General features: G+C 55.2%; 236 protein-coding genes and 5 pseudogenes (2 of these 241 running past the window's edge). 144 read left to right on the top strand and 97 right to left on the bottom strand.

Annotation, left to right across the window (positions count from 1 at the left end; translation table 11 throughout):
- The 6 genes from paaI to P346_RS22265 form a co-directional block, all read left to right on the top strand.
- A protein-coding gene (gene paaI, locus P346_RS18670) for a hydroxyphenylacetyl-CoA thioesterase PaaI (RefSeq protein ID WP_032657412.1) crosses the window boundary here: on the top strand, positions 1–61 show its end. Its footprint begins 368 nt before the window's first position; 61 of the gene's 429 nt are visible here — the last part of the coding sequence; the start codon falls outside the window, past its left edge; the stop codon is at positions 59–61.
- Positions 54–1259 (top strand): 3-oxoadipyl-CoA thiolase, encoded by a 1206-nt coding sequence (pcaF, locus tag P346_RS18675; protein WP_032657408.1) that lies wholly within the window; start codon positions 54–56, stop codon positions 1257–1259. The genes paaI and pcaF overlap by 8 nt, the downstream gene beginning before the upstream one ends.
- Positions 1260–1286: 27 nt before the next feature.
- Positions 1287–2603, top strand: coding sequence for a phenylacetate--CoA ligase PaaK (gene paaK, locus P346_RS18680; protein WP_032657406.1), 1317 nt, complete (start codon positions 1287–1289; stop codon positions 2601–2603).
- A gap of 134 nt (positions 2604–2737) precedes the next feature.
- The gene (gene paaX, locus P346_RS18685; protein WP_021241337.1) at positions 2738–3673 is read left to right on the top strand and encodes a phenylacetic acid degradation operon negative regulatory protein PaaX; all 936 of its coding nucleotides are present in this window, start codon (positions 2738–2740) and stop codon (positions 3671–3673) included.
- Positions 3674–3682: 9 nt separating this feature from the next.
- Positions 3683–4279 (top strand): phenylacetic acid degradation protein PaaY, encoded by a 597-nt coding sequence (gene paaY, locus P346_RS18690; protein WP_023619119.1) that lies wholly within the window; start codon positions 3683–3685, stop codon positions 4277–4279.
- A gap of 73 nt (positions 4280–4352) precedes the next feature.
- Complete coding sequence (locus P346_RS22265) at positions 4353–4724, top strand: DUF4440 domain-containing protein (protein ID WP_438503792.1); 372 nt, start codon at positions 4353–4355, stop codon at positions 4722–4724.
- Positions 4725–4754: 30 nt separating this feature from the next.
- Here P346_RS22265 and P346_RS18695 read toward each other — a convergent pair whose 3' ends face one another.
- A complete protein-coding gene (locus P346_RS18695; RefSeq protein WP_032657402.1) occupies positions 4755–5228 on the bottom strand; it encodes a hypothetical protein in 474 nt (157 codons plus the stop codon).
- Between the two features lie 215 nt (positions 5229–5443).
- Here P346_RS18695 and P346_RS18700 point away from each other — a divergent pair, with 215 nt between their 5' ends.
- Positions 5444–6187: an SDR family oxidoreductase gene (locus P346_RS18700; RefSeq protein WP_032657399.1), complete on the top strand. Its 744-nt coding sequence runs from the start codon at positions 5444–5446 to the stop codon at positions 6185–6187.
- 20 nt (positions 6188–6207) lie between these two features.
- Here the strand turns inward: P346_RS18700 and P346_RS18705 are convergent, their stop codons facing one another.
- Positions 6208–7440, bottom strand: coding sequence for a serine hydrolase domain-containing protein (locus tag P346_RS18705; protein ID WP_050597612.1), 1233 nt, complete (start codon positions 7438–7440; stop codon positions 6208–6210).
- Positions 7441–7612: 172 nt separating this feature from the next.
- On the opposite strand from P346_RS18705, the gene P346_RS18710 reads away from it, so the two are divergent.
- Positions 7613–8101 (top strand): DinB family protein, encoded by a 489-nt coding sequence (locus P346_RS18710; RefSeq protein ID WP_032657396.1) that lies wholly within the window; start codon positions 7613–7615, stop codon positions 8099–8101.
- 1 nt (position 8102) lies between these two features.
- Positions 8103–8585 carry a glutathione peroxidase gene (locus P346_RS18715; protein WP_032657393.1) on the top strand — a complete coding sequence of 161 codons (483 nt, stop codon included), beginning with the start codon at positions 8103–8105 and terminating at the stop codon, positions 8583–8585.
- Positions 8586–8794: 209 nt separating this feature from the next.
- On the opposite strand, the gene P346_RS18720 is transcribed toward P346_RS18715, so the two are convergent.
- The 4 genes from P346_RS18720 to P346_RS18735 form a co-directional block, all read right to left on the bottom strand.
- Positions 8795–9322 (bottom strand): hypothetical protein, encoded by a 528-nt coding sequence (locus tag P346_RS18720; RefSeq protein ID WP_032657390.1) that lies wholly within the window; start codon positions 9320–9322, stop codon positions 8795–8797.
- A gap of 388 nt (positions 9323–9710) precedes the next feature.
- Positions 9711–10649 (bottom strand): omptin family outer membrane protease, encoded by a 939-nt coding sequence (locus P346_RS18725; protein ID WP_032657387.1) that lies wholly within the window; start codon positions 10647–10649, stop codon positions 9711–9713.
- A 260-nt stretch (positions 10650–10909) separates the two neighbouring features.
- Positions 10910–11347, bottom strand: coding sequence for a VOC family protein (locus P346_RS18730; protein WP_032657384.1), 438 nt, complete (start codon positions 11345–11347; stop codon positions 10910–10912).
- Positions 11348–11429: 82 nt separating this feature from the next.
- Positions 11430–12590 carry an MFS transporter gene (locus tag P346_RS18735; protein WP_032657381.1) on the bottom strand — a complete coding sequence of 387 codons (1161 nt, stop codon included), beginning with the start codon at positions 12588–12590 and terminating at the stop codon, positions 11430–11432.
- Between the two features lie 129 nt (positions 12591–12719).
- Here P346_RS18735 and P346_RS18740 point away from each other — a divergent pair, with 129 nt between their 5' ends.
- Both P346_RS18740 and P346_RS18745 read left to right on the top strand, forming a co-directional pair.
- Entirely contained in the window at positions 12720–13256 is a 537-nt protein-coding gene (locus tag P346_RS18740; protein ID WP_032657378.1) for a MarR family winged helix-turn-helix transcriptional regulator, read from the top strand.
- 24 nt (positions 13257–13280) lie between these two features.
- Positions 13281–14204: a LysR substrate-binding domain-containing protein gene (locus tag P346_RS18745; RefSeq protein WP_032657377.1), complete on the top strand. Its 924-nt coding sequence runs from the start codon at positions 13281–13283 to the stop codon at positions 14202–14204.
- A 47-nt stretch (positions 14205–14251) separates the two neighbouring features.
- On the opposite strand, the gene P346_RS18750 is transcribed toward P346_RS18745, so the two are convergent.
- Positions 14252–14722, bottom strand: coding sequence for a hypothetical protein (locus P346_RS18750; RefSeq protein WP_032657375.1), 471 nt, complete (start codon positions 14720–14722; stop codon positions 14252–14254).
- Positions 14723–14990: 268 nt separating this feature from the next.
- Here P346_RS18750 and P346_RS18755 point away from each other — a divergent pair, with 268 nt between their 5' ends.
- Both P346_RS18755 and P346_RS18760 read left to right on the top strand, forming a co-directional pair.
- Entirely contained in the window at positions 14991–15467 is a 477-nt protein-coding gene (locus P346_RS18755; RefSeq protein WP_032657372.1) for a WbuC family cupin fold metalloprotein, read from the top strand.
- Positions 15468–15513: 46 nt separating this feature from the next.
- On the top strand, positions 15514–15816 hold the full coding sequence (locus tag P346_RS18760; protein ID WP_032657369.1) for a hypothetical protein: 303 nt from the start codon (positions 15514–15516) through the stop codon (positions 15814–15816).
- A 114-nt stretch (positions 15817–15930) separates the two neighbouring features.
- On the opposite strand, the gene P346_RS18765 is transcribed toward P346_RS18760, so the two are convergent.
- The 6 genes from P346_RS18765 to P346_RS18790 all read right to left on the bottom strand — a co-directional run bounded on the left by P346_RS18765 (position 15931) and on the right by P346_RS18790 (position 23118).
- Positions 15931–16530 (bottom strand): NAD(P)H-dependent oxidoreductase, encoded by a 600-nt coding sequence (locus P346_RS18765; RefSeq protein ID WP_032657366.1) that lies wholly within the window; start codon positions 16528–16530, stop codon positions 15931–15933.
- Between the two features lie 73 nt (positions 16531–16603).
- Positions 16604–17197, bottom strand: a complete 594-nt coding sequence (locus tag P346_RS18770; RefSeq protein WP_032657363.1) for a TetR/AcrR family transcriptional regulator — start codon at positions 17195–17197, stop codon at positions 16604–16606.
- A 34-nt stretch (positions 17198–17231) separates the two neighbouring features.
- The gene (locus P346_RS18775) at positions 17232–20321 is read right to left on the bottom strand and encodes an efflux RND transporter permease subunit (protein ID WP_032657360.1); all 3090 of its coding nucleotides are present in this window, start codon (positions 20319–20321) and stop codon (positions 17232–17234) included.
- Positions 20318–21427 (bottom strand): efflux RND transporter periplasmic adaptor subunit, encoded by a 1110-nt coding sequence (locus tag P346_RS18780; RefSeq protein WP_032657356.1) that lies wholly within the window; start codon positions 21425–21427, stop codon positions 20318–20320. The genes P346_RS18775 and P346_RS18780 overlap by 4 nt, the downstream gene beginning before the upstream one ends.
- 73 nt (positions 21428–21500) lie before the next feature.
- A complete protein-coding gene (locus P346_RS18785; protein ID WP_032657353.1) occupies positions 21501–22115 on the bottom strand; it encodes a TetR/AcrR family transcriptional regulator in 615 nt (204 codons plus the stop codon).
- A 208-nt stretch (positions 22116–22323) separates the two neighbouring features.
- On the bottom strand, positions 22324–23118 hold the full coding sequence (locus P346_RS18790; RefSeq protein ID WP_032657350.1) for an SDR family NAD(P)-dependent oxidoreductase: 795 nt from the start codon (positions 23116–23118) through the stop codon (positions 22324–22326).
- A 96-nt stretch (positions 23119–23214) separates the two neighbouring features.
- Between P346_RS18790 and P346_RS18795 the strand changes: the two genes are divergently transcribed.
- Positions 23215–23583: a MerR family transcriptional regulator gene (locus P346_RS18795; RefSeq protein WP_032657347.1), complete on the top strand. Its 369-nt coding sequence runs from the start codon at positions 23215–23217 to the stop codon at positions 23581–23583.
- Between the two features lie 44 nt (positions 23584–23627).
- On the opposite strand, the gene P346_RS18800 is transcribed toward P346_RS18795, so the two are convergent.
- Positions 23628–23942, bottom strand: coding sequence for a PTS sugar transporter subunit IIB (locus tag P346_RS18800; protein ID WP_032657345.1), 315 nt, complete (start codon positions 23940–23942; stop codon positions 23628–23630).
- A gap of 112 nt (positions 23943–24054) precedes the next feature.
- Positions 24055–24966: a LysR family transcriptional regulator gene (locus P346_RS18805; protein ID WP_032657342.1), complete on the bottom strand. Its 912-nt coding sequence runs from the start codon at positions 24964–24966 to the stop codon at positions 24055–24057.
- 99 nt (positions 24967–25065) lie between these two features.
- Here P346_RS18805 and P346_RS18810 point away from each other — a divergent pair, with 99 nt between their 5' ends.
- The 3 genes from P346_RS18810 to P346_RS18820 all read left to right on the top strand — a co-directional run bounded on the left by P346_RS18810 (position 25066) and on the right by P346_RS18820 (position 27501).
- Positions 25066–26181, top strand: coding sequence for an alkene reductase (locus P346_RS18810; RefSeq protein ID WP_032657340.1), 1116 nt, complete (start codon positions 25066–25068; stop codon positions 26179–26181).
- Positions 26178–26897: an SDR family oxidoreductase gene (locus tag P346_RS18815; protein WP_032657337.1), complete on the top strand. Its 720-nt coding sequence runs from the start codon at positions 26178–26180 to the stop codon at positions 26895–26897. The genes P346_RS18810 and P346_RS18815 overlap by 4 nt, the downstream gene beginning before the upstream one ends.
- Positions 26898–26961: 64 nt before the next feature.
- Positions 26962–27501, top strand: coding sequence for an ester cyclase (locus P346_RS18820; RefSeq protein WP_032657335.1), 540 nt, complete (start codon positions 26962–26964; stop codon positions 27499–27501).
- A 39-nt stretch (positions 27502–27540) separates the two neighbouring features.
- Here P346_RS18820 and P346_RS18825 read toward each other — a convergent pair whose 3' ends face one another.
- Complete coding sequence (locus P346_RS18825) at positions 27541–28008, bottom strand: nuclear transport factor 2 family protein (protein WP_023311608.1); 468 nt, start codon at positions 28006–28008, stop codon at positions 27541–27543.
- 104 nt (positions 28009–28112) lie between these two features.
- On the opposite strand from P346_RS18825, the gene P346_RS18830 reads away from it, so the two are divergent.
- From P346_RS18830 to P346_RS18840, 3 genes are all read left to right on the top strand, one after another.
- Positions 28113–28697, top strand: coding sequence for a TetR/AcrR family transcriptional regulator (locus P346_RS18830; RefSeq protein WP_032657332.1), 585 nt, complete (start codon positions 28113–28115; stop codon positions 28695–28697).
- 82 nt (positions 28698–28779) lie between these two features.
- Entirely contained in the window at positions 28780–29787 is a 1008-nt protein-coding gene (locus tag P346_RS18835) for an AraC family transcriptional regulator (RefSeq protein ID WP_032657330.1), read from the top strand.
- Positions 29788–29903: 116 nt separating this feature from the next.
- Positions 29904–30734 carry an oxidoreductase gene (locus P346_RS18840; RefSeq protein ID WP_032657329.1) on the top strand — a complete coding sequence of 277 codons (831 nt, stop codon included), beginning with the start codon at positions 29904–29906 and terminating at the stop codon, positions 30732–30734.
- Between the two features lie 43 nt (positions 30735–30777).
- On the opposite strand, the gene P346_RS18845 is transcribed toward P346_RS18840, so the two are convergent.
- On the bottom strand, positions 30778–31320 hold the full coding sequence (locus P346_RS18845) for a histidine phosphatase family protein (RefSeq protein WP_032658306.1): 543 nt from the start codon (positions 31318–31320) through the stop codon (positions 30778–30780).
- Positions 31321–31530: 210 nt separating this feature from the next.
- Between P346_RS18845 and P346_RS18850 the strand changes: the two genes are divergently transcribed.
- On the top strand, positions 31531–31932 hold the full coding sequence (locus tag P346_RS18850; protein ID WP_032657327.1) for a VOC family protein: 402 nt from the start codon (positions 31531–31533) through the stop codon (positions 31930–31932).
- A 65-nt stretch (positions 31933–31997) separates the two neighbouring features.
- Entirely contained in the window at positions 31998–32510 is a 513-nt protein-coding gene (locus P346_RS18855; protein WP_032657324.1) for a GNAT family N-acetyltransferase, read from the top strand.
- Here P346_RS18855 and P346_RS18860 read toward each other — a convergent pair.
- Together P346_RS18860 and P346_RS18865 are read right to left on the bottom strand one after the other, a co-directional pair.
- Complete coding sequence (locus P346_RS18860; RefSeq protein WP_032657321.1) at positions 32491–33279, bottom strand: hypothetical protein; 789 nt, start codon at positions 33277–33279, stop codon at positions 32491–32493. The genes P346_RS18855 and P346_RS18860 overlap by 20 nt on opposite strands.
- Position 33280: 1 nt before the next feature.
- Positions 33281–33478: a hypothetical protein gene (locus P346_RS18865; RefSeq protein WP_023311615.1), complete on the bottom strand. Its 198-nt coding sequence runs from the start codon at positions 33476–33478 to the stop codon at positions 33281–33283.
- Between the two features lie 255 nt (positions 33479–33733).
- Between P346_RS18865 and P346_RS18870 the strand changes: the two genes are divergently transcribed.
- Genes P346_RS18870 through P346_RS18905 form a run of 8 tightly spaced genes read left to right on the top strand, consistent with a single transcriptional unit; the run spans position 33734 to position 39605 of the window.
- The gene (locus P346_RS18870) at positions 33734–34168 is read left to right on the top strand and encodes a nuclear transport factor 2 family protein (protein WP_032657318.1); all 435 of its coding nucleotides are present in this window, start codon (positions 33734–33736) and stop codon (positions 34166–34168) included.
- Positions 34165–34884, top strand: a complete 720-nt coding sequence (locus P346_RS18875; protein WP_032657315.1) for an SDR family NAD(P)-dependent oxidoreductase — start codon at positions 34165–34167, stop codon at positions 34882–34884. Before P346_RS18870 ends, P346_RS18875 begins: the two co-directional genes overlap by 4 nt.
- Positions 34881–36140, top strand: coding sequence for an NAD(P)/FAD-dependent oxidoreductase (locus P346_RS18880; RefSeq protein ID WP_032657313.1), 1260 nt, complete (start codon positions 34881–34883; stop codon positions 36138–36140). Before P346_RS18875 ends, P346_RS18880 begins: the two co-directional genes overlap by 4 nt.
- A 1-nt stretch (position 36141) precedes the next feature.
- Positions 36142–36864, top strand: a complete 723-nt coding sequence (locus P346_RS18885; RefSeq protein ID WP_032657310.1) for a DUF1365 domain-containing protein — start codon at positions 36142–36144, stop codon at positions 36862–36864.
- The gene (locus P346_RS18890) at positions 36861–38081 is read left to right on the top strand and encodes an SAM-dependent methyltransferase (RefSeq protein ID WP_032657307.1); all 1221 of its coding nucleotides are present in this window, start codon (positions 36861–36863) and stop codon (positions 38079–38081) included. The genes P346_RS18885 and P346_RS18890 overlap by 4 nt, the downstream gene beginning before the upstream one ends.
- Positions 38078–38563: a DUF2878 domain-containing protein gene (locus P346_RS18895; RefSeq protein ID WP_032657304.1), complete on the top strand. Its 486-nt coding sequence runs from the start codon at positions 38078–38080 to the stop codon at positions 38561–38563. Before P346_RS18890 ends, P346_RS18895 begins: the two co-directional genes overlap by 4 nt.
- Entirely contained in the window at positions 38560–39081 is a 522-nt protein-coding gene (locus tag P346_RS18900; RefSeq protein WP_032657301.1) for a hypothetical protein, read from the top strand. The genes P346_RS18895 and P346_RS18900 overlap by 4 nt, the downstream gene beginning before the upstream one ends.
- The gene (locus tag P346_RS18905; protein WP_032657298.1) at positions 39078–39605 is read left to right on the top strand and encodes a DUF3833 domain-containing protein; all 528 of its coding nucleotides are present in this window, start codon (positions 39078–39080) and stop codon (positions 39603–39605) included. The genes P346_RS18900 and P346_RS18905 overlap by 4 nt, the downstream gene beginning before the upstream one ends.
- 108 nt (positions 39606–39713) lie before the next feature.
- On the opposite strand, the gene P346_RS18910 is transcribed toward P346_RS18905, so the two are convergent.
- Both P346_RS18910 and P346_RS18915 read right to left on the bottom strand, forming a co-directional pair.
- Entirely contained in the window at positions 39714–40169 is a 456-nt protein-coding gene (locus P346_RS18910; protein WP_032657295.1) for a DMT family transporter, read from the bottom strand.
- A gap of 4 nt (positions 40170–40173) precedes the next feature.
- Positions 40174–40608 (bottom strand): DMT family transporter, encoded by a 435-nt coding sequence (locus P346_RS18915; protein ID WP_032657293.1) that lies wholly within the window; start codon positions 40606–40608, stop codon positions 40174–40176.
- Positions 40609–40703: 95 nt separating this feature from the next.
- Between P346_RS18915 and P346_RS18920 the strand changes: the two genes are divergently transcribed.
- Complete coding sequence (locus tag P346_RS18920) at positions 40704–41636, top strand: LysR family transcriptional regulator (protein ID WP_032657291.1); 933 nt, start codon at positions 40704–40706, stop codon at positions 41634–41636.
- A gap of 5 nt (positions 41637–41641) precedes the next feature.
- Here P346_RS18920 and P346_RS18925 read toward each other — a convergent pair whose 3' ends face one another.
- Together P346_RS18925 and P346_RS18930 are read right to left on the bottom strand one after the other, a co-directional pair.
- Positions 41642–42670, bottom strand: coding sequence for a methionine synthase (locus P346_RS18925; RefSeq protein ID WP_032657289.1), 1029 nt, complete (start codon positions 42668–42670; stop codon positions 41642–41644).
- 23 nt (positions 42671–42693) lie between these two features.
- Positions 42694–43668 (bottom strand): DUF1852 domain-containing protein, encoded by a 975-nt coding sequence (locus tag P346_RS18930; RefSeq protein WP_032657287.1) that lies wholly within the window; start codon positions 43666–43668, stop codon positions 42694–42696.
- A gap of 352 nt (positions 43669–44020) precedes the next feature.
- Between P346_RS18930 and P346_RS18935 the strand changes: the two genes are divergently transcribed.
- Positions 44021–44560 (top strand): DUF2058 domain-containing protein, encoded by a 540-nt coding sequence (locus P346_RS18935; protein ID WP_029740565.1) that lies wholly within the window; start codon positions 44021–44023, stop codon positions 44558–44560.
- 7 nt (positions 44561–44567) lie between these two features.
- On the opposite strand, the gene P346_RS18940 is transcribed toward P346_RS18935, so the two are convergent.
- A complete protein-coding gene (locus tag P346_RS18940) occupies positions 44568–45254 on the bottom strand; it encodes an RluA family pseudouridine synthase (protein WP_032657285.1) in 687 nt (228 codons plus the stop codon).
- Between the two features lie 90 nt (positions 45255–45344).
- Positions 45345–45950, bottom strand: a complete 606-nt coding sequence (gene azoR / locus P346_RS18945; RefSeq protein WP_008502313.1) for an FMN-dependent NADH-azoreductase — start codon at positions 45948–45950, stop codon at positions 45345–45347.
- 205 nt (positions 45951–46155) lie between these two features.
- On the opposite strand from azoR, the gene hrpA reads away from it, so the two are divergent.
- On the top strand, positions 46156–50058 hold the full coding sequence (gene hrpA / locus P346_RS18950; protein ID WP_032657283.1) for an ATP-dependent RNA helicase HrpA: 3903 nt from the start codon (positions 46156–46158) through the stop codon (positions 50056–50058).
- Positions 50059–50140: 82 nt separating this feature from the next.
- Here the strand turns inward: hrpA and P346_RS18955 are convergent, their stop codons facing one another.
- The 5 genes from P346_RS18955 to P346_RS18975 form a co-directional block, all read right to left on the bottom strand.
- Positions 50141–50800, bottom strand: a complete 660-nt coding sequence (locus P346_RS18955) for an O-methyltransferase (protein WP_032657281.1) — start codon at positions 50798–50800, stop codon at positions 50141–50143.
- Positions 50801–50902: 102 nt separating this feature from the next.
- Positions 50903–52282: an efflux transporter outer membrane subunit gene (locus P346_RS18960; RefSeq protein WP_032657279.1), complete on the bottom strand. Its 1380-nt coding sequence runs from the start codon at positions 52280–52282 to the stop codon at positions 50903–50905.
- Entirely contained in the window at positions 52279–53361 is a 1083-nt protein-coding gene (locus tag P346_RS18965; protein ID WP_029740560.1) for an HlyD family secretion protein, read from the bottom strand. Before P346_RS18965 ends, P346_RS18960 begins: the two co-directional genes overlap by 4 nt.
- A 22-nt stretch (positions 53362–53383) precedes the next feature.
- Entirely contained in the window at positions 53384–55036 is a 1653-nt protein-coding gene (locus P346_RS18970; RefSeq protein ID WP_032657277.1) for an MFS transporter, read from the bottom strand.
- A 158-nt stretch (positions 55037–55194) separates the two neighbouring features.
- The gene (locus P346_RS18975; RefSeq protein ID WP_032658305.1) at positions 55195–56514 is read right to left on the bottom strand and encodes an MFS transporter; all 1320 of its coding nucleotides are present in this window, start codon (positions 56512–56514) and stop codon (positions 55195–55197) included.
- 389 nt (positions 56515–56903) lie between these two features.
- Here P346_RS18975 and P346_RS18980 point away from each other — a divergent pair, with 389 nt between their 5' ends.
- Positions 56904–57704 carry a YdcF family protein gene (locus P346_RS18980; RefSeq protein WP_032657274.1) on the top strand — a complete coding sequence of 267 codons (801 nt, stop codon included), beginning with the start codon at positions 56904–56906 and terminating at the stop codon, positions 57702–57704.
- Positions 57705–58085: 381 nt separating this feature from the next.
- On the opposite strand, the gene gap is transcribed toward P346_RS18980, so the two are convergent.
- On the bottom strand, positions 58086–59087 hold the full coding sequence (gap, locus tag P346_RS18985) for a type I glyceraldehyde-3-phosphate dehydrogenase (protein WP_032657272.1): 1002 nt from the start codon (positions 59085–59087) through the stop codon (positions 58086–58088).
- 189 nt (positions 59088–59276) lie between these two features.
- On the opposite strand from gap, the gene cybB reads away from it, so the two are divergent.
- Complete coding sequence (gene cybB, locus P346_RS18990) at positions 59277–59807, top strand: cytochrome b561 (RefSeq protein WP_032657270.1); 531 nt, start codon at positions 59277–59279, stop codon at positions 59805–59807.
- A 110-nt stretch (positions 59808–59917) separates the two neighbouring features.
- On the opposite strand, the gene P346_RS18995 is transcribed toward cybB, so the two are convergent.
- Together P346_RS18995 and P346_RS19000 are read right to left on the bottom strand one after the other, a co-directional pair.
- Complete coding sequence (locus P346_RS18995; RefSeq protein WP_032657267.1) at positions 59918–60985, bottom strand: oxidoreductase; 1068 nt, start codon at positions 60983–60985, stop codon at positions 59918–59920.
- Between the two features lie 13 nt (positions 60986–60998).
- Complete coding sequence (locus tag P346_RS19000) at positions 60999–61742, bottom strand: DeoR/GlpR family DNA-binding transcription regulator (protein ID WP_032657265.1); 744 nt, start codon at positions 61740–61742, stop codon at positions 60999–61001.
- 739 nt (positions 61743–62481) lie between these two features.
- Here P346_RS19000 and P346_RS19005 point away from each other — a divergent pair.
- From P346_RS19005 to P346_RS19020, 6 genes and pseudogenes are all read left to right on the top strand, one after another.
- Entirely contained in the window at positions 62482–63819 is a 1338-nt protein-coding gene (locus P346_RS19005; RefSeq protein WP_032657264.1) for a TolC family outer membrane protein, read from the top strand.
- Positions 63820–63940: 121 nt separating this feature from the next.
- Positions 63941–64285 (top strand): annotated as a pseudogene (locus tag P346_RS23695) (BapA/Bap/LapF family prefix-like domain-containing protein); the annotation flags it as partial.
- Positions 64259–66451: pseudogene (locus P346_RS23690) on the top strand (Ig-like domain-containing protein); the annotation flags it as partial. The pseudogenes P346_RS23695 and P346_RS23690, both read left to right, overlap by 27 nt.
- Positions 66452–66469: 18 nt before the next feature.
- Positions 66470–81946: an Ig-like domain-containing protein gene (locus P346_RS19010; protein WP_443112209.1), complete on the top strand. Its 15477-nt coding sequence runs from the start codon at positions 66470–66472 to the stop codon at positions 81944–81946.
- A gap of 177 nt (positions 81947–82123) precedes the next feature.
- Entirely contained in the window at positions 82124–84304 is a 2181-nt protein-coding gene (locus P346_RS19015; protein WP_032657262.1) for a type I secretion system permease/ATPase, read from the top strand.
- On the top strand, positions 84301–85476 hold the full coding sequence (locus tag P346_RS19020) for an HlyD family type I secretion periplasmic adaptor subunit (RefSeq protein ID WP_029740549.1): 1176 nt from the start codon (positions 84301–84303) through the stop codon (positions 85474–85476). The genes P346_RS19015 and P346_RS19020 overlap by 4 nt, the downstream gene beginning before the upstream one ends.
- A 35-nt stretch (positions 85477–85511) precedes the next feature.
- On the opposite strand, the gene P346_RS19025 is transcribed toward P346_RS19020, so the two are convergent.
- Entirely contained in the window at positions 85512–86396 is an 885-nt protein-coding gene (locus P346_RS19025; protein WP_032657260.1) for a hypothetical protein, read from the bottom strand.
- Positions 86397–86671: 275 nt separating this feature from the next.
- On the opposite strand from P346_RS19025, the gene P346_RS19030 reads away from it, so the two are divergent.
- Positions 86672–88135: an EAL domain-containing protein gene (locus P346_RS19030; RefSeq protein WP_032657258.1), complete on the top strand. Its 1464-nt coding sequence runs from the start codon at positions 86672–86674 to the stop codon at positions 88133–88135.
- Between the two features lie 28 nt (positions 88136–88163).
- Here the strand turns inward: P346_RS19030 and P346_RS19035 are convergent, their stop codons facing one another.
- From P346_RS19035 to P346_RS19045, 3 genes are all read right to left on the bottom strand, one after another.
- Complete coding sequence (locus tag P346_RS19035; RefSeq protein WP_032657256.1) at positions 88164–88436, bottom strand: DUF883 family protein; 273 nt, start codon at positions 88434–88436, stop codon at positions 88164–88166.
- Between the two features lie 119 nt (positions 88437–88555).
- Positions 88556–89224: an epoxyqueuosine reductase QueH gene (locus P346_RS19040; protein WP_050597611.1), complete on the bottom strand. Its 669-nt coding sequence runs from the start codon at positions 89222–89224 to the stop codon at positions 88556–88558.
- 124 nt (positions 89225–89348) lie between these two features.
- Complete coding sequence (locus P346_RS19045; RefSeq protein ID WP_032657253.1) at positions 89349–89825, bottom strand: GNAT family N-acetyltransferase; 477 nt, start codon at positions 89823–89825, stop codon at positions 89349–89351.
- A 90-nt stretch (positions 89826–89915) separates the two neighbouring features.
- Here P346_RS19045 and P346_RS19050 point away from each other — a divergent pair, with 90 nt between their 5' ends.
- Entirely contained in the window at positions 89916–90878 is a 963-nt protein-coding gene (locus tag P346_RS19050) for a LysR family transcriptional regulator (RefSeq protein ID WP_050597610.1), read from the top strand.
- Here P346_RS19050 and P346_RS23685 read toward each other — a convergent pair.
- Positions 90869–90922 (bottom strand): annotated as a pseudogene (locus P346_RS23685) (hypothetical protein); the annotation flags it as partial. The gene P346_RS19050 and the pseudogene P346_RS23685 overlap by 10 nt on opposite strands.
- A gap of 95 nt (positions 90923–91017) precedes the next feature.
- Here P346_RS23685 and P346_RS19055 point away from each other — a divergent pair.
- Entirely contained in the window at positions 91018–91911 is an 894-nt protein-coding gene (locus P346_RS19055) for a LysR family transcriptional regulator (RefSeq protein ID WP_032657252.1), read from the top strand.
- A gap of 5 nt (positions 91912–91916) precedes the next feature.
- Here the strand turns inward: P346_RS19055 and P346_RS19060 are convergent, their stop codons facing one another.
- Together P346_RS19060 and P346_RS23430 are read right to left on the bottom strand one after the other, a co-directional pair.
- Positions 91917–92507, bottom strand: a complete 591-nt coding sequence (locus P346_RS19060; protein WP_032657251.1) for a LysE family translocator — start codon at positions 92505–92507, stop codon at positions 91917–91919.
- A gap of 513 nt (positions 92508–93020) precedes the next feature.
- Entirely contained in the window at positions 93021–94157 is a 1137-nt protein-coding gene (locus tag P346_RS23430) for an LTA synthase family protein (RefSeq protein ID WP_193743806.1), read from the bottom strand.
- Between the two features lie 2056 nt (positions 94158–96213).
- On the opposite strand from P346_RS23430, the gene P346_RS0121405 reads away from it, so the two are divergent.
- A complete protein-coding gene (locus P346_RS0121405) occupies positions 96214–96621 on the top strand; it encodes a hypothetical protein (protein ID WP_032657250.1) in 408 nt (135 codons plus the stop codon).
- A 31-nt stretch (positions 96622–96652) separates the two neighbouring features.
- Here P346_RS0121405 and P346_RS23555 read toward each other — a convergent pair.
- The 3 genes and pseudogenes from P346_RS23555 to xisR all read right to left on the bottom strand — a co-directional run.
- Positions 96653–96809 (bottom strand): annotated as a pseudogene (locus tag P346_RS23555) (SOS response-associated peptidase); the annotation flags it as partial.
- Between the two features lie 144 nt (positions 96810–96953).
- Positions 96954–98234: a tyrosine-type recombinase/integrase gene (locus P346_RS19070; RefSeq protein WP_032657249.1), complete on the bottom strand. Its 1281-nt coding sequence runs from the start codon at positions 98232–98234 to the stop codon at positions 96954–96956.
- Positions 98234–98446, bottom strand: coding sequence for an excisionase family protein (gene xisR / locus P346_RS19075; RefSeq protein WP_032657248.1), 213 nt, complete (start codon positions 98444–98446; stop codon positions 98234–98236). The genes P346_RS19070 and xisR overlap by 1 nt, the downstream gene beginning before the upstream one ends.
- Before the next feature lie 176 nt (positions 98447–98622).
- Here xisR and P346_RS19080 point away from each other — a divergent pair, with 176 nt between their 5' ends.
- A complete protein-coding gene (locus P346_RS19080) occupies positions 98623–99114 on the top strand; it encodes a hypothetical protein (RefSeq protein WP_032657247.1) in 492 nt (163 codons plus the stop codon).
- 1 nt (position 99115) lies between these two features.
- Here the strand turns inward: P346_RS19080 and P346_RS19085 are convergent, their stop codons facing one another.
- From P346_RS19085 to gamL, 11 genes are all read right to left on the bottom strand, one after another.
- Positions 99116–99334, bottom strand: coding sequence for a TraR/DksA family transcriptional regulator (locus P346_RS19085; RefSeq protein ID WP_032657245.1), 219 nt, complete (start codon positions 99332–99334; stop codon positions 99116–99118).
- A 91-nt stretch (positions 99335–99425) separates the two neighbouring features.
- Positions 99426–100037, bottom strand: coding sequence for a hypothetical protein (locus tag P346_RS19090; protein WP_032657244.1), 612 nt, complete (start codon positions 100035–100037; stop codon positions 99426–99428).
- On the bottom strand, positions 100034–100252 hold the full coding sequence (locus P346_RS19095) for a hypothetical protein (RefSeq protein ID WP_032657243.1): 219 nt from the start codon (positions 100250–100252) through the stop codon (positions 100034–100036). The genes P346_RS19090 and P346_RS19095 overlap by 4 nt, the downstream gene beginning before the upstream one ends.
- Positions 100249–100908, bottom strand: coding sequence for an MT-A70 family methyltransferase (locus P346_RS19100; RefSeq protein ID WP_032657241.1), 660 nt, complete (start codon positions 100906–100908; stop codon positions 100249–100251). Before P346_RS19100 ends, P346_RS19095 begins: the two co-directional genes overlap by 4 nt.
- Complete coding sequence (locus P346_RS19105; RefSeq protein WP_032657239.1) at positions 100905–101369, bottom strand: hypothetical protein; 465 nt, start codon at positions 101367–101369, stop codon at positions 100905–100907. The genes P346_RS19100 and P346_RS19105 overlap by 4 nt, the downstream gene beginning before the upstream one ends.
- 2 nt (positions 101370–101371) lie before the next feature.
- Positions 101372–102433, bottom strand: a complete 1062-nt coding sequence (locus P346_RS19110) for a DGQHR domain-containing protein (RefSeq protein ID WP_032657237.1) — start codon at positions 102431–102433, stop codon at positions 101372–101374.
- Complete coding sequence (locus P346_RS19115; RefSeq protein WP_032657235.1) at positions 102430–102582, bottom strand: DUF1317 family protein; 153 nt, start codon at positions 102580–102582, stop codon at positions 102430–102432. Before P346_RS19115 ends, P346_RS19110 begins: the two co-directional genes overlap by 4 nt.
- Positions 102579–103007 carry a hypothetical protein gene (locus tag P346_RS19120; RefSeq protein WP_032657232.1) on the bottom strand — a complete coding sequence of 143 codons (429 nt, stop codon included), beginning with the start codon at positions 103005–103007 and terminating at the stop codon, positions 102579–102581. The genes P346_RS19115 and P346_RS19120 overlap by 4 nt, the downstream gene beginning before the upstream one ends.
- Positions 103004–103684 carry a lambda exonuclease family protein gene (locus P346_RS19125; protein WP_032657230.1) on the bottom strand — a complete coding sequence of 227 codons (681 nt, stop codon included), beginning with the start codon at positions 103682–103684 and terminating at the stop codon, positions 103004–103006. The genes P346_RS19120 and P346_RS19125 overlap by 4 nt, the downstream gene beginning before the upstream one ends.
- Positions 103681–104526: a phage recombination protein Bet gene (gene bet / locus P346_RS19130; protein ID WP_032657228.1), complete on the bottom strand. Its 846-nt coding sequence runs from the start codon at positions 104524–104526 to the stop codon at positions 103681–103683. Before bet ends, P346_RS19125 begins: the two co-directional genes overlap by 4 nt.
- An 18-nt stretch (positions 104527–104544) precedes the next feature.
- Positions 104545–104829 (bottom strand): host nuclease inhibitor GamL, encoded by a 285-nt coding sequence (gene gamL, locus P346_RS19135; RefSeq protein WP_032657226.1) that lies wholly within the window; start codon positions 104827–104829, stop codon positions 104545–104547.
- A 135-nt stretch (positions 104830–104964) separates the two neighbouring features.
- Here gamL and P346_RS19140 point away from each other — a divergent pair, with 135 nt between their 5' ends.
- A complete protein-coding gene (locus P346_RS19140; RefSeq protein WP_032657224.1) occupies positions 104965–105279 on the top strand; it encodes a hypothetical protein in 315 nt (104 codons plus the stop codon).
- A 4-nt stretch (positions 105280–105283) separates the two neighbouring features.
- Here the strand turns inward: P346_RS19140 and P346_RS19145 are convergent, their stop codons facing one another.
- From P346_RS19145 to P346_RS19155, 4 genes are all read right to left on the bottom strand, one after another.
- The gene (locus P346_RS19145) at positions 105284–105487 is read right to left on the bottom strand and encodes a phage encoded cell division inhibitor protein (protein WP_023622534.1); all 204 of its coding nucleotides are present in this window, start codon (positions 105485–105487) and stop codon (positions 105284–105286) included.
- Positions 105484–105648: a hypothetical protein gene (locus tag P346_RS23425; RefSeq protein WP_032657221.1), complete on the bottom strand. Its 165-nt coding sequence runs from the start codon at positions 105646–105648 to the stop codon at positions 105484–105486. Before P346_RS23425 ends, P346_RS19145 begins: the two co-directional genes overlap by 4 nt.
- Before the next feature lie 543 nt (positions 105649–106191).
- The gene (locus tag P346_RS0121400; RefSeq protein ID WP_050597608.1) at positions 106192–106674 is read right to left on the bottom strand and encodes a hypothetical protein; all 483 of its coding nucleotides are present in this window, start codon (positions 106672–106674) and stop codon (positions 106192–106194) included.
- A 21-nt stretch (positions 106675–106695) separates the two neighbouring features.
- Positions 106696–107355, bottom strand: a complete 660-nt coding sequence (locus P346_RS19155) for a LexA family protein (RefSeq protein ID WP_032657219.1) — start codon at positions 107353–107355, stop codon at positions 106696–106698.
- Between the two features lie 108 nt (positions 107356–107463).
- On the opposite strand from P346_RS19155, the gene P346_RS19160 reads away from it, so the two are divergent.
- The 20 genes from P346_RS19160 (at position 107464) to P346_RS19250 (ending at position 120997) form a co-directional block, all read left to right on the top strand.
- Positions 107464–107682 (top strand): helix-turn-helix transcriptional regulator, encoded by a 219-nt coding sequence (locus P346_RS19160; protein WP_032657217.1) that lies wholly within the window; start codon positions 107464–107466, stop codon positions 107680–107682.
- A gap of 30 nt (positions 107683–107712) precedes the next feature.
- Positions 107713–108255, top strand: a complete 543-nt coding sequence (locus P346_RS19165; RefSeq protein WP_032657215.1) for a toxin YdaT family protein — start codon at positions 107713–107715, stop codon at positions 108253–108255.
- 185 nt (positions 108256–108440) lie between these two features.
- Complete coding sequence (locus P346_RS19170; RefSeq protein WP_032657212.1) at positions 108441–109376, top strand: replication protein; 936 nt, start codon at positions 108441–108443, stop codon at positions 109374–109376.
- Positions 109373–110062, top strand: a complete 690-nt coding sequence (locus P346_RS19175; protein ID WP_032657210.1) for a replication protein P — start codon at positions 109373–109375, stop codon at positions 110060–110062. The genes P346_RS19170 and P346_RS19175 overlap by 4 nt, the downstream gene beginning before the upstream one ends.
- 116 nt (positions 110063–110178) lie before the next feature.
- Positions 110179–110607: a hypothetical protein gene (locus P346_RS19180; RefSeq protein ID WP_032657208.1), complete on the top strand. Its 429-nt coding sequence runs from the start codon at positions 110179–110181 to the stop codon at positions 110605–110607.
- Positions 110604–111071 (top strand): hypothetical protein, encoded by a 468-nt coding sequence (locus P346_RS0121395; RefSeq protein WP_152537839.1) that lies wholly within the window; start codon positions 110604–110606, stop codon positions 111069–111071. The genes P346_RS19180 and P346_RS0121395 overlap by 4 nt, the downstream gene beginning before the upstream one ends.
- A gap of 328 nt (positions 111072–111399) precedes the next feature.
- Positions 111400–111837 carry a recombination protein NinB gene (locus tag P346_RS19185; RefSeq protein WP_013097726.1) on the top strand — a complete coding sequence of 146 codons (438 nt, stop codon included), beginning with the start codon at positions 111400–111402 and terminating at the stop codon, positions 111835–111837.
- On the top strand, positions 111834–112004 hold the full coding sequence (locus tag P346_RS19190; RefSeq protein WP_032657206.1) for a NinE family protein: 171 nt from the start codon (positions 111834–111836) through the stop codon (positions 112002–112004). The genes P346_RS19185 and P346_RS19190 overlap by 4 nt, the downstream gene beginning before the upstream one ends.
- Positions 111997–112638, top strand: a complete 642-nt coding sequence (locus P346_RS19195) for a recombination protein NinG (RefSeq protein ID WP_032657205.1) — start codon at positions 111997–111999, stop codon at positions 112636–112638. Before P346_RS19190 ends, P346_RS19195 begins: the two co-directional genes overlap by 8 nt.
- Before the next feature lie 278 nt (positions 112639–112916).
- Entirely contained in the window at positions 112917–113606 is a 690-nt protein-coding gene (locus tag P346_RS19200; protein WP_032657203.1) for a bacteriophage antitermination protein Q, read from the top strand.
- A 292-nt stretch (positions 113607–113898) separates the two neighbouring features.
- Positions 113899–114219 carry a hypothetical protein gene (locus P346_RS19205; protein ID WP_032657201.1) on the top strand — a complete coding sequence of 107 codons (321 nt, stop codon included), beginning with the start codon at positions 113899–113901 and terminating at the stop codon, positions 114217–114219.
- A gap of 55 nt (positions 114220–114274) precedes the next feature.
- Complete coding sequence (locus P346_RS19210) at positions 114275–114727, top strand: lysozyme (protein ID WP_238555255.1); 453 nt, start codon at positions 114275–114277, stop codon at positions 114725–114727.
- Positions 114724–115197, top strand: a complete 474-nt coding sequence (locus P346_RS22905; RefSeq protein ID WP_032657199.1) for a lysis protein — start codon at positions 114724–114726, stop codon at positions 115195–115197. Before P346_RS19210 ends, P346_RS22905 begins: the two co-directional genes overlap by 4 nt.
- A gap of 63 nt (positions 115198–115260) precedes the next feature.
- Entirely contained in the window at positions 115261–115668 is a 408-nt protein-coding gene (locus tag P346_RS19220) for a DUF2513 domain-containing protein (RefSeq protein ID WP_032657197.1), read from the top strand.
- Positions 115669–115754: 86 nt separating this feature from the next.
- A complete protein-coding gene (locus tag P346_RS19225) occupies positions 115755–115973 on the top strand; it encodes a hypothetical protein (protein ID WP_032657196.1) in 219 nt (72 codons plus the stop codon).
- 278 nt (positions 115974–116251) lie between these two features.
- Complete coding sequence (locus P346_RS19230) at positions 116252–116767, top strand: terminase small subunit (protein WP_032657194.1); 516 nt, start codon at positions 116252–116254, stop codon at positions 116765–116767.
- A complete protein-coding gene (locus P346_RS19235; RefSeq protein WP_032657192.1) occupies positions 116767–118239 on the top strand; it encodes a terminase in 1473 nt (490 codons plus the stop codon). Before P346_RS19230 ends, P346_RS19235 begins: the two co-directional genes overlap by 1 nt.
- Before the next feature lie 12 nt (positions 118240–118251).
- Positions 118252–119721, top strand: coding sequence for a DUF1073 domain-containing protein (locus tag P346_RS19240; RefSeq protein ID WP_032657191.1), 1470 nt, complete (start codon positions 118252–118254; stop codon positions 119719–119721).
- Positions 119648–120661, top strand: coding sequence for a phage minor head protein (locus P346_RS19245; RefSeq protein WP_071995944.1), 1014 nt, complete (start codon positions 119648–119650; stop codon positions 120659–120661). The genes P346_RS19240 and P346_RS19245 overlap by 74 nt, the downstream gene beginning before the upstream one ends.
- Positions 120662–120679: 18 nt before the next feature.
- Positions 120680–120997, top strand: a complete 318-nt coding sequence (locus tag P346_RS19250) for a hypothetical protein (RefSeq protein ID WP_032657187.1) — start codon at positions 120680–120682, stop codon at positions 120995–120997.
- Positions 120998–121185: 188 nt separating this feature from the next.
- On the opposite strand, the gene P346_RS19255 is transcribed toward P346_RS19250, so the two are convergent.
- Positions 121186–121542 carry a Rap1a/Tai family immunity protein gene (locus P346_RS19255; protein WP_032648637.1) on the bottom strand — a complete coding sequence of 119 codons (357 nt, stop codon included), beginning with the start codon at positions 121540–121542 and terminating at the stop codon, positions 121186–121188.
- Positions 121543–121587: 45 nt separating this feature from the next.
- Here P346_RS19255 and P346_RS19260 point away from each other — a divergent pair, with 45 nt between their 5' ends.
- The 20 genes and pseudogenes from P346_RS19260 to P346_RS23545 form a co-directional block, all read left to right on the top strand.
- Positions 121588–122973 (top strand): DUF2213 domain-containing protein, encoded by a 1386-nt coding sequence (locus P346_RS19260; RefSeq protein WP_032657185.1) that lies wholly within the window; start codon positions 121588–121590, stop codon positions 122971–122973.
- A 3-nt stretch (positions 122974–122976) separates the two neighbouring features.
- Positions 122977–123417 (top strand): hypothetical protein, encoded by a 441-nt coding sequence (locus tag P346_RS19265; RefSeq protein WP_032657182.1) that lies wholly within the window; start codon positions 122977–122979, stop codon positions 123415–123417.
- Positions 123418–123428: 11 nt separating this feature from the next.
- Complete coding sequence (locus P346_RS19270; RefSeq protein WP_032657180.1) at positions 123429–124505, top strand: major capsid protein; 1077 nt, start codon at positions 123429–123431, stop codon at positions 124503–124505.
- Positions 124506–124514: 9 nt separating this feature from the next.
- Entirely contained in the window at positions 124515–124916 is a 402-nt protein-coding gene (locus tag P346_RS19275; RefSeq protein ID WP_032657178.1) for a hypothetical protein, read from the top strand.
- Positions 124917–124918: 2 nt separating this feature from the next.
- On the top strand, positions 124919–125296 hold the full coding sequence (locus P346_RS19280) for a DUF7370 family protein (protein WP_032657176.1): 378 nt from the start codon (positions 124919–124921) through the stop codon (positions 125294–125296).
- A 2-nt stretch (positions 125297–125298) separates the two neighbouring features.
- A complete protein-coding gene (locus P346_RS19285) occupies positions 125299–125472 on the top strand; it encodes a hypothetical protein (protein WP_032658299.1) in 174 nt (57 codons plus the stop codon).
- Positions 125472–125822, top strand: a complete 351-nt coding sequence (locus P346_RS19290) for a hypothetical protein (protein ID WP_032657174.1) — start codon at positions 125472–125474, stop codon at positions 125820–125822. Before P346_RS19285 ends, P346_RS19290 begins: the two co-directional genes overlap by 1 nt.
- Before the next feature lie 47 nt (positions 125823–125869).
- Positions 125870–126157 carry a hypothetical protein gene (locus P346_RS19295; RefSeq protein ID WP_032657172.1) on the top strand — a complete coding sequence of 96 codons (288 nt, stop codon included), beginning with the start codon at positions 125870–125872 and terminating at the stop codon, positions 126155–126157.
- Between the two features lie 62 nt (positions 126158–126219).
- The gene (locus P346_RS19300; protein ID WP_032657170.1) at positions 126220–126684 is read left to right on the top strand and encodes a hypothetical protein; all 465 of its coding nucleotides are present in this window, start codon (positions 126220–126222) and stop codon (positions 126682–126684) included.
- A complete protein-coding gene (locus P346_RS19305) occupies positions 126681–127064 on the top strand; it encodes a phage tail termination protein (RefSeq protein ID WP_032657168.1) in 384 nt (127 codons plus the stop codon). Before P346_RS19300 ends, P346_RS19305 begins: the two co-directional genes overlap by 4 nt.
- 64 nt (positions 127065–127128) lie before the next feature.
- Positions 127129–127872, top strand: coding sequence for a phage tail tube protein (locus P346_RS19310; protein WP_013097712.1), 744 nt, complete (start codon positions 127129–127131; stop codon positions 127870–127872).
- A 57-nt stretch (positions 127873–127929) separates the two neighbouring features.
- Complete coding sequence (locus P346_RS19315; protein ID WP_032657165.1) at positions 127930–128601, top strand: DUF6246 family protein; 672 nt, start codon at positions 127930–127932, stop codon at positions 128599–128601.
- Positions 128602–128717: 116 nt separating this feature from the next.
- Positions 128718–129122, top strand: coding sequence for a hypothetical protein (locus tag P346_RS23065; protein WP_152537838.1), 405 nt, complete (start codon positions 128718–128720; stop codon positions 129120–129122).
- Positions 129122–129490 (top strand): hypothetical protein, encoded by a 369-nt coding sequence (locus P346_RS23060; RefSeq protein ID WP_147449212.1) that lies wholly within the window; start codon positions 129122–129124, stop codon positions 129488–129490. The genes P346_RS23065 and P346_RS23060 overlap by 1 nt, the downstream gene beginning before the upstream one ends.
- Before the next feature lie 63 nt (positions 129491–129553).
- The gene (locus P346_RS19320; protein ID WP_032657163.1) at positions 129554–132496 is read left to right on the top strand and encodes a tail protein (tape measure); all 2943 of its coding nucleotides are present in this window, start codon (positions 129554–129556) and stop codon (positions 132494–132496) included.
- A gap of 1 nt (position 132497) precedes the next feature.
- Complete coding sequence (locus P346_RS19325) at positions 132498–132992, top strand: hypothetical protein (RefSeq protein WP_032657162.1); 495 nt, start codon at positions 132498–132500, stop codon at positions 132990–132992.
- The gene (locus P346_RS19330) at positions 132992–133462 is read left to right on the top strand and encodes a hypothetical protein (RefSeq protein WP_032657161.1); all 471 of its coding nucleotides are present in this window, start codon (positions 132992–132994) and stop codon (positions 133460–133462) included. Before P346_RS19325 ends, P346_RS19330 begins: the two co-directional genes overlap by 1 nt.
- On the top strand, positions 133455–133892 hold the full coding sequence (locus P346_RS19335; protein WP_032657160.1) for a C40 family peptidase: 438 nt from the start codon (positions 133455–133457) through the stop codon (positions 133890–133892). Before P346_RS19330 ends, P346_RS19335 begins: the two co-directional genes overlap by 8 nt.
- Positions 133834–136317: a host specificity factor TipJ family phage tail protein gene (locus tag P346_RS19340; RefSeq protein ID WP_032657159.1), complete on the top strand. Its 2484-nt coding sequence runs from the start codon at positions 133834–133836 to the stop codon at positions 136315–136317. The genes P346_RS19335 and P346_RS19340 overlap by 59 nt, the downstream gene beginning before the upstream one ends.
- 57 nt (positions 136318–136374) lie before the next feature.
- Positions 136375–136794, top strand: a pseudogene (locus tag P346_RS23545) (hypothetical protein); the annotation flags it as partial.
- 1076 nt (positions 136795–137870) lie between these two features.
- On the opposite strand, the gene P346_RS23415 reads toward P346_RS23545, so the two are convergent.
- On the bottom strand, positions 137871–138047 hold the full coding sequence (locus tag P346_RS23415) for a hypothetical protein (protein WP_193743805.1): 177 nt from the start codon (positions 138045–138047) through the stop codon (positions 137871–137873).
- Positions 138048–138072: 25 nt separating this feature from the next.
- On the opposite strand from P346_RS23415, the gene P346_RS19345 reads away from it, so the two are divergent.
- The 4 genes from P346_RS19345 to P346_RS19360 all read left to right on the top strand — a co-directional run bounded on the left by P346_RS19345 (position 138073) and on the right by P346_RS19360 (position 141430).
- Positions 138073–138390: a hypothetical protein gene (locus tag P346_RS19345; protein ID WP_032657157.1), complete on the top strand. Its 318-nt coding sequence runs from the start codon at positions 138073–138075 to the stop codon at positions 138388–138390.
- 179 nt (positions 138391–138569) lie between these two features.
- Positions 138570–138989, top strand: a complete 420-nt coding sequence (locus tag P346_RS19350; protein WP_032657156.1) for a translesion error-prone DNA polymerase V autoproteolytic subunit — start codon at positions 138570–138572, stop codon at positions 138987–138989.
- Positions 138990–138991: 2 nt separating this feature from the next.
- The gene (locus tag P346_RS19355) at positions 138992–140260 is read left to right on the top strand and encodes a Y-family DNA polymerase (RefSeq protein WP_032657155.1); all 1269 of its coding nucleotides are present in this window, start codon (positions 138992–138994) and stop codon (positions 140258–140260) included.
- 57 nt (positions 140261–140317) lie between these two features.
- Positions 140318–141430 (top strand): YecA family protein, encoded by a 1113-nt coding sequence (locus P346_RS19360; protein ID WP_032657154.1) that lies wholly within the window; start codon positions 140318–140320, stop codon positions 141428–141430.
- A 4-nt stretch (positions 141431–141434) separates the two neighbouring features.
- Here P346_RS19360 and P346_RS19365 read toward each other — a convergent pair whose 3' ends face one another.
- Positions 141435–142109, bottom strand: coding sequence for an SOS response-associated peptidase (locus tag P346_RS19365; RefSeq protein WP_032657153.1), 675 nt, complete (start codon positions 142107–142109; stop codon positions 141435–141437).
- A 348-nt stretch (positions 142110–142457) separates the two neighbouring features.
- Between P346_RS19365 and P346_RS19370 the strand changes: the two genes are divergently transcribed.
- The 3 genes from P346_RS19370 (at position 142458) to P346_RS19380 (ending at position 145735) form a co-directional block, all read left to right on the top strand.
- On the top strand, positions 142458–142733 hold the full coding sequence (locus tag P346_RS19370) for a metal/formaldehyde-sensitive transcriptional repressor (protein WP_003857256.1): 276 nt from the start codon (positions 142458–142460) through the stop codon (positions 142731–142733).
- Between the two features lie 31 nt (positions 142734–142764).
- Entirely contained in the window at positions 142765–143883 is a 1119-nt protein-coding gene (locus P346_RS19375) for an S-(hydroxymethyl)glutathione dehydrogenase/class III alcohol dehydrogenase (protein WP_032657150.1), read from the top strand.
- Between the two features lie 160 nt (positions 143884–144043).
- On the top strand, positions 144044–145735 hold the full coding sequence (locus P346_RS19380; RefSeq protein WP_032657148.1) for a methyl-accepting chemotaxis protein: 1692 nt from the start codon (positions 144044–144046) through the stop codon (positions 145733–145735).
- 118 nt (positions 145736–145853) lie between these two features.
- Here P346_RS19380 and P346_RS19385 read toward each other — a convergent pair whose 3' ends face one another.
- From P346_RS19385 to P346_RS19400, 4 genes are all read right to left on the bottom strand, one after another.
- The gene (locus P346_RS19385; protein WP_032657145.1) at positions 145854–148235 is read right to left on the bottom strand and encodes a glucose/quinate/shikimate family membrane-bound PQQ-dependent dehydrogenase; all 2382 of its coding nucleotides are present in this window, start codon (positions 148233–148235) and stop codon (positions 145854–145856) included.
- Between the two features lie 579 nt (positions 148236–148814).
- Complete coding sequence (locus P346_RS19390) at positions 148815–149738, bottom strand: LysR substrate-binding domain-containing protein (RefSeq protein WP_032657144.1); 924 nt, start codon at positions 149736–149738, stop codon at positions 148815–148817.
- A gap of 181 nt (positions 149739–149919) precedes the next feature.
- Positions 149920–150804 carry an SDR family oxidoreductase gene (locus tag P346_RS19395; RefSeq protein ID WP_032657142.1) on the bottom strand — a complete coding sequence of 295 codons (885 nt, stop codon included), beginning with the start codon at positions 150802–150804 and terminating at the stop codon, positions 149920–149922.
- Between the two features lie 64 nt (positions 150805–150868).
- Positions 150869–151258: a YdeI family stress tolerance OB fold protein gene (locus P346_RS19400; RefSeq protein ID WP_032657140.1), complete on the bottom strand. Its 390-nt coding sequence runs from the start codon at positions 151256–151258 to the stop codon at positions 150869–150871.
- 138 nt (positions 151259–151396) lie between these two features.
- Between P346_RS19400 and P346_RS19405 the strand changes: the two genes are divergently transcribed.
- Genes P346_RS19405 through P346_RS19420 form a run of 4 tightly spaced genes read left to right on the top strand, consistent with a single transcriptional unit; the run spans position 151397 to position 153890 of the window.
- Positions 151397–151900 carry a hypothetical protein gene (locus tag P346_RS19405; protein ID WP_032658297.1) on the top strand — a complete coding sequence of 168 codons (504 nt, stop codon included), beginning with the start codon at positions 151397–151399 and terminating at the stop codon, positions 151898–151900.
- A 9-nt stretch (positions 151901–151909) separates the two neighbouring features.
- Positions 151910–152356: a DUF421 domain-containing protein gene (locus tag P346_RS19410; protein ID WP_032657138.1), complete on the top strand. Its 447-nt coding sequence runs from the start codon at positions 151910–151912 to the stop codon at positions 152354–152356.
- An 11-nt stretch (positions 152357–152367) separates the two neighbouring features.
- On the top strand, positions 152368–152886 hold the full coding sequence (locus P346_RS19415) for a 2-oxo-tetronate isomerase (RefSeq protein ID WP_032657136.1): 519 nt from the start codon (positions 152368–152370) through the stop codon (positions 152884–152886).
- A 17-nt stretch (positions 152887–152903) separates the two neighbouring features.
- Positions 152904–153890, top strand: a complete 987-nt coding sequence (locus P346_RS19420) for an SDR family oxidoreductase (protein WP_032657134.1) — start codon at positions 152904–152906, stop codon at positions 153888–153890.
- Here the strand turns inward: P346_RS19420 and P346_RS19425 are convergent, their stop codons facing one another.
- The 8 genes from P346_RS19425 to P346_RS19455 form a co-directional block, all read right to left on the bottom strand.
- A complete protein-coding gene (locus tag P346_RS19425) occupies positions 153891–155516 on the bottom strand; it encodes an alpha-amylase family protein (protein ID WP_032657132.1) in 1626 nt (541 codons plus the stop codon).
- An 8-nt stretch (positions 155517–155524) separates the two neighbouring features.
- Entirely contained in the window at positions 155525–156535 is a 1011-nt protein-coding gene (gene cydB, locus P346_RS19430; RefSeq protein ID WP_032657131.1) for a cytochrome d ubiquinol oxidase subunit II, read from the bottom strand.
- Positions 156535–157938, bottom strand: coding sequence for a cytochrome ubiquinol oxidase subunit I (locus P346_RS19435; RefSeq protein WP_032657129.1), 1404 nt, complete (start codon positions 157936–157938; stop codon positions 156535–156537). The genes cydB and P346_RS19435 overlap by 1 nt, the downstream gene beginning before the upstream one ends.
- A gap of 68 nt (positions 157939–158006) precedes the next feature.
- The gene (locus P346_RS19440) at positions 158007–158879 is read right to left on the bottom strand and encodes a manganese catalase family protein (protein WP_008502274.1); all 873 of its coding nucleotides are present in this window, start codon (positions 158877–158879) and stop codon (positions 158007–158009) included.
- 15 nt (positions 158880–158894) lie between these two features.
- Positions 158895–159401, bottom strand: a complete 507-nt coding sequence (locus P346_RS19445) for a ferritin-like domain-containing protein (RefSeq protein ID WP_024908416.1) — start codon at positions 159399–159401, stop codon at positions 158895–158897.
- 25 nt (positions 159402–159426) lie between these two features.
- On the bottom strand, positions 159427–159630 hold the full coding sequence (locus P346_RS0121380; RefSeq protein WP_008502273.1) for a hypothetical protein: 204 nt from the start codon (positions 159628–159630) through the stop codon (positions 159427–159429).
- A gap of 23 nt (positions 159631–159653) precedes the next feature.
- Positions 159654–160148, bottom strand: a complete 495-nt coding sequence (locus P346_RS19450; protein WP_023311678.1) for a YciE/YciF ferroxidase family protein — start codon at positions 160146–160148, stop codon at positions 159654–159656.
- Between the two features lie 94 nt (positions 160149–160242).
- Positions 160243–160428: a general stress protein gene (locus P346_RS19455; RefSeq protein WP_004150795.1), complete on the bottom strand. Its 186-nt coding sequence runs from the start codon at positions 160426–160428 to the stop codon at positions 160243–160245.
- Positions 160429–160955: 527 nt separating this feature from the next.
- On the opposite strand from P346_RS19455, the gene hglS reads away from it, so the two are divergent.
- Both hglS and P346_RS19465 read left to right on the top strand, forming a co-directional pair.
- Positions 160956–162299: a 2-oxoadipate dioxygenase/decarboxylase HglS gene (hglS, locus tag P346_RS19460; RefSeq protein ID WP_032657127.1), complete on the top strand. Its 1344-nt coding sequence runs from the start codon at positions 160956–160958 to the stop codon at positions 162297–162299.
- A 43-nt stretch (positions 162300–162342) separates the two neighbouring features.
- Positions 162343–163848: a carboxylesterase/lipase family protein gene (locus P346_RS19465; protein ID WP_032657125.1), complete on the top strand. Its 1506-nt coding sequence runs from the start codon at positions 162343–162345 to the stop codon at positions 163846–163848.
- On the opposite strand, the gene P346_RS19470 is transcribed toward P346_RS19465, so the two are convergent.
- Positions 163835–164677: a LysR family transcriptional regulator gene (locus P346_RS19470; protein WP_032657123.1), complete on the bottom strand. Its 843-nt coding sequence runs from the start codon at positions 164675–164677 to the stop codon at positions 163835–163837. The two genes, P346_RS19465 and P346_RS19470, sit on opposite strands and share 14 nt — an antisense overlap.
- A gap of 115 nt (positions 164678–164792) precedes the next feature.
- Between P346_RS19470 and P346_RS19475 the strand changes: the two genes are divergently transcribed.
- The 4 genes from P346_RS19475 to rimL all read left to right on the top strand — a co-directional run bounded on the left by P346_RS19475 (position 164793) and on the right by rimL (position 169294).
- Positions 164793–165962, top strand: a complete 1170-nt coding sequence (locus P346_RS19475; protein WP_032657121.1) for a pyridoxal phosphate-dependent aminotransferase — start codon at positions 164793–164795, stop codon at positions 165960–165962.
- 22 nt (positions 165963–165984) lie between these two features.
- Positions 165985–166758: a transporter substrate-binding domain-containing protein gene (locus P346_RS19480; RefSeq protein WP_025756391.1), complete on the top strand. Its 774-nt coding sequence runs from the start codon at positions 165985–165987 to the stop codon at positions 166756–166758.
- A gap of 242 nt (positions 166759–167000) precedes the next feature.
- Complete coding sequence (locus tag P346_RS19485) at positions 167001–168656, top strand: glucan biosynthesis protein D (RefSeq protein ID WP_032657119.1); 1656 nt, start codon at positions 167001–167003, stop codon at positions 168654–168656.
- 98 nt (positions 168657–168754) lie between these two features.
- Entirely contained in the window at positions 168755–169294 is a 540-nt protein-coding gene (gene rimL / locus P346_RS19490) for a 50S ribosomal protein L7/L12-serine acetyltransferase (protein WP_032657117.1), read from the top strand.
- Here the strand turns inward: rimL and ydcK are convergent.
- Complete coding sequence (gene ydcK, locus P346_RS19495) at positions 169289–170269, bottom strand: YdcK family protein (RefSeq protein ID WP_032657115.1); 981 nt, start codon at positions 170267–170269, stop codon at positions 169289–169291. The genes rimL and ydcK overlap by 6 nt on opposite strands.
- A 122-nt stretch (positions 170270–170391) precedes the next feature.
- On the opposite strand from ydcK, the gene tehA reads away from it, so the two are divergent.
- Both tehA and tehB read left to right on the top strand, forming a co-directional pair.
- Entirely contained in the window at positions 170392–171390 is a 999-nt protein-coding gene (gene tehA / locus P346_RS19500) for a dicarboxylate transporter/tellurite-resistance protein TehA (protein ID WP_032657113.1), read from the top strand.
- Positions 171391–171392: 2 nt separating this feature from the next.
- A complete protein-coding gene (tehB, locus tag P346_RS19505) occupies positions 171393–171986 on the top strand; it encodes a tellurite resistance methyltransferase TehB (protein ID WP_032657112.1) in 594 nt (197 codons plus the stop codon).
- On the opposite strand, the gene pepT is transcribed toward tehB, so the two are convergent.
- Positions 171983–173212: a peptidase T gene (pepT, locus tag P346_RS19510; protein WP_032657110.1), complete on the bottom strand. Its 1230-nt coding sequence runs from the start codon at positions 173210–173212 to the stop codon at positions 171983–171985. The genes tehB and pepT overlap by 4 nt on opposite strands.
- 111 nt (positions 173213–173323) lie before the next feature.
- On the opposite strand from pepT, the gene P346_RS19515 reads away from it, so the two are divergent.
- Positions 173324–174919: an ABC transporter substrate-binding protein gene (locus P346_RS19515; RefSeq protein WP_032657108.1), complete on the top strand. Its 1596-nt coding sequence runs from the start codon at positions 173324–173326 to the stop codon at positions 174917–174919.
- 135 nt (positions 174920–175054) lie between these two features.
- A complete protein-coding gene (locus P346_RS19520; protein ID WP_032657106.1) occupies positions 175055–175729 on the top strand; it encodes a DUF3313 domain-containing protein in 675 nt (224 codons plus the stop codon).
- A gap of 34 nt (positions 175730–175763) precedes the next feature.
- Here the strand turns inward: P346_RS19520 and P346_RS19525 are convergent, their stop codons facing one another.
- The gene (locus P346_RS19525) at positions 175764–176660 is read right to left on the bottom strand and encodes a DMT family transporter (RefSeq protein WP_032657104.1); all 897 of its coding nucleotides are present in this window, start codon (positions 176658–176660) and stop codon (positions 175764–175766) included.
- Positions 176661–176834: 174 nt separating this feature from the next.
- Between P346_RS19525 and P346_RS19530 the strand changes: the two genes are divergently transcribed.
- Entirely contained in the window at positions 176835–177707 is an 873-nt protein-coding gene (locus P346_RS19530) for a helix-turn-helix transcriptional regulator (protein ID WP_032657103.1), read from the top strand.
- Here P346_RS19530 and P346_RS19535 read toward each other — a convergent pair.
- Positions 177687–178853, bottom strand: a complete 1167-nt coding sequence (locus P346_RS19535; RefSeq protein ID WP_032657101.1) for a benzoate/H(+) symporter BenE family transporter — start codon at positions 178851–178853, stop codon at positions 177687–177689. The two genes, P346_RS19530 and P346_RS19535, sit on opposite strands and share 21 nt — an antisense overlap.
- 92 nt (positions 178854–178945) lie before the next feature.
- On the opposite strand from P346_RS19535, the gene P346_RS19540 reads away from it, so the two are divergent.
- Positions 178946–179473, top strand: coding sequence for a helix-turn-helix domain-containing protein (locus tag P346_RS19540; RefSeq protein ID WP_032657100.1), 528 nt, complete (start codon positions 178946–178948; stop codon positions 179471–179473).
- A gap of 80 nt (positions 179474–179553) precedes the next feature.
- Complete coding sequence (locus tag P346_RS19545) at positions 179554–181518, top strand: peptidase U32 family protein (RefSeq protein ID WP_032657098.1); 1965 nt, start codon at positions 179554–179556, stop codon at positions 181516–181518.
- Here P346_RS19545 and P346_RS19550 read toward each other — a convergent pair whose 3' ends face one another.
- Positions 181519–181749 (bottom strand): DUF2554 family protein, encoded by a 231-nt coding sequence (locus tag P346_RS19550; protein ID WP_032657096.1) that lies wholly within the window; start codon positions 181747–181749, stop codon positions 181519–181521.
- Positions 181750–181993: 244 nt separating this feature from the next.
- On the opposite strand from P346_RS19550, the gene P346_RS19555 reads away from it, so the two are divergent.
- Positions 181994–182356, top strand: a complete 363-nt coding sequence (locus P346_RS19555; protein ID WP_032657095.1) for a hypothetical protein — start codon at positions 181994–181996, stop codon at positions 182354–182356.
- Positions 182357–182519: 163 nt separating this feature from the next.
- Here the strand turns inward: P346_RS19555 and P346_RS19560 are convergent, their stop codons facing one another.
- Both P346_RS19560 and ftrA read right to left on the bottom strand, forming a co-directional pair.
- The gene (locus P346_RS19560; RefSeq protein WP_032657094.1) at positions 182520–183056 is read right to left on the bottom strand and encodes a dihydrofolate reductase family protein; all 537 of its coding nucleotides are present in this window, start codon (positions 183054–183056) and stop codon (positions 182520–182522) included.
- Between the two features lie 200 nt (positions 183057–183256).
- Entirely contained in the window at positions 183257–184264 is a 1008-nt protein-coding gene (gene ftrA, locus P346_RS19565) for a transcriptional regulator FtrA (protein ID WP_032657092.1), read from the bottom strand.
- 73 nt (positions 184265–184337) lie between these two features.
- Between ftrA and P346_RS19570 the strand changes: the two genes are divergently transcribed.
- From P346_RS19570 to zinT, 8 genes are all read left to right on the top strand, one after another.
- Entirely contained in the window at positions 184338–184751 is a 414-nt protein-coding gene (locus P346_RS19570) for a rhodanese-like domain-containing protein (protein WP_032657090.1), read from the top strand.
- Positions 184752–184907: 156 nt separating this feature from the next.
- The gene (locus tag P346_RS19575; protein WP_032657088.1) at positions 184908–186011 is read left to right on the top strand and encodes a cobalamin-independent methionine synthase II family protein; all 1104 of its coding nucleotides are present in this window, start codon (positions 184908–184910) and stop codon (positions 186009–186011) included.
- Positions 186012–186213: 202 nt separating this feature from the next.
- Positions 186214–187485: an urea ABC transporter substrate-binding protein gene (urtA, locus tag P346_RS19580; protein WP_014883816.1), complete on the top strand. Its 1272-nt coding sequence runs from the start codon at positions 186214–186216 to the stop codon at positions 187483–187485.
- A gap of 22 nt (positions 187486–187507) precedes the next feature.
- Positions 187508–189082 carry an urea ABC transporter permease subunit UrtB gene (gene urtB / locus P346_RS19585; RefSeq protein ID WP_032657086.1) on the top strand — a complete coding sequence of 525 codons (1575 nt, stop codon included), beginning with the start codon at positions 187508–187510 and terminating at the stop codon, positions 189080–189082.
- Entirely contained in the window at positions 189082–190155 is a 1074-nt protein-coding gene (urtC, locus tag P346_RS19590) for an urea ABC transporter permease subunit UrtC (RefSeq protein ID WP_032657085.1), read from the top strand. Before urtB ends, urtC begins: the two co-directional genes overlap by 1 nt.
- Positions 190155–190952, top strand: a complete 798-nt coding sequence (gene urtD / locus P346_RS19595) for an urea ABC transporter ATP-binding protein UrtD (RefSeq protein ID WP_032657083.1) — start codon at positions 190155–190157, stop codon at positions 190950–190952. Before urtC ends, urtD begins: the two co-directional genes overlap by 1 nt.
- A gap of 9 nt (positions 190953–190961) precedes the next feature.
- Positions 190962–191660 (top strand): urea ABC transporter ATP-binding subunit UrtE, encoded by a 699-nt coding sequence (gene urtE, locus P346_RS19600; protein ID WP_032657081.1) that lies wholly within the window; start codon positions 190962–190964, stop codon positions 191658–191660.
- 52 nt (positions 191661–191712) lie between these two features.
- The gene (gene zinT, locus P346_RS19605; RefSeq protein ID WP_032658296.1) at positions 191713–192354 is read left to right on the top strand and encodes a metal-binding protein ZinT; all 642 of its coding nucleotides are present in this window, start codon (positions 191713–191715) and stop codon (positions 192352–192354) included.
- A gap of 97 nt (positions 192355–192451) precedes the next feature.
- On the opposite strand, the gene ydeE is transcribed toward zinT, so the two are convergent.
- Positions 192452–193645, bottom strand: coding sequence for an efflux MFS transporter YdeE (gene ydeE, locus P346_RS19610; RefSeq protein ID WP_032657080.1), 1194 nt, complete (start codon positions 193643–193645; stop codon positions 192452–192454).
- Between the two features lie 193 nt (positions 193646–193838).
- On the opposite strand from ydeE, the gene eamA reads away from it, so the two are divergent.
- On the top strand, positions 193839–194741 hold the full coding sequence (gene eamA / locus P346_RS19615; protein WP_032657079.1) for an O-acetylserine/cysteine exporter: 903 nt from the start codon (positions 193839–193841) through the stop codon (positions 194739–194741).
- 32 nt (positions 194742–194773) lie between these two features.
- Here eamA and marB read toward each other — a convergent pair whose 3' ends face one another.
- The 3 genes from marB to marR are packed head-to-tail and all read right to left on the bottom strand — an operon-like array spanning position 194774 to position 195861.
- The gene (gene marB / locus P346_RS19620) at positions 194774–194992 is read right to left on the bottom strand and encodes a multiple antibiotic resistance protein MarB (protein WP_029741246.1); all 219 of its coding nucleotides are present in this window, start codon (positions 194990–194992) and stop codon (positions 194774–194776) included.
- A 33-nt stretch (positions 194993–195025) separates the two neighbouring features.
- On the bottom strand, positions 195026–195406 hold the full coding sequence (gene marA, locus P346_RS19625; RefSeq protein WP_008502237.1) for an MDR efflux pump AcrAB transcriptional activator MarA: 381 nt from the start codon (positions 195404–195406) through the stop codon (positions 195026–195028).
- Positions 195407–195426: 20 nt separating this feature from the next.
- Complete coding sequence (marR, locus tag P346_RS19630; protein WP_008502236.1) at positions 195427–195861, bottom strand: multiple antibiotic resistance transcriptional regulator MarR; 435 nt, start codon at positions 195859–195861, stop codon at positions 195427–195429.
- 255 nt (positions 195862–196116) lie between these two features.
- Here marR and P346_RS19635 point away from each other — a divergent pair, with 255 nt between their 5' ends.
- Positions 196117–196782 (top strand): MarC family NAAT transporter, encoded by a 666-nt coding sequence (locus P346_RS19635; RefSeq protein ID WP_023311775.1) that lies wholly within the window; start codon positions 196117–196119, stop codon positions 196780–196782.
- A gap of 94 nt (positions 196783–196876) precedes the next feature.
- On the opposite strand, the gene P346_RS19640 is transcribed toward P346_RS19635, so the two are convergent.
- Positions 196877–198073 (bottom strand): sugar transporter, encoded by a 1197-nt coding sequence (locus tag P346_RS19640; RefSeq protein WP_032657078.1) that lies wholly within the window; start codon positions 198071–198073, stop codon positions 196877–196879.
- A gap of 177 nt (positions 198074–198250) precedes the next feature.
- On the opposite strand from P346_RS19640, the gene P346_RS19645 reads away from it, so the two are divergent.
- From P346_RS19645 to P346_RS19655, 3 genes are all read left to right on the top strand, one after another.
- The gene (locus tag P346_RS19645) at positions 198251–199039 is read left to right on the top strand and encodes a PhzF family phenazine biosynthesis protein (RefSeq protein WP_032657076.1); all 789 of its coding nucleotides are present in this window, start codon (positions 198251–198253) and stop codon (positions 199037–199039) included.
- A 27-nt stretch (positions 199040–199066) separates the two neighbouring features.
- Positions 199067–199858, top strand: a complete 792-nt coding sequence (locus P346_RS19650) for a PhzF family phenazine biosynthesis protein (protein ID WP_032657074.1) — start codon at positions 199067–199069, stop codon at positions 199856–199858.
- Between the two features lie 82 nt (positions 199859–199940).
- A complete protein-coding gene (locus P346_RS19655; protein WP_032657072.1) occupies positions 199941–200423 on the top strand; it encodes a GNAT family N-acetyltransferase in 483 nt (160 codons plus the stop codon).
- Here P346_RS19655 and ptrR read toward each other — a convergent pair.
- The gene (gene ptrR / locus P346_RS19660; RefSeq protein WP_029741251.1) at positions 200377–201255 is read right to left on the bottom strand and encodes a putrescine utilization regulator PtrR; all 879 of its coding nucleotides are present in this window, start codon (positions 201253–201255) and stop codon (positions 200377–200379) included. The two genes, P346_RS19655 and ptrR, sit on opposite strands and share 47 nt — an antisense overlap.
- 98 nt (positions 201256–201353) lie before the next feature.
- Between ptrR and sad the strand changes: the two genes are divergently transcribed.
- From sad to P346_RS19705, 9 genes are all read left to right on the top strand, one after another.
- Positions 201354–202742: a succinate-semialdehyde dehydrogenase gene (gene sad / locus P346_RS19665; protein WP_032657070.1), complete on the top strand. Its 1389-nt coding sequence runs from the start codon at positions 201354–201356 to the stop codon at positions 202740–202742.
- A gap of 122 nt (positions 202743–202864) precedes the next feature.
- A complete protein-coding gene (locus P346_RS19670; protein WP_032657068.1) occupies positions 202865–204454 on the top strand; it encodes a methyl-accepting chemotaxis protein in 1590 nt (529 codons plus the stop codon).
- A gap of 62 nt (positions 204455–204516) precedes the next feature.
- Complete coding sequence (glsB, locus tag P346_RS19675; RefSeq protein WP_032657066.1) at positions 204517–205443, top strand: glutaminase B; 927 nt, start codon at positions 204517–204519, stop codon at positions 205441–205443.
- Entirely contained in the window at positions 205443–205799 is a 357-nt protein-coding gene (locus P346_RS19680) for a DUF4186 domain-containing protein (RefSeq protein WP_032657065.1), read from the top strand. The genes glsB and P346_RS19680 overlap by 1 nt, the downstream gene beginning before the upstream one ends.
- Before the next feature lie 113 nt (positions 205800–205912).
- Positions 205913–207352 carry a sensor domain-containing diguanylate cyclase gene (locus P346_RS19685; RefSeq protein ID WP_032657063.1) on the top strand — a complete coding sequence of 480 codons (1440 nt, stop codon included), beginning with the start codon at positions 205913–205915 and terminating at the stop codon, positions 207350–207352.
- A 119-nt stretch (positions 207353–207471) separates the two neighbouring features.
- The gene (locus tag P346_RS19690; RefSeq protein ID WP_032657061.1) at positions 207472–208437 is read left to right on the top strand and encodes a sensor domain-containing diguanylate cyclase; all 966 of its coding nucleotides are present in this window, start codon (positions 207472–207474) and stop codon (positions 208435–208437) included.
- An 82-nt stretch (positions 208438–208519) separates the two neighbouring features.
- Positions 208520–209047 carry a GNAT family N-acetyltransferase gene (locus P346_RS19695; RefSeq protein WP_032657060.1) on the top strand — a complete coding sequence of 176 codons (528 nt, stop codon included), beginning with the start codon at positions 208520–208522 and terminating at the stop codon, positions 209045–209047.
- A gap of 118 nt (positions 209048–209165) precedes the next feature.
- On the top strand, positions 209166–210617 hold the full coding sequence (locus tag P346_RS19700; protein WP_032657059.1) for a tagaturonate reductase: 1452 nt from the start codon (positions 209166–209168) through the stop codon (positions 210615–210617).
- Between the two features lie 202 nt (positions 210618–210819).
- Entirely contained in the window at positions 210820–211734 is a 915-nt protein-coding gene (locus P346_RS19705; protein WP_032657058.1) for a bestrophin family protein, read from the top strand.
- Here P346_RS19705 and P346_RS19710 read toward each other — a convergent pair.
- Positions 211722–212270: a GNAT family N-acetyltransferase gene (locus P346_RS19710; protein WP_032657057.1), complete on the bottom strand. Its 549-nt coding sequence runs from the start codon at positions 212268–212270 to the stop codon at positions 211722–211724. The genes P346_RS19705 and P346_RS19710 overlap by 13 nt on opposite strands.
- 117 nt (positions 212271–212387) lie before the next feature.
- Between P346_RS19710 and P346_RS19715 the strand changes: the two genes are divergently transcribed.
- From P346_RS19715 to P346_RS19740, 6 genes are all read left to right on the top strand, one after another.
- Complete coding sequence (locus P346_RS19715) at positions 212388–212858, top strand: GNAT family N-acetyltransferase (RefSeq protein ID WP_032657056.1); 471 nt, start codon at positions 212388–212390, stop codon at positions 212856–212858.
- 12 nt (positions 212859–212870) lie between these two features.
- Entirely contained in the window at positions 212871–213311 is a 441-nt protein-coding gene (locus P346_RS19720) for a GNAT family N-acetyltransferase (protein ID WP_032657054.1), read from the top strand.
- A gap of 145 nt (positions 213312–213456) precedes the next feature.
- Positions 213457–214452: an alpha/beta fold hydrolase gene (locus P346_RS19725; protein WP_032657053.1), complete on the top strand. Its 996-nt coding sequence runs from the start codon at positions 213457–213459 to the stop codon at positions 214450–214452.
- Positions 214453–214496: 44 nt separating this feature from the next.
- On the top strand, positions 214497–215237 hold the full coding sequence (locus P346_RS19730) for a response regulator (protein ID WP_023311803.1): 741 nt from the start codon (positions 214497–214499) through the stop codon (positions 215235–215237).
- A complete protein-coding gene (locus P346_RS19735; protein WP_032657051.1) occupies positions 215234–216532 on the top strand; it encodes an ATP-binding protein in 1299 nt (432 codons plus the stop codon). Before P346_RS19730 ends, P346_RS19735 begins: the two co-directional genes overlap by 4 nt.
- Positions 216533–216671: 139 nt before the next feature.
- On the top strand, positions 216672–217862 hold the full coding sequence (locus P346_RS19740) for a cytochrome c biogenesis protein/redoxin (RefSeq protein ID WP_032657049.1): 1191 nt from the start codon (positions 216672–216674) through the stop codon (positions 217860–217862).
- Between the two features lie 5 nt (positions 217863–217867).
- Here the strand turns inward: P346_RS19740 and tam are convergent, their stop codons facing one another.
- Positions 217868–218626 (bottom strand): trans-aconitate 2-methyltransferase, encoded by a 759-nt coding sequence (tam, locus tag P346_RS19745; RefSeq protein WP_032657048.1) that lies wholly within the window; start codon positions 218624–218626, stop codon positions 217868–217870.
- Between the two features lie 382 nt (positions 218627–219008).
- Here tam and P346_RS19750 point away from each other — a divergent pair, with 382 nt between their 5' ends.
- The gene (locus tag P346_RS19750; RefSeq protein WP_032657046.1) at positions 219009–219647 is read left to right on the top strand and encodes an acyl-homoserine-lactone synthase; all 639 of its coding nucleotides are present in this window, start codon (positions 219009–219011) and stop codon (positions 219645–219647) included.
- Between the two features lie 14 nt (positions 219648–219661).
- Here P346_RS19750 and P346_RS19755 read toward each other — a convergent pair whose 3' ends face one another.
- Positions 219662–220354 carry a helix-turn-helix transcriptional regulator gene (locus P346_RS19755; RefSeq protein WP_029741270.1) on the bottom strand — a complete coding sequence of 231 codons (693 nt, stop codon included), beginning with the start codon at positions 220352–220354 and terminating at the stop codon, positions 219662–219664.
- Between the two features lie 302 nt (positions 220355–220656).
- The gene (locus tag P346_RS19760; protein ID WP_032657044.1) at positions 220657–221241 is read right to left on the bottom strand and encodes an NUDIX domain-containing protein; all 585 of its coding nucleotides are present in this window, start codon (positions 221239–221241) and stop codon (positions 220657–220659) included.
- An 86-nt stretch (positions 221242–221327) separates the two neighbouring features.
- Between P346_RS19760 and P346_RS19765 the strand changes: the two genes are divergently transcribed.
- Positions 221328–222095 (top strand): DeoR/GlpR family DNA-binding transcription regulator, encoded by a 768-nt coding sequence (locus P346_RS19765; RefSeq protein WP_032657043.1) that lies wholly within the window; start codon positions 221328–221330, stop codon positions 222093–222095.
- A 12-nt stretch (positions 222096–222107) separates the two neighbouring features.
- Here P346_RS19765 and P346_RS19770 read toward each other — a convergent pair whose 3' ends face one another.
- The 5 genes from P346_RS19770 to P346_RS19785 all read right to left on the bottom strand — a co-directional run bounded on the left by P346_RS19770 (position 222108) and on the right by P346_RS19785 (position 224915).
- Positions 222108–222479, bottom strand: coding sequence for a VOC family protein (locus P346_RS19770; RefSeq protein WP_032657042.1), 372 nt, complete (start codon positions 222477–222479; stop codon positions 222108–222110).
- Between the two features lie 88 nt (positions 222480–222567).
- Positions 222568–222996 carry a DUF4354 family protein gene (locus tag P346_RS19775; protein WP_032657041.1) on the bottom strand — a complete coding sequence of 143 codons (429 nt, stop codon included), beginning with the start codon at positions 222994–222996 and terminating at the stop codon, positions 222568–222570.
- A 12-nt stretch (positions 222997–223008) separates the two neighbouring features.
- Positions 223009–223362, bottom strand: a complete 354-nt coding sequence (locus P346_RS23055) for a hypothetical protein (RefSeq protein ID WP_071995943.1) — start codon at positions 223360–223362, stop codon at positions 223009–223011.
- 71 nt (positions 223363–223433) lie between these two features.
- The gene (locus P346_RS19780) at positions 223434–223877 is read right to left on the bottom strand and encodes a PACE efflux transporter (RefSeq protein ID WP_032657040.1); all 444 of its coding nucleotides are present in this window, start codon (positions 223875–223877) and stop codon (positions 223434–223436) included.
- Positions 223878–223952: 75 nt separating this feature from the next.
- Positions 223953–224915 (bottom strand): NAD-dependent epimerase/dehydratase family protein, encoded by a 963-nt coding sequence (locus tag P346_RS19785; protein WP_032657039.1) that lies wholly within the window; start codon positions 224913–224915, stop codon positions 223953–223955.
- 94 nt (positions 224916–225009) lie between these two features.
- On the opposite strand from P346_RS19785, the gene P346_RS19790 reads away from it, so the two are divergent.
- Complete coding sequence (locus P346_RS19790; RefSeq protein WP_032657038.1) at positions 225010–225918, top strand: LysR family transcriptional regulator; 909 nt, start codon at positions 225010–225012, stop codon at positions 225916–225918.
- Positions 225919–226180: 262 nt separating this feature from the next.
- On the opposite strand, the gene P346_RS19795 is transcribed toward P346_RS19790, so the two are convergent.
- Complete coding sequence (locus P346_RS19795) at positions 226181–227281, bottom strand: alpha/beta hydrolase (RefSeq protein ID WP_032657037.1); 1101 nt, start codon at positions 227279–227281, stop codon at positions 226181–226183.
- Between the two features lie 160 nt (positions 227282–227441).
- On the opposite strand from P346_RS19795, the gene P346_RS19800 reads away from it, so the two are divergent.
- On the top strand, positions 227442–227533 hold the 5' end (the start) of the coding sequence (locus P346_RS19800; RefSeq protein WP_032657035.1) for an AraC family transcriptional regulator. It continues 823 nt past the right edge of the window; 92 of the gene's 915 nt are visible here — the first part of the coding sequence; the start codon lies at positions 227442–227444; its stop codon lies off the right edge, out of view.

The raw sequence follows: 227533 nt of genomic DNA, 5'->3' as shown, positions 1-227533 counted from the left end.
CCTTTTTCGCGGAAAATCTCACCGCATCGGCGGCAGCGTGACAGGAGAGGCAGATGCGTGACGCATTTATTTGTGATGGCGTTCGAACCCCGGTGGGGCGCTACGGCGGCGCGCTTGCCGCAGTCCGAACAGACGATCTCGGCGCCGTGCCGCTGCGCGCGCTGCTGGCCCGCTATCCCCAGCTTGACCTTGAGCGGATCGATGATGTGATCTTCGGCTGCGCCAACCAGGCGGGGGAAGATAACCGCAACGTGGCGCGCATGTCGTCCCTGCTCGCCGGGCTGCCGCAGACGGTGTCCGGAACCACCATTAACCGCCTGTGCGGGTCGGGGCTGGACGCGATTGGTTTTGCGGCGCGCGCCATTAAGGCGGGCGATGGCGAACTGCTGATCGCGGGCGGCGTGGAGTCCATGTCCCGCGCGCCGTTTGTGATGGGCAAAGCCACCGCCGCGTTTCAGCGTCAGGCGGAGATCTTTGATACCACCATCGGCTGGCGATTTGTGAATCCGCTCATGCATCAGCAATTCGGAACTGACAGTATGCCGGAAACGGCAGAGAATGTAGCTGAATTGTTAAATATCAGCCGTGCCGATCAGGACGCGTTCGCGCTGCGCAGCCAGCAGCGTACCGCGCAGGCGCAGCAGAACGGCATTCTGGCGCAGGAAATTGTGCCGGTACAGGTGCCGGGCAAAAAAGGGGCGGTCACTGAGTTCTGCGTGGATGAACACCCGCGCGCGGACACCACGCTCGAGCAGCTCGCCGGTCTGAAAACGCCGTTTCGTAAGAACGGGGTGGTTACGGCGGGAAATGCCTCCGGCGTCAACGACGGCGCTGCGGCGCTGATCGTCGCCAGCGAGAAGATGGCGCTGGCGCAGGGGTTAGTCCCGCGCACGCGGATCGTGGCGATGGCGACGGCAGGCGTGGAGCCACGTCTGATGGGGCTTGGCCCGGTACCCGCTACCCGCAAGGTGCTGGAGCGCGCCGGACTCAGCATCAACGATATGGACGTGATCGAGCTTAACGAAGCATTCGCCTCGCAGGCGCTGGGCGTGCTGCGTCAGCTGGGCCTGCCGGATGATGCCGCGCACGTCAACCCGAACGGTGGCGCGATTGCGCTGGGCCACCCGCTGGGCATGAGCGGTGCCAGACTGGCGCTGGCCGCGAGCAATGAACTGCACCGACGCGGCGGGCGCTACGCGCTGTGTACGATGTGCATCGGTGTGGGTCAGGGCATTGCCATGATCCTTGAGCGTGTTTGAGCATAAAAACAATGTGAGTACCCTACAATGACAAATACAACAAAGCTTGATCCGATTGAAACGGCCTCCCTTGACGAGTTACAGGCGCTGCAGACCGAGCGTCTGAAATGGACGCTGCATCACGCCTACAGCAACGTGCCGATGTACAAACGCAAGTTTGACGCCGCGGGCGTTCACCCTGACGATTTCAAAGAGCTGGCGGATATCCGCAAATTCCCGTGCACCACCAAGCAGGACCTGCGGGATAACTATCCTTTCGATACCTTTGCCGTGCCGATGGAGCAGGTGGTGCGCATTCACGCGTCATCCGGCACCACCGGCAAACCGACCGTTGTCGGCTACACGCAGGGCGATATCGACAACTGGGCCAATCTGGTGGCCCGCTCCCTGCGCGCGGCGGGCGGCAGCGCGAAGGACAAAATTCACGTGGCGTATGGCTATGGCCTGTTTACCGGTGGGCTGGGCGCGCACTACGGGGCCGAGCGTTTAGGCGCGACGGTGATCCCGATGTCCGGCGGCCAGACGGAGAAACAGGCGCAGCTGATCCGTGATTTCCAGCCGGACATGATCATGGTGACGCCGTCCTACTGCCTCAACCTGATTGAAGAGCTGGAGCGCCAGATGGGCGGCGATGCCAGCGGCTGTTCCCTGCGCGTGGGCGTCTTCGGCGCCGAGCCGTGGACGCAGGCCATGCGTCGTGAAATTGAAAAACGCTTAGGCATTACGGCGCTGGATATCTATGGCCTCTCCGAGGTGATGGGGCCGGGCGTGGCGATGGAGTGTATCGAAACCGTCGACGGCCCAACCATCTGGGAAGATCATTTCTACCCGGAGATCGTCAACCCGAATGACGGCACGCCGCTCGATGACGGTCAGCAGGGCGAACTGCTGTTCACCACGCTGACCAAAGAGGCGCTGCCGGTGATCCGCTACCGCACCCGCGACCTGACGCGCCTGCTTCCGGCAACCGCGCGCAGCATGCGTCGTATGGACCGCATCAGCGGCCGCAGTGACGATATGCTGATCATCCGCGGCGTCAACGTCTTCCCGTCGCAGCTGGAAGAGGAGATCGTGAAGTTCGAACACCTTTCTCCGCACTACCAGCTGGAGGTGAACCGTCGCGGGCATCTTGATTCACTTTCCGTGAAGGTGGAGCTGAAAGAGAGCAGCTTAACCCTGACGCACGAGCAGCGCTGTCAGGTGTGCCACCAGCTGCGCCACCGCATTAAGTCGATGGTGGGGATTTCCACCGACGTGACGATCGTGAACTGCGGCAGCATCCCGCGCTCAGAGGGCAAAGCCTGCCGGGTGTTTGATTTGCGTAAAGTTGCGGCTAACGGTTGAGTTTCCCTCACCCCAGCCCTCTCCCAAAGGGAGAGGGTGTAAAAAGTTCCCTCTCCCTTTGGGAGAGGGTTAGGGTGAGGGGGAAACCCCAGATTCCTATGCTATGATTCATCCAGGACAAAAATAACAACAGAATGAATCACATGAATAAACTCGACGCCTTTATCCAGCACGCGGTCAGCTCCGTTCCCGTCAGCGGGACCTCGCTTATCTCATCGTTATACGGTGACGCGCTTTCCCATCGCGGCGGTGAGATTTGGCTCGGCAGCCTGGCCGCCCTGCTGGAAGGTATGGGGTTTGGCGAGCGCTTCGTGCGCACCGCGCTGTTTCGCCTCAACAAAGAGGGCTGGCTGGACGTTTCCCGCATCGGGCGCCGCAGCTTTTACCGCCTGAGCGACAAAGGGCTTCGCCTGACGCGTCGAGCGGAGAATAAGATTTACCGTGCGGAACTGCCCGCCTGGGACGGTAAATGGCTGTTGCTGCTCTCCGAAGGTCTGGATAAAACCACCCTTGCCGACGTCAAAAAACAGCTGATCTGGCAGGGGTTTGGCACGCTGGCGCCGAGCCTGATGGCCTCGCCGTCACAGCATCTGGCGGACGTGCAGTCCCTGCTTCACGATGCCGGCGTGGCGGAAAACGTGATTTTCTTTGAAGCCCACTCGCCGCTGGCGCTCTCCCGCGCCGCGCTGCGTTCGCGGGTGGAAGAGTGCTGGCAGTTAACCGAGCAAAACGCGATGTACGAGTCGTTTATCAACTCGTTCCGGCCGCTGCTGCCGTTGCTGAAAGAGGCTGCGCCCGAGGAGCTGACGCCGGAACGCTGTTTCCAGATCCAGCTGCTGCTGATTCATTTTTATCGTCGCGTGGTGCTGAAAGACCCGCTGCTGCCGGAAGAGTTGCTGCCCGCGCACTGGGCGGGGCAAAGCGCCCGACAGCTCTGCATTAACATCTACCAGCGTGTCGCGCCGGGGGCGCTGGCGTTTGTCAGCGAGAAGGGCGAAACCTCCGTGGGCGAGCTGCCCGTGCCCGGCACGCTTTACTATCAACGCTTTGGTGGTCTTACAAGCGCATAAGGAGCGAAGATGCCAGTTTATCAAATTGACGGTCTGACGCCGGTCGTGCCGGACGAGAGCTATGTTCACCCGACGGCGGTGCTGATTGGGGACGTGATTCTGGGCAAAGGCGTTTACGTCGGTCCTAACGCCAGCCTGCGCGGTGATTTTGGCCGTATCGTGGTGAAAGACGGCGCCAACATTCAGGATAACTGCGTGATGCACGGCTTCCCGGAGCAGGACACGGTGGTGGAAGAGGACGGGCATATCGGCCACAGTGCCATTCTCCACGGCTGCGTGATCCGCCGCAATGCGCTGGTGGGCATGAACGCGGTGGTGATGGACGGGGCGGTCATCGGTGAAAACAGCATCGTCGGCGCGGCGGCGTTCGTGAAGGCGAAAGCGGAGATGCCCGCCAACCATTTGATTATCGGCAGCCCGGCCAAAGCGATTCGCGAACTCAGCGAGCAGGAGCTGGCATGGAAGCAGCAGGGCACGCGGGAGTATCAGGTTTTGGTGGAACGCTGCAAGCTCACTATGCACCAGGTGGAGCCGCTGCGCGAGGCTGAGCCTGACCGAAAACGGCTGACGTTTGATGAGAATTTAAGGCCGAAGTCGGCGGTGTAGGGGAAAGGTCCGCTTCATGGCAGGAGCGGACATTGCCTTAGATCGATTATCGTTTTATAAGCACTGATATGTAATGAGGACAATCCCTATGCTCCTGGAGAAGCTTATTAGACTTGAATGTTCTCTACATGGCGACATGCGAAAAGACAGGGAATGGCTTGAACAGATACTTCATAAAGAATTTAGAGAAATAACGCGTACAGGCGTATTAGTCACTCGTACAGAGACAATAGAATGCCTTTCTGCTGAAATAGATGCGCCCACTATTCTCAGTAGCAATTTTAAACTCATCAGCGTAAGCGATAATTTCGCTATATTACATTACAGGACGTTTAATCCAGATGGCAGCCGTACTTCTCTTCGTTCTTCATGTTGGGAGCGTTTTGATAATGACCAGTGGAAACTGGTTTTTCATCAGGGGACTCCCGAGTCGAAAGAGAGTTAGATATAAAATCGAAGTATGGCGCAGTATAAATCATTCATCAAAGTTAAATTCAAGCATAAATAAACCATTATCCGAGTCCAGTAAAATTGATTCCCAACAAGTTGCATACCAAACAGGTGGAATCATATTAATACGGTAAATTTGAGGGGTGTAAACAAGCTCATTGAGCAACGCTAAAAACCCATCCTGTAAAGGTTTTAATTGATCACACAGTACTTCTGCTCTACCAAAACGGAAAAACCAAGTTTTTATACTTTCTCTGAACTGACTTTTGCTAATGTTCTCTATTTTGATATGCCAGTAATCTAAGACCGTATTGGGATAGGTTGCCGCGATATGGTCTTCTATGGATTTTAACAATGAGCCAGTATTTTTAAGGTGGGTGAATGAATAATCAACTTTTGGATAATCGGCCTCATTTAGACTTTCGATGGCACACAGATAACCGTTAATTTTTTCAACGTCAAGTATTATAAACTCATCGCTCATTCTTTTGTATTGCATAGCGCCATATTCCTTCTAACTCATGTTTCCCGTGAAGTGCGAGCGTTAAAGAAGCTGTTATTATATGTTTTTAATTCTTAAATACAACGCGGAGACGGCTGATGACGTTTTAAGCGCTTTTTACCGCTGTAAATGGCACTAACGGGAAGATGTTACTCACCTCATCATGCTATTAATCCTCGATACAGATTTATCACGACAGAGGACGCAGAGTTATGCTGAGGGGTAAAAGAGCTGTTATCACGGGTGGCGGCGGGGGATTTGGTCAGGCGCTGTGCGTCTGGCTTGCCCGAGAGGGCGTTGAAGTGGATTTTAGCGCCCGTCGGGCGGTGGATATTCAAAAAACCTGCAGCCTCATCGCGGCTGAAGGTGGTGAGGCGAAAGGGTATCTCTGTGATTTAGCCCTGCCGGAATCCATTTCTAAGTTTTCTTCGCAGGTCTTACATTCAGACAGGCCAATCGATATTTTAATTCTGAATGCTGCTCAGTGGTTGTCTGGGACAATAGACGAACATTCGAGCACAGAAATCTTTAATACCGTCAGTTCAGGCCTGACAGGTTCAATCCTGCTCACCCAGGCAATGCTTCCGGGTTTAAGACGCTCAGACAGTGCAGACATCATTGCGATTATATCTGCGTGCGGTATTCCGAACTTTACAGATTCGATTGCCCATCCCGCTTTTTTTGCCAGCAAACACGGGCTCAGCGGCTTTACAACGAAACTGTCAGAACACTTATCCAAAGAAAACATTCGGGTAGCCGGGTTATATCCGCCTGATTTTGAACTGACCGGTATAGATGCGCATGTCGATAATCAATCAAGAATGGGGGAGCGTCTGGTGAATGGATGGTCAATTTGGGAAACGATTCGTTTTGTACTCACTCAGCCTCGAAGTTGCCATATTAGTACTATCTACTTTCAGGGGCCGACTCGCGAAGATCTTGCGCATCAGGCCTGAATCTGATGGGGCGTTCACTACTATTGCTGATAAACGCGTTTTGGAATCCCATTAATCGCAAAGCGGCTGCTGGGGCTCTGGCTGTCTTTTTTCGCCATATCCATTAATAGCGCGATGCCAATATAATTACTCCAGTTAAAGGTATTTTGCAGCACCACCACCGCATTGCCTTTTTCTTTGTCATAGCCGATAAAGCTGGAGTAGCCGCCGATATAGCCGACCTGGTAGGTGATTTTTTCCAGACCGATAAAGTCGGTGGTCCAGGCAATACCCTGTACTCCGTCGGAACGTTGAATATCGGTATTTCTCACTTCGGCAAAGACGCTGTCCAACAAGGGATTGTGGGTCGTCGATACGTGATAGCGGGCATAGGTCGCCAGATCTTCGGCGTTGCTGTATAAGCTCGCTGCCGCCACCATGTTGTTGGAAAAATGCCAGTCTGGGGTGAGCTGCCCGCGCGGGATAAATTTTGGCTGATCGCCCGCGTGGCCGAGCGCACGCTGCGGGTATCCTTTTAGCTGCTGGGGAATAAAGCTGCTGTTAGCCATTTGCAGCGGACGGAATATATAGCGCGAGGCTAAACTCTGGATATCTTCGCCGGTCTTGTGTTTCAGGATATAGCCGATTAGCGCGTAGCCGGTATTGGAGTATTGCGGCACTTTACTCTTTGGCGCCCGCCAGTCGGCGAGGTAGCGCAGCACGTTATCGCTATCCAGCTCGCTATAGAAATTATCGCCGGTGCTTAAATAGCCGATGAATTTTCTAAGCATCGGAACATCCATATTCTGACGCGGCAGGCCGGAGGTGTGGGTTACCAGTTCAAGCAGGGTGATTTTTTGTGCATCCGCGCTAAGCGGTGTACCCGGCGGTAGCAGTGTCGCCAGGTTATCGTTCCAGTTCAGTTGCCCTTCATTCACCAGACAAGCCACCACTTCCGCCGTGATCCCTTTGCTGAGCGAGCCGAGCGCAAACAGGGTGTCGGGCCTGACCGGATAACGATTGACCGCATCGGTTACGCCCCAGGTGTAAAACTGCGGTGAGCCGTGATTATGGATCACCGCGACCGTCATCCCGGGAACGGATTTTTGCGCCATATAGTGACGCACCACGCTGTCAACGTCGCCATCCAGCGAATCATGGGTGAGAAGTTCCTGAGTACCTTCCGGGGAGGACATCTGTGAGAGCGTGCCACAACCGCTGAGGAGTGGGAGAGTAAGCAGAAGCCAGCGAATATTTTTTGTTATGTTCTGCATACCTGATAGCGAGTGTGGTGGTCATTGACGCGCCAGGAATGTATCACACTTAGCCTGCGATGAGGGAATTTTTCGGATGGCCGAATTACCGTCTGTTTGGTGCCGGAAGTGGAAGTGTTACCGGCCTGGCAAAGTTGCTGATATGATAATTTTTTGTTAATCCGGAGGGGCGATGGACGCAGGCACGATTGTCACGTTATTCAAATTCAAACGCTGGGCAGATACGGAAACCTTACAGGCAATACAGAGGGTCGATAGCTCAGCAAATGCTGAAAAGCACCATCTGATGCTCAGGCTTATGAACCATATTTATGTTGTGGATATGATTTTCAGGGCAAATATTACTGGTCAAACGCATCAATATACCGCGTTAAATACGCCAGAAACGCCGTCTGCAGACGAGCTTCTGAAAAAGATGAGTGAATGCACTGACTGGTATATTACGCACGCAGGTTCAATGGACGTTCCCGGACTTTCCGAAATCATCCAATTCCGTTTCGTCGATGGCGGAAATGGCGAAATGAAAGCGGCGGATATGCTCAACCATGTGCTGTTTCACGGTACCTATCATCGCGGCGCTGTGGGCTGGATGCTTTCAGAAACGGGTGTAACCCCTCCAAAGGATGTGCTAACCGTTTTTCTAAGAGACCATCATCACTAATATGACCTACTTTCATCAACTTAGCGCCACCCGTCTGGATGGGCAGCATATCTCTATGGCCGACTATGCGGGAAAAGTGGTTTTGGTCGTCAATACCGCCAGCCAGTGTGGCTTCACGCCGCAATATGCTGGTCTTGAAGCGCTATACAAGAAATACGCCGATCAAGGGTTAATGGTGCTGGGCTTCCCCTGCAACCAGTTCGGCAAACAGGAACCCGGCGGCGCCGACGAAATATCGAAAACCTGTTACATCAACTACGGCGTGAGTTTCCCGATGTTTGAGAAGGTTGAGGTCAACGGCAATGCGGCCCACCCGCTGTTTCGTTATCTGAAAAACGAATTGCCCGGCGTGCTGGGAGGGCGGATCAAGTGGAACTTTACTAAGTTTCTGATCGGCCGTGACGGTAAACCACTCAAGCGTTTTGCTCCGATGACTACGCCAGAGAAAATGGATTCTGCAATTCTTGCGGCACTGGAAATGTAAGGTATCTGATAGCCGAATCTTTCCCCTTAAAGCATGTCGAAACACTCACACCGGAGTGAAGATAACGCCCGCTCTGTGTTCCTGACGGACTAAACGCTATTTTTAACGCGTTGTGCCGGGAGCGGACGTTATTATATAACAGCTGACGGCCCGCTGATGAAGAGGAGCGTAGAGTAGTTTCTCCACGCTAGCATAACGAGCTTATAAATCTATTTTTTCGACAAGAAAAATGTTTCCTGGATTCGTTGGTTATTATCCTTCAATATTTTGTCTGATGCTTCCAATACGGACTTTAATACTGAGGTTTCTTTACCAAATTTTATGGACTGGGTATCTATTGTGAGATTGTACACCGGAATGTTTTCAGCGCGATATACATTGTAGATCTTCAGTGTCAGTGTTGCAGGGACTTTTAAAGAAAGTTTGTCGCTAGTTGTTTTTTTATCATCGGGTTTATCTTTGTTATACTCGTCGATAATTGACTGAATTTCTCTCTTAATGCCGTCTTGATATGAACCGACAGATAAATCGGTAAGTTTGAAGATGGTTGAGTTATCGCTTTCTGTTTTTAATTCAACATTGATAAATGTATTTTCACTATACACTTTTCCTAATGACACATGACCGTTGTCATTGCTTAAAATGTTCTGTTTCTTAAATTCTATATTTCCTGATAACATCGCAGAGGATAACAACACTGACGCGCCAATTATTACGCTTGATATGATAATTTTCATTTTTATTCCTTGATAAGTTAAATTCATTTTTCAGGGTTTGACGGTGTAAGTTTGCCAGACTCATCAATAACTAACGCCATGCCTGTAATCGATTATTTTTTGATCTTTTTGAACATGAAATTTTGCTAAGAAAGCCCTATCCATCTTTTGTCGCTTCGTGTTTGAGAAAGCATGTCACTCCTTTGTTTGTTAGCATTTGGAGCCATATTACAATCTATTATTTTGAGTTAAAACTGTTATTTTTTGTAATGCGTCAGTTAGTCACCAACACCTGGATTGGATGGCAGGTATCTTTGGAGTGTCCCTGGCAAGGAATTAGCTCAACGTAACGAAAAAGGCCCCATTAGGGGCCTGGTCTGCATTAACAATGGACTGCTTTTCGCCTGGATTAGAAGCGGTATTGCAGGCCCGCTGTAATGGTATAGTTGTGGTTAGAAATACCTGCCGCATCCCCGCCAATAGAGCCGGAGTCACCAGTATTGGTATCAATAATCTGCGTACCGCCTTTACCTTCTTCGTAACTGCTATAGGTAAATTCTGCAAAAACTTTGGCGTGCGGAGTGACGTAATACCCGGCATCAACAGAGGCACCATAATAGCGGGAATCTGTTGTCTTCTCGCGGAAAGTCAGGTCGCGCATGTAGTGTTCGTCGTTATCATGTGCACGCACCCAGTCACTGAATTTGAAGAGGGCATTAAATTCAAAGTCATTGAAACGGTACTGTCCTGCAAGGCCAATGTAGGGCATAGAAAAACGCTGGCTATAACCAATGCCGCGCTCGCCTGCCGGGAAGTTCCCTTGATAGGCACCGTTATCATAATTGTAAGTACCACCAGTCGCCGTCCAACTGAAGCGTGTTTCCTGATAGCCTGCGGTTACGCCCGCTTTATAGTTATCGCCCTGGAAGATCCAACCTTTTACGTTGAGATCATATTCATTGGCGTAGTTAACGTTCGTGGCCGGATGGCTTGAATGGTCTGTCCATGAGGATTGTTTTGCATTCATCCAGTCATAGTCATCCATATGACCTGAACCTGATGCCAGGGACGTCCAGCCGCGGGCGTTCAATGTTAAAAATGAGTAAGCATCCCAGGTGATATCGCCTTTCAGAATGGCGACATTTTTTATTTTCCAGTCCAGCTGGCTAATTTTTCTTCCTGTGACTTCGTCATAAACCATTTCGTGAGATTTTCCGCTCAGCATCCCGGCAGATGCTGAAACCGCTAAACTTTCCGGTGAAAAATCTGGTGTAACGAGTGTTGGTCCTGCATATACTGCCCCTGAAAACGCGGCCATCATCATTCCCGCAACGATATTTCTTGTCATTTTTATTTCCCTAAAGCAAATTAATCAATGAGTTGCGGTGAAATCTTAAAATTCATAACAATAATAATCAACTGCTAGTTTTGGTAATTTTTTATTATTTGACGTAAGGAACGATATTTAACTTTGGGCAGCCTGAAAGAGGCGATTTCTCATATTTAAATGATTTCTGGCTTAACGCGAAATAACAGGCAGCTGCGGATAAGACGACCGTCTTCACTATGGTATGCACGTCTGCAACCGGCGTCACAAACAAATTCCCTTTATCCACGCAGCCACGGCGTAATGGTCAGCCCGGTAAGCAAGCCTTCCGGGCTGAGCAGGCGAGTGACGGTCTGCCCCCACGGCTCCATACGGTTAGCCACCAGCAGCCGATAGCCTTTTTCACTCAGAACGCGTGTAGCCGAGTCCAGATCCTGAACCTCGTACTCAACCCAACCCTGCGGTATCGGGTGCTCAACTGGCCACTTTTCCTCTCCAAAACAGGATGCAGCCGCCTGTGCGAGCGGCCAGACGGCGAAATGCTTCACGCCTTCCAGCTGGCCCTCTTCAGTGAGCAGATAATCGCTGTTCCCCTCCATCGGCTTAAGCGGAAGGCCGAGTGTCTGGACATAAAACGCGCTGCTGGACTCCGTATCCCGCGAAATGGGCCCGAACCCGGCGACGAACAAGACATCAATTTCCGGTATGGTCTGCGACATATCCACTCCTGAATGAGGTGAAATTCACCCTGAATTTATCTTACGACTGGCTCAAATACGACTCTCAATTCTGGTATCGCATTCATCGTGCCTGCACGTCCACGACGGGTTTAAAATTCAGCGCGATAACGATCAGCAGCACGACTCCCGCACTCATGATCAGCCATGCGCTGGTCAGCGAGACCGAACTGTCGCGAACGATCCCCGCTATTAGCGGCATAAGCGCGGCAATCATGTATCCGCCGCCCTGAACTTTAGACAGTAACTTCCCGGCCTGCGCGGGCGTTCGCGCATGATCGAACGTGACGATGAGCGACAGCGGGAAGAGGGCGCCGATCCCGGTGCCAAGCAGCAGCGTGGATAAAACAGGCGTCGTTCCCGGCGAAAAGACCAGACACAGTAATCCCGCCAGCAGCAACAGCAATACGGCGATCAGCGGCACGCGGCGGTCAGGGAATTTACCGATCAGCGCGGAGACGGCAAACCCGGCGACAACCTCGGTTAACGTCAGCCAGGCCAGCATGTAGCCGCTGCTGCGTGCGGACCATCCAGCCTGAATATAGAGCGGGGGCAGCCAGGCCAATACCAGCGTATAGGCGCCCGTACCCACGCCGAAAAAGAGCAACAGTAATGCTGTCCGTGAGGATGAGAGCTTTACGTCTTCGTGTGCTGTTTTTTCCCCTTGAGAATGCTTAACGAGGGTTAACCACAGTATCAGCGCCAGCAGCGCTAACAGCCCGGCCATTGCCAGCGCTGGCTTCAGCGTGAGCCATGAAAACAACGGCTCGGCGCTGGCGGCGGCGACTGCCGCACCGGCCATAATGCCCGTGCTGAATAGCGACATTACCGTGCTGGCCGTTTGCGTATATTCCTTTTTAATCAGGGCAGGCATTAACGCCTGGATTGTGCCTATGCTGGCTCCGCCCAGTAACGCGGTGCCCATAAGACTCTCCGGCGAGGCGCTAAAACCGCGTAATAAGCAGGCTACAAGCAGGATGAAGAGCCCGAGCATAATGCCTCGTACGGCGCCGACTCGGTCTAAAAGCCAGGGGCCACACAAGGCGGCCAGCCCCATCATCGCGACCGGCAGGGTGGTCAGCAGGCTGAATTGCGTAGCGGTCAGCCCCGCTTCGCGCTGCAGCACGGAAAACAACGGTCCGACAGAAGCCAGAATAGGGCGCAGGTTCAGCCCGACGATAAAAGCGATAACGGTGAAGAGTAAAGGCGACGTGCGTTTCAACATGGAGTCCTTTTCGGTTGTGAATGGCCCGGCAAATTGCTACGAGCATTTATCTTAACGTTAAGATAAAATCTGTTTTTGTGTAAGATGTACCGCACAACAGGATAAATACCCACGCCATCAGGGGTGAAAATGAAAGACCATGTAGACTTTGTTGTCGGCCAGTGGAGCCGCGCCATGCCGGAGCTGGACGCCTCGTCGATGAAAATTTTTGGCCGAATGCTCCGGCTGATGAAGCATCTGGCAAAAGAACGGGCGCAGGCCATGGCGCAGTTTGGCTTTCGCGAGGGCGAGTTTGACGTGCTCGCCACGCTGCGCCGCGCCGGTGAGCCGTACTGCCTTTCCCCCACGCAGCTGTATAAATCGCTGCTGATCACCTCAGGGGCAATGACGAACCGGCTCAGCCATCTCGAACAGCAAGGGCTTATCAGGCGAATTGCCGATCCGGATGACAAGCGCAGCACCCTCGTAAGCCTGACGCCGCACGGGCAGGAGCGCATCGAACAGGCGCTGATCGTCCATACGCAAACGCAAAATGCGCTGCTGAGCAGCTTATCTGACGCGCAGCGCGCGCAGCTTGAGTCCCTGCTCAGGGAGCTGCTGCTGACGTTTCCGTCTGAGGATCTGAGCGACAAGTCACCGAGTGCCGATAATACAAAAACTGCATAGCTAAACCTCACTGAAAGGGAACGTATGTCTTTACCGCCACTGTATGCGCTTCGCGCTTTTGAAGTTGCCGCGCGGCTGAACTCCTTCAGCAAAGCGGCTGAAGCACTGAATATCACGCCTGGCGCGGTCAGCAGGCATGTCCGGACGCTTGAAATGTGGTTCGACTGCGAGCTCTTTAAACGTCAAGGGCCAAGAGTGGAGGTCAGTGATGCCGGACGCGTTCTGGCCGGACAGCTTAGCGAAAGTTTCTCGAATATTGAGCGGGCGTGTCGCGCATTCAGAAGCGAAAATCATCTTCTGCGCCTCAAAGCCCCCAGCTCCCTGACGATGCGGTGGCTTCTGAACGTGCTTAAATCCTTTCGCGAGAACCACGCGAAGCCAAAAATTGAAATTGCCAGCGTCTGGATGGACTTCGACACCGTTGACTTCAGTCGTGAGCCATACGATTGTGCGATCCTCCTCGGCAATGGCTATTTCGGCGAGTCAACGGAAAGCAGGCTGCTCTTCAGTGAATGGCTCATTCCGGTTTGTCCCCCGTCGTTGCTTGAATCGGCCCGGCATAAGCTTGCGCAGTGCGAGCTTATTCATCCCTCTCCGGACAGACGGGACTGGAAACGCTGGCTGAAAAGAACCGGGTTATTCCCCGGGCTCGACGTGAGTCGTGGAATCGTGTTCGACACCCTGGAGCAGGGAAGCCTGGCCGCCATGCACGGTCACGGTGTGGCAATGGCCGACCTCCGCCTCACGCTCGACGCGCTGAAAAGCGGCCTGCTCGCGCTGCCCTTCAGGGAAGCTATCGCAACCGGCGATGGCTACTACCTCGTCTGGCCAAAAAATTCGCTAAGAAGAGAGAGTATTGAACGGTTGCTGGCGTGGCTTAACCTTAACGCGCCGGTGGTACCTTCCTTGAATATCGTCTGTCTTGATTACAATGAAAATCGGGTTTAATAAATAGCGGAATATAAATTGTGGGATATTCCGCATCCTGAACGTATTTATGCGTAGGGAATATTCGCCATCTTTTTATATCTCTCCGGCAGGGCGCTGTTCAGGTTGAGTAATTTATCCAGAATATAAAGCGCAGGCGTTCCCCTTGCGCGTTCAGCGTCGATCAGCGCAGTGCGTAACAGATTGGCTGCCGACGTCATTTCTCGGAAATACTCCTGCGATTCACGCGTCTGAACTTCGCCTGACGCGGCGTAACGCACCTTTGGCCACTCCGCAAAGTCAAGCAGCGGAAGGATCCCATCCTCTTTTGGTAAATGCGCTGAGAGCAACTCTTCGGCGTTACCCGGGTTGCTTTGGGCGAAAGAGAGGAGGTGCAGTCGATGGATGAAAGGCGATAGCGCCTCTGAGCTTTCCTTTTCTGCTGAAAGTAACGTTATCAACTCATGCACATTTGCTTGGGCGCTAAATTTATGAGGCGAGATAATATTCATTACATGGAATAAAACATCGAGTGTCATAGGTGCTCCATTCAGGCTTGGTAATATTTATTTTTTTCTATCCCAGGGATGAATGGATGGTATTTCAGGGCCGTCACTTTTTAAAAACGATAAATAGTGGGAATCAATGTGAGTTTTACTCAATGTTGCGCTTTGGAATGCAATAACGCACCTCCTCACGTTGCAGCGATTTGTTTCACAAATGCCATCGCTCATCGACCGTTCCGAATGGTATAACGTCTTGCGGCAATCGGGTTGCCGCCCGCTGACTCCATTCACAAAGGTGTATATGAAACAAATTACGTTCAGTGACCTGCAGCAACAAAGCGAGCAGGCTGCCAATTCTCCTCGCTTACGCGCGCATCGCAATTTACATCCTGAGCTGAGCGACCCGGTGCAGCGCCTGGCCATCGCGATGGAGCCCGGCACCTATGTTCGTCCCCATCGCCACCCGCACACGTTTGAACTGCTAACCGCTCTGAGCGGTCGCTTTCTGGTGCTGAATTTTGATGACAGCGGTAACGTGACCCAGCGCGTGGTGTTAGGTGAAGAGTGTAAAGTGCTGGAAATGGAGGCCGGTACCTGGCATGCCGTGCTGTCGCTGGATAAAGGCGGCGTCATTTTCGAGGTAAAACACGGCGGCTATCAGCCTGTTCCGGAGCACGATACCGCCTCGTGGTCACCGACTGAGAACGCGCCCGGTTGCGCGGAGCTGATGAAATGGTACGCCCAGGCGCAGGTGGGTGACGGTGGTTTTACCCTGTAAAAACCGGTGAGTTTTGATAAAAAATAATCACAAAAAGGAAGTGCGTATGTTGAAAAGATTAGTCACGGGGCAGATGAGCTTACCGATGACTTTCTGGGGATGGGGATTCTGCGGAGGTTTTCTGCTGGGTCTCATTGGGCTTGCTGGAGTGCATACCGGTCACCCGGCAATGGTGCCGCTTTCCTACATACTTAAAGCCATTCTGTTCAGTGCTGTACTTTCCGGCATTACTTTCATTCTGCGTCGAAAAATCACAGTATTGGGTGGGATCGCTTTTTTTATTATTTTGATTCAGGTGATTATGAGCGTAGTGATGACGGTTGGCCTTTTCTCGTTATTTTTTGAATAATCACAAGAAAGAGAGTTCCTGTTTGCCAGCAGGATCCCTGACGGTTACTAATATCGAGAACACGTATCTCCTTCTGGTGAAGGAGATACGACTTTGCTGGCTGGATAGCCGGAATTATTTAAGGCCCTCTAGCCCCAGCAGGAAATCCTCCACCTGCTCAGGCGTCGCCGTGTCTGCCTGGTAAAGGATATCGAGCTTAACGTTCTTCAACCCGCAGAAGCCAAACACGCCTTCGATTATCTGCGTCTGAATCGCCGTCGAATAGCCGTGTTTGTCGAATCCGGTGAGATCGCTGCCGCCGGTGGCAATCAGGCGGACGGGAACATCGCGTAAGCTGCCCACAATCCGGCCATCGTCGGCCACCTTATACGCCCAGTTCAGGGTTAATACGCGATCGAACCAGCCTTTCAACAGCGCGGGGACCGACCACCAGTACACGGGGAAGACAAACACCAGCATATCCGCTCGCTCGACGCGCTGCTGCTCGCGCAGAATATCGTCGGGAAGGGCGCTCGGATCGCCGTGATACAAATCGAGATCGGCGCGCGTCATCGCCGGATTAAACCCTTCAGCATGCAGATCGGCAATCTCAACCTGCGTACCTTGCTCGCGTAATTTCCCGGCAATACGGGCTGCCAGCGAATGGGATAACGAATTGTCGACAGGGTGAGCCGTCACGATCAGTGCGTTATTAATGGCATTTGTAGCAGACATAGCGACCTCGGATGGGTGAGAACTGATGCCTATATTACTATTGGTAACTTAGGTGTCAATCCACCCCCAGCGATCATTTTGTGCTATTCACGTAGGTCTCCAGCACGCCGGTCATAGCGCCGCTGAGCGTATCTTCCGCCACGTTCCGGGCGAGCACGCCGTTACCTGCGGCGGTGCTGAGCGCGTCCGCCGCGCCAATGATCGCCGTCAGTGCCGCTTCCCCCTGAACGCCTTTCAGCGCGACGAACGGGGAAAGCGCGGTACGCAGGCAGTCGGCACATTCGGCCACGCATGCCTCACGAAACGTCTGCAGCGCGCGGGAGCCGGACAGCGCCGCGGCGATTGGCCCGGTTTCAGGCCCGGCACTAATGGCGCAGTCGATATAGGCGGCGCTGAAAAAGCGGATCGTCTTTTCCAGCGTTTTGCTGTCGACCGCCAGCGTCTCGCGGAACTTCGCCAGCTGCCGATCGCTATAGTCCTGGTACAGCGCCATCAGCAATCCTTCACGATCGCCAAAGTGATCGTAGGGGATAGGCTTGGTCACGTTGGCCCGCTCGGCCAGGTAGCCAAGAGTTAGCGCCTCCGTGCCTTGCTGACGAACGATTCCGCGTGCAACCTCCAGCAGCTGCACGCGGCGGTCCTCTTTTCTTAAGCGCTTAACAACCATGCTTTCCTCAGAAGTGTTATCTACTCATGGTAGTTTACACGTTTTCTGCGGGGTGCAGCACGCGTTGTTCCGCAGGGCGGATCCGGAACCAGATCGCATACATCGCGGGCAGGAAGACGAGGGTGACGATCGTCCCGCCCAGCGTTCCGCCTATCAGCGTGTAGGCCAGCGTGCCCCAGAACACCGAATGCGTCAGGGGAATGAACGCCAGCACGGCGGCCATGGCGGTCAGAAGGACCGGGCGCGCGCGCTGGACCGTCGCTTCAACCACCGCCTGGAACGGCTCGAGACCCTCCTTCTGGTTATGATCGATTTGACCGATCAGGATCAGCGTATTGCGCATAAGAATGCCGGAAAGGGCGATCAAGCCGACCAGCGCGTTGATGCCAAACGGCTGATTGAAAATCAACAGCACGGGCACCACGCCAATCAGCCCCAGCGGCGCGGTTAAGAACACCATCACCATCGCCGAGATTGAGCGCACCTGCAAAATGATGATCAGCAGCGTCAGGGCAATCATGATCGGGAACAGCGGAATCATGGCCTGCGTGGCTTTGCCCGATTCCTCAATCGAACCCGCCATGTCGATTCGGTAGCCGGGCGGCAGCGCATCAACAATCGGCTGGAGCTGCTTCATGATGGCGACCGACACATCCGGTGGCTGCAGATTGTTAGCGATGTCGCCCCGCACGGTAATCGTCGGGGTGCGATCGCGACGACGCAGGATCGGATCTTCCATACCGATCTCAATCTTGCCTATTTGAGACAGCGGAACGCGCTGTCCCGCATTGCCGACAAGGGTAAAGCCCTCGATTTTTGCCGGGTCAAGACGGATATCTCCCGCCGCGCGGCCAATCACCTCTACCGAGCGAATATCTTCCCGCACGGAGGTGACGGGCACGCCAGACAGCAGAAACTGAAGCTGATCGGCAACGGCACTGGAGGTCAAGCCGGTCGCCTGCAGGCGGTTTTGATCGAGGGTGAAATGCAATACGGGAACGCGCGACCCCCAGTCGGTGTTGACGGTTCTCATCAACGGGCTTGCCTGGAGCACGGCTTTCACCTTATCAGCGATGTCATGCACCTGTTCGACATCCGGCCCCGACACGCGCCAGGCAACCGGGAAGGGCGAGTACGGGCCAAACACCAGCTGCGTCACCCGCACGCGCGCTTCGGGCGCAAGGCCGTTGGCGACAGCGTCTCTCAGCCGGAGCTTAAGCGCCTCGCGTGACGTCTCGCTGTCCGTCAGGATCACGATTTTCGCAAAAGACGGGTCGGGCAGTTCAGGCGCCATCGCCAGATAAAAACGGGGCGAACCCTGACCAATATAAGCAGTGACAATTTTGGCTTCAGGCTGCTGGCCCAGCCACGCTTCTATTTTTGCGGTGGCTGCGCTTGTTTGCTCAATCGAGGTACCGTAGGGCATCTGCACCTCAACCAGTACTTCCGGGCGGTCGGAGGTCGGGAAGAATTGTTTTTTAACCAGCCCCATGCCGAGCACGGCAAGAATGAAAATGGCGACCACCGACCCGGCCACCCGCCATTTTCTGGCGATAACGCGGGCAAGCAGCCGGCGAAAACGGTTATAGCGAGGCGTGTTATAGATGGCAGCATGACCCCCTTCTACTTTGGGGATCGCCGGCAGTATCTTCACTCCAAGATAGGGCGTGAACACCACCGCGACAAACCACGATGCAATCAGGGCGAGGCCGACAATCCAGAACATATTGCTGGTGTATTCCCCGGCGGTCGACTGGGCAAAGCCATTCGGCATGAAGCCAATGGCCGTCACCAGGGTACCGGCCAGCATGGGCGCGGCGGTATGGCTCCAGGCGAAGGCCGAGGCTTTGATTCTGTCGTAACCTTCCTCCATTTTCACCACCATCATTTCGATGGCAATAATGGCATCATCAACCAGCAGGCCGAGGGCGAGGATCAGGGAGCCCAGCGTCACGCGGTCAAAGTTTATCCCGGCGGCTTCCATCACCACGAAGACGACCGCCAGCGTCAGCGGTACCGCCGCCGCAACGACAACACCCACGCGCCAGCCCATGCTGACAAAACACACCACCATGACCACGAGCAGGGCGACGAAAAATTTGATCATGAACTCATCGACCGACGAGCGAATATTTACGGACTGGTCGGTGACTTTGGTCAGGGACATGCCCAGCGGCAGGCTATCATTTATTTTTGCCGTTTCCGCATCCAGCGCTTTACCCAGCGCCAGACCGTTCCAGCCTTCGCGCATCACGATGCCCAGCAGAAGGGCGGGTTCATGCTGATTACGTATCAGCATCGTCGGGGGATCTTCGTAGCCCCGTTCAACCGTTGCCACATCGGACAGCTTGAGCGTTTTGCCCTGAGCCACAAAAGGCGTATCGCGGATTTTTTGCAGTTCATCGAACGCGCCGTCCAGGCGGATAAAAATTTGCGCGCCCCGGGTCTCAATAGAACCCGCCGCGGCTAGCGCGTTCTGGCTGTTGAGGGCATTGAAAATATCCTGCGGTGAGAGCCCTATCGTCGCCAGACGGTCATGGGAGAAGGAGATATAAATCCGCTCGGCCTGTTCGCCGATAATGTTCACTTTCTTCACGCCGGGAACGTGCAGAAGCTGCTGGCGCAGGCCTTCGGCATCGCGTACCAGCTGCCGCTGCGGTTCGCCTTTCGCTTTCAGGGCAAAGAGGGCAAAGGTGACATCCGAGAATTCGTCATTGATCATCGGGCCGATGACGCCCGCCGGAAGACGCTGCGATTCATCTCCAAGCTTCTTACGCGCCTGATAGAACTCCTCCTGCACTTCGGCAGGCGGGGTCTTGTCCTGCAATGACAATGTGATAAACGCCATGCCGGGACGGGTATAGGTTTCGGTACGGTCATACCATTTGAGTTCCTGCAGGCGCTTTTCCAGCGGCTCGGCGACGTGATCCTGAATTTCCTGCGCGGTGGCGCCCGGCCAGACGGTTATCACCGTCATTTGCTTTACCGTGAAGGGCGGATCTTCCGCGCGCCCGAGCCCAAAGAAAGCGTAAATTCCGGCAATCGTGACCAGAACGATCAGAAACAGGGTGATGGAACGTTCGCGGACGGCCAGCGCCGACAGATTGAACCGGCTTCCGCTCATGGTGTGTTCTCCGCCAGGGAGGCATTGCGTTGCTCAGCAAGCCTGACGACCTCACCTTCGTGCAGAAGATGGGCGCCTAACGCAACAATCTTTTCACCGGGCTTCACGCCGCCCGTGACCTGCGCCGCATCTTCACCCACGCTTAGCACCTTGACGGGCGTCCATGCGACCTTTGCCGGCTGGGCGGAAATGCGCCAGACGCCGGGACCTTTTCCTGCATCATAGAGTGAAGCCAGCGGGACCTGCATGACCTGACCTTCCGCTTTATTGTTCTGAACGTTCAGCGTGACGGTCGCCCCCAGCGGCGCGTTCGCCAGCAGGCCATCCAGCACGTAGCGGGCTTCATACGTGCGGGTCGCGGCATCGGCCGAGTCAGACAGCAATCGCAGCGTTGCGGTGACCGGGTGTTTTTCATTGCCATACAGCGTGGCCTGCGCTTCGCTGCCGACGGCAGGGCGCAGGGTTTCCGGAAGCTGCACGAGCGCTTCACGCTGTCCCGCTCTGGCGAGCCTGATCGTTACCTGTCCGGCACTGACGACCTGACCCGGCTCGGCGAGCGTCTCCATGACTACGCCGTCGGAATCCGCCAGCAGTACGGCATAGCCCGTGGCGTTTTGCGCCACGCTGGCCTGCGCCCGGGCGGCGCTGAGGTCGGCCCTGGCCGTATCGGCCGCCGCTTTGATCTGGTCATACTCCGAGGCAGATACGGCGCCGGACGCCACAAGACCGCGATAGCGCGCCTCATCGCTGGTGGCTTTGCGCGCGCGCGCCTGAGCCGCATCCACCGCGCGCTGCTGCGCCTGAGCCTGTAATTTCAGGTCAACCGGATCCAGGCGCAGCAGGGGCTGGCCCTGTTTGACGGTTTGTCCCGTATCGACCAGTCGCTCAAGGATTTTGCCCTGGACTCTGAAACCTAAATCGCTTTGCGTTCTTGCGACCACCACGCCCGTGAAGGTGCGGGCGTTATTGCTCGCAAGCTCGACGGAGGCGGATCTGACGAGCGGTGGCCTGGTGCGCGGATCGTCACTCGCGGAAATATCGCCGCACGCCACCAGGGCAAACGGCAGGAGACAAACGGCAACGCGGGCTGAAGTGAGCCTGAGCATGGGAAACCTTTTTGACGTAACAGGACGGTATCCGCATTCTCTGACTAGTGACCAAAATTGTCAATGGTCACAATTAGGGGGCCAGGCTTCTTAAAATCAGTGAAGAGAGAAGCACCGCCGCCGTGGGGGCCATTTCGAGGTTGTACTGCAGCTGAACGGGGTTAATGTAAGGGCACATCACCATGTAGACGGCAAATGTGACCTCATCCAGCGGCGTTTTTCTTTCAAACTCGCCGGCCTGCCTGCCTTCGATAATGATGCTCTCGATAAGCTTCATCAGGCTTTCACTGTACTTTTGGGTTGACGGCCACTGCTCCTGCGCGGCGACGGCGGCGATGTCGTATAGCTTACGGTCGTGGAAAAACAGCTCGCTTCCCGCCTCGGTGAGCGCTTTGAAAAGGCGGCGTAATTTTTCGCTTGCTGAAGGCGCATCCTCGATGGCGGAAAGCACCGCCGCCATGATCAGCTCCAGGCGGTTAGCGCAGATCACCTCGCCGATAGCCTGTTTGGAGTCGAAAAACTTATAAATGTAGGACTTTGAAAAACCGATGGATTTAGCCAGTTCGGCGACGGTGGTTTTTTCATAGCCGTAGTGACCGAAGTGCTCAAAAGCGGCTTCGACGATTTGCTCTCTGACAGCGTGGTCAAGGGGACCACGTGATGATGGGGGATTCATATTTTTAGTCATTATTTAAGCTTAGCGTGACAGGCTATGATTAACAGCGAGTGACCATTTCGTATTTTGGTTACCGTCATTCATCATGCGCCGTTCAGACGGGACGATCAACCAGGTGGGGTAAGTGTATCACTGTTTTTCGTGCACTATGGCATCTATCTGTCTGCGATAAGCGAGGATTTCAGCGCAACTTCCTTGCGCTGAACAGAACCGTTTTTGCTTAGGCCGAGCGCGGGCGCAATATTTTTTCAACGATAAGCACCAGACGCCTGCGCGTCACGAACCGGTGTAGCTGCCCCAGAAGCCAGTTACCGCATCCGGTAATCAGGTAGCTACGGTTACTCTCAACGGCCTTCAATGCCAGGGTGACCACCCTGTAAGCGGGCATCCGTTTACCGACCGAGGCTTCCTCAGCATTCACCACATCAAAAAAGGCCGTATCCGTTGCGCCGGGGCAAAGCGCGAGGACGCGGATGCCCTTTGAGCGATACTCTCCCCACAGCGCGTTCGAAAACGAGAGCAGGAAGGCTTTAGTTGCGCCATAAATCGCCATATAGGGATCCGGTTGCATCGCGGCCGTTGAGGCAACGTTAATAATTACCCCGGAGCCCTGCTGCAGCATTCCCGGCAGCAGGGCGTGAGTCAGCTCCACGGGGGCCAGACAGTTCACGTTTATCTCATCACGCTGCCTGTCGATCGACAGCTTTTCGAATGGCCCGTAGGTGGCAAACCCGGCGCAATTGATCAGAATGTCGGGGAAACGTCTTAAGGTTTCAAGCCGTTCCACAATGTGGGGAATGGCTTCCTGCTTCACTAAATCCTGCACGATAATCGTGATCGATACGCCGTGCTTTCTGACCAACTCTGCGGCAAGCGCCTGCAGCTTTGGCTCGCTGCGGGCGACGAGGATCAACGCCGCGCCGCGGGCGGCGAGCTGCCGGGCAAAATCACGACCTATGCCCGAAGATGCTCCGGTAACCAGCGCTGTTTTTCCTGTATAATCAAAAGAATTCATATGGTTAATCCCGTTTCCCTAACGTATGCCGCACAGGATAAACCGTGCACTTAGGTACAGGGTCAAGCGTGATTTTTACCAGGTGAGGGCGACGCGATGCGAATTGGTGAACTGTGTGCGAAAACGGGATTGTCGAAAGAGACGGTGCGTTACTATGAGCGACAGGGGCTATTAGAGAATATCCCGCAGCCCAATCGCAGCAATAACTACAAAGTTTATTCCGCCGTCGATTTACAGCGTTTAAACATGATCAAGCATGCCAAAATGCTGGGCTTTACCTTAGCCGAAATTGCAGAGGTTTTAGCTGTCTGGGTTGACGACAAATTTACCGCTGAGCAAAAACAGGCTTCTCTGCGCCGCAAGCTGCAGCAGCTTGAAGAGAAAGAAGCGGCGTTAATTGAACTCAAAGCCAGGTTGAAAAACGCCCTTAATAAGGTCGGCCAGCCTTGCGTCGACGCGTTTTGATCGCCGGGCGAGAGGAGGCCGCAAAACCGATGCGGCCTTATCTGTCAGGCAGCCAGTTCAGGCATCTTTTCCTTCACAAAATTCAATACGTTCCTCGCGTCGAGAGAGGCATAGGGCAGGCTCTCAATAATGGCGATTGAGCGCGTATTACCCACCGTTTCTTTTATCTCATCGAGCTTGTACTGAATGTGCGGCGCGACGAGAAAACCATCGAAAGCGGGAGCGACGCTGGCGAAGTTATCCAGCCCAACAGCGCTAATCATCAGCGGATAGCCTTCGCTTTCTGCCAGAGACTGCATCTTCTTGGCGAGAGAGTTTGCGGTATTACCAAACAAACAACAGATCAGAAGCTTTTTCATATTTTGTACCTCCTGAAAACCGCACACAGAGTAGTCCTGAGGTTGTCTGCGAAATGCGCGCCATCTCTTATTTTTGCGATAAATTAACCGCAGCTGCCTGACGCGATTTAATTTAATGTTTTTTCAGCCAGTCGAGAAAAAACTGGCTAAAAGCCGTGACCTGAAGCGGCTGCAGTTTGCGCTGCGGGTAAACAAGCTGCAGGCCGACATCTTTGCGATCGTATCGGCTAAAGCCGGTGAAGCTGTCGGCAAACAGTACCGTGAGCCTTCCGGTTTCAACATCGTCTTTGACGTCCCACCACGATTTCCCCGCGATGCCAGCCCCGCTGAGTGCCCACTGACGAAGCAAAGCCCCGTCATCGCACACCATGGCCGGCTCTACGCGAACGACGCTTTCCTCGCCATCTTTTTTAAAGCGCCATTCGTTCATCACCACGCCCTGAGACTCCAGCGCCAGGCACCGGTGCTGAGCTAAATCGGCAAACGTGGCGGGGATGCCGCATTCGTTAAGATACGCCCCGGAGGCGACCAGCACCCGATGGTTCGGGCGGATGTTTCTGACGACAAGGCTGCTGTCCGGCAGGTTGCCGAAACGCACGCTCATATCCAGCCGGTTAGCGACCAGATCCTCAACGTGTTCTCTTAACGAGATGAAAAATTTAACCTCAGGATGGCGTCGGGAGAATTCCACAACGGCGGGGCTAAGATACTGTCGGCCAAAGTCCGAGGGTGCAGAAAGGCGAATGTTGCCGCTGAGCACGCCTTCTTTTTGCGTTAATAGCGACTCGGCGTGATGAACTTCTTCCAGCACGCGCAGCGCGGCATGATAAAACTCTTCCCCGGCGCGGGTCAGCGTGATGGACCGCGTTGAGCGGTGAAACAGGCGCGTCTGGTAACGCTCCTCAATCGCCTTCAGCCTGGCCGTCATGGTGGCGGGGGAAAGCGACAGGCGTCGCCCGGCGGCAGAAAGACCGCCGGCCTCGGCAACTTCAACCAGCAACGCCATGTCTTCGAGTTTACCCATTATTCATATTTTCCGAAAAGTGCATCTGATTTTAGCGTAATTATCAAAATAAGATGGCGCCTGTAAAGTGATTTCATCCAAACCATAAGGGATGAAAACATGCAACGTATCTCACTTTTTGAACGCTACAGGCTGGGTCAGCGGGAACTGAAAAACCGTATCGTCATGGCGCCGATGACCCGTGCGCGCACCCTGCAGCCGGGAAATATTCCTTCAGCGCTGATGGCGGAGTATTACCGGCAGCGGGCCAGCGCCGGATTAATCATCACGGAAGCCACCCAGATTTCGCCTCAGGGGCAGGGATACTCATGGACGCCCGGCATCCATTCGCCTGAGCAGGTTTCAGGATGGCAGCTCACGACGGGCGCCGTGCATCAGGCGGGCGGGGTGATTTTTTCGCAGCTCTGGCACGTCGGGCGAATGTCGCACCCCAGTTTTCATCAGGATGGTCAGCCCGTCGCCCCGTCAGCACTCGCGCCGGACGCGCAGGTGTGGGTGGTGAACGAAAAGGGCGAAGGCCAAATGGTTGACTGCCCGCAGCCGAGAACCCTCTCGCGCAAGGACATTCACAGCATCATCGCGGACTATCGTCAGGCGGCAGTGAATGCCGTTCAGGCCGGGTTTGACGGCGTGGAGGTTCATGGCGGAAACGGCTATCTGATCGACCAGTTTCTGCGGCAAACCTCCAACAAACGCACGGATGAGTACGGCGGCACGCTGGCGAACCGGATCCGCTTTGCTCAGGAGGTGTTAAGCGCCATTGCCGAGGCTATTGGCCGCGAGCGTACGGGCATTCGCCTTTCCCCGTTTATTACCCAGCGCGGGATGAACGATCCGCAGGTGACGGAAGCCATACTCGCTCTCGCGGCCTGGTGTGAACAAAAAGGGATTGCGTTCATCCACCTGGCGGAAGCCGACTGGGACGATGCGCCGCAGGTACCTGAACAGTTCCGTCAATCGCTACGCGAGACGTTTAGCGGAACCCTTATCGTCGCGGGGAACTATGACCTTGAAAAAGCGGAAAAGATCCTGGCTGCCGGCTATGCCGATTTGATTGCCTTCGGACGGCCGTTTATTGCCAACCCGGATTTACCCCACCGGCTGGCGCACCAGCTGCCTCTGGCGCAGGTGCGCGATCCCGCCACGCTGTTTGGCGGCACCGCGACGGGATATACCGATTACCCCATTTACACCCTGCAGGAGGAAACGTTATGACCCGTAAAACCTTAATTATCGGCGGTGCTTCCGGCATTGGTTTCGCCGTGGGTAGCCTGCTTGCCGGGCGCGGCGAGGAAATTATTCTTGCGGGCCGCGACGGCGCGAAGCTGGACGCTGCGCGGCAGCGGCTGAGCGCCCATGCCGCATCTGTTCACACCCTCGTGCTGGATATCAGCCGTGAGGCAGAGCTTGTCGCACTCGGTGAAACGCTGGGTGAGGTCAATAATATCGTCGTTACGGCGGGTTCACAGGCTCCGGGAGGGCTTCTTTCCGGGCTGGATCTCCGCGCGGCAAGGCTGGCCTTTGATACAAAATTCTGGGGAAGCATCAGTGTCGCCCGCTATCTCAGCGGAAACATCGCCCCCCGCGGTACGCTGACGTTCACCAGCGGGTTCGTGGCGCGTCGCACCGCGGCGGGCGCCATTGTTAAAACGACGATGAATGCCGCCATCGAGGCCGCGACAAAAGTGCTGGCGAAAGAGCTTTCACCGTTGCGCGTCAACGTCGTGAGTCCGGGGCTGACAGACACGGAAGCGTACGCGGGTATGGACGCCGCCGCGCGGGAAAAAATGCTCGCTGGCGCGGCGGAAACCCTGCCAGCCAAAGCCTGGGGAAGGGCGGAGGACATCGCGCAAGGGTATCTTTTCGCCATTGATAATCCTTTTGTCACGGGGTCGGTCATTGATATTGAGGGCGGGGCGTTAATTAACTGACCTTCTCTGATTTGAACCGCAGGAAATCGACTGCGGGTAATGTAATATTCTATTGAGAGATATCATGAAATATACGACGTATTTTCATTCGGCTGTAGCGATGGTTATTTTTGCAGGTCTGTCGGGCAATGCTATTTCCGCGCAGGGGGAATGGCTGCAGCCGAAACGGATTATTGTGGACAACAGCCTGCCGCAGGCGAAATTAAAGGCGAATGAAGCCGTCGCCAGAGAATATGCCTCATTCTGGAACACGGGTAATGAAACCCTGGCGCGTAATGCCCTGGCGGTAAGCTTTATTGATAAAACGCCTCCGGAAGGGCGTAAGCAGGGACCGGAAGGTGCTATTTTAGCTTCCCGGGCGTTTCGCGCAGCCGTACCTGATTTACGCTGTGACGTTGAGCAAATGATTATTTCAGGCGATCGCGTGGTTTCGCATTTGCATTTTCACGGCAAGTTCACCGGAACATTTGGCAAGCTGAAAGGAAAGGGGCAGAAAATAGATTTTATCGCCACCGATATTTATGAGATCGCTGACGGTAAGATTGTGGCTAACTGGCACATTGAGGACAACCTGACGCTGATGAAACAGCTGGGTGCGCTGTAAAGTCATCACTCCGGGGCGGCCCGGAGTGATGCGAAAATCCTATAAGCCAAGATCGCTCAGCGAAGGGTGATCGTCCGGGCGTCTGCCCAGCGGCCAGTGGAACAGCCGCTCAGAGGCTTTTATCGGCATATCGTTTACGCAGGCAAAGCGGCGCTTCATCAGCCCGTCCGGCTCAAACTCCCAGTTTTCATTGCCGTAAGAGCGGAACCAGTTGCCGGAATCATCATGCCATTCATAGGCATAGCGCACCGCGATCCGGTTCTCCGTAAATGCCCAGAGCTCCTTAATCAGGCGATAGTCCAGCTCTTTTTTCCATTTCCGCTCCAGAAACGCCTGGGCTTCTTCACGGTTGGTGGCGAACTCTGCGCGGTTACGCCATTGGGTATCCAGCGTATAGGCAAGCGCGACTTTCGCCGGGTCGCGGCTGTTCCAGCCATCTTCTGCCAGTCTGACTTTTTCGATGGCGCTTTCACGAGTGAAGGGCGGTAAAGGAGGACGTGTGTTCATTGAGATTACCTCAGCGTTATATTAAGTAGACAGGTCTGTCTACTTGCGGTAATCTATGCCTGTAAAATAACGCTGTCAACATTCTTTTTTGAGGCTACCCAAAAGTGAAAACAGAACCCGCAGGCAACGATACAAAAATCAGCGTCAGAGATAAGATATTACTCACGGCACACGATCTGTTTTATTCCACGGGCTTCAGGGCGACGGGGGTGGATACGCTGATTAAAGCGTCTAAAGTGACCAAGGTGACTTTCTATCGGCATTTCCCCAGTAAGAGTTTGCTTATTCTCGCCTATTTGCACTATCGGCATGAAATATGGATTAGCTGGTTTGAAACCACGCTGCATCGACATCTCGATGAAGGCGAAATACCTGCCGATGCGATATCTGCAACGCTTTACGAATGGTTTATTTCGCCCGAGTTCCACGGCTGCGCGTTTATTAACGCCAGCGCAGAGGCGAAATCGGAAGATATTGAAAGCGAAATTAAAGAGATTTGCCGCAGTCATAAGTCAGAAACAAAGAAAATTATTGCCTTGCTGACGAAGAATTCCGATGAGCGCATCGTCAATGAAATCATGCTGCTCATTGACGGCGCAATTATTCATGCACAGATGGGCATGGATACGGATGATGTCGTCACTTCGTTGAAGAGGGCATTAGCCGCAGCGTTATCAGTGGGCAAATAAAGTTTACACCTGCGACGACTGACAAACGTCCGCAACGCAACAACACTTAGTGTTGAATAACCTTCACACCGGGAATGAGCAAATGGCCTATAACCGTACTTTCGCCCTCGATATAAGCTGGAAAACGCTGCTGAAAGACGCGGGGCTTGAGCCAGAACGCATTCTCCGCAGGGCAGGATTACCTGACGATCTCTTTTTGCAAAAAACGCGCGGACTCGATACGGATGAATACATCCGCTTCTGGAACGCGCTGGAGGCCGAAACGAACGATCCCGCCTTTCCCGTACCACTTATTGAATCGATCTCTGCGGATATTTTTGATCCGCCACTTTTTGCCGCACTCTGTAGTAGCAATATGATGCAGGCTGTCCAGCGTCTGGCCAGATATAAACAGCTTATTGCCCCCATGGTTCTGGAGACAACGGTCGACCAAAACGGCAACCTTACCGTTTCACCGCGCTGGCTTTTTGCGACGAATCTCCCGGTGTTTCTGCAGGTGGCAGAGTTGGGTTTCCTGCTCAAGCTTCTGCGGCTGGGGAGCCGCGAACGGGTTAATCCCTTACGGATCTGCGTTTCTGCGCTACCGTCAGCGGTTCAGAACAGCCACTTTTCTCGTTTCTTTGGTACTGACGTGCAATACGGAGAACAGCCCGCCATCAGCTTTTCCGCAGCCGATGCGCTTCGGCCCTTTTTAACGGTAAATGAGGGGATGTGGCAGGTATTTGAACCGGAACTGCAGCGTCGTCTCGGTCAGTTAAATGAACAGGCTTCAACCGCCGAGCGCGTTCGTGCGGTACTCCTGGAACTTATTCCCGGTAACGAAGCGACAATTGAAAAAGCGGCGGAGCGCCTGGGCATGAGCAAACGCACGCTGCAGCGCAGGCTTGAGCAGGAAGGGGATAATTTTCGTAACCTCGTCAACGCCTGTCGTGAACACCTGGCCCGTCATTATCTTCTCAATACGCGCCTGTCCGGGTATGAGATCGCATTTTTGCTGGGGTTCGAAGATCCTAACTCATTCTATCGCGCATTTATGGCCTGGACGGGCCAGACCCCTGAAGCGGCCAGGATGGCCATGCGCCTTGAGTAAACACGGGCATATTTATCGCTATGATGGCGCAGTTTGCGAGTCATGTGGCGCGATACGCTAGTTAACGTTGGGCCGAAGGAGGGCAAACTAACGACAGTCTACTCACCGAGGTATTTATGTTTACTCAGGACAAGAAAACCGCGCTGGTCACCGGTGCATCGTCAGGTATGGGCAAAGTCATCGCCCGTCGTCTTATTCAGGATGGCTATCAGGTTTACGCTGCTGCCCGCAGCGTTGAGAAAATGAACGATCTCGCCCAGCTTGGCGCGCGCCCTCTGCGGATGGATATCTCACGTGATGAAGACATTTTGGCTGCAGTGGATACCATCGTGTCGCAGACGGGTGGGGTTGACGTACTGGTCAACAATGCGGGTTTTGGGCTTTATGGACCGGTAGAAGAGATCGGTATTGATGAAGCTCGCTATCAGTTTGAGGTTAACGTGTTTGGCGCAGCCCGCCTTACGCAACTGCTGCTCCCGGCCATGCGCGCCAGACGCAGTGGCTACATTATCAACATCACTTCGATAGGAGGGAAGATTTACACCCCTCTGGGAGCCTGGTACCACGCAACGAAACATGCGCTCGAAGGATGGTCTGACTGTCTGCGTCTTGAAGTGGCTGAATTTGGCATTAAGGTTGTGATTGTTGAACCGGGTTTAATCGAGACTGGCTTTGGTGATGTGGTCAGCGGCAATTTTGTCAAACGTTCAGCAAGTGGCCCTTACGGTCATCTGGTAGCGAACGTGGCTAACTCGGTCAAAAATGCTTATGGAAATGGCAGAGGCAGCGACCCGAAGGTGATTGCGGACGTGGTTGCCCGCGCCGTTAAAAGTCCTCATCCGCGTACGCGCTATGCAGCCGGCAAGTATGCCAGGATGCTCATCGGCATGCGCGTCTGGTTGGGTGACCGTCTGTTCGATCGCATTATTCTTAGCCAGACCCGATGACCCGAGCGCCGAGGATTAAAAACCCTCGGCTCCGCATGTGCCGCTACACAACGCTGTAAACACCCGCTCCCCAGTACCCCTTACCCGTGCGAGTCTGTTCTTTCCAGCCTGATGCGATCAGTTCTTTTGCAATAAACCGATTGATGATCCCATGCCCCATGAGCAAGACGGGGCCATCGGAGCCCTTAGCCGCCGTCACGAGGATCTCAGCCGCCTTAGCGGCACGTTTTTTAGCAACGCTTACGCACTCTGCCTCGCCAGACAGGCCGCAGAGCCAAAGAACGCGAAACAGCGCCGCCCAGTAAAAAGGTGAGAGCCGTAACCCAGGGATACGAAATACCGGCAGTTCCGCTTCCCGAAAAACCTCATCAATTAAGCCCGGTTCACACCCCAGCGTTTTTAACGATGAGAGGGCTCGCGGGAGAGGACTGCTGAGAAACGTGAGCGCGCGGTACGCGAGGATTTGCGCCATTTCAGGCGGCCTGTCGCTGCCCGTTGAAGAGAGGTTGTAGCTGTCGATCCACTCCGCCATTTCCCTGCACGACACTTTTGGCTCACCTCTGTGCTGAGGTTCTCCATGCCGCATCAAAATAATTTCCATATGTTTTTTATCACCCATCATCCCTTCATCAGAGGCAGAGTAGCGCGATCGGATGAGGTTTTTCACCCACCCGTTTTGGTGTGTCTGAACCTGGAGCGGACTTAGCAGACTTATCAGTCTGTGAAATATTTTCATGCGCGCGTATTCTGTGGGAATGCGCTGAGCATAACCATTTAGGCTAAAGGAAAACGAAAAATGAGAACACAGAAGCGATGCCTTGGCTGCGTGGCTATTGTGGTTGATGACTACGATCGTGCCATTGAATACTACACGGATAAGCTGGGTTTTACCCTTGTAGAAGATACGCCTCAACCGGGTAAACGCTGGGTGGTCGTCTCACCCAACCCGGAAAGCGACTGCAACATTTTGCTGGCTCGTGCTTCTAACGAGAGGCAGGAAAGCTTTATCGGCAATCAATGCGGCGGCAGAGTTTTCCTCTTCCTTCAGACGGATGATTTTTGGCGCGATTACCGTGCCATGAAAGACAAAGGCGTTCATTTCTGCGAAGAACCTCGTGAGGAAGAGTACGGTACGGTGGTGGTGTTTGAAGATATTTACGGCAACCGCTGGGATCTCTACCAAAATGCCCAACGGTGAATGACGCCGTAAAATTGTTGTCATTTGCCGTTCGTTAACCCGGGTTATTAACAAGGATACCGTCCATGACTCTTCGAATTCGACAGGCCACCGGGGCCGATTCAACGATTTTAAGCGAGCTGGGATACCGAATCTATCCCGCCCATTTTCAGCATCTATGGGTGTCAGACGCAGAGATGAAGGATTTTCTGCACGGCGAGTACGCGCTTTCCGTACTTGAACACAGCCTGAAAGAGAACGCTGTTTCCTGGTATGTTGCTGAGACCGATCGGCCAGTGGGATTCATGAAAGTGACCTGGGAAGCCGTGCTCCCGGAAACGGACAAGAATGGCGTTCTCCTCAACAAGCTCTACCTCGATCCCGCCGAGACCGGCAAGAACTATGGCCAGGTGATGTTCAACAACATCACCGACATGGCCCGGAGCAGGGGGAAAGACTATCTCTGGCTGGAGGTGCTTGAGCAGAACGCGGGAGCGTACCGGTTCTACCAGAAGCAGGGCATGCTCTGCGTTAAGAACGTCCTTTTCGAAACCGCTTCCCAGCAGAGCATTCTCAGAATTATGGGGATGTCTCTTTAGAGCGAGAGCTCTCGTCGCGCTGTGCCAGCGATAGCGCGCTGGCGCTGGCGGGATCGAACAGCGAGAGGCTCTCAATCTGATTGAGTAAAATCACCTTCCGGAATGACATGGCGCTGCGGGGCTCGGAGTCGAGCGTGATGTCATGCTCCGCATACCACTTGCTGTAGTTATTCTCGATGCGAAAGTTCATCGTCTTCGCATCTCTGTACCCGCTTAACATCGGGATCAGCACGATATTGGCCGTTTTTTCATATTCCAGCGTCGCGGTGTGGATCATGCCGACGTAAATCCGCCTCGACCGGAGCGTGACCTGCGCCAGTTCCCCTTGCTCCATACACTGGTACAGCAGCTGTTCAATACCGCTCGACTGCGCCAGACGTTTGTAGAGCTTTTTCCGGCTTTCACCGTCCAGCCTGGCGCTGCCTGCCCAGTTAGAGCGGTAGAGGCAAAACAGGATGGCAAACGCCAGCATCACAACCACCGGCGCCTGAATGCCTAAAAAGCTCCAGTTCATAAAGTCGATTTGCCAGTCGGTATATTTCGGCGAGGCAAAGTGAAAAGCGTTGTTGGCCGCAGAAAGGGCGAGCAGGAGCAGCCAGAGCAGACCGGTGGCAATCACGCCTTGCAGAACGAAAATACAGCCGTACAGCGCCACAAGAAAATAGACGTCCCAGCCGAAGGAACGCTTGATTTTAAAGCGGGTCGACAGGTCGCGGCTGGTGTACCAGTACCCGCATACCATCAGCACCATAAATATCGCCGTTCCCATATCAGGCCCTCTTCAGCATGTTGACGTGACGCAGAAAATCCTGCCGCACCTCGTTGCTTTTGTAGTTCACCGAGGCGTTCCCGTCCTGGTCGATAATGATGCGATCGCCATCTTCGACGGCTTCAATGATTTCCTGCTGGCTCATCACCTGCAGTAAGGATTCCGGGCTGGAGAAAAGAGAGAGAAAGAAACGTTTCACGAGGACATCCTTATGAATAAAAAGGATAAGCCTGGAAGAAGACCGGGGAGTTTGCCTTAAGGATATCCTGAAAGTTAAAGCCGGGTGGCGGCTACGCCTTACCCGGCCTGAAAAACCACTATTTTGCACAAATTTAAATTATTGATATATAGCAAAAATAAAAAATAAATCTCCACAAACTTGGACAAATAACGTTAATTGTGTAAGTTTTAATTATGCGATTACGCCACGTTGTTTACAGCCAGGATGTGACCCATGAGCACTTTGCCCTTTGTCGTGAGTCGGTTTGTTGAGTACTACGCCGCACTGGATAGCCAGCCGCCGTCCGCGCTGGTGGGGCTTTACCATTCGAATGCCACGCTTATCGATCCGTTTGGCGAGCATAACGGGATTTTCGCGCTTCAGCGCTACTTCACCCATCTTCTGGCCAACGTCGAGCATTGCCGTTTTTCGATCGATACGCCGCTGTGCAGCGGGAACCGGTTTGCTGTGACCTGGGTAATGCACTGGTCGCATCCGCGCATTGCCGGGGGAGAGCCGCTCGAACTGCCGGGATGTTCGGTGGTGGACACGGAAAACGATCTCATTATGCACCAGCGCGACTACTACGATGCGGGAGAGATGATCTACGAACACCTTCCTCTGCTGGGCTGGGCGGTACGCGGCGTGAAGCGGAGGGTCAAATCATGAAAACGGTGCTGATCACCGGCGCAAGCTCGGGCATCGGTGCCGGGCTGGCGAAATCCTTTGCCGCAGACGGCTACCACGTGATTGCCTGCGGACGCGATCCGGCGCGCCTCGAAGCGCTGCATCAGACCTGCCCCAATCTCACCGTTCGCCTGTTCGATATGACAGACAGGGACGCCTGTCGCCAGGCGCTGACCGGCAGCTACGCCGATCTGATTATTCTCTGCGCCGGTACCTGCGAATATCTCGATGGAGGCGTGGTGGATGCGGCGCTGGTGGAGCGGGTTATGGCGACAAATTTCCTCGGCCCGGTGAACTGTCTTGACGCGCTGCAGCCGCAGCTGACGGCTGGCAACCGCGTGGTGCTGGTGAGTTCCATGGCCCACTGGCTGCCTTTCCCACGGGCAGAAGCCTACGGCGCGTCCAAAGCGGCCCTGAGCTGGTTTGCCGAGAGTTTGCGCCTGGACTGGGAGCCAAAAGGGATTGCCGTCACGGTGGTCTCCCCGGGCTTTGTTGATACGCCGCTGACGCGCAAAAACGACTTTGCCATGCCGGGCAGGGTGAGCGTCGACGAGGCGGTCAAGGCGATCCGTACCGGGCTGGCGGCAGGGAAAATGCATATCGCGTTTCCTGACGGGTTCGGCTTTATTTTGCGGTTGCTCTCCGGGCTGCCTGCGTTTCTTCAGCGCGCGCTGCTGCGCAGGATGGTGCGTTCATGAACATTGCGATTATCGGCAGCGGCATCGCCGGGCTGACCTGCGCCTGGCGCCTGGCCGGACACCATCAGGTGACCCTGTTTGAAGCGGGTGCCACGCCCGGCGGCCATACCGCAACGGTAGACGTCTCGACGCCACAGGGTACCTACGCGATCGATACCGGGTTTATCGTTTACAACGATCGCACCTATCCGCGCTTTATGGGCCTGCTCAGCGAGCTGGGCATCAGCGGGCAAAAAACACAGATGAGCTTTTCGGTGCACAACCCGGCGACGGGGCTGGAGTACAACGGACACACCCTGACGTCGCTGTTTGCCCAGCGTCGAAACCTGGTGAATCCGGCATTCTGGCGGCTGCTCGGGGAGATCGTCCGCTTCAATCGTCTGGCAAAACAGGCGCTGGACGGGGAGGTGGACCCGAACGCCACGCTGCAAACGTTTCTGGAACAGCACGGCTTCACGCCGTTTTTTGCGCGCCACTACATTCTGCCGATGGGGGCCGCCATCTGGTCCTCGTCGCTGCAGGAGATGAAGCGTTTCCCGCTGCCGCTTTTCTTACGTTTCTTCCAGAACCACGGGCTGCTGGATATCACCCAGCGCCCGCAGTGGTACGTGGTGCCGGGCGGCTCGCGGGAGTATATCCGCGCCATGCTCGACAAGCTGGGCGATCGTCTGAATCTGCACCTCAACGCGCCGGTGCAGCGGGTGAGCCGCCACGCGCACGGGGTTACGCTTCAGCTCGAAAACGGCAGCCATACCTTCGATCGGGTGATTTTTGCCTGCCACTCCGCCAGCGCCCTGGCGATGCTTGATGACCCGACGCCCGCGGAGCGCGAGGTGCTGGGCGATATCGGCTGGCAGCGCAACGAGGTCGTTTTACACAGCGATCCGCGCTGGCTGCCGGTGCGGCAGCGCGCATGGGCCAGCTGGAACTACCGCCTGAGCGCGGAAGAACAGGCCAGCGCCTGCGTCACCTACAACATGAACATCCTGCAGGGGCTGCCTGAGGGCAGTCCGCTGTTCTGCGTCACCCTCAATCCGGACGCGCCGGTGGATGAACGCTTCGTTCTGCAACGTTTTGTCTATGAGCATCCATTGTTTAACCCGCAAAGCTGGAGGGCGCAGGCGCGGCGCGGCGAGATCAACGGTCATAACCGGAGCTGGTACTGCGGGGCCTACTGGTACAACGGCTTTCATGAAGATGGCGTGCGCAGCGCGCTGGACGTGGTCAATGCGATAGCAGCCGGAGAGGGGAACTGAGATGAACAGCTGCCTCTACCACGGCGTCTTACGCCACCGCCGCCTTCAGCCGAAAACCCACCAATTCAGCTACAGCGTCTTTATGGCCTGGCTGGATCTCGATGAACTGCCGCTGCTGTCGTCCGTCGGCGTGCGGCGCAATCGCTTTGCCGCCGCCTCGTTCCACGACGCGGACTATCCGCTCGGCGCGCCGCTCAAAGAGAACGTGCTCAGCAGGCTGGAGAGCCTGACCGGAGAACGCCCGGACGGGCGGGTCATGCTCCTGACGCAGCTGCGCTATTTTGGCTTTCATTTCAATCCGGTCAACTTTTACTACTGCTACGACGGGAGGGGAACGCTGCGATGGGTGCTGGCGGAGGTCCGCAACACGCCGTGGAATGAACGCCATTACTATGCCGTCAACGGACAGGATGCGCAGCCCACGGAAAAAGCGTTTCACGTTTCCCCCTTCAACCCGATGGACATGATTTACCACTGGCGCTTTAACGACCCGGATAACACGCTGCATATGCACATTGAAAATCATCAGGAAGCGAAGGTCTTTGACGCCACGCTCGCGCTGCGCCGGGAGCCTTTGACGCGCCCCGCGCTGCGCTCGCTGTTGCTGCGCATCCCGCTCATGACCCTGAAAACCGTTTTTGCCATTTACTGGCAGGCGCTGCGCCTGTGGCTCAAGCGCGTGCCGCTGTATAACCACCCCGTCAGCAGGAGTGAACGCTCATGACCGATCCCGTCTTTGCGTTAGAACCCGATATTCCGCGCAACGTCCGCATCGCACGATGGCTGCTGTTTCGTCTGTTAAGCGGCATTCGCGGCGGCTCTCTCACGCTGCGTGAAGGGGCACAGACCTTTCATTTTGGCGAGACGTCCTCTGCACTGCATGCCGACGTGCAGATCCTCACGCCCGGCGTCTACTGGCGCGTCTTAACGGGCGGGAGCCTTGCTGCGGCAGAAGCCTGGATGGACGGCGAATGGGAAACTGCGCACCTTACGCCGCTTCTGGAGCTGCTGGCGCTCAACGGCGAGGTGCTTGGCCGTCTGGAAAACGGGTTCCGTCTGCTCGGCAGGCCGCTGGAGCGGATACGCCACTGGACCCGGCGTAACTCCCGCGTGCAGGCGCGCGAAAATATTGCCGCCCATTACGATCTGGGCAATACCTTCTATGCCCATTTTCTGGATAAAGAGCTGCTCTATTCCAGCGCGCTGTTTACTGGTGATGAGCAGGATCTCACGGCGGCCCAGCAGGCCAAAATGGCGCGCCTGTGTGACCAGCTGGCGCTAAGCCCGGGTGACCACCTGCTGGAAATTGGCACCGGCTGGGGCGCGATGGCGGAATACGCCGCCCGTCATTACGGCTGTCGGGTAACCACCACCACGCTGTCGCAGGAGCAATATAGCTGGGCGACCGAGCGGATCGCCCGCGCCGGGTTGCAGGATCGCGTTGAGGTACTGCTCTGCGACTATCGCGACCTCACCGGACAGTACGACAAGCTGGTCTCGATAGAGATGATTGAGGCCGTCGGGCAACGCTATCTGCCCACGTTTTTCCGCACCTGCCAGGCGCGGCTGCGCCCCGGAGGACGGATGGCGATTCAGGCCATCACTATTCAGGACCAGCGCTATCGCGACTACAGCAAAAGCGTCGATTTTATCCAGCGCTACATTTTTCCCGGCGGCTTCCTGCCGAGCATAACCGCGATGAACGAGCTGATGACGCGCCACACCGATTTCGTGGTACGCAACCTCTTCGACATGGGCCCCGACTACGCCCGCACGCTGGCCCACTGGCGGCAGCGCTTTGTCCACGCCTGGCAGGAGATTGAAAAGCTCGGCTTCGACGAACGGTTCCGCCGCATGTGGCTGTACTACTTCGGCTACTGCGAAGCCGGGTTTAACGCTCGCACCATCAGCGTGGTGCAGCTGACCGCCGAGCGCGTATGAGACGTTACCTTCAGGTCTTCCTGCTGGCCGTCGCGTTCGATCTTTACTGGGCGCTGGTGGTGCTCTTTCGCGAACAGGGCCTGATTATCTGGCTCGCGCTGGCGATCCTGGCGTGCCTGCTCTTGCCGCCTGCATACCGTTTTTACGCTATTGGGCTGGCTGCGGCGGGCAGCCTGCTGGACGCGCTCTGGGCCCTGACCGGGCTGATTGCCTTTACCGGCGAGTCCCTGATGCCGTTATGGATGGTGGCACTGTGGCTGATGTTCGCCACGGTCTGGACGCAGCTGACGCGCACCACCACGCTACCCGGCTGGCTGCTGACCCTGCTGGCCGCCGTGGGGGGGCCGGTGGCTTACCTGTTTGGCGAGCGGCTAGGGGGAATTACGTTTCTGGAGCCGACCTTTATCGTCGTGAGCTGGATGGCGCCGGGCTGGCTGGTGTTGATGCTGTTTTTCCACCTGCTGATGGGGAGACAAAAATGAGAGCTGCGGTTTTACTGCTTTGGCTAACGGTGGTTGTGCCTGCTGCCCAGGCCGCCGACTGGCTTGCCTGGCGGAAGGTGGGGGACGCCACGCTCACCTGGGGACCTTTCACCGTCTATACCTCCCAGCTGCGCACCCCGGACGGCCGTTACAGCCGGGACCAGGATCAGGCGCTGATTATTACCTATGCGCGCGACATCGATCGCGATGAACTGGTTGAGGCGACCCGCGACCAGTGGCAGGCGCAGGGGATCCTGGCGCAGGAGCCGCAAAGCGAAGCCTGGCTGCGGATGCTCCGGTCGCTGTGGCCGGATGTTCGCCCGGGCTCACAGCTGGCGTTTGTTCTCAACGATAAGCAGGGGCAGTTCTGGTATCGCGCGTCAGCGGCGCAAACATCCTTTATTCCACTCGGATCGCGCCAGTCGGAAGCGTTCAGCACCCGTTTTCTGGCCATCTGGCTCGATCCTCGCACGCAATATCCTGAGCTGCGTCAGCAGTTAATCGGAGGCCAAAAATGAAACGTATCCTGATGATGGCGCTGGCATTCACGATGCTGCTGGCGGGCTGTAGCACGGAGGTGGCCGAGTATCGCCAGCAGCAGCCGCGGCTTGATATCTTCCACTACTTTCAGGGCAAAACCGAAGCGTGGGGGATGGTGCAGGATCGCAGCGGCAAGCAGATCCGCCGTTTCCACGTTGAGATTGCCGGGGACGTTATCGGCGATACGCTTACGCTCAATGAGCACTTTGTCTACGACGATGGCGAGAAGCAGCAGCGGGTCTGGCATATTCGCCGCGTGGGGAACGATCGCTACGAGGGAACGGCAGGGGATATTGAAGGGGTTGCCACGGGGCAGGCCGCAGGCAACGCCTTTAACTGGCATTACAGCATGAACGTGAAGGCCAACGGCAGCACCTGGCTACTGAACTTCGACGACTGGATGTATTTGCAGGATGAGACCCATCTGTTTAATAAAACCGAGATGAAGAAGCTGGGCGTCACCGTCGCCACGGTGACGCTGTTCTTTACCCGTAAAGAGTGATGATGCGAGCAGTGAACAATCCCCTCGCCCCTATGGGGAGAGGGTTAGGGAGAGGGGAACATACTACTGTTGTGGTCATTCCGTTCACTTTATGTTCCTCAATATTTTTTAGCTTTCGGCGCGGGATTTGCTTCCCGAGTATATAAAGGCCAGAGCAATCCCCAGGCAGGCAACCGCCCCCAGACGGCTCATCGAAAAGGGAATGGCCGCATTGCCCAGCCAGCCAAAGTTATCAATCAGCATACTCATGGCGAGCTGGCCGAATATCACCGCCACCGTGGCGACGGCGGTGCCGATGCGCTGCACCGCAAGGACCATGATCACAATGTAAGGCACGCCGAACATCGCCCCGAGGAGCTGCCATTTCGGCACGTCCAGCAGCGTGTTCGCCTGCTTAGGCTCAAAGAAGAAAATCAGCAGGGCGGTCACCAGCGCGCCGACGGAAAACGTCAGAAACGCGCTCTTGAAAACGCCCACGCTGCTGCCGAGCTGCCCGTTAATCGCGGCCTGAATGCTCAGCGTTGCGCCGCCGCAGACGGCCAGAAGAATCATTATCAGCGTCATATCATCACCCCTGTGCGACCAGAACCAGTGCCGCAATAATAAAAACCAGCGCCACGATACGTTTTGCGTTTATCTTCCTGTGCGGCGTACCCAGCAGGCCAAAGTGATCGATGATCAGGCTTTTAAAAACCTGACCGGCCAGAATGCCAATCATTGTCAGAGCGATGCCGATGGTCGGCGTGGCGATCGTCAGAATGACCACGTAAACAGGGCCAAGCACGCCGCCGAGCAGCTGCCAGCCGGGCTGGGCGAAAAACGACGGGCTGTTACGCGGGCTGAAAAACAGCATGAGCAGAAACGTCAGCGCGGCGCCGACGCCAAAAATGCTGAACGTCGCCCATAAATCGCCCACTTCTCCCCCTAATGGCCCCAGCAGCCCCGCCTCGACGGAGAGGCCCATTCCGCCGGCAATTACCAGTAAAATCAAAACAAACTGCATTACGCTTCCTCCGTTTTCAGGCGAAGAAGATTACGTCGGTAGACCCGTGAGAAAAATGCCATAATGCAGGAAACACCTTTGCAGGAAATGCATTAATGTCAGATGCCGGAAGCATGAACCTTCGCTCACTGCTGCTGTTTATTGCCGTCTATGAAACGCAGAACTTTTCCGTTGTCGCGCGACGAGAGGGAATATCCGCCTCGCAGGTGTCGCGCATTGTTCATCAGCTTGAGGACGCGCTCGGCCAGCAGCTGTTCTATCGCAATACCCGGGCGGTGATCCCCACGGAAAGCGGGCATCTGTTTATCCGCTATGCCCGGGCGATGGTCGATAACTTCGAAGAGGCGCGTCGGGAGCTGGATGAACGTTCGACCGAACCCTCCGGCACGGTCCGCATAAATGGGCCGGTATTTTTTGGACAGAGACACGTTGCGCCCGGACTGGCAGGTCTGGCCGAGCGTTATCCACGGTTAACCATAGAGCTGACGCTGACCGATGACTTTATCGACCCGCACCGGGACGCCGCCGATCTCATTTTCCGCATCGGCACGCTGACGGATTCGACGTTCCACGCCCGTGTTTTTGGGCAGCAGCGCTACCACCTGGCCGCGTCGCCCGCGTATCTGCGTCAGCACGGCGTCCCGGCCGACCCGACCGAACTGAGCCAGCACAAATGTCTGGTCTATCGCGGTTCGTCCGGGCCTAACCGCTGGCTCGTGCGTCGCAAAGGGGAGAATTGGGTGCATTATCCCGTCGCGCCGCTAATGACGTCCAATAATGCGGAGTCGCTGCTCATTGCCGCGCTGGGTGGGATGGGGATCGTCCTGTTTCCGGACTGGCTGATTGGCGACAGGCTGCTGCGGGGCGAGCTGATCGCCCTTATGCCGGAAATGGCGTGCGCCATCAACACGGAGCAACTCAATATTGCGGCGATCTATCCTAACGCACGTCATCCGCCCCTGAACGTCAGGGCGGTGATTGATTATTACGTGGCGTTTTTCGGCACGCCGCTCTACTGGCAAACGTAAGGCAATTACGCGCCGAGCTCTTTGCGGATAATTTCTGCGCCAGCGCTGAGTGCTCTCAGCTTGCCGTTAGCAACCTCGCGGGAGAGAGGAGCCATACCGCAGTTGGTTGACGGGTAAAGCTTGTCCGCATCGACAAACTGCAGCGCTTTACGCAGCGTATCGGCGACTTCCTCCGGCGTTTCAACGGCGTTGGTTGCCACATCGATCGCGCCGACCATCACTTTCTTACCGCGAATCAGCTCCAGCAGATCCATCGGCACGCGGGAGTTGTGGCACTCCAGGGAGATGATGTCGATGCTAGAGGTCTGCAGCTTAGGGAAGGCCTCTTCGTACTGGCGCCACTCTGAGCCGAGCGTCTTTTTCCAGTCCGTATTGGCTTTGATGCCGTAGCCATAGCAGATGTGTACCGCGGTTTCGCACTTCAGCCCTTCAACGGCGCGTTCCAGCGCGGCGATACCCCAGTCGTTCACCTCGTCAAAAAAGACGTTAAATGCCGGTTCATCAAACTGGATAATATCCACGCCTGCGGCCTCTAACTCACGCGCTTCCTGGTTGAGGATTTTGGCGAATTCCCAGGCCAGCTTTTCGCGGCTTTTATAGTGCGCGTCGTAAAGGGTGTCGATCATGGTCATCGGCCCGGGCAGGGCCCATTTGATCGGCTTGTCCGTCAGCTGGCGCAGGTACTTCGCATCGTCCACGAATACCGGCTTCTGACGCGCAACGGCTGATACCACGGTCGGCACGCTGGCGTCATAGCGGTTACGAATGCGCACCGTCTGGCGATTTTCAAAATCCACGCCGCTCAGGTGTTCAATAAAGGTGGTGACGAAATGCTGGCGGGTCTGTTCTCCGTCGCTGACGATATCGATACCCGCGCGGATCTGCTCATCCAGAGACAGGCGCAGCGCGTCCTGTTTACCCGCCAGGAGTTCCTGATCCTGTAATTTCCAGGGTGACCACAGCGTTTCAGGTTGTGCAAGCCAGGTCGGCTTAGGCAGGCTGCCAGCCGTAGAAGTCGGGAGCAATGTTTTCATAATAAAAGACCTTTTTTGATGAATTAAAGCGTGTAGTTATCAGACCACTGCTCAAGAATGTGTTGGTAAGGCTTAATGAAGTACGCTTCGGTAAAGCGACCCTGTTCAATCGCCAGTCGGCTACGCTCTTCCCGGTCATAAACAATTTTTGTTAAGGAGTGATCCTGCTGGTTTAGATCCGGTCGGTAGCACAGTCCCGCCGCCGAGTTTGCGTTATAAATTTCCGGGCGATAGATTTTCTGGAACGTCTCCATCGTGCTGATGGTGGCAATCAGCTCCAGATCGGTGTAATCACTCAGCAAATCCCCGGTAAAGAAGAATGCGAAAGGCGCCACGCTGTTTTCCGGCATGAAATAGCGAACCTGCAGGCCCATCTTCGCGAAGTACTGTTCCGTTAGCGACTCGCCATCCGGCTGATACTCAACGCCCAGCACAGGATGCTGGTTACCGTTGCGGCGATAGGTGTCTTTGCTGGAGACGCTCAGGCAGATCACCGGACCCTTGCTGAAGTTCTCTTTGTATTCCGGCGAATTCACAAAGTGGCGGAAAATATTGCCGTGCAGTTCGCCAAACTTTTCCGGAATGCTGAAGTGCTGCTGGTTCTTGTTGTGTTCCAGCAGCCGCACGCTGAAATCATAATCCCGCACGTAAGAAGAGAAGTTATTTCCGACGATGCCCGGGATACGCAGGTTATTTTTTTTGTCGACAATCGTGGTTTGCAATATCTCAATGGCCGGGAAAGGTTTTTCCGCGCCAATGTTCAAATCGACAGAGATGATTTCAAGCTCAACCGCGTAGCGATCGGCGTTTGGGTTATCCCAGCGCGCCAGGGCGTTAAAGCGGTTGTTGATCATCACCAGCGTATTGCGCAGGTTTTCCTGACGTTTTTCCCCGCGCGCCAGGTTGGCAAAGTTGGTGGTCGTACGCGTATTTTCTGACGGGTTGTAATTCTCATCGAAGCAACTGCGCTTAAGGGTATATGTGAAAGCTTTGCTCATTGTGGTTATGCATCCTAAGTTCATGTTGCTAAGAAGTTGCCGATGCATAATTTATGCCTGAGCCCGGGGCGCAGGGGAAGTGACTTAATTTCAATGCAACATGAGCGAACTTCATGAAGTGTAATGCTCGAGGTGTCGCTGCCTTCATGCCGGGTGGCGCTGCGCTTACCCGGCCTACGGTTCAGCGTCGTTTGTAGGCCCGTGCAAGCGCAGCGCCGCCGGGCGAAGCTCGTAATATGTCTGTGATATGCACTTGCCCTCGTCGTTAACCGGCAGCGGGGGAGAGGGATTTTTTATTTCCGTTCAATTCCCGCTATAATCCCCAAAATTTCCAACCGGTTTAGAAACGATCATGACAAAACTCACCTTACAAGAGCAGATGCTGAAAGCGGGCTTAGTCAGCAGCAAGAAAGCGGCAAAAGTGCAGCGCACGGCAAAGAAATCACGCGTTCAGGCGCGCGAGGCTCGGGAAGCGGTAGAAGAGAACAAGAAAGCGCAGATCGAGCGCGACAAGCAGCTGAGCGAGCAGCAGAAGCAGGCCGTGCTGGCGAAAGAGTTTAAAGCACAGGTGAAGCAGCTGATTGAGATGAACCGCATCACCGTGGCGAGAGGCAACATTACCTTTAACTTCACCGACGGCAATCTGATCAAAAAAATCGAGGTCGACAAGCAAACTCAGGCTCAGCTGATCAACGGCCGTCTGGCGATTGCTCGCCTGGTCATTAACGCCAGCGGCGACTGTGAATACGCGATAATTCCGGCGGTGGTGGCCGATAAAATTGCCCAGCGCGATGCCGACAGCATCGTGTTAAACAGCGCGCTCAGCCAGGAAGAGCAGGACGAAGACGATCCGTACGCGGACTTCAAAATCCCTGACGATTTGATGTGGTAAACCGCATTCAGAACGGGGCGGTGTGACGGGCGTTAACCGGCTCTCCACTCACGGGATGAATAAAATTCAACTCGCTGGCATGCAGCATCAGCCGGGGCGTTTCCTCAGCACCCGGCGCTTCAAGACCGCCATACAGATCGCAGCCCAGAATCGGGTGCCCCAGCTGCTGGCAGTGAATACGCAGCTGATGGGTTCGCCCGGTCTCCGGCGTAAGCATCACCCGCGTTAACGGCAGTCCCGTACTCTGATAAAACCGTTCCACCACCCGATAGCGGGAGCGGGCGGGTTTTCCGTTGATGGCGCAGATCGACATCAGCGGGAACAGCGCCGGGTCTTTGGCTATCGGCGCGTCTATTACTCCCTCATCGTTTTCCAGATGTCCGCAAAGCAGGGCGCTGTAGGCTTTCTCCACGCTACGCTGGCTGAACTGCTGGCACAGCGCCGCGTTGATGGCCTTATTGCGCGCAACCACCATCAGCCCGGACGTGCCGAAATCCAGACGGTGTACCAGCGTGCAGCCGGGGAACGTCTGGACCAGACGATAATGGACGGAATCAAGGTTTTGCGGATTTTTGCCCGAGAGGCTGAGCAGACCGGAAGGCTTATCGATCAGCAGCAGATGTTCATCCTGCCAGAGGATCTGAATGTCGTCGTGACACGGTGGGGCTATAAAAGAATCAATAATCGCAGACATCAGGCCGCCCGGCTGGAGAGTGGGAGCGGATGATAACGAAATGCGGGAGAAAAGAAAAACCCTCCCACCTGGCGGTGAGAGGGCAAAATCTTAGGCTGCTACCAGGCTGTCGATGGCGGCTTTCGCATCGGTCTGCGCTTTGGTCGCCACTTCCGGACCGTAAGCGATACCTTCAGCGAACACGAAGTTCACGTCAGTGATGCCGATGAAGCCCAGGAACAGGCTCAGGTACGGCGCAACCAGGTCGGTTGGGGTGTCTTTATGGATACCGCCACGGCTGGTCAGTACGATCGCACGTTTACCTTTCACCAGACCTTCAGGGCCGTTCTCGGTGTAACGGAAGGTTACGCCAGCGCGCGCCACCAGGTCGAAGTAGTTCTTCAGCTGGGTAGGGATGTTGAAGTTGTACATTGGGGCGTTGATGACGATAACGTCGTGCGCCTGCAGCTCAGCAATCAGCTCGTCGGACAGGGCCAGGGCTTCCTGCTGACGTGGAGACAGCGGTGCATCGCTTGGGCGCAGCGCGCCAACCAGCTCGCCGTCCAGCACAGGAATTGGGTTTGCAGCCAGGTCACGCACGGTGATTTCGTCAGCAGAATGCTGTTCACGCCACTGTTCAACGAAGTAATCAGACAGCTGACCAGACTGAGAGTACCCTGCCAGAATACTGGATTTCAAAACTAATACTTTGCTCATGGGTGATTCCTGTTGTTGCATTTGATTGAAGGGGGTTGCCCCGTTGCTTGTTGACACTCTATTCACAATCCTGCCACAGAGATAGCGCAATATATCGAAGCCTATGTTCGAATTTTTTGAATAAGGCGCTAAAGGCGTCAATGTGGTACTCTATAGCAATCATTAAAAAGAGAGTTTATCAGGGCGTGTACTGCCCTTTAACGCTATGACAGAACAACAAAAATTAACCTTCCCGATGCTCCTGCAACAGCTTGATTCTCTGATGCTGCGCGATAAACAGCGCTTTGCCCGCCGTCTGCACGGCGTGAAGAAGGTTAAAAATCCTGATGCACAACAGGCCATTTACCAGGAGATGGCGAAAGAGATTGAACAGGCGGCAGGGAAAGTTGTGCTGCGTGAAGCTGCACGCCCGGCGATTACCTACCCGGAAAACCTGCCCGTCAGCCAGAAAAAACAGGACATCCTTGAGGCCGTCCGCGACCACCAGGTGGTGATTGTCGCGGGTGAAACCGGCTCGGGGAAAACCACCCAGCTGCCGAAAATCTGTATGGAGCTGGGGCGCGGGCTAAAAGGGCTGATTGGCCACACCCAGCCGCGTCGACTGGCGGCGCGCACCGTGGCGAACCGTATTGCCGAAGAGCTGCAGACGGAGCCGGGCGGCTGCATTGGTTACAAGGTGCGATTCAGCGACCACGTTAGCGATAACACCATGGTCAAGCTGATGACCGACGGTATTCTGCTGGCGGAAATCCAGCAGGATCGCCTGCTGATGCAGTACGACACCATCATCATTGACGAAGCGCACGAGCGCAGCCTGAACATCGACTTCCTGCTCGGCTACCTTAAAGAGCTGCTGCCGCGTCGCCCGGATCTGAAAATCATCATCACCTCCGCGACCATCGACCCGGAGCGCTTCTCGAAGCATTTCAATAATGCGCCGATTATCGAGGTGTCAGGACGTACCTATCCGGTTGAGGTGCGCTATCGCCCGATTGTGGAAGAGGCGGATGATACCGAGCGCGACCAGCTGCAGGCCATCTTCGACGCCGTTGACGAGCTGGGTAACGAAAGCGCGGGCGACATCCTGATCTTCATGAGCGGCGAGCGCGAAATTCGCGACACCGCCGATGCGCTCAGCAAGCGCGACCTGCGCCACACGGAGATCCTGCCGCTTTACGCGCGACTGTCAAACAGCGAGCAGAACCGCGTATTCCAGCCGCACGGCGGGCGACGTATCGTTCTGGCAACCAACGTGGCGGAAACCTCGCTGACCGTGCCGGGGATTAAATACGTTATCGACCCGGGCACGGCGCGCATCAGCCGCTACAGCTACCGCACCAAGGTCCAGCGGCTGCCGATTGAGCCGGTCTCTCAGGCTTCCGCCAACCAGCGTAAGGGCCGCTGCGGCCGCGTGTCGGAAGGGATCTGTATTCGCCTCTATTCCGAAGATGATTTCCTGTCGCGTCCGGAATTTACCGACCCGGAAATTCTGCGTACCAACCTGGCGTCCGTTATCCTGCAGATGACCGCGCTGGGGCTGGGCGACATCGCGGCGTTTCCGTTTGTCGAAGCGCCGGACAAACGCAACATTCAGGACGGCGTACGTCTGCTGGAAGAGCTCGGCGCCATTACCACCGACGAGCAGGCCACGGTCTACACGCTGACGCCGCTGGGCCGCCAGCTCAGCCAGCTGCCGGTGGATCCGCGCCTGGCCCGTATGGTGCTGGAAGCGCAAAAGCACGGCTGCGTGCGCGAGGCGATGATCATTACCTCGGCGCTCTCCATTCAGGATCCGCGCGAGCGTCCGATGGACAAACAGCAGGCGTCTGACGAAAAGCATCGTCGCTTCCACGACAAAGAATCCGATTTCCTCGCCTTCGTAAACCTGTGGAACTATCTCGGCGAGCAGCAGAAAGCGCTCTCCTCGAACCAGTTCCGCCGCCAGTGCCGCGTGGATTTCCTCAACTACCTGCGCGTGCGCGAGTGGCAGGATATCTACACCCAGCTGCGCCAGGTGGTGAAAGAGCTGGGCATTCCGGTCAACAGTGAACCGGCGGAGTACCGCGAAATTCATATCGCGCTGCTGACCGGCCTGCTGTCCCACATTGGGATGAAGGACGCCGAAAAGCAGGAGTATACCGGCGCGCGTAACGCCCGTTTCTCCATCTTCCCCGGTTCCGGCCTGTTCAAGAAGCCGCCGAAATGGACCATGGTCGCGGAGCTGGTGGAAACCAGCCGCCTGTGGGGGCGCATTGCCGCGCGTATCGATCCGGAATGGGTAGAGCCGGTGGCTCAGCACCTGCTGAAACGCTCATACAGTGAACCGCACTGGGAGCGCGCGCAGGGCGCGGTAATGGCGACCGAGAAGGTGACCGTTTACGGCCTGCCGGTGGTCGCCGCGCGTAAGGTCAACTACAGCCAGATTGACCCGGCGCTCAGCCGCGAGCTGTTTATCCGCCACGCGCTGGTGGAGGGAGACTGGCAGACGCGTCACGCCTTCTTCCGTGAAAACCTGAAGCTGCGCGCGGAAGTGGAGGAGCTTGAGCACAAGTCCCGCCGCCGCGACATTCTGGTGGACGACGAGGCGCTGTTTGAATTTTACGACCAGCGCATCAGCCACGAGGTTATCTCCGCCCGCCACTTCGACAGCTGGTGGAAGAAGGCCAGCAAAGAGACGCCGGACCTGCTCAACTTCGAAAAGAGCATGCTGATTAAAGAGGGGGCGGAGTCGGTCAGCAAGCTCGACTACCCGAACTTCTGGCATCAGGGCAACCTCAAGCTGCGTCTGACCTATCAGTTTGAACCGGGTGCCGACGCGGACGGCGTGACCGTCCATATTCCGCTGCCGCTGCTAAACCAGGTTGATGAGGGCGGGTTTGAGTGGCAAATCCCCGGCCTGCGCCGCGAGCTGGTGATTGCGCTGATCAAATCCCTGCCGAAACCGGTGCGCCGTAACTTTGTGCCTGCGCCAAACTATGCGGAAGCTTTTTTAGGCCGCGTCACGCCGCTGGAGCTGCCGCTGCTGGACGCGCTGGAGCGCGAGTTCCGACGCATGACCGGCACCACCATCGACCGCGAAGACTGGAACTGGGATCAGGTGCCCGATCACCTGAAAATCAGCTTCCGCGTGGTGGATGATAAAAACAAAAAGCTGCAGGAAGGCCGTTCGCTGAGCGAGCTGAAAGAGGCGCTGAAAGGCAAAGTTCAGGAGACGCTTTCTGCGGTGGCGGACGACGGTATCGAGCAGAGCGGGCTGCATATCTGGAGCTTTGGTCAGCTTCAGGAAAGCTACGAACAGAAGCGCGGTAACTATAAGGTCAAAGCCTGGCCTGCGCTGGTGGACGAGCGCGATAGCGTGGCGATCAAGCTGTTTGATAATCCGCAGGAACAGCAGCAGATGATGTGGCGCGGGCTGCGTCGCCTGCTGCTGCTCAACATCCCGTCGCCGATCAAGTATCTGCACGAGAAGCTGCCGAACAAAGCCAAGCTCGGGCTGTACTTTAATCCGTACGGCAAAGTGTTGGATCTGATTGACGACTGCATCTCCTGCGGCGTGGACAAGCTGATCCACGAGGCGGGCGGTCCGGTCTGGACGGAAGAGGGCTTTGCTCAGCTTCATGAAAAGGTGCGCGCGGAGCTGAACGACACCGTGGTGGAGATTGCCAAACAGGTCGAACAGATCCTCACCGCCGTGTTCAATATCAACAAGCGCCTGAAGGGGCGCGTGGATATGACCATGGCGCTGGGGCTCTCGGACGTGAAGGCGCAGATGGCGGGGCTGGTCTATCGCGGCTTTGTCACCGGCAACGGATTTAAGCGTCTGGGCGATACGCTGCGCTATCTGCAGGCCATTGAAAAACGTCTGGAAAAAATGGCTATCGACCCGCACCGCGATCGCGCGCAGATGCTGAAAGTGGAGAGCGTGCAGCAGGCGTGGCAGCAGTGGCTAAACAAGCTGCCGCCGGCGCGCCGCGACGATGAAGACGTGCAGGCGATCCGCTGGATGATCGAGGAGCTGCGCGTCAGCTTCTTTGCCCAGCAGCTCGGTACGCCGTATCCGATTTCGGATAAGCGTATTCTGCAGGCGATGGAGCAGATTTCCGGTTAAAACCCTTGCCCGGAGGCGCTGCGCTTACCGGGCCTACGGGAGAATATGTAGGCCGGGTAAGGCGTAGCCGCCACCCGGCTGGTTATCGTTCTACAATTGCCAGCGTAAACCCATCCCATCCCTTAACCCCCACCGTTTGCAGCGCGGTGGCGGTTAAGCGCGGGTTATCCCCAGTCATCTCGATAAAACGCCGCACGCCCAGCACGCGCGCGTCGTCGCTTTGCCCGTTAATGACCTCGCCGTCGCGCACCACGTTATCGCCGATAATCACCGTACCCGGGCGGGAGTAGTGCAGCGCCCACTCCAGATAGCCGGGATTGTTTGGCTTATCGGCATCGATAAAGATCAGGTCGAACGGCGGAACGTCACCGAAATTCTCCAGCGAGCTCAGCGCCGGGCCTTCAATTAATTCAATACGATCGTTCAGCCCCGCGAGGCGAATATTCTGACGGGCAACATCGGCATGCGTCGGGTCAGCCTCGAGCGTAATCAGCTTTCCGTCCGGCGGCAGGGCGCGCGCCATCCAGATAGAGCTATAGGCGCCCAGCGTCCCTATCTCAAGAATGCGTCTTGCCTGGGTCATGCGCACGAACAGCGCCAGCAGTTGCCCCTGATTGGCCGCAACATCGTGTTCGGGTAGCCCGGCGCGCTTGTTGTTTTCCAGTACCTGACTCAGCACGTCATCGCCAGGGATAAGCGAAGAAATCATGTAATTATCTACTGCAGACCACTGTTGTTGCATAGATTGACTCCTTGGGAGGGATTGCCGGGTGACGGCTACGCCTTACCCGGCCTACGGGTGCGAAATGTAGGCCCGGTAAGTGAAGCGCCACCGGGCAGGTTTTCAGGCACTGACCCAGCCGCCGCCCAGCGCCCTGTACAAATCGATCTGCGCCAGCAGCAGATTATTTTTCACCTGCACCACGCTGGTCTGCACCGAGTACAGCGTGCGCTGCGCGTCCAGCACGTCCAGATAGGAGGAGTAGCCGTTGCGATTGCGGTTCTGCGCAATGCGCAGCGTCTCCTGCGCCACATCCTGCTGGGCAAGCAGCTCCGTCAGCTGTTCCTGATAGCGCGTAATAGCATCAAGGCTGTTGTTCACTTCGGCAAACGCGTTACGCACGGTTTTTTCATAGGCGTACAGCGCCTGGTTACGCTGGGACTGGGAAATATCCACCTGCGCATTCAGCGCCTGGCGGTTCAGCAGCGGGGCAAGAATACTCCCCCCGACGCTCCAGAGCTGAAGCGGGTTGTCCAGCAGGCCGGACAGGGTGCGATCCTGTATCGATCCGGTCGCGGTCAGGTTGATCGACGGCAGCAGGCTGGCGCGCGACGCGGCAAGCGAGGCGTCAGCCGCAACCAGCTGGCGTTCGGCCTGAACGATATCCGGCCGACGGTTAAGGAGCGTAGAAGGCAGCTGCGACGGCAGCGTCAGCGGCGTTAGCGCCTCAAAGCTTTCGCTGCGCGCTACCGCGCCGGGATTGCTTCCCAGCAGCAGGCTGAGGGCGTTCTCCTGCTGCGCAATCTGGTGCTGCAGCACCGGAACCTGCGCCCGCGTTGAGCGCAGCTCGGAATCCGACTGCATCAGCTCCAGACGCGAGCTGTAGCCCGTCTCAAACTGACGTTTCGCGAGGTTAAATGCCTCTTCGCGCGATTTCAGCGTGGATTCGGTCACCCGCAGCTGTTCGTCAAGCGAGAGCAGGGTGACATACCCGGACGCAACGGAAGACGCGACGGTTAAATCTGCGGCGGCAGCGGCGGCTTTTTGCGCCTCCAGCGACGCTTCGGCGGCACTGGCCGTGCTGCGGTTGACGCCCCAGATATCCACATCGTAGCTCGCCGTCAGGCTACCTCTGTACAGCGTGCCGTAGACCGGCAGCCCGGTCGCGGCGGATTGCGAACGGGCGCGCGTCCCCGTTACGCCCGCGTCAAGCGACGGAAACAGGCTGCCGTCAGCAGCAAAGACCCGCGCCTGATACTCGTTAATCCGCTCGCGGGCGATCAGCACGTCGCTGTTGTTTTTAAGCGCCTGGTCCACGTAGCGGTTGAGGTTGTTATCATGAAAATTGCGCCACCAGAGCTGCTCCGCCGGGCTGGCAGGACCGGAATCGGCGCGCCACTGGGTGGGGATTTGCAGCGTCGGCTGCGCCGGTTTTACGTCGACGGACTGGCATCCGGCGAGCATTACCGCCAGCACCAGAGCGGCTATCGGGCGAAGGGTCACTGTTTGCCCTCCCGCGTATCAATCGTCACCTGCACCGACATACCCGGGCGCAGCAGGGCGGACTCCTCAGGCTTGCCGAGCACCTCGATGCGCACCGGAATACGCTGGGCGATTTTGACAAAGTTGCCGGTGGCGTTGTCCGGCGTGATGGCGCTGAACTCCACGCCCGTCGCCGGAGAGATGCTCTCCACGCGGCCCTGATACGCTTTGTTGTTCAGCGCATCGACGGTGAATTTGACTGGCTGACCAACGCGCAGCTCCGCGAGCTGGGTCTCTTTAATATTGGCAATGACCCAGTGCTGAGGCGGGACAAGGGTGGTGAGATGGGTCCCTGCGGTCACGTACGCCCCGAGACGCACGGCAATCTGGCCGAGCTGGCCGTCGCGCGGGGCGGTAATGCGGGTGTTTTGCAGGTCAATTTGCGCCAGCTCCAGCGCCGCTTTGGCGTTTTCAACATCCGCCTCCAGCGCGCCGCGATTGACAATCACCGTCTGCAGATCCTGACGCGACATCTCAAGCGAGGCTTTGGCCTGCTCAATATCGGCGCTGCCCTGGGCCGCGCTGGCCAGCGCCGCGTCGCGCTCGCGAATGGAAAGCGATCCGTCCGCCGTCAAATCCTTCACGCGCTTTAAATCCGCCTGGGTTTTAAGGCTCTGGGCGCGGGCATTTTTCAGCGCCGCGTCATTTTTGGCGATCGTCGCTTCGGCGCTTTTACGCTGCTGCAGGTTGTTATTGAGCGCGGCAATTTTCATCGCCAGCTGTGCCTCGGCCTGATGCACGCGCTGACGATAGATACGGTCATCAATCTGCAGCAGCAGGTCGCCTTTTTTAACCTGCACAAAGTCCTGAACCTTCACCTCGGTGATATAGCCATTCACCTGGGGGCTGATGAACGTCGTCTGACCGCGCACGTAGGCGTTGTCGGTAAACTGCGCGTGGCGGGTGAACGGCGGCAGCTGCCACGCGTAAAGGATCACCAGCACGCCGACAATACCGATGGCGGCGGCGGTGAAAACGGAAACAATGCGCACATTTTTGCGGGTGTTGGCCTGCTCTTTAGCGGCATCCTGCTGACTCATAAACTCTCCAGAACTATTTCAATTATTTGTTGCCGGTGGCGTTCTTAAGCGCCATACGGGCAGTGATGCGCAGGCGCAGCAAGCGCCATAAAATCCAGACCAGCGTGGCGGCAGCGATGCTCGCCGTCAGCAGATAAGTATCGTTGTAAGCCAGAATATTCGCCTCAAGCGTGGTGACCGTTTGCAGCTGCGTGATCGCCTGCGTCCCCAGCAGCGAACTGTCGCCAATCAGGCTCCGGTACATCTGGGTGTAAAGCTGGATACGCTCGTTGACCAGCGGATTGAGCGTGGTGAGCTGGTCCGCCAGCAGGCTGGAGTGGTACTTCTCGCGCCAGGTCTGGAAGGTTCCGAGGATCGCGGAGCCCAGCAGGCCGCCGAGGTTCTGACTCATGCCGAACATCACCGAGAAGCTGACCAGGTTGCGCGGATCTGCAATCACCCCGCCAATGGCGGCCAGCATGGCGGGTGCCAGGAAGAAGGCGCTGCCGAAGCCCAGTAGAAACTGACTTAGCATCAGCTGATCCGGCCGGGTCAGGTTGTTGGACTGGCTGTCCAGCAGCGAGGCAACAATCATCAGCGCCAGAGAGGTGATGATTGGCCACGCCAGTTTCGTCGGCTTGATGGTGAGACAGCTGGTGACGATCCCGCAGACGATCCCGGCGAAAATGGACCACGCCAGGTGGGTCATCTGCTCATTCTGTAACCCCACGTACTGCAGCCAGCCGATGACGCCGGTGTTTTGCTCTGCCAGCACGATACGGATCAGCAGCATAATGAGCCCCAGACGGACGATGCTGCCGCTCGACAGCCAGCGGGTGTTCAGCAGCGGGTTGCTGCGGTTATGTTCAAAGACGATGGCAGACACAATTAATACCAGCGACAGCGCCAGCGACCAGCCGATCCACGGCGCCTCGAACCACCAGTCAAGACGGCCTAAAGAGAGCACGGCGCAGAGCAGGGCCATTCCCGGGGCCATTAAAAAGAAGGTGATGAAGTCTTTTTTCTCAAAGACCTTGCGCCTGTCCCCCGGCGGCAGTTTTAAGGCTATCACGCAGGCCAGAGAGATCAGCGCCAGCCCGAGCTCGAAGAAATAGAGCCCGCGCCACTCGTCCAGCTGCAGCAGTTCGGTCGAAAACAGGCGGGCCAGAGGGATGGCGAGCGACGACCCGGTAATCCCGATGGTGAGCGCCTTCAGGCGGTGCTTCGCAGGCCAGGCCTGGATCTGATAGTAAATCCCCAGCGAGCTGAGCGCGGCGGCCACCATCCCGTGCGCGGCGCGCACCATCAGCGCCGAGCTGAGATCGTTAACGAACAGGTGGAAAAAGGTCACCAGCACGTACAGCACCAGAAAACCTTCCGTGAAGGCGCGCAGACCGTACTGCTGGCGGAACTTAACCAGCAGCAGGTTGATAGAGATGTTGGTCATGACGTAGACCGCGGGCAGCCAGGCGATTTCGGTCGACCAGGCCCCGAAGGTCCCCTGCAGATTTTGCAGGTTGGCGGTCACCACCGCATTTCCCAGCGCTCCCGTCAGGCACACCAGCAGGCCAACGACGCCGTAGGCAATCCGTTTTGGCGTACTGTGCTCGGGTGTGGAAGGCGAACCCAGCAGGGCGGGTTTCTCATGTGGCTGCCACTCGCGAGGAGCATAAGGGTCGCGTTCGGGCAGGCGCATAACGTCGTTTACCTTAGAAATGATTGAATAATTAGCGGGCTAGCGATTCTACGTCTGCCGCAAATGATAATTCAAGTGAATATGATTTACGCATGTTAATCAAATGTAGAAGGGAAGTTTAATGAAAAAGAGCGGCCCGAAAGTCGGGCCGACAACGATCAGAGATGTTCGGGCTGCGCCTGCAGAGGAGATGTTCGCTTGACGCGGCTGGCGCAGAAAATCGCGATCAGGGAAATGACTACCGTGACGGCAAGATACCAGGCCACCGGAACCCAGTCGCCGTCATATTTTGCCAGCAGTCCGGTGGCAATCAGCGGCGCGGTACCGCCTGCCAGCGCGGCACCCAGCTGATAACCGAGCGTAATGCCGGTGTAGCGTACGTTTGCACTAAAAATTTCAGAACACAGCGTACCGAGTACCGCCGTTACCGGTGCCCACAATACGCCAAAGGCGATGACCGTCGCGAGCACAATGCCCCAGGTTGTTCCGGTATTGAGCAGCATAAACCACGGCACGATAAACAAACCCAGGATGAAGACGCTCGCGGCATACATGCGTTGACGGCCAATTTTATCCGAGAGTAGCCCCATTAACGGGATCATCACCGTGGCCACCAGGGCTCCCAGCGTCACGGCTTCCAGCGCCTGAGATTTTTGATACGTCAGCGTCGTGGTGGCATAGCTCACGACAAACGTCGAGAAGATGTAGAACGGCGCGGTTTCAACCACCTTCAGACCGGCGGCAATCAGCACTTCGCGCCAGTGATGCTTCAGCGTATCGCGTAGCGGGGCCTTCGCCACCTGGCCCGATTGTTTTACCTTCTTGAAATCAGGCGTCTCGTCGATGTCCTTACGGATCCACAGGCCGAGCAACACCAGAACCGAACTCAGCAGGAACGGGATGCGCCAGCCCCAGGAGAGGAAGTCCTCCTCGCTGAACAGGGTCATCAGCGAGACGATAAAGGTCGCCATCAGCATGCCGATGGTCACGCCCGCCTGCGGAATACTGCCGAAGAAGCCTTTACGTTTTTCGGGCGCGTATTCGTAGGCCAGCAGCAGCGCGCCGCCCCATTCACCGCCTATACCCATCCCCTGAATGATACGCATCAGGATCAGCAGAGCGGGCGCCCACAGGCCAATCATTTCATACGTGGGCAGCAGACCGATCATGACGGTTGCACCTCCCATCAGAGAGAGGGTGAGAACGAGGGTTTTTTTACGTCCGATGCGGTCGCCGATATGGGCGAAAAGTACCCCGCCAATGGGGCGAATGAAAAAGGTTAATGAGAACGAGAGATAAGAGAGAATGAGCCCGATCACCGGATCGACCATCGGGAAAAAGATCTTATTAAAGACCAGCGCGGCCGCCGTACCGTAGAGAAAATAGTCAAACCATTCAATGGCGCTCCCGGTAAGGCTGGCGATTAACACCTTCTTATTTTTTCGTAATACCGTCGTCGTACTTTCATGTTCTGTCATGACCTGAAACCCCGCCACGTTGATGATGTATGAGGTGTCACCTGGCGCGCTTCAGGTGCAACCTGTGATGATGAAAAAGGTTGTGAAATTGTTAAGCAACTTAGGGTTGGATGTTGTATTTGGCAAGCTAACGGGGGATGAAACTGGTCAGATCACGGTGAAATAAGCAGCGCTGGGTGCTTTTGCAGAGAGCATGTGCAACAGGATGTTTTGTATGATGGAAAACCAAAAGCATAATATGCAGGTGCAACCCGATTGTTTTTGGATGTTTCTGGTTATTTCAGAAAAATGACAATTTGGGCGATAAAACAACGTCTGGTTTCAGAGCCCGCCTCTGCGTTATCGGTAAGAAACCGCTACCCTGAAGAGACATAAATGAGGAGTTCACCATGGTTCAGCCCCATTTTCCCATCCTGTCGGATACCGCGCTGGCGGCCATCAATACTGTCGGTGAATGGCTGGCGCAGGATGACCTGAGCGGCAGCCGCCAGTCCCCGGACGTCGATGCGGTAATTCTGGCAGGGAACGCGGTGATCCCGATCATTGAGGCGGCGTGTCGAATTGCCGCGCAGCGAGAAATCCCGCTTCTGATTAGCGGCGGTATTGGCCATTCAACCGCGTTTTTATATTCCGCTATCGGCAGCCATCCGCGTTATCACACATTACAAGTCGAAGGGCGGGCCGAAGCGAGCATTCTTGCCGACGTTGCGCGGGAGTTCTGGCAGATCCCCGAGGCGCGCCTGTGGATTGAAGATCGCTCCACCAACTGCGGTGAGAACGCGCGTTTTAGCTGGAACATGCTGAAACAGCATCAGCGCGCAACCGGGCGGGTGCTGGTGGTGCAGGACCCGACGATGCAGCGCCGTACGATGGCGACGTATGCCCGCGTTTGTCGGGATGAACCCGTGTCACCGCAGTGGATAAGCCACCCAGGGATTACGCCGATACTGCATAACGGCAAAGAGGGCGTGGAGTTTAGCGAGGGCAATAGCGGACTGTGGCCCGTTGACCGCTACCTTTCACTGGTTTTGGGGGAGCTGCCGCGTTTGTATGATGACGTTAACGGCTATGGCCCGGCCGGGCGGGATTTTATCGCGCACGTTGAATTCCCTGAGGCGGTGATTGCCGCGTGGAAACAGCTGCAGCAGGATCCGGTCCTCGCGGATGCGTTGTCCAGGCGCTCGATTTAAGGGTGTAATCAGAAGCGATAACAACCGCTTCAGAATAACCTTTGGCTTACAGCAATGTCCTGGTCCGGCTGTATATCGCCGAAGCGTTTCCGTAAGGCCGGGGCGAGGCGCAGGGATGCAGGCTCATGCCCGACCCGATAGCCTGAAGGAATAAGCTGAGGGGACCGCGAAGCGGCGATTTACCGCCGGGAGCCCGGGTTGCCAGGGGGGGGGCGATTGAGCCACCCTGGCTCGTTCACCGGTTATGTCGTTAAAGAGTAGAAAGGAACATAAAGTGAACGGAATGACCACCACACCCGTATGTTCCCCTCACCCTAACCCTCTCCCACAGGGAGAGGGGATGCTTCACTGCTCATATTAGCCCTGAATAAAGGCATAGAATCACAGCGCCGCAAACTTATCCAGCGTCCGCACAAGCTGCGTCACGAAACCATATTCGTTGTCATACCAGGCTACCGCTTTCACCAGCTGCAGCTCTCCCGCTTCTGACACCTCCGTCTGCGTGGCGTCAAACACCGAACCATAATGCGAGCCAATCACATCGGACGACACAATCTCTTCGTCGGTATACCCGAACGATTTATTGCCCTGCGTCGCCTTTTTCAGCGCGGCGTTGATCTCCTCAACGGTGACTTTCTTGCCCAGAATCGCCACCAGCTCGGTGACCGAACCCGTTTTTACCGGCACGCGCTGCGCGTGGCCCTTCAGCTTGCCGCTGAGGGCAGGGATCACCAGACCGATGGCCTTTGCGGCACCGGTGGTGTGGGGAATGATATTCTCTGCCGCCGCCCGCGAGGCGCGAAGGTCTTTCCCGCGCGGGCCATCCACCAGCGCCTGCGTACCGGTATAGGCGTGAATGGTGGTCATGGTGCCCACTTTTATTTCAAACGCATCGTGCAGGGCTTTCGCCAGCGGGGCGAGGCAGTTTGTGGTGCAGGATGCGACGGAAATAATGGTGTCACTGGCGTCAATGGTGTCGTCATTCACGCTGTAGACGATGGTTTTCATGTCACCCGCAGGCGCGGAGATCAGCACTTTCTTCGCGCCTGCGTCCAGGTGCGCCCGTGATTTCTCTTCGGAGGTATAAAAGCCGGTGCACTCCACGACGATATCCACGCCTGCGGCTTTCCACGGAATGTGCTTCGCCTCTTTTTCGGCGTACACCGCAATGGTTTTGCCATCAACAATCAGCGCATCCTCGGTGAAATCCACGCTCCACGGGAAGCCGCCGTAGTTGGAATCATGCCTGAGCAGGTAGGCCAGCACTTTCGGTGAGGTGAGGTCGTTGATGGCGACGACGGTATTACTGTCCTGGGTTTCAAGAAGGCGACGCAGTACAAGGCGCCCAATGCGTCCAAAGCCGTTAATGCCAATTTTACTCATGGTGTTCTCCTGTAAACGTGTCGATGCGACAGTTTGAACTCATCCAGGCTTAGACCATCACGGGCAGGGCGGCAATTGAAGATGCTTCATGCGGGAGGAAGTATTTGAAAAACCATACAGAAAAGTTAATGAATTTTTAAGGAAAGGGGATTATGTTGGCGCGGTAACTGTTTTTAATCGGGAAATCACATGCGCACTAAATATACAAGCCTGCAAATCGGCATCCACTGGCTGGTGTTTCTGTTAATCATCGTCGCCTACTGCGCCATGGAGTTCAAAGGTTTCTTCCCGCGCACCGCGCGTCCAGTTATCAATATGATCCACGTCTCATGCGGTATCAGTATCCTGGTGCTGATGGTGACCCGTCTGCTGGTTCGCCTGAAATTCCGCGCGCCGCCGATTCAGCCGAAGCCAAAAGCGATGGTGACGGGGATGTCTCATCTGGGGCACCTGGTGGTGTATCTGCTGTTTATTGCGCTGCCGCTGATTGGCATTGTGATGATGTATAACCGTGGCAGCGACTGGTTGGCGTTTGGCATGGTGATGCCGCATGCGGCGGAGTCAAATTTTGACCTGGTTGATGTGCTGAAAGAATGGCACGAGACGCTGGCGAACCTGGGCTATTTTGTGATTGGCCTGCACGCGATGGCGGCGCTGATGCATCACTATTTCTGGAAAGATAATACTCTTCTGCGCATGATGCCGAAAAAGCGTCAGTAGTGCTGAAACATTGTCGCCGCCTTTCTTGCCCGGCGGCGCTTCGCTTGCACGGGCCTACAAACGGCTCTGAATCGTAGGCCGGGTAAGCGCAGCGCCACCCGGCTTGTTTTTTAACCCAGCAGCGCACGCTCTTCGGCAGATAACGCCAGCGCCTGCGTTGACCCCGTCTCCGACGACTTCACCGCCGCTTCCAGCACGGCCATGACCGCCAGTGCTTCAACAGGGTGGACAGGATTGGTGATTTTCCCGAGCAGCGCATCGCGTACGTTGACGTAATACTGGCGCTGATCGCCTTTCGGGGTAGGAATCGTCTGCGGTGCACCGTCGGCCCCAAAGAACACCATGCTGTCGCCGTCTTCACCCCAGGTTTCACTGCCGGGAGTCACCCCTGCGAGCAGCTGCGCTTCCTGCTGATCGATTCTGGCTTTCACCACGCTGCCTTTGTCCCCGTGGGCGGTAAAGCGTGCCGTACCGCCAGCAACCAGCATGCTGGCGTGCAGAATGACCTTATGCTCCGGGTAGTTTAAAACCACGTGCGCCCAGTCGTTAATTTCTGCACCGTCGCGCAGCGTTGCGATATTCCCCTGAACCGACTCCGGCAGGCCAAAGAGCTGTAGCGTCTGGTCAATCAGATGAGGGCCCAGGTCAAACCACAGACCGCTCCCGGGGACGTTCTGCTCGCGCCAGCGCACGCGCACTTCCGGGCGGAAGCGGTCGATGTGCGATTCCAGGTGTTTAACCTTGCCGAGCGTGCCTTGCTCGATAATCTGCTTAATGCCGAGGAAATCGCTGTCCCAGCGGCGGTTGTGGAAGACGGAGAGCAGCAGCTGCTTTTCATCCGCCAGCGCAATCAGGTCGCGGGCTTCCTGCATGTCGAGGGTAAAAGGCTTATCCACGACCACGTGTTTACCCGAGTTCAGGGCCAGCGTCGCCAGCGGGGCGTGCGTGGCGTTGGGGGAGGCAATCACCACCAGATCGATATCAGGATGCTGAATGGCTTCTTCCGGTGTCGCCACCACCTGTACGTCCGGCAGATCGCGTTTAACCTTCTCTTCATCACGAGAAGAGACCACGGCCAGCTTAATCCCGTCCACAGACTGGATCAGCGGGGCATGGAAGGTTTTACCGACAAATCCATACCCGATCAGCGCAATGTTGATTGTTTGAACTTTACTCATGACCTTCTCCACGTTAATTCGCGCACACGGTAACCTGCAGTGCGCTATGGTCCCCAAGCTCAGGCCAGGGACGATCTAAAAAGAGTTGTTGAATGCTGGATAACCCGGAAACCAGATACGGCTCGCAGCGGTTAATTTTCAGGTGGTCGGCAACAATCCAGTGCGCGTGGCTTGCGTCGAGCATCGCGCGTTTCACCTCGGCATCCGCTTCTTTACCGGCGCTCAAACCGAGTTCGGCATGAATGGCGCACGCCCCAAGAATGGCAATATCTGCCCGATAACGGGACAGCAAAGACAGCGTGGCGCTTCCGGCAAACAGTCGCTGCTTGTGGTCCCATTTCCCGCCGAGCAGGATCAGCTCAATATCTTCCCGGTCGCTAAAATGCTGGGCGATATCCAGCGACGTGGTAATGACGGTGAGCGGCCCCTGAAGAAAAGTGGCGACGGCCATCACCGTGCTTCCGGCATCCAGAAACAGGGTGGAGCCCGGCGGAACCTGCTGCGCAACCTGTTTACCCAGGCGCTGTTTGGTCTCCGGCAGCAGCGTGCTGCGGCCCTGACGGTTCATGGCGGAGAGGTTGAGCGCGATGGCTCCGCCGTGGTTCTTCTGCGCAAGGCCCTGGTTTTCCAGGTCGGTCAGATCACGACGGATAGTATCCGCTGAAACCTGCAGCTTTTCGGCCAGGTCAGTGATGCTGGCCTGGCCTTGCTCGCTGAGGATATCCAGGACATAGCGTTGACGAGCGGTTTTGTGCATGGGAGTACATTCCTGCAAAATGTCGCAATAGTTTGCATAATACAGCATTTTGACGCAGAGAGAAGGGGATTGTGGTCATGACAATGTGCTGCGGCGTGATGATTCACATGGGTGATTATTAAAATTTTATTAAGCAGGTATAAGTAAGCCGTTTTGAATGTTAATCACAATGTTATTGTTATGTTTTATTTAACGATTTGGTTTATGCAACCAGTGTATAGCCATTACGTGGGTATAGATGCTGTTTAATATAAATTATGCAGGATTTAATTGCTTTAATTAGTTTTTTAAAGGCATTTAATTTTAAATATACCCCTTAGGCTACGTAAATTGACACTTCTTTGAAAATCTTTGTGTCTGACCCGCTATGAAATTAACGCAAAAATGTGCACAGAACGAATTAAGAATTTTCCTTAGATAACAGAGGCTTTATATGTTTCATCTGAAAGGATACTTTAAGAGTTTTGTCCAGAAACCCCATATTTTTTCTTGCTTGTAACACCACATTAACATTGTGGCTGTAGTGGGCTATAACACATTTTGTTATGCTGCTAACCAGTTTAAGAAATAAGTAAATTCTTAATTGAAATAAAACGCAGGCAGATCTCATCTCCAATGGAAATGGGTATGGGGAGTATTACCTGAAATTCAGCAAGGTAGCTAAATAAGATATTTGTCTAATTATCTATACCTCTTTTTGGGTATTTGCTTGAGTATCACTCAGAGTCAGGGAGATAACATGACGATATTACGAAAGCCTATGTTACGCCGATTTACAGCAGCACTGGCATTCATTTCATTAGCCATAAATACGGCGTACGCCAGTAGTAATCAGGTAGGTATTGCCCCGGTGGCAACCACAACCTTAAAAGAAAGTATTCTTTTTGCTATCGATCGCGATCCGTCAATTAGTCAGCAGGCCGCGCAATTAGGTATTGGGCAGGCACAAATAGATGAAGCGCGCAGCGGCTGGATGCCGCAAATATCGTTGAACGGGAGTACAGGGCACAGCCAGACCACCGATTCCAGCGGGTCGCTGAAGAATTCAGCCGCCTGGGGGCTGAGCCTGACGCAGCTGCTGTACGATTTTGGCAAGACCAATAACAGCATCAGCCAGTCTTCCGCCCAGCGCGATAGCTACCGCTATCAGCTGATGGGCACGCTCTCGGACGTGGCGGAAAAAACGGCGCTGAGCTATGTGGAGGTCAAACGCTATTCCGATCTGCTGCAGGCGGCAATAGATAACGTGCAGGCGCTCAGGAACGTCGAGCAGCTGGCAAAGCTGCGCGCAGACGCGGGCGTGAGTTCCACCTCCGATGAGCTTCAGACCCGCACGCGTATTGCCGGCATGCAGGCGACGGTCGCGCAGTATAACGCCGCCTTAAACAGCGCGCGCGCCAGGCTTGCGGTATTAACGGGGATGCAGGCAGAGGCTTATTCGCCGGTGCCGGCGAACCTTGCGGTTGAGCCAGATTCGCTCAACCGCATCGATTATTCGCTGATACCGGCGGTGATGGCCGCGCAGAACATGGAACGTTCGGCCCAGTATGGCGTGGAAACGGCGAAGTCCCAGCACTGGCCGACGTTAAGCCTGAAGGGGGGGCGCACCCGTTATGAATCGGACAACCGTTCCTACTGGGACGACCAGATACAGCTCAATATCGACGCGCCGCTGTATCAGGGGGGCGCGGTTTCCGCTCGCGTTCGGCAGGCCGAAGGCGCACGGGCCATGGCCTCCTCTCAGGTCGATCAGGCGCGTTTCGATGTCCTGCAAAAAGCCTCCGTCGCGCAGGCTGACTGGACCGGCGCGCGGGGACGAATGGAGGCGGGGAAGCAACAGCTGGAAAATGCGCTGCGGGCCCGCGATGTTTATAAAAATGAATACACCCTGAGCAAGCGGAGCATTAACGATCTGCTTAGCGTTGAGCAGGATGTCTGGCAGGCCACATCTGCGAAAATAATCGCTGAGTATGACGGCTGGAGTTCGGCAATTAATTATGCTTCCGCGGTTGATAATTTAATGCCGCTTATTGGAATAGAGAAAAACGCTGCCGCAAAATTACCCGACTTGAGTTAATAAAAGACGCGCAGTGTTGCGCAAAGTAAGACTGAAAATAATGGGTGTTTTTTCCCAGGGATAGCTACATCCGTCTGGTGGACATATCCACAGGAATCCGTACACCTGCAAGGAGAAGAATATGAGTAACATAAAAGTTGTTGATGTCATCATTCGCAAAACGGCGGAGAAAACCAAATTAACCGGCGAAGGAAATCTGTCGGTCTCTATTTCATCGCCGAGCGTGATTGAAATTCAGGGTTCCGCTCAGGATGTGGCGCGTTTTGTCCGCCAGGGGAAAGACCTCCTCATTTATATGAAAGATGGCAGCGTTATTCGCTGCAATAACTATTTTGTCGAAGATCCAGAAACGCATAATCAGTCGGAGCTGGTGTTCAACGACCGTCAGGAACTGACACATATTTCTTTTGCCGATGCCGGGGAAGCGTCAGGCGTTGCGGTGACCGAGTTAACCGCGCAGGCCACACCGATTAGCAGCATTCAACCTTTCCTCGCGCAGGAAAGCGTTTTAAGCGACGCGCCGTGGGGCTGGATTGCGGGAGCGGCCTTAGGCGGCGGTGCCATCGGGGCACTGCTGGCAAACGGCGGTGACGGCGAAACTAAAACAAAAGTCATTGATAATACGAAAGAAGTTGAAAGCGCCACGCCGACCTTCTTGCTGTCGGATAAAGCGGGTGACAAGCAGGGCGTGCTGAGCGCAAACGAGATCACGGACGACAGCAACCCAACCTTTAGCGGTACCGGCCAGCCGGGCGCGACCATCCAGATCAAAGACAGCAGCGGCAGCACCATTGCCAGCACCATGGTCGGTACAGACGGCACGTGGACGGTAATATTACCGACCCAGACGGACGGGGAGCACACCTGGTCGGTCGTGCAGATCGACGGCAGTAAAACCACCTCTGCGGGCAGCATCACCGTGACGGTTTCTACCGCCGATGCCGCCATTACGCTGGCCACCACGGCGGGCGATAACGTGCTGAACGCCAGCGAACAATCCGCGGGCTTTACGCTTTCCGGTGCCAGCAAAAACCTGGCGCAGGGCACCGAACTCACCGTTACGCTGAACGGCAAAACCTACGCGGCTGAAGTCGGGGCAGACGGCGCGTGGAGCGTTAACGTGCCTGCGGCAGACGCGCAGGCGCTGGGCGACGGTACCTGGACGGTTAACGTGAGCGGTAAAGACGCGGCGGGTAACACCGTCAGCGGAAGCCAGACGATTGGCGTGGATACCACCGCGCCAACCCTCTCTGTCGATACTCTCGCACAGGACAACATCATTAATGCGGCTGAGCACAACCAGCCGTTGACCCTGACCGGTAAAACGAATGCGGAAGCCGGTCAGATCGTCACGGTCACCCTGAACGGTAAAAACTATAACGCCACGGTGGGCAGCGACGGCACCTGGTCCGTCACGCTTGCCGCGAGCGACGTGCAGGCGCTCAATGAGGGTAATCACACCCTGACGGTTAACGTGAGCGACAAAGCGGGCAACGGCTCGTCCGTAACGGCAGATTTCACGGTGGATACCGCCGCGCCGGTCGTCACCATCCATACCGTGGCGGGCGACGATATCCTCAATATCAGCGAGCAGGGCCAGGCGCACATTATTTCCGGCCAGGCGAGCGGTGCCACCGCGGGCGATGTGGTCACCGTGACCCTTGGCGGCCAGACCTTCACCGGCGTGGTGCTGGCGGACGGTAGCTGGAGCGTCGGCGTTCCGGCGTCCGTGCTGGGCGCGCTGGGTGAAGGCAACCACACGCTTTCGGTTTCCGTCACTGACGCGGCAGGCAATACCGGCAGCGCCACGCACGGCATTACGCTGAGCGGACACCCGCCGGAATTTACGATTGATGCCATCAGCCAGGATAACGTCCTGAATGCCCAGGAGGCGATGCAGCCGCTGAGCCTGACCGGCACCAGCAACCTGCCGGACGGCACCGCCGTCACCGTGACGCTGAACAACGTCAGCTATCTGGCCACCGTCGAAAACGGTATCTGGGCTGTCCAGGTGCCGGTGTCCGACGTCCTGAATCTGGCGAACACGCTTTACACCGTCAGCGTCAGCGGTACCGACAGCGTGGGTAACAGCGGTTCTGCCGAAGCGAATCTTTTGGTGGATACCGTCCTTCCGCAGGTCATTATCAATACGTTTGCGGGCGACAACCTGGTCAATAACGCCGAAGCGGGCGTCGATCAAACCCTCAGCGGTCGCGTTACCGGCGCGGCGGCGGGCGATACCGTCACCATCTCCGCAGGCGGCAAGAGCTACACCGCAACGGTTGGCAGCGACCTGACCTGGAGCGTGAAAATCCCGTCAGCGGATCTTCAGGCGTTTGGCGACGGGGATTTAACCTTTACCGCCTCCGTTACCAACGCGCACGGCAATACCGGCACCGGCGAGCGTGATATCAACATCAACGCGGAGCTGCCGGGCCTGCGCGTGAACACCATTTCCGGCGATGACGTGATCAACGCCATTGAACAGCAGCAGGACTTGAGCGTCACCGGCTCCAGCAGCCATCTGGCCGCGGGCACGCAGATTATCGTCACCATCAACAACGTTGAGTACGTCACCGCGGTTAACGCCAGCGGCAGCTGGCAGATCGGCGTTCCGGCGGCGGATCTGCAGGCCTGGACGGCGGGCGGAATGACGGTTAGCGTCAGCGCGGTAGATGCCTGGGGCAATCCCGTTGCGGCTGAACACCCGATTGAACTCGATCTGAACGCCGTGGCGGTCACCATTGATACCGTCTCCGGCGACGACCTGCTGAATGCGGCAGAAAAAGGCGCTGATTTAACCCTTTCCGGCCAGACGCAGGGCGTGGAGGCGGGGCAGACCGTGGTGGTGAAATTCGCCGACCAGACCTTCACCGCGCAGGTACAGCAGGATGGCTCCTGGAGCCTGACCGTACCCGCCAGCGCCATGGAAACCCTGATCGACGGGCGCGCGCAGGTGAGCGTCAGCGTCACTAACGTCAGCGGCAACAGCGCGGACGCCGCGCGCGTGGTCACGGTGGATACGCAGCCACCGGCGATTACGCTCGATAACCTGACCGCCGACAACATCATCAATGCGGCTGAAGCGCAGCAGGATTTAGCCTTAAGCGGTACCAGCACTGCGGAAGCGGGCCAGACGGTCACCGTCACGCTGAACGGCAAAACGTATCAGACCACGGTTCAGGCGGACGGCACGTGGCAGCTGAGCGTGCCTGCGGCTGACGTCGGTGCCCTGACGGACGGCACTGTGACCGTGACCGCAACCGTGAGCGACGTGGCGGGCAACGCCAGCAGCGCCGATCGCGTGGGTCTGGTGGACGCGACTGTACCGCAGGTGACCATTAACGACTTTGTCACCGACACCAACACCGTTAACCAGCTCGCCCATTCACAGGCGCAGATCCTGAGCGGCTCCGTCACCGGTGCGGCGGCGGGCGACCTTGTGACCATTACCATTAACAGCGTCGATTACACCACCGTGGTGGATGCGGCGGGGAACTGGAGCCTCGGCCTGCCGGCGTCCGTCGTGCAGGGGCTGACTGACGGCACCTGGACCATCGATGTCTCCGTGACCGACCGATCCGGCAACACAGGAAGCAGTTCGCTGGATGTGGTGGTGAATACCGTGACGCCTGTTATCGGTATCAGCACCCTGGCGGCGGACGACGTTATTAACGCGACCGAGAAGGGCGAAGATCTGCTGCTCTCCGGCACCAGCAACCAGCCGGAAGGAACACGCGTCACCGTTAACCTGAACGGCATCAACTACACCGCCACCACCGACGCCAGCGGCAGCTGGAGCGTGACCGTACCGGCCTCGGCCGTAAGCGCGCTGGGTGAAGCCCATTACACCGTGACGGCGAGCGTCACGGATAGCGTAGGCAACAGCGCCTCAACCTCGCACGATGTGCTGGTGGACAGCTCGCTGCCGGTGGTGACGATCGACACCCTGGCGGGCGACAATATCGTTAACGCAGCGGAAGTGACGGCAGGGCAAACCCTGACGGGTAAGGTGACGAACGCGGCGGCAGGTGACACTGTCACTATCATCCTTGGCGGCCAGACCTACACCGCTACCGTGCAGGACGATCTGACCTGGAGCCTGCCGTTAAGCGAGAGCCAGCTTACCGCGCTCGGCAACGGCGACCTCACCGTGTCCGCCAGCGTGACCAACGCGCACGGCAATACCGGCTCTTCTTCTCTCGACTTCAGCATCGACGCCCAGCTCCCGGGACTGCGTATTGATACCGTAGCGGGCGATGACGTGATCAACGTGATTGAACACGCTCAGAACCTGATTGTGTCCGGCACCAGCACCGATCTGGCGGCGGGCAGCACCGTGACCGTGACCATCAACGGCAAAGCCTATTCGGCAACGGTACTGGCGGACGGCACCTGGCAGGCGGCGGTACCGGCGGCCGATGTGTCCCAGTGGGCGGACGGTTCGCTCACCATCAGCGCCAGCGCGCAGGATGCCTCCGGCAACCCGGTGACCATCGGCACCGTCGTGGACGTCGATCTCGCGCCTGTGGCCATCACCATCAGCAGCGTGACCGACGATAACGTGCTCAACGCGGCGGAAAAAGGCCAGGACCTGGTGCTTTCCGGCACCACCTCCAACGTGGAAGCGGGTCAGACCGTAACCATCACCTTCGCGGGTAAAACCTATACCACCACGGTGGATGCCAACGGCGACTGGACCTGGACCGTTCCGTCTGCCGATCTGAGTGGCCTGAAGGACGGCGACGCCAGCGTGCAGGTAAACGTCACCAATGTGAACGGCAACGCGGCGTCTTCGGCGCAGGAATTCAGCGTCGATACCACCGCGCCGACGGTGACCATCAACACCATCAGCAGTGACAATATGCTGAACGCGGCAGAGGCGGCGCAGGATCTGACCCTGAGCGGCACCTCTACTGCCGAAGCAGGCCAGACGGTCACCGTGACCTTCAACGGCAATCAGTACACCGCGCAGGTGCAGGCGGACGGCAGCTGGACGCTCGACGTTCCGGCGGCGGATATGGCAGGCATCGCCGACGGCAGCGCGGCGGTCACGGCGACGGTGTCCGATAAGGCAGGCAACCCGGCCAGCGCGGGCTCCTCGGTGCTGGTCGACACCACCGTACCGCAGATTTCATTCAACATCGTTGCGGGCGACGACGTCATCAATATTGCCGAGCACGGCCAGGCGCTGATCGTCTCCGGTAAGGTCACGGGCGCGCAGGCGGGCGACGTGATTACCGTGACCCTGAACGGCAAAGACTACACCGCCATGCTGGACGCGTCCGGCAGCTGGAGCGTGGGTGTTCCGGCGACGGACGTGGGCGCGCTGGTTAACGGCGACCAAACGATTTCCGCGACCCTCACCGATAAAGCCGGTAACAGCACCACCTCGACGCACGAGTTTGAAGTCTCCCTGACCGCGCCGGTGGTTGCCATCAATACCCTGGCGGCTGACGACGTGATCAACGCGACCGAGAAAGGCCAGGATCTGCTGGTGTCCGGCACCAGCAACCAGCCGGAAGGAACCACCATTACGGTGACCCTGAACGGCATCAGCTATACGGCTACCACCGACGCCAGCGGCAGCTGGAGCATTACCGTTCCGGCGGCAAATGTCTCCGCGCTGGGCGAAGCCAGCTACGTAGTGACGGCGAGCGTAACCGACGCGGCGGGCAACAGCGCGAGCACCGGCCACAGCGTGCTGGTCGACAGCGCGCTGCCGCAGATCACCATCAACCCTGTCGCCACGGACGATGTCATTAACGCAGCGGAAGTGGCTGCCGGGCAGACCCTGAGCGGGAAAGTGAGCGGCGCGGCGAGCGGTGACACTGTCACCATTTCAATCGGCGGCAATACCTGGACCGCGACGGTTCAGGACGATCTGAGCTGGTCGGTCAACGTGCCGTCCACGGTCTTAACCGCCATCGGGAACGGCGATCTGACGGTGTCAGCCAGCGTCACCAACGGCCACGGCAACACCGGAACCGGCGAGCGCGACATCACCATTGATGCCAACCTGCCGGGCCTGCGCGTCGATACCGTGGCGGGCGACGATGTGATCAACAGCATTGAGCACGCTCAGAACCTGATTATCACCGGCTCCAGCGAAGGCCTGGCAACGGGGGCGGCGTTAACGGTGACCGTCAACGGCAAAACCTACGCCGCAACCGTGCTGGCGGACGGGACCTGGACGGCGGCCATTCCGGCGGCAGACGTCAGCGCGCTGAATGCGGGCACGGTCACCGTGACCGTGGACGGCCAGAGCGCGGCGGGCAATCCGGTTTCCATCAGCCACGACGTGAAGGTGGATCTGGCGGCAGTTGCCATCAGCATTGACCCGATTGCGTCGGACGACGTGATCAACGCGGCGGAGAAAGGCGTGGATCTGGTGCTGTCCGGCTCGACCACCAACGTGGAAGAAAACCAGACCGTTACCATCACCTTCGGCGGCAAGTCGTACACCGCGACGGTGGATGCCAGCGGCAGCTGGACGGCAACCGTACCGTCCGCCGATTTGGGCAGCCTGAAGGACGGCGATGCCAGCGTGCAGGTGAGCGTCACCAACGTCAACGGCAACAGCGCGTCGGCGGGCCGCGAGTACAGCGTGGACGCCACCGCACCGGCGGTATCTATTGAAATCGTCAGCGACAACAACATCATCAATGCGGCCGAAGCGCAGCAGGATCTGGTCGTTAACGGCGTGACCAACGCCGAGGCGGGCCAGACCGTCACCGTGACGCTGAACGGCGTGGACTACACCACCACCGTGCAGGCAAACGGCAGCTGGAGCGTGACCGTGCCGTCCGCGGATCTGAGCGGCATTACCGACGGCAACTACACCATCAGCGCCGCCGTGTCTGATAAGGCGGGCAACCCGGCTTCTGCGGATCGCGACGTGCTGGTGGATACCACCGTCCCGCAGCTGACCATCCACACCGTTTCCGACGACGACGTGATCAACAGCGCCGAGCATGCGCAGGCATTGATTGTCACGGGCTCCGTGACCGGCGCGGCGGCGGGCGACGTGGTCACCGTTACCCTCAACGGCAAATCGTACACCGCCACCCTGGATGCCTCAGGCAACTGGAGCGTGGGCGTGCCTGCGGCGGACGTTACCGCCCTGGCCGCCGGGGATTACACCATCACCGCGGCGCTGACCGATAAAGCGGGCAACAGCAACAGCGCCACGCACGGCGTGGAGGTGAACCTGACCGCGCCGGTGCTGACCATTGACACCGTTTCCGGTGACGATGTGATCAACAACAGCGAGAAAACCCAGGATCTGACGATCTCCGGTACGGCTTCCGGCCTGGCGACAGGCGCGGTGGTGACCGTGATGCTGAACGGCAAAGCGTACAGCGCTCAGGTGGACGATAGCGGAAAATGGACGACTACCGTTCCGGCGAACGAGGTCGGTCAGCTGGGCGAGGCGCTTTATACCGTCACCGCCTCGGCAACGGACAGCGTCGGCAACAATACCAGTACGTCGCACACCGTGAACGTGGAATCCGTTCTGCCAGGCGTGATCGTCAACACCATTGCAGGTGACGACATCATTAACGCGGCGGAGCTGGCGGCCGGGCAGACCATCAGCGGTAAGGTGGTGAATGCCGAAGCGGGCAACACCGTGACCGTGACCATTGGCGGTAACAGCTACACCGCAACGGTGCAGAGCGATCTCACCTGGTCCGTTAACGTGCCGGAATCCGTGCTGACCGCGCTGGGCAACGGCGATTTGACCGTGTCGGCCAGCGTCACGAACGGCGTGGGCAATAGCGGAACGGGCGAGCGCGAAATCGTGATAGACGCTAACCTGCCGGGCCTGCGCGTGGATACCGTGGCGGGTGACGACGTGATCAACAGCATCGAACATACTCAAAACCTGATTATCACCGGCACCAGCGACGGGCTGGCGGCGGGGGCGGCGCTGACCGTGACCGTAAACGGCAAAACCTATCCGGCGACCGTGCTGGCGGACGGCACCTGGAGCGCGGCGATCCCTGCGGCGGACGTGGGTGCGCTGGCCGCAGGCACGGTTACCGTGACCGTTGCGGGCCAGAGCAGCGCCGGTAACCCGGTCTCCATCAGCCACGATGTGACGGTGGATCTGGCGAGCGTTGCCATCAGCATCGACGCCGTTGCCACCGATGACGTGATTAACGCGGCCGAGAAGGGCGCGGATCTGGTGCTCTCCGGCACTACCTCGAACGTTGAGGAAAACCAGACCGTCACCATCACCTTCGGCGGCAAGAGCTACACCGCGACCGTGGATGCAGACGGAAAATGGACAGCTACCGTGCCGTCTGCGGATCTAACCGGTCTGAAAGACGGCGACGCCAGCGTGCAGGTGAGCGTCACTAACGTGAACGGCAACAGCGCCTCGGCGGGCCGCGAGTACAGCGTGGATGCGACCGCACCGTCCGTGACCATCAATACCCTGGCGAACGACGACATTCTGAATGCCGCCGAAGCGAAGAGCGATCTGGCCGTATCCGGTACCAGCACCGCCGAAGCGGGCCAGACGGTCACCGTATCGCTGAACGGTAAAGACTACACCACAACCGTCAGCGCAGACGGCAGCTGGACGCTGAACGTCCCGGCCGCCGATCTGGCTGGATTAACCGACGGCAGCGTGACCGTCACCGCATCGGTCAGCGATAAAGCGGGTAACCCGGCGTCCGTGGATCACAACCTGGCGGTAGATATCACCGCGCCTTCGGTAACCATCAACACCGTGGCGGGCGACGACGTCATTAACATCGCAGAACACGGCCAGGCGCAAATCATCAGCGGCACCGCCACCGGCGCGGCAGCGGGCGATAAGGTCACCGTCACGATTGGCGGCCAGACCTACACCACCGTGCTGGACGCGGCGGGGAACTGGAGCGTGGGCGTACCGGCGAACGTCATTTCCGGCCTCAGCGACGGCACCGTGACCGTCACGGCGTCAGTCACCGACGCGGCGGGCAACACCGGTACCGGCACGCATAACGTGATCGTCGATACCGGTCTGCCATCGGTGGCCTTCAACGCCATCAGCGATGACAACGTTCTGAACGCCGTTGAAAAAGGTCAGGACCTGAGCGTCAGCGGCACCAGCGCTAACCTCGCGGAAGGCACCGTGGTGACCGTGACCCTGAACGGTAAAAACTACACGGCCACAACCGCGGCAGACGGCACCTGGAGCCTGACGGTTCCGGCAGCGGATCTGTCCGGTCTCGGCCAGGCCAATTACACCCTGAACGCGACCGCCACCAACGGCGTGGGCAACAGCGTCAGCAATACCGCGAACCTGCTGGTGGACACCGCGCTGCCGACCGTCACCATCAACACCGTGGCGGGCGACAACGTCATCAACGCGGCGGAAGTGGCGGCAGGCCAGACCCTGAGCGGCACCGTGGCGAACGCCGAAGCGGGCAATACCGTTACCGTCACCCTTGGCGGCAACAGCTACACCGCAACGGTGCAGAACGATCTGACCTGGTCCGTGAACGTGCCGTCTGACGTGCTGACCGCGCTGGGCAACGGCAGCCTGAGCGTGACGGCGACCGTCACCAACGGCCACGGCAACACCGGCACCGGCGAGCGCGAAATCGCTATCGACGCAAACCTGCCGGGCCTGCGCGTGGATACCGTGGCGGGCGACAATGTCGTCAACAGCATCGAGCACGCGCAGAACCTGATTGTCACCGGCTCCAGCGATGGGCTGGCGGCGGGCACGGCGCTGACCGTCACCGTCAACGGCAAAACCTATGCGGCGACGGTGCTGGCGGACGGCACCTGGAGCGCGGCGATCCCGTCCACCGACGTGAGCGCGTGGCCGGAAGGCACCGTCAAAATCAGCGTTACCGGCGACAGCTCAGCGGGCAACCCGATTACCATCAGCCACGACGTGACGGTAGATCTGGCGACCGTTGCCATCAGCATCAATTCCATCTCCACCGACGACGTGATTAACGCGGCGGAGAAGGGCGCGGATCTGGTGCTGTCCGGTGCGACCACCAACGTGGAAGCCGGGCAGACCGTGACCATCAGCCTGAACGGCAAAATCTATAGCGCGACAGTAGACGACAGCGGTAACTGGACCTACACCGTGCCGTCTGCAGATCTGGTACACCTTAAGGATGGCGACGCCAGCGTGCAGGTGAGCGTCACCAACGTCAACGGCAACAGCGCCTCGGCGGGCCGCGAGTACAGCGTGGATGCGACCGCGCCGTCCGTGACCATCAACATCCTTGCGGCTGACGATATTCTGAATGCCACTGAAGCGAAGAGCGATCTGACCGTGTCCGGCACCACCACCGCCGAAGCGGGCCAGACGGTCACCGTGACGCTGAACGGCAAAGACTACGCCACAACCGCAGGCGCGGACGGCAGCTGGACGCTGAACGTCCCGGCGGCGGATCTTGCCGCGCTCGGCGACGGCAGCGTGACCGTGACGGCAAGCGTCAGCGACAAGGCGGGCAACCCGGCGTCGGCCGATCGCACCCTGACGGTGGACGTGACCGTTCCTGCGGTGACCATCAATACCGTAGCGGGCGACGACGTGATTAACATCGCTGAGCACGCTCAGGCGCAAATCATCAGCGGCACCGCCACCGGCGCGGCAGCGGGCGATAAGGTCACCGTCACCATCGGCGGCCAGACTTACACCACCGTGCTGGACGCGGCGGGGAACTGGAGCGTGGGCGTCCCGGCCAGCGTGATTTCCGGCCTCAGCGACGGCACCGTGACCGTCACTGCGTCAGTCACCGACGCGGCGGGCAACACCGGTGCCGGCAGCCATAACGTGACCGTCGATACCGGCCTGCCATCGGTGGCGTTCAACGCCATCAGCGGCGACAACGTGCTCAACGCGGTGGAGAAAGGTCAGGATCTGAGCGTCAGCGGCACCAGCGCCAACCTGTCGGAAGGCACCGTGGTGACCGTGACTCTCAACGGTAAAAACTACACGGCCACAACCGCGGCAGACGGCACCTGGAGCCTGACCGTTCCGGCAGCGGATCTGGCGGGGCTGGGCGAAGCCAACTACACCCTGAACGCGACTGCGACCAACGGCGTGGGCAACACCGTAAATAACAGTGCGAACCTGCTGGTCGACACCGCGCTGCCAACCGTCACCATCAACACCGTGGCGGGCGATAACGTCATCAACGCGGCGGAAGTGGCCGCGGGTCAGACCGTCAGCGGCAAAGTGGCGAACGCGGAAGCGGGCAACACGGTAACCGTGACTATCGGCGGCAACAGCTACACCGCAACGGTGCAGAGCGATCTCACCTGGTCCGTAAACGTGCCGGAATCCGTCCTGACGGCGCTGGGCAACGGTGACCTGACGGTGTCAGCATCCGTTACCAACGGCCACGGCAACACCGGCGCGGGCGAGCGCGAAATCACTATAGACGCCAGCCTGCCGGGTCTGCGCATTGATACCGTGGCGGGCGACGATGTGATCAACAGCATCGAACATACTCAAAACCTGATTGTCACCGGCTCCAGCGACGGGCTGGCGGCAGGCACCACGCTAACCGTGACCGTCAACGGCAAAACCTATGCGGCCTCCGTGCTGGCAGACGGCGCCTGGAGCGCGGCGATCCCGGCGGCAGACGTCGGGGCCCTGGCTGCGGGCACGGTCACCGTGACCGCTGCAGGCCAGAGCGCGGCGGGCAACCCGGTGACCATCAGCCACGATGTCACCGTCGATCTGTTTGCCGTTGCCGTCAGCATCGATGCGATTGCTACCGACGACGTGATTAACGCGGCGGAGAAAGGCGCGGATCTGGTGCTGTCCGGCAGCACCTCGAACGTGGAGGAAAACCAGACCGTCACCATCACCTTCGGCGGCAAGACGTACACCGCGAAAGTCGATGCCGACGGTAACTGGACGGCCACCGTGCCTTCCGCCGATCTCGCGGGCCTGAAGGACGGCGATGCCAGCGTGCAGGTGAGCGTCACCAACGCGCACGGCAACAGCGCCTCGGCGGGCCGCGAGTACAGCGTGGACGCCACCGCGCCAACCGTGAGCATCGATACGGTCGCTGGCGATAACGTGATTAACGCCAGCGAAGCGGCTGCGGGCGTGGCCATTTCCGGCACCACCACGGCGGAAGTTGGTCAGACTGTCACCGTGACGCTGGGCGGTAAGAGCTATACCGCGCAGGTGCAGCAGGGCGGCATCTGGAGCGTGAACGTGCCGGGCTCCGACCTGTCCGCGCTGGCGGATAACGGCTACACCGTGCAGGTGAGCGTGAGCGATGCCGCGGGTAACCCGGGCAGCGCGGGCAAAGCGATTACGCTTGATACCACGCCGCCGACCGTCAGCTTTAACGCTGTCGCGGGCGATGACGTCATTAACAGCGTGGAGCACGGGCAGGCGCAGATCGTCAGCGGTACGGCAACCGGCGCGAGCGTCGGCGATAAGCTGGTCATCACCATCGGTTCGAACCAGTACACCACTACCGTTGACGCCAGCGGTAACTGGAGCGTGGGCGTGCCGGCCAGCGTGATTTCCGCGCTGAACGACGGCACCGTGACCCTCAGCGCGACGATTACCGACAGCGCGGGCAACAGCAGCACCCAGACCCACGATGTGGTAGTGAACACGGCCTCCGTGGCGCTGACCATCAATACCCTCAGCGGCGATGACGTCATCAACGCGGCTGAAGCCGGTTCGGCACTGGTGATTAACGGCTCCAGCGCCCAGTTCGCCAGCGGGACTCAGGTCACCGTGACGCTGAACGGCAAGAGCTATACGGCCACCATCCAGAGCGACGGCAGCTGGACGACCACCGTACCTGCTGCCGACGTGGGCGCGTTAGCCGATGGCGCGAGCTATCAGGTGTCCGTGTCGGCGCAGGACAGCGCGGGCAACAGCGCGTCGGCGACCCACGGCATCAGCGTGGATACCACTGCGCCGGTTGTGAGCATTGCGACGCTGTCGGTTGACGACATGCTGAACGCGGCAGAAGCGCAGCAGCCGCTGACCGTGCACGGATCTTCCAGCGCGGAAGCGGGTCAGACCGTCACCGTGACGCTGGGCGGCAAATCCTACACCGCCACCGTGGCGAACGACGGGACGTGGACGCTGGATGTTCCGGCAGCCGATCTGGCTGCGCTGAGTCAGGGCGCGCTGACGGTGACCGCCTCGGTCAACGACAAAGCGGGTAATAACGGCCAGACCACGCACACCTTAACGGTAGACACCGTCGCGCCAACCGTGACCATCAGCACCGTGGCCGATGACGATATCGTCAACAACGCGGAGCAGCTGGCGGGCCAGACGATCCGTGGTACGACCACGGCGGAACAGGGCCAGACGGTGACCGTCTCCTTTAACGGGCACAGCTATCAGGCGACCGTCGGAGCGGACGGATCCTGGTCGGTCTTCGTGCCGGGCCGTGATTTCCTCGGCCTGAGCGACGGGGATTACACCATCACCGCTTCGGTGAACGACAAGGCGGGTAACCCGGGCAGCGCAACGCACGACGTGACGCTGAACGGCGATGTCCCGACCATCACCATTAACACCTTTGCGCAGGACGATATCGTCAACGCCGCCGAGCACGGTACGCCGCTGGTCGTCAGCGGTACCACCGACGCCCCGGCGGGCCAGACGGTGACCATTACGCTGAACGGTAAAACCTACACGGCGACCGTTCAGAATGACGGCACCTGGAGCTACACGGTGGGCAGCGCAGACGTGACCGCGCTGGCGGACGGCGGTTCGTACGTGATTAACGCGCAGGTCAGCAACACCATCGGCAACAGCGGCAGCGATAACCACAGCGTCACCGTGGATCTCACCGCGCCGTCGATGGGGATTAGCATTGATTCGCTGCAAAACGACACCGGCCTGAGCGCGCGTGATTTCATCACCAACGACGCTCAGGTGGTGGTCAACGGCTCCCTGACCGCGCAGCTCGGCAATAACGAGAAGGCGCAGATCAGCCTCGACGGCGGAACCACATGGATTGACCTGACCGTGACCGGCACCACCTGGCGCTACACCGATGGCCGCACCCTGTCGGACGGTACGTATCAGTACCAGGTGCGCGTTATCGATAACGCGGGCAACGTGGGGGCGACGGACAGCCAGGACGTGGTGATTGACCTGACGAAGCCTGTGGCAACGACGATTACGGTCGATTCCATCACCCAGGATACCGGCCTGTCCGGCAGCGACTTTATCACCAGCGACAACCAGATCAGCCTGAAAGGGACGCTCGGCGCGGCGCTGGGCAGCGGCGACCACGCGCAGATCAGCCTCGACGGCGGCGTGACCTGGACAGATGTGAGCGTCAGCGGCCTGAGCTGGACCTATGTCGATGGCCGCACGCTGGCCGACGGGGATTACAACTACCAGCTGCGCGTGATTGACGACGCGGGCAATATCAGCGCCACCGCCAGCCAGGTGGTGACCATTGATACGGTTGCGCCGGACGCGAGCAAAACCATCGCCATCGACAGCATCAGCGACGATACCGGCCTGAGCAGCAGCGACTTTATCACCAACGATACGTCCCTGACGCTGCACGGCTCGCTCGGCGCGACGCTGGCCGACGGCGAATATGCCCAGATCAGCATCGACGGCGGCGTCACCTGGCAGAACGTGATTGTCACCGGCAACAGCTGGTACTACGTCGATAGCCGCACGCTGGGTAACCAGACCTATGACTACTACGTTCGCGTGGTGGATGCGGCGGGCAACGTGGGGGCCAGCGCCCATCAGCAGGTGACCGTCGATACGGTCGCCCCGGATGCGGCGATTACGGTGACCGTGGATAACATCACCGTGGATACCGGCTTCGACAATAACGACTTCCTGACCAGTTCGACCTCGTACACGCTGCACGGAACGCTCGGCGCCGCGTTGGGCGCGGGTGAATTCGTGCAGGTGAGCATTGACGGCGGCAGCACCTGGGTGTACGCCACCGTAAGCGGTACGCAGTGGAGCTACAGCGACACGCGTACCCTGACCGACGGCAACCATAACTACCAGGTGCGGGTCGTTGACCAGGCGGGGAACGTTGGGGCCACCACCTCGCAGACGGTGACGGTGGATACGCAGGCGCCGCAGTACGGCGTCACCATCGACAGCATCAGCGAAGATACCGGCCAGTCCGGGAGTGATTTCATCACCATGGACACCACGCTGACCATCAACGGTTCGCTGGGCAGCGCGCTGGCAAGCGACGAGCGCGTACAGATCAGCCTGGACGGCGGGAACACCTGGCTCGATACCACGGTCACCAACCAGCGCTGGAGCTACATCGATACCCGCGATCTGCCTGACGGGGACTACACCTACCAGGTGCGGATTATCGACCAGGCGGGCAACGTCGGCTCCACCGCGTCTCAGGTGGTGACGGTGGACACCACGCCGCCAACCACGGTGGGCACGGTAGTGAGCTATACCGACGGCGAAGGCGAGCGTCAGGGCACCTTTGGCAGCGCGGTGGCAACGGACGATAACTCGCCGCTGATCAACGGTACGCTTAACCGCGCTCCGGACGACGGTGAAATCGTGCAGCTCTACCGTGACGGGGTCCTGCTCGGCCAGGTGACCATGAACGGCAGCGCAAGCTGGTCCTTCCAGGACAACGGCCTGAGCGACGGCAACCACACCTACATTGTGCGCGTCACCGATAAGGCCGGTAACTACACGGAATCGGACGGCTTTGTGCTGAACGTTGATACCAGCATCCCGACCACCACGGCGGCGATTACCGCGCAGACCACGTCGGACACCACGCCGATCGTCAGCGGTACCGTCTCCGCCGATCTGGTGAACGGTGAATACCTGGTGGTAACGGTGAACGGAAAGACCTACACCTCCCAGACCGGCGGCGCGGTGGTGGTCGATCCGGATCACAACACCTGGTATCTGCAGATCCCGGACGGCGATGCGCTGAGCGTGTCGAGCTACAGCGTGACGGCGCAGGTGAAGAGCAGCGCGGGTAACGGCAATACCACCGGTACGGCGACCGGCAGCCTGGTGATTGATACCACCTCGGTGAATACCGACTGGGCAACCACGGCGGGGAACAGCAACAACTCCACCATGACCCTCGGCATGAACAGCAGCGGTCTGTGGAATATCATTGCTAACGGCCAGTCTTACTCCAGCAGCGATAGCTCGACCTATGCCGGCAATACGCTGACCAACACCCGTAGCTACTACGTGGTGAGCCAGACCGCCGCCGACTTTGACCGTAACGGCACGCAGGATATCTTCGCGACGGAGACCACCTACTCGGGCTCTACGCAGGTGATGTGGACCTACGATGGCAGCACCTATAACGCCAGCCAGCTGGCGATGGGGACCACCATCTGGTACGGCGGCGTGATTGCGTACGATAAAACCGGCGATGGCTATCTGGATCTGGCGTACGGCGATGCCGGCATGGACTCACTGACCTACCTTGTGAACAACAACGGCGTTCTCTCGCCGGACGGCACCGGTGGCGAAGGCGGTTTCTACGGTCAGTTCGATTCCGGACGCGAAATCTCCGGCGTCGACCTGAACAACGACGGCACGGTAGATATTGTCCAGCACACCAACCGCAGCGGCGCGTACTCGTTAACCGTGATCAACAACAACGGTAACGGCACGCTCTCTATCGGTCAGAACCTGACGAACGTGTTTGTGGCAAACGCCTCGAATACCACCACGGCGGCGTCCATGACGTGGGCGGACTTCAACGGCGATGGCTACATGGATCTATACCTGGGCAGCAGCTACAACAACAACGGCGGGGGGATTTACTACAACGACGGTACCGGGAAGCTCTCTGCCACCAAGAGCGCGGTGGAAGCCTCTAACGCCACGGCAGGCTATCTGTCGGTGGCGGTGGACTGGAACGGTGACGGGCAGATGGACATCATCAAGCTCAGCACCTACGGCGGTTCGCAGACGGCGACCCTGTTCACCAACAACGGTTACGGCTCCACCTGGACCTCAAGCCAGCTGGCGTCGGGTATTGCCTACGCGACCGGCGTGGCGGCAGTGGACTACAACTGGGACGGCGCACAGGATCTGCTGGTCTCTCAGCAGAACGGCAAGGTGGTGCTGGTGCAAAACAGCAAAACCATTGCTGATGGCACCGCGATGCACCTGCACATTGTCGACAGCGAGGGCATCAACGCCTACTACGGCAACACGGTCAATCTGTACAACGCCGCTGGCGTGCTGGTGGCGTCGCAGATCATCAACGCCCAGTCCGGTATCGGTTCGAACGATACCTCTGCGCTGGTGAGCTTCTACGGGCTGGATCCGAATGAAACCTATTCGGCTGAGATCCTGAAGATTACCAACGGCGTGTCGGATAACGTCACCTGGAGCGGTCTGGAAGCGGGCAACGGCAAAGAGGGCTACGTCCTGACGGCCGAAGCCGCCACCGGCGGCCACAGCGGGACCATCACCGGGACCGGGTATAACGACACCTTTATCGCAGAGGATGGCACCTATACCTACAACGGCTCCGGCGGCTGGAATACCCATTCCGACTACGACACCTGGAGCAACACCGGCGGGATGGACGTGGTGGATTACCGCAATGCGACCTCCGGCGTGACCGTTGATTTGCGCCTCTCTACCGCGCAGGACACCGGGTTCGGTACGTCACGACTGCTCAACATTGAGGGGATCAACGGCTCTGACTTCGACGACGTCATTACCGGCAACAGCGGTGATAATCAGTTCGAAGGCCGCGGCGGGAACGACACCTTCAACATCGGCAGCGGCGGTCACGATACGTTGCTCTACAAGCTGATCAACGCCTCGGATGCAACGGGCGGTAACGGTCACGACGTGGTGAACGGCTTTACGGTCGGCACCTGGGAAGGGACCGCGGACACGGATCGTATTGACCTGCGCGATCTGCTCTCCGACAGCGGCTATACCGGCACGGGCTCGGCGAGCTACGTGAACGGCGTGGCCACGCTGGACAGCAGCGCGGGCAATATCAGCGATTACATCCGCGTGGTGCAGAACGGCAGCAATACCGAGATCCAGGTTGACCTGGACGGTACAGGCGGTCAGTTCTCGCCGACCACTCTGGTGACCCTGAACGGCGTGCAGACGGATCTGGCGACGCTGCTGGCGAACCATCAGCTGTTAATTGCGTAAACCAACGCCGCGGGGAGCGATCCCCGCGGCCTTTTGGCGTTTCTTTACACGAATAGTCATAACCCTATATTTCACATGATTATTTTGCGGGCTCGTTTAGAAAGTGTTCGATTTTTAATCATTCCGTAAAGGTATCATTTCAGTGCGAAATTACCGCTCTGGACAGGACGTAGCATTATGAAGACACATCCACAGTACGAACCCTGGCTGCAGGGCATGCTTATCATCGCTAAACACTACCGGCTGGATTTCTCAGCGGAGCATGTTCGGGTCACGATTAACCACGAAAGCCAGTCTCCGCGCCAGCTGGTGCTGGAAGAGATGGCGCGCCAGCTTGGGCTGGGGATGCGTATGGTGGCGGCTGAAGCGGTATCCCTCGATCCGTGGCGCCTGCCGCTGCTGGCGGAATTCACCGGCGGACAAATCGCGGTCATCAACCGTATGGACAGCGAAGGCAACGTCAGCCTGCAGTTTAGCGGCGACGGCGGCCTGGAGACCACGCTGACGCGTGACGAACTCGGGGCGCGGTTAAAAGGGCTGATGGTGTTGCGCCCGCTCGAATCCACGCCGGATGCCCGCGTGGACGACTACATCAAACCCTATGAGAAAAACTGGTTCTGGCAGCTGGCGCTGAAGGACTGGCGACGCTACAGCGACATTATGCTGGTGGCGCTGGTTGCCAACGTGCTGGCGCTCTCCGGCATGGTCTTCTCCATGCAGGTGTACGACAGGGTGGTACCGTCGCAGTCGGAAGCTACGCTGTGGGTCCTGTTTGGCGGCGTGATGATCGCCATCGTGTTCGAATTCATCATGCGCATGCTGCGCGTGCATATTTCTGACGTGGTGGGGAAGCGCGCCGACCTGCGTATCTCTGAACGCGTGTTTGCCCACGCGCTGCGGATTAAAAACGGCGCGCGCTCCAAATCAACCGGATCCTTTATCGCCCAGATCCGCGAGCTGGAGTCGGTGCGTGAGCTCATCACCTCGACCACCATTGCGGCGATTTCCGATCTGCCGTTCTTCCTGCTGTTCGTCTTTATTCTGTGGATGATTGGCGGCCCGCTGGTGCTGGTGGTCCTGCTCGCCGTACCGCTGCTGCTGATCCCAGGCCTGCTGGTGCAGCGCCCGCTGGGGAAGCTTTCCAGCGAAGGGATGCGTGAGTCCGCCATTCGTAACGCCACGCTGGTGGAAGCGGTGCAGGGCATTGAAGACATCAAGCTGATGCGCGCCGAGCAGCGTTTCCAGAACCAGTGGAATAACACCAACGACGTCGCCGCCAGCGTCGGCATGAAGCAGCGCTGGCTGACGGGGTTACTGCTGACATGGACTCAGGAGGTGCAGTCCATCGTCTACGCGGTGGTACTGCTGGTGGGCTGTTACCTGGTCATCAGCGGCGACATGACTACCGGTGCGCTGGTGGGAACCTCGATTCTGGCGTCGCGCACCATCGCGCCGCTGTCGCAGATCTCAGGCGTGCTTTCGCGCTGGCAGTCGGCAAAAGTGGCCCGCAAGGGGCTGGACGACCTGATGCAGCGTCCGATTGACGATCCGCAGCACGGCAAGAAGGTGCACAAAGCCCACCTGCGCGGCGACTATGCGCTTGAGGACGTCGGGTTTTATTACGACGAGGAAGAGAAACTCACCGTGCTTAACATCAGCAAGCTGCAGATCCGCGCCGGAGAGCGCGTGGCGGTGCTTGGGCGTAATGGCTCGGGTAAAAGCACGCTGTTACAGCTTCTGGCGGGCATGCAGGAGCCGCAGCAGGGCAGCATCCTGCTCGACGATATCGCCCTCAATCATCTTGACCCGGCCGACGTGCGCCGCGACATGCAGCTGCTCGGCCAGCAGGCCCGGCTGTTCTTTGGCTCCGTGCGGGACAACATCCTGATGGGGAACCCGTTAGCCACCGACGATGAGATTCATCAGGCGCTGGTTAACAGCGGCGCGCTGGAGTTTGTGCGCAAGCAGAAAATGGGGCTGAACTACATCATCAACGAAGGCGGCGCAGGCCTCTCCGGCGGCCAGCGTCAGGCGCTGCTGCTGGCGCGCGCGCTGATCACCTCGCCGAATATCCTGCTGCTGGATGAGCCTACCGCCTGGCTGGACGAAATGAGCGAGAAGCAGTTTATTCAGCATCTTCACAAATGGCTGGGTAAACGCCGGACGCTGGTCGTGGCGACGCATCGCCTGCCGATTCTGGACCTGGTCGACCGCATCATCGTGCTGGAAAACGGCAAGGTGGTGATGGACGGCCCGCGCGATGCGATCCTGCACCAGCACGGCATGGCGCCGCAGAAAGCCGCGCAGCGCACCGTGACCATGAAGCCGGCGGCGGTTGCAGAGGAGGGCGCGGCATGAATGATTTCTCTCGTTTCAATAGCCGACTGAAGGAGCCGCGCCTGCCGCGCTCGTCGCTGGTGGCATGGTCGCTGTTCGCGCTGCTGGCGGTGTTTATCGCCTGGGCAAGCCTGTTCCATCTGGATGAAGTGACGACCGGCAGCGGTAAGGTCATACCGTCTTCGCATGAGCAGGTCATCCAGTCCCTGGAAGGCGGCATCATCCACAGCCTGATGGTGCGCGAAGGCGACATCGTGGAACGCGGGCAGCAGCTCGCGCAGCTTGACCGGACCAAAACCGAGTCGAGCGTGCTGGAGAGCGAGTCTCGCCTGAATGCGGCGCTGGCAACCGCTGCGCGCCTGAAGGCCGAGGTGAACGACACGGAGCTCGCGTTTCCGGAGGAGCTAGATGACGACGTTGAGCTGGTCAAACAGGAAACGGCGCTCTACCAGTCCCGTCGTGAAAGCCTCGAAAAAGGGCTGGCCGGGTTGCGTCAGGGCGCCGAACTGGTGCAGCGCGAGCTGTCGTTGACCCGTCCGCTGGTGACCCAGGGGGCGGCCAGCAAGGTTGAGGTGCTACGTCTTGAGCGTCAAAAAAATGAGCTTGAGAATAAAATCACCGAGATGAAAAACCAGTATTACGTTCGCGCCCGTGAAGAGCTGGCGAAAGCCAATGCGGAGATTGAGGCCCAGCGTTCGGTGATGAAGGGGCGAGAGGACTCCCTGACCCGGCTGACCTTTAATGCCCCGGTTCGCGGGATCGTGAAGGATATCGACGTCACGACCGTGGGAGGCGTTATCCCGCCGAACGGCAAGCTGATGAGCCTGGTCCCGCTTGACGATCAGATGGTGGTCGAAGCGAAAATCTCGCCGCGCGATGTGGCGTTTATCCATCCCGGCCAGAAAGCGCTGGTGAAAATCACGGCCTATGACTACTCCATTTACGGCGGGCTGGAAGGGGAAGTGACGATGATTTCGCCGGACACCCTGCAGGATGAGGTGAAAAGGGATGTTTACTACTACCGCGTCTATATTCGTACCGACAGTAACCATCTGACCAATAAGCAGGGTCAGGAATTTCCGGTCTTTCCGGGCATGATTGCCACCGTTGATATTAAAACCGGCAGCAAAACCATTCTGGATTATCTGTTAAAACCGCTGAACAAGGCAAAAGAGGCGCTGCGGGAACGATAGGGGAATGGCGTTCGGAACTCCGAACGCCTGCTGGATTATACGGTTGACGTCACGCTGTGAGCGTGGCGTCGCTCTTTAGGCACAACGTTGATGTAATGCGTAACATACGCAAAATATAAACCGGCATAATTTTCGACAAGTTCGATGAACGCCGGGTATATTGACATTCGACCATCACCACGATCTTTAAGATAACCCGCCTCTTGTGCCGATTTGATAATTCGGTTGACGTGGATGCGTGAAACAAAAAATTCTTTTGCGAGCATGCTGGCTGAATAATCAATGACCGCACCGTGAGCGGATTTATTTTTCATGGCCTGCAGATAGATATAAAGCATAATCATACGGCCGCCATCTTTATCGATAAATAATCCTACCTCAGGCAACACCTTTCTGAACGTTAATCCGCGAAAAAGATATTCAGCCGCGCGGCGGAAGAAGTTGTTTCTCAAAATATCATTATCCAGCAGGTTAACATTAATATTAAATGCCGGATAAAGAATGCTAACGGGCAAAAAAGCGCCGGACATATAACGCTTAAGTTCATTGAGTCCTTTTTCAGTTGGCGCGATTCTCGTTTTGCGTCGATCGTCCGTGCAGCGCCAGGTCCTGATGCGCCCGGTGGTTCTCAGTATCGTAATGATCGCAATCACGCTGTTGGGGCTGGCTATTTTATAGCGAGAGCACAGCTCTTTAATCTCTGAAACTGACTCGGCCTGATTTCCAAAAATAAAACAACACATGGAGAGGATAATGTTAAATCGCGATTCCTGCAGCATTGTCTTGTAGAACAAAGGTTGTTTTTTGTAGATGGTGTCATTAATTGTGTAGTGCTCTAATATTGCCTCACCGAATCGCGGATTGTTCTTTATAACATCCCTTCGATGTAGCAAGGCCCTGGATGAGATGTGATTATCCATAGCATTTTTCTCGTATTTGAATGAGCCGATAGATGAAGTGTCCACTCTTCTTTTCGGAATTTTCATTATACCCTGAGAATAAGATATTTGCCGTTATTATTTGCAAAGAAAAGTATATTTAAACGACGGTGATTAACGCAAAGATGTTCCTGTGAGTTCAGCGGATAACTGTTTCTTACCCTGAGGCGGTACTGTAAAATTAATGTTTATAACAGGTGCGTTAAATTTTACGTATTCACAAATGGAAATGGCGCCTTAGTGCCCAGGAGCAGTTTATGACCCACAAAATTTCTCTGAGAAATGAGGCGTGCGATGAACATAAATTTGTCATCTCCGCCTGCGGTTTTACGTTCCAGGGATATCGTCTGATCCTTAACCAGTACGGAATACAGGCTTCGCACATTCATTTTGACGGGGATGAGGTATCCCAACAGGATCTTGAAAATATCCTTATAAATCAGAACTCTCATGTTGTGGTGTTTCTCGGAAAAGGTATCGTCAGCCTCCTGGAGAGCCTGAAGCGACTGGCATCCGTGCTCAATGCACTTCCCGTTATTCGACGCGTTACACTATATGGCGACATACCGGATGGCTGGCTATATCGCACCCTGGGCACTCTTTTAAATAATAGTTATCAATTGTCATTGATTCGCATAGCCCGCGTTTCAGATGTCATCACTGGTTCTCATACGCACCATCATGTTTTTAAGGATCGTTCGTACTTATTACGCGATCGCTACAAGGATAATTCTTCGCAAGACAACGTAAAGTGGCTAACAAAAAGAGAGATTGACGTTTTATTAAATTTCTACCGCGGCATGTCCGTAAAAGAAATGTGCGATGAAATGGGTCTTTCTAATAAAACGGTTTATACGCACCGTAAGGAAGGCGTGCTCAAATTACGCTTAATTAAGCGATGGCTACACGATTCGCACAATTTCAATGCGGAAAGAAGCATCAAGCGGCGGAGTCAAAATACGGAGTTTACGGATAAGGAAGCAGAGATTTTTAATGCATTATATAAAAAAGAGATCTTCCCTGCTTATCAGATCATTACCGATCGTGACAAAAAAGGCGTAGGCTTTGAGATACTGATCCGCTGGAATAAAAACGGTAAAATTGTCAAGCCGGCCAGTTTTCTCACGGATATTTCAAACCATGAGATATGGTTGAAAATAACAGCGTTAGTCATTCATGCCGCCGTGTCCGGGATTAATAAGTATAACGGTAAATACTATTTTTCCGTGAATATTCCGCCTCGCCTGGCTTCCGGAAATGCATTGCCTGATATGGCAAAGAAAGCTATCGACATGCTGCTCAAACCGCAGTGGGCCGAAAAGTTGGTCTTTGAATTTGCAGAAGATATTGACGTGACGAAGGACAAAAGGATCCCTGAAACCATGCGCCATTTGCGTAATACGGGGTGTCGATTGTTCCTTGATGACTGCTTCTCTAATCATCAAACCATGTTCCCGGTGCGGCAGGTGCATTTTGATGGACTCAAGCTGGATCGCGACATCGTTGAGCATTTTGTGGCAAACGATAATGACTATAACCTGATTAAAGCGATACAGCTTTACAGCGACATGACCGGAACGGACTGTATTGCCGAGGGGGTTGATAGTGAAGAAAAGTTTGAAAAACTAGTCGCGCTGGGCGTCAAAAACTTTCAGGGATATTATTTATCGCGGGCCGTGAAAGAGGAGGAGTTAGACCGCATGGTCAGGATGTTTAGCTAAGAAAAATAAAGCCCCGAAGGGCCTTTTATTATTTTCGACCCAGCAGCAGGCCGAGAACAATACCGACCGCACCCGCTGCGACGAGGCCGGTGAGGGGGTTATTTCTGACAGCTTCAGTGACGTCGGAAACCGCATCGCTGGCCTGCGCAGCATATTTTTTAGCCGCACCTTTAACCTGATGCTTTGGTGAATCGACGAATTCACCAAACTGCTGCTGCGCTGAACCTGCCAGCTCGTCAAATTTATTTTTTGCTTTATCTTCAGCAAACTGGGTGTTTTTATCAGTACCGAGATCGGACATTTTCGCCTCCTTTTGTTGATATTTAAAGGATAGCCGCTCTTTGCGGATGTGGGAGACGTAAGGTTAAATTCGGTACATGTCAGGGCTGTTTTCGGATATATCTCTATACCGGAAGCCCGTTATTTCTCATTGTCATCCTGACCATAATACAGTTTCCCGATGCGGATCAGCGGGCGGCCCTGAGACTTACGATGCAGGTTACTGTCCCTGAGTGAATAAACGCACCCGCAGTATTCCTGCTGGTAAAACTGCTCCCGCTTGCTGATCTCAATCATGCGAGATGAGCCGCCCTGTTTACGCCAGTTATAGTCCCAGTAAACCATACCCGGATAGCGCGCGGCAGCACGCTGGCCGCAGTCATTTATCTGCTGCATGTTTTTCCAGCGGGAGATCCCCAGCGAGCTGCTGATGACGCTGAATCCATTTTCTGCCGCATAGAGCGCCGCACGCTCGAAACGCATATCGAAGCACATGGTGCAGCGGACGCCACGCTCGGGTTCCCATTCCATGCCTTTCGCGCGCTCAAACCAGTTATCGGTGTCGTAATCGGCATCAACAAACGGCACGCCGTGTTTTTCCGCAAAGCGAATATTCTCCTCCTTCCGAATGAGGTATTCCTTCTGCGGATGGATGTTGGGGTTGTAGAAGAAAATCGTGTAGTCAATCCCCGACGCCTGGATAGCCTCCATCACTTCACCCGAGCAGGGGGCGCAGCAGGAGTGCAACAGCAGCTTGTCGGCATCGTCTGGCAGGGAAAGTTGTGGGCGGATAAAAGGGGCTGTCGTCATGGCGTTCTGCAATATGTTTATGAAATTTATGGAAGGGTAGCATAAATTCATCATCTGTTGAGACGGGATCAAGGCAGGACAGAGCGACCCCGCGGGGCGGGATCATCTCGGGTACCACGTGTCGCTATTCGGCAAAATTCAGCAGCGCGTCGCCATCAAGACGATAGCGAACCCATTCGGACTGCGGCAGCGCGCCTATGCTCAGGTAAAAATCAATGGCGGGCTGGTTCCAGTCCAGAACGCTCCATTCCAGGCGGCCGCACTGCCGTTTTACCGCGAGCTGCGCGATATGTTTCAGCAGCGCTCTTCCCGCGCCTTTACCGCGATAGTCCGGGGAAACGTACAGGTCTTCCATGTAAATCCCGTTGCGTCCGAGCCAGGTTGAATAGCTGGTGAAGAACACGGCATAGCCAGCGATCTTACCTTCACATTCCGCGATCAACGCTTCGGTTTTTGTGCCTGCGCCAAAGAGCGTTTCCCGGATCTCCTCCGGCGTGGTAACCACTTCTTCCGGCGCTTTTTCATACACCGCCAGCTCGTAGATCATGGCGTATATTGCCGCCGCATCTTCGGGACGGGCCTGACGAATGGTTATGCTCATTGTTTTTCCTGTTTTTTAGCCTGTGTTTCGATTGATGGCGTTAAGCATACGGAGTATTGTCCGAAGAATTAAGTGCAATGAAATCAACAAATGATGAATATTATGCATCCGGTACTGAGGCGTCTTGATTTAAACCTGCTGCCCGTTTTCGACGCGATTTACCGCCATCGTTCCGTTCGGCTGGCCGCTGATGAGCTGGCGATGAGCACATCGGCACTGAGCCATGCGCTGTCGCGTTTGCGCATCACCCTGAATGACCCGCTCTTTTTTCGCGAAGGGCATCGCATGTCCCCCAGCGTGTATGCCGCTCAGCTTGCGCCTTCCATTGCTTCCGCATTGTCGTTCCTCAATCATGAGCTAACCCCGCAGCCGGAGTTTGACCCGGCCAGCAGTACCGAAAGCTTACAAATTGGGATTACGGACTTTACCGCGCTGTGCATTTTCCCCGCGCTGATGCACAAGCTGCAGCTTGCTGCCCCGGGTTTGCGTTTCGAATTGCGCTATCTGCCGCACAGCCCGGCGCTGACGGAACTGCTGGCGGGCGAAGTGGATCTCGCGCTGGGGTTCAGCACTCAGGATGATATCCGGCACCCGGAGCTGGAAGAGATCGACTGGTTTGAAGATGAGTATGTGGTCATCGGCAACGCGCGCCGGACGCGTCTGACGCTGGAGGATTATCTCGCGGCCCGACACCTGGTGGTGACGCCATGGAATGAGAAGCAGGGCGTTCTTGACGTGCGGCTGGAACAACTGGGCTATACACGACAAATCGCGATCAAAACGCCGTCGATGCTGAGCGCGCCGTTTATCGTTGCGGAAAGCGACCTGCTGATGGCAATCCCCCGGTTTGCCGCTGAGAAGCTGGCTGCGGCAGCGGACCTGAGGATTTTTGCTTTACCGTTTTCGATACGCACGTTTGAAGTGAAAATATACTCGCATAAACGCAGCGGCCAGCGGGGCGCAACCCGCTGGCTTAAGGAGGAGCTGCAAACGCTGGCGCAGGCGCGTCATTCCGGGCTGTCCGGCTCCCAGGAGAGGATGTCGCCGGGTTGACACTGCAGCGCCTCGCAAAATGAGTAGGGCGCAATAGTCAACACAATAAAAAGAGATGCGGCCGGGGAGGAAAGTACGATATCGTAACTCTATGATTGAATGAGAAGTTCGCAGGAACGCCGTCGCAACAGGACGATAAATGATTGATGACATCCGTTATCTGATAGTGTTTGCAAAGATTACTGAGGCAGGATCCATTTCAGGTGGAGCAGAAGCGTTAGGGATTACAACTGCAACGGCAAGCGCCCATTTATCAAAGCTGGAAAAAAATCTTGGCTGCGCGTTGCTGTACAGAAACACCCGTAAACTCTCTCTGACTCATGATGGCGACAATTTGCTGGAAACGGCCAAATCGATGCTGGCGCTCTATGAGCAGGGGGTCATTGAATTTAAGCAGCGTTCAATCTCAACGGCGAATAAGCTGACTATTTCTCTTCCTGCCGTTTTTCTTAATAGTGCGTTTACTCGCCATCTGGCCGATTTTATAAAACGTCATCCGGGCATTTTACTGAATATCTCTTACAGTGATACGCGCAGGGATATTATTGCCGACGGCATCGATGTGGCATTTCGAATCGGCGAGCTTCCGGACAGTTCTCTTAAAGCGCGCCATCTTTTTGTGCTGCCGCGCCAGGTAGTTGCATCCCGGGAATTGCTCAGCCATTACCCGACGATTACGCATCCTGATGACCTGGTGCGACTGCCATGGATTGGACTCAATATGAGGCAGAATAACCGGGAATTCCGGCATAAAAATGGGGAAGTAACCTTCGTAACGTATACGCCCACGGTGTATGTAGATAATGTCGAAGCCGCTTATGCCCTTGCCCGGCAACAAATTGGTCTTGCAGCACCTCCTCGCTATTTAAGCGAAGAGGATGTTAAGCGCGGAGAAATGCAGGAAATACTTCCTGACTGGTCATTAGAACCGCTGAAAGTCTATGCCGTATGGCCCTCTAATATGTCGACCAGCAGTATTGCCTACAAATTGATTAATGATATTTATAACGCAATTGAGTTTCACGCGTTATAACGGGTTTAAAATGCTAAAAAGAGCATGTAACACGCCGTAATAAGCAACAGTCCGCCCATCAACACGTTAAACGTACGGAGCTGCCGCGTGCTCCTGAGCAGCGTCGATACCTTTTCTCCCATCAATGCCCATGCAGAAAGCGACAGGTAACAGACTAAAAAATAGACCGTGATAAAGACGAGAGCTGTCACAGGGGTAGAGGGTTCGGAAAACATCGCTGCCCCAGAGGCGCACGCGGTCCATGCTTTGGGGTTGATCCACTGCATGACAAAACCCTGAACAAAACCGGGCGAATCCGTTTTTCTTAATGACATATCGGACCGTGACGACGCTATCTTATAGCCCAGATACATGATAAATAAAGAACCGGCAATATTAAGATACCTGAAAAATACGGGATATTTTTCGATTGCAGCGTAAAAGCCGAAACATATAAAGATAAGTAATAACGTAAACCCTATCGTTGCACCGGAGACAAATGAGAAGGTCTTTCTAAAGCCGTGAACGGCACCAGACGATATAATCACCATATTAACGGGGCCAGGAGAAAATGAAAGCGTCAGTGAAAATATAAACATTGTAAAAAGTAACAGCATTTTATCTCCGTGGGTTGGTTTATCTGCAGCACATGAACTGTGATTTTTTTAGAAGACTATCTGGTAACGTTCGTCAGAGTAAGTGGCTTTTGTCTAAAGGTGTGTTTGATGTTTTGCTTTGAGAGGGCAGTTAAACAGAAAGGACGTACAATGACACAATACAGACCCGCAGCAGATGTCGCGAAGATCATCGTCTGGGGAGTTTGCGCTGGCTGACGCAGATGGTTATGGAGCTGATGCCTGCGAGAGCGGGGGATTGATCATACAACTATCCCCCGCCAACTATACCAGGTCAATGCCGTCCAGATCCCTGTGGTATTAACTGCGCTCCACCGGCGGCCGGTTCTAAAAGTGATGAATATGCCATCATTTGTTGTCAGTCATATTTTCACCTTTAGAATTATCAGTTACGAAACCCCGATAATTGCTGCAGGAGGGGCTTGTAAGAAAATAATTTCATTATAGCGTGAAGAATATTTTCTAATTCAATCTGAAATTTCATTTTTCATTACCTTAGAATAAGGCCATTGAATATACCCATGAAGGCATTGCATTGATTTTACTTTGATAAGATCGGCTTGTGTCAGAACAACCATTTTTAATATTGTATCTGAAGCTTGGTAGACCAGAATTAATTAAGTGTTTATCTATGAGGGATGAAACGCAAAAGTAAGGTTGATTATTTGCTTCCATAGCAAGTTGTTGTAAATTAGTATTACTGCCTGCAGAGATAAACACGGGCACATCGCCATAATCAGTAGGTTTTATATCCCATTTAAATACAAAATCGTTGTCGTGATCACCTGTTTTGCTGAAAAGATTAGCTGGTAAGACATTCTTGTCCATAAAAAATTTATTCAAGGCGGGTTTGTGATCGCCATAGATAACGATAACAGCATTAGGATCTATTTCTCGCACTTCTTTGGAGAAATCAATGAATCGTTCAATAGCCTGTTTTAATTCATATGCATATACATACTCTCCCGAGTCATTCTCTCTAGGATATGGGCCATGAGTAGACATCGTAATCAAATTCATGAAAATACTTTTTCCATCGGCTTTTTTAAGATGTTCAATTGCTGACCTATAAAGAAGGTAATCATCGGGTTGCCACTGCCATTTCTTTTTGGTTGCGACAATTTGATCGGGTACTTTTATATTAGACATTTCATTGAGGCCATCAAATTGCTCGAAGCCGAATTTTTTATAAACAATATCTCTATGCCAAAATTCTTTTATATAATTATGTGCTGCATAAGTAGTATAGTTTTTTTGTCTTAAAACGCTTGCAATAGTATCTGAACCCGATTTGAACTGCGAGGCATATTCTTGATAAATTGTACCAGACAAAACTCTTGAGTTGCTTGGTAGCCCAGTTAGCATTTCAAATTCAACATTTGCAGTGCCTCCGCCATAAACTGGGGAGGTCGCACGAAAAGTTACAAAGCCTTCCTTTAATAAGGGATTGATAATTTCTTCAAAATTTTGATTATCATACCAGCATGACTCACAGAGCACATAAATAATAGTTTTATGTTTTGGTAATGATGCACTACCAGCTGATTTTTCAAGAGAATAGATGTCTTTGTTATTTTTGTCAGCCAAAGGTGCAGATTTACGTGAGCCTGTCATCAAAATATGCATTGCCATTCCATTTTCCTGTAGGTTTACAGGCCAATTCCACGATATATAGCTCACATTCATTTCTATAGCAATTAATGTCATTTTTCTGGCGAGGATATTATCCTCTCCTAAGAGAGTGCTAAAATGGGAATAAAATGAAAAGGGTAATGTTATGACAAAGCTAATCGCAAGAAATAATTGGTTTTTCTTTGTCGTGTAGAAAAAAAGGCTGATAAAAAATAAAATTATACCAAACGATATTGCGAGAAACAGATAAAATACTGGCCAAGGGCTAAGGTAGTGCTTTGCAATGGATATATTAGATCCGGAAAACAAATCATTCCAGGAAAGAACTTCACCAGTGAGGGATAATTTCGTGTTGCTTATATAATCTAACAACTTAAAGATCATAAAGACAGTATAAGCTGAAATTAATGATGGTGTTCTTAATAGACGAAGAGAAATATAGGCTAACGGTAAAGGGCTTGCAAGCCAGATATAGTGTATTATTGTATATAAATAGTTTGGTAATGGTATTGAATTTCTAATGCCGGTTATAGCTATTGTATAAAAAAGAACAATAAAAATGAAATCTAGTAGTGAAGATTTTACTTTTTTTGAATAATTAGTTGAAGTGAGAGACGCAGTGTTGAAGAGCACGTTCATTTTTTGAACCATAAAATTAATAATTCTCAGTATATCATGTGATTAACAGAAGTGTAAGATCCTATCTCAATAGTTAACTTCAATAAATACTCAAACAATTGCATTTGATGCTCAAGGAGAGGTCAATCACAGAGTGAACTCCATCCGAAGTGGCGAATTGAATCAGTTCTGCCTACGTACCGGGATAGCCTTTTGCTGACAACACACGTTCAACAGGTACGCCTGCTTATCATCGAACTCCTTGATTCAGAATGAATATACCCGATACACCATTCCTGTATCCTCATATCGTAGTTGGTAATCTCATTGCGCTGATGCAAGGGGCATAACGCTATGTTGGGCGGATGCCTATGCAAGGTGTGCAATCTCTGGCTGCTGGTGGTGTAACTGTTCGAACCTCTTTAATCGTTCAAAACCAAAACTCTCAGCAGCAAACTTACGGCGATAACGATGCTATTTTTCGGGTTTAGCAGCAGATCATGGATCAGTCCTAAGGGATTGCCAGGCAGCCCCTGCCCGGAGGCTAATCTGTAATGCGACGAAATAAGATAAAGTGCTCACTCAGAGAAGGCCAAAGAGGAGCTTATGAAAATCTAGGTTTTTTCTTCCATACTTATCAAGGAATCAGAAGAACACAGTAAGCCTCCGCCCGTAACTAAAAAATACTACTAATTCTTGAGCATACCTTCGATGCGTGATAACCATCAATGGACGCTCAACTCCTTGGTTTGTGAGTGATTTTTTTACGACATTCCTAGTGGGCTTAAACCGAATGATGAAGCTTCATGGGCTCTGGCTCCACCTGAGAATTCGGAATGGGGGAGCGCTTTGCGCCGCGTTTGACGCTGTTTTCACTACGACAGTGATGAGAACAGAAGGTACTTATAAACAGGTGTTGTTTGGTGCAACTGTGTTTACTGAGCGAGATAACAGTAGGCTTGAAGAATTGAAGAAAAAAATCTTTGATCGGTACCTGCTTTCTGGCCCGCTTCGGCGGGCTTTTTTATGCCCGGAGGAAAAGTGGCGATTGAAACATTTACCTGGAGAACCCAGTTTCAGGCGGGCATGGAAGGGGAGTTTACTTACATAACACGGGCCGCATCCTTCGGAGACGGATTTGAGGAGATTGCCTGAGAAGGCTCAACTCTGAAAAAAACAGTCATGGCCGATGACCTTCCAACCGATGGCGGCTGAGCTCCCCGTTGCCAATATTGTCAGCTCGATCACCGTGCTCTGACTGGCCTAAGACAATATGCGTTAGGAAAGGCACACTCCAGAATGGTAGAGGAAATGATAAATACCTTCACTACAGTAGACGACATACTCAGGTCGTATAGATTATAAAATAAATGCAGGACACAATTATCAAAATAGGGTATCTTATTCATGCACTTATAAATATTTAAATGGAATTGACATGTTAAAACCTATTCTTGCATTAGCAGTTCTAACATTATCTGGGTGTTCAATTATGCAGGAACCACCTAAACATGGTACCCCTGACGCTGTATATACGACTAAGAGCGATACAAAAAGAGTAGCTTTATGCATTGCTGATGTATTTGCTGATTATGATCCCTACATTTTGCCTGGCTATAAAGAAGAGTTTTGGGGTTATAAACTAACATATCCCGCCGGGCCGTATGGTGAAGCTGAGATTTACAGTAAAAACAATGTTACCCATGTTAATTATTTTGAACAGAATAATTCAGATAAGAAAATGGTAAAGCATCTTAAAGATGGCATTCAAAAATGCGTAACCAAAGCGTATGACATGTCTCCAGTTGGTGGTAAGCAGCCAGACGGAAGCGTAAAACTCTGGTAATATCTGGTAGGATATCACTGAATATTTTCAATCAACTCGGCACTCTGTTTTTTTGATTACCAATGGCATGCGACATAGCGTGCCAGATAAACTTGACTGCTGGCACTGCACCATCGGCAGCAATTTCCCCAGTTTTTCCCGCCTATATCCTGACGTAACCACTCCCTTGTAGCTTCTGGTGAAAGCATGAATGTCAGCCATTTCGATGCATACATTAATCAATGGCTGACTAATTGCATGATAGCTATATAGAAATTAAGGTTTACATAACGTTGCTATAAAAGATACCATACCCCCCTATAGTAGTGGGGTGTGGTTTTAAGTTATTGATATTATTGGTTTGTTTTTGATAATTTTGTTTTCAGGGGCATATTGGGGGCAAACCCTAACCGCTCGTTTAACAGCTCCACCTGCTCACCGTCAAACTCCTTGATCCAGGCTGAATACACCCGATACACCATCTCAGCATCTTCGTGCCCGAGCTGGCTGGCGATGAACGAAGGGTTTGCTCCAGCCGCAAGTGACCAGCATGCGTAAGTGTGTCGTGACTGATACGGCGTGCGTCGGCGAATACCGGCTTTTTTCACCGAGGCATCCCAGCGATCGGTAATTGACTGCGTCGAAAAATAATTACCCGGATTTTTTGTCCCCAGGCGCGGCAGAAACACAAAACGCTTCCTCTGTACTTCAGACTTCCCATACTCCCTGAAATGCTGAACGATCTCCGTTTCCGGCAGATGGCCAGTGAGGGCATATTGTGCACGCAGCGCATCAAGCGCAGGAGCGAGAAGGGTGATTATTCGATCCCCAGCCTTAGTCTTGGGCGGTACAAAATCACCCTGTCCCGTCAGGTTGCGCTGGATATGAACCTTTCCTGCATCAAGATCAACATCTTCCCACGACAGTGCCGCAATCTCACCGTGACGGGGGCCGGCGCCGATGGCGAACTGCCACATGTTTTTGTCCTGACCCGTCAGGGCCAGCATCATCGTGGCGTATTCATCACGCTGTAATGGATCCGGTTTCTTACGGTCCTTGTGCAGCTTTGTGATGTGCTCAAACGGTTTATCGGTGATGAATCGGCTACGGTGAGCAAAGCGCAGGATCTGACAGGTCAATGAAATGTAGTCGTTCACCGTGTTCACACTGCGGCCAGTCTTTTTTCTCTTATTACCCTCAGAGTAAAAGCTTTCTCCACGCAACAGCTCCTTTCTGTACTGCATCATGTCGCTGTGAGTAATATCGGAAATTAACGTGTTCCCTCCGATGACCTTATTCATCGTCCTGAGCTGCGCCTTAATTCGCGTCATGGTGTTTCTTGAAACATCCCCTTCCTTGGCATCCAGCCAGAGTTCGGTAAGTTCGTCCCAGGTGTAAGCAACACGCGTAGAGGTAAATTTCTTGACGCTTTTCGACTCAGGGAAGCGCCGAGCGTAATCGAATTCACCCAGCTGTATTTCACTTAATATGAGCGCGCGCAGGTTTCCCGCTTTTTTGATATTTGCAGGAGTGACCATCCAGCCTTTCAGCACTTCCCGGCAGCGTTTGCCGCGAAAGGTGAAAGTTAACCGGATTTTTCCATTGTGAATTTCAACACCTGTTGGGAAGGTCATTACAGCTCCTGCACTAACTGATTTATGCGAGGGTAGTTGTACCATAGCAAGCCACGCTTAGTTTCTCCTCCGTTCATTGCCTGTCGCTTGAAGTGGACACCTTCCAGCCATGGCCCGCTTCGGAGTGCTTTTATCTGGCGCTCTGTCAGGCCAGTAAGCGCCGTCAGTTCTGCCTCAACAACCCATTCTCTATTAAAAATGATTTGCGCCATGATGACTCCTGGCAACCGGCGTGAGTATACCCACGCCTGTTGCGTCGTGTTGATTATTCGAAATCAGGTAAAAAGAGGCCCCGACGAAGCGGGGCATGCACATTTTTTAGAAAATTAGTTGGGTAAATCCAATATCTGCCGATATGTTAGGAGTCACATTTGAGGGATCGACATCCATGAAAACAAAGCATTTGCTGCTGCTTGTGCTCTTAACATTGGCCCAATGTAGTCATGCTCAAGAACAATACAATTTTGAAGATGTAAAACCTGCAGTTATTGAATTCTTCAAGCGCGGGGCAGGGAATCCTGATGGCTGCGATGTGCTAAAAGAGCAAAGTGCAAAAAATCCAAAAGATGAGCAAGCAAGGAAAATGATGATAGGTTTTTGTGACAGCGACTTAGATACATCTAAGCCAGTAACTTTCACAGAAATGTCATCGCATAGTTCTGAAGGGCATCCGTATGTTTGCGGCGTCATATCTGGTCAGACACAACTTGGCCGTAAAATAGGTGCGCGTTTTATTACTGCCGAACCATATCATTTAGTTCTGGGCTTCAAGTATTCACGACGACCGATAGCTTACGCAACGGATGATGGTTTTTTGGTCGATGAGTTTCGTTCTCAGCTGAAAGCCTTCAACGAGCTATATGCAAAAGCATGTAAATGAATTAAATCCCTCTCTGCTTATTCTTCAACTCGATAACAGATTGGCACTCTGCGCACGTCTGGCATCCCGGAACGGCAACGCGCCGCGGCGCAGGGATATCCTCGCCGCATTCAGCGCAATGCTCTGCTGATACGGCGTTGCGGTTGAGCCGGTGGGCGGAAAGGGCTGCGTTACGCTGAAGCTCTTCAATCTCTGCTGCTGTGTCGATGATGTCGGCCATGGTCAATGCTCCCGGAACTGTCGGTTAATTCGGTTGAAGGTGAACGCCAGCAATAAAAAAGGAGCCTTAAGCTCCCGGGTGATGAACGATTTCATGCGGTTCGCTCCGCCATTATTTCGGCCTTCTGCTCGTCGTTGAGCATGTCGTCAGAGACGATCGCCACACGGTTGCTGGCGCTCCACGATACTGGAGCACTTTCTTTCAGCGCCTTATTCAGCGCCTCAGCAGCATCGCGCACAGCTTGCGGCAAACAGTAATAGTCATCGCCATCAGGTATGATCTCTTCGCAGTGCTGCTCCAAGTCGAACTCAGGCGGATAGTTAGGCTCGCAGATCATTAACTGCAACTCACTCGGCAGCAGGGAGTGCTCATAGCAATAGTCGGCCAGCGATTCAGCGTCGAAAAAGTACTGGTCATCATCAAAGATAACGAGCGGCTCTCTGGTCCATACCGCGCGCTCAAAGGTGGCGAACTTCGCCTGGCGGCTTTCGCGGTGGCATTCTTCGCAATAACCATGAGTGCTATGAATAGGATGTTCGTCAGGTTTGTTCTTGCACTTACGATGAGTGGCATCGCACCAACGCGCCTGGTGCTCGTCACCGCCCCAGAAACGACCTTGACGGTCTACCCAACCAGTTACGGTCTGGATGCTGGCCGCTTCATCGCTGTCCATCATCACGATTTTTTCAGTTTTCATATTCATTGCTCGTCTCCAAGCCGCCCGTTAAGGCGGCCAGTTTTGACGACGAACTCCAGAAGACTAACTCCCAGAGCTTCAATTTTCTTGTGATGCTTGTTGATGATGGGAGGCACCGTTTCGTTCCAGTTAGGCTTTGGCTTCTTGCGCATGGCCTGCTGGATTTCCTCGGTGCAGCGGCGGCAGGCGGCGCGGATGGCGTTGTCTGTTTCTGGCGTCATGCGGCCTCCGTCTTAACAACATCGATAGCGCAGCCGGGTAGCAATTCAACCGCGGCGGTAGCGCACTGGTTTCCCCAGTGGTGCCAGCCCGGCGCCGCGCTGCGGCTAAACAGCTCAATGCGAGGCACATCGCCGTAAAGCAGCTCCAGCCGGTGGCGAACTTCCCACGGCTTTTCGCTGTGTGCGCCGAGCGGGCTGTATACCACCTGCTTAATCCCGGCATGCTTTCGCTCCAGCCCGGCGCCGCGGGTGGCAATCAACATGTCTTCGGTATTTGCACGGGTGTGGTTGCCGCCGTTCATGCGTGTCTCGGCGTTAAGCAGATCGAGGAAGTCGTAAAAGTCGGTGACTTCACCCTCGGCCAGCGCCTTGTTGATGCGCAGCTCGGCGTTCTGATTAAGCTTCACCCAGGTAAAGCCCTTCATCGTGCGAACGGTAAAGCCCCAGGCCTCGGCCAGTTCGATAGCCTCCTGGTTATGCGTGCCGGTGTACCACATCGCCAGCACCGAGTTTTCGGAGCCAAGTTCCCAGACTGGTAGGCGCTTGATGTCGATTAGCTTCATGGTGGAGTAGTGATCGGCAGCGGCGCCGTTGCTGATGGTGTTGCCGTAAGACCAGGGAGGATCTGCGTAGATAAGAGAGTATTTTCCGGTCATGCTGCCTCCCGTCTGCGTGCCAGCAACGGCCCGTCGTGTCCTGCGTTAAAGCTTTCAACCATCGCCCGGCAACACGCCGGACAGCAGCTATAAGTCCTTTGCGGCTCTCCGTCGAATTTCCAGTAAGAGGAACGCATAGACGCGGAGAACGTGGAGCAGATATCGCAATGAAAGGCTCCCGTATCCAGAACCCTCATTAGCTGAGGCTTGGAGAGTTCGAATTTTCTGGCGATAACCGCATGCTCAAGACCGGCATCAAGCAGGGCTTCAATCAGCTGCAGATCATCGATGGTTAATTTCCCGCAGCGGTAAAGCCCCATGCTGCTGGCCTTCATCTGGATAGACGCTTTGGTGCGCTGTAACTTTTTGCACAGCTCATCCATGCTCATATACAGATAGGTTTTGGACAAAAAAATGGCCTGAGAATCAGGCCAGGGCATTGAGTGCATCTGCATTGTCATAACTATTCCCCGAGGCTTTTCGCCAGAATAACTTTGACGAGCCGCTCAGCAGCAGATTTCTGCGCCGGAACGGAGGCAATAATCGTTGGGCGGTCTTTTTCGGCATTCACGCAGATACCGCCCCAGCGCAAAATCAGGAAGAAGTCTTCCATCTCAGAGGAGCCCGTACTGCTCGCCAGTTCCTCAATCATCTGGACGATATCGACGATTGAGTGGTCAGCCATCAGCCGCTGAACGGCGTAGCCGAAGGCATTGATCATCACCGCGTGGAACTGAATGTAGTCACGCTTGTAGTCTGCCTGGCTGGTGCCGTGGCGAATCGCCTCGATCTGCGTCAGGGCCAACCAGGCCTCCCAGATGGATTCGATGTCGCCCATTTCCAGAGGCTTACTGCCCGCGTTGGCAAACTTGGCCGTCGCGTCGCTTAGCGCTTTGAAGCTCACCCACAACTTACTTTTCGCTGGAACGACGTTGTGCTCAAAGTCTGTCACCTCTGCGAAGGTGTCGTGCTGAGACAGGAACGTCACCATCCCCTGTGCAACTTCATTACGCCCGTCATAGGCCATGTTGATCGCAGCGGAAGGTTTCGAGACGTTGTTATTGATATCGGAGAAGAACTGCTGGCGTGCCTTCAGCGGGAGATTATGGGTCAGCATCAGCGGGATGCTGATTGGCTCTCCGTAAGTCCGGCAGAACTCAGCTAATCCGGCAGCGCGGTGCTGGCCGTCGAACAGTTTGATCACCGCATCCATAGGGAAACGTGCGACGCCCACATTCGTATTTCCGAACTCTTCAAACTCAATATCCGCGTCGCAGTTGCCGACCAGCGGCGGGATGATGAAGGGCTCTTTATTTTGGTATGCATTGACGAGGTACTGGTAAAACTTCTTCACTCGCGCCTGGTTAATTTCGCGTTGAGAACGCTCAAGCGTGCTTCCGTGATTGTCGGACGCAAGTATGCGCGTCAGCGCGCGGGCTGGCGCCGTAATCATGTAAGTCGCCGTGCCACCCTGCATGCCGCGCGACGCCGGGAACTCAAAGAAATAATCGCCTACTTTGCTCATGCCGCCTCCTGCCTTTCCCGATATTCCTCAGCGAGCCGCTGCGCCTTTAATGGATTGCTGACTACTTCACCCCATGGCATTAGCCAGCCGTTACCAATGAAGGGAAGGCACTGTGTGCCAACCCTGATGCCGTCGTGAGCGTGAGTCATAGGATGGACTCCATTTCGTCGATGTAGAGACCCTGAGCAATCAGTCGGCTACGGCGGGCGGCGCGAGCAATGCACTCCTGCCGTCTACCTTCCTGCGATTGCTCTATAGCGCGCCGGGTGAACAGGCGCGATTTACCTTGCGGCGTTACGACCTTTGGTTTCGTTACCAGGTCGAATGTCCGGTCGCAGATGCCGTCCTCGTTGATCCACTTTTCCGACTCAACGATCTGCGCTATCAGTCCGGTGCCGCGGGTGATGCCGTTGGCGACCCGGTTGAACTCGATGAGCGTTACGCCAAACTTCTCGGCGATTTCGCTGCCTGTGACCGGGCGGCCGCGCGTCTGAATCATCCAGATAACGCGCTCACGAAGGCCGGAGAATTGCCCGGTTCGCCCGGGCCTGCGGTAGAAGGGTGTGCGTTTCATTTCCACTGCTCCCCGAACGTGAAGCCGATTTCCGCCAGCGCCTCGTCCATCTTCTCGATGAACTCCGGCACCATTTCGTTGAAATCGGACATGTATTGCGGATCCCGCTCAACGACGACGTGGTGAATTCCTTCGCGTTTCATGCGCGGGTCGTAGTTGGCAAAGAACCAGGCGTCTTTCCCGGTCACCCACATGCTGTACTGTACCTGGGCCATGTACGCAGACTTGATGGCTTCGAAACCGCCAAGGCGGAATTTCATGAAGTCGCGAGAGGTGAAAGGGCATTTAAGCTCAAGGCCGAATCCGTTACTGCACAGGCCGTCAGGGGAGCACGCGGTGCGCATGCTCTCGTCACGGAACAGGATCGGAGACTCCGTGACTTTCACGTCGGTGGTGAACTCGAAGAGGGTACGGGCGTCTTCCTCGTACTGCTTTCCCCAGGCCAGCGCCTTGGCGTTAACCTCTGGCGCGACGCCGGTGCATACCTCGGCGAGCAGCGTGTGGAAGTAGGACATCTTCATGTCTGTCCATTTCTTTCCCGATCTTGGCTTGGCAATGACGTTGTGTACTTCTGAGGCGGTGATGACGCCGAGGCGCAGCCGGTGCCACGCCTCATCGCCCTGTTGGATAGTGGTTACGTCAATGCCGGTCCTAGACAGGATGATTTCGGGTGTCATGCTGCCGCCTTAGCCCTTTTCTGAAGGAAGCCAAACCCTTTCTGCGCCTCTTCTTCAGTGAGTTCTGACGCCTCAAGAATTTGCCGTTTGAAGATGTCGCTGCACAGCGGGAGGAAGTCTTTCTCCCAGTCTTTATCCAGGGTCGTTAAGAGATCGGTTATCGCCTGAAGCGTTTCTTCGGTTGCTGCTGGTGGAAGCGCTTCTGTGGTGCTGCGCGGCGTGACGTCACGGATATCTACGTCCAGTGATTTGCCTTCCATTTCTTCGGCGGTAGGCTGCTGTCCAATCTCAGGCCATGCCTTACGCAACGCCTGGGCTTCCGCGCATTTCGCCAGCTGTCCGTATGGGCGCTTTTTCCACATCGCGTTCGGCGCCGTGGTGTCGCGGCCGCCGGTAGCGTAGTTTTCAATCCAGTATTCTTTGGCGCTGAACTCGACGATCTCGCCGCTGGGCATGCGCTTGAAAACGGTGTATTTGCACCACTGAGGGAATGTAACCTCGACACCAGAAAGCGTCTGAGTCGTGTCTGGCCCGAACTCAGGTTCGCGGGCTCCGGCATAATCGCCAGAACGGTCTGCCTGAATGCGGTAAAGCCCGATGCCCGGCATGACCACGTCGCGCCATTCGCTTTTACCCGTTCTTGAGTCTTTGACGCTCATCGGCACGAGGTGAACGGGTTTTAGCAACGGATCCAACTGGCGGGCACGGCAGTAATCAAGCGCCATCATTACCGATTCGTCTTTGGCGCCAGGGTAGATACTGTTCTTCAGCGCGCTCCAGGTAGCGACGTCGATGCCTTTTTCCTGCAGCGCGCTCGCCGTGATTGTTAATTCGTTTGCCATCGTTAATTCCCTCAAAAATTAAAACGGGCAGCCGGTACGGTGTTCCCAGTCGTATTCCGCCTGGGCGTAAGCAACTGCCGAAATGAAATCGTTGTAGGCCTCGCCAGCTTTATCGCTGCGAAGTCCTTCGTATGGGCTGGAGTCAATCGGGACCGTGAAGTGGAAGAGGCCGGACGGCTCTTTTGGCATCATGTCGATGATTTTCTGCGCCCGGTCGTCGATCCACTTCCCTTTCTCCTCGTCGAGCAGCTGCTCAACCCAGCGCCGATCTTCGATGCGGTCGTAAGTGAGGTATGCGTTCATGGCTGAACTCCTAAATATGGACGTGCGTCACCCGGCCGGTTAAAGCCAGCCTGGCGATTTAATTGAGAAAACTTGATTAATCAGCAAGCCTGCGCAGAATGTCATTAGCGCAGCGGCAACAACTAAGGTGACCAAATGCTGATTAATAAAAAAATGACAACACCGATGTACCCGACTAAAGAAATGGGCAAGCGCTCCAAGCGTAATCATTGGTTTGTGAGAGAAAAGGGAAGTGACCAGCCGCACGATCAGTCATGGTATGACTGGTGGAAGTCACGATCGCTTGGCTTAGGCAAGAATGGTCATATTGCGTGGCGTTCTACGTGTATTGCAAGAAACGCACCTGACCCATTCAATCCGCCGGATTCATTCGAGGTCGACTTCCAAGCACCTGACGGCAAGCTGTATCATCTGGAGTTTAAGCTTGCTCCTCACGGCCCAAACAAATAATGGGTTAATGACTCAATCCGCCGCCGCGGCCATCAAGATACACCTCAACCAGAAGCTCTCTGGTGAAGGTGCGCTCACAACCTCGGTGGAGGTAGAGCTTTCCGCGCTTGTTGGCTGATGCCGTCCACATGCCGTCTTTGTGCTTAACCAACATGCCAGGCCGAACTGCGCCGCGGTTAACTTCAACGTACCCGTAGTGGTGCATCATTTTTTACCCTCCACCTGAGCCAGTAAGCCAGCAATGTGCATCTGCCAGCGGTTCAGCGTGACCTGCTCTAGCGGATTGGTGAGCGACGTTAGCCGCCATTCGTTATCGTTCATGGTGCAGCGCTTTACGGTGTACTGCTTGCCGTTGTGGGTGACTTTCATAAATCCTCTTGGCCTTATCGCGGCGAACGGAACGGTTAATACAAGACTTCAACGCATTCATTCAATGTTTCAATGGGCGGTGGATGGCCGCCGGTTGTCATAACTAAGCCGCCTCGGTGAAGCGACTGAAGTATGAAAGTCGTTTGATTACGCACCATTGCCGCTCTCCCTGAGCCCGCCGGGCGTCCGACGCATGGTTTACTGTCGCGCCGTTCGACTGACCGAATCTCCACTTCGCCGCTGACTAACTTCGCTCAGCTGTCTATGTTTCGTTTCGATGGATTGAATATACAAAACGTATTCTTATCATGCAATACGATATGTATATTTATGAGGTGGATTTGTGATAACGAATTGTATTGTAAGGTGATTTATTTTTGTGCTTTGGTGTTAGGAACCAAAAACTAAGGGAGAGAGGATTCATCCTACACTCACATATTTATGAGGTGGAGGTTAAATTGGAGCTGGAAATGGGAAGTGAAGGGCGGTACTGCGCCACCGCCAGAAGGTGGTGGCGTGGGGCTTTACTGAATGGTGGGGTGTTTAGTTTGTTGGTGACTGGCAATAGGCGGTAGATACTAGATTGTACTGATTATTTTCAATTTTTACCTGGTTTCGCCCATAATCTCCAGCCGCAGAGCTTGTCATTACCGGCTGCTTAGAAGGCTTGATTGTCACAGCTTTGTTTTTTTCAATGTATACGAACCTTGCGCCAATTTTGCTGAGGTGTGTTTTCCCTGAAACTACACCGCAGACAGCTTTTCCACTTTCTGATTCAACAACTTTTACGTCACTAAAGGTGAGGCCGTTTGCAACTGCAAAGGTGTTATCACAAGTGGCTATGGCTAAAGGTTTCTTAGACTCATCAGCAGCAGCTACCCTCATAAAATCTGCGCACTTGTTTGTAGCATCACGGGACTTCAGGTTATCAATAACGGCGGTTTTTGCGTTATCAACCAAAGCCAGGTCCTGAGCATAAAGAGATGTCGAGCAAAGCAATAGAGATAACAAAAAAAAGTTTTTCATAAGCATCCTTACTGTTTGCGTTTAAATAAGTCTTAGCTTTGTTTCCACAGCTACGCCAATAATCCTGCAGTTCCCGTTAATAGGTACCAGTGGCCATTGCGGATTTAGGCCCTTCAGATACCTTTGTCCACCATCGATGACTAGCTTTTTGAAAGTTGCTTCGTTCGATTCAGACAGCTTGGCAATTACCAGGCTACCATTGACTGCGTCTCTTCCGGTGTCGAAAAGTACATAGGTTCCTTCAGGTATACTCAATCCAGTAGGGGCAGTCATTGACTCCCCCTCAACGAGCAACCAGAACGCGTCACCCTGGATGTGAGCATTTGACTCAAGCCAGAGATCTATATCTTTTAGGGTGTAGGGCTCAACCGCTTCGCACCATGAACCAGCCTGAACGCAGCTGATTACTGGGTACTTATTTCCCGTGCTATAGGGACCAGCATACTCAACATCACCCTTAAGTGTGTCATCAATGATCAAGCCGCCTGCTCCTACGGAAAAGTTCTTTTTGCCAAGGAACTGCAATATTTTCGCGATCTCGGAAAGGCTTGGCTCACGCCGAGCGTTCAGCCAATGACTTACCGCACCCTTAGTAATACCGAGGTGCTCTGCCAGCTGTTCCTGATTGATGCCCTGACTTTTCATCAGGGTCTTAGCTAAGTCGTACCATTTCATAGTCATACCCGAATGATACAAGTTGTATATATTTGCGCGAGACACAATTCGTATATTTTACTTGCGAACAAAGAATACAAAACGTATATTTAAGTTGTTTAAAGGAGACCCGACATGAACAACATCCGAAAAATCCGCAGAAACATCGGCTTGACTCAGCGCCAGATGGCGGAAGAGCTGAACCTGACTACAGGCGCGGTATGCCATTACGAAAAAAACAAACGCAGCTTAAGCCTGGAGCAGTGCCGGGCGATTGTTGCGGCTCTGAATAAGCATGGCGCTTCAGTATGCGTCGATGACGTTTTTCCACCAATCAACAGCAACGCCGCCTAACCGGCGGCCCTAACAACGAAAGGGAAAGCAATGCATTCACTTGCGTATCAACACAATACCGGAATACACCCGGGAGCGATGATAAACCGCGCTCAATCTAAGGCGGCGCCAGACCACGAAAAGATCCGCGATGCGGTCCGGGCATGGTCGTCGGCGCTGGATAATCAGGATGTGGTGTCAGCGCTGATCATCAACGAATACCGGGAGCAGGGCGGTACCGCCATCAGCTTTCCGGACGACATCAGCCGGGCGCGCCAGAAGCTGTTTCGCTTCCTGGATAACCGCTTCGACTCCGAACAGTACCGCGATAACGTCCGCCAGCTGACACCGGCAATCATGGCTGTGTTGCCGGTTGAGTATCGAACTCGCCTGATCGGTGCCGATTGCAAAATGTCTCGCCTGGCTGAAGCCGAGAAAGAACTCGCAGAGGCTAAGCAGGCCGTGCTGCTGGACGCTCCAGAGCATCAGAAGCTGAAAGAGGTAAGCGAGGGTATAGCGTCGCTGTTCCGCCTCATGCCGGAGCAGGTAGGGCCACTGATGACGATGGTCACGTCGATGCTGGGGGTTATGTGAGAACTACAGAAATGGCGAAAGCCGGTCTGCGCGAACAGAACCGACTTTCTGGTGCAACAAACGTCAGTCAATTGCGAGGTCATTATGACAAACGCTAATCCAAAACGCCAGGCGCAGGAGGTTTAACTGTGTCGAACGTCGCTTACGCAAATTTCGCGGCGCACTCAGCCGCAAGGAGCAACAGGATGGAGAACCAGAAGTCTGGTTACGTCCCGTTGTACCGGAGCATCAAGAAGAAGTCCTGGGCTAAGGATGTATTCCTGCGCGCGCTGTGGGAGAACCTGCTCATTGACGCAGCCAGACAGCCATACACGGCATTCTTCAAGGGCAAGCAATGGCCTCTGCAACCCGGTCAACTGGTCGTCACTGCTGCAGATCTTGGCCTTCAGTTGTGTGACCGTCAGGGCAACCCGACAAGCCGCGACGCGGTGGAGAGAATGCTGTCAGTTTTCGTCCGCGAAGGGATGATTTCCATCGAGGGAGAGAAGCGAAAAGGCAGGGTGATCACCATCACAAATTACGTTGAATATGCTCAAAAAATGGACGATTTGCCCGCACATAAAGCCGCACGTACAGGCGCACATGATGAAGCCAGTAACGGCGCGGGTTCAGGTGGGTATGCCGCACATAAGGCCGCACAATTACCCGCACATCATGAACAAGAAGGTAATAACAAGAATATAAATAACTTATCGTCCGAGAATTCTGACGAATCCTCTGACGCACGTCTGAAGAAATTTTTATCAGCTCATCCTGAAGCTGCGGTCTACACACCATCCGGTGCGAAATGGGGATCTGCTGAAGACCTCGAAACCGCTAAGTGGATTTCCTCCAGGGTGAAGCTGATTAACCCAACCTGCAAAGCCCCGGACATGACCTCCTGGTCTAACACCGTTCGCCTGATGCGCCAGATAGACAACCGGTCGCACCAGGACATCTGCGCGCTGTACGACTGGGCCAGCAAGCACCACTTCTGGCAGACCAACATCCTGAGCCCGGAAAGCCTGCGTAAGCAGTGGGACAAGCTGACGATGCAGCGCAGCGCTGGTTGTGAGCAGCGAGGCGGAAAGCCGGATCTGGACTTCAACAACACTGACTGGGCCTATGGGGTGATCCGATGAAATCTCTTGCAGAGCAGATGCGTAACCACGACCGCGAGCAGATGAGCCGTATGGCCCATAACCTGCCAGAGCAGTACCAGGAGCGCGCACCGGTCGAGCAGGTGGCGCAGGTATTCAACAAGCTGTTCAACGAGCTGCGCGCCGCGTTCCCGGCAAGCATGGCAAACTTCCGCACCCAGGACGACCTGAATGAATTCCGCCGTCAGTGGCTGCTGGCGTTCCAGGAGAACGGGATCCACTCAATGGCTCAGGTCGATACCGGTATGCGCATTGCCCGCCGCCAGGAACGCCCATTCCTGCCATCACCGGGCCAGTTCGTCACCTGGTGCAAGCAGAGTGGCGGCGCGTTGGGCATCACCGTTGACCAGGTGATCGCCGAATACTGGGACTGGCGTAACCGTTCGTTCGAGTTCACCTCCAGTGAGCAATTCCCCTGGTCGCAGCCGGTCATGTACCACATCTGCGTTGAACTGCGCCACCGCAGCACAGAGCGCCAGTTAACGCATGGTGAGCTGGCGCGTGAGGCGGGTGACCTGCTGGATATGTGGGAGAGGCGCGTCACCGATGGTAAGCCAGTTCCGCCGGTACGCCGGGCAATTGCAGCACCGGCAGCCGAGCACGGGCCGACGCCGATCCAGTTACTCCTGGCGAAGTACAACCGCAACAAGTCGAACGGGATGGTGTGAGTTTAAGTTACAACTATCTGTAAAGTTATTTTCATCATAATGTTCCAATATATGGTATTGATTAATAAATGAAAATATGCAAAATTAATTGTTTACTGTTCAAAGGGAACTAAAGCATGACACTTAAACTATCTGAATTATCTAATGAAACAATTGCCACCCTTCTCACTGAGAATGATTTTAAGTTTGTTATTCAAAATGATGGTGATATCAAAGTAGAAAATGATGAGCGCTTATATATCAAACTTGACAAAGATAAAGCTTCTTTACGAATTTATGGTTGGGTAACATTCGATGATGGTGTAATGAACAAAGGAGGTCGTGCGAATTCAGTGGTCAATTTCTTGAATTTAGGAAGTAACACTGTAAGATATGCGACTTTGAAAGATAATGATTTATTTTTTGAGTATGGCATTCCTTTGGTTGGTGATGTTAGTGAATCCTTTTTTGTTAATTTATTAAATCATATTGTTACTGTATCTAATAACTTGAAAGGAGTCTACGAGTTAACATCCAATAGATTAGAAAGTATAGGTCTCAAATGAATATTGTATCTATTAAAAAACTATTGGATATATACTCACCAAGTATCACTGGTGGGTTGACCTCACTATCTGTATTTATTTACAGATCTTATAATGGTTCAAAGGACTATGAATATATAATACCATTGATCTGTGGTGGGGTATGTACTATAGCGGCAATAATAATTGTAGAAATTATCAAAAGCAAAAAAATAAAATTGAAAGACGAAGCAGTAGCTTCCCTGCTAAATGATGTTAAAGATAAGCATACCTTCTATTCGGCACAATTGAAAGAACACACTGCGGGGAGTGAATTGTACGAAATATATAAGAATAAAATAATTGAGCTTATTGAAATTGAGGCAAGACAAATAAAAGAAAAATCAACAAGGGTGTTGGACTTAGAAGAAGAGATAAAAACAGCTGATTCATTTATTAGCGATGGTATGGATAAATTAGGGGAAATTAATAATAAGAAATCTTAAAGTTCATTGATTTCTTTTTTTGATAATTTTAGATGTGTTTGAACATTTGATGGGGATTCAGGGTTTATTATATATTTGGAGGGCTTTAAAGGAGTTTTATCTCTCCATAAAGAGAGTATATAATATCGACGCTCTAATCACGTTTTACTGTTTGATTTTTCAAAACCAACCCGCCATAATCATGTCATCGGAGCCTGAACAACTCCGGTGACTTCTGCGCATTTAAGGGGACTTAAATGCGACCACAATCTGAACTCCTCACCTTGTCACAGATGCAGAAATGCACCTGCGATTTTCTGCATTCTGCGCTACCTATCGGAGGTGGCGTATGAGTATCAAATTTTACCTCCGCGACGAGCAGGTTCGCCGCAACCTCATTGACTACATCAACAAACAGCCTGTAAACGCAGATTTCCCGCTCGTGGTGAGTTTTGCCGACCCTAAGCGCACCCTTCCTCAGAATTCACTATTCCACGCGCTTTGCGGCGACCTGGCAAAGCATCGCATTCAGTGGGCTGGCTCTGCGTGGTCACTTCCGTCATGGAAGTCAATTCTGGTTTCCGGTCACTCCATTGCCACTGGCGGGCAGGGGAAGGTTATTGCTGGGCTTGAGGGCGAATTGGTGGCAATTCGCGAAAGCACCTCATCGATGGGGATCAAACGGATGAACAGCCTTATTGAGTACACCCAGGCTTTCGCCGTCAGCCAGAACATCCAACTTCGCGATGTCCGTTATCGTGGCGATTATTTTGGGAGGCTTGCATGAATAATCCTCTCGCACGCGTCATCACCAACGAAATCTTCCGCGTTCCGGCGCGCCGCCAGCGCAAGGCCGTGGTCAAGCCGTCCGAAATCCCGACCATGAAAGACTACACCGCCCGCCTGGTGGATCAGAAATGGCTGCGTCTCGCGGCACGGAGGGCGCATGGCTAAGTTACCGCGCCGCAAGTGCGCCCATAAATCTTGTCGCCAGTGGTTCCACCCGGTCCGCGACGGGCAGGTGGTCTGCTCATTCGAGTGCGCCAGCGCGATCGGCAAAGAACAGACCGCAAAAGCCCGCGAAGCCGCTCAGCAGAAGGAAGCGCAGCGCCAGCGCACCGAAGAGAAGGCAGGCCGCCAGCGCCGTAAGGCGCGATTGGCAGAGCTCAGACCTAACGGTTACTACAAGGCGCAGGCTCAGCAGGCATTCAACGCCTACATCCGAGCGCGTGATGCTGATTTGCCATGCATCAGCTGCGGCGAGACCAACCCGCCTGATCTGCACGGCGGGCAATGGGACTGCGGCCACTTCAAAACGGTCGGCGCCAACCCAGAACTGCGCTTTGAAGAACGCAACGCCCATAAGCAGTGCAAGTCGTGTAATGCCGGAGCCGGAAAGTACACCGCCAAAGAGGCGACGGTCGCGCAGCAATACGAAGCTGGCCTGGTTGCTCGTTACGGGCAGGAATACGTCGACTGGCTCAACGGCCCCCACGAAATGACCAACTACCGCCGTGAAGATTTCATCCGGATCCGTGATGAATACCGCGCCAAGCTCAAAGAACTTAAACAGCAGGAGGCAGCATGACAGACGCTGTATTTCTATCGGCATATCTCATTGCGGTGGCCTGCTTCCTAATTAGGGAATGGGTTAAGCACAAGAGGCTAAGAAAGAAGATCGGCATAAAGATTAGAGCCATTCGATATGCGGAAAAATACCGAATGCTCAAAAGACTAATGAGGGGTTAGGAGTATGAATTTAACCGAATCCCAAAGGTACGAAGCCGAAAGCGTAGCCAGAGCCAATCTGCCGCCAATAGCAAAGCACAGCCAGACCAAAACCAACCAGCCACAGAAGGAAGCCGCATGAACAGTCAGCAACTGGAATACGTACGTCAGCAGCTCATTGTGGCGACCGCAGATCTGAGCGGAGCGACGAAAGGGCAGCTGGTAGCTTTCGCTGAAAACGCACAATTCACCGCGACGGCGCGCAGCCGGGGCCGGAAAAAGGTATTCGACAAGGATAAGCAGCGCATGGTCAACCCTGAAGGCCCGCCGATGAGCGGCAGCCAGTCCCGCGCCAAAGGCTCATCTATCGCGCTGGTGGGGCCGGTTGAGTTCGTGACCGCATCGTGGCGCCGCGCTGTCCTGTCTCTGGAAGGCCATCAGAAAGCATGGCTGCTGTGGAACTACAGCGAGAATATCCGCTTCGAGTACCAGGTGGCGATCACCCAGTGGGCGTGGGAAGAATTCACGGCGCAACTCGGCGTGAAAAAGGTGGCGGGCAAGACGATGGAGCGCCTGAGGAAGCTCATATGGCTGGCGGCGCAGGACGTGAAAGCAGAGTTGGCTGGCCGTGAGACGTACGAATACCAGGCGCTGGCAGAACTGACGGGCGTGGCGAAATCCACCTGGACGGAAACGTATCTGCCTCACTGGCTGGCAATGCGTAACAGCTTTAAGCGGCTTGATAGTGGTTCGCTTATCTCCGTAACGCGATCACGTTCACAACAAAAGGCGACAAATTTAGATGTAAGTCTTGCAAAACCGAACTGAAACGCATATATTTCATGTAAATCTGATATCGTCGCCATAGCTTCGTAGGTCGACAAAGAATTAAGAGCCTCGCCTTCGTGCGGGGCTTTTTTATTTGCGGCACGCCGCACTCAGAACCCACAACCTGGGACCCTTCGGCCAGAGAGCCGACATTGCCTTACCATCATCTTCCCGGCCTGTCGCCGGGTTTTTTATTCAGGCCGCAGACAATCAATTCCAGATGCCACGTAGCTACCGTGTCTGACGGCCTTTTCCCAACTACCACACAGCACCCCGGACCCGGAGGTGTGGAATGCAACGTATGAACCCAACAAATGGACACGATCTGCCGTACTGGTGGTCGGCGGCCTTGGGCCTGTTCTCTTTGCTTAGCCTGCAGGATTACGTGTTTATTATCGGCGCGCTGATATCGGCGTTCTTCACGATAAAAACCTATTACGCAAAACGGAAAGAAGAGCGTGAGCGTATGGCTGAGGAAAGGAAACGAACCCAACTGCTGGAAAACTACTTATCTGATGTAGGTAAAAAACCTCACTCCGATCGTCCGGCTGCCGCCGAGGTGGTTACGGAGGCAATGCGGAGAATTTCCGGTGGCACAGTTGAAACTGAGTAAGAAAAGCGGCACGGCGGGCATTGTCTGCTCCGTCGGAACGATCATCGCCATTGTGATGAACGCGGGACATGTCAGAACAAACGAGCGCGGACTGGAGTTAATCGGTAACGCTGAATCTTGCCGACGTGATCCGTATGTCTGCCCGGCAGGTGTGCTGACTGACGGCATGGGGAACACGCATGGCGTGAATCCCGGCACCGTTAAGTCTGACCAGCAGATCGCAGCTGACTGGGAGCGCAACATCCTTGATGCTGAGTCCTGTGTTAACCGCTACGGGAATGGACGCAAGCTGTCTGACAATACTTTCTCGGCAGCTGTATCGGTAACGTTTCGTGCTGGTTGCGGGAACATGCGCACCTCCACTCTGTTCTCGCTTCTCAGAAGTGGAGACATCACGGCGGCATGCCACCAGTTCCCGCGCTGGGTATGGGGTGGGGGCAAGGTTCTGCCTGGTCTGGTTACTCGTGCCGGGAAAGAAGAAGCGCTCTGCCTGGACGGTGTGAAATGAGCCGGTTAAAAGCAATCATCTGCGCTGTCGTTATCTGCCTGCTGGTTTCCATGGCCTGGGCGATTAATCACTACCGCGATAACGCCATCACCTACAAAGACCAGCGCGATAAGGCTACTGAGCAACTGACCTTGGCGAACGCCACCATCAAAGATATGCAGACCCGTCAGCGCGATGTTGCTGCACTGGATGCCAAATACACCGGAGAACTGGCTGATGCGAAAGAAACCATTGAGCGTCTGCATAGCGATGTCATTGCTGGCCGTAAGCGGCTGCAGCTCAACGCAAAATGTCCCGCTAACGGAGCGACCGGCACCGGCGGCATGGGCGATGCTTCCAGCCCCCGACTTACTGACTCCGCTGAACGGGATTATTTCACCCTTAGAGAGCGAATCGTCACAGTGACGAAGCAGATCGGCTATCTGCAGGACTACATCAAGACTCAATGTACGACATATCCATTATATTGATTTGATCGCCATAAAATCTTTTCAAAGTTTAGTACATTATTATTTTTGGATAAGGAGATAATAATGCGAACAGATCTTGAATACTTAAAAGGAATGCTCTCTGTATTCCTTAACTCAGATAGCACATTCATTACTACTATTCAGCTTAGCGAAGCTGGATATGACATTGAATCTGAGAAGGGGATGTTTCACTACATGCAGTTGATTGAGCAAGGTTTTATAAGCAATAGGAATATGGAAACTCGTGATCCCAGACGTTTGGGGTACATGTATCACTTAGGCGGTATGGCAGCGCTTGACGTAGACATTAGACTAACTACAGACGGTCAAGATTTTGCTACAGCGCTTGACAGCAAAGATGTTTTTGCACGATTGAAAGAGATAAGTAACGAACCGCTTGCTGTCATGAAGGATGTAGGTGTAGAGCTTCTAAAATCCTACGCAAAAAAGAAATTTGGTCTTTCAGATTAACCGCCTTCGGGCGGTTTTTTGTTGCCATCACAATGGGTCGGCTCATCTAATGGCAATATCCCAACAAGTGGATAAAGAGGTTCTCAATGTCCGACATCTACCAAATCACGCTAACCACCCAAACAGGCGAAACCTTCACGGGCAAGATGTCTCGACGTCAGCCTGAGCTGGTGAACGGTTTTGTGCCGCTGGCGACCGAAACGGGCGAGTGGCTGTACTTCGCTCCTGCTGATGTAAAGCGCGTGGAGTTCACGCCAGTACCGGAAGAGCAGACCGATCAGCCAGCAGAGCAAACAACGGAGTAACGAATGAGCAAACAGGGAAAGGAGGCCATCAAACCCGCAGCGAATTCGATGGCGAGCAAGGTTAGTTCAAATCGGCAACGTAATTGGTTGCTTCAAGGTTGGTGATTCTAAATTCTGAAGCCAGAATGCGAGCTAGTTCTTCTTTTGAACTGGAAGTACGGTTTTGATTAGACCAAGAAATTAGGTAAAAACCATTACTTTTCGCAAGCAATATTTTTATTGCATTAATGGTTATGTAGTAACTGTCCAAAAACTTCACCTCAGTGTTGGTAAAAAATATGGCACTCACCGACAAGCAAGAAATGTTCTGTCGCGAGTACCTCATCGATTTAAACGCCACGCAAGCGGCTATTCGGGCGGGGTACAGCGCTAAGACAGCTAACCGCACTGCGTCCGAAAACCTGTCAAAACCTGACATCCAGTCCAGAATTGCCGAACTTAAAGCGCAACGCAATGATCTAGTTGGCATAAATGCGACATACGTCCTGAATCGTCTCGTTGAGATAGACCAGATGGACGTGCTGGACATCCTGACCTCGACCGGAGAGTTGAAGCCGGTGTCTCAGTGGCCGAAGGTCTGGAGGACGACATTATCCGGGCTGGATGTCGTCGAGATGTCAGTCGAGGGAAACACCGCCGCACTGCTCAAGAAGATTAAGTGGCCTGATAAGGTTAAGAACCTCGAACTGATTGGTAAGCACATCGATGTGCAGGCGTTCCGTGAGCAGGTGAAAACTGAACATGTTGTCGATTCAATTTCAGACCTGATGGATTCTTTGTCTCAGGGGGCGTAATGAAACCTGAGCACCTCACGCTGCTGGCCGACAAAGACTGGCGGCTGAACAATCTTTACTGGATCACCGACAAAGAGGGGAAGCCAACGCGCTTCAGGATGACGCCTGAGCAGCGGGAATACTTCGAGGGGATCCACACCCGCAACATCATACTGAAAGCTCGCCAGCTCGGCTTCACAACTGAGGTGTGCATCATCCAGCTCGACGCGGCCCTGTTTGAGTCGGCGAAGTGCGCGCTGATTGCTCATACGCTGAATGACGCAAAGCGCCTGTTCCGCGAAAAGGTGAAGTACGCATACGACAAGTTGCCACCTGAGATAAAGGCGGCCAACCCGGCCAGTAACGACTCTTCCGGCGAGCTCGTCTTCAAGAAGGGCGGTTCACTATACGTCAGCACGTCGTTTCGTGGCGGTACGCTGCGTTACCTGCACGTTTCCGAGTTCGGGAAGATATGCGCCAAGTATCCAGACAAAGCCCGTGAGATCGTCACTGGTGCGTTTGAGGCGGTATCTACCGGATGCTTCGCTACTATCGAGAGCACAGCAGAGGGCCGGGCGGGTTACTTTTTCGATTACTGCCAGACGGCAGAGAAATCGTTGCTTCAGGGTAAGCCACTTTCAGCGCTGGACTGGAAGTTTTTCTTCTTCTCCTGGTGGAAGAACCCACAGTACGCAATCGACCCGGTTGAATCTCTGCCGGTGCGCCTGGTTGAGTACTTCGCCGAAATGGAGGCGAAGCACGGCGTAGTCGTCAACGAACGCCAGAAAGCCTGGTACTACGCCAAAGAGAAAACGCTCGGCGACGACATGAAGCGAGAATACCCGACCATTCCGGCCGAGGCGTTCCAGCAGTCGGTCGAGGGCGCGTACTACGCCAAACAGTTCCGCTGGCTCTACACCAACAAGCGGATCGGCCAAATCCCGGATAACTCGCACCTCCCGGTGCACACTTTCTGGGATATCGGTGTGGGTGACTCCACGGCGATCTGGTTCGTTCGTGAGGTCGGCGAAGAGTTCCACATCATCGACTACTACGAAAACTCCGGCGAGGGGCTGAGGCACTACATGAAGGTGCTGAAAAACCGCGGCTACGAGTACGGCGAGCACTGGGGGCCTCACGATATCGAGAACCGCGAGTTTGCTGCTGATGCGAAGTCACGCAAAGAGCTGGCACGCGAGGGATACGAGATTGACGGTCAGATGTATTCGATGAACTTCCGCGTCGTGCCGAAAGCCGGGATCGACACTGGCATTGAGTCGGTCCGTGAAATCCTCAAGTCCTGCGTGTTTGATGAGGAGAGGTGTGCTGTTGGCATCTCTCACCTCGAAGGCTACCGCAAGGAGTGGGATGACAAGCGCGGCTGCTGGAAAGACAAACCGCTTCATGACTTCACATCGCACGGCGCTGACAGCTTCCGTTATTTCGCTGTAGCGAAGAATAACCGCAAGCAGGTCGGCACAGTATTCTTCTAAGGAGCATCGCCAGTGAGCGAACAAGATAACGGCCTTCAACTGGCTGTGAACAACCTCGCCACTGAAATGAGGCGAGCGAATTACCTGAATTCCATCGGTATCGGTGGCGGCAACACGAAGCGACCGACGCTTTACCAGGAATTTGGCTACCCGCGCACGATAACCTTCAACGACTTCTACAACATGTACCGCCGCAACGCCGCGGGCTTTGCTGTGGTTCATCGCCTGCTGGATGGTTGCTGGCAAGACTATCCGGTCATAGTTGACGGTGATGAAGCACAGGAGGCGGAGAAAACAAACGCCTGGGAAAAGAAAGTCACCAAGTTCATGAAGAAGCTGTGGCCGAAGGTGAAGGATGCCGATCGCCGCAATATGGTCGGGCGATACTCCGCGCTGCTGCTTCAGGTGAAAGACAATAAGTCATGGAACGAGCCAGTAGATACCAAGCTGGTGAAATCCCTGGGCGAGTCAGCGCTGGTAAAACTTATCCCGGTATGGGAGCCGCAGTTAACTGTCGCCGAATGGGATAACGACCGTCAGTCAGAAACGTTCGGCCAGCCGAAGATGTTCAACTTCAACGAGCAGCCGGTTGGTGATGAGCCTTTTGTCGGTCCGATGCGCGGCGAACCGGTACATCCGAGCCGCGTTATCCTTTTCTGCGAAGGATCTGAAGACGATAACGTGCTGTCCGGCATCCCGCTGCTGGAGGCTGGTTTCAACAAGGGCCTCGATATCGAGAAGATTTCCGGCGGTGGCGCCGAGGGCTTCCTGAAGAACGCCAGCCGTCAGATCGCCGTCGAGTTCAGCAAAGAAACCGACATGAACACGCTCGCAGACCAGGCTAAGAAGGCTGGCTATGCCGATCTCGGCGAAGCGATGGGCGACAAGGTCAACAAGCTTAACCGTGGCACCGATGCTGCCGCCGTGATGCAGGCCGGGCAGATGCACGTTCTGAGTGTTACGCCAGGCGACCCGGGGCCGACCTGGGAAGTCACTGCGAACGAACTGGCAGCCTCCGTGCAAATCCCGTTCACCATCCTGTTCGGTCAGCAGACTGGGCGACTGGCGAGCGATGAGGATAAAACGGACTGGGCTATCCGACGCAACACGCGCCGAAATGGCTTCCTGACAGATCGCATTACCGCGCTGCTGGAACGCTTCTGGACTCTTGGGATTATCGACCCACCGACCAAAGGCGAGGTCACCATTTCGTGGAGTGACCTGCTGGCGCCCGGCGAGAAAGAGAAGATCGAGAACGCATCTAAGCTGGCCGATATCGTGCAGAAAACCACTGGCTTCTATGGCGGTGAGCCGCCTGTTACAGCCAATGAGCTGCGCGAAGTTGTTGGGCTTGACCCGCTGCCGGAGCCAAAAGAACCACCAAAACCGGACGATAAGGTGACTACCGATGATCCACTGGCCGATGACACCAGAACAGACGGCAAAGGTAGGCCTGCCGATAGTTCCGCGCAGCAAGGTTGACCCGACCCGATCGGCAAAGCAGGTAACCGCGATGTTCCGGGATATCGAGGAGCGGTATCTCGGCATCAAGCGCGCATTGAAAGCGCTGTTTGACCAGCGCCTGACTGGGCGAGAGCGAGAGGTAAACAGCCATAACTGGCACTTCCTCTGCCACGACCACGGCGAGGATATTCGTGTCTACCAGGTCAACGCTGGCAAGTTCATCTACGACATGTCGGCGCAGGAACTGGCTGATCTCCTCGAAGCGGTGCAGTCGATTCTGGATGATTACCTTCTGGACGGTGGTGAGCAAAAACTCTGGACGATGGATTACGTGGTCGCTGAGGCGCAGCGCGGCACACTGGAGGCATTCAACAACCTCTCGCAGCAGTCGCAGGTGTACGCCAGCCAGACAACGCTACAGCAGCTTTTAAGCAGCCCCGGTTATCTGAACCAGATATCGGCGGCCAGGCTGACAACGTTCAGTGACTGGAAGGTTATCAGCGACACAGCCCGCGGCGATCTGACCAACATCATCACCGATGCGATCGCGCGAGGGGTAAATCCTCGCGAGACGGCCAGCGTAATCAGTAAGCGTCTCGATGTGTCAATGTCGAAGGCGAAGACCATCGCTCAGACTGAGCAGGTCGGCGCGCTGCGGCAGGCTCAGTGGAACGAAACCGACTGGGCCGCTGACCGGCTTGGCCTGAATACAGGCCTGCTGTGGCTATCAGCGCTCAAGCCAACGACGCGCACCTGGCACGCCAGCCGTCATGGCAAGGTCTACACGACCGAAGAGGTGCGGGACTTCTACGCCGAAAACGGCAACCGATTCAACTGCTACTGCAGCCAGATTCCGGTGCTGCTTAACGACGACGGCAGCATTTTCAACGAAGGGCTGGCGGATAAGTTGGCAAAAGAACGTAAACAATGGAAGCAATCTGCCGATAAATCTTCTTAATCACATAGAGGAGGATTTATGGCACTAAATTATCGGTTCTGGCCTGGCGGGTACACAGCATTCATGGCAAATGGCCAAATGATTCAGCCATCTCAGTGCTTTGAAATTAGTGGAGAGCAGAAGGAAATTCACGCATATCTTGAAGACTTATCGACAAGGCGCATCAACGATGTATCCTTCATCTACCATCTTCAATCGGGAAGCAATCAAAACGATATCGTTGGATTTACCGATGCTAATGTAAGTCTATATTTCTGCATTGATGACTTCGAGAGTATGAGTCAATCGGCATTTGAAGCAATTTATTATACCCCCTACAGGGTTAAGCATTTTTAATTAACAAGGTCGCTTAGGCGGCCTTTTTTGTTGCCTGAAATCCACCAATGAGGCCCGTATGACAGTCTATTGGTGCTGTGGATCCGGTCGAACCGTGCGCTACCAGTGCGTAACTGCGCTGGACTATTTCCCATGGTGCTGTAGAGCGCCTATGTTACGAAAAATCTAAACGAAGGCGCTTGTCGGAACTATTTCTTACAAGGGAACGCCTCACTAAGAGCGTCAACTGCTAAATCAGAAGCGTTTTCAGCCCGGCGTTTAGGGTTTTGCTTCAAGTATTGATATACGACATCAGAAATCTGGTTCAGATTAAGTTGATTGCTGGCACAAAAAAGTACACCGCTACCTAGATCGTAAACTCCTGATACGTATCCATAATACATGTTTGCGTCGCTGATATCAGAACCCATTATTCTGTTTTCTCTGACTCTCATCAAGGATTCGCCCCAGGCAAAAAGCTGATTCCCTGTATAAAAATTTGCCTGCGCTTCCTGCGCACCGAACAAACCAATGGCGCCAATTAGCATGGCCTTTTTAATCATCATCTCACCCCTTTTGTTTGAATAAACATAACTTAACGAGGATCCAGCATGAAACGCAACCGCGTTAACGTGCTGACCGTCGTCAACTCCGCTTCAAACATCACCACTGAAACCATCGACGGCAAGCCACATATCGTGGTTCGCGGCATCACGCCTGTCGTGGACGATATCGTGATGAACCGGAAGTTGTACCCGGCAGCAGAAATCGAAAAGGCCTACAACACGCTCGAGCGTAACCCGATGCCGCTGGGCCACCCGAAAGTGGATGGCAGGCATGTGTCGGCGCGCGATGTCCGTGCGGTGAACGAGTATCACGTCGGTGCCTGGCTACAGAACGTCAGCCACAAAGATGGGAAGGTGACGGGCGACATGTACGTTAACCGCCAGTACGCCGAATCCAGCGATAAGGGCAAGCGCCTGATTAACCGCCTGGATGAGATGCTGGCCGGTACCAACTCCGACCCGATCCACATCTCCACCGGCCTGCTGTATTCCGGTATCGCTGCCAATGGTGAGTCGAAGGGCAAAAAGTACAACGAGATCGCCACAAACATGATGTTTGACCATGTGGCGGTACTGCTTGATGAGCCTGGCGCAGGTACGCCGGAGGAAGGCGTGGGGATCTTCGTTAACTCAGAAGGTGATGAGCAACAGATCGAAGTTGCCCGCCTGGCTGATAGTATCGACTGCACCCGCGATGGCCTGCTCAACAAGACCAAATTCTTCTTCACCAATGCCTCCAACTTCTCTTTCGACGATATCTCCCGCGCTATCAGCGACAAGCTGCGCGAGGGTGATGCCGAAGATAAGTGGCTTTGGCCTGAAACGGTGTGGCCGGACAGCTTCATCTACCGCAATGACACCAAATACCTGAAGCAGAAGTACCTCATCGATGACGACGGCAAGGCCGTGTTCGTCGGCGAACCTGTAGAAGTCGTGCGCAAACCCACTGAGTACGAGATTAAAACCAACGGAGAGAACGATCCGATGAAAGAACTGATTATCAATGCGCTGCAAGCCGCTGGTAAGCCGACTGAAGGCAAGTCCGACGCCGAGCTGATGGACGCATACAACCAGATGAAGGCCGAAGAAGCCACCGCCAAGAAAAAAGGCGATGAAGAAATCGACCCGGAAACCGGCAAGCCCAAGAAAAAAGAGCAGGCCACCAATAACGAAGAGATGCCAGAGTGGGCGAAAACACTCGCCGATCGCGTGGACGTCGTTTTCAACAGCCTGAGCGCGAACGCCGACAAAGAGAAAGGCGAAAAGCGCGCGGCTGTGAAGCTGGCGATGAACATGAGCGATGAAGAAGTCGCGGATCTGGATGGTAAGGCGCTCGACGCCATGTACGCCAAGTGCCAGACCTCCTTCGGCCTGAACGGTGCATTCCGCCAGGCAACTAACACCCAATCAGTCAGCGAAATGCCGGAGTAAAAAATGGCTAAAGACGGAAAACACGTAATTCACGCGGGCGGTATCTTCGCAAACCCACAGCTTCACCGTGAAGGTGCTGCAGCCGCTGATACGCCTCCAGGTACGATTGGTTTCTTCGACAACACTACGAAGAAATTCACCGCCTCCGTGGATGGTAATGAAGCCGCGATCCTCTACGTAGCCAATTATGACTACCTGCGTTGCAAAACCGTAGACGACGTCATCAAGGCTGGCGACTGGGTTGTTGCTTTCCACCCAACCCCAGGCGTTTTCTTCAACGTGCCAGCTGCAGCAGGCACTTACACCAAAGGGCAGCCGCTCTCTGTTGCCAACGGACGCGTTAAAGCTGTCGGCACTGATGAATCGGTCCGCTGCTACGTAGAAGAAGAACGCTCATACACCATTGCAACGGCAGGTGACCTCCTGCGCGTGGTCATTAAATAAGGAGCACCTGAATGTTTGTATTCTCCACTAAGCAGGCGACCGAAACCGGGAACCTCGAAGCCAACATGGCTCAGTTCAATGAACTGACGTTCGCTCGTAATTCCAGTGCTCAGGCCGTGGCAGACTTTATTGCTCGTGCCCGTGTTCGCGGTGAAGCGGCAAATGCCCCGGTACTGGACGCAGTAAACGCAGTCGACGATATCCGACGTCTGTACAAGGCCTATGACCAGACCGTGCTGAAGCAATTCGAACCGAATACCGAATTCACGCTGCTGAACGACCTGATGCCGCTGTCTCGCTCTGTTCGTCTGGAAGAGTCTGTGTACGAATACGCTCGCACCGGCGGCCGTGGCTGGGCGCATACTTCCATGTCCGGTCAGATTGGTGCTGCGCTGGATGCGAAGTCTTACACCTTCGATGGTACCATGGTGCCGATCCACGACAGCGGTTTTAAATTTAACTGGCGTGACCCGGTATTCAACAAAGGATCTGCGCTATCATCCCTGGCGGATGCTCAGGCCGGTTCTGTGGATGATGTGCGTCGCCAGTATGTCGATTATATCTGGGAAGGCTTCCGCGATGCAGCCGGTAACTACATCAAATTCGATGACAAGACCTGGAAGGGACTGCGTCACGATGAGCGTGTGGCGCAGGTAACGCTGAGCGTTAACTTCGCAACAAGCACCGACCCAAAAGCCATGCGTGCTGCGGCGATTGCCCTGCGTGACGTCCTTAAGCTGCAAAACATGCAGTACGGGCAGCAGACGTGGTACGTCTCCAGCGAAATCATGTCCAACTGGGAACAGTACTTCGATGTGAACTCTCTCCGCACCGTGCTGGAAGAGATCTCCAAACTGTCAGGCATCGCGGCAATCAAAGAAGATGCTGAGCTGACCGGAAACGAAATCGTAATCGTACCACTGCAGGCTGGCGTGATTGCTCCTATCGTCGGCCAGGCCTTCGGCACCGTCGCTGATCCGCGTCAGTTCTACAACTCAGATTACGTTTGGCGTACCTGGGGTGCTGCTGGCCTGATGGTCAAGCAGGACATAAACGGTCACTACTCTGTTATTCACGCTTCGAGCTAAGGAAACAATATGGCACTCGTAAAGGTATTGGTAGCAAACCTCTTTGCCGGTGCCAGCCTTCAAAAGCTGGAGGCTGGACAGGTTTATGACGTCGATGACTCGATCGCTGAAAAGTGGATCGAGCAGGGTAAGGCGGAAAAATCATCTGACAAGAAGGGTGAGAAGCTCGTCTTTGAAGTGGCGACACCGTCTGCGCCCGTGGCAACCGGTGCATCAGATTTGCAGTCAAAACTCAATGAGGCGTTGGCTCAACTGGAACAGGCCCGGTCTGAAATTGATGCTAAGGATAAAGAGCATGCCGAAGTGATTGAGCAACTGAAGCAGGAGAGTGCAGTTAAGTTGGACGCTGAAACAAAACGTGCTGACGCAGCTGAAGCGGCACTGGCAGAAGCTATCAAGAAGGCGAAATAACCATGGCTGACCCAATCACAGCGGCAGACGTGCAGGCGTTCCTCGGTGAATTGGGTTACTCCATCCCGGGCGCGCTGCTGGATCCGATCCTCTGCGTGGTGAACAAAATTATCCCGTGCCTCGATGGAGCCGGGTATGACGAGTGCACAGCGAAGCTGATCCTGATGTATGCCGCGGCGCTCATGGCTACGTCGTCCGGCGCGCGCCGCATCAAATCGCAGGGTGCGCCGTCTGGCGCGTCTCGTTCGTTCGATTACGGTACCGACAGCATTACCTGGCTGCGCGACTCGCTGGCCCGTCTCGATACCAGCGGCTGCACTGGTGAGTTGCCGATCAGCGCTGGTAACAGCGTCGGCCTGTTCATGGTGGTCGGAGGCTGATGATGACGTACAAATCAGTTAAGCAAGGCCTGCCGCGTTCGTTTACCCGCGTCTGGGTGATGACCGACACCGGGAGGGAGACTACCGGATACGTGAAGTCGGATGGCGGGTGGTTCATCAACTGCCCGCGCATCCGGGCGACTGGCGCGAAGGTGCTGCGCTGGAAGGAGGGCTGATGTCATCGGTAGCAAACTGGAGCTATACCGCTACGGCGACCATCTGGCGCAAGTTGGAAGGCAATAACGAATACGGCGATCCGCTGGGCTATGCCGAACCTGAGCAAATCCTCTGTGATTACGAGGGCGGGCTCAGCAAGAAGTTAGCCAGTCTGGGCGCCGAAATCGTCGTGAAGAACACTGTCTGGACGGAGTTCGCGCTGGCGGCCGCAGGTGATTACCTGATGATTGGCGTGTCAACCGAAGCCGACCCGGTTGTGGCCGGTGCCGATGAGGTGCGGCAGGTTATCCGCTATGGCGATACATTCGATCGCCTGACTGATGATTACGCCATCCTGACTGGAATCTGATAAACCTGTGCAATAATGGCCCAAAAAATTAACTGGAATGATAGGTGATGGGCTTTCAATATTGGCTTGCGGTATGTGGGATTTTCCTGACCGGCCCCTTTGCGTTTGTTCAGTCGATTATCTTTTTGCGACGAGGTGTCTATACAAAGACATTTAAGGGGACGACGCGAAAGGAGTACATCCATAAAGACAGCAAGCCTATTGAATACTGGTTCAGCGTTATTGCTCAAATGATTATTGGCGTTGTAATGATTGGCTTTGGATTCTGGTTATTAGATGACCTGCCTGCCTTTCATAACTGGCACACTGAAATCCGCGCAATGCTCCCTTTTTGATTCAACTTTAAATGACACCAAACCTCGCTCAGGCGGGGTTTTTTTATTGCCTGGAGAAAACCATGGGCATCAAAGTGAAAGGCATCAGCCAGGCGAAGAAACACCTGAACGATATCATCAACGATGTGAGGGGGCGCAAGGTGATTCGCGCGCTGCAGTCGGCGATGATTCTCATCGGTGCGCGGGCGGCCTATTACACCCCAATCGATACCTCCACGTTGATTAACAGCCAGTTCCGCGAAATCGACGCTGGTGGCGTGCTCATCACCGGGCGCGTCGGCTACTCAGCCAACTATGCTGCGTACGTCCATGAGGCATCAGGCAAGCTGAAAGGTCAGCCGCGCGCGCACTTTGGTATAACCAGCAACCGATCTGAGTTCGGTCCGCAGAAACCGAAAGAGTTCGGCGGCGGGACCGGAACAGGCAACTACTGGGATCCGCACGGTGAGCCGCAATTCCTGACCAAAGGCGCAAATGACGAGCGCGATAATGTTGACGCGGTGATGCGCAAGGAGCTTTCGTTATGACACCCATGATGCACGAGCGGGTGCGCAACATGTTCGGCGACGCCGGACTAACGACTGGATTCACGGTGCAGCAGTTGATGTATGACGACCCGGGAGACCTGTCGAAGGCAATCATGGTATTCAGGCCAAACGGCGGGTCAAATATACGCACCGATCTGGGCTCTGAGTATCACGTCCTGGTCGATGTCGTAGGCGCGAAGGACAAGCGTAAAGACGCGCTCAGTGCCGTGCAGCGCATCGTCGATTACGTTCAGGCCAACCCCATGGCTGACGAGTGCGTCGGCTACATACAGAACATGGGCGCAATCCCAGCGCCGGTGCTCACAGAAGAAGGGCGAATAGTCTTCCGACTCCAGTTCGCCTGCACTTACGGCGAATAGCCATCCCAACCAAATAACCCGCTTCGGCGGGTTTTCTTTTTTATACGTCAAAGAGGAGTTTCACATGGCTAATTGCCAGAACTCGAACGAGCGCCTTTTCGGCGGTGCGGTCGTGCTGGAAGTCGCCGATGGTTGCCCGGACGTCAAGCCACTTGAATCTGAGTGGATGGCGCTGGCCGCTGGTACGTCGAAGGGCTTCGACTTCAACCCGAACTCGGTTACCTCTGATGCGGATGACGGCGGCGGCTATGTCGAGACCATCATCACCAACAGTGACTTTACCCTGAGCTTCGAAGGCGAAGTGCGCAAGAAGGACAAGCTGGATCAGTACGGTGTCGGCAAGTTCATCAAGTATTTCGCTGACGAGCTCAAGGCTAAGCGCCAGCCGGGTATCTGGGTGCGCATGGACTACGGCCCGGTTGAATTTATCGGCTACATGAACATCACGGCGCTGAGCTCTGACGGTGGCACCAACGATATCGTCACATTCTCTACCGAGTTCAAAGTCGGTGATGCGAGCACCATCGAAGTTAACGAAATCACTGCGGTTGCGGTGACTGGCGTGACGGTAACCCCGACTACCAGCACTGGCACGGCTGGCGGTACCAGCACCTTCACGGTGAATATCGCACCAACCGGCGCAACCAACAAAGACTTCACTGTAGCGACTACCGATGCGACCAAAGCAACGGCCACCGCCTCAGGCAACACCGTTACCGTGACGCGTGTCGCCACCGGCAGCGCGCAGATCATCATCAACACCGAAGACGGCAACTTTGTAGCCGTGCATACGGTTACTGTTACCTAACGGACATTCCAAAGGGCGGCGGGCTGCCCTTGATAATGACCGTTTACTGGAAGGCCTATGACCGCTTTAACCGATATTGGCGAACTCTCTATCAGCGATAGCTGCGAAGGCGGGAAAGACTACCTGCTGCGGCCTTCATTCGAGGCCATGACCAGGATCGGCACTCCCGAAGAGATTGTGCAGGCGTACTCCACCATCCACGGCAATGATGTCGCTCAGCTGATTGAGGTTTGCGCTGGCACGCTGGGACGTTTTCCTTCCTGGCTATCCCCATCATTCAACCGAGCTGCTGAGAAGCTGTTATCAACGTGCATGCTGGTACTGCAGGCGTGTTGCGATGACGATCTGACGCCGATGATCGGAGAGTGGAAGGGGTGGCGGCATTGCGTCGTCTACCGACCCGGCCAGATGCCTAAGAACGACATCATCGTGCTGGCGCAGCACCTAATGCAGCACGGCGTCGTCGGCAAAGCAAAGGTTCGCCAGCTGCAGCGCCACGAAACAGGCGAGCGAACCACAGAATTTAAGGCCTTCGATTACATCAGCGCTGCACGCAGCCACTTCGGCATGAATCGCGCAGAAGCCTCGCAGCTAACGATGACCGAGTTCCAGATGCTGCTGGCGGCGAAATACCCGGACCAGAAAGGCTTCACTCGCGAAGAGTACGACAGCATCGCCGACGAATACCTTAAGAAACAAGCCGCTCGGAGAAGTGCTGCGGATGTTTGAGATTCAGCATTTAAATGCAGTTCAAGCAGATGATTACTTGACATTTATTGTTTAAATGATTCAATAAGTTAAATATCACAGATCACATGACCTTTAACTTTTAAAGTTGGCATCTAATGAAAATATCTGTAGTTTCTGATGGGAAAATACTAGTTGAATCTGGTGTGTTTAATAGTATCGTAGCCGCGAATAATGAAAGTCAGATTCGATTCAATTACGATGGCTTATATATTAAGTTTCTGATAAATACCTATATTGATCCGCCGGCAAATATACCTCCCTATCCACTTCCTAATTTCCAAGGGACGGTTGAAAATGGTGAGGTTGTACTCCGTCAGCCAGTAAGATGTAATGATAGCAGCGGAGTGACTAATGGATATGCTGGTATGCTTGTACCTCTTGAAGTAGGTGTCAAGCATGACGGTAAAAAGATATACATGTCTTGGTCTATAAATATTATTAGAGCTATAGGCGGAGCATTGGTGGCTACTACGCATTATTCATTTTATGAGGATGTGTAATGGACAATAAAATCACACCCTCAGTTGGTTCACATGCTTCTCCTGAACACAAAGAAGTAAGACCATCTGTTAACAATGCTAGCTCTGGTGGAGAATTTTTACCCGGTACAATCGCTCAACAGATTGGAACGGGTGAGCATGCAAGAGACTCATTCATATGGATGACTTTAAAGTATTGTTTTTATCTTGGTGCCCTTTTTAGTGTGTGTATAATACTGGCGTATTTCCACTTCGTATTTGACATGAGCGATCCAGCTAAAATTGATATAGTCGCAGCATTGAAGGATATTTGGTCTATTTTTACCCCTATCCTTACCTTAGCCTTAGGTTATGCGTTTGGTAAACGAGAAAATATTAATCGAACATAGTAACTTAAATATATAATTAAATAATACCCGCTTCGGCGGGTTTTTTTACGTCCGGAGAATGACATGGCAGGTGAGAAGAACGCCGGTAGCATCGTTTATGAAATCAGCGCCGACGTTGAGCCGCTGCTGCAGGGCGGGAAACAGGCCATTGATGCTCTGGATAAACTGGATGCTGCAGCCCAGCAGTCCGGCAAGGGAATGGATAACCTTGATCAGAGCGCATCCCAGACCGGGTCCGCATTTACTGAACTGGCTGGTTATGCCAACTCCATGGACAACCAGCTGCGCAAGCTGAACACCAACGTGAGCGGAATTGCCCGCGCAATGGAAGAGGCCCGCAGCGGTACCGGCGGCGCGAGTAGTGAATTCAGTCGAGCAGAATCCATCATCGAGGCGCTGGGTAACCAGCTGGCGGTACTGGACGAAGCGCAGGAAAATGGCGCGCGTAGTGCCGCAGTTCTGGCTGCGCAGTTGCGTGCCGGGTCGAAAGCGACAGACGAAGAAAAGCAGAAGATCGGCGAATTGACCGGGCGGCTGTTCGACATGAAAGGCGCTGCTGACACATCGATGGGCAGCAACAAGGGCTGGAAGTCCAGCATGCAGCAGGCCGGTTATCAGGTTCAGGACTTCATCGTACAGGTGCAGGGTGGGCAGTCTGCGCTGGTGGCTTTCGCTCAGCAGGGCTCGCAGCTTGCCGGGGCGTTCGGTCCTGGCGGGGCTGTGGTTGGTGCTGTGATTGCGCTGAGTTCTGTTATCGCAGGCGTGCTGATTACTTCACTGAATGGCGGTAAGAACGCCATGGATGCGCTGAAAGACGCAGCTGAAGCGATGGATAAGGTCATTACCGTCTCTCAGAATGGTGTGGCCGCCTTGTCAGATAAGTATGCCAACCTGGCAAGAACTAACGCAGAGGCAGCAACCATCCTGAGAAATCAGGCAATGATTGAATACAACGCTGCCATTGCGAAGATCCCTAAATCAATCAACGATGCGTCAAACTCTATTGTTGGCTTCACCGATAAGCTGAAAACGTCATTCGTAGGCGGTATTGCGTCGATTGACGAATTCAATAAAAACCTTTCGACCGTCGGCGTCAATGTAGACACCTATTCGAAAGCTATGGAGCAGGCAAGGAATGCAGGGGCGAAATTCACCGTCAATGCAAACGCCATTCAGAACACAGTAACAACGCTCGCAGATAAATTTGGCGTATCTGAGCAGCGCGCATTCGAGTTGAGCAAGCAACTCTCCGAGGTTGCGAACAACCCAACGCCTGAAGCGCTCCAGAGACTGGTCCTTGAACTCCAGAGCACCGAAAGCTCGACTAAATCCGGTGCCGATGCAATCAGGACTTTCCTTGGGCCACTAACCGAACTCGTACGCGTTGCTGGTGAAGCACAGATCAATCTTTCTGGAATGAAAAAAGAGGTCGACAACCTGACCTCCGGCCAGAAAAACCTGATCAAGCAGTCTGAGCGAAACCTTGCTCTGTCGAAACTACAGGGCGAGGCCCGCGCGCGGCTGCAGGCGCAATACGCCGCCGAAGATGCCGGGTTTGCGAAGGATGATCCGCACGCCAAGCAGATGGAAGATGATGCTGCCGCTACGTACAAAAATACGCAGGCGCAGAAGACGCTTCAGTCAGAGCAGAAGAAGGGGGCTTCACAGGCCGATTCTATTGCCCAGAAACTGGCGAACTTCAAGCAACAATCAGAGCTGGCGGAAGACTCAACGAACAAGCTGAGTCGCGAGCAGGCCATCCTGACTGCGCAGCAGTCGCTCGGGAAAGGCGCCACCAAAGAGCAAATAGCTCTGGCCGGTCAGTATGCGGCAAAAAAATGGGACACTGCCAACGCCATTAAGGCCGAAGCTGCAGCGCAGAAGCTTCTCCCAGAAGCGGCTGAGAACTCCAGTTACAAACAGGATGTTGAGGATCTGAATACGGCGCTGGCTGCGAAGAAAATCAGCCAAGAGCAGTATAACCAGACCTCAGAAAGACTGGTGGCAACGCACCAGGCCAACCTTGCGAAAATTCAGGCTCAACAGGCTGTAACACTACAGCAGGAGGCCGTCGGAGGGATTGACCCTGTTCAGCAACTGGCTAACGAGAACGCCAAGAAGCTCGCGCTTATTCAGTCATACGAGCAGCAGGGGCTGATTACTCACCAGAACGCCATGGCATTGCGTGCTGCAACTGACACGCAGTATGAGCAGGCGCGCATCGCTGCCCAGTGGGAGATTTTCCGCAACCAGAGTATGGGTAATGAGTTGCTGGCGGCGAGTTTTGACTCTCTCGCAGGCAATGCATCCAATGCCTTTACCGGGATCTTAACTGGAAGCATGTCGGCGCAGGAGGCTATGCAATCTCTCGCCAGCAACGCCCTGAATAGCCTGATTAACGGATTCGTTCAGATGGGCGTCGACTGGGTTAAATCTGCCGTCATGGGTGCCGCGGCGCAAACCTCTGCGATTGCTACCACCACTGCGGCGCAAACTGCTGGTTTAGCGACAACCACTGCTGCAAGCACCGCTGCGGCTACTACTACAATGGCAGTCTGGACCCCTGCGGCGGCCGTTGCCTCAATCGGTTCATTCGGTGGCGCGGCGGCTATCGGTATTGCTGCCCTTATCGCGGCTATGGCGATGGCCGGCGGCATTGCCGGGAAGCGAAAAAACGGCGGTCCGGTATCTGCAGGTCGTACGTATCAGGTGGGTGAGGGCGGCATGCCTGAAATCTACCAAGCGTCGAACGGCAGCCAGTACATGATCCCCGGCGACAACGGCAAGGTCATCAGCAACAAGCAGATGAATTCCGGTGCCGGCGGTAGTTCTGTGCCTGTCACTATCAACATTCAGAACTATACCGGCGCAACTGTCGATGCGCAGGCGACCCAGAACGGCAATGGAGTGACGATCGATATGATTGTTGCCGACATCAGCCAGGGTGGGCGCATCGGCCAGGCTATCCAGCAAAATCACCAGGCACCACGCAAAGCAAGGGGATAACATGCCAATTCCGTACCCTGACTGGCTGCCTTTGGCACAGAAAGGGAAATCACCAACTACCGATACCGGGTTTCGCGTCGACCAGCCTAAGGTAGGCGCACCGGTATTTCAGAAATTAACCGACGATCTGAAGACGTCTGTCTCCCTGACGTGGATATTCACCCAGGACCAGCACCGGGCATTCATGCAGTGGTTGCGCAGCCCGAACTATCTCGACAACTGCAATCAGTGGTTCACGATGCCGCTCGGCACCGGGACCGGAGACACAGGCGTAGAGGTGCAGGAATTACACTTTCTCTCCTGGCCGTCGTGGTCACAGTCCGGGTCCATTTTCACGTGGAGCGGTGATGTCATTGCGCGCGAGCTGGTTAACTCAGATGACGAGTTTGACGACATTATCATTGAGCTGCCGCCGCCATGGGCATCCTGGCTGGACATCATTGTCACTGGCTATCCTGACGGGCGCGACCCGGAGAGTTTACCGAAGGTGCCATAATGCCGACGCTCAGAGAATTTCAGAGCCGAAGGCCAAACCGGATCCTCTACGAAACCATCACGTTTTACAGCCCGGTCTTTGGCTATATTAGGCTCGTTAATAACCAGATTTTCCCCAAAACGCTCGGCGGGCAGGTCTACACGCCTTGCCGCATGGAGTTAACCGAAAGCCAGCAGAGCAACACGCCGATCCTCGACAGCACCGTCAAATTTGGCCGGCTGGCGCAGGACTTCAAGCAACAGCTCAAGCAGTGGAAAGCCTACTCGCGCATCACGCCTATCTCGGCGACGTACCAGCAGTTTGACGCAGCCGATATGTCCACGGCCATCAAGTCATGGACACTCTACGTCAGTGACTGCTCGATGGACGACAAGGACGTGACGTGCAGCCTGACGCGCGTAAACCCGCTTAATCGCAACGTCGGGCGGCTGTATACCGTCGAAGAATATCCGGGGCTCCAGAATGCTTAAAGACGATTTCATCTCGCGGGTTGAGGGCATCCCATGGAGTAACCGCGCCTGCAACTTTGACGCTGCTGACTGCTGGGGCTTGGTGGTGCTCTATTACCGCCACGTTCTGGGGATCGAGATCCACCAGTCAGTGGATTACGAATCCGGGCGTGACTTCATGACCTGCTATGACGCTGATGTCGTCTTCTGGCAGCCTGGCGCCACGTTCACTGAGAGCGGGATCTTCGTCGCCTGGGTTGGCAGCCAGCCGGTGCATGTCGGCCTGATTGTTGACGGCCGCGCGCTGCACAGCAGAGGGGAAAATGGACACGTCCGGTTCGACGCCATCCGGACAATTCAGAAGCTATTCACCAGAGTGGAGTTTTACACCTATGCCGGTAATCGAGATTCAGCGCGTTCCGGGGATGCCGAAGGACCGGGCGATTGTTAAAGCCGGCACGGTATTTTCCGAGTGGCTTGAGCAGGAAAGTTTTCACCGCGATATTCGCATCAACGTTAACGGCAAAGAACTGCAGCCCAATAATGAGCTGGAGTTTGCACTTCAGGACGACGACCGGGTAATAATTTTCGACCAGCCTAAGAACGGGGGTCTTGTCGGCACGTTGTTAAACCCTCTCGAGCACCTGAACCCAATCAAGTTCACCCAAAAGGTGTTGTCTTCGCTGATGCCGAAGCCAAACACGAACGCCGGTGCCGGAAACAGCAAAACCTCACCGAATAACAGCCTGAAGGGGCAGACTAACATCGCGCGCAATGGCGAGGCGAAACCGGACAATTTCGGGCAGATTCGCTCTTTTCCAGATCTGGGACAGGAATCCATTTTCGAATATGACAACAACCTGAAATACATCACTGAGCTGATGGTGTTCGGTTTGGGGAAATACGACGTTACGTCAGTGCGCTTCTCTGAGTCGAATCTCGGTTCTATGGCGGGTGCAAGTTACACCATTTACCAGCCAGGTGATGTCATCCCGGTCGTGAATGAAGGCTATCAGTTCGACGATGTCGACGGGCAGGAAGTGCCTGGCCTTAACGAGAGCGACGATTTCCCGATCGAGACCGCGACAGCAAACACCGTCATTAGCGGCGTATACGCTGGCGGGCAGATAGCGATGAAAATCGTTAAACAGGCTGACTTCGACTACTTCGCTGACCTGACTTTCCCTCATCCGATGACGTTCACTATCAACGTGACGTATCCGATCACCGGTGGTACTCGCACTGAAGATGTCACGCTGTCGGGGCGCCTTATCAGCTTTGCGGAGACAAACGATGGGTCTGTTGTAAGTCCTGTTTACTATTACACGTTCACGTTCGACAACCTGAATGGTCCTTCTATCCCCATCCAGGACGCCACAATCAACACAACCAAGTTCATCCTAAACGATAACGCCGCGCTGATCGTCGGTCCGTTCTTCTCGCCGATACCATCAAGCCAGCTGTGGCTGCATACCAACTCCGGGCTCGGCGGTAATAGCGAAACGAACTGGGTTGTAAACATCTGGAAAGTGGACAATGACAACAACCTGATCCCGGGAACGGAACAGACGTTCACCTATCGGCAGACTACGCCGCACGATTACATGTCGGAGACGTTTAACCGGACTGACAAACTCACCCCGGCAGGCGGGTTTGGGCGTTATGCAATCACTTTCCAGAGGACCGACAACAGCAGCGACGCGAGCAAGCTGCAGGTCGAAGAGATTCATGCGGTAAACGTCAGGACGAACGTCGTTCACGCTGAAGATTCGCTGGTAATGGTGAAAGTCCGGGCCACCGAGAATGCCTCGAGCGGGCGCGACAGGAAGTATAACGCGCTGATCACCCGCCACGTCATCAGCTACAACATGACGACGCAACAGGTCGACTTCACGCTCCGACCATCGCGTAAATTCGCTGACATCGCATTGTTTAACTGGCTGGTCGTAGGGCAGCAGCCGGAGTCGAGCATTGATATTTACGGTCTGTACCAGATCCAGGCTGAAATTGACGCTATCGACCCGCGTCTGGGTTATTTCGATTTCACCTTTGACGATGAGGATGTGTCGCTCGGGTCGCGCATAGAGACCATCTGTGACGCCGCCAGCGTCTCGGTTTACGACGACAACGGCGTGCTGTCATTCACCAGAGACAGCAAAAAGACGTCTGCGGCCACGATATTTAACCGATCAAACACCAGCCCTGATGGCTACTCGCTCTCCTACGACATGACGCTTCCTGGCGGCTATGACGGCGTAGAGGTGCAGTATCGCAACCCGGACACCAATAAGCAGGACTTTGTCAGGTATCGGATATCCGGCAATTCCATCATTGAAAGAACGCCGGCCAAAGCGAAGAAGTTCGAAATGCTGTACGTCAGGAATCGCTTTCAGGCCGACGAGCGCGCGCTGCGCGAGTGCAAGCGGCTTATCTATTCCCGTATGACCATGCAGGTAACAGCAATGGCGGACGGCGAGTGGGTAAACATTGGCGATATGGTTCAGGTGCCGGACACGTACGACACCAACCAGCAGGCCGGTTATATCGTGTCTCGGGTCGGGAATGACTTCGAGACGAATGAGCGCATCAACTTCTCCGGAACCATGTTTGTGCAGGTGACGGACTCATCCGGCGCCACCACGGCGCGATACCCGGCCTCTCCGCGTGCTGATACTGCGTTCGGCTTTACGGCTGCTATCCCGGATATCCAGCTCAATCTGTTCGACGGGATCGACGTACAGTCACCCTCACGATACGTCATTGCCACGTCTCAGGAGCTTGATGCAGGTCAGTGGACTATCACGGCTAAGCAACCTGACGGCAAGGGCAGCACAGCATTAACCCTCGCTGAGTATAGCGATCTGATTTACCAATAAGACCTATCCCGATCACCTCAACCCGGCCACTGCGCCGGGTTTTTTTATGGAATCAATATGGCTACGCAACCGACGCAAGATGCTGTACCAAGTGAATCACCTCGCAACCTGAAATTCAATGCGGGGAAAATTGATGAGTTCGTTACTTCAATGGGATGGACTTATACCGATCGATTTGGGAATCAGCATTACACTATTGAAGGCATGCGCTGGCTCGCTCAACAGGCGATTGCCGCATTTGGCTACATCACTATGGAGAGCTTTGAAGATGGAAATACGCTCACCCTCCCTAACCAGGTTCTTCGCCTTGAAGCGACAGGCGAATACTACCGCTGGGATGGTGCATTTCCAAAAGACGTTCCTGCTGGTTCAACGCCAGATTCTACTGGTGGCGTAGGGGTAGGAAAGTGGCTGAGTGTAGGAGATGCTACTCTGCGCTCAGACCTTGCAAAAAGCGATGGCTTGAAGCTCACCGGTCAAAAGGTTAACTATGGCATTCCTTTCGGTTCGAGTTTAACGCGGGGGCTTATCTGGGCGTTTGATAAGATTAGGGGCTGGTTGCGCGTAGGTGGCTCTGATTTAATACCGCTTGATGATGAGAAAAACTTTTGGCGCGGATTGCCCTCTAAAAACTCGTGGGGTGATCCTGCCAATATTGGTGATTATTCTGTTTCATTCAACCGAAATGGGGCATCGTTTGCTGTTTACTCAACAACATTTGGGCATGACTGTGTGACGTATGGCGTTGCATCATCTGCTGGTGGGGCAGGAAGTGCCACGGGCGACCCAGATGATATTACGTCGCCAAATAGTGAGGGTTATTGCTCCTTCGCGTTTGGAAAAAATGTAATCGCCCTTGGCGCTAAATCTGCGGCATTCTGTGAAGAAACTGAAGCTCTATCAAGGGGGGCCTTCTCTGCTGGCTATTTAACTCAGGCTAGAGAAGGCCTTTCTACTGATCCAGGAAGTACAGCCAGTGATGGAGTAGGAGCTACGGCATTTGGGATGACAACCAGAGCTGCGGGTGATGGCTCCTTTGCTGCGGGTAGGAATATTCAGGCATACGGAGGATCAATAGCAATTGGCTCTGGACTTAATGATCCTAATCCCGCGGTAAATCCACATACTAAATCAGTGATGCTGTTTTCAAACTCACTCATTCCTGGCTTAACCGTGGCACCTGGTGCTGGGGATATAAATAATCTGTCTAAAGTTGGCTTCCATACTAAGTACCCTAAGGAGATATGGGAGTGCGAAATAGCTGATGGCAATCGTGTCGCTTTCCGGATTGCAAATACAGGTACCGGGAAGATTCTTTTACAAGGCACTTCAAATACAGGGGCTTCGCTTGATATAGCATCTTTAGAGTGGACCAGTACGAACGGTGGGAGTGCTGTAGGTACTCTTAAAATCAACATGAATAATGGAGCAGGCAGCATTGAGTTGTCTCAAACCGGCATGGTTGCGCTGAAGAACGTTAAAACACTGGCTGAAATATCTGATGCCCCGGCTGGCACAGTTTATAAAGATGCTTCTAATTTCCTCAAGATAGTTTAAGAGAAGTCATCGCCAGGGAAGGCGCTCATAAACCGCACATACTGGATGTTGGCAATCATCATCAACTTTTTTTCTGTTAAAAGGCGAGTGATTTTAACTGTTAAGAGGAATCTGTTCATTCTGTTTGCAAAAGCGACTTGTTTGGCATCGCCGATCGACAATACTGTATTCATATACAGTATCTGTCGGAGGTGCATTATGGGATTACCATCGCCAGCATCAGACATACATACCGCCTTTGTTACGGACATAGGGGCTTTTTTACCCCCATCTGCGAGCATTGTTGAAACGCAGGAAGGCTTTGACGTCATTGAGAGCGCAACGCTGTTTAAGCGCGGAGACACACTGCTAATCTGGTTCTGCGGACGCCAGCAACACGCATATTGGGCAGGTGGCGTGCTCATTACTGACTACGGTGAGGCCATCGAAGGCGATGCGCTTGATGATGTTCGCCTGGTTGGTGTAGTTACGCATACAATTTACCCGGTTTGCTCAGACGAAAACCCCTTCATGTAGTACCCAAAGTGAGCAATCGACACTCTTCCTGCTGAAATTTACAAATATCAAAAAACTAATAGCGCTACAGGCTTAGAAGCGAAGCGGTCAGGAAGTAGACACACAGAAACAAGCGGCCATCTTGATCAGTATCTCAGTTAAAACTACTGTATATAAAAACAGTATTTAAGGTATGCATCATGGAGTTCTTCAGACCGGCAGAGTTACGCGAAATTATTGCTATCCCGCTTTTTAGCGATTTGGTGCAATGCGGGTTCCCCAGCCCGGCTGCTGATTACGTTGAGCAGCGCATCGATCTCAATGAGTTGCTGGTGTCCCATCCCAGCTCTACGTATTTCGTAAAAGCTGCCGGCGACTCGATGATTGAGGCCGGGATCAGCGACGGCGATCTGCTGGTGGTTGATAGCTCCCGGACTGCTGAGCATGGAGATATCGTCATCGCTGCGGTGGAAGGGGAGTTTACTGTTAAACGCCTGCAGCTGCGCCCTACTGTGCAACTCAATCCCATGAACAGCGCTTACTCACCGATTATTGTCGGTAGCGAGGACACTCTCGACGTTTTCGGCGTCGTGACTTTCATCGTTAAATCTGCGAGCTAAATATGTTTGCGCTCTGTGATGTGAATTCGTTCTACGCATCATGCGAGACGGTGTTCAGGCCAGATCTGAGAGGAAGGCCGGTGGTCGTTCTCTCGAATAATGATGGATGTGTAATCGCACGCAGCGCCGAGGCCAAGGCCGCTGGAATTACAATGGGAGAGCCTTTCTTCAAGCAAAAGGAGCTTTTCCGTCGCGCTGGGGTAGTTTGCTTCAGCAGTAACTACGAACTCTACGCTGATATGTCGAATCGGGTAATGACGACACTGGAAGAAATGAGCCCCCGCGTCGAAATTTACAGTATCGATGAAGCTTTTTGTGATCTTACTGGAGTGCGAAACTGCCGGGACCTGACCGAGTTCGGCAAGGAGATCCGCGCTACGGTTCTGAAACGCACGCATCTGACTGTCGGGGTTGGCATCGCGCAGACGAAAACACTCGCTAAGCTGGCAAACCACGCTGCCAAGAAATGGCAGAGACAGACGGGCGGAGTTGTTGATTTGTCCAATATCGATCGCCAGCGTCGGTTGTTGGCTATCGTGCCTGTGGAGGATGTCTGGGGAGTTGGCCGTCGCATCAGTAAGAAGCTCAACGCCATGGGCATTAAAACTGCCCTCGACTTATCTGAGCAGAGCACGTGGATAATCAGGAAGCACTTTAACGTTGTGCTCGAGCGAACCGTTCGTGAGCTTCGCGGTGAGCCATGTCTAGACCTTGAAGAGTTTGCACCAGCAAAGCAAGAAATTGTGTGCAGTCGTTCTTTCGGCGAACGTATCACTGAATACGAACAAATGAGGCAGGCTATCTGCAGCTATGCCGCCCGGGGTGCCGAAAAGCTACGCGGCGAGCATCAATATTGCCGCTTTATTTCTGCGTTCGTGAAAACCTCTCCCTTTGCGCTTAACGAGCCATATTACGGTAACAGTGCATCCGTGAAGCTCCTTACCCCCACTCAGGACTCTCGCGACATAATTAACGCCTCGGTAAAATGCCTGGACAAAATCTGGAAGGATGGTCACCGCTATCAAAAGGCTGGGATCATGCTTGGGGATTTTTTCAGCCAAGGCGTGGCCCAGCTCAACTTGTTCGATGAAAATGCACCGCGGGCCAGTAGTGATAAACTGATGGAGGTTCTGGATCAACTCAATGCTAGAGACGGCAGAGGAACTCTCTTCTTTGCCGGGCAAGGCATTCAGCAGCAATGGCAGATGAAGCGAGAAATGTTATCTCCAAGATATACAACAAGATTTTCAGATTTGATCGTTGTCAGATAGAGTTAGATAATATAGTTTGTGAATTTGCTTATCCAAATAATTCAGAGGGATTAATTGATGGCTAAATTTGGTAGGAATGAAAAATGCTGGTGTGGTTCAGGTAGGAAATATAAAAAATGCCACTTAGGTCGCGATAAACAGGAGCCTCTGGGTAAAGGAGAAGCTCAAAATGCTCTAAAGTTATTCACATCCTCCAGCAAATGTAGTGTTCCAGTAAATAAACAGAATGAGTGCGCAAACCGAATAGTCAAAGCTCATACTTTGTCTAAGTCAAATAGTTTAAAGGAAATTGCTTTCGAGGGGCATGTTCTAGGGTTAAAACATGGGATTGGTAGTATGGAGAGGAATGATGGACAGCCAACCCTTGAAAGGGTAGGCATTAATCAAGCGTCGACATTTACAGGGTTCTGTTCTTTTCATGATAAAGAACTTTTTTCATGTGTTGAGGATGAAGCGTTTCAACTAACTTCCAAACAATGTACGATGATTGCCTACAGACCTTTGATGAGAGAATTCTATGTTAAAGAGGCTGCTTTAAAATTTGCTCAGCAATCGCGAATGTTTGATAAAGGATGGGGATTAAGAGAACAATTTGCTTGGGCGAAAATATGTCATGAAAACGTTGAAGGCGCTGAGCTTTCTCTTAAAGACTTGGAGTTTATCAAAAATCGCGTAGAGGGCTCTATTGAGAATGGGGGGTATGACGCATTGAGACATTTTGTCATAAGACTTAACCAACCCCCAAAAGTCATGGCGTGCGGAATACATGCGCCAATATCCGATATATTTGGCAATGTCCTACAGGATATTACAAATAATCATTTAATCCGGCCGGCTTATTTAATGGCTAATCTTCTTGCATTGGATGGTAATGGCTATTTTATTTTTTCATGGCTGCCGGAAGATGATGCTATCATACTTGGCTTCATCGGCGCAATTCAAGAATGTGATGCCAGCGAAGTCGGTGACAGGTTGGTGAATTATGTATTTACATTTTTTGAAAATATATTCGCATCAGAGGAGTGGTGGGGAGGGCTTGGCGAAGAAAAAGCTTATGTACATAAGCTAATGATGCAAGGGATTAACATGCATTTATATGATCTTAACTTGATTGAGAAAGATAAAAACAAATATGGTGCTATTGATGTAAAGGATTTTTTAGAGATTTGATATGTTATTGCTTTATCTCATCAATTAAGTATGAATCATTATTTTTAGTATTCCCCACTGCTTTAGAAACTGCGTGCCAGATAAAAGCCTCTGCTGGCACCTGACCATCTTTAGCTATCTCTTCCGCCTCCTTCCCTCCTGTATCTTGGTGCATCCATTCGCGTGCCGCTTCTGGTGACAAAACTAAGGGGCGGCGGTCATGGATATCTATCAGTCCTTTATCCGCAGCAGACGTCACAATCAGGAAACCTTCCGCTTCATCGCCTCGCTCAAACGGCGTGCTGCCGATTGCTGCCATAAATATCGGCTGGCCATCTGCCCGGTGAATGAAGTATGGCTGTTTTTTGTCGCCTTCTTTCTTCCACTCGTACCATCCATCTGCAAAGCAGATTGCCCGGCCATGCTGCCAGAGAGGTTTAAACATCCTGCTGGTGGCCGCCGTCTCGACGCGCGCGTTTATCAATGGTGTTTTATCCCACCATCCGGGCGCGTAAGACCACAGGACCGGATCAAGATGCAGTTGCTCATCGCGTTCGCTCAATAGCAGGACTTTTGTACCTGGAGCGACGTTGTAACGTCCAATAGGCTCTGGGTCATATGCAATGTCGCGATCAGCTTCATCGGCCAAGTAAGCAAGATATTCTTCACGGGTTTGTGCTTGTGCAAAACGTCCACACATAAAAACCTCCAGCCAGATGTCAGACTGAAAGTATAGGGCAGGGAGAAAAAACAGGTGCGCACCGAAACATTATGATTTTAAAGCAGGGGGCATGATGATGGAAGTCAGCGAGGCGGTAAAGCGAGGCGTTTCGAAACTGGAAGGAGCTACGCAAAAGAGTGAATTTTGGGGGCAAATTTGGGGGCAAAATACGGTTTGGTGGCAATTTGGGGGCAGTAAAAAGACCTTTTATGTCCGATAGTGTCTTTTATGTATACCGCGTAAATGCCTGATAACCATATAAAACTTAATGTTTACATAAAGTTACTTTAGAAGATACAATACCCCCCTATAGTATCAGGAGGGCGTATGCCGCATTCACCCGAAGATAAAAAACGTATTCTTACTCGCGTCCGTCGCATTCGGGGCCAGGTTGATGCCCTTGAACGCGCGCTGGAGTCGGGCGATCCCTGTCTGGCCATCCTGCAGCAAATCGCCGCCGTGCGCGGGGCTGCCAATGGCCTGATGGGCGAAATGGTTGAAATTCACCTCAAAGATGAGCTGGTGACGGGGGAAACCACGCCGGATCAGCGAGCCGTACGCATGGCAGAAGTCGGCCATTTGCTGCGCTCTTATCTAAAATAAACCCACACACCTGACAAAAAGGGAAGACATGATGAAATCTCGCGCTGCAGTTGCATTTGGTCCCGGCCAGCCGCTGAAAATCGTTGAAATCGACGTGGCACCGCCGAAGAAAGGCGAAGTGCTGATCAAAATCACCCATACCGGCGTGTGCCATACCGATGCGTTTACGCTCTCCGGTGACGATCCGGAAGGCGTCTTCCCGGCGGTGCTGGGTCATGAAGGCGGCGGGATTGTGGTGGAAGTGGGCGAGGGCGTGACCAGCCTGAAGCCTGGCGATCACGTTATCCCGCTGTACACCGCGGAGTGCGGCGAGTGTAAGTTCTGTAAATCCGGTAAAACCAACCTCTGCCAGGCGGTTCGCGCCACTCAGGGGAAAGGGCTGATGCCGGACGGTACCACCCGTTTCTCCTATAACGGCGAGCCTGTTTATCACTACATGGGCACCAGCACCTTCAGCGAATATACTGTTTGCGCGGAGATCTCGCTGGCGAAGGTGAACCCGCAGGCGCCGCTGGATAAAGTCTGCCTGCTGGGCTGTGGCGTAACCACCGGTATCGGCGCGGTGCATAACACGGCAAAAGTCAAAGAGGGCGACACCGTTGCGGTGTTCGGTCTCGGCGGCATTGGTCTGGCGGTGATTCAGGGCGCGGTGCAGGCGAAAGCCGGTCGTATCATCGCGGTCGACACCAACCCGGAGAAATTCAAGCTGGCGGGTGAAATGGGCGCGACCGATTTCGTTAACCCGAAGGATCACGAAAAACCAATTCAGGATGTCATCGTTGAGCTGACCGACGGCGGCGTTGACTTCAGCTTCGAATGTATCGGCAACGTGAATGTGATGCGTTCTGCGCTCGAATGCTGCCACAAAGGCTGGGGCGAGAGCATTATCATTGGCGTGGCCGGCGCGGGCCAGGAGATTAAAACCCGTCCATTCCAGCTGGTCACCGGGCGCGTGTGGCGCGGTTCCGCGTTTGGCGGCGTGAAGGGCCGTACCCAGCTTCCGGGTATGGTTGAAGATGCTATGGTCGGCAAGATTCAGCTCGATCCGTTCATCACCCACCGTTTGCCGCTGGAGCAGATCAACGAGGCGTTCGATCTGATGCACGAAGGAAAATCTATCCGCACCGTCATTCATTTCGGCGACAAGTAACTCTTCTGCCAGCGGTTTTTCGCCGCTGGCGTTTCTTTAATAATCTTCTCTAAAGTGTGACCAGTGCGGCGTTTTTAGCCGTAATCTAAATCCCCACCGTGCCGATGACTATTTAACACGCATGTTTTTACGCATCTTACCTATAAGAGAGTCGACGGTCATGGACAACACTACTTCGATGCAGGCGCAGCGCAAGCTGAGCTTCTTGCATCACATCAGGCTGGTTCCGCTGTTTTCCTCCATTCTCGGTGGCATTATTCTTCTTTTCGCCTTGAGCTCGGGTCTGGCGGGGTATTTCCTGCTGCAGGCCGATAACGATCAGCAGGATGTCACGTCCGAAATTCAGGTGCGTATGGGGCTGTCTAACAGCTCAAACCATCTGCGAACCGCGCGTATCAACCTGATCCACGCCGGTGCGGCAAGCCGTATCGCGGAGATGGATGCGATGAAGCAGAACATCAGCGAGGCGGAAACGCGCATTAAGCAGTCCCAGGAGAGCTTTACCGCCTATATGAATCGTGCCGTGCGTACCGCTGAGGGTGCAGCGCTGGATGAGGATCTCAAGGCGCGGTACGACGCCTATATTGCGGGCATGCAGCCTATGGTGAAATTCGCCAAAAACGGCATGTTCGAAGCGATTATTAACCACGAAAACGAAACGGCGCGTCCGCTCGATGACGCTTACAACGCCGTGCTGCTGAAGGCGATTAAGATCCGTACCGAGCGTGCCAATGCGCTGACGGCGCAGGCGCACAGCCGCACGCAGCTGGGCCTGATGTTTATGGTGGGCGCGTTTGCGCTGGCGCTGGTGCTGACGGCGATGACCTTTGTCGTGCTGCGCCGCACGGTAATCAATCCTTTGCAGCGTGCAGCGAAACGTATCGAGAATATTGCCAAAGGCGATCTGACGATGCCGGACGACGTGGCCGGGCGCAGCGAAATTGGCCGCCTGACGCGCGATCTGCAAACCATGCAGCACTCGCTTGAAAACACGGTGGGCACCGTACGTCAGGGGGCGGAGGAGATCTACCGCGGCACGAGCGAGATTTCTGCCGGTAACACCGATCTCTCTTCTCGCACCGAGCAGCAGGCCGCCGCCATTGAGCAGACCGCCGCGAGCATGGAACAGCTGACCGCGACGGTGAAGCAGAACGCCGATAACGCCCATCATGCCAGCAAGCTGGCGGAAGATGCGTCAGGTAAAGCCAGCCGCGGCGGCCAGATGGTCTCCGGCGTGGTCAAAACCATGGGCAATATCTCCACCAGTTCGAAAAAAATCTCCGAGATCACCGCCGTGATTAACAGCATTGCGTTCCAGACCAATATCCTGGCGCTTAACGCGGCGGTAGAAGCGGCGCGGGCGGGCGAGCAGGGGCGCGGCTTTGCCGTGGTGGCGAGCGAAGTCCGAACCCTTGCTAGCCGCAGTGCGAATGCCGCAAAAGAGATCGAAAGCCTGATTAACGAATCTGTCTCGCTGATCGACCAGGGCTCCGGTGAGGTTGTGGCTGCCGGTAACACCATGAATGAAATCGTCGAAGCGGTTAAACGCGTGACCGACATCATGCTGGAGATTGCCGCCGCGTCCGATGAGCAGAGCCGCGGAATCGTGCAGGTGAGCCAGGCGATTTCTGAGATGGATAAAGTGACCCAGCAGAACGCCTCGCTGGTGGAAGAGGCCTCCGCCGCAGCCGCCTCTCTGGAAGAACAGGGCGCGCGTCTGACCGAGGCGGTCGGGGCGTTTCGTCTGAGCGGTACAAAGCAGGGCCGCGCGGTGATGTCTGCGCCAGTATCGAAGAACGCGCCGTTGCGTCCGGCGGCGACGGTTTCCGGGGATAACTGGGAGACGTTCTGAGTGGCGTGTTTTGTCGGGTGGCGGCTTCGCCTTACCCGACCTACTTCTATTTGTAGGCCCGCGTAAGCGAAGCGCCATCGGGCAAAAAAAAGGGACCTTTCGGTCCCTTTTTCACATCTTATTGCTTATCGGGTAACGCGTACGCGATAACGTAATCACCGCGATCCGGCGACTGGCGAGCGCCCCCGGCGTTGATGATGATGTACTGTTTACCGGTTTTCGGCGACACGTAGGTCATCGGGCCGGACTGGCTGCCGACAGGCAGACGGTCTTTCCAGATCTCTTTCCCGGTGGCGGTATCAAACGCGCGCAGGTAGAAATCCTGCGTGCCGGCGAAGAACAGCAGGCCGGACTGGGTAGAGAGCGATGCGCCCAGCGTCGGCATACCGATTGGGATTGGCATGTGCATACGAATGCCCAGCGGCCCGGTATCTTCCACCGTGCCAAAAGGGACCTGCCACACCAGCTTGCCGGTTTTCAGGTCAACGGCCGACATGGTGCCAAACGGCGGCTTCTGGCACGGAATGCCCAGCGGAGACAGGAAGCGTTCGCGCATCGCGCCGAACGGCGTCCCGTCCATCGGTACGATGCCCATCTCGATACCGCTGGCGTTTTTCGCCACGTTAGCGCGCGGCACCATGTAGTTTGCCAGGCCCAGGCGCATATCGTTGACGAACATCAGGCTGTTGTTCGGGTCAACGGAGACGCTGCCCCAGTTCATCCCGCCGAGTGAGCCAGGGAACTGCAGGGAACGGTCAAGACCCGGCGGGGTGAAGACGCCCTGATGACGCATCTCTTTAAACTGAATGCGGCACAGCAGCAGGTCGACAGGCGTCGCCCCCCACATGTCGGATTCGGTCAGCGTCTGGTTGCCAATCATCGGCATGCCAACGGAATACGGCTGGGTCGGAGAGTAGCGTTCACCTTCAACGTTACCCGCCGGAACGGGACGTTCTTCTACCTTCGCCACCGGCTTGCCGGTTTCGCGGTTAAGCATGAAGATCATGCCCTGCTTGCTGGTCTGCACCAGCACAGGCGTGGTGCCGCCCTTACCGTCAGGCAGATCGTACAGCAGCGGCTGGGAAGGCAGGTCAAAGTCCCACAGGTCGTGATGGGTCGTCTGGAAATGCCAGCGCACCTGACCGGTGGTCGCGTCCACGGCGACGATGGAGGAACTGTATTTGTCGTCGAGCGCGGTACGTTCACCCGCCCAGAAATCCGGGGTGGCGTTGCCGGTTGGCAGGTAGATCAGGTTCAGCTTAGCGTCGTAGGACATTGCTGACCAGACGTTCGGCGTGCCGCGGGTGTAGGTCTGGCCTTCCGGCGGCAGGCCGGTCAGGTTCGGATTACCCGGATCCCACGCCCACGCCAGCTTACCGGTGTGTACGTCGTAGGCGCGCACCACGCCCGGCGGTTCGCCGGTGGAGAAGTTATCCGCGACGCGACCGCCGACGACAACAACATTGCCTGCGACCAGCGGCGTGGAGGTCTGCTGATAATACCCGGGCTTGATTTCGCCCATGCCGATGCTCAGATCCACGGTGCCATGGTCGCCGAAGTCTTCGCAGACCTTGCCGGTATCCGCGTTGATGGCAATCAGGCGGGCATCGGTGGTCGGCAGGAACAGGCGGCGAGGGCATGCCGCAGGCTGTGTCTCTGCCTGTGACGTTGTCACGCTTGAATGGTCTTCAAAATAGCCCAGACCGCGGCAGCGCTGCCAGTTAGGCGCCGTGGCTTTGGAATCGTAGCGCCATTTTTCTTTGCCGGAATCCACGTCCAGCGCCAGCACTTTACTGTATGGGGTACAGACGTACAGCGTGTCGCCAACCTGTAAGGGGGTATTCTGATCTTCCGCGCCGGAGCCGTTGCTCTGCGGAATATCGCCGGTGTGCGCAACCCAGGCGACCTTCAGATCGCGGACGTTTTGCTTGTTAATCTGGTCCAGCGCGGCAAAACGGTCGCCGTGGGTGGTATTGCCCCAGTGCTCCCAGTTCTTTTGCTGCTCGCCGGGTGCGACGGGCTTGACCGGAACGGGCTCGTTCGCGGCCACGAGGGTTTGTGGCTTAAACATCCAGCCCAGGCTGACCAGCATCGCCACCGCGAGCACGGCCGCGACGCCAAAAGCAGGAGCCTTGTTCGCAACGCTGTGGTTTGCCGTGCGCAGGAAAGGCCAGACGATGGCGCAGAGGAAGGCCAGTACGGCAAAGGTAAACAGGCGAGAGAAGAGCGGCCAGAAATCCCAGCCCGCATCGCTTACCGCCCAGAACAGCGAGGCAATAAAGGCGATGCCGTAAAGCACGATCCCGCTGCTGCGATTGAGGAAAATCAGGATCGCGGCAATTACCATCACCACGCCCATTATCAGGAAGTATCCACTTCCGCCTACGGTGACGAGCTTAAAGCCCAGCCCGCCGACTGCCAGACCGATGAGCAACATCAGTCCGGCAAGAAGCCACTGCAGGATACGCGGTATCCCACGTGGCGCGCTGCCAAATGCCATTTCTGTCTCCTTAAGATCCCCCCATCGTGCTGGGTGTGTACCAGTTGGGTAATAAATGCGGAGGGAAAAATGATTAATACGGGTGAATTCGGGGTTGTGAAATTATTTACGAACCATTTGGTGAATTCGTCGCTATGATAAAACTGTTAAATTGTTTTGCGCAATTGTTAATGAATGATTTCGCATTAATTGATTAGCGCGCAGGAAATGAGGTCGGACGGAACAGTTTGATCGCCCTATCGGGGCTGCAGGATCTCCCTATAATTTCTCAACATGAAGCGATGAATGTGGCTATTGAAAATTGCATGATTTATAGCGATGCCCTGGTCCGGCGGTAAATCGCCGCTTCGCGGAGCCCGGGTCGCCAGGGTGGTGGCGACTGAGCCACCCTGGCACATTCACAGGCCATGTCGTTACAGAGTAGCAAGGAACATAAAGTGAACGGAATGACCACCAGAGCCGTATGTTCCCCCTCACCCCAGCCCTCTCCCTCGAGGGAGAGGGGGCCGTCTGTGCATGCATTATTTTATGGGGAACCCTCAGCCTTTCAGAAAGGGTTAGGGTGGAGGGAGAAAAGTGTCAGACCGGCATTGATTTACGAATAGCGCTCAGCAGCGTCTGTGCGCCCGTGGAAAGCGGCGTGTCTACGCGGGTCAAAATGCCGATAGGTTCACCGGGGCCGGGGGAGGTAATCGGCAGGGCGATCAGCGTTCCCTGACGTAAATCATCTTTCACCGCGCCGGAGGGGACGAACCAGACGTAGTCATAATCGAGCGTAAGCTGGCGCGAAAGCGAGGCCGACAGCGTTTCGATACATCCTGAGGGCAGCGTACACCCCTGCATTTGCAGCAAGGTTTCGGCGGTCTGGCGTGGAACGGTCCCTTTTGGGCAGACCACTACCGGCCATTCCATCACGCGGCTTAACGTGACCGTGTCCTGCAGCAGGGGGTGATTGGGACGAACCACCAGCTTCAGGGACTCCAGGAACAGCAGTTCATAGTTGAGGCCGCCCATCAGCTCAGGGTCGGACATGCGACCTATTCCGAGATCCAGTTCGCCCGATTTCAGCCCCGCGAGCAGCATGGTGTTATTCATGGTGGCGACCTGAATCGTGGTATGTCGCTGCTGCTTGTGGAACTGGCCGATAACCGGCGGAAGAATGCCCAGCGCCGCGGTAGGCAAAGCGCCCACGCGCACCACCTCACTGGACTGTTCTTCTTTTCGGTGCAGGGACTGGCCTGCGGTATTGAGCGCATCCAGCACCTTAACGGCGTGCGTGAGGAACTGTTCTCCCACGATGGTAAGCTGCGCCCCCAGCCGGCCGCGGTCAAAAAGACGGGCGCCGGTCAGCTGTTCCAGCTCGTTGAGGGTTTTTGAGAGCGCAGGCTGGCTCAGGTTGAGAGTTTCAGCCGCACGCCCCAGCGTTCCCTGTTGAGCGACGGCCACAAATGTATGCAAATGGCGCAAGCGTATGCGCTGACTGAACAGACCATTTTTTTCCATAGGCGATGTTAAAAACAGAGCGATGCGGGTGACAAGTTAAGTTGTTTAATTTTGATAACCTGATAGCAAAATATTTTTAACATTTGATCTGTTTGAGTTACAACATGTTTTTTGGCGGGGGAATAAAAGCGAACATCCTTGTTCATTTATTGCTCATTGCGGAGGGTTATCGTTTACCGGTTTAGATCACGCCGTCACCGCCATCGGAACACCACACCTGGCCGGACGTAAATGAACATTCATCCGAGGCCAGCGTGACGTACAGCGGGGCAATCTCGACGGGCTGGCCCGGACGTCCCAGCGGGGTGTCGCCGCCGAACTCCTTCACTTTTTCCATCGGCTGCCCGCCGCTGGACTGCAGTACCGTCCAGTAAGGACCTGGAGCAACCGCGTTGACGCGGATCCCTTTCGGACCCAGCTGCTTGGCTAAGGATTTAGTAAACACCGCCAGGCAGGCTTTCGTCTGGGCGTAGTCCAGCAGCACGGGGCTGGGCTTCACAGCCTGAACGGACGAGGTATTAATGATAACGGACGACGCTTTCAGGTGGCGCAGGGCCGCCTTGGTGATCCAGAACGGAGCGTAAACGTTGGTTTTAAAGGTTGCGTCAAAATCCTCGGTGGTCAGTTCTTCAAGCGATTCACGGAACTGCTGACGGCCAGCGTTATTGACCAGAATGTCAAGCCCGCCAAGTTTCGAGACGGCTTCTTCGACCAGATTCTGACAGAAGGTTTCGTCCCGGACGTCCCCCGGCAGCGCGACGGCCTTGCGGCCTTCCGCTTCGATCAGCTCGATGACCTCGGCGGCATCTTTTTCTTCTTCAGGCAAATAGTTGATGGCAACGTCAGCGCCTTCACGCGCATAGGCGATAGCGACCGCGCGACCAATACCGGAGTCTCCGCCGGTAATCAGCGCTTTTTTACCGGCAAGGCGCCCATGCCCTTTATAGCTTTGTTCCCCGTGGTCGGGTACAGGCTGCATTTCGGATGCCAGTCCCGGCGGCGTCTGCGGCTGTTCCGGGAACGGGGGCTGCGGGTAAGCGTTCGTACGTTGTTTAGTATCACTCATAGCTGACTCCTTAAGCCAAGGGGTGAGATTTGATGGATAACTGCAGCGTTAACGCTTCGCTGAATTATTTCTGCAAACGATCAACACGGACGACGGCAGGAGATGATTTTTTATCAAGCGAACCGTTGATACTGATCATCTGGTCGGGTTTTACCGTTCTGCCGTCGAAGACTGCCTGGGGAATAATAACGTCGATTTTTCCGGTTTTATCCTGAAATACAAACTTATCGCCGCTACCGTCAATAAGATTACCGCGTAATGAAATTGTCGCACCGTCATGCAATTCTTTTGCCTGCCTGATGGTCATAATACGCGCGTCGTCGGTTCCGCGATATCCGCTATCAAGCGCGTGGGGAGGCGGTGGCGCTTCGCCTTTTTGTAAACCCCCGTTATTATCTGCCCATACGGCCGGAACCAGAAATATCAATAAAGCGGAAACAAGTGATAATTTCATCCGATATCCTTCATTTTGCGTGTCTTGACTTATTAAGTATTGTTGCTATTCCTTTATGTGGCAAATGTGATAAGTCCTAAAAACATTCGCGTTATAAATCAAAATTATCGGATAATAAGCGAAACGGTGACGATGGCCATGAAGCGTGAAAATGAAAAGTTACCCGGGATAGATGAGAGTTATCGTTTGCTGACGTTTGAATACGCGTTTCGTCAGGTGGGTTTTATTGTTCTGCTGGGTATTATCGTTGCGGCGATTGCCGGTCTGTTTTCCAGCGGAATGGTCAGCGACACGGTCAAAACGAATTCCGCTAAATCACTGACCATAAACTATGAGCGCTTTGGACGACGGGAGACTGAGACGCGGATGGAGCTCGCGTTTCCGGTGCAATCGGAGGGGAAGTATGTCCTCAGCATGACCAGCGAGAGCAGCGATGCGTATGAGCCCGGCAGCGTCTGGCCGCAGCCGGACAGTATGTTCAGCCGCGGAAAGACCCTCTTTTTTGTCTATAACAACCTGAAAAAATCCGACCGCTTCTCCGTGTTACTCTTCACGACACCTTCCCGAGCCGGTAAATGGAACACCGTCATCCGCGTCAACAACGAGCCGGAGATTAACATCTGGCAATTTATTTACCCGTAGGAGGCTGATATGGATATGGTCTTTCGCGCGCTGGCTATTTATCTGTTCCTCATGGTGGTATTTAAGGTGGCCGGGCGTCGCGCGCTGCTGCAGATGACCAGCTTCGATCTCATTCTGCTCTTGATAATTAGTGAAGCCACGCAGCAGGCGCTTCTCGGACAAGATTTTTCCGTCACCGGCGCGATGATTACCATTACCACGCTGGTGGTGGTGGATATTATATTCGGGCTGATGAAGAAATATTTCTCGCCGGTGGAGAATATTCTTGATGGTACTCCTGTTATTCTTGTCGAGAACGGCGTGCCGTTAGTCGATAAACTGAAAAAAGTCGACGTGTCCTGTGATGATATTCTGGTGTCTGCGCGTCAAAATAATGGCATTACGGAAATAAGCGACATTAAATATGCCATACTTGAGCGCAATGGCCATATTTCAATCATTCCTTTCGAGAAATAAGAGGCGGTAAGATGAGCAATCTTTTTCACGACAGCAATAATACCGTGGGTGAACTGACGAAAAAGCTGGCGAGCAAATTAACCGATCTCGGGCTTCGCTTAACCACCGCGGAATCCTGCACGGGCGGCAAGCTCTCGGTGGCGCTTTGCGCAGAGGAAAATACCGCCGAATTTTATGATGTTGGGCTGGTCGTATTCAGCGACGAAGCCAAAGCGCGGATCCTCGGCGTGCGTCCCGAGACGCTTGAGCGGTTTACGGCCGTGAGCGAGCAGACGGTAACCGAGATGGCCGCCAGTATCCGCGACATCGCCCAGGCGGATATCAGCATCGCCATCAGCGGCTACGCGGGCCCGGAAGGGGGCGACGACGGCACGGCGGCGGGGACGGTCTGCTTTGCGTGGAACATACGCGGCGAGACGAAGACCCGCACCGTGCTTTTCTCCGGTGACTGTCAGGACGTAGTCGAAAAAGCGGTGCATTACTCGCTGGCTGAACTGGTGACAACGTTGTCGGACGGGAATAACGGATAAACTCAAGTGGAGGTTCTATGGCTGTCATAGTGATTACCGGCGGGACGGCGGGCGTGGGGAAAGCCACGGCGCTGCACTTTGCAAAGGCAGGTTACGACGTCGGGCTCATCGCCCGCGATGAGGCAAGCCTGCACTCCACCCAGGAGGAGCTGCGTCGCTTTGGCGTTAATGCCCACGCCGTGCAGGCGGACGTCGCCGACTGCCAGGCGGTGGTGGATGCCGCTAACGAAATTGAGTATCGCCTCGGCGCGATTGATGTCTGGGTGAACAACGCGATGGGGGCCGTTCTGGCACCGTTTCGCACCCTTACGCCGGACGAGTTTCGGCGCGTGACAGAGGTGACGTACCTCGGCTACGTGAACGGCACCCGCGCCGCGCTTGAGCTCATGGTTCCGCGCGACAGGGGCGTGATTATTCAGGTGGGGTCCGCGCTGGCCTACCGTTCCATTCCGCTGCAGTCAGCCTACTGCGGCGCCAAAGCGGCGATCCGCGGGTTCACCGATGCGGTGCGTACCGAGCTGATGCATGAGAACAGCCGGGTTCAGATTTCGATGGTCCAGATGCCGGGGCTTAACACCCCGCAGTTCGAATGGGCGAGGAACAAGTTCGCCTGGGCGATGCGCCCGGTGCCGCCGGTCTTTGAACCTGAGGTGGCCGCCAGCGCCATTTTCAGGGTGGCGCAAAAACCGGTGCGCGAGCTGTGGGTCGGCAGCAGCACCATCCAGTCCATCGTCGGGCAATTTTTCTTCCCCGGTTTTCTCGACCGGCTGATGGTGAAAAAGGCGTGGGAAGGCCAGATGACCGACGATCTGAACGCGCCGGATCGCCGGGACTACCTCGACCAGCCGGTTAACGATCTGCATAAAATCCACGGTCGCTTTACTGACGAGGCTAAAACCCGCGCGCCGTCCGTCACCTCCGGCATGCCGGGGAAAGTGGCCCTGGGCGCCCTCGCGGTGGCGGGGATAGTGCTGACGCGTTTGATCACCCGCCGGAGACCGTAGTCAGCGCAGCGCGCTACGGTGAGTCCAGAACCAGCGGTAGCCGTAGCCGCCAAGGCTGAGCTGAACGGTTTTGCCGCAAATCAGCGCGTCATCGTAGCGCTTGTCCTCGAGACAGGCGGTCCAGGTGGCGTTGCGGATCCCTTTGGCGGTGAACTGCACCGGCTGGTCGCTGAAGTTAACGAAGGTCAGGATGCTGCGCTCGTCGGTCTCGTAATAAAGCCCCAGCACCGCGTCATCATCGATTGTAATAAGGCGAAAGGGCGCAACGGCAATTTCGGGGAACTCCGAGCGGGTAGTGGCAATATCGATGATCCGGTGCAGAAGCGAGCTGTGGTGAAGCAGCGAATCGGCGACGTTGACTTTCTGATAGCGGTAAGGGCCATGGTCGATAATCGGCGCGATAAATTTTTCAGGGTCGGCCGCGGAGAAACCGCCCCCTTGTGACCCCGCCCACTGCATCGGCGTGCGGACGGCGTAGCGCTCCTCCAGATCCAGGTCGTCACCCATGCCGATCTCGTCGCCGTAGCGCATCACCGGGACACCCGGCAGGGAAAACAGCACCGCGTGGCAGAACGCCAGCCGCTTCCGATCGCCGTTGAGCATCGGGGCCAGGCGGCGGCGGATCCCGCGCTGATAGACGTTCATCTCCTCATCAGGGGCGAACGTGTCGAGGACAAACTGTTTGTCTTTCTGACTAATGCCTTCCAGATCCAGTTCGTCGTGGTTGCGCAGCCAGTTAGCAAAACAGCAGGAGTCAGGTGGGACGATCATCTTCTTCACCGCATTGCGCAGCGGACGGGCGCTTTTGCGGGCCAGGCTGACGTAGAAATACTTGTTGAGCCAGAAGTTGAGCACCAGATTCAGGCGGTCGTTATTGCCGAAGTAGTCTTTATAGGCCTCGACGTCTACGTCAACTTCGCCCAGCAGGATCGCGTCCGGATTGCGCTCTTCGATAAGACGCCGCATATGTTCGAGGATCCACAGGCCCTTTTTTTCATCACCGTTTCCCGCCTGGGTGGTGAGGTGGGACGCGGCGTCGAGGCGAAATCCCGACACGCCCAGCTTGAGCCAGAAGAGGATGATGTTTTCAATCTCTTTAAGCACCGCGGGCGAGGTGAGGTTCAGATCCGGCTCGTGGCGATAAAACATGTGCCGGTAGTATTGTCCCGCCTCGTCGTCCCAGCTCCAGATGCTCTTTTCCACGCCGGGAAACATGGGGGGCGTATCGTCCTCGTCGTTATCCGACCAGAGGTAATAATCACGATAGGGTGACGCCGGGTTGCGGCGGGCCTGCTGGAACCAGGGATGCGCGTCCGACGTGTGCTGGATCAGCAGCTCGATAATGACCTGCATGCCCAGCTCGCGGGCCTGTTCGATAAAGGCGATGATATCGGCCAGTTTCCCGAAGCGGGGATCCACCTGGAGGTGGTCGCTGACGTCGTAGCCTTCATCGAGAAAGGGCGTGAGATAAAACGGGGTGATCCAGATGACCGTCGCCCCCATGCGGCGAATATAGCGCAGCTTGGCCGCGATCCCGGCGATGTCCCCGCAGCCATCGCCGTTCAAATCATAAAATAGCGCGGTATCAATCTGATAAATAATGGCTCGTGTATGCCAGTCGGTCATAGCGTTCCTCAGTGATAGCCTTCAGTATCCGACACTTTTCCCCGGAAGACGTAGTAGCTCCAGGCGGTGTACACCAGGATCACCGGAATAATCAGCAACGTGCCTACCAGCATAAACAGCTGGCTGGCAGGCGGGGCCGCGGCTTCCCACAGGGTGATGCGCGGCGGAATAATGTTCGGCCAGAGGCTAATACCAAGTCCGCTAAACCCAAGGAAAATAAGCCCCAGCGTCAGCAGGAAGGGACGGGAGTGGCTGTCCGGGTTGCGGGTCAGGCGCCAGATCAGCACGCTGAAAAGCCCGACCAGCAGAGGAACCGGCAGGAACCAGAAGAAGTTGGGCAGGGTAAACCAGCGTTCGGCAACGTACTGCCAGCCAAGCGGCGTCCAGATGCTCACCACGGCGATGACGACCATCAGCGCCAGCAGCACGTGGCGGGTCAGCTCGCGCATGCGGGCCTGCAGCGCGCCTTCACTTTTCATAATGAGCCAGGTGGTGCCCAGCAGCGTGTAGGCCACTACCAGCCCGATACCGCAGAAGAGGTTGAAGGGGGTGAGCCAGTCAAGCGCGGAGCCGACAAAGCGTCGGCCCTCAACGTCAAAGCCGTTGATCATTGCGCCCACGACGATACCCTGGCTGAAGGTCGCGAGCAGCGATCCGCCCGCAAAGGAGTAGTCCCAGAACTTTCGGTGTGACGGCGTGGCTTTAAAGCGGAACTCGAACGCCACGCCGCGAAAGATCAGGCCAATTAGCATGGCGGTAAGGGGAATGGTCAACGCATCCACGATCACCGCATAGGCCAGCGGAAAGGCGCCGAATAACCCTGCACCGCCGAGCACCAGCCAGGTTTCGTTGCCGTCCCAGACCGGCGCCACGCTGTTGACCATCACATCCCGCTCCTTCGCATCGCCCACGAAGTTAAACAGCAGGCCGATGCCCAAATCAAAGCCATCCATAATGATGTACATCAGCGTGGCAAAGACGATGATGGCAAACCAGATAACTGAGATATCGACGCCCATCAGGTTCTCTCCTCTTCAGGAACAGACTCAGCGGCAGACAGCGGACGGGCGGGTGTGCCCGAGGTGTTTGACGTCAGCGTATCGACAGGCTGCGGTCCTTTCTTAATCAGCCGGATGAGGTAAACATAGCCCACGCCAAACACCGACGTGTAGACGACGAAGAACGCCAGCAGGCTGATGCTCATCTGCAGGGTGCTGTGAAGCGACACCGCGTCGATGGTGCGCAGATAGCCATAGACCACCCACGGCTGGCGGCCCACCTCGGTGGTCACCCAGCCGGCGAGCAGCGCCAGCAGCCCGGCAGGTCCCATGCAGAGGGCAAACCAGTGGAACGGGCGAGAGTGGTAAAGCCGATGACGATAGCGTAGCCAGACGCTGATCAGCCCGAGGGTAATCATCAGCAGCCCCATACCGACCATGACGCGGAATGACCAGAAAACGATGGTTGAGTTTGGGCGATCTTCTTTCGGGAAGTCTTTCAGCGCCGGGACCTGCTTGTCCAGGCTGTGCGTCAGAATAAGGCTGCCGAGCGCGGGGATCTCAAGACCGTATTTAGTGCGCTCTTCGTCCATATCCGGCAGGCCAAACAGCAGCAGCGGGGTGGCCTCGCCGGGCGGGTTTTCCCAGTGCCCTTCGATGGCGGCAATTTTGGCCGGCTGATGCTCAAGCGTGTTCAGGCCGTGCATATCGCCCACGACCGCCTGGATCGGGGCGACCAGCAGCGCCATCCACATCGCCATGGAAAACATGGTGCGGACGGCGGGCGTATCGTTACCTCGCAGCAGTTGCCATGCGCCCGACGCGCCGACAAACAGCGCGCTGCTTAGAAACGCGGCGATAGCCATATGAATCAGGCGGTAAGGGAAGGAGGGATTAAAGACGATCGCCAGCCAGTCCTGCGGGATAACCTGTCCGTTCTCGATAGTGAAGCCCTGCGGCGTATGCATCCAGCTGTTGGAGGCGAGGATCCAGAAGGTCGACATCAGCGTGCCGAGCGCCACCATGCAGGTTGAAAAGAAGTGCAGGCCCGGGCCGACCTTATTCCAGCCGAACATCATGACGCCAAGGAAACCGGCCTCGAGGAAGAAGGCGGTTAACACCTCATAGGTCAGGAGTGGGCCGGTAATACTGCCCGCGAACTGTGAGAACCCGCTCCAGTTGGTGCCAAACTGGTACGCCATGACCAGCCCGGAAACGACGCCCATCCCGAAGTTAACGGCAAATATCTTGAGCCAGAAATGGTACAACGATCGCCAGACGTCGTTTTTGGTACGCAGCCACATGCCTTCCAGCACCACCAGATAGCTGGCGAGGCCGATGGTGATCGCAGGAAAAAGGATATGAAACGAGACGGTAAAAGCGAACTGAATTCTGGCCAGATGGAACGCGTCGAGTTCGAACATGGTCCGTACCTCTGAAACGATGGGGCACGAGAATTGCCGGGCAGTTTATGGCTGCCCGGCAAAACCGATTACGGTTTAGTCTTACCGGCACCCAGCTCGGCACCGGTCAGCGGGTCAGAATGTGGATCGGACTTCGTGCGGGCAGACATCGCCTTAACCAGGGTTGCCTGTTCGGTCGTGAGCGTGACGCTTGCGCTGCCATCACCGCCGTCAACCGCAGGCTGGGGGGACTCAACGTAATCGAAATGTTTATCGCTGTTCCAGCTTCCGCGAACCTCTCCACCTTCAGACATATTGTAGTACTTGTTGGTGAATTCCTCGATTGGCGGCAATTTTCCGGGTGGGAAATTATTACGGATGGACTGCAGCGCCTTCTCAAAGGAGAGCTGGTGCGCCGCCTCGCGCGTCATCAGAAACGCCAGCGCATCCTTTACGCCGGGATCGTCGGTCACGTTGATCAGCCGTTCATAGATGATTTTCGCTCTGGCCTCTGCTGCCACGTTTGAGCGCAGGTCGGCCGTCGGCTCGCCGATGGTGTCGACGTAGGCCGCCGTCCAGGGCACGCCCGCCGAGTTAGTGAGCGGGGTGCCGCCACCGTAGAGCAGGGAGGTGATGTGGCTGTCATTGCCGTTTTCGGTCATGGACCGATACAGCTCAGCCTCGTTTTCTACCCCTTCCGCCAGCGCGCCTTTGGCACCTTTATTCAGCATGCCGACCAGGGTACCAATGATTTCGAGGTGGCTTAGCTCCTCTGTCGCGATATCCATCAGCATATCTTTACGGCCCGGATCGTCATCGCTCAATCCTTGCGTAAAGTACCGGCAGGCGGCAGCCAGTTCGCCCTGTGGCCCACCGAACTGTTCCAGTAAAAGGTTGGCGAGGCCAGGGTTCGGTTCGGCAACGCGAACCGTGTATTGCAGCTGTTTGACGTGTCGGAACATGGCGATTCTCCCGGATTATTTTTTTGCTTCGACGCCCGATGCGTCTGAACGCAGCAGGAACTGTTCCGTGGTCTGCGGAATATGACGAATCAGCCAGTCGGCCATTTCGCGTTCTTCCGCCAGAATTGTCTCGATGGCTGGCACCGAGGCGACGTCGCCTGCTTTCTTAGCCGCCGCGAGCAGGGAGGTATAACAGGCTATTTCAAACTGTTCGAAAACATAGCCGCTGATGGAACCTTTAACGATCTCATCAGACGGGAACATGCCGCCGATGGACTGGCCCAGTGCCGCCATTTTGCTCATCGAATCTTTTAAAACCGAACGAGAAATATCATTACGGTCGAGGATTTCTTCCAGCAATGTAATTTGCCGTTTTGTCTCATTAATATGCTGCTCAATTCTGGCGCGAACATCAGGATAATTATCGATACGGCTGGCCATGGATTCCAGCATAGATTCGGCTTGCTTTTCCATCGCATGGGCATCGCGTAGCCAGTCATGGTAGTGTTCTACGTGATTCATCATTGTATCCTCATTAGGGGTTCGCTTATTTGGTCTCACTTTCAGCAGCCTGATCGGCACGCGCGGCACTGTAGCCAGATAAATGGCCGACAATATTGGCGTAAATACTGATGATAATGACCCATAGTACGCTATTCTTCCACCATATTACGGAAGGGATAGCGAGAATGAACCATATTATGGCTGCCGCTAAATGGCACCGTTTAATTGTCCTGGGACTGATGCTCATTTTATTTAACCTGTATTATTGCGTCATTTCTGCGCTTTTTGGTTAATATTTCCTACGGCCAGGTCGGTGAGTTTAAGATCGGTCTCTTTTTCTTCTTCCAGCGTTTCGGCAAGAAGCTTAACGGCTTTTTTATAGCCCAGTTGTTCTGCTAATGTGGCAAGGGTACCGTAGCTGGCAATTTCGTAATGCTCGACTTTTTGCGCGGCGGCAATAAGTGCGGCATCACGTACTTCATTTTTTTCCGTACTTTCGATGACTTCGTTGGCTTCTTCAATTAAGCCTTCCATCGCCACGCATTTCATGCGCTTAATCTTGATACCGTCTTCCTGCTCGACGATCTGGTCGATACGTTCGATCTGACCCTGCGTCTCTTCCAGGTGTGCGGTAAAAGCGGCGCTTAGCTTCTCGCTGGAGGCGGCGCGGGCAAGTTTGCTTAACGCTCGGGTAAGCTGCTTTTCTGCGCTGTAGGTATCCGACAGAAGATGAATAAAGACATCCTCGACGCTTTTCATATTCATAATAATTACGCTCCGGTAAAATAAAGAAAGGGTACTGCGAGCTTTTCAGCCCGCAGCATGCTCTCTGGTTTTATTAAAAGAGTATTAAATAAGATCAGGAGTTATCAGATTTACGGCCTCCGCCGTGACTGTTCTGTCCTCCTTTCTTACCCGCTTCAGAAGCGCGTTGCGGATCGTTTTTAAAGTTCCCACCGCTATGCTGGCCACCTTTACGTCCAGCTTCTGATGCTTTTTCACGGTCTTCAGCGAAATTACCGGAACCACCACGATGCTCTGCCATATTAAACCTCATAGTCATATATTGGTTATGTCAGTACGATACGAAAATATTCCGTATCACTCGTCGTTCAAGTAATAACTCTAGTCGCTGTGCGGCATCCGTCAAATGCGTTTTGCTATTTGCGGTTGCGTTATTTTTAAATATTTGTAAATTTGCGCTTCGCTTAAAAGGGAAATATGGATAGGCAGGAAGGACTTGTAAACAACCATTAAGATTAATCCTAACTTTGGGCTAAAAAGTTGAAAGGTGAGGATAAAAATAATGGCGTATTCAAATTAGTTAATTTGCATTCAGCAGAGAGCCTGAAAATACTCCTTTATAGCTAGAAAGCGGAACCCTAAATAATTATAAGGAAAATCCTGGATAAAAGCGTTCAGGTCGAAAGGGGGTTCCGCTCGGACCTGTTAAGGGGCTCGTAGCACACGGTTTGACCACTGTCGTCTTAAGATCACAAATCAGAAATTCTTCCCCCCGGAAGGAACGGGTTTCTCTACACTCCAGGTAATATTCACTGGAGGCATGACATCATGGCGAACACCATCACGGCTGATGACATTCGGGAACGCTTTTCGCAGGCTATGTCGGCGATGTACCAGCAGGAAGTTCCGCAGTACGGCACCTTGCTTGAACTGGTTGCGGACGTAACCCTGGCGGTTCTGGAAAATAATCCACTATTACATGAACAACTGGCTAACGCCGATGAGCTTGCGCGTCTGAACGTGGAGCGTCACGGGGCGATCCGCGTCGGCACGGCACAGGAACTTTCAACCCTGCGCCGTATGTTTGCCATCATGGGCATGTACCCGGTCAGCTATTACGATCTCTCCCAGGCGGGGGTGCCGGTCCACTCAACGGCGTTTCGCCCGGTTGATGATGCGGCCCTGTGTCGAAATCCGTTTCGTATCTTTACTTCGCTGCTGCGTCTTGAGCTGATTGAAAACGTCGCGCTGCGCGAGCGTGCCGCAGAGATCCTGTCTCACCGGAACATCTTTACCCCTCGCTGCCTGGAACTGATCGACCTCCATGAGTCGGAAGGGCAGTTTACTGACGCACAGGCCCACGAGTTTGTGCAGGAAGCGTTAGAAACCTTCCGCTGGCACCGCCATGCAACGGTCGATCAGGAGACCTATCTGGCCCTGAGCAACGAGCATCGCCTGATTGCCGACGTGGTCTGCTTCCCGGGCTGTCACATCAATCACCTCACGCCGCGCACGCTGGATATTGACCGGGTGCAGGAGCTGATGCCGAAGTACGGTATCGAGCCAAAAATTCTGATCGAAGGGCCGCCGCGTCGCGAGGTGCCCGTCTTATTGCGTCAAACCAGCTTCAAGGCGCTGGAAGAGCCGGTGCTGTTTGCCGGTGAACATAAAGGCACCCACACCGCGCGCTTCGGTGAGATTGAACAGCGCGGCGTGGCGCTGACCCCGAAAGGCCGTGAACTGTACGATAGCCTCCTCGCCCAGGCCGGAACAGGTAAAGATAACCTCACGCACCAGCTGCATCTGCGGGAGATTTTTAGCGCCTTCCCGGACAGTGAAATGCTCATGCGCCGTCAGGAGCTGGCCTATTTCCGCTACCGCCTGACGCCAGCCGGGGAAGCCCATCGGCATGCGTTTCGTCCAGGAGACGATCCGCAGCCGCTGATCGAGCGCGGATGGGTGGTTGCCCAGCCGATCACCTACGAAGATTTCCTCCCGGTCAGCGCCGCGGGGATTTTCCAGTCAAATCTCGGGAACGAAACCCAGGCCCGCAGCCACGGTAACGCCAGCCGCGATGCGTTTGAAGACGCGCTGGGATGCCCGGTGTATAACGAGTTTACGCTCTACCAGGAGGCTGAAACGCGCAGCAAACAGCGTTGCGGTTTGCTCTGAAATCGTTACTCTGCTGGGGTGTGATGGAAAAATTAAGGTCGTTATGCAAAATCCTTCCGCCCCTGTGGTTGAAACGCGCCAGGGCGCACTGTCTGGTTTAACCGATGAAAACGTTCACTTCTGGTGCGGTATTCCCTATGCCGCACCGCCCGTGGGGGAGTGGCGCTGGCGCTCGCCCCGGCCGCCTGAACGCTGGGATGGGCTGCGCGAGGCCACGGCCTTCTCACCCTCAAGCTGGCAAAGCAGCGAGTATTGTCAGGAGCTAGGCGGCGGCGATCCGGGCCAGTTTTCTGAAGATTGCCTCTACCTTAACGTCTGGTCCCCCACAGAGCGCGACGAGCCGCTGCCGGTTATGGTCTGGCTGCACGGGGGCGGGTTTACGATTGGTGCCGGAGGCCTGCCGCCGTATAACGGCAAAGCGCTGGCCGCGCGCGGCGTGGTTGTGGTCACGATCAACTACCGTCTCGGTCATCTCGGCTTTTTCGCCCATCCCGCGCTGGAAGGCGAGGAAGGGCGCGTGGTGCACAATTTTGCCCTGCTGGATCAGATCGCCGCGCTCGAATGGGTACAGGAGAATATCGCCGGGTTTGGCGGTGATCCCGCTAATGTGACCCTGTTTGGCGAATCCGCTGGCGCGCGCAGCGTGCTCTCTCTGCTGGCCTCGCCGCTGGCGGCAGGATTGTTCCATAAGGCGATTGTGCAAAGCGGATACACCCTGCCGGACACGCCGCGCGAGCAGGCGCTGCAGAAAGGGGAAGCGTTGGCCGCACATTTCGGGCTGGAAAATGCGACCGCCGGGCAGCTGCGCGCCATTCCGCCCGAGGCGTTCTGGCCGCTCACCGCGCCGCTGAACGTCGCCCCGGCGCCCATCGCTGGAGACTGTGTTCTGCCGGAAGCCATGCTGGACGTCTTTTTCGCTGCCCGTCAGCATCCGGTGCCGGTAATGATTGGCTCCAACAGCGATGAAGCCAGCGTGATGGCGGTGTTTGGCATCGATCTCGCCGGACAAATTCAGAAGCTTCGCCGGGAGCGTCGCTTCGGGCTGGGGCTGATAAAGCTGCTCTATCCGGGCGTGAAAGGCGATGAAGAGCTGGGCAGGCAGGTGTGCCGCGACATGGCGTTTACCACCATGGGCTACGTGGTGATGCAGGCCCAGCAGCGCGTGGGTGGGTTGTGCTGGCGTTACTGGTTTGACTATGTCGCCGAAGCGGAACATGGCACGTATATCAACGGCGCCTGGCACGGCAACGAAATTCCCTACGTCTTCGATACGCTCGGCAAGGTGGAGCCTTCACGTCATTATGCCAATGAGCGGGACCTGCAGTTTGCTGCTCAGGTGGCGGATTACTGGGTGAGCTTTGCGCGTGATGCGGGTCGTCGCGACATCCTGCCCGGGCCGACGCACTGGCCCGCGTGCCGTAAAGGGCGGGACGTTCTGTTACGCATTGGCGTGAATAAACATGCAGGTTTCAGACTTGAAAACCGCTTTATGCGCGCCCGCATGAGCCTCTTCAAGCGGGTGATGAAGCACCACGTCAGCCTCGATTAAGCAAACAGGCGCGAAACGCCGCGAGACCATTTTCCTCGCCTGGCGTTTCGCGCAGCACCAGCCGGTAGCTTGCGCCGGTTTTTATGCTTGTCTCATAGGGCCGTACCAGCCTTCCTGCGTGAATATCTTCTGCCACCAGCGTTTCGTCGGCGATGGCGACGCCCAGCCCCTGAATGGCGGCCGTAATGGCGAGATCCATCGTGTCGAAGTGTTGATTTTTGTGCATGACAAAACCCGGACCTTCCTGTTTCGTCAGCCAAAGCGACCAGTCTGTCTTATCCCTTGTGGGGTGAAGGAACGTTAACGAGCCCAGCGCTGCCCCCGCACGCACCGGGCTTATCACCGGGGTGAGCGCCTCTTCGAATAGCAGATCGCCTGCGCTCATGTGCGTGCCGAACACGATGGCCGCGTCGTAAGATTCGGTTTTGAAATTGACGTTGTGATCGGTGGTGGTGGTCAGCGCAATTTGTAGATCCGGATGCTCGCGCTCCACCTCCAGCAGGCGCGGCACCAGCCAGCGCATGGCGCAGGTGGGGGCCTTCAGCCGGATCACGGTGTGCTGGCTGCGTGCCTGGTCGGCCACGGACAGCAGCTGCTCGAAAGCGGACTGCAGCTCCGGAAGCAGGGCGCTGCCCTGCGGCGAGAGGCGCAGCCCGCGCGCGTGGCGTTCAAAAAGCGGAAAGCCAAACCACGCCTCAAGGGAGGCAATCTTACGGCTCACGGCCCCCTGCGTCAGACACAGTTCCGCCGCGGCATGGGTCAGGTTGAGGTGACGCGCGGTGACTAAAAATGCGTCGATGGCATTAAGGGGGAGCGAACGGCGTGACATAGAAAACACCTCAGCTATGCATTTTTCTCATGGCTATTATGACAACAATTCGATTGTCCCGACAGCACAGATGTTGTTTGAATAGTTATGCAATGTCCATGAGAAGGGAAAGAGGATGACTTTACGAACGCCAGTGCAAACGCGCTCCAAACTGCCGGATGTGGGAACCACCATTTTTACCGTTATCGGCCAGCTCTCGGCGCAGCATAACGCGATTAACCTTTCTCAGGGCGCACCGAATTTTTCATGCGACCCGAAGCTGATTGAGGGCGTCACCCGCGCAATGGAGGCGGGGCATAACCAGTACGCGTCGATGACCGGTCTGCAGCCGCTCAAGGAACGTATTGCCGATAAAATTGCCACGCTCTACGGCACGCAATATGACCCTGCCAGCGAGGTGCTGGTGACCGCCAGCGCCAGCGAAGGGCTCTATTCGGCGATTAGCGGGCTGGTGCACCCGGGCGATGAGGTGATCTACTTTGAGCCGTCCTTTGACAGCTACGCGCCGATTGTTCGTCTGCAGGGGGCAACGCCGATTGCCATTAAGCTCACCGTGCCGGATTTTGCCGTCAACTGGGATGAGGTTCGCGCAGCGATCACCCCGCGCACGCGCATGATCATCATCAATACGCCGCATAACCCGAGCGGCCAGGTCTTCTCCGCCAGTGACCTGCAGCAGCTGGCGGCGCTGACGCGCAATACCGACATCATTATTTTGTCTGACGAAGTGTACGAACACGTCGTTTTTGACGGCGAGCCACACCACGGGATGGCCACGCACCCGCAGCTGGCGGAGCGCAGCGTGATTATTTCTTCTTTCGGAAAAACCTATCACGTCACCGGGTGGCGCGTGGGTTACTGTGTTGCACCGTCGGTACTGATGGACGAGATTTGTAAAGTCCATCAATTTTTAATGTTTTCTGCCGATACGCCAATGCAGCACGCCTTTGCTGAGCATATGATCGACCCGCAAACCTGGCTGTCGCTGTCGGTGTTTTACCAGCGCAAGCGCGATCTGCTGCACAGCCTGCTGGCCGATTCGCCGTTTACGCTGCTGCCGAGCGCCGGATCGTTCTTCATGCTGGCGGACTACAGCCAGTTCAGCGACGAGCGCGACAGCGAGCTGGTGAAACGGCTGATCGTTGAGTACGGCGTTGCCACCATTCCGCTGTCGGCGTTTTATGCGGACGGTACGGATAATAAATTGATTCGTCTCTCTTTTGCGAAAGATGAGGCGACGTTACGGGCAGGTGCCCAGGCCCTGTGTCGGGTTAAACCACGCTGAGATAGGCTCTGAGGAGTTATAGATGAAATTACGCGCGTTAGTTGTCGGCATGGGATTGCTGTGTACTTTTTCTTCCTTCGCGGCTACCGAGCTGCGTTACGGTCTGGAAGCTGAATACCCGCCGTTTGAGAGCCGCAATGCGGCGGGCGAACTGGAAGGGTTTGACGTTGAGCTGGGGAACGCCATCTGCAAAGCGGCAGCGCTGAAGTGCAGCTGGGTTGAAACCTCCTTTGATGCGCTGATCCCGGGCCTGGTGGCGAAGAAATTTGACGCCATCAACTCGGCGATGAACATCACCGAGCAGCGCCGCAAGAGCATTGATTTTACCCAGCCGATCTACCGTATTCCGTCGCAGCTGGTCGGCAAGGCCGGTACGGCGGTTGAGGCAACCCCAGAAGGGCTTAAGGGTAAAACCATCGGCGTGCTGCAGGGATCCATTCAGGAAACCTATGCGAAAGAGCACTGGGAAAAGCAGGGTGTCACCGTGGTGTCTTATAAAGATCAGAATATGGCCTGGGGCGATCTGCTGAATGGCCGTATCGACGCCTCGCTGGTTATGTCCGCGGCCGGGCAGGCAGGTTTCCTCAGCAAGCCGCAGGGGAAAGGGTTTGGCTTCATCGGCAAACCGGTGTCTGACGACACTATCCTCGGCAGTGGGATCGGTTTTGGGTTGCGCAAGGGCGACGAGGCCACCAAAAAGCAGCTTGATGCCGCGATCGATAAAGTACGTGCCGACGGCACGATCGCAAAACTCGCTGATAAGTACTTCCCGGGTATCGATGTCAGCGTAAAATAACCGCCTCATTCGCCCCGTCAGCTGATGTCCTGACGGGGCATTTTTATACACATTTTCCAGGCTTTCTTTACACCACTTTCGGGCCGTTCTGGTCGACAGAAAATATTTCTCACTTTGTTCAGATAATCACCGGCCAACAATTGGATTCTTAACCATTTTTGTTTAGGCTGTGCGTTCTTTCTTGCCGTCATTTCGCCGAGCGCGAAACACATTCACACGACCATAAGGACGTTTTTCCAGGCATGAATCGCAGACGTTTTCTAAAAGGCTCGCTGGCAGTGGCAGCCCTGAGCGGCACATCTGGCCTTGCTTCCCTGTTTTCCAAAGCGGCGTATGCTGCCGACTCTGACATTGCTGACGGCCAGAGCCGTCGTTTTGACTTCTCCGTACTGCAATCCATGGCGCATGACCTGGCGAAAACCCCGTGGGGTGGCGCGCCGCGTCCGCTGCCGGAGACGCTGGCAACGATGACGCCGCAGGCGTACAACGCCATCCGCTACGATGAAAAACAGTCACTGTGGAACAACATTGAAGGGCGTCAGCTGGACGTGCAGTTCTTCCATATGGGAATGGGGTTCCGCCGCCGCGTGCGGATGTTCTCGCTGGACCAGTCGACCTCTATGGCGCGCGAGATCCACTTCCGTCCGGAGCTGTTCAGCTACGGCGAAACGGGTGTGGATACCAAACAGCTGGAAGGGCAAAGCGATCTCGGCTTTGCGGGCTTCCGCGCCTTTAAGGCCCCTGAACTGGCGCGTCGCGATATCGTCTCTTTCCTGGGCGCGAGCTATTTCCGCGCGGTGGACGACACCTATCAGTACGGCCTGTCTGCCCGCGGTCTGGCGGTTGATACCTTTACCGACACGCCGGAAGAGTTCCCGGACTTTACCTCCTTCTGGTTTGAAACCGTCAAACCCGGCGACACGACCTTTACCGTCTATACGCTGCTTGACAGCCCGAGCGTTACCGGTGCCTATAAATTCGTGATCCACTGCGAGAAGAGCCAGGTGATTATGGAGGTGGAAAACCATCTCTACGCGCGTAAGGACATCAAGCAGCTCGGCATCGCGCCGATGACCAGCATGTTCAGCTGCGGCAATAACGAACGCCGCATGTGTGACACCATTCACCCGCAAATTCATGACTCCGACCGCCTGGCAATGTGGCGCGGCAACGGGGAGTGGATTTGTCGTCCGCTGAACAACCCGCAGAAGCTGCAGTTCAACGCCTATATGGACAAAAACCCGAAAGGGTTCGGCCTGCTGCAGCTCGATCGCGATTTCTCTCACTATCAGGACGTGATGGGCTGGTATAACAAACGCCCGAGCCTGTGGGTTGAACCGCGTAACGACTGGGGGAAAGGCGCGGTTGGCCTGATGGAGATCCCGACCACCGGTGAAACGCTGGATAACGTGGTCTGCTTCTGGCAGCCGGAAAAACCGGTGAAGGCGGGCGACGAGCTGGACTTTAAATATCGTCTGTACTGGAGCGCCATGCCGCCGGTGCGTTCTCCGCTGGCCAACGTCTTCGCTACCCGTACCGGTATGGGCGGGTTCCCGGAAGGCTGGGCACCGGGCGAAAATTACCCGAAAGTGTGGGCCCGTCGCTTTGCCATCGACTTCGTCGGTGGCGACCTGAAGGCCGCTGCGCCAAAAGGTATTGAGCCGGTGATTACGCTCTCCAGCGGTGAAGCGACGCAGGTTGAGATCCTCTACGTTGAGCCGTTTGACGGCTATCGCATCCTGTTTGACTGGTACCCAACCTCGGATTCGACGGAGCCGGTGGATATGCGCCTGTTCCTGCGCTGCCAGGGAGATGCCATCAGCGAAACCTGGCTGTACCAGTATTTCCCGCCTGCGCCGGATAAACGTCATTACGTTGACGACAGGGTAATGCGTTAACCCTTGTGCCGGGTGGCGGCTTCGCCTTACCCGGCCTACGTTTCGATACTGTAGGCCGGGTAAGGCGAAGCCGCCACCCGGCAATGACGAGGCACTATATGTCTTCAGAAATCATCCCCGTTACCCAGGATATCGAGCTTCGCGCTGTCGAAGAGCGTTACACCACCGACCTGCACAACCTCGTCGTCAAAAACAAAACCTTTCTGCAAACCGCCTTTGACTGGGCGCAGCACGTGGGCAGCGAAGAGGATACCCGCCGCAACGTGCAGAGTAACCAGATGCTGCACCAGCGCGGCTACGCCAAAATGTTTTTGATCTTCGCGAGCGATGAACTGGTCGGCGTGCTGTCGTTCAATACGATTGAACCTGCCAACAAGACCGGGTACATCGGCTACTGGCTGGATGAAGATCGCCAGGGGCAGGGCATTCTCTCCCGCTCACTTCAGGCGTTTATGCGCTACTACGTCGAACGCGGGGAGATCCGCCGTTTTGTGATCAAGTGTCGGGTGGCGAATCAGCACAGCAACAGCGTTGCCGTGCGCAACGGTTTTACGCTGGAAGGGTGCCTGCGGGAAGCGGAATACCTGAACGGTCGCTTTGACGATGTGAATATCTACGGGAAGATCGCTACCCTATAACGCCCCCAGCAGCGGGGTGCGGGTGATGCGCTGGTCGCCGTTAATCACCTTTTCGCCGCGCAGGTGAATGCTCTCCCCGGCAAACGCTTCGATGACCGCATCATCGGTGATTTCAACCCGGTGCTCGATGAGCACATCGCCGCTGATCCGCGCGCGTCCCTGGATCACCACCTTATCGTCCAGCATGATCGGCCCGCCGCGCAGCCAGGCCTGACCGCCAATCAGAACGTGGTGCTTGATGACGCAGTTTCCTTCCACCACGGCATTCTCCGCAATCTGAGAGCTGTAGCGCACCGTCGGAATGGCATCCTCATCAAAACCGGCAATCACGCGGGCGTTGCCATAGACCTTTGCGCAGTCGCACACCCAGACGTTATTTAAGTCGTTACCTTCGAGAATTGCGTTGTCGAATATTTCGGCTCGGTGCTCAACAAAGGCAAAATTCACCATCGCTTCGCCGTAGATTTGAGCCTGGTGCACGATGCGCGACTGGCTGACGGTCGCCTTATCGTAGATTTGCAGGATTTGGTCATGGTCCGGCGTCAGCCCTTTGGCGGCAATGATTACGCTATTGTGCAGAATGCGGGCGTCGCCGTAGAGATGACACTCGCCCCGCACGCAGGAGTGCTGAATGGTGACGTTGTCACCTATGCGCGCGCCGTGGCTGACCTCTGCCGCGTCCAGCCAGCAGCTGCCGCTGATATGCGCATCGTGGCTAATGATGCAAGGCAGGGTAAGACGCGCGTTGCCGGACACGGTTGCACCGGCGAACACCACGCTGTTTTCGTCGTAGATCCAACATTCGCCGTCCTGGGCGAGGGCGCGCTCATCGTCAACCCAGCCGCCTTTCGTGCCGGCCGTCACGTCGTTAAAATCCACTGTCGCGATAATCTGCCGCAGCGTGAAGGAGTGGGTTGTGTCGCCGTTTTTCCATTGCCAGAGGCGGGTTTCGTCGCTAAGGCGATATTTATTCATCTTTAGGTCTCTGATAAGCGTCTCAACTAAACGTAGCAAACTTTCGGCTTTTCGTTGTGCTGGCATCCGCTGCAGAAACCCCTTAAAATGGCATTTAAAATACATTTTAAAAATTAAAATTAATGAATCACTTTAACAAACCCCAACAGGTACTTAACTTGCCCGCAGGATATTTTGGCATGGTGCTTGGCATCATCGGGATGGGTTTCGCATGGCGATACGCCAGCACCCTCTGGCCGGTGACGCGCTGGCCGGGTGAGGGCCTCGTTGCCCTTGCGGTGATGTGCTGGTTTCTTTTAACGGTCGCGTTTTTGACGCGCGCGATTCGTTTCCCGCGCAGCGTGCTGGCAGAGATGCGACACCCGGTGATGAGCAGTTTTGTCAGCCTTTTCCCGGCCACCACGATGCTGGTCGCCATCGGGTTTATCCCCTGGTTCCGGCCTGTCTCGCTGGCGTTGTTTGGCATTGGCGTGGTGGTGCAGCTTGCGTACTCCGCCTGGCAAAGCGCCGGATTATGGCGCGGGAGACATCCGCAAGAGGCGACCACGCCTGGATTATATCTGCCTACGGTGGCGAATAATTTTATCAGCGCGATGGCATGCGGTGCCCTGGGCTTCAACGATGCAGGGTTAGTCTTCCTTGGCGCGGGCGTCTTTTCCTGGCTCAGCCTGGAACCGGTTATTCTGCAGCGTCTTCGCAGCGCAGGGGAGCTTCCCTCCGCACTTCGTACTTCATTAGGTATTCAACTGGCGCCCGCGCTGGTGGCCTGTAGCGCCTGGTTCAGCGTGAATGGCGGCCAGGCGGATATCTTTGCGAAAATGCTGTTCGGCTATGGACTGCTGCAGCTGCTGTTTATGCTGCGCCTGATGCCATGGACTCTTTCCCAGCCGTTCAATGCCTCTTTCTGGAGTTTTTCTTTTGGCGTATCGGCCCTGGCAACCACGGGGCTGCATCTGGGACAAAGCAGTCCGGTGGGCTTTTTCCATGCCATTGCCGTGCCGCTGTTTATCTTCACCAACGCGATTATTGGATGGCTGTTGGTGCGTACATTGATTCTGCTGCTTCAGGGCAAACTTCTGGTTCGTGCTGATAAAGCGCTGCTTATGCAATCCGAGGAATAATAATGACCGTCGACGAGAATTACTTCACAGAGAAATATGGCTTAACCCGCACCCATTCAGAGGTGCTGTTCAGTGCGGCACAGATTAAACCGGGTAAAACGCTGGATCTGGGCTGCGGCAATGGCCGTAACAGCCTCTTTCTGGCGGCCAACGGTTACGAGGTGACCGCGTGGGACAAGAACCCAATGAGCATCGATAATATCGAGCGCATCAAGGCGGAAGAAGGGCTCGATAACCTCCACACGGCGATTAAAGATCTCAACAGCCTGAGTTTTGACGGCGAGTACGATTTCATTCTCTCCACCGTGGTGCTGATGTTCCTGGAGTCAAAAACCATCCCGGGGCTTATCGCCAACATGCAGCGCTGCACCAAGCCCGGCGGCTACAACCTGATTGTTGCCGCGATGGACACGGCGGATTACCCGTGCACCGTCGGCTTCCCGTTTGCGTTTAAAAGCGGCGAGCTGAGCAACTACTATGAAGGCTGGGAGTTGCTCAAATACAACGAAGACGTTGGCGAACTGCACCGCACCGATGAAAACGGCAACCGCATCAAGCTGCGCTTTGCCACTATGCTGGCGCGTAAGCCCGCTTAACGGGCGGCCAGCAGGCAGATCTGCAGCGCAGTGTTGTAAGACGCCTCGAACGACGACAGCGGCAGGAATTCAAACTTCGAGTGGAAGTTATGCGCGCCGGTGAAGAAGTTCGGCGTGAGCAGCCCTTTTGCCGAGAGCGCCGCGCCGTCGGTCCCGCCGCGCATAGGCGTCGGTTTCGGCGTGATGCCGAGCGATTCCATCGCCTCGAACATCAGATCGATAGCGCGTCGGTCTTCACCAATCGCATTGCTGATATTGCTGTAGGTATCTTCAATGCGATAATCGACCGTGGCCGTGGGATGTTGGGCGGCAATCAGCGCGGCAACGTCGGCAATCTGCTGCTTGCGGGCGGCAAAGCTGTCCTTGTCAAAGTCCCGGATATTGGCCTTAAGAATGGCCTCGTTCTGACCGGCCTGAATGCCGTTAAACCAGATATAGCCTTCACGCCCCTCGGTGCACTCTGGCGTTTGCTGGCGGTCAAAATAGTTGATGTAGTCAGTCGCCATCAGCAGGGGATTCACCAGCACGCCTTTGGCGGACATCGGGTGCGCCGTTACGCCGGTAAAGCGGATCTCAGCGGCTGCCGCATTAAAGTTCTCGTAGACAATTTCCCCCAGCTCGCAGCAGTCGATGGTCCAGGCAAAGTCGACGTCGAAGCGCTTAAGGTCAAGCGCTTTTGCACCGTTCAGGCCAATCTCTTCGTCAGGCACAAATGCCACGACGATATCCCCGTGCTGATGCTCTGCCGTCAGATTTTCCAGCACCGTCATGACGACCGTGACCGCCGATTTATTATCCGCGCCCAATACGCTGGTTCCGTCGCTGAAAATAATCTCCTCATTCGGATAAGCCAGAATTTCAGGATGCTCTTTAACCCGCAGCCAGATGTCTTTCTCTTTATTCAGACAGAGATCTTCACCGGTAAAGGTTAATATTTGTGGATGAATATCCGGTGATAATCCCACGTCCACGGTATCAATATGGGTAATAAAGCCGATGCGCGGCGCGCCGGGCACGTTGCCTTTTTTTACCGCCGTTACCGTGGCGAATTCATCAATCACAATGTCGTCTAGCCCCAGCTGTGCCAGCTCCTGCGCCAGTTCCCGCGCCATGTCGTGCTGGCCCGGCGTTGAGGGCAGGGTTTTGACTTTGGGATCGCTCTGGCTGGTGATAGCGAGATAGCGGAAAAAACGGTGCGTTAATTGTCTGGAAAGCGGCGAGCCCATAGTGATTTATTCCTTATTTATTTTTCAGGTGTTTGCCACATCACTTTAATGTTATTTATGAAATGGCAAAAGAATTAATTAGCCGTCGAATTAAAAAGACAGGAATAAATGATGAAAAGCAAACTCACAACTTTAGCGCTGGCGCTCGCTGCACTCACGGTCAGTTCCACCGTCGCCGCGAAAACGCTGGTGTATTGCTCCGAAGGATCGCCGGAAAACTTTAATCCTCAGCTATACACCTCGGGAACCAGCGTGGACGCCAGCGCCGTGCCGGTCTATAACCGGCTGGTTGATTTCAAACCCGGCACCACGGAGCTGGTGCCGGGCCTGGCGGAGCGCTGGGAGGTGAGCGACGACGGCAAGGTTTACACCTTCCATCTGCGTAAGGGCGTCAAATTCCAGAGCAATAAATCCTTCACGCCGACCCGCGACTTTAATGCCGACGACGTGATTTTCTCGTTTATGCGCCAGAAAGACGTGAATCATCCCTATCACAACGTCTCTAACGGCAGCTATTCCAACTTCGAAAGTCTGGAGTTTGGCAGCCTGATAACGAGCATTGATAAAGTTGATGACCACACCGTGCGCTTTACCCTGGCGCACCCGGAAGCGCCGTTTGTCGCCGATCTGGCGTGGTATTTTGCCTCGATCCTGTCTGCCGAGTATGCCGACGCGATGCTCAAAGCGGGCACGCCGGAGAAGGTGGATATGGAGCCTATAGGCACCGGGCCGTTTAAGCTGGCGCAGTATCAGAAGGATTCGCGGATCCTGTTTACGGCGTTTGCCGACTACTGGCAGGGGAAATCCAAGCTGGATCGTCTGGTGTTTAGCATCACGCCGGATGCCTCCGTGCGTTTTGCCAAAATTGAGAAGAACGAATGTCAGGTGATGCCGTTCCCGAACCCGGCGGATCTGCCGCGCATGAAGGCGAACAAAGACATTAACCTGATGAGCAAAGCCGGGCTGAATACCGGCTTTCTGGCGTTCAATACCCAAAAGCCGCCGCTGGATAACGTAAAAGTCCGTCAGGCGCTGGCGATGGCCATCAATAAACCGGCCATCATTGAGGCGGTGTTCCACGGCACCGGCACCGCGGCGAAGAACCTGCTGCCGCCGGGCGTCTGGAGCGCAGACAGCGAGCTTAAAGATTACGATTACGATCCCGAAAAGGCGAAGGCGCTGCTGAAAGAGGCCGGTTTTGCCAACGGCGTGAGCGTCGACCTGTGGGCGATGCCGGTGCAGCGTCCGTACAATCCGAACGCGAAACGGATGGCAGAGATGATTCAGGCCGACTGGGCGAAAATCGGCGTACAGACCAAAATCGTCACCTACGAATGGGGCGAATACCTTAAGCGCGTGAAGGGCGGTGAACATCAGGCCGCGCTGATGGGATGGACGACCGCAACGGGCGATCCTGATAACTTCTTTGGTCCGCTATTTACCTGTACCTCGGCAAACGGCGGCTCAAATTCGGCGAAATGGTGCTATAAGCCCTTTGATAAAATTATTGCGGAAGCTAAATCAACGACCGATCGCGATAAACGCGTGGCGCTGTATAAAGAGGCTCAGCAGATGATGCATGACCAGATGCCCGCGGTGATGATTGCGCATTCAACCATTTTCGAACCGGTGCGCAAGGAGGTGACGGGCTATGAAATCGACCCGTTTGGCAAACATCTGTTCTGGCAACTGGATATAAATCAGTAATTTTTCACTGCCCGGCACGCCTCCGGGCAGTCTTTTCGCAATTTGTGCTCCCCGCATCATTTTTTGTCACAACAAACCCGTCAGTCTTTTGCTATAACTTCAAATGCATACTTGCAGATAACATGGAAAACTATCATGCGTACTCAAACTTTTTTTAAAGTTGCAGTGCTTACTGGTCTGTTGGCGTTGGCGGGCTGTTCTTCAAAAGTCGCCGCGCCAGAACAATATTCTGGCTTTTTAAAAGATTACTCGGGCTTGCAGCAAACGACCTCGGCGACGGGAAAACCAACGCTGCGTTGGGTTGACCCTTCCTATAACGAAGCGAATTACGACAGTATTCTTTGGACTCCGATTACTTATTATCCAACGCCAAAACCAACCACTCAAATTGGGCAAAAAACGCTTGATGAGCTGTTGAATTACACCAATACCAAAATGAAAACGGCTATTGGTACGCGTAAGCCAATTGTGACCACGCCGGGTAAACACAGCCTGATTTTCCGCGGTGCAATTACCGGGGTGAGTTCGCAGAAAGAGGGTCTACAGTTCTATGAAGTGGTGCCGGTCGCGCTGGTGGTAGCAGGTACGCAGATGGCAACCGGGCATCGCACCATGGACACGCATCTCTTCTTTGAAGGTGAGCTGATCGATGCGGCCACCAACAAACCGGTCATGAAGGTGGTGCGTAAAGGCGAAGGTAAAGATCTGAACAACGAAAGTACGCCAATGACCTTTGCGACGCTGAAGCAGGTTGTTGATGATATGGCGACGGATGCCACCATGTTTGATGTGAAAAAACCCGCTAAATAAAATAAAACGGCCTGCGTAATGCAGGCCTTTTTATTTACGCCGTTCGTAAGCGCCTGAACCAGGTTTCTGGTTTGGTAAACATCACCATATTTCCCCCCAGAATCAGCAATAAGCCCACAATACCGTTGATATGCCAGACGTAGCCTTCATACACTGTGGAGATAGACAATGCCACCAGCGGGAAGAGCAGCGTACTGTAGGCCGCTTTGCCCGGACCAATGCGTCCCACCAGCGTGAAGTAGGCGCCAAAGGCAATGACCGAACCAAACAGGGCCAGATAGAGCAGCGCGCCAACGTAGCTGATGGTCCACTCTGGTGCGAAGCTGTCGCCTCTGAACAGGGCAATGCAGCCCATCACCAGCGTGCCGTAGAGCATCGCCCAGGCGTTGGTGGTCATGGTTTCAAGACCTCTGCGCTGATGACGCATGCTGATCATATTGCCCAGCGAGAAGCCGTAGGTGCCGAGCGCGGAGAGACCAATCCCGGTCAGGAGCGACGCGCTCCAGCCGCTGGCCAGCAGATCGTCCCAGAAGAGGGTGACGATCCCAGTCAGCCCCAGTGCCGCCGCCGTCCAGAAACGCGCCGGCGGGCGCTGCCCGAAGAAGATAAAGCTGTTAATGGCGTTATAGAGCACGGCCATGGAGAAGATCACCGATTCCAGCCCGGTGTTGATGTGCGAGGCTGCGGCGTAAAAACACCAGAAGTTAAAGCAGAAAACGCAGCATCCCTGGAGCATACAAAAAAGGTGATCCCGCAGCGCCAGCTTGCGCAGACGGCGCAGGGCGATTAACACCACCATCATCGTGAGGCTGGCGACGGCGAAACGCCAGAAAATAGAGACGGGCGCCGCCACGGGCCCCTGCTGCAGGAAAATCGCAATCCAGGTGGTTCCCCAGATAACCACCACCAGTCCGTATAATAATGCGTTCATACTTTTTCTCTTCTCAAACCACGGAAGCCCGCAGTATGGCGCCGAGATCGGGCAGGGGCTTTCACCGGCTTGCGGGTGACTTGCAAAATCTTGCGCTTTTTTCTTTTCCGGGGGCTGGCAACGGGAGACAACTCTTCTTAGACTGATATTCCAGTCAATCACGCGCTAACGGTTATGTCTCACGCTTACGATACCTTTGAAACGCTTTGCCAACAGAATGCGGTCCTGCGGGAAACCGTCTCGCTGAATTCGGGCATTCAGCTGGCAGCGTGGTACAACAAGCACGATACGATAACGGTAAAAAGTAACCACCATACCCTCAGCCTGTACGTGGCGGACGGCTACGAAAGCTACCAAAAAACGCCGGGCGGCTGGAAGAACGGCGGGGGGCCGGACCGTTTCTGCCTGATGCCAAAAGAGAGCGAATCGACGTGGGATATACGTGATGACCTGTCGTTTGTGCATCTCTACTGCACCGATGAACACCTGCGCGACGTGGGGGAAAAGATCTGGGACAAGCGCCCGCTTTCGCTGACGCTGGATGAGCGCATTTTTGGTAGCGATCCGAAGATCACCGCGCTGTATCGCCAGTTTTTGCTCGGCTGCGACTGGCAGCAGCACGCCAACCAGCTCACCCTGAGCACGGCCTCTACGCTGCTCCTGACCCATCTCCTGCAAAACTACTCTAACGTTCAGTGGAAGCTGCCGGTCGTCACCGGCGGGCTATCGCCATTCGTGCTGCGCAACGTGCTGGCCTTTATCGAAGAGAACCTGGGCCAGCCCCTGACGCTGGCTGAACTGGCGGCGCAGGCCGCCCTCAGCGAATACCATTTTGCCCGCATGTTCCGCCAGTCGACGGGGCTGGCGCCGCATCAGTACGTGATGCAGAGAAGAATGGAAAAAGCGAAGGCGCTGGTGCAGAACACGGCGACGCCGCTAACGGACATCGCCCTTGCCTGCGGGTTTAACTCCGCCAGCCACTTCAGCAACCGCTTTCGCAGCGCGACGGGCATGACGCCTTCGCAGCTACGCGCGGCGAGCGCGTGAAAACAGGGCATAGCATACGCCGCCCAGCACCAGCCCCCAGAATGCCGAACCGATGCCAAGGATCGTGACGCCGCTCGCGGTCATCAGGAACGTGACGATGGCCGCGTCGCGCTCCGCCTCGTGGCTCAGTGCCTGATATAAACTCCCGCTGATGGTGCCCAGCAGCGCCAGACCGGCGAGCGTCTGGATCCAGCTGAGCGGCAGAGCGGCCATCAGCCCGGTAATCGAACCGCCGAAAATCCCCGCCAGCAGATAAAATCCTCCGGCTGCGATGGCCGCCAGCCAGCGTTTACCGGCGTCCGGGTGTGCATCCGGACTTTGACAAATGGCGGCAGTAATGGCCGCGATACAGATAGAAAAGACGCCAAAAGGGGAAAGCAGCAGCGCCAGCGCACCCGTCACGATGATGAGCGGCGAGACCGCCAGCGGGTAACCGGAGGCCTTCATCGTGGCGAAACCCGGCGCGTTTTGCGATGCCATGGTCACCAGGAAGAAGGGCACGCCAATACTCACCAGGCTGGTGAAGGTGAATGTGGGCGCAATAAACTCAGGCATCACAAGCGAGAGCGTAAGCTTATCCGTGACAACGTCACCGCCCGCCCATGCCACGACACCGCCGACCAGCAGCGTGACCACGATGGCATAGCGCGGCGCCAGCGCTTTTGCTATCAGCCACGCCGCAATCATGCTGCCGCACAGCAGAAAGTGACCCTCCAGGTGCACAAACGCGTGCAGGCCAAACTGCAGCAACACGCCTGCCAGCATGGCGGCGGCAAGCGAATGGGGGATCAGCCTCATCAGACGGGCGAAGAGTCCGGTGATGCCGCAAAGTAAAATGAGCGCGTTAGCAAAGATGAACACGCCGATCGTTTCCGGCAGCGTCACGCCGTGCAGGCTGGTGGCGAGCAGCGCCGCGCCGGGCGTTGACCAGGCGGTCAGCACCGGTGCTTTGTACCACCAGGAAAGCGCCAGCGTGCTGACACCCATCCCAATCCCCAGCGCGGTCATCCAGCCTGCGATCTGCTGTGCGCTGGCACCAGCCGCCGCGGCGGCCTGCCAGATGATGGCGGCCGAGCTGGCGTAACCGACCAGCACGGCGACAAATCCAGCCAGTGCGACTGGAACAAGGTGAGAGGAAGGGCGCATGAAAACTCCGTTGTGCGTTATAACGTCCGGCATAAGGTAACACTGTGCGCTATAGCGTACAAGTGGTATGCTGATCGCCATCAGGAGGGACCATGGACATCACACTACACCTTGCAACAACGCTGAAAACGCTGCGCCAGGCGCGCGGCTGGAGTTTGTCGAAGCTCGCGGACGAGACCGGCGTGTCAAAAGCCATGCTCGGGCAAATCGAGCGCAATGAATCCAGCCCGACGGTGTCGACGCTGTGGAAAATTGCCACCGGACTCAACGTCCCGTTTTCCGCGTTCATCACGCCAGAGGCGGATCGGCAGGCGGTGTTTGACCCGCAGCAGCAGGCGATGGTGGTCAAACCGCTTTTTCCGTGGGACGAGACGCTCGGGTTTGATTATTTCTCCATTACGCTGGCACCCGGTGCGCTGAGTGAATCCACGCCGCATGAGGCCGGGGTGATTGAACATGTTGTGGTGGTCAGCGGCGAGCTGGAGATGAAGCTTGACGGCGAATGGCAGATGATTTCTGCCGATTCGGGCGTCCGTTTCGCCGGCGATAAACCGCACGCCTACCGCAACAGCAGCGACCGGACGGTGCATTTTCACTCCCTGATTCATTATCCCCGCTGACGCTACGCAAAACTGTTTCGCTGACGCATACTTCTGACTACAATAGCCGCCATTTTGACCATAACGGATAACGACGAAGTATGCGCCTGCAATCCCATCATCTTGAACTTTTAAGCCCGGCCCGTGACGCCGCCATTGCCCGTGAAGCGATCCTTCACGGCGCTGACGCCGTCTACATTGGCGGCCCTGGCTTCGGTGCCCGCCATAACGCCAGCAACAGCCTGAGCGATATTGCCGAGCTGGTGCCGTTCGCCCACCGTTTCGGGGCGAAAGTGTTCGTGACCCTGAACACCATTCTTCATGATGATGAGCTGGAGCCTGCGCAACGTCTGATTACCGATCTCTACCAGACCGGCGTTGATGCCCTGATCGTTCAGGACATGGGCGTGCTTGAGCTGGATATTCCGCCCATTGAGCTGCATGCCAGTACCCAGTGCGATATCCGCACGGTCGAGAAAGCGAAGTTTCTCTCCGACGTCGGCTTTTCGCAGATCGTTCTGGCGCGCGAGCTGAACCTGAATCAGATCCGCGATATTCACCAGGCGACAGACGCGACGATTGAATTCTTTATCCACGGTGCGCTGTGCGTGGCGTACTCCGGTCAGTGCAACATTTCCCACGCGCAGACGGGCCGCAGCGCCAACCGCGGCGACTGTTCTCAGGCCTGCCGTCTGCCGTATACCCTGAAAGACGATCAGGGTCGCGTCGTGGCGTTTGAAAAACACCTGCTCTCCATGAAGGATAACGATCAGACGGCCAACCTGGGCGCGCTGATCGACGCGGGTGTGCGTTCCTTCAAGATTGAAGGGCGCTACAAAGATATGAGCTACGTGAAGAACATCACCGCGCACTATCGCCAGATGCTCGACGCCATCATCGACGATCGCGGCGACCTGGCGCGCGCGTCGGCCGGCCGCACCGAGCATTTCTTTATCCCGTCGACGGACAAAACGTTCCACCGCGGCAGCACGGACTATTTTGTGAATGCCCGTAAAGGGGATATCGGCGCGTTTGACTCCCCGAAGTTTATCGGTTTACCGGTGGGTGAAGTGCTGAAAGTGGCGAAGGATCACCTTGATGTTGAAGTGACGGAACCGCTGGCGAACGGCGATGGCCTTAACGTGATGATTAAGCGTGAGGTCGTGGGCTTCCGCGCCAATACGGTCGAGAAAACCGGCGAGAACCGCTACCGCGTCTGGCCGAATGAAATGCCCGCCGATCTCTACAAGGCGCGGCCGAACGCGGCGCTTAACCGTAATCTCGATCATAACTGGCAGCAGGCGCTGCTGAAAACCTCCAGCGAACGCCGTATCGCCGTGGATATTGAGCTGGGCGGCTGGGAAGAGCAGCTGATTCTGACCATGACCTGTGAAGACGGGATAAGCGTGACGCACACGCTCGATGGCCTTTTCGAGGTGGCAAACAACGCGGAAAAAGCGCTTAACAGCCTGAAGGATGGCGTGGCGAAGCTGGGCCAGACGATTTACTACGCGCGCGCTATCGACGTGAATCTGCCGGACGCGCTGTTTGTGCCAAACAGCCTGCTTAACCAGTTCCGTCGTGAAACGGCAGAGATGCTGGATGCCGCACGCCTGGCGCAGTATCCGCGCGGAAGCCGTAAAGCGGAAGCCGTTCCTGCGCCAGTATACCCGGACACCCATTTATCCTTCCTCGCCAACGTCTACAACCATAAAGCGCGTGAATTCTATCATCGCCACGGCGTGCAGCTGATCGACGCAGCCTATGAAGCGCATGAAGAGAAGGGCGATGTACCGGTGATGATCACCAAGCACTGCCTGCGCTTTGCGTTTAACCTCTGTCCCAAGCAGGCGAAAGGGAACATTAAGAGCTGGAAGGCTACCCCTATGCAGCTGGTAAACGGCGATGAAGTTCTGACCCTCAAGTTCGACTGCCGTCCCTGCGAAATGCATGTGATTGGTAAGATGAAAAACCACATCTTTAAAATGCCGCAGCCCGGCAGTATCGTGGCGTCCGTCAGTACGGACGATCTGATGAAAACCCTGCCAAAACGCAAGGGCAGCTAATTACCGAAAGTGCGTGTCCGGTTTGCGCGACTTCTGCCACAGGTGGTGTTCGCGCAAACCCTCCGCCGATTCTTCCGCAGCGCTTCGCAACTCATCGCTGTCTGCTTCATGACGAAGCTGATGCGCCACATTCTTGACCCATAAATATTCGTGTCCTTTATGTCCGGCCATAAGCTGACCAGAAAACAGCGCACAGATAAGCATGACGAAAGATAACCCTTTTTTAAGCATGGATTCACCGCTGAAAAAGAATGCGGGATAATCATGTCGATTATTTCTTAGGGTTATTATTCAAAAATTAAAATTAGTGCAAAGAAAATGTCAAATAATGAGCGTTCGGAATAGCATTTAGGACAGTTCCTAAAAAATATCTGAATCTTTGTAAACTACCATTTCTGGTCCAAAAATGGATGTTTGCATTAAGGATTAATCTTATATAATAGTTATCTTGGGCTAAGGAACAGGTCATTCATAAATGAAAAAAATAATAGCGCTTGCGCTTCTGGCAGTGGCTGTTGGAGCCGCTGCAGGGGTTCGTTATGCAGGTAATGACGAACCAGAATATATTCAGTCTGCAGAAACTCGCGTGGGTTCTTATTTAACCAGCGATTATGGTGGTGTTGCCTGCGCCAGTAAAAAAGTGAACGATCAGCGTTGGGAATTAGACTGCACTCATCAGGCGAGAGGAAAAACATTCCAGTTCGCGGTATATCCGTCTGAAAAAGCACCTTATGGTGTCGCTCGCTCCTTTTATCTGGAAGCCATTAATGACGATGCAAAACAGAGCGCTGAGCAGGGCCTTATGCGTTATTTGCAGATCAATACCCATGCTGGTTAATAAGGTTGTTTAGCGTTCGTTAAGACAACAGGTGTTAGGTTGTATGAGATCCGCTGCCTGGCCATGGAGTGTCGGGACGTAGAGACCAAAACACAAATCTATCCATGCAAGCATTTACCGCCATTTTTTGGCGGTTTTTTTTGCGCAGATCTTCGCGGTGGGGTTATTGCGTCAGCCGATAATGCGACTGCACCAGGCCCGAAGGGAAGCTGCGGCTTGATACCAGTGTCAAATCAATATCCCGGGACAACGTTCCGAACAGCGGTTTTCCCTCCCCGAGCAGGACAGGTACGGTCGTGATCACCATATCGGCTACCAGTCCTTCGCGCAGAAACGACTGGATCACCTGTCCGCCATCGAGATAGACGCGATGTACGTCCTGCGCAGCGAGATCGTCCAGCACCTCCTTTGGCGTGCGGCAAGAGAACTGCACTTTTCCCTTTAGCGCCTCCGGCACGGTCGTGTTGGCCAGCTGTTGGGAGAGCACCAGCACGGGACGATCGTAAGGCCATGCGTCAAAGGTCAGTACCTTTTCATAGCTACCCCGGCCCATCACGATCCACTCTTTGTCGGCGATGAATGCCTCATAGCCATGATCTTCCGTTGGATCGTCGCGCTGCAATAGCCAGTCGATATCGTCATTCTGTCGGGCGATGTAACCATCAAGACTAACCGCGATAAAAACGTGTGTGGTAACCATCAGGTGCTCCGTATTACGAAAATTAAAAGGCGATTGAGCCACCCTGGCACGTTCACAGGTTATGTCGTTAAAGAATAGCAAGGAACATAAAGTGAACGGAATGACCACCAGAGCCGTATGTCCCCCCTCACCCCAGCCCTCTCCCTCAAGGGAGAGGGGGTCGTCCGTGCAGGCATTATTTTGTGGGGAACCCTCAACCGTTAGCGGGCAGTACCCGGACGTGAAAATTGTTTGCGATACTGAGCCGGGGAAAGCGCGAACTGCTGGCGAAAATGATGACGCAGTGTCGACGCCTGACCAAACCCGGTCTGTTCAGCGATGCTGTCGATGCTTAACCGGCTGCTTTCCAGATAATCTTTTGCTCTCAGCAGGCGCTCATTGATCAACCAGCGTGCGGGCGTCGTCCCCGTTGCCGCCTCGAAGCGACGAAGGAAGGTGCGCTGGCTCATTCCGACCCGACGCGCCAGGGAGTCGACGCTGTGCGCCTCGATAAGATGCGTGTGCAGAAAGTCAAACAGCTGGCCGAGACGCTGGCTTTCCCGCAGCTGGGCTACCGGACGGCTCAGCTGTTGGGGCTGTGAACCATCCCGGTGAGGGGGAATGACCAGCCGACGCGCCACGCTGTTTGCGGTTTCCATGCCATAATCCCGCCGCACAACGTGCAGACAGAGATCGATTCCCGCCGCGCTGCCCGCGGACGTCAGAATATCGCCTTCGTCCTGGTAGAGTACATCCTCAACCACGTCGATGTCAGGGTAACGGGTTTTAAGCGCGTCGATGTAGCGCCAGTGGGTTGTGGCTTTGCGGCCGTTCAGTAGCCCCGTTGCGGCCAGCACAAACACCCCCGAACAGATGGAGAGCAGCTGGCATCCTCGCGCGCTGGCCTTGCGTAGTGCCTCGCAGAGCGCATCCGGAACCGGTGAATCCAGCCCCCGCCAGCCGGGAACCACAATCAGGTCCGCAGACGCAAGCAGGCTTAAATCACCATCGGTAACGATGCGGATCCCGCCTGTTGCCCGAAGTTCACCGCTGTCCACGCTCGCCACCGCAAAACGATACCACTCGTCGCCCAGCTCGGGACGCGGCAGGCCGAAGATCTCCACCGCCACGCCAAACTCAAAGGTACACAGCCCGTCATACGCCAGCACGACCACCAGCGGGCGGGCAATTTGTCTTAAGTTTGTCATCTTTTTGCTGTTTTCTGGCATAAGCGAACGCATTCACGGGCTGAATTTGTGGATAGAGTAGTGTTAACACAAACGCCAAAGATGAGGAAGGATCATGAGCTATGTTACTGAATTTCCGGCTGCCGAGCCGCAGGAAGCCGTTACCCATTTTCTGCGCCGCCTGAGCGTTGAAACCGACTGTGCGGATGTGCACCATGCCATCGCCAATAATGAGCAGGACTTCGTGCTGCTGCACGTAGTGGGCAGCCCGGAGCAGTTTGCCCGCCGTCACGTGCCGGGCGCATTGCACCTGCCGCGGAGCCAGATTACCGCTGAGCGCATGGCCGAATGGCCTGAAGGCACGCTGTTCGTCGTTTACTGCGCAGGGCCGCACTGTAACGGCGCGGACAGAGCCGCGCTTAAGCTGGCGCGCCTCGGCCTGCCGGTCAAAATCATGCTCGGGGGGATCGCCGGATGGGAGGATGAAAAGTTCGCCTTTGCCAGCAGCGAAACCGCCGTCGCGCTGTGAACATGAATTTTTTTCAACACCCGTGAAATTTTCTCGTTTGCCGGAACAGGACAGGTATGACATCTTTTTTGGACATTTAGACATCCAGAAGTCTAAAAATTCAAATAGTGAATTATCACTGCGGGTAATTAATACCGGCAGACCGAGGAGATTTCCATGCAACGACACCATGCCCCGTACCGCGCCGATGTAGTCGGCAGTTTTTTACGCCCGGATGCCATCAAGCAGGCTCGCCTGAAGTTCGCCAGCGGCGAAATTGACGCCGGACAGCTTCGCGCGGTGGAAGACGATGCTATTCGCCACGTCGTTGAGCAGCAGTGCGCGTGCGGCCTGCATGTGGTCACCGACGGTGAATTTCGTCGTGCCTGGTGGCACTTTGACTTCTTCGACGGTCTGCAGGGCGTTGAGCGTTACGATTCACAGCAGGGCATTCAGTTCAACGGGGTACAAACCAAAGCCCACGGCGTGCGCGTGACCGGCAAGCTGGGCTTTGGCGACCATCCGATGCTCGAAGATTTCCGCTACCTGAAAAGCATCAGCGGCAATGCTCAGCCAAAGATGACCATTCCCAGCCCAAGCGTGCTCCATTTCCGCGGCGGCCGTAAAGACATTGATGCGACGGTCTACCCGGATCTGAATGACTATTTCGACGATCTGGCGAACACCTGGCGCGACGCCATCCGCGCATTTTACGACGCGGGCTGCCGTTACCTGCAGCTGGACGACACCGTCTGGGCCTATCTGTGTTCGGACGATCAGCGCCGTCAGATCCGCGAGCGCGGTGATGATGCCGATGAGCTGGCACGCATCTATGCCCGCGTCCTGAACAAGGCGCTGGAAGGCAAGCCGGACGATCTGACCATCGGGCTGCACGTCTGCCGCGGTAACTTCCGTTCAACCTGGATTTCCGAAGGCGGCTATGAGCCGGTGGCGGAAGTGCTGTTCGGGACGGTCAACGTTGACGCCTTCTTCCTTGAATACGATAACGACCGCAGCGGGGATTTCGCGCCATTGCGCTTCATTCGCCCGGGCAAGCAGCAGGTGGTGCTGGGCCTTATCACCACGAAAAACGGCGAGCTGGAGAACCCGGAGGGGATTAAAGCCCGTCTGGAAGAGGCGGCGAAATACGTGGCAAAAGAGCAAATTTGCCTCAGCCCGCAGTGCGGCTTTGCCTCTACCGAAGAGGGCAACAGCCTGAGCGAATCCCAGCAGTGGGATAAAGTCCGTCTGGTCACGCAGATCGCCAGCGAAGTCTGGTAAAGCCTCTTCCACAGCGCTGCATTATAAAAGTGCAGCGCTGTGCCATTCTGAGACGTTCTCTTTACATCCCGCGTTCCCCCACCTGAAATAGCGCTTCCTCCATTCTGGCATCCTTTTTGCTCCTGCTTCGCTGACACATTTTTTTCCGCGTCCACGCCGTAACGGACGTTTTCGCACAGCGTTCTTTTTCAGGAGTGAAAATATGCAGCGTCGTACCTTATTAAAAGCCTTTGCGTTATCCGCGTCCGTCGTGGCGATGGGAATGAGTTTTGGCGTGCAGGCGGCCGATACCATCAAAGTGGGGATCATGCATTCTCTTTCCGGCACCATGGCCATCTCCGAAACCCCGCTGAAGGACGTCGCGCTGATGACCATCGACGAGATCAACGCGAAAGGCGGCGTGCTGGGTAAAAAACTGGAGCCGGTGGTGGTGGATCCCGCCTCAAACTGGCCGCTGTTTGCCGAGAAGGCGCGCCAGCTGTTAAGTCAGGATAAAGTGGCGGTGGTATTCGGCTGCTGGACGTCGGTATCGCGCAAATCCGTGCTGCCGGTCTTCGAGGAGCTGAACGGTCTGCTGTTCTATCCGGTGCAGTATGAAGGCGAAGAGATGTCGCCAAACGTCTTCTATACCGGCGCCGCACCGAACCAGCAGGCCATCCCGGCGGTGGAATACCTGATGAGCGAAGACGGCGGCGCGGCGAAGCGCTTCTTCCTGCTGGGCACGGACTATGTTTACCCGCGCACCACCAACAAGATCCTGCGCGCGTTCCTGCATTCGAAAGGGGTGGAGGATAAGGACATCGAGGAGGTTTACACCCCGTTCGGTCACAGCGACTACCAGACCATCGTCGCCAACATCAAGAAATTCTCTGCGGGCGGTAAAACCGCCGTGGTGTCGACCATCAACGGCGATTCCAACGTTCCGTTCTACAAAGAGCTGGCTAACCAGGGGCTGAAGGCAACCGACGTGCCGGTGGTGGCGTTCTCCGTGGGCGAAGAAGAGCTGCGCGGGATCGACACCAAACCGCTGGTCGGCAACCTCGCGGCGTGGAACTACTTTGAATCCGTGGATAACCCGACCAACCAGGCCTTTGTGGCGGATTACAAAGCCTATGCCAAAGCGCACAAGCTGCCTAACGCCGATACCGTGGTGACCAACGACCCGATGGAAGCGACTTACGTGGGGATTCATATGTGGGCGCAGGCGGTGGAAAAAGCGGGTACTACCGACGTGGATAAAGTGCGTGCGGCGATGGCCGGTCAGTCCTTTAAGGCGCCGTCAGGCTTTACGCTCACCATGGATGCCACCAACCACCATCTGCATAAGCCGGTCATGATCGGCGAAATCGAAGGCAACGGTCAGTTCAACGTGGTGTGGCAGACCGAACAGCCGGTACGCGCCCAGCCGTGGAGCCCGTTCATCGCCGGAAACGATAAAAAGCCCGACCAGCCGATGAAAACCGCCAGCAACTAAGCCATCACCAGGGAGAAACGTCATGAACGCCATGCGCATGTTCATCGCTCTTGTATGGCTTTCCGGACTGCTGCCAGGGATGGCGCAGGCATCGGATGCCGATCGTTTTGTTGCCGCCAGCCGCAGCCAGCAGGCGGAGTTGCTTTCGCAGTGGGCCGCCGCGCCGGACGCCGCGAGGCTGCCGCTGCTGCAGGCGCTGCAAAAAGAAAATCTTTATACCGACAGCCAAAAGCACGCCTTTGCGCAGCGCAGCGGTCAAATGGTCTCGCTCGGTGACGCTAAGTCGACCGAAGGGGCAGCCAAAGCCGTTCGTCTGACCAACCGGCTGCGCGTGCTGGCCGCCACGGCTATCGCTACGCATCAGCTGGTGAGTGACAGTGTCACGGAAAGGCGGGCGGCAGCTCGTCAGTTTCAGCGGGATGCCCAGCCCGGAATGCTCGCTTTTCTGGAAAAACGGGTAAACGATGAAACGGACGCGGTGGCACGTCAGGCGCTTTTACTGGCGGTAGCGAATCTCCAGCTAGCCAGCCCGCAGGCAGAGGTGCGCCGCAGGGCCGTCGAGTTATTAGGGCAGTCCGACGATCCGGACGTGGAGTCCAGACTTACCCCGTTTACCCAGGCACAGACAGAGCCGGATGCCGGGGTTCGCGCCGCCGCGCAGGAGAGTCTGAGCCAGATTCAGCATCGGCTGATGTGGGGCGATCTGCTGGGCCAGGCGTTCATGGGGCTATCCCTGGGGTCGGTGCTGCTGCTGGCGGCGCTGGGGCTTGCCATCACCTACGGCCTGCTGGGCGTCATCAATATGGCGCACGGCGAGATGCTGATGCTGGGGGCGTATGCCACCTGGATGGTGCAGCAGGCGATGGCCGGGCTTGCGCCCCAGTGGCTGGCGCTTTATCCCGTTGTCGCGCTGCCGGTCGCGTTCTGCCTGACGGCGGGCATCGGGATGGTGCTGGAGCGCACCGTGATCCGTCATCTGTACGGTCGTCCGCTGGAAACGCTGCTGGCAACGTGGGGGATTAGCCTGATGCTCATTCAGCTGGTGCGCATGACGTTTGGCGCCCAGAACCTGGAGGTGGCCAACCCGGCATGGCTCTCCGGCGGGGTGCAGGTTTTTGCCAACCTGACGCTGCCGTGGAACCGCATTGTGGTGCTGGGCTTCGTGCTGCTGGTGCTGTTCTTTACCTGGCTCATTCTGAATAAAACCCGTCTGGGGCTTAACGTGCGTGCGGTGACGCAGAACCGCAGTATGGCCGCCTGCTGCGGGGTACCGACAGGCCGCGTCGATATGCTGGCGTTTGGACTTGGATCAGGAATTGCCGGGTTAGGCGGCGTGGCGCTATCGCAGCTCGGTAACGTCGGGCCGGAGCTGGGCCAGGGCTACATTATTGATTCCTTCCTCGTGGTCGTTCTCGGCGGCGTAGGCCAGCTGGCAGGCAGCGTGGCCGCGGCCTTTGGTCTGGGCATCTTCAATAAAATTCTTGAACCGCAGATGGGGGCGGTGCTGGGCAAGATCGTGATTCTGGTGGCGATCGTGCTGTTTATTCAGAAACGCCCTCAGGGGCTGTTTGCGCTGAAAGGGAGGGTGATTGACTGATGAGCCAGCCGCTGACCTTAACGCTGGCGCGCAAAGCGCCGCGCACAACGCAACTTGCAGGCAGCCTGCTGGTGGTGTGTCTGCTGATCTTACCGTTTTTCGCCTTACTGCCTGCGACGCATCCGCTGGCGCTGTCGACCTGGATGCTGACGCTGATTGGCAAGATCCTCTGCTATGCCATCGTTGCGGTGGCGCTGGATCTGGTGTGGGGCTACGCCGGGATGCTCTCGCTCGGGCACGGCATCTTCTTCGCTCTGGGCGGCTATGCGATGGGGATGTACCTGATGCGCCAGGCCGCGGGTGACGGTCTGCCCGCGTTTATGTCGTTTCTCTCCTGGAGCGAACTGCCGTGGTTCTGGTGGGGAACCCAGCATTTTGCCTGGGCGCTGGTGCTGATTGTGATGGTGCCGGGCCTGCTGGCGCTGGTGTTCGGCTGGTTCGCCTTCCGCTCAAAGATCAAAGGGGTCTACTTCTCGATTATGACCCAGGCGCTGACCTATGCCGGGATGCTGCTGTTCTTTCGCAACGAAACCGGTTTTGGCGGCAATAACGGCTTTACCGGCTTCACCACGCTGCTCGGGTTTTCGGTGACGGAAACGACCACCCGTATCGCGCTGTTTCTGGCGACCGTGCTGTTGCTGATCCTGGCGTTGGGCACCGGATTTGCCCTGGCGAAGAGCAAGTTTGGCCGCATCCTGACCGCCGTTCGCGACGCTGAAAACCGCCTGACGTTTTGCGGCTACGATCCGCGCGGCTTCAAGCTGCTGGTATGGACGCTCTCCGCCGTGCTGTGCGGCCTGGCGGGGGCGCTGTACGTCCCGCAGGTGGGCATTATCAATCCCGGTGAAATGTCGCCAACCAACTCAATAGAAGCGGCCATCTGGGTGGCGCTGGGCGGGCGCGGCACGCTGGTCGGTCCGGTGATTGGCGCGGCGCTGGTGAACGGCGCCAAGAGTTTCTTCACCGTCGCGATGCCGGAATACTGGCAGCTGTTCCTGGGGCTGATTTTCATCGCCGTCACGCTGTTTTTACCGCGCGGCGTCTACGGTCTGTTTCGAAAGGGAGAGAAATAATGCAGCCAGCCGAAGGGTTATTTACCCGCCAGTTGCCCGGCGATCGTTACCGTGAACAGACCGACCCGGTGCTTCAGCTTGAGGCCATTAACGTCAATTTTGACGGGTTTCAGGCCCTGACCGATCTCTCGCTGAATATCGGCGTGGGCGAGCTGCGCTGCGTGATTGGCCCCAACGGCGCCGGTAAAACCACGCTGATGGACGTCATTACCGGCAAAACGCGGCCAAAGAGCGGCAGGGCGATTTACGATCAGTCCATCGACCTGACCGCGCTGGAGCCTGCGGCCATAGCCCGCCAGGGGATCGGGCGTAAATTCCAGAAACCCACCGTTTTTGAAGCGCTGACGGTGTGGGAAAACCTGGAGATCGCCATGAAAACCGATAAATCCGTCTGGGCGAGCCTGCGGGCAATGCTCAATGGCGAACAGCGCGACCGCATCGATGAGATGCTGGTTTTGCTGCGCCTTAGCAGCGAGCGCGACCGACGCGCCGGGCTGCTTTCGCACGGGCAAAAACAGTTTCTGGAAATCGGTATGCTGCTGGTTCAGGACCCGCACCTGCTGCTGCTGGATGAACCGGCCGCCGGAATGACCGACGCGGAAACGGAATACACCGCCGAGCTGTTCAAAACGCTGGCGGGTAAGCATTCGCTGATGGTGGTGGAGCACGATATGGGTTTTGTTGAGACCATCGCCGATCGCGTCACGGTGCTGCATCAGGGACGCGTGCTGGCGCAAGGTTCGCTTCGCGAGGTGCAGGCCAACGAGCAGGTGATTGAGGTCTATCTGGGGCGCTAAGGAGCGATGATGTTACAGGTTAACGAACTGAATCAGTACTACGGCGGCAGCCATATCCTGCGCGGCGTGAGCTTTGAGGCCGTCACCGGCGAAGTCACCTGTCTGCTGGGGCGCAACGGCGTCGGGAAAACCACGCTGCTGAAGTGTCTGATGGGGCTGATCCCGGCGAAAACCGGGGAGGTCATCTGGCAGGGTAAAAAGATCACCCACAGCAGGCCGCACCAGCGGGTGCACTCTGGCGTGGCGTACGTCCCGCAGGGCCGCGAGATTTTCCCGCGCCTGACCGTGGAAGAGAACCTCCTGCTGGGGCTGTCGCGATTTTCCGCCCGCGAGGCGAAGCAGGTTCCGGATGAGATCTGGCAGCTGTTCCCGGTGCTTAAAGAGATGAAGCACCGCCGCGGGGGCGATCTCTCCGGTGGACAGCAGCAGCAGCTGGCGATTGGCCGCGCTCTGGCGAGCCGCCCGCAGCTGTTGATTCTGGATGAGCCGACCGAAGGCATACAGCCGTCGGTGATTAAGGAGATTGGCCAGGTGATCCGCACCCTGGCGGATCGGGGCGACATGGCGATCCTGCTGGTCGAACAGTTCTACGACTTTGCCGCCGAGCTTGCAGACAGCTACCTGCTGATGTCGCGCGGTACGATTATTCAGCGTGGACGGGGTGAAAACATGGAGCTGGAGGGCGTTCGCGGGCTGGTTGCGATTTAAAATGTTATAATATAACATTCGCATTCTTACAAAACGGAATGAGGGTGTTATGTTGGCTGCACATATTGGGAAATTTGCCATGACTCTGGGGGCGCTGCTGGTCAGCGGCCAGCTTTTTGCTCACTCGCACGGCCACCAGATGACCGAAGCGGAACAGAAAGCGGCGAGCGGCGTGTTTGAGGATAAGGACGTGAAGGACAGAGCGCTGTCTGACTGGGACGGGACCTGGCAGTCGGTCTATCCGTTCCTGCTGGACGGCTCGCTGGATCCGGTCTTTAAGCAGAAAGCGCAGAAAGACAAAAGCAAAAACTTTGACGAGGTCAAAGCGTACTACCGCAAGGGTTATGCGACGGACGTGGATGCCATCGGCATCGAAAATAACGTGATGGAATTTCATAAGGGCAAAGCGGTCAGCCGCTGTCAGTATGATTACAGCGGCTACAAAATACTGACCTACGCATCGGGCAAAAAAGGCGTTCGCTACCTGTTTGAGTGTAAGGACGCCGGCAGCAAGGCACCGAAGTTTGTTCAGTTCAGCGACCACACCATTGGACCGAAAGCCTCTTCGCATTTTCACATTTTCATGGGCAACACCTCCCACGAGGCGCTGCTGAAAGAGATGGATAACTGGCCGACCTATTATCCGAATGAGATGTACAAAGAGCAGGTGGTGGAGGAGATGTTGCACCACTAGTCTGTTGCTTTTGCCGGGCGGCGGCTACGCCTTACCCGGCCTACGATTAGGGTTTTGTAGGTCGGGTAAGCGAAGCGCCACCCGACAGTTGAACCTCTCACGCCACGTTGGGCGTTTCGCACCACGCCTTCACGCTCATCCCGCGCAAAATCATCAGCCACGCAATGACGATGGCGACCATCATGATGACAAATAGCGACCAGTGCGGCAGGTTGGTCAGAATGATGCCGGTGATCATCGGGTTTGCCGCCGCGCCGAGCCAGCCCAGCGCCTGCGCCGAGAAATAGCTTGCCTTCATCCCCGGCGGGGCAATGTTGTCGATCAGCATATATTCGCCCGGTGCATAAATAATCTCACCCAGGGTAAAAATGGCGGCAGCGATGCCCCAGTAGACCAGGTTTTCTCCAGAGATCATAAAGCCACCCAGTCCCACGATAAAAAACAGGGTGGCGAGGGTCATTAGCGGGCGAATATTGCTGGCTGAGATCTTGCGGCCCAGCGCATATTGCAGCGTCACCACCACGGCGGCGTTGACGGGCAATACCACGGCGACCACCTTTTCGGCGAAATTACTGTCTGCATGCGCGGCCAGAACGTATTGCGAAATGCAGGTCGCGAACGATCCGCCGACGTATGACGCGAGCAGGCCAGAGAGCGTGTACCAGAACAGCGCGCGGTCTTTCAGCAGCACCGACGGCTGCCAGGGCATCTTCTCCTCGGCGGTATCCAGCGCAACGCTTTTCTGCACGAAGAAATGGATGAATCCGAGCGGCAGCGCGGCGCAGAAGGCCGCCAGCCAGAACGGCAGCTGCAGGCTGTACATCACCAGCAGGGTGCCAATCGGCGGTCCGATCGTCCAGCCAATGTTCAGGAAGCTGTAGTTAAGCGAGAAGACGCGCGCTTTTTGGCTCGTGGTGAGCACGTCGGAGAACCAGGCCTTCAGCACCGTCGAAAAGACGGAATAGGCGCAGTTGATCAGCGCAAAGAACAGCACCACCAGCGTGACGTTATCGACCAGCGGGATCGCGACAAACCCGGCGATAAAGGCCACGATCGCGATCAGCATGTAGCGTTTTTTATCAAACTTATCGGCAAGAATGCCAAATCCCAGGCTGAATACCACGCCGATAGTCAGCGCAATCGTCAGGGCATAACCAATATTCTCGACGCTCATGCTGTAGACGCGCGTGAGATAAATGGTCATAAACGGCAGCGTTGCCCCCCGACCGATGGTTAATAACAATGACGACGCCAGCAGCGCTGCGGTTGAGCGCCTGAGAGATGGTTTCATATTCCTGCCCGACAAATGCTTATGCTTTTTATGTTGTGTCCTAAAAGGATTATCACGACATAAGGGGCTTGTATAGCGCCCAATTTATCCGTAAGTGCTTCGCCTGACTGCCAGAATTAATGATCTTCTCGCCGCGCGCTTTTTTCTGTTACCTTGAACTGTTAACAAATAATTAATAATTCAGGGGCAGGGTATGACGCGTAAAGACGGGCTGCTGGCGTTGCTGGTGGTCGTAGTATGGGGGCTCAATTTTGTGGTCATCAAGCTGGGGTTACACAATATGCCGCCGCTGATGCTGGCCGGTTTGCGTTTTTTGCTGGTCGCGTTCCCGGCGCTCTTTTTCGTCGCCCGTCCGAAGATCCCGTTAAAGCTGCTGCTGGGCTACGGTCTCACCATTAGCTTCGGCCAGTTCGCGTTTCTCTTCTGCGCCATCAAGTTCGGGATGCCGGCCGGTCTGGCCTCGCTGGTCTTACAGGCGCAGGCGTTCTTTACCATTATTCTCGGTGCGTTCGTGTTTGGCGAGCGCCTGCAGGGCAAACAGCTGGCGGGGATCACGCTGGCGGTTTTTGGCGTACTGGTGCTGATAGAGGCCAGTCTGAACGGCCAGGACGTGGCGCTGCTCGGCTTTATGCTGACGCTGGCGGCGGGGCTGAGCTGGGCCTGCGGGAATATCTTCAACAAGCTGATTATGCAGCACGAGGCGCGTCCGGCGGTGATGTCCCTGGTGGTCTGGAGCGCGCTGATCCCCATAATCCCGTTTCTGGCGGCGTCGTTTATTCTGGATGGTCCAGATGTAATGCTGAACAGTCTGGTCGAAATTGATTTGACCACAATCCTTTCTCTTGTCTATCTGGCCTTTGTCGCCACCATTGTGGGCTACGGGATCTGGGGATCGCTGCTGGGGCGCTATGAAACCTGGCGCGTCGCACCGTTATCCTTGCTGGTGCCGGTGGTGGGCCTTGCCAGTGCGGCAATATTGCTGGATGAGACGCTGAGCGCGCTGCAGCTGTTAGGCGCCGTGCTGATCATGGCCGGGCTGTACATTAACGTCTTTGGCCTGCGCGTGCGTCGGGCGACGCGCGTAAGAAAGGCATAAAAAAAGCCCCGCGTCTGCGGGGCAAAAACGAATCAGAGGCCGTGCTGATTATAATAAGGCACGCCTAATTCGTCGGATTTGTCGCTACCAGCACCCATATGGTTGAAATCATAAGGCGACTGGTCATGTGCTGACGGCAAAATCATCGTATCAGGATTATTTTGCTGCGTTGCACGAGGGGTTTGCTCCGCGAAGGTCTGGCTGGAGAACAGCACCAGCAAGGCGAGGGCGGCGGAGGCGGTAACTTTCATGATTTCCTCGGTTACGTCTGTTACAGGCGATGGTTAACTACAGTGTTTTAACGGATACAGGTATCGGGATTCGCCCGGCACGCTGGTAATTCGGTACTTATGAGGCGGCACGTCAAAATAGTTCTTGAACGTACGCGTCAGGGTTTGTTGCGATTCAAATCCGTAACGCTCCGCCAGATAAAGGATCGGCTCATTGCTTTCTTTCAGTTTCTGGGCAATTTCCGTCAGCTTGCGGCTGCGAATGTATTGACCTAATGAATGACCGGTCTCTTTTTTGAACATCCGTTGCAGGTGCCATTTGGAGTAACCTGAACGCTCTGACACTTTTTCAAGGGAGAGCGGCGATTCCAGGTTATCTTCGATCCAGTCCAAAATGCTATGAATGGTGATAGCGTCAGTATTGCGTCTGGACATCGTCATACCTCTTTTTCTGTTTACGGCAGTATTTTCTTAAGCAAAAGCTCAAGGGTTGCCACTTCATCTGCCGTTAAGTTTTTTGTTAGTTCCTGATGCAGTGTTTGTCCTACTAATTGATGACATTGCTCGCACATGGCCGCGCCATCGCTGGTCAGCTTCACCAGTACGCCGCGTTTGTCATTCGGGTTAGGGCTTCGTTCTATCCATCCTTTGCAGACGAGACGATCGAGCATGCGGGTTAACGCGCCCAGATCGACAGAGAGCACCTTTTTCAGCTCAACCGGTGTGATACACACTTCGCAGCGAATGGAACACAGCACTTTGAACTGTGTTGCGGTGATATCCAGCGGTGACAGATAGTCATTGAGCAGGCGATCTTTTTTCTGATTTACCATATGAATAAGACGACCCAGCGGAACAACGTCGTTAAAGATATCACTGGTGCTTTTCACAATGGTTGCCCTGGCAAGTAGTTAGTCACGGCAGATATTATTGCTCAGGCAAGTATAAGTCAACTGAATGAGTCAGCCGATGCCACGAATTGCTAAAACGTTTCATGAACTTTTTTTGAGGTCTTTCAAATCATATAGATAACTGCCAGTTATCTTTCCCGGACGGAAATAATCGTTACGTTGCGCCCATGGCTCAATGTCACACTTTCACCCTATAATTGCTGTGTTGAATATGGATAAGGACGACAACGCACTATGTTGGATTTAATAAAAGCAATCAGCCTTGGGCTGGTGGTCTTGCTGCCGTTGGCTAACCCGTTAACGACGGTGGCGCTGTTCCTCGGGCTGGCAGGGAATATGAACAGCGCCGAGCGCAACCATCAGTCGATGATGGCCTCGGTGTATGTGTTTGCCATCATGATGGTGGCTTACTATGCCGGACAGGTGGTGATGAATACCTTCGGGATTTCCATCCCTGGCCTGCGTATCGCCGGGGGGCTGATTGTGGCCTTTATCGGTTTCCGCATGCTGTTCCCGGCGCAAAAAGCGCATGAGTCGCCGGAAGCGGCCAGCAAATCGGAAGAACTGGAAACCGAACCGAGTGCGAATATCGCCTTTGTGCCGATCGCCATGCCGAGCACGGCGGGGCCGGGTACCATCGCGATGATCATCAGTTCCGCATCAACGGTGCGCGACAGCGCAACCTTCCCGGACTGGGTGCTGACGGTTGCGCCACCGCTGATTTTTGCGATTATCGGGGTTATCGTGTGGGCGTCGCTCCGCAGTTCTGGCGCCATTATGCGCTGGGTAGGCAAGGGCGGTATCGAGGCGATTTCCCGTCTGATGGGCTTCTTGCTGGTCTGTATGGGCGTGCAGTTTATTATTAACGGCGTGCTGGAAATTATTAAGACCTATCACTGATGCGATTGCCGGGTGGCGGCTACGCCTTACCCGGCCTACGTTATTATGGGCTTGTAGGCCGGGTAAGCGCAGCGCCACCCGGCACCAACAAATCTCACCCGTGCTGACCCTGTTCCTCCAGCGCCACCGGCCATTTACGGAAGATGAGCACCGACCAGACCAGCGCCACCAGAGCCGGAATGGCGCCCAGATAGCCAATCGCCGACATCGATACGTGAAGTATTACCTGATTTCCCACCAGCGCGCCCGCGCCAATCCCCAGATTGAAAATTCCTGAGAACAGCGACATGGCGACGTCCGTTGCATCCGGTGCCAGGGCCAGGACCTTTACCTGCATGCCCAGACCAATAATCATGATCGCCACGCCCCAGAACAGGCTGAGGATCGCCAGATGGCTTTCACTGCCTGCGGCAGGCATCAGCAGCAGCAGGCAGGCCAGCAGCAGACCGATAGCGCAGCTCACCAGCGTCGAGGCGTGCCGGTTACCCAGCTTACCGAACAGCACGCTGCCAATAATGCCCGCTCCGCCGAGGATCAACAGCAGGATGGTGGCAAAGTTGGCGCTAAAGCCCGCCACCACCTGCACAAAGGGTTCAATGTAGCTATACGCCGTGTAGTGGGCCGTCACCACGATGACGGTAAGCAGGTAGATACCCAGCAGCGCCGGGCGTCGCATCAGCAGCGGCAGGCTTTTCAGCGAGCCGGAATGCTCGCTCGGCAGCGCGGGCAGCAGCTTAATCAGGCATACCAGCGTAACCAGCGCGCCCATACCAATGGCGAAGAACGTCGTACGCCAGCCGAAGTATTGCCCTACGATGCGGCCAATCGGCAGACCCAGCACCATCGCCAGCGCGGTACCGGTGGCAATCAGGCTCAGCGCCTGGGCGCGTTTACCCGCTGGCGCGAGTCGAATAGCCAGCGATGCGGTGATCGACCAGAACACCGCATGGGCAAAGGCAATGCCGATTCGGCTAATGACCAGCACCGTAAAATTCCACGCCATAAACGACAGGACATGGCTGGCGATGAACAGCACAAACAGACCGATCAGCAGCCTGCGCCGTTCCATCTGGCTGGTCAGCAGCATAAACGGCAAGGACATCAGCGCCACTACCCAGGCGTAGATGGTCAACATAATGCCCACCTGGGCCGTTTCCATCTGGAAACTTTCAGCGATGTCAGACAACAGCCCAACCGGAACAAATTCTGTGGTGTTAAAAATAAACGCGGCAATGGCCAGCGTGACCACGCGTAGCCACGCAACCCTGCGGGAAACTGTGTTCGTTGTCATAGGGATGTCGGAGATTCGTTGCTGAAAAGAAGAGGAGACGATCTTAAAACGTTGAACGGAGAAAACTCAACCATTATGTGACGCAGATCTCAATATTTACCTTATGAAAGCGGTAGCCGGGAACGCCGTTTTCATTGAATATAAAAGAACAACACAATAAAAACAGGCGGTAAGACAATGCAGGAGATTGATTTTTATCTGGTAGATGCGTTCAGCGATACCTCATTTGGCGGCAATCCGGCAGCCGTTTGCCCGCTGAAAGCGTGGTTACCCGATGAGACCTTACTGCAAATGGCGCAGCAGCATAATCAGTCGGAAACGGCTTTTTTCGTCTGCAGTAAAGGGGGCATTGAGCTACGCTGGTTTACCACGCTCACCGAAGTCAATCTCTGCGGCCACGCTACGCTGGCGGCCGCGCACGTGCTCTTTACCGAGCTGGATTACCCGGATTCGCGGATCCACTTTGATACCGCCTCTGGCCGCCTGACCGTCAGCCGGGAGGGGGAGTGGATGACGCTGGACTTCCCGGCATGTCCAACCCATCAGGAGACGCCACCTCCGGAGATGCTTTCGGCACTGGGTATCAGCCGCTACGTTGAAGCCCGTAAAGGGCGCGCCTGGCTGATCGTTCTGGAGAATCGCCAGCAGGTTGAAGCGCTTGCGCCACGCTTCTCGGCGATGACGCCAGGCGAGCATAAGGTGAGCGTTACGGCGCGCGGTGAGGGGGAATATGATTTTGTCAGCCGCTTTTTCTCCCCGGGCGTTTCCGTCCCGGAAGACCCGGTCACCGGCTCCGCGCACACCATGTTGATCCCTTACTGGAGCGAAAAGCTGGGCAAAACCACGATGTTTGCCCGTCAGGTTTCAGCGCGCGGCGGCGATGTACGCTGCGAGCTGAAAGGTTCACGCGTGCTGATGAGCGGGCAGGCAACGCTTTATCTGAAAGGCACAGTTTTTCTGCGCTAAAAACCCATAACAAGAGAGGAAGAGACAATGCAGGAAATTGATTTTTATCTGGTGGATGCCTTCAGCGATAAAACCTTTGGCGGCAATGCCGCAGCGGTATGTCCTCTGGAAGAGTGGCTGCCGGACGAGACGCTGCTCAAAATGGCGCAGCAGCATAACCAGTCTGAGACCGCCTTTTTCGTGCGCACCGACGGCGGGTTTGAGCTGCGCTGGTTCACCACGCTGGATGAAATTAACCTCTGCGGTCACGCCACGCTGGCCGCATCGCACGTCATTTTCGAATACCTTGATTACCCGCATACCGAAATCACCTTCACCACCCGCTTCGTGGGTGAGCTGACGGTTAAACGCAGCGGCGACTGGCTGACGCTGAACTTCCCCGCATGGTCGACGGAGGTTGTGGAGAATCCTCCCGAGGTGCTGTTTAGCGCGCTGGGCATCACGGCGGCAAAAGAGGTGCGCGTCGGACGGGATTACATGGTGGTGCTGGAGAGCCAGCAGCAGGTGGAAGCGTTAACGCCGGATATCGGGGCCATGCTTCCGCTGGATAAAATGATCTGCGTGACGGCGCCGGGAGAAGAATATGACTTCGTCAGCCGCTTCTTCTGTCCGGGCGAGGGGGTGCCGGAAGATCCGGTTACCGGATCTGCCCACAGCATGCTGATCCCGTACTGGAGCGAAAAGCTGGGCAAAACATCACTCAATGCCCGCCAGGTGTCGTACCGTGGCGGGGATCTGCGCTGCGAGCTGAAGGGCGACCGCGTGCTGATTGGCGGCCAGGCTACGCTGTATCTGAAAGGGCGTATCTTTTTGCGCTAACAGCGCGGTGAGATAAGTTAATACTATGAACCACCCCGGCAGGCCTGAGCTATGTTGATATAAAAACAGCAAGGAGCCTGCCATGTATTCCATTACCTCTGAATCTGCACGTCATCCGGACATTCTCAACCTGATCGCGGCGCTTGACCGCTACCAGAGCGAACTCTATCCCGCCGAAAGCAATCATCTTCTCGACCTGTCCGCGCTGCCGGAAGCCTCGCTGATCCTGATGGTCATTCGAGACCAGCAGCTGCGCGCCGTGGGCTGCGGAGCCATCGTGCTCAACGGCGACGGAACGGGGGAGATGAAGCGGGTTTATATCGATCCGGCCCATCGCGGGCAGCATCTCGGCGAGACGCTGCTGGCCGCCCTGGAAGATGAAGCACTGAGCCGCCATTGTCATACCGTAAGGCTGGAGACGGGCATCAAACAGCGCGCCGCGGTTCGTCTGTACGAGCAGTGCGGGTACGATTTGCGTCCGGCATTTGCTCCGTACGCTGACGATCCGCTCAGCCTGTTTATGGAGAAGGCGCTGGTTGAAGACGTTCGTTTAGCAGCGCTATAAAGGCTTCCAGCTGGCGGGTCATCGCCCCGCGTCGCCACACCAGCCAGGTAGTGAGCCAGCGCCAGTTTTCCGCCAGCGGCCAGGCTTCAACCTGATGATGTCCCGGCATACTCTCCAGCATCGAGCGCGGCATCAGCGCGATGCCCGCGCCCGCAATGACGCAGGCGAGCATGCCGTGATAGGACTCCATCTCATGGATACGGCCGGGCGTGGCTCTGTCCGCATGAAACCAGCTTTCCAGATGTCGACGGTACGAGCAGTTCGCGCGAAAGGCATAAACGTCGCTGCCGCTGACCTGCGTGGCGCGCGTCACCTCCGCATGCCCGGCAGGCGTGACCAGCATCATCTCTTCCCTGTAGACCGGCATGCCCTCCAGCTCCGGGTGCGACAGCGGCCCGTCGACAAAGGCGGCGCTTAGCGTTCCCTCCTGTACCCCATCAATCATTGTCCCGGAAGGCCCGGTAGAAAGGGCAAACTGGATGCGTGGATAGCGCTGGTTAAACTGCGCCAGCGTTTCAGGAATGCGCACCGCAGCGGTGCTTTCCAGCGCGCCGAGGGCAAATAACCCCTGCGGCTCATCACCCGCGACGACCATGCGCGCTTCATCCACCAGGGCGAGGATCTGCCTGCTGTAGCGCAGGAAGTTATGCCCGGCGGGGGATAGGCGCAAACGCTGGTTCTCACGTATAAACAGCTCAACGCCAAGATCGGCTTCCAGCTGGCGGATGCGGGTCGTCAGGTTGGACGGCACGCGATGCACCTTCTGCGCCGCCTGGGTGATGCTGCCCGTCAGCGCGACGGCGTTAAACATTTCAAGCTGGGTTAAGTCCATGGCATTCTCGTTTCGTGAATAAGGTGGTTAGTATTATTCATTTTTAAGAAATAGCAGAGTGAGCCACAATGAATCAACCGAAATGCGTGGAGAACATCATGAAATATTCATCTGCTACACATGCCCTGTCCGTTAACCCGGCAACGGGGGAAACCCTCGCTGCGTATCCCTGGGCGACGCCGGAAGAGGTTGAACGCGCGATTTCTCAGTCTGAAGCGGGGTATCGCCAGTGGCGACGCGAAAGCGTGTCCCATCGGGCGCAGAAGCTGCGGGATCTCGGCGCTGCGCTGCGAAACCGCGCGGAAGAGATGGCGCAGACCATCTCCCGTGAAATGGGAAAACCCATCCTGCAGGCGCGGGCGGAAGTGGCAAAATCCGCCGGTCTGTGCGACTGGTATGCCGAGCATGGCCCGGCGATGCTGCGTGCGGAGCCTACGCTGGTGGAAAACCACAGCGCGGTCATTGAATACCGTCCGCTGGGGCCGATTCTCGCGGTGATGCCATGGAACTTCCCTCTCTGGCAGGTGCTGCGCGGCGCGGTACCCATTCTGCTGGCAGGTAACAGCTATCTGCTTAAGCATGCGCCAAACGTGCTCGGCTCAGCGGATCTTATTGGGCAGATCTTTGCGGATGCCGGTTTCCCTGAAGGCGTATTCGGCTGGGTGAACGCCACCAATGACGGCGTAAGCCAGGCGATTAACGATCGCCGTATTGCGGCCGTGACCGTCACCGGCAGCGTGCGTGCCGGTGCGGCCATTGGCGCGCAGGCAGGAGCCGCGCTGAAAAAATGCGTTCTTGAGCTGGGTGGCTCCGACCCGTTTATCGTACTTAACGATGCCGACCTGGATCTTGCCGTGAAGGCGGCGGTGGCGGGTCGCTATCAGAATACCGGGCAGGTGTGCGCGGCGGCCAAACGTTTTATCGTCGAGGAGGGTATTGCAGAGACCTTTACCCAACGTTTTGTCGAGGCCGTTTCTGCGCTGAAGCTGGGCGCACCGGATCGGGAAGAGAACTTCATCGGCCCGATGGCGCGTTATGACCTGCGCGATGAGCTGCATCAGCAGGTGCAGGCCACCCTAGCCGAAGGGGCAACGCTGCTGCTGGGCGGAGAGAAAATCAGCGGAGAGGGCAATTACTACGCGCCAACCGTGCTGACCAACGTCACCCCGTCGATGACGGCGTTCCGCCAGGAACTGTTTGGTCCGGTCGCGGCCGTTACGGTAGCAAAAGACGCGGAGCACGCCCTGACGCTTGCCAACGACAGCGACTTTGGCCTGTCCGCCACCGTCTTTACCGCTGACGCGACGCTTGCGGATAAGTTCTCCCGCGAACTGGAGTGCGGCGGCGTGTTTATCAACGGCTTTAGCGCCAGCGATGCGCGCGTGGCCTTCGGCGGCGTGAAGAAAAGCGGCTTTGGCCGCGAGCTTTCCCACTTTGGGCTGCACGAGTTCTGCAACGTGCAAACGGTGTGGAAGGATCGCGTGTAATTTATCGCCCGCCTGTGATTTCGGCCCTCATCACGAGGGCCGTTGTCATTTATCTGCAATGGTTCTGTCATTTTCATTTCGTAGACTCGCACGCGTCTAACGCATTGTTAATGAAGATAATTATGAACCTAACGCAAATTTTTCGCCGTATTGCGCAGCGTCTCACCCCTCGTCACTTTGGCCTGCTGACGGGTATCTTTTGCATTATTGGCCTTTTCTCCGCGCTGCAGCTCTCCTCGTCCTTCCTGCTTAACGCCTCCCTGAACGACGCCCAGCGCAACGAGCAGCAAAACCTGCTGGCCTGGCAGCAGCAGAGCAAGCTGGATCTGGCCCGCGTTTCCCTGCTGGCGGCAAGCGATCTGCTTAACCGGTCCGGCGTCTGGTTTATGCAGGATAAAGAGACCGGCTCCGACGGAAGCTGGCACAGCCTGATGGACGATGCGCAAAAGGCGCTGGCGGTTTCTCAGCAGGCGTGGAAGGCCTGGCTGGCGCTGAATCCGCCGAAAGACGATGCTCTGGTTAACAGCTATCAGCTTTTCTACGGCGCGATCAACGAGCAGGCTGAAGGGCTTCTCAAGACCAACACCATCGACGCTTTTTTTGCCGTACCGGCTCAGGCGTTTCAGTCTGATTTTAACGACAACTATGCGCGCTATCAGCAGGCAAGCGAGAAGCAGGCCATGCAGGGGCGCCAGAGCCTAATGGCACAGCTCTCAGGCCTGCAAACGTTGTTCCTGTTTGCACCGGTGCTGCTGCTCGCCATCGCGGTTGCCGTCTGGTTCGGCATGTCCAGATGGGTGATTACGCCGCTGCGTCGGTTGATTGCGCATATTAACCGGCTGGCGGCAGGGGATCTCTCCGGCACGCCGCCGGACGTCATGCGCTTCAACCGGGAGATAGGGCAGCTTAGCGACAGTATTGCGACGATGCAGCACGGTCTGCAGCAGCTGGTGACGCAGGTCAGCCATGCCACTGCCACCATGGTGGAGAATATTGGCTCCCTGGCGGAGGGTAATCAGAAGCTGTATCAGCAGTCAGCGCGCCAGGCGAAAGAGCTTGAGGATGTGACGGCGCATATCGCGGCGCTGGAAAGCCATGTGGAAGGGAATACCGGCTATGCCAGGCTCGCCAGCTCTCGGGCCGATGAAGCGCGGCAGGCCGCCGTGGGCGGTGACCGGATGATGTCTACCGTGAATGCGTCCATGCAGGCGATCGTCGACCGATCTTCTGAGATGCGCGGGATCGTGGCGATGATCGACAGCGTGGCGTTTCAGACCAACATCCTGGCGCTGAATGCCGCCATCGAGGCGGCCCATGCCGGAAACCAGGGGCGCGGCTTTGCCGTCGTCGCAAGGGAAGTCGGGCTTTTGGCCAGAAAAAGCAGCCACTCGACGCAGACCATTCAGGAGCTTATTAACCGCTCGCTGCAGGGCATTGAAGAAGGTTCCCGCGCCGTTAACCTGATGGAGGAAAATCTGCAGCAGGTCACCGGTCTGGTGGGCAATTTAAGCAGTTTGCTTAATGAGATCTCCACCGCCACGCTCAGTCAGGGAGACAGTATTCACCAGATGACGCGCCAGCTTCAGGCGCTGAATCAGGTCTCCCGCCAGACGGACCTGCTGGTCTCAGACGCCTCGGATGCCTCTGAGCGGCTGCAAAAGCAATCCGATCTTTTATTGCAGGCCGTTTCGCGTTTTCGTCTTAGCGCCTGACGCAATACATAAGCCTCTGTTATACTCGCAGCCCGTTTTAGCCTGAGGGCAAGGAGCAAAGTGTGGCTGCGGTCATCCATAATGAGATGTTGGACGAGATTCTGGCGCAGGTTCGTCCTTTAATTGGAAAGGGGAAGGTTGCCGACTATATTCCGGCCCTTGCCTCGGTGAGCGGGAATAAGCTGGGGATTGCTATCTGTACCATCGACGGACAGCGATACCAGGCAGGCGATGCGGCTGAGCGTTTTTCCATTCAGTCCATTTCGAAAGTGCTGAGTCTGGTTGCGGCGATGCGCCAGTATGAAGAAGACGAGATCTGGCAGCGTGTCGGTAAAGATCCATCCGGCCAGCCTTTTAACTCGCTGCTTCAGCTTGAGATTGAACAGGGTAAACCGCGAAATCCCTTTATCAATGCCGGGGCGCTGGTTGTCTGCGATATGCTGCAAAGCCGCCTCAGCGCACCGCGCCAGAGAATGCTTGAGATTGTTCGCCAGCTCTCGGGCGTTGACGATATTGCCTATGATGCGGTGGTGGCACGCTCGGAGTTCGAACACTCCGCCCGTAACGCGGCTATCGCGTGGCTGATGAAATCCTTCGGTAATTTCCACAACGACGTGGCGACCGTGCTGCAAAACTACTTCCATTACTGCGCCCTGAAAATGAGCTGCGTTGAGCTGGCCCAGACGTTCCTGTTCCTTGCGCACCAGGGGCACGCGCCGCATCTCGATCAGGAGGTGGTTTCTCCGCTTCAGGCTCGTCAGGTTAACGCGCTGATGGCCACCAGCGGGATGTATCAAAACGCCGGTGAGTTTGCCTGGCGCGTTGGGCTTCCGGCTAAATCGGGCGTCGGCGGCGGAGTCGTGGCGATTGTGCCGCATGAAATGGCGATAGCCGTCTGGAGCCCGGAGCTGGATGAAACGGGAAATTCGCTTGCCGGGGTGGCGGTTCTGGAGAAACTGACCCAGCGCCTGGGACGTTCCGTATACTGATGCCCGATCTGGATCCTCTCTTTTCCCGCCTGGCGCGATCGGCATTTCGCTCGCGCTTTCGCTTAGGCGATAAGGAACGACAGTACTGCTGGGACAAAGGCCCCGAAACCATTGACCGGCACGCCGCGGATTTTGTCGAAAAGCGCCTTGCGCCCGCGCATCCTGCAAACGACGGTAAACAGACGCCCATGCGCGGTCACCCGGTATTTATCGCCCAGCATGCCACCGCCACCTGTTGTCGGGGCTGTCTGGCAAAATGGCATAACATTCCACAGGGTGTAACGCTCACCGCGCCGCAACAAAATTATATCGTCAGCGTCATCCACCACTGGCTGGTGCTGCAGATGAACGCCTAAATTTGACGAGTTATGCTCCCGTGGTATTTGTGTTATAGATGCATCCCAAGTTAGTCCCGATCATGCTGACGACCGCAATAATTGCCATAAGCTTTCATATGGAATGATATTTAATGCGTTCTGCTCTTACCGCTTTCAGGCCGTTCCAGGTTGACACGCCGCTGCGAAATGCAGCGACGATCTTCATCCTTACAACCTTATTCTATTTTGTAGGCGCGGAATTACGGCTCGTTGAGGCCCTGTCGCTGTTCTGGCCGCTGAATGGCGTCATGGCAGGGATCTTCGCCCGCTATGTTTACCTGAATCGCCTGCATTACTATGCGGTATGTTATGTCGCGATGCTGTTGTACGACGCGGTAACGACCAACTGGGGTATGGCCTCAGTGGTGATTAACCTGTCTAACATGATCTTTATCGTCGTCGTCGCGGTGCTGGTTCAGCGCGACAAGCGGCTGATGAAGAAAACCCCCGATCCGCTTAACGCGCTACGCCTGTTTAACTACTGTCTGATTGCCGCGCTGCTTTGCGCCTTGCTCGGCGCGGTAGGGTCGGTCGGGATTGATAGTCATACCTTCTGGCCGCTGTTTGCCGACTGGTTTAGCGAGCAGTTCTCAACCGGCGTGCTTGTTGTGCCCTGTATGCTCACGTTACGCATGCCCGGGCGCGAGCTCAGGCTACGTCTGGAGCAGCTGCTGCCGGTGATGGCGCTGATCGTCTCGGTGATCGCGTCGGTGGTGATTGGCGGAGCGGGGAGCCTCTCGTTTCCTCTGCCCGCGCTTATCTGGTGTGCGGTTCGTTACTCGCTGCCTGCGACCTGTCTGCTGACGTTTATCACGGGCGCCACTGAAATTATTCTGGTCGCCAACTCGATTATTAATATTGCCGTGGCGACGCCGTTTACGACGCCAATGATGTTTTCAGCCCGGCTGGGGATCGCCACGATGGCGATCTGTCCGGTGATGGTATCCGTCAGCATGGCGGCGATTAATTCCCTGATCCGCCAGGTTTCACTGAGGGCGGATTATGACTTTTTAACGCACGTCTACTCGCGTTCCGGGCTTTATGAGGCGTTAAAGCATGAAGAGACGTACCGGCACACGCGTTTTCTGACCGTCATGCTGCTGGATATTGATTATTTCAAGAGCATTAATGATAACTACGGCCACGAGTGCGGAGACCGCGTGCTGGCGTCGTTTGCCCGACAGGTTCAGCAGGTTGTCGGCGAAGACGGCATGGTGGCGCGCATGGGCGGGGAAGAGTTCGCCGTGGTGGTCAATTCCGGCGACGCGCAGCACGGTTTTGAACTGGCTGAACGTATCCGATCCACCGTTGCCTGCCATCCTTTTACATGGCGTCACCAGACTCTCTATCTGACGGTCAGCATTGGCCTCGGCAGCGGAAAGGCCGAGGCCTGGCAGCTGACCGAGGTCTTCAACAAGCTCATGGCCGAAGCGGACGATCATCTCTATCGTTCCAAAAAAGCGGGTCGAAACCGCACCAGCGCCCGGGTGGCGGACGAGCAAATTGCCGCGCCCTCCGGGAGTGAAACATAGCTGCGTTAATCGTCATAAGGCATTGACGTGAATAGTAAGCGGCTTAACAGGATGTCAGAACACTGACAATGTCTCTGTTTAAGCTACGCTTTTAGTAACGCTTTACGTCAGGAGACATTATGAAAGCACCTGCAACCCCTGAAAATGAAACAGACAGACTCAACTCGCTACGAGAATCGGGCCTGCTTGAGATCGACAGCTCCCCGGCGTTTGACCGCTTAACGCGTCTGGCAAAACGCTTCTTCCAGGTGCCGCTGGCGATGGTCAATCTCATTGATGAGCATTCGCTAATTGTGAAGTCGGCCGACGGCCAGGCACCCGGCAGCGTTCCGCGTAATATCTCATTTTGTGGCCATACGATCCTCACCGAAGCGCCGCTGGTGGTGGGGGATATGCTTCAGGACGATCGTTTTGCGGATAACCCGCTGGTGGCCGGTGAGCCTCGCGTGCGGTTTTACGCGGGCTTCCCGCTGCGCCTGCGCGACGGCGCAAGCGTTGGCTCGCTGTGCCTGATTGATTACGCTCCCCGGGAGTTTTCTGCCGCCGACCTCGCCGTTCTGGGAGATCTTGGCGCGCTGGCGGAAGATGAATTTGCAGCCATCAGCGCGGCGACCACCGATGAATTAACCGGGCTATTCAACCGTCGGGGCTTTAATCAGCTCGTGCGCTTCACACTTTCCGTTGCCCGGCGCCGGGCCGAGCCGCTGACGCTAGGCTGGCTGGATTTGGATCGCTTTAAGGAAATTAACGATCGCTTCGGGCATGAAGAGGGGGATAAGGCGCTGAAAGCGATGGCGCAGCTGATGCGCGCCTCTTTCCGTGAGGCGGATCTGCTGGTTCGTTTTGGCGGGGACGAGTTCGCCGTGCTGTTCGCGGATACGGATGAGCAGGGCGCCTGGATTGCCATGCAGTATCTTGCCGAGCAGGTAGAAAATTATAACGCCCGGAAGCTTCACCCCTGGTCGCTCCATTTCTCGTGGGGGCTCAGTGAATTCGATCATAACGGCAACGACCTGCAGCAGTGGTTAAAAGAGGCCGATGAAAAGATGTATGCCATGAAACAGCAGCGCCAGCGCGCCCGGTAGCATAACAAAAGCGTATGTCCGATCCGTTTGCGTTAAGAAGATGTTAAATGCACAGTGACGGTATTCAACGTAAGGAAAAACAATGAATACCTCACTGCAAATCAAAAACCTCACCCGAGACGAAATTCTCACCCATCTTGATGCGCTGGCCGGGATCCTCGAAAACTGTGTGAACGGCGGGGCGTCCGTCAGCTTTATGCTTCCCTTTAGCCTGGAGAAGGGCCGCTCTTTCTGGCGCGGCATCGCTGAAAGCGTAGGGCGCAACGAGCGCCTCGTGCTGGCCTGTGTCGACCCGCAGGACGGCGTCATCGGAACGGTGCAGCTGATCGTCGACCAGCCGGAAAACCAGCCGCATCGCGCCGATGTGGCGAAGCTGCTGGTTCACGAGAAAGCGCGCCGGAAAGGTGCCGCGATGGCATTGATGGAAGCGCTTGAAGCGGAGGCGCGGGCCAGAAATATTTCGGTTCTGGTGCTCGATACCTCCACCGGCAGCGGCGCCGAGACGTTCTACCAGCGCGCCGGCTGGCAAAAAGTAGGGGAGATCCCGCGCTATGCCCTGATGCCGGGCGGCGCGATGACGGCCACGTCCGTGTTCTATAAGTTCTTATGATTATTTTGTACAACTACGCCGTGGATTGATCAAAACAGGGTTCCTGGTCGTTAAGTTTTGATAAGTTATCGTACCAATCTTATCAGGCTGTATGACTAATCATAAAAGGAACCCCCTTGTGAACACGCTCAACCGTCGTGATTTTCCCGGTGCTCAATACCCGGAACGCATTATTCAGTTTGGTGAAGGCAACTTCCTGCGTGCGTTTGTCGACTGGCAAATTGACCTGCTAAATGAACACACCGATCTTAACGCCGGAGTGGTTATCGTCCGTCCTATTCAGAGCGACTTCCCGCCGTCGCTGAACGCTCAGGATGGCCTCTATACCACTATCATTCGCGGCCTGAACGGGCAGGGTGAAGCGGTGAGTGAGAGCCGTCTTATTCGCTCGGTTAACCGTGAAATTAGCGTCTACGACGACTATGACGCGTTTCTGAAACTGGCGCACAATCCGGATATGCGCTTTGTTTTCTCGAACACCACCGAAGCGGGTATCAGCTACCACGCGGGTGACCGATTCGACGATGCCCCTGCGGTGAGCTACCCGGCGAAGCTAACTCGACTGCTGTTTGAGCGTTATAGCCACTTCAACGGTGCAGCGGATAAAGGCTGGATCATCATTCCGTGCGAGCTGATTGACTACAACGGCGATGCGCTGCGTGAACTTGTCCTGAGCTATGCCCGGGAGTGGGCGCTGCCTGCGGCCTTTATCCAGTGGCTTAACGAGGCAAACAGCTTCTGCTCGACGCTGGTCGACCGTATCGTGACCGGGTACCCGCGCGATGAAGCGGCCACGCTGGAAGCAGAGCTGGGTTATCACGATGGGTTCCTGGATACGGCTGAACATTTCTATCTGTTCGTTATCCAGGGGCCGGCATCTCTTGCTCAGGAACTCCGTCTGGATAAGTACCCGTTAAATGTGCTGATTGTCGACGACATCAGGCCCTACAAAGAGCGCAAAGTCGCCATCCTGAACGGCGCGCACACGGCTCTTGTGCCGGTGGCATTCCAGGCCGGGCTGGATACGGTAGGCGAGGCGATGAATGATGAAGAGATCTGCGCATTCGTCGAGAAAGCGATTTATCAGGAGATTATTCCTGTACTCGATCTGCCGCGTGACGAGCTGGAATCATTCGCCAGTGCGGTAACAGGGCGTTTTCGTAACCCCTACATCCGACACCAGCTGCTTTCCATTGCGCTCAACGGCATGACCAAATACCGCACCCGCATCCTGCCGCAGCTTCTGGCAGGGCAGAAGGCAGGCGGACAATTGCCTGCACGTCTGACGTTCGCTCTGGCTGCATTGATCGCGTTTTATCGCGGGGAGCGTAACGGGGAGAACTATCCGGTGCAGGATGACGCATTCTGGCTGGAACGTTATCAGCAGCTCTGGGCGCAGCATCGCGACCAGCAGTTGAGCACGCGTGAGCTGGTGCAATCCGTGCTGAGCGTGAGCGAGCATTGGGAACTGGATCTCACGCAGGTCTCCGGACTTGTCGACCAGGTGACCCTGGATCTTGACGCGATTCTCCTGAAGGGAATGCGCGCAGCGGTTAACCCCCTTTGCTAATGACGTCACCCGGCTTCGGCCGGGTTTAATTACACCTTAATTTAGTTACAACATACTATTTGCTCTTTTTTTTTAAAACTGCATGCAGCACCGTGCGGTTATCGTTAAGCAGGTCATAAAATTCAATGTCCCGTTAACATGCTTGCAACCGTGAGGGAGATCACGTTTAATAGCCACGCTCTTTTCCTTCCTGAAACTCACTATGATTGTTCGTCCTAAACAGCACTGGCTACAACTGATTTTTGTCTGGCACGGTTCGGTACTTCCCAAAATTTACACCCGACTACTGCTCAACTTCCTCCTTTCTATCGCAGTTATCCTGATGCTGCCGTGGTATACCTCGCTGGGCATCAAATTTACCGTGGCGCCATTTAGCATTCTCGGCGTGGCGATCGCTATCTTTCTCGGTTTCAGAAACAACGCCTGCTATTCGCGCTACGTTGAGGCTCGCCTGCTGTGGGGGCAGCTGATGATAGCGGCACGCTCGCTGTTTCGCGAGGTAAAAAACACCTTGCCTGACGATAAGCACCTGGGGGAATTTGTCCGCCTGCAGATAGCTTTTGCCAACTGCCTGCGCATGACCCTGCGCCGGGACCTGAACGCCGAACAGCTCTCTCGCTATCTTGCTGCGGATGATTTACGTCACGTGATGAGCGCCAACTCGCCGGCGAACCGTATTTTACTGATCATGGGGGAGTGGCTGGCCGTGCGGCGGCGAAACGGGCAGCTTTCAGACATCCTGTTCCACAGCCTGAACAACCGTCTGAACGATATGTCCATCGTGCTTTCCGGGTGCGAGCGCATTGCGACCACGCCGGTGCCCTTTGCCTATACGCTGATTTTGCACCGCACGGTGTATCTGTTCTGCATCATGCTGCCGTTCGCGCTGGTTGTAGATCTGCACTACATGACGCCTTTTGTCTCGGCGCTGATCTCCTACACCTTTATCTCGCTGGACACCCTGGCGGAAGAGCTGGAAGACCCGTTCGGCACAGAAGATAACGATCTGCCGCTGGACGCCATCTGCAACATGATGGAACGTGATCTGCTGCAGATGAACGATGAAGAGAACATTCCGGAAAGGCTGATGCCGGATAAGTATTATCAGCTGACCTGACGGGCGTTCCACTCGTCGCGTGTGATCTCCCACAGTTCGGAATCCAGCATGCCGCTGACGTAGGCTTTTTGTTCCGTTCTGATAAGCCGCATGCCGCTACTGTCTGAAATACGCCGGGAGCGGCTATTGGCGGCGGCTTTCGGGGCGCGCAATACGGGTTTGTTTAGCGTATTGAACCAGAAATCCGTCGCGGCAATGCTGGCCTCGCGCATGTATCCCTGGCCCTGAAACTCCGGGCCCAACCAGAATCCTCGGTTGTTATCTTCGACGTCGTACAGACAGATAATGCCCATCAATTCATCCGGCGTCTCTCGGCGTCGGATGCTCCAGAACCAGGCGATCCCTTTTGCCATATCCGGCAGCGCCACGTTGTTGACATAGTTTTCTGCGCCGTTGTCCGGGTAGGGCCAGGGCACGGAAGAGACCATATAGCGGACAATCTCCCAGCGCGGATAAAGCTTTTGAATCTGGGCCGCATCTTCGGCAACCAGCGGTTTTAGCAGCAGGCGTTCTGTCGTGAGCGTCGGTATCGTCATCCGCGGATCTCCATATTTAAGCGTTATGCTTTTGTTTGCGTTCTGGTATTTTCATCTTTACGGCACTCAATCCCAGCGAACTCTTTTCCCATACTACTAACAATTGCAGAGGTCAGCATGGCATTAAGACGGGCCAACCCACAGGAAGCCGAAATACTCTGGAATATTCGTAATCAGGCGATTCGTCACGGCTGTAAAACCAGCTACGATGCCGACGTCATTGCGCGCTGGACGCCGGATCTCATGCCCGAACGCTATCGGCAGATGGTCATTGAATACCCTTTTTACGTGGTGGAAGATGAAAAGGGCGACGTTGCGGCGACCGGCTATCTGGATCTGGATACCCACTGTCTGGAGGCGATATTCACCTTGCCTGCGGCATCCGGTAAAGGCATGGCGACCCGGATTATCGAGGCGCTCAAAAACGAGGCCCGCAGCCGGGGGATAACCCGCCTGAGGCTGGATGCAACGCCTAACGCCCAGCCGTTTTACCAGAAGCTGGGGTTTGTGACGCTGCGCGAAACCTATCATCACTCGCGTATGGCGGGTGCTGATTTACGCTGTTTCGAAATGACGATCGATTTGTAATGTGAGGAACACATGGCTGTCACAGTAAGACCTCTATGCGAAGACGATTATTCCCGGTGGCGACCGCTTTGGGATGGCTATACCCATTTTTATGATTGCTACCTTGAGGAATCCGTCACCGCATCGACATGGGAAAGGGCGCTTTCAGCACATTCACCGATGTTCTGCCGGGTGGTAGAGAAGGACCAAAAGGTCATCGGTTTCGCGATGTGCATTCTGCATGAAGGAACCTGGTCAACGGCCCCCGTCTGCTACCTGGAAGATCTGTTTGTTGATGCCGACGAACGCGGAGCGGGAGCCGGTAAGGCGCTCATTGATGCTCTGATTGAGGAAGGCAAGCGCGAAGGGTGGTCAAAACTGTACTGGGTCACCCGGGAGAACAACCCGGCGCGTAAACTCTATGACAAATATGGTGAGGCTGACGACTACGTCCGCTATCGCCTCTCCCTTTAAGACGACAACGCCTGTGTTTGTATCACACTGTATCTGCGTCCCGGATACATACACAGGCTTGCAATAAACCCGCTTTCGCACATATCCGCTATACATTGCCGTGTTGTTATATCCCCGTGAATTGTACTCAACCGGAGATACCAACATGTTTAGCAAATTCGCGTACTCAACTCTCGCACTGACCGTTTCGCTTGGCACCGTGATGTCCTGTCAGGCCGAAGTTACCGGCACAACTTTCGCGGCAGCCTTTGATCATCCACAGCAAATTAACGCCGGCGATCTGAATGTCGGTTATGTCGACATCGGCCCGAAAAATGGCCAGCCGGTTATTTTACTGCACGGCTGGCCGTACGATATTCACAGCTACGCCGACGTTGCGCCCGCGCTGGCGGCAAAAGGCTATCGGGTGATTGTGCCTTCTCTGCGCGGCTACGGCACCACGCGCTTCCTGTCAGCCAAAACGCCGCGCAACGGCCAGCCTTCAGCCATGGCGAAAGATATTGTGAACCTGATGGATGCCCTGAATATTAAGCAGGCGGTATTTGCAGGATATGACTGGGGCGCTCGTACGGCGGATATCGTTGCGGCGCTGTGGCCAGAGCGCGTTAAGTCACTGGTGTCGGTGAGCGGGTATCTCATCAGCAGCCAGCAGATTGGCAAACAGCCGCTGCCGCCAAAAGCGGAGCAGCAGTGGTGGTATCAGTTCTATTTCGCCACCGCGCGCGGTGCTGAGGGCTATGCTAAAAACACGCATGACTTCGCGCGCTTAATCTGGTCTCAGGCCTCGCCTGACTGGAAATTTAGCGATGCTGTTTTTAACGCCAGCGCCAAATCCCTCGATAACCCGGATCACGTCGCCGTGACGCTCAGCAACTATCGCTGGCGTTTAGGGCTGGAAAAAGGCGAGCGCAAATACGACAGCTACGAGCAAAAACTCGCTACGCTGCCGAATATCACCGTTCCAACGATCACTATCGAAGGCGGAAACAACGGTGCGCCGCATCCGGCACCGCAGGCCTACGCGGGTAAATTTACCGGTAAATATGAGCACCGCACCTTCGGGGCAACCGTGGGGCACAATCCGCCACAGGAAGATCCGCAGGATTTCGTCAAGGCCGTCGTTGACGCTGACAAGCTCTGAAATGTGCTATTTTCAGTACGTTACCCTTCGGTCTGGAGATTTCGGTGGAGCATATTGATCATATCCTTGTCGTCGATGACGACAGGGATATTCGTGAACTGATTGTCGATTATCTCGGTAAGTCTGGCTATCGCGCGACGGGCGCGGCCAACGGTAAAGAGATGCGCGTCGTGCTGGATAAACAGCATATCGACCTGGTGGTGCTGGATGTCATGATGCCCGGCGACGACGGCCTTACGCTGTGCCGAGAGCTACGCGTCGGGAAATATAAAGATCTGCCCATCCTGATGCTGACGGCCCGCAATGAGGAGACGGACAGGATCCTGGGTCTGGAGATGGGCGCGGATGACTACGTGGTGAAGCCGTTTGTCGCCCGCGAACTGCTGGCGCGTATCAAAGCGATTTTACGGCGTTTTCGCACGATGCCGCCCAATCTGCAGGTGACAGAAGCCGGGCGGCTGGTGATGTTCGGTGAATGGCAGCTCGATACCGTTGCCCGCCACTTAATCGACCCGGAAGGGGTGATCGTGGCGCTCAGCGGGGCGGAGTATCGCCTGCTGCGCGTTTTCCTTGACCATCCTCAGCGGGTGCTGACCCGCGATCAGCTGCTCAACCTGACGCAGGGGCGAGACGCCGAGCTGTTTGAACGTTCAATCGACCTGCTGGTTAGCCGGGTTCGTCAGCGCCTGAATGAAGATGCCCGTACGCCCGCCTATATCAAAACCGTGCGCAGCGAAGGCTACGTCTTTACGATGCCGGTCACCATCAAAGAGGCTAACGAATGACGCTCTGGCCACGCTCGCTGCTGGCCCGCCTGCTGCTCGTCGTGCTGTCCGGCCTGCTGCTGGCTAACGCCCTGAGCCTGACGCTGGTCATGATTGAACGAATGCACAGCGCCCGCACGGTGATGCTCGGTAATCTGGAAAACGACGTCGCAACCAGCGTCGCCATTTTAAACCGGCTACCGGCCAGCGAGCGCGCGGCCTGGCTGCCGAGGCTTGAACGGGGTAACTATCGCTATATTCTGGGCACAGGGGAGCCCGGCGCAGCGCCGACGGATAAGCGTTCGCAGGATGCCATCCGTACCTTAAAAACGACGCTCGCGCCAGAGTATCCGCTCAGCTTCACCGCCGTTCCCGGCGCCATTTCACACATCCAGGCGCATCTTACGTTACGCGATGGCTCGCCGCTGACCATTGACCTCATCCCGCGCATGCCGCCGGTCGCCAGCTGGCTGCCGGTTGTGCTCATCCTACAGCTGCTGTTGCTGGCTGCGTGCGCCTGGATTGCCGTGCGGCAGGTGGTGCGGCCTTTTTCACAATTTACCCGCGCGGTGGATTCACTGGATCCGGCGGCCAGCACGCCAATGACGGAGAAAGGGCCGCTGGAGGTGCAGCGTGCAGCGCATGCCTTCAACGCGATGCAGGCGCGCATTCAGTCTTATCTCCGGGAGCGCGCGCAGATCCTGGCCTCTATATCTCACGATCTCCAGACGCCCATTACCCGCATGAAGCTGCGCGTCGAGATGGCAGGGGAACCTGAACTTCGCGACAAGCTCCTGAACGATCTCGATAGCATGACGCGTCTTGTCCGCGAGGGTATTGCGTATGCCCGGTCATCAGAATCCCTGGAAGAGACCCCGATGAAGCTGGAGCTGAACGCCTGGGTCAACAGCATCGCCTGCGATTATCAGGACATCGGTAAAAACGTGCAGTTTCAGGCAGGCGAGGCCCGTTTACCGATCGTCACGCGCCCGCAGGCGCTTCGCCGGGTGATGACCAACCTGCTGGATAATGCTCTTAAGTTCGGTGAGTATGCCGTCATTGCGATTGATGATTCGTCTTCCGCAGAGGTGGTGATTCACATCACGGACGGCGGGCCGGGAATACCCGATGACGAACTAGAGGCGGTATTACAGCCGTTTTATCGGGTTGAAACATCGCGCAACCGCGATACCGGAGGAACAGGACTCGGGCTGGCGATTGCAGCACAGCTTACCGCTCAGCTGGAAGGAAAGCTCAACCTGACGAACCGGGCCGGAGGCGGGCTGGACGTCTCCATTACGCTACCGCGCCGTTAGCTAATTGTACGGTTTTGTATCTCCCGGCCCGGGTGATACAGATCCAGACAAAACCTGCTTTTTTACACATATCCTGAACACATCCGCACGATGAAATAGCCTCACTGCAGCGTCGCAGGACTTGTATTGTGAGGTGTCTATGTTTCTGGTAATCGCTTTTCTGGGCGGGATGATAAGCCTGCTCAGCCCATGTACGCTCCCGGTTATCCCGCTCCTGTTCGCCGGTTTTAAGGGGCAGCGACGCCATATTCTGGCCCTGCTCGTGGGGATGATCGTGATGTTCACCCTGGTGGCGATGGCAGTCACCGTCGCCAGCGAGTGGATAGCAGAGGCAACCATCGTCGGGCGCTGGATTGCCCTCGTTATTCTGGCCACGGCCGCGCTGGCCTTAATTTTTCCGTCATTCGCCCAGCGTATTGCGGGTCCGGCCGTCAGCGCGGGCAATATACTCAACGCCCGAAGCGGGCAAACGCGCGGTCTGGCATCGGCTTTTCTGGCGGGGCTAGCGGTCGGGCTGCTCTGGTCTCCCTGTGCCGGTCCCATACTGGGCGCCATTTTCAGCATTAATATCGCGGGCCACTCGGCCATTGCGACGGGCGCGCTGCTGGCGGCCTATGGCAGCGGATGCGCTCTGATGTTAAGCCTGCTCGTTTTAGGAGGCCGCACGCTAATGGCGCCGCTAAGAGCAAAATCGGCGCTGATGGAAAAGCTGCGGCAGGGGGCGGGCGTGGTGATGCTGGCAGCTGTCGTATTTAACGCGACAGGAATGACTTCATTTCTGAAAGGAGCAAACGGCGTTGCGGACCGTCTGGAGACAACACTCCTGACGCTGGCGAAACCCGCAGCCGCGCCGGTGAAGCTCCAGCCGGTCATGATGGCAGAGCCCAGCAGCCAGCTGCCTTCGTTAAGCGGCGGAACAGGGTGGATTAACGGTGACCCTGTCACGTCTGAATCATTGCGAGGTAAAGTGGTGTTGATTGATTTCTGGACGTGGGATTGCATTAACTGCCAGCATACGCTCCCGCACGTGCGAGACTGGGCCACGAAGTATCAGTCGCAGGGTCTTGTCGTGATTGGGGTTCACACGCCGGAATACCCCTGGGAAAAACCGCTCGCCTCGGTGAAAAACGCGGTAAATAAATGGCAGCTGCCGTACCGGGTTGTGACGGATAATAACTACCAAATCTGGAACGCTTTCGGGAACCAGTACTGGCCAGCGCACTACTATTTCGATGCCAAAGGCCAGCTACGCTATACCGCCTTTGGCGAAGGCGATTATGAGCTGCAGGAAAAGGTCATCCAGCAGCTGCTCAAAGAAGCCCGTTCATAGCCTGTTCAGGGCTGACGCTGAGCCACAATAAACAGCCGCGGAAAGGCCAGCAGTATCTGCCCATTTTCCTGGAGCGGATACTGCTCTTCCAGCAGTTCATGGTAGCGTTTCAGGAAACGTTTCTGCTCGCTCTCATTCAGTTCCTGGAGCCACGGGCGCAAACCGGTGGCGCTTACCCAGTCAATAATGGCCTGGTGCGAGCTCATTTTATGGAAATAAGTTGTTCGCCAGATATCCACGTCACAGCCCGCCTCCGACAAAATGTCGTAATAGGCATGCACACCCGGGAGAGGTTCGCGGCCGCGGTCAGGGTAGTCTTGCTCAAGCGCCACTTCACGCATTGCTACGTGAGTGGGTTCAAGCCAGTTGTCAGGCATCTGGATTGCTAATACGCCGTTAAGCGTGAGCAAAGAAACGAGATGAGGCAGGAGATCGTAGTGGTCAGGAACCCATTGCAGCGAAGCGTTGGCATAAATCAGGTTCAGCGGCTGGCCAGGCTTGTACTGGCGGATATCGGCCTCAACAAAATGGCAGTCAGGCAATGCGGCTCTTGCTTCCTCGAGCATTGCAGGGGAGTTATCGACACCGGTAATGTGCGCCGAAGGCCAGCGATGCTTCAACAGCGCGGTGCTGTTTCCCGGCCCGCAGCCTAAATCAGCGATGGTGGAGACTTCATCCAGAGAAATTCTGGCGAGCAGTTCAGCGGCAGGACGCGTTCTTTCCGCGCCGTATTGCAGGTAAAGAGAAGGATTCCAGTCGGCCATTTTGGTTCTCCGTTTAGCATGCTTCTGCAAGAGTAGCACAGCAGTAAGAACAGAGATAATAGGAAAAAATAAGAAAGAGGAAATATTACCCCTTAAATTCTTAAGGGGCAATACTTTAATTGTAATTATTTTATGATTATCGTTTTTTAATATTTTATCGGCTAAGTGCTTCTTGCGCTCTGTACCCGAAACTATAAATATTAGATAATCATGAATGGATATATCCCTGGTGTTTCGTAGGTCTTTGACCTCCTGGCCACTGAGTTTCACGAGGACTTAGTGGCCGGGTACTCTTTAAGTATAAGGAATACCCTGAACAATGGAAGCTGTCCTAAAAGACAGGGGATAATAGTTTCAGGTGTTATTATCAGGAATGAGAGCAATGAATTCTGTTATTGAGTTTTTTTTGCATGAATACGATGATTTGCCGTCAGCATTAGCCCGCGAACTCTACCGACTCAGGAGAAAAACCTTTCGGGACCGACTCGACTGGAAAGTTGAATGCGTTGAAGATATGGAAAAGGATCAATTTGACAACCCAAACACGACATACTTGTTGGGTATGTATGAGGGAGAGTTGTTATGCGGCGCGCGATTTATTAACTCGACGCATCCGACGATGATAAGCGAAATTTTTCACAATTATTTTTCCGAAACAATTTTTTTCCCGGCAGATGTTCCCTGCTGTGAAATTAGCCGTTTATTTTTAGATAAAGAAAGAAGAGACTCCGCAAGTCTGCAGGGCGTGCCCGCCAGTAAGGCATTGTTTCTTGCAATGAATATGTATTGTATAAAGAAAAAATACCATGGAATGTACGCAGTAGCCAGTCGTGGTATGTATGCAATATTTCGCCATGCGAACTGGAAAGTTGAAGTTATTCAACGCGGTGTTTCTGAAAAAGGGGAGGTTATTTACTATATTTATATGCCTGCCAGCACCAGCATTATTGAAGATATTATTAGCAAAGACAAATCCAGTCACTGGCTTCGCGAAATGCTGGAGCATTTACGCCACTTATAACCAGTGGCTGAGGCTCAGTCGTCCAGTAAACGTAGCTCTGTTCCAAGTTTAATTGCGTGCCTGGCATTATTCACACCGAGTTTTTTCATTACATTCCCCATATGGAATTTAACGGTGCGTTCGGCAATAGACAAAATAACAGAAATTTCTGCGTAGGTTTTCCCGGCGCTGACCCATTTAAGGATTTGTCGCTCACGTGGCGACAGAAAAACATTCTTTTTCTGTTGATGCTGGCTATACAGATTGAGTGTCTTCTGATGCAGTTGAACAAGGAAGCTTAGAAATTGTGGCCGATATTTTTCAATATCAATACCAGAATGCTTAGGACTGATGACGGATAAGACAACAAGATTATTCAGATAGTCATGCAGAGGGAAAGTCTGCCCCTGGTAGATATCATACTGGACGCTTTCGTTGAAAATGCGCGTCAGGTTATAACCATCGGACAGGATGACATCACTTTCCCAGAAAAAATCTTCAACACAGCGCAAAGCCCGAATGATAACAGGGTCAATGAACTGATATTTCCTGTCGAGGTAGATATCAAACCACTCGGGGCTGTTATTGATTATCCGCATTTGTGAAGGATCTTTCTTGTTCATAATGGCGTAGGCGAAGACGATCCCTTTGAAGTCCTCAAAAAACGCGTCCAGCTCACTCTGAATTAGCGTATTGATCGTTATGTCGTTGTAATATGTGTCCTTCACGTGAGTTGCTTGCCTCCTGTTCGAGTGGAGGAGCAAGTATAATATGCTTCGTTATCTGTAGCGAGTCGCATTTTAATCCAGTCAACAGATAAGACAGGCTACCTAAGCGGGTAGCCTGTCGAACGTTTGGCATTTCTAAATGGCAAATGCAGATGACTCAGCGAATTGTTGGTGATTTTATCGAATCCCGAAATAGTTCACTAAATATAGTAGGCTGCAAAATTTAGGAGGTTTTCCGCTTTACATTCGAGTACCGGACAAGCGTACCGAAGCTGATTCTCATCAGGATTTTAACCCGCAGACTACATAATGCCTTTAAGAGCAATATGATAAAGCAGCATAATGGTTTTACCGTCGACAATCTTGCCTGTTTCAATGCCGCATAATGCCTCTTCAAGCGTCATTTCCAGCACGTCGATATCTTCTCCCTCAGCCTTTATCCCGCCGCCTTCACCGGTTCTGTCTTTCGGATGGTACTCGGCAAGATAAAAATAGAGTTTTTCCGTGACGGAGCCTGGACTCATATAGGCTTCAAAGATTTTCTGCACGCTCGAAACCTGAAATCCTGTCTCTTCTTCCGCTTCTGCTTTTATGCGGCTTTCGGGATCCATGTTGTCCAGCAGTCCCGCCGCGGCTTCAATTAAATCGTCCTCATGGCCGTTGATAAAGACAGGGAAGCGGAACTGGCGCGTCAGGATCACCGTTTTTTTCTCACGGTTGTAGAGAAGAATAGTCGCACCGTTGCCACGGTCGTAGACCTCTCGCTGCTGTCGTTGCCATTCGCCGTCGCGGCGCTGCAGGTCGAAGGTGTATTTTTTAAGGTTGTACCAGTTATCTGACAGGGTTTCACTGTCAATGATGCGCACATCTGCACGTTTTGATTGCACGTTTGTTCCTCCTTACGTAGAGTAATTATCATAAACAGCATTATCGTGCATTTTCAAGATAAAACATGCAACATCAGGAATTCATGATGCTCACCAGTCAGCGAAAACAACTGATCCTCGAAAAGCTCGGCGCCGAAGGTCATGTCCAGTCAAAAGCACTAAGTATTTTCTTTGACGTCTCGGAAGACACCATTCGGCGTGATTTACGCGAGCTGGCGGCAGAAGGGCGTTTACAGCGTGTTCACGGCGGCGCGCTGCCGTCATCTTCTGCTGTTGCGCCATTTGCCGAACGGCAATCCGTGAAGATGGATGCAAAAAAAAGGGTGGCCCGCAAAGGCGCGCAGCTGATTTCATCAGGCCAGGTGGTGATCGTCGACGGTGGCACGACAACTTCGGAGCTGATTACGTTTTTCCCTCCTGACCTGCGCATCACGGTGGTAACGCACAGTCCGAGCATCGCCCTGGGGCTTGTGGAGCATCCGTCCATCGAGGTGATTCTGATCGGCGGTCGCTTGTATAAGCACTCCATTGTTACGGTCGGCGCTGCGGCCATCGAAGGCATCGAAAATATTCATGCAGATCTATTCTTTATGGGCGTGACCGGGATCCATCCTGAGGCGGGGCTGACAACCGGCGATTTCGAAGAAGCGTGCATCAAACGTGCATTTTCCGGCAGAGCCGCGGAGACGGTCGTCCTGGCTTCTCCGGAAAAGGTCAACACAGCGTCTTCGTTTGTGATTGGCGATGTGTCATCGGTGAACACCATCGTCGTAGAAGACAATACCGATCGGGACTGGATCCGCGCGGTCTCGGAAAAGGGGGTCTCCGTCGTGTTGACCTCAGAGAGTGACTGAAGAAGCCTTGTGCTACACGCCCTCCGGCGCATGGCACACCGCCTCAATATTGTGGCCATCGGGCGAGATGACAAACGCGGCATAGTAATTTTCACCGTATGACCTCAGACCCGGCCCGCCGTTATCACGCCCACCGGCGCGCAGGGCGGCATGGTAAAACGCATCGACCTGCTGGCGCGTGTCGGCCACAAACGCCAGATGCAGAGGCGCAGGTTTTTCATTTGTCTGAAAAAGACATAGCGAAACGTCGCCTGAACTCATTTCGACGCCGTAGTCTGGCGTGCCTTCATCGATGAGCTCTACGCCAAGCGGCTGAAGCGCATAGAGGAAGAAGGTTTTACTTTTTTCATAATCACTGACGCCGAATTTCACATGGTCGAACATGGTTCCTTCCTTTATGAGATGGAGAAATAACCAGTATAGAAGGAGAGTGGGGGCGAACATGCTAAACAACGTGTCAATGTGACCGTCATCAATTTATGCAGTCTTTCCCGATGCCGAAACGGACAAATGGCATATTTAAAACGTCAGGGTTTGAGCTGGAAAAATAGACCACTCCTGTTCTGTTGTCCCGCGGTTTATATTTTTTCAACATCTCAAGCTCAATTCCGGTGCTCATAAATGTTTTTCCGTTTTGATCAAACAGGAAGAAACATATCTTATTATCTTTGCCCGGTTCAATACTTTTACCCGACGCGTTATCCAGCGTAACCTTATAGCTGACCATATATTTTGCTTCGCCCGTTGTACTGTCCCATTGGCTTCCCTGAGACTCTTTTTGAGCGAAAATGGTTATCCCGGTGAGCTTGTCGTCATGTCTCTCTTTCTGAGCGGCCTGAGCCGTCCCGGCGGCGGACAACGCTAACGCAAGACAAATTCCTTTAGCCAGGAGACTTCGCATTTTTCTTCCTCTTCATTTTTTACACTGATTCACTATAGACAGAATTGATTTATGCAACCCAGGATCGTGAGGTGCATAATAAAATTCAACGGAAGTCTGTTTCCCGCTAAATTTACTGACTTCGACCCAGGCAACATCGGTATAATCGCTATCCTTGAGATTATATCTTTCGCTACCGTCAGGAAGGGTATCATCAAATTCCAGCGATAAATGTTCTCTGGATGATGCATACATGAGGCAATCAGCAACCTGGCTTTTGGGATGATTGATATAAAAGGATGCCACTTCCGGATGCGTTCCAACTTTACCCAGATCCACGCAACCGCTTAAACACAGAGCGGGGAAGAGTATAAGAAGTTTATTCATAAAGCGGCGCCTCACTGCTGATTGTCAATCAAGAAGGCCAGTTTATCACCGTGCGCTATAACGCACAACCGCTACATAGCAACCCGTTTCCGCCCAACAAATATCCACCGAAGATAATCGTATAGCCAGTTAAACAGCATTGTGTATGGCAGGAAAAACAGTACCAGACCAATCTCAACGAAAAATGCCTCAGTCATGGTTAAATTCAGCATAACCATCGCGACAGGGATTAAGGTGACGATCAGTCCCGCTTCAAAACCCACCGCATGGATTGCGCGAACGAGAAATGTGCGTTGAAACTGATGTTTTTTTTGCAGGGAATCAAAGAGCTTATTAAAAATAAAATTCCAGACCGTTGCGGTAAGGGCAGATATCACGGACAACGAACCTGACTGAAGTACCGACACGTTCATCAGCCAGGCGAGTGACAGCGCGATGATAACGTTGGCCGTCACTTCAAAAATGACAGCATGGAAAACTCTCTCTTTAAAGCTTTTATTTAATTCAATTTCCATTTGCTTACGACAGCGTTTATCAAAAGCTGAAGTATATCAGACATTTTTCAACCCTTTCTAAACGTGCAGGTTATGTTAAATACAGCCCAGGCCCGCTAGCGTAGAACGCACGGCCTCGGTAAGAGGGGTCTGCGGTTCATGGCCTAAAAAGGCGATCAGTTTTGAATTATCCATCTCTATTGTCTGCTCCCAGAGATAGCGCATCTCCCGCATTTCACGCAGCGTGGTGTTAAACGGACTCATTGCAGAGATCAGCCACCATGGAAATGACTTCACCTTCGCCTTAATACCGGCATGCTCCGCGACGTGCTTTATGGCTGTGGTCATCGTGGTCCCATCTGGATCCCAGTGACCACGCATATGGAAACAGGAAAACGGTTCGAGTTCATCCCGCCGCGCCAGCAGTGCCGCAACGGTTTCGGCGACGTCCGGCAGATAAGCCCACTGATGTCCTGCGCCGGTTTGCCCGGGATTTTTAATGACCTTCGGTGGATACCCCGGTTTTACCAGTCCCTGTGAAAACCAGTTGTTGCCTGCGAGGGGACCAAAAAAGTCGCCCGCCCGTAAAATGAGCACCTTACCGCCACGCTGTGCATAGGCTGCGAGCTCTTGCTCCATTTGCACGCGTATTGCTCCTTTTCGGGTAACCGGATTCTGTGGGGAATCCTCGCGTAAGAGGGGAAAAGCATCAGGACCGTAGTTATAAATGGTGCCCGGCAGAACGATTAATGCACCGTTTTGCTCCGCTGCGCTGATGGTGTTATGCAGCATGGGTAAAACCAGCCGTTCCCAGTTTCGATAACCCGGCGGGTTAACGGCATGAACAATCACGCTGCATTCTGACGCCGCTGCCTGAACCTGTTCAGCATTCTGCGCATCGCCGCTTATCCACGTCATGCTTTTGTTATGGGAGTCATTTCCCGGAACGCTGCGGCGCAATGCACGTACATCCCATTCGTCACGGATCAATTTACGGGCAATTTCGCCACCGATCCCACCCGTTGCGCCCAGTATCAGTACCTTATTTGTGCTTTTCATCGTCTGGCCCTTATTGGATATCTGCTTGACATCTTAAGGGCCACACGGGCTAAATGTAATTGCATAATATAAGTCAGCAGGTATGCATTTTTGTATGAAGCTAAATATCCCGTGGGAATGGTATCGCACTTTTTTGGCCGTGATGAAGGAAGGGTCGCTGTCAGGAGCCGCACGCAGGCTTGCCATCACCCAGCCAACCGCCGGACGTCATATTGCGGCACTGGAATCAGCCCTGGGGCTTGTTTTATTTACCCGTTCGCAGACGGGATTGCAGGCTACGGACGCCGCCGTCGAGCTGAAGGGCCATGCGCAGGCAATGGAAAATACGGCCATGATGATTGAGCGGTCGGCGGCCAGTTTCAGCTCCGGCGCAACCGGATTGCGGGGCGTGGTGCGCGTCGCCGCCAGTGAAATCATCGGAACGGAGGTTCTGCCTCCCGTGATTGCACAGATAAAAGAAGAATATCCGCAAATAACCGTTGAACTGGTTCTGTCTAATCGCGTTCAGGATTTACTGAACCGGGAAGCGGACATTGCGGTACGCATGACCACACCGGTGCAGGAGCAACTGATTGCACGTCGGATGGGAAGGGTCGAAATAGGCCTGCATGCCGCGCCAGCCTATCTGTCGCGGCGTGGTGCTCCGGAAAGTATTGATAAGTTATTAACCCATACGCTTGTCGGTTTCGATAATTTAACGCCCTTTATTTTACAGGCACTTAAACAATACCCACAGCTAAACCGCGAGCTGTTTAGCGTGCGGACCGACAGTGATATTGCACAATTAAACCTCATTCGCGCAGGGGCCGGTATCGGAATGTGTCAGGTACAACTGGCAGATTTTTCTCCGCCGTTGCAGAGGATAATGCCTGATTACTTTGCGTTTCATCTGGACACCTGGCTGGTGATGCATGAGGATTTACGCCACAGCCGGGCCTGTAAAACGGTGTTTGATTTTCTTGCTGAGGGTTTACAGGCTTATATCAACAGGGCAAAACGGTAAGTCATGCATGTTGAGATGATCAGCGTGACGATGGCAGCACTTGAGAAGTCACACTCAGAGGCCATTATCATCAGGACAAGGATGTCCAAAAAACGCCAGATTTCGCCTTACTTCATATTAGTACGCATAATGTATATTATGTTAAATACGATATGGGCATCAGAGAATAAGCCATAAACCGTCCAGTCAAGACCCTCATAGTTGCCTTCCCTCTCATATCAATACAGTGGCCTTTTGGCCACTGCATCGGTTACTGAGGAAGTTATCTTTTATTCAGATACTTATTGAAGAATGCCGTGATGTTATCGAACGGGATCTTATCCATACGATCATATAAATCGACATGCGTGGCATCTTTAACAATCAGAAGCTCTTTTGGCTGATTTGCCGCTTCATAAGCTGTTCTGGAGAAGTAAAGCGAATGCGCTTTTTCGCCATGAATGAATAGGATTGGACGCGGAGAAATTTCCTTAATGTAAGTCATCAGCGGGAAATTCATGAAGGACATCGGCGTTGTCACAGACCATGAATTGCCAGAGTTGACGGCTCGTGGATGATATCCGCGCTTGGTCATGTAGTAGTCCGCATAGTCCACGAGGAACTGTGCTTCACCGCCCTTCAGCTTATTGTAGGCTGGCTGGTAGGCCGGTTTGCCGTTTGCCGCATCTTCCCAGCGCTGTAGGCTCATCTTCTCCAGGGCCTGCTCGCGTTGCTCCGGTGTTACGCTGTCATTGTAACCTTTCGACATCACGCGGCTCATATCGTACATGGTGCTGGCAACCACCGCTTTTATGCGTTTATCCACGGCAACAGCATTCAGGGCAATCCCCCCCATACCACAGATACCTATGACACCGATACGTTCACGATCCACATAAGGTTGCAGTCCAATAAAATCGACTGCTGCCATAAAGTCTTCGGTATTAATATCAGGTGAAGCGATATTACGGGGTTCCCCACTACTTTCACCGGTATAAGACGGATCAAATGCCAGCGTCACGAATCCGCGCTCGGCTAAGGTTTGCGCATAGAGACCAGAGGCCTGCTCTTTTACCGCGCCAAAAGGCCCGGAAATAACAAGTGCAGCAAGCTTCTTATTTCCGCGATCTTTTGGGAGATACACATCAGCGGCCAGCGTAATGCCGTAACGGTTTTTAAAAGTCACTTTTTGATGATCCACTTTGTCGCTCCTTGGGAAGGTTTTATCCCACGTCTGAACCAGACGCGGTGAAGAGTCTGTTGCGCCTGGTGCAGGCTGGGCGACCGCAGTTTCTGTTGAAATCAGAGCCATCGCTCCGGCAAGGAGTGCGCCGTTTAAGAATCGCGTTGAAGATTTTGTCGTCATGCTATTAAAACCTTTCATTCAGTGAATTCAGGGTTGTTATTTTGGGAGTCTTTAACGAAAGGTGTTATTAAAATACTCTGCATTATTTGCCCGATCCTCTAAACCTGATGCCAAAGCGTATATTTCAATTTTCATAACTGCTACGTTAATTACGTCGTAAAATGTGAGGCATTACAGAATGATTTCGGACAAGTCGGTTGAGAAACTACTCGGTGAGCTTTCCCGGGATATTGCTCAGCGCACACCCTGTACGGGTGATTTCCCTACAGC

Source organism: Enterobacter sp. DC1 (assembly GCF_000568075.1).
Taxonomy (GTDB): Bacteria; Pseudomonadota; Gammaproteobacteria; order Enterobacterales; family Enterobacteriaceae; genus Enterobacter; species Enterobacter asburiae.
This window is presented reverse-complemented; position numbering and strand designations above follow the sequence as displayed.

Bases quoted from the DNA above. Each gene is read 5' to 3' on its own strand.
- P346_RS19200 (WP_032657203.1), top strand. From the start codon at position 112,917: ATGAACAGTCAGCAACTGGAATACGTACGTCAGCAGCTCATTGTGGCG.
- P346_RS19060 (WP_032657251.1), bottom strand. From the start codon at position 92,507: ATGCTGTTACTTTTTACAATGTTTATATTTTCACTGACGCTTTCATTT.
- P346_RS18825 (WP_023311608.1), bottom strand. From the start codon at position 28,008: ATGAACACACGTCCTCCTTTACCGCCCTTCACTCGTGAAAGCGCCATC.
- P346_RS18935 (WP_029740565.1), top strand. From the start codon at position 44,021: ATGACAAAACTCACCTTACAAGAGCAGATGCTGAAAGCGGGCTTAGTC.
- sad (WP_032657070.1), top strand. From the start codon at position 201,354: ATGAAATATTCATCTGCTACACATGCCCTGTCCGTTAACCCGGCAACG.
- P346_RS19340 (WP_032657159.1), top strand. From the start codon at position 133,834: ATGCCGGTAATCGAGATTCAGCGCGTTCCGGGGATGCCGAAGGACCGG.
- P346_RS19175 (WP_032657210.1), top strand. From the start codon at position 109,373: ATGAAATCTCTTGCAGAGCAGATGCGTAACCACGACCGCGAGCAGATG.
- P346_RS18705 (WP_050597612.1), bottom strand. From the start codon at position 7,440: ATGCAGAACATAACAAAAAATATTCGCTGGCTTCTGCTTACTCTCCCA.
- P346_RS19195 (WP_032657205.1), top strand. From the start codon at position 111,997: ATGGCTAAGTTACCGCGCCGCAAGTGCGCCCATAAATCTTGTCGCCAG.
- P346_RS19530 (WP_032657103.1), top strand. From the start codon at position 176,835: ATGTCTCACGCTTACGATACCTTTGAAACGCTTTGCCAACAGAATGCG.
- P346_RS19435 (WP_032657129.1), bottom strand. From the start codon at position 157,938: ATGTTCGAACTCGACGCGTTCCATCTGGCCAGAATTCAGTTCGCTTTT.
- P346_RS19635 (WP_023311775.1), top strand. From the start codon at position 196,117: ATGTTGGATTTAATAAAAGCAATCAGCCTTGGGCTGGTGGTCTTGCTG.
- P346_RS19050 (WP_050597610.1), top strand. From the start codon at position 89,916: ATGATGAATATTATGCATCCGGTACTGAGGCGTCTTGATTTAAACCTG.
- P346_RS19770 (WP_032657042.1), bottom strand. From the start codon at position 222,479: ATGTTCGACCATGTGAAATTCGGCGTCAGTGATTATGAAAAAAGTAAA.
- P346_RS18780 (WP_032657356.1), bottom strand. From the start codon at position 21,427: ATGCTCAGGCTCACTTCAGCCCGCGTTGCCGTTTGTCTCCTGCCGTTT.
- P346_RS19360 (WP_032657154.1), top strand. From the start codon at position 140,318: ATGGCTAAATTTGGTAGGAATGAAAAATGCTGGTGTGGTTCAGGTAGG.
- P346_RS19055 (WP_032657252.1), top strand. From the start codon at position 91,018: ATGATTGATGACATCCGTTATCTGATAGTGTTTGCAAAGATTACTGAG.
- P346_RS18915 (WP_032657293.1), bottom strand. From the start codon at position 40,608: ATGCAGTTTGTTTTGATTTTACTGGTAATTGCCGGCGGAATGGGCCTC.
- P346_RS19105 (WP_032657239.1), bottom strand. From the start codon at position 101,369: ATGACAATGCAGATGCACTCAATGCCCTGGCCTGATTCTCAGGCCATT.
- P346_RS19290 (WP_032657174.1), top strand. From the start codon at position 125,472: ATGTCATCGGTAGCAAACTGGAGCTATACCGCTACGGCGACCATCTGG.
- urtD (WP_032657083.1), top strand. From the start codon at position 190,155: ATGCAGCCAGCCGAAGGGTTATTTACCCGCCAGTTGCCCGGCGATCGT.
- P346_RS19380 (WP_032657148.1), top strand. From the start codon at position 144,044: ATGGACAACACTACTTCGATGCAGGCGCAGCGCAAGCTGAGCTTCTTG.
- ptrR (WP_029741251.1), bottom strand. From the start codon at position 201,255: ATGGACTTAACCCAGCTTGAAATGTTTAACGCCGTCGCGCTGACGGGC.
- P346_RS19480 (WP_025756391.1), top strand. From the start codon at position 165,985: ATGAAATTACGCGCGTTAGTTGTCGGCATGGGATTGCTGTGTACTTTT.
- P346_RS19325 (WP_032657162.1), top strand. From the start codon at position 132,498: ATGCCAATTCCGTACCCTGACTGGCTGCCTTTGGCACAGAAAGGGAAA.
- P346_RS19370 (WP_003857256.1), top strand. From the start codon at position 142,458: ATGCCGCATTCACCCGAAGATAAAAAACGTATTCTTACTCGCGTCCGT.
- P346_RS18800 (WP_032657345.1), bottom strand. From the start codon at position 23,942: ATGAAAAAGCTTCTGATCTGTTGTTTGTTTGGTAATACCGCAAACTCT.
- ydcK (WP_032657115.1), bottom strand. From the start codon at position 170,269: ATGAATAAATATCGCCTTAGCGACGAAACCCGCCTCTGGCAATGGAAA.
- P346_RS18975 (WP_032658305.1), bottom strand. From the start codon at position 56,514: ATGACAGAACATGAAAGTACGACGACGGTATTACGAAAAAATAAGAAG.
- P346_RS19680 (WP_032657065.1), top strand. From the start codon at position 205,443: ATGCCCGATCTGGATCCTCTCTTTTCCCGCCTGGCGCGATCGGCATTT.
- gap (WP_032657272.1), bottom strand. From the start codon at position 59,087: ATGAGTAAAATTGGCATTAACGGCTTTGGACGCATTGGGCGCCTTGTA.
- P346_RS19570 (WP_032657090.1), top strand. From the start codon at position 184,338: ATGAGCTATGTTACTGAATTTCCGGCTGCCGAGCCGCAGGAAGCCGTT.
- P346_RS19750 (WP_032657046.1), top strand. From the start codon at position 219,009: ATGAATTCTGTTATTGAGTTTTTTTTGCATGAATACGATGATTTGCCG.
- P346_RS23430 (WP_193743806.1), bottom strand. From the start codon at position 94,157: ATGGCAATGCATATTTTGATGACAGGCTCACGTAAATCTGCACCTTTG.
- P346_RS18880 (WP_032657313.1), top strand. From the start codon at position 34,881: ATGAACATTGCGATTATCGGCAGCGGCATCGCCGGGCTGACCTGCGCC.
- P346_RS19020 (WP_029740549.1), top strand. From the start codon at position 84,301: ATGAATGATTTCTCTCGTTTCAATAGCCGACTGAAGGAGCCGCGCCTG.
- P346_RS19650 (WP_032657074.1), top strand. From the start codon at position 199,067: ATGCAGGAAATTGATTTTTATCTGGTGGATGCCTTCAGCGATAAAACC.
- P346_RS18785 (WP_032657353.1), bottom strand. From the start codon at position 22,115: ATGACTAAAAATATGAATCCCCCATCATCACGTGGTCCCCTTGACCAC.
- P346_RS18860 (WP_032657321.1), bottom strand. From the start codon at position 33,279: ATGGGAACGGCGATATTTATGGTGCTGATGGTATGCGGGTACTGGTAC.
- tehA (WP_032657113.1), top strand. From the start codon at position 170,392: ATGAATCACTTTAACAAACCCCAACAGGTACTTAACTTGCCCGCAGGA.
- P346_RS19535 (WP_032657101.1), bottom strand. From the start codon at position 178,853: ATGCGCCCTTCCTCTCACCTTGTTCCAGTCGCACTGGCTGGATTTGTC.
- P346_RS18715 (WP_032657393.1), top strand. From the start codon at position 8,103: ATGACCTACTTTCATCAACTTAGCGCCACCCGTCTGGATGGGCAGCAT.
- P346_RS19690 (WP_032657061.1), top strand. From the start codon at position 207,472: ATGAAAGCACCTGCAACCCCTGAAAATGAAACAGACAGACTCAACTCG.
- P346_RS19425 (WP_032657132.1), bottom strand. From the start codon at position 155,516: ATGACCGACTGGCATACACGAGCCATTATTTATCAGATTGATACCGCG.
- P346_RS18995 (WP_032657267.1), bottom strand. From the start codon at position 60,985: ATGAGTAAAGTTCAAACAATCAACATTGCGCTGATCGGGTATGGATTT.
- P346_RS19545 (WP_032657098.1), top strand. From the start codon at position 179,554: ATGCGCCTGCAATCCCATCATCTTGAACTTTTAAGCCCGGCCCGTGAC.
- P346_RS19705 (WP_032657058.1), top strand. From the start codon at position 210,820: ATGATTGTTCGTCCTAAACAGCACTGGCTACAACTGATTTTTGTCTGG.
- P346_RS19765 (WP_032657043.1), top strand. From the start codon at position 221,328: ATGCTCACCAGTCAGCGAAAACAACTGATCCTCGAAAAGCTCGGCGCC.
- P346_RS19245 (WP_071995944.1), top strand. From the start codon at position 119,648: ATGATCCACTGGCCGATGACACCAGAACAGACGGCAAAGGTAGGCCTG.
- P346_RS18725 (WP_032657387.1), bottom strand. From the start codon at position 10,649: ATGACAAGAAATATCGTTGCGGGAATGATGATGGCCGCGTTTTCAGGG.
- P346_RS19710 (WP_032657057.1), bottom strand. From the start codon at position 212,270: ATGACGATACCGACGCTCACGACAGAACGCCTGCTGCTAAAACCGCTG.
- P346_RS19715 (WP_032657056.1), top strand. From the start codon at position 212,388: ATGGCATTAAGACGGGCCAACCCACAGGAAGCCGAAATACTCTGGAAT.
- P346_RS22265 (WP_438503792.1), top strand. From the start codon at position 4,353: ATGAGGACAATCCCTATGCTCCTGGAGAAGCTTATTAGACTTGAATGT.
- P346_RS19385 (WP_032657145.1), bottom strand. From the start codon at position 148,235: ATGGCATTTGGCAGCGCGCCACGTGGGATACCGCGTATCCTGCAGTGG.
- P346_RS19640 (WP_032657078.1), bottom strand. From the start codon at position 198,073: ATGACAACGAACACAGTTTCCCGCAGGGTTGCGTGGCTACGCGTGGTC.
- P346_RS19785 (WP_032657039.1), bottom strand. From the start codon at position 224,915: ATGAAAAGCACAAATAAGGTACTGATACTGGGCGCAACGGGTGGGATC.
- P346_RS19410 (WP_032657138.1), top strand. From the start codon at position 151,910: ATGGATATGGTCTTTCGCGCGCTGGCTATTTATCTGTTCCTCATGGTG.
- P346_RS0121400 (WP_050597608.1), bottom strand. From the start codon at position 106,674: ATGAAAAACTTTTTTTTGTTATCTCTATTGCTTTGCTCGACATCTCTT.
- P346_RS19695 (WP_032657060.1), top strand. From the start codon at position 208,520: ATGAATACCTCACTGCAAATCAAAAACCTCACCCGAGACGAAATTCTC.
- P346_RS19420 (WP_032657134.1), top strand. From the start codon at position 152,904: ATGGCTGTCATAGTGATTACCGGCGGGACGGCGGGCGTGGGGAAAGCC.
- P346_RS19100 (WP_032657241.1), bottom strand. From the start codon at position 100,908: ATGACCGGAAAATACTCTCTTATCTACGCAGATCCTCCCTGGTCTTAC.
- P346_RS18750 (WP_032657375.1), bottom strand. From the start codon at position 14,722: ATGACACTCGATGTTTTATTCCATGTAATGAATATTATCTCGCCTCAT.
- P346_RS18765 (WP_032657366.1), bottom strand. From the start codon at position 16,530: ATGTCTGCTACAAATGCCATTAATAACGCACTGATCGTGACGGCTCAC.
- P346_RS19190 (WP_032657206.1), top strand. From the start codon at position 111,834: ATGAATAATCCTCTCGCACGCGTCATCACCAACGAAATCTTCCGCGTT.
- P346_RS19010 (WP_443112209.1), top strand. From the start codon at position 66,470: ATGACGGTTAGCGTCAGCGCGGTAGATGCCTGGGGCAATCCCGTTGCG.
- P346_RS19465 (WP_032657125.1), top strand. From the start codon at position 162,343: ATGCAAAATCCTTCCGCCCCTGTGGTTGAAACGCGCCAGGGCGCACTG.
- P346_RS19225 (WP_032657196.1), top strand. From the start codon at position 115,755: ATGTCCGACATCTACCAAATCACGCTAACCACCCAAACAGGCGAAACC.
- P346_RS19250 (WP_032657187.1), top strand. From the start codon at position 120,680: ATGGCACTAAATTATCGGTTCTGGCCTGGCGGGTACACAGCATTCATG.
- P346_RS19035 (WP_032657256.1), bottom strand. From the start codon at position 88,436: ATGTCCGATCTCGGTACTGATAAAAACACCCAGTTTGCTGAAGATAAA.
- P346_RS18720 (WP_032657390.1), bottom strand. From the start codon at position 9,322: ATGAAAATTATCATATCAAGCGTAATAATTGGCGCGTCAGTGTTGTTA.
- P346_RS19115 (WP_032657235.1), bottom strand. From the start codon at position 102,582: ATGACTCACGCTCACGACGGCATCAGGGTTGGCACACAGTGCCTTCCC.
- P346_RS19525 (WP_032657104.1), bottom strand. From the start codon at position 176,660: ATGAACGCATTATTATACGGACTGGTGGTGGTTATCTGGGGAACCACC.
- P346_RS19045 (WP_032657253.1), bottom strand. From the start codon at position 89,825: ATGAGCATAACCATTCGTCAGGCCCGTCCCGAAGATGCGGCGGCAATA.
- gamL (WP_032657226.1), bottom strand. From the start codon at position 104,829: ATGAACGCATACCTCACTTACGACCGCATCGAAGATCGGCGCTGGGTT.
- P346_RS19255 (WP_032648637.1), bottom strand. From the start codon at position 121,542: ATGATGATTAAAAAGGCCATGCTAATTGGCGCCATTGGTTTGTTCGGT.
- P346_RS18770 (WP_032657363.1), bottom strand. From the start codon at position 17,197: ATGGTTGTTAAGCGCTTAAGAAAAGAGGACCGCCGCGTGCAGCTGCTG.
- P346_RS19445 (WP_024908416.1), bottom strand. From the start codon at position 159,401: ATGAATCACGTAGAACACTACCATGACTGGCTACGCGATGCCCATGCG.
- P346_RS19375 (WP_032657150.1), top strand. From the start codon at position 142,765: ATGAAATCTCGCGCTGCAGTTGCATTTGGTCCCGGCCAGCCGCTGAAA.
- tam (WP_032657048.1), bottom strand. From the start codon at position 218,626: ATGGCCGACTGGAATCCTTCTCTTTACCTGCAATACGGCGCGGAAAGA.
- P346_RS18920 (WP_032657291.1), top strand. From the start codon at position 40,704: ATGTCAGATGCCGGAAGCATGAACCTTCGCTCACTGCTGCTGTTTATT.
- P346_RS0121395 (WP_152537839.1), top strand. From the start codon at position 110,604: ATGAATATTGTATCTATTAAAAAACTATTGGATATATACTCACCAAGT.
- P346_RS18965 (WP_029740560.1), bottom strand. From the start codon at position 53,361: ATGAGTCAGCAGGATGCCGCTAAAGAGCAGGCCAACACCCGCAAAAAT.
- P346_RS18885 (WP_032657310.1), top strand. From the start codon at position 36,142: ATGAACAGCTGCCTCTACCACGGCGTCTTACGCCACCGCCGCCTTCAG.
- P346_RS19795 (WP_032657037.1), bottom strand. From the start codon at position 227,281: ATGAAAGGTTTTAATAGCATGACGACAAAATCTTCAACGCGATTCTTA.
- P346_RS23055 (WP_071995943.1), bottom strand. From the start codon at position 223,362: ATGAATAAACTTCTTATACTCTTCCCCGCTCTGTGTTTAAGCGGTTGC.
- P346_RS19685 (WP_032657063.1), top strand. From the start codon at position 205,913: ATGCGTTCTGCTCTTACCGCTTTCAGGCCGTTCCAGGTTGACACGCCG.
- ydeE (WP_032657080.1), bottom strand. From the start codon at position 193,645: ATGAAACCATCTCTCAGGCGCTCAACCGCAGCGCTGCTGGCGTCGTCA.
- P346_RS19260 (WP_032657185.1), top strand. From the start codon at position 121,588: ATGAAACGCAACCGCGTTAACGTGCTGACCGTCGTCAACTCCGCTTCA.
- P346_RS18835 (WP_032657330.1), top strand. From the start codon at position 28,780: ATGGCCTATAACCGTACTTTCGCCCTCGATATAAGCTGGAAAACGCTG.
- P346_RS0121380 (WP_008502273.1), bottom strand. From the start codon at position 159,630: ATGAGCATCAGTCCCAGGACAATTAAACGGTGCCATTTAGCGGCAGCC.
- P346_RS19720 (WP_032657054.1), top strand. From the start codon at position 212,871: ATGGCTGTCACAGTAAGACCTCTATGCGAAGACGATTATTCCCGGTGG.
- P346_RS18795 (WP_032657347.1), top strand. From the start codon at position 23,215: ATGCGAATTGGTGAACTGTGTGCGAAAACGGGATTGTCGAAAGAGACG.
- P346_RS19775 (WP_032657041.1), bottom strand. From the start codon at position 222,996: ATGCGAAGTCTCCTGGCTAAAGGAATTTGTCTTGCGTTAGCGTTGTCC.
- P346_RS18695 (WP_032657402.1), bottom strand. From the start codon at position 5,228: ATGCAATACAAAAGAATGAGCGATGAGTTTATAATACTTGACGTTGAA.
- P346_RS19280 (WP_032657176.1), top strand. From the start codon at position 124,919: ATGGCTGACCCAATCACAGCGGCAGACGTGCAGGCGTTCCTCGGTGAA.
- P346_RS19395 (WP_032657142.1), bottom strand. From the start codon at position 150,804: ATGAGTGATACTAAACAACGTACGAACGCTTACCCGCAGCCCCCGTTC.
- P346_RS0121405 (WP_032657250.1), top strand. From the start codon at position 96,214: ATGTTAAAACCTATTCTTGCATTAGCAGTTCTAACATTATCTGGGTGT.
- P346_RS19455 (WP_004150795.1), bottom strand. From the start codon at position 160,428: ATGGCAGAGCATCGTGGTGGTTCCGGTAATTTCGCTGAAGACCGTGAA.
- P346_RS18895 (WP_032657304.1), top strand. From the start codon at position 38,078: ATGAGACGTTACCTTCAGGTCTTCCTGCTGGCCGTCGCGTTCGATCTT.
- pepT (WP_032657110.1), bottom strand. From the start codon at position 173,212: ATGGGCTCGCCGCTTTCCAGACAATTAACGCACCGTTTTTTCCGCTAT.
- P346_RS18970 (WP_032657277.1), bottom strand. From the start codon at position 55,036: ATGCGCCTGCCCGAACGCGACCCTTATGCTCCTCGCGAGTGGCAGCCA.
- P346_RS18810 (WP_032657340.1), top strand. From the start codon at position 25,066: ATGCAACGTATCTCACTTTTTGAACGCTACAGGCTGGGTCAGCGGGAA.
- P346_RS19230 (WP_032657194.1), top strand. From the start codon at position 116,252: ATGGCACTCACCGACAAGCAAGAAATGTTCTGTCGCGAGTACCTCATC.
- P346_RS18845 (WP_032658306.1), bottom strand. From the start codon at position 31,320: ATGCGGCATGGAGAACCTCAGCACAGAGGTGAGCCAAAAGTGTCGTGC.
- P346_RS19450 (WP_023311678.1), bottom strand. From the start codon at position 160,148: ATGAATATGAAAAGCGTCGAGGATGTCTTTATTCATCTTCTGTCGGAT.
- urtE (WP_032657081.1), top strand. From the start codon at position 190,962: ATGTTACAGGTTAACGAACTGAATCAGTACTACGGCGGCAGCCATATC.
- P346_RS19320 (WP_032657163.1), top strand. From the start codon at position 129,554: ATGGCAGGTGAGAAGAACGCCGGTAGCATCGTTTATGAAATCAGCGCC.
- marA (WP_008502237.1), bottom strand. From the start codon at position 195,406: ATGTCCAGACGCAATACTGACGCTATCACCATTCATAGCATTTTGGAC.
- P346_RS18890 (WP_032657307.1), top strand. From the start codon at position 36,861: ATGACCGATCCCGTCTTTGCGTTAGAACCCGATATTCCGCGCAACGTC.
- marB (WP_029741246.1), bottom strand. From the start codon at position 194,992: ATGAAAGTTACCGCCTCCGCCGCCCTCGCCTTGCTGGTGCTGTTCTCC.
- P346_RS18870 (WP_032657318.1), top strand. From the start codon at position 33,734: ATGAGCACTTTGCCCTTTGTCGTGAGTCGGTTTGTTGAGTACTACGCC.
- P346_RS19285 (WP_032658299.1), top strand. From the start codon at position 125,299: ATGACGTACAAATCAGTTAAGCAAGGCCTGCCGCGTTCGTTTACCCGC.
- P346_RS18855 (WP_032657324.1), top strand. From the start codon at position 31,998: ATGACTCTTCGAATTCGACAGGCCACCGGGGCCGATTCAACGATTTTA.
- P346_RS19160 (WP_032657217.1), top strand. From the start codon at position 107,464: ATGAACAACATCCGAAAAATCCGCAGAAACATCGGCTTGACTCAGCGC.
- P346_RS18840 (WP_032657329.1), top strand. From the start codon at position 29,904: ATGTTTACTCAGGACAAGAAAACCGCGCTGGTCACCGGTGCATCGTCA.
- P346_RS19470 (WP_032657123.1), bottom strand. From the start codon at position 164,677: ATGTCACGCCGTTCGCTCCCCCTTAATGCCATCGACGCATTTTTAGTC.
- P346_RS19515 (WP_032657108.1), top strand. From the start codon at position 173,324: ATGAAAAGCAAACTCACAACTTTAGCGCTGGCGCTCGCTGCACTCACG.
- P346_RS19275 (WP_032657178.1), top strand. From the start codon at position 124,515: ATGGCACTCGTAAAGGTATTGGTAGCAAACCTCTTTGCCGGTGCCAGC.
- P346_RS19365 (WP_032657153.1), bottom strand. From the start codon at position 142,109: ATGTGTGGACGTTTTGCACAAGCACAAACCCGTGAAGAATATCTTGCT.
- P346_RS19540 (WP_032657100.1), top strand. From the start codon at position 178,946: ATGGACATCACACTACACCTTGCAACAACGCTGAAAACGCTGCGCCAG.
- rimL (WP_032657117.1), top strand. From the start codon at position 168,755: ATGTCTTCAGAAATCATCCCCGTTACCCAGGATATCGAGCTTCGCGCT.
- cybB (WP_032657270.1), top strand. From the start codon at position 59,277: ATGCGCACTAAATATACAAGCCTGCAAATCGGCATCCACTGGCTGGTG.
- P346_RS19025 (WP_032657260.1), bottom strand. From the start codon at position 86,396: ATGGATAATCACATCTCATCCAGGGCCTTGCTACATCGAAGGGATGTT.
- P346_RS19440 (WP_008502274.1), bottom strand. From the start codon at position 158,879: ATGTTCCGACACGTCAAACAGCTGCAATACACGGTTCGCGTTGCCGAA.
- urtB (WP_032657086.1), top strand. From the start codon at position 187,508: ATGAACGCCATGCGCATGTTCATCGCTCTTGTATGGCTTTCCGGACTG.
- P346_RS18955 (WP_032657281.1), bottom strand. From the start codon at position 50,800: ATGCAACAACAGTGGTCTGCAGTAGATAATTACATGATTTCTTCGCTT.
- P346_RS19235 (WP_032657192.1), top strand. From the start codon at position 116,767: ATGAAACCTGAGCACCTCACGCTGCTGGCCGACAAAGACTGGCGGCTG.
- P346_RS19270 (WP_032657180.1), top strand. From the start codon at position 123,429: ATGTTTGTATTCTCCACTAAGCAGGCGACCGAAACCGGGAACCTCGAA.
- P346_RS18775 (WP_032657360.1), bottom strand. From the start codon at position 20,321: ATGAGCGGAAGCCGGTTCAATCTGTCGGCGCTGGCCGTCCGCGAACGT.
- P346_RS19080 (WP_032657247.1), top strand. From the start codon at position 98,623: ATGAAAACAAAGCATTTGCTGCTGCTTGTGCTCTTAACATTGGCCCAA.
- P346_RS18740 (WP_032657378.1), top strand. From the start codon at position 12,720: ATGAAAGACCATGTAGACTTTGTTGTCGGCCAGTGGAGCCGCGCCATG.
- azoR (WP_008502313.1), bottom strand. From the start codon at position 45,950: ATGAGCAAAGTATTAGTTTTGAAATCCAGTATTCTGGCAGGGTACTCT.
- P346_RS19305 (WP_032657168.1), top strand. From the start codon at position 126,681: ATGACACCCATGATGCACGAGCGGGTGCGCAACATGTTCGGCGACGCC.
- P346_RS19575 (WP_032657088.1), top strand. From the start codon at position 184,908: ATGCAACGACACCATGCCCCGTACCGCGCCGATGTAGTCGGCAGTTTT.
- pcaF (WP_032657408.1), top strand. From the start codon at position 54: ATGCGTGACGCATTTATTTGTGATGGCGTTCGAACCCCGGTGGGGCGC.
- P346_RS19780 (WP_032657040.1), bottom strand. From the start codon at position 223,877: ATGGAAATTGAATTAAATAAAAGCTTTAAAGAGAGAGTTTTCCATGCT.
- P346_RS19125 (WP_032657230.1), bottom strand. From the start codon at position 103,684: ATGACACCCGAAATCATCCTGTCTAGGACCGGCATTGACGTAACCACT.
- P346_RS23065 (WP_152537838.1), top strand. From the start codon at position 128,718: ATGAAAATATCTGTAGTTTCTGATGGGAAAATACTAGTTGAATCTGGT.
- P346_RS18850 (WP_032657327.1), top strand. From the start codon at position 31,531: ATGAGAACACAGAAGCGATGCCTTGGCTGCGTGGCTATTGTGGTTGAT.
- urtC (WP_032657085.1), top strand. From the start codon at position 189,082: ATGAGCCAGCCGCTGACCTTAACGCTGGCGCGCAAAGCGCCGCGCACA.
- P346_RS19070 (WP_032657249.1), bottom strand. From the start codon at position 98,234: ATGACCTTCCCAACAGGTGTTGAAATTCACAATGGAAAAATCCGGTTA.
- P346_RS18905 (WP_032657298.1), top strand. From the start codon at position 39,078: ATGAAACGTATCCTGATGATGGCGCTGGCATTCACGATGCTGCTGGCG.
- eamA (WP_032657079.1), top strand. From the start codon at position 193,839: ATGACGCGTAAAGACGGGCTGCTGGCGTTGCTGGTGGTCGTAGTATGG.
- P346_RS19485 (WP_032657119.1), top strand. From the start codon at position 167,001: ATGAATCGCAGACGTTTTCTAAAAGGCTCGCTGGCAGTGGCAGCCCTG.
- P346_RS18700 (WP_032657399.1), top strand. From the start codon at position 5,444: ATGCTGAGGGGTAAAAGAGCTGTTATCACGGGTGGCGGCGGGGGATTT.
- P346_RS18790 (WP_032657350.1), bottom strand. From the start codon at position 23,118: ATGAATTCTTTTGATTATACAGGAAAAACAGCGCTGGTTACCGGAGCA.
- P346_RS19670 (WP_032657068.1), top strand. From the start codon at position 202,865: ATGAACCTAACGCAAATTTTTCGCCGTATTGCGCAGCGTCTCACCCCT.
- P346_RS19220 (WP_032657197.1), top strand. From the start codon at position 115,261: ATGCGAACAGATCTTGAATACTTAAAAGGAATGCTCTCTGTATTCCTT.
- P346_RS19180 (WP_032657208.1), top strand. From the start codon at position 110,179: ATGACACTTAAACTATCTGAATTATCTAATGAAACAATTGCCACCCTT.
- hrpA (WP_032657283.1), top strand. From the start codon at position 46,156: ATGACAGAACAACAAAAATTAACCTTCCCGATGCTCCTGCAACAGCTT.
- P346_RS19655 (WP_032657072.1), top strand. From the start codon at position 199,941: ATGTATTCCATTACCTCTGAATCTGCACGTCATCCGGACATTCTCAAC.
- P346_RS19090 (WP_032657244.1), bottom strand. From the start codon at position 100,037: ATGAATATGAAAACTGAAAAAATCGTGATGATGGACAGCGATGAAGCG.
- P346_RS19350 (WP_032657156.1), top strand. From the start codon at position 138,570: ATGGAGTTCTTCAGACCGGCAGAGTTACGCGAAATTATTGCTATCCCG.
- P346_RS19295 (WP_032657172.1), top strand. From the start codon at position 125,870: ATGGGCTTTCAATATTGGCTTGCGGTATGTGGGATTTTCCTGACCGGC.
- P346_RS19310 (WP_013097712.1), top strand. From the start codon at position 127,129: ATGGCTAATTGCCAGAACTCGAACGAGCGCCTTTTCGGCGGTGCGGTC.
- P346_RS19165 (WP_032657215.1), top strand. From the start codon at position 107,713: ATGCATTCACTTGCGTATCAACACAATACCGGAATACACCCGGGAGCG.
- P346_RS19120 (WP_032657232.1), bottom strand. From the start codon at position 103,007: ATGAAACGCACACCCTTCTACCGCAGGCCCGGGCGAACCGGGCAATTC.
- P346_RS19405 (WP_032658297.1), top strand. From the start codon at position 151,397: ATGAAGCGTGAAAATGAAAAGTTACCCGGGATAGATGAGAGTTATCGT.
- P346_RS19030 (WP_032657258.1), top strand. From the start codon at position 86,672: ATGACCCACAAAATTTCTCTGAGAAATGAGGCGTGCGATGAACATAAA.
- P346_RS23425 (WP_032657221.1), bottom strand. From the start codon at position 105,648: ATGAAAGTCACCCACAACGGCAAGCAGTACACCGTAAAGCGCTGCACC.
- P346_RS18730 (WP_032657384.1), bottom strand. From the start codon at position 11,347: ATGTCGCAGACCATACCGGAAATTGATGTCTTGTTCGTCGCCGGGTTC.
- P346_RS19300 (WP_032657170.1), top strand. From the start codon at position 126,220: ATGGGCATCAAAGTGAAAGGCATCAGCCAGGCGAAGAAACACCTGAAC.
- cydB (WP_032657131.1), bottom strand. From the start codon at position 156,535: ATGGGCGTCGATATCTCAGTTATCTGGTTTGCCATCATCGTCTTTGCC.
- paaX (WP_021241337.1), top strand. From the start codon at position 2,738: ATGAATCACATGAATAAACTCGACGCCTTTATCCAGCACGCGGTCAGC.
- P346_RS18805 (WP_032657342.1), bottom strand. From the start codon at position 24,966: ATGGGTAAACTCGAAGACATGGCGTTGCTGGTTGAAGTTGCCGAGGCC.
- bet (WP_032657228.1), bottom strand. From the start codon at position 104,526: ATGGCAAACGAATTAACAATCACGGCGAGCGCGCTGCAGGAAAAAGGC.
- P346_RS18710 (WP_032657396.1), top strand. From the start codon at position 7,613: ATGGACGCAGGCACGATTGTCACGTTATTCAAATTCAAACGCTGGGCA.
- P346_RS19085 (WP_032657245.1), bottom strand. From the start codon at position 99,334: ATGGCCGACATCATCGACACAGCAGCAGAGATTGAAGAGCTTCAGCGT.
- P346_RS19210 (WP_238555255.1), top strand. From the start codon at position 114,275: ATGAACGCGGGACATGTCAGAACAAACGAGCGCGGACTGGAGTTAATC.
- P346_RS19005 (WP_032657264.1), top strand. From the start codon at position 62,482: ATGACGATATTACGAAAGCCTATGTTACGCCGATTTACAGCAGCACTG.
- P346_RS19355 (WP_032657155.1), top strand. From the start codon at position 138,992: ATGTTTGCGCTCTGTGATGTGAATTCGTTCTACGCATCATGCGAGACG.
- ftrA (WP_032657092.1), bottom strand. From the start codon at position 184,264: ATGCCAGAAAACAGCAAAAAGATGACAAACTTAAGACAAATTGCCCGC.
- P346_RS19205 (WP_032657201.1), top strand. From the start codon at position 113,899: ATGCAACGTATGAACCCAACAAATGGACACGATCTGCCGTACTGGTGG.
- P346_RS18745 (WP_032657377.1), top strand. From the start codon at position 13,281: ATGTCTTTACCGCCACTGTATGCGCTTCGCGCTTTTGAAGTTGCCGCG.
- paaK (WP_032657406.1), top strand. From the start codon at position 1,287: ATGACAAATACAACAAAGCTTGATCCGATTGAAACGGCCTCCCTTGAC.
- hglS (WP_032657127.1), top strand. From the start codon at position 160,956: ATGGCGAACACCATCACGGCTGATGACATTCGGGAACGCTTTTCGCAG.
- P346_RS19265 (WP_032657182.1), top strand. From the start codon at position 122,977: ATGGCTAAAGACGGAAAACACGTAATTCACGCGGGCGGTATCTTCGCA.
- P346_RS23415 (WP_193743805.1), bottom strand. From the start codon at position 138,047: ATGAATACAGTATTGTCGATCGGCGATGCCAAACAAGTCGCTTTTGCA.
- P346_RS19140 (WP_032657224.1), top strand. From the start codon at position 104,965: ATGCTGATTAATAAAAAAATGACAACACCGATGTACCCGACTAAAGAA.
- P346_RS19315 (WP_032657165.1), top strand. From the start codon at position 127,930: ATGACCGCTTTAACCGATATTGGCGAACTCTCTATCAGCGATAGCTGC.
- P346_RS19345 (WP_032657157.1), top strand. From the start codon at position 138,073: ATGGGATTACCATCGCCAGCATCAGACATACATACCGCCTTTGTTACG.
- P346_RS19520 (WP_032657106.1), top strand. From the start codon at position 175,055: ATGCGTACTCAAACTTTTTTTAAAGTTGCAGTGCTTACTGGTCTGTTG.
- P346_RS19790 (WP_032657038.1), top strand. From the start codon at position 225,010: ATGAAGCTAAATATCCCGTGGGAATGGTATCGCACTTTTTTGGCCGTG.
- P346_RS19110 (WP_032657237.1), bottom strand. From the start codon at position 102,433: ATGAGCAAAGTAGGCGATTATTTCTTTGAGTTCCCGGCGTCGCGCGGC.
- P346_RS19550 (WP_032657096.1), bottom strand. From the start codon at position 181,749: ATGCTTAAAAAAGGGTTATCTTTCGTCATGCTTATCTGTGCGCTGTTT.
- P346_RS19335 (WP_032657160.1), top strand. From the start codon at position 133,455: ATGCTTAAAGACGATTTCATCTCGCGGGTTGAGGGCATCCCATGGAGT.
- P346_RS18755 (WP_032657372.1), top strand. From the start codon at position 14,991: ATGAAACAAATTACGTTCAGTGACCTGCAGCAACAAAGCGAGCAGGCT.
- P346_RS19040 (WP_050597611.1), bottom strand. From the start codon at position 89,224: ATGACGACAGCCCCTTTTATCCGCCCACAACTTTCCCTGCCAGACGAT.
- P346_RS18820 (WP_032657335.1), top strand. From the start codon at position 26,962: ATGAAATATACGACGTATTTTCATTCGGCTGTAGCGATGGTTATTTTT.
- P346_RS19330 (WP_032657161.1), top strand. From the start codon at position 132,992: ATGCCGACGCTCAGAGAATTTCAGAGCCGAAGGCCAAACCGGATCCTC.
- P346_RS18900 (WP_032657301.1), top strand. From the start codon at position 38,560: ATGAGAGCTGCGGTTTTACTGCTTTGGCTAACGGTGGTTGTGCCTGCT.
- P346_RS22905 (WP_032657199.1), top strand. From the start codon at position 114,724: ATGAGCCGGTTAAAAGCAATCATCTGCGCTGTCGTTATCTGCCTGCTG.
- P346_RS19015 (WP_032657262.1), top strand. From the start codon at position 82,124: ATGAAGACACATCCACAGTACGAACCCTGGCTGCAGGGCATGCTTATC.
- P346_RS19155 (WP_032657219.1), bottom strand. From the start codon at position 107,355: ATGACTATGAAATGGTACGACTTAGCTAAGACCCTGATGAAAAGTCAG.
- P346_RS19555 (WP_032657095.1), top strand. From the start codon at position 181,994: ATGAAAAAAATAATAGCGCTTGCGCTTCTGGCAGTGGCTGTTGGAGCC.
- xisR (WP_032657248.1), bottom strand. From the start codon at position 98,446: ATGGCGCAAATCATTTTTAATAGAGAATGGGTTGTTGAGGCAGAACTG.
- P346_RS19185 (WP_013097726.1), top strand. From the start codon at position 111,400: ATGAGTATCAAATTTTACCTCCGCGACGAGCAGGTTCGCCGCAACCTC.
- P346_RS19390 (WP_032657144.1), bottom strand. From the start codon at position 149,738: ATGGAAAAAAATGGTCTGTTCAGTCAGCGCATACGCTTGCGCCATTTG.
- P346_RS19400 (WP_032657140.1), bottom strand. From the start codon at position 151,258: ATGAAATTATCACTTGTTTCCGCTTTATTGATATTTCTGGTTCCGGCC.
- tehB (WP_032657112.1), top strand. From the start codon at position 171,393: ATGACCGTCGACGAGAATTACTTCACAGAGAAATATGGCTTAACCCGC.
- P346_RS19560 (WP_032657094.1), bottom strand. From the start codon at position 183,056: ATGGTTACCACACACGTTTTTATCGCGGTTAGTCTTGATGGTTACATC.
- P346_RS19095 (WP_032657243.1), bottom strand. From the start codon at position 100,252: ATGACGCCAGAAACAGACAACGCCATCCGCGCCGCCTGCCGCCGCTGC.
- P346_RS19415 (WP_032657136.1), top strand. From the start codon at position 152,368: ATGAGCAATCTTTTTCACGACAGCAATAATACCGTGGGTGAACTGACG.
- P346_RS18930 (WP_032657287.1), bottom strand. From the start codon at position 43,668: ATGAGCAAAGCTTTCACATATACCCTTAAGCGCAGTTGCTTCGATGAG.
- urtA (WP_014883816.1), top strand. From the start codon at position 186,214: ATGCAGCGTCGTACCTTATTAAAAGCCTTTGCGTTATCCGCGTCCGTC.
- P346_RS18735 (WP_032657381.1), bottom strand. From the start codon at position 12,590: ATGTTGAAACGCACGTCGCCTTTACTCTTCACCGTTATCGCTTTTATC.
- P346_RS18815 (WP_032657337.1), top strand. From the start codon at position 26,178: ATGACCCGTAAAACCTTAATTATCGGCGGTGCTTCCGGCATTGGTTTC.
- P346_RS19740 (WP_032657049.1), top strand. From the start codon at position 216,672: ATGTTTCTGGTAATCGCTTTTCTGGGCGGGATGATAAGCCTGCTCAGC.
- P346_RS18760 (WP_032657369.1), top strand. From the start codon at position 15,514: ATGTTGAAAAGATTAGTCACGGGGCAGATGAGCTTACCGATGACTTTC.
- P346_RS19000 (WP_032657265.1), bottom strand. From the start codon at position 61,742: ATGCACAAAACCGCTCGTCAACGCTATGTCCTGGATATCCTCAGCGAG.
- P346_RS19725 (WP_032657053.1), top strand. From the start codon at position 213,457: ATGTTTAGCAAATTCGCGTACTCAACTCTCGCACTGACCGTTTCGCTT.
- P346_RS19645 (WP_032657076.1), top strand. From the start codon at position 198,251: ATGCAGGAGATTGATTTTTATCTGGTAGATGCGTTCAGCGATACCTCA.
- P346_RS18875 (WP_032657315.1), top strand. From the start codon at position 34,165: ATGAAAACGGTGCTGATCACCGGCGCAAGCTCGGGCATCGGTGCCGGG.
- P346_RS18940 (WP_032657285.1), bottom strand. From the start codon at position 45,254: ATGTCTGCGATTATTGATTCTTTTATAGCCCCACCGTGTCACGACGAC.
- P346_RS23060 (WP_147449212.1), top strand. From the start codon at position 129,122: ATGGACAATAAAATCACACCCTCAGTTGGTTCACATGCTTCTCCTGAA.
- P346_RS19145 (WP_023622534.1), bottom strand. From the start codon at position 105,487: ATGATGCACCACTACGGGTACGTTGAAGTTAACCGCGGCGCAGTTCGG.
- paaY (WP_023619119.1), top strand. From the start codon at position 3,683: ATGCCAGTTTATCAAATTGACGGTCTGACGCCGGTCGTGCCGGACGAG.
- P346_RS19170 (WP_032657212.1), top strand. From the start codon at position 108,441: ATGGAGAACCAGAAGTCTGGTTACGTCCCGTTGTACCGGAGCATCAAG.
- P346_RS18925 (WP_032657289.1), bottom strand. From the start codon at position 42,670: ATGAAAACATTGCTCCCGACTTCTACGGCTGGCAGCCTGCCTAAGCCG.
- P346_RS18910 (WP_032657295.1), bottom strand. From the start codon at position 40,169: ATGACGCTGATAATGATTCTTCTGGCCGTCTGCGGCGGCGCAACGCTG.
- P346_RS19735 (WP_032657051.1), top strand. From the start codon at position 215,234: ATGACGCTCTGGCCACGCTCGCTGCTGGCCCGCCTGCTGCTCGTCGTG.
- P346_RS19475 (WP_032657121.1), top strand. From the start codon at position 164,793: ATGACTTTACGAACGCCAGTGCAAACGCGCTCCAAACTGCCGGATGTG.
- P346_RS18980 (WP_032657274.1), top strand. From the start codon at position 56,904: ATGGTTCAGCCCCATTTTCCCATCCTGTCGGATACCGCGCTGGCGGCC.